192 protein-coding genes, 3 rRNA genes and 5 riboswitches (2 of these 200 running past the window's edge) are annotated in these 230,686 nt (G+C 53.8%); of the genes, 42 read left to right on the forward strand and 153 right to left on the reverse strand.

Annotated elements, in window-relative coordinates; all coding sequences use genetic code 11:
• The 9 genes from MKY64_RS23860 to MKY64_RS23900 all read right to left on the reverse strand — a co-directional run.
• Positions 1-570, reverse strand: partial view of an NAD-dependent epimerase/dehydratase family protein gene (locus tag MKY64_RS23860; RefSeq protein WP_340956212.1) — the 5' portion only. 441 nt of this gene lie to the left of the window's left edge; only the first 570 of its 1,011 coding nucleotides appear in the window; the start codon lies at positions 568-570; its stop codon lies beyond the left edge, outside the window.
• A 79-nt stretch (positions 571-649) separates the two neighbouring features.
• A complete protein-coding gene (locus tag MKY64_RS23865; protein WP_340956215.1) occupies positions 650-1,708 on the reverse strand; it encodes a hypothetical protein in 1,059 nt (352 codons plus the stop codon).
• A gap of 11 nt (positions 1,709-1,719) precedes the next feature.
• Positions 1,720-3,207 (reverse strand): class I adenylate-forming enzyme family protein, encoded by a 1,488-nt coding sequence (locus MKY64_RS23870; RefSeq protein ID WP_340956216.1) that lies wholly within the window; start codon positions 3,205-3,207, stop codon positions 1,720-1,722.
• Complete coding sequence (locus tag MKY64_RS23875; protein ID WP_209875469.1) at positions 3,204-3,443, reverse strand: phosphopantetheine-binding protein; 240 nt, start codon at positions 3,441-3,443, stop codon at positions 3,204-3,206. The genes MKY64_RS23870 and MKY64_RS23875 overlap by 4 nt, the downstream gene beginning before the upstream one ends.
• Positions 3,444-3,888: 445 nt before the next feature.
• Entirely contained in the window at positions 3,889-5,850 is a 1,962-nt protein-coding gene (locus MKY64_RS23880) for a carbohydrate-binding protein (protein WP_340956220.1), read from the reverse strand.
• A 263-nt stretch (positions 5,851-6,113) separates the two neighbouring features.
• Positions 6,114-7,661, reverse strand: coding sequence for a 23S rRNA (uracil(1939)-C(5))-methyltransferase RlmD (gene rlmD, locus MKY64_RS23885; RefSeq protein WP_340956222.1), 1,548 nt, complete (start codon positions 7,659-7,661; stop codon positions 6,114-6,116).
• Positions 7,662-7,695: 34 nt separating this feature from the next.
• Entirely contained in the window at positions 7,696-8,586 is an 891-nt protein-coding gene (locus tag MKY64_RS23890) for a diacylglycerol kinase (protein ID WP_076080215.1), read from the reverse strand.
• A 104-nt stretch (positions 8,587-8,690) separates the two neighbouring features.
• Positions 8,691-9,461 carry a sirohydrochlorin chelatase gene (locus MKY64_RS23895; RefSeq protein WP_076080212.1) on the reverse strand — a complete coding sequence of 257 codons (771 nt, stop codon included), beginning with the start codon at positions 9,459-9,461 and terminating at the stop codon, positions 8,691-8,693.
• A gap of 3 nt (positions 9,462-9,464) precedes the next feature.
• On the reverse strand, positions 9,465-9,755 hold the full coding sequence (locus MKY64_RS23900; RefSeq protein ID WP_019913624.1) for a YerC/YecD family TrpR-related protein: 291 nt from the start codon (positions 9,753-9,755) through the stop codon (positions 9,465-9,467).
• 374 nt (positions 9,756-10,129) lie between these two features.
• Here MKY64_RS23900 and MKY64_RS23905 point away from each other — a divergent pair, with 374 nt between their 5' ends.
• Positions 10,130-10,678, forward strand: coding sequence for a hypothetical protein (locus MKY64_RS23905; protein WP_076080210.1), 549 nt, complete (start codon positions 10,130-10,132; stop codon positions 10,676-10,678).
• Between the two features lie 26 nt (positions 10,679-10,704).
• On the opposite strand, the gene corA is transcribed toward MKY64_RS23905, so the two are convergent.
• The 13 genes from corA to MKY64_RS23970 form a co-directional block, all read right to left on the reverse strand.
• The gene (corA, locus tag MKY64_RS23910) at positions 10,705-11,664 is read right to left on the reverse strand and encodes a magnesium/cobalt transporter CorA (protein ID WP_036730901.1); all 960 of its coding nucleotides are present in this window, start codon (positions 11,662-11,664) and stop codon (positions 10,705-10,707) included.
• A 205-nt stretch (positions 11,665-11,869) separates the two neighbouring features.
• Positions 11,870-12,772, reverse strand: a complete 903-nt coding sequence (locus MKY64_RS23915) for a response regulator (protein ID WP_036730902.1) — start codon at positions 12,770-12,772, stop codon at positions 11,870-11,872.
• A gap of 3 nt (positions 12,773-12,775) precedes the next feature.
• Positions 12,776-14,065, reverse strand: coding sequence for an ATP-binding protein (locus tag MKY64_RS23920; RefSeq protein WP_036730903.1), 1,290 nt, complete (start codon positions 14,063-14,065; stop codon positions 12,776-12,778).
• Between the two features lie 87 nt (positions 14,066-14,152).
• Positions 14,153-14,803 (reverse strand): amino acid ABC transporter permease, encoded by a 651-nt coding sequence (locus tag MKY64_RS23925; RefSeq protein WP_036730904.1) that lies wholly within the window; start codon positions 14,801-14,803, stop codon positions 14,153-14,155.
• Positions 14,804-14,845: 42 nt separating this feature from the next.
• Complete coding sequence (locus MKY64_RS23930) at positions 14,846-15,496, reverse strand: ABC transporter permease subunit (protein ID WP_143803770.1); 651 nt, start codon at positions 15,494-15,496, stop codon at positions 14,846-14,848.
• A gap of 185 nt (positions 15,497-15,681) precedes the next feature.
• Positions 15,682-16,536 (reverse strand): glutamate ABC transporter substrate-binding protein, encoded by an 855-nt coding sequence (locus MKY64_RS23935; RefSeq protein ID WP_340956229.1) that lies wholly within the window; start codon positions 16,534-16,536, stop codon positions 15,682-15,684.
• 33 nt (positions 16,537-16,569) lie between these two features.
• The gene (locus tag MKY64_RS23940; RefSeq protein WP_036693252.1) at positions 16,570-17,298 is read right to left on the reverse strand and encodes an amino acid ABC transporter ATP-binding protein; all 729 of its coding nucleotides are present in this window, start codon (positions 17,296-17,298) and stop codon (positions 16,570-16,572) included.
• A gap of 333 nt (positions 17,299-17,631) precedes the next feature.
• Complete coding sequence (locus MKY64_RS23945; protein WP_036730908.1) at positions 17,632-18,621, reverse strand: inorganic phosphate transporter; 990 nt, start codon at positions 18,619-18,621, stop codon at positions 17,632-17,634.
• A gap of 12 nt (positions 18,622-18,633) precedes the next feature.
• The gene (locus MKY64_RS23950; protein ID WP_036730910.1) at positions 18,634-19,251 is read right to left on the reverse strand and encodes a DUF47 domain-containing protein; all 618 of its coding nucleotides are present in this window, start codon (positions 19,249-19,251) and stop codon (positions 18,634-18,636) included.
• Positions 19,252-19,455: 204 nt separating this feature from the next.
• Entirely contained in the window at positions 19,456-20,571 is a 1,116-nt protein-coding gene (locus tag MKY64_RS23955) for a DUF3048 domain-containing protein (RefSeq protein ID WP_340956230.1), read from the reverse strand.
• Between the two features lie 169 nt (positions 20,572-20,740).
• Positions 20,741-21,517, reverse strand: a complete 777-nt coding sequence (locus tag MKY64_RS23960; RefSeq protein WP_036730914.1) for a DODA-type extradiol aromatic ring-opening family dioxygenase — start codon at positions 21,515-21,517, stop codon at positions 20,741-20,743.
• A gap of 83 nt (positions 21,518-21,600) precedes the next feature.
• Positions 21,601-22,431, reverse strand: a complete 831-nt coding sequence (locus MKY64_RS23965; RefSeq protein ID WP_036730916.1) for an alpha/beta hydrolase family protein — start codon at positions 22,429-22,431, stop codon at positions 21,601-21,603.
• Positions 22,432-22,635: 204 nt separating this feature from the next.
• A complete protein-coding gene (locus MKY64_RS23970) occupies positions 22,636-22,836 on the reverse strand; it encodes a hypothetical protein (RefSeq protein ID WP_076080196.1) in 201 nt (66 codons plus the stop codon).
• 185 nt (positions 22,837-23,021) lie between these two features.
• Between MKY64_RS23970 and MKY64_RS23975 the strand changes: the two genes are divergently transcribed.
• Positions 23,022-23,684: a DUF1129 family protein gene (locus tag MKY64_RS23975; protein WP_340956234.1), complete on the forward strand. Its 663-nt coding sequence runs from the start codon at positions 23,022-23,024 to the stop codon at positions 23,682-23,684.
• Positions 23,685-23,725: 41 nt separating this feature from the next.
• A complete protein-coding gene (locus tag MKY64_RS23980; RefSeq protein WP_340956237.1) occupies positions 23,726-24,664 on the forward strand; it encodes a hypothetical protein in 939 nt (312 codons plus the stop codon).
• A gap of 94 nt (positions 24,665-24,758) precedes the next feature.
• On the opposite strand, the gene ilvA is transcribed toward MKY64_RS23980, so the two are convergent.
• The 19 genes from ilvA to MKY64_RS24075 all read right to left on the reverse strand — a co-directional run bounded on the left by ilvA (position 24,759) and on the right by MKY64_RS24075 (position 50,804).
• Positions 24,759-26,021 (reverse strand): threonine ammonia-lyase IlvA, encoded by a 1,263-nt coding sequence (gene ilvA / locus MKY64_RS23985; protein WP_340956239.1) that lies wholly within the window; start codon positions 26,019-26,021, stop codon positions 24,759-24,761.
• Between the two features lie 579 nt (positions 26,022-26,600).
• Complete coding sequence (locus MKY64_RS23990; protein ID WP_340956241.1) at positions 26,601-28,685, reverse strand: methyl-accepting chemotaxis protein; 2,085 nt, start codon at positions 28,683-28,685, stop codon at positions 26,601-26,603.
• A gap of 555 nt (positions 28,686-29,240) precedes the next feature.
• A complete protein-coding gene (locus MKY64_RS23995) occupies positions 29,241-30,563 on the reverse strand; it encodes an SEC-C metal-binding domain-containing protein (protein WP_339253448.1) in 1,323 nt (440 codons plus the stop codon).
• Between the two features lie 228 nt (positions 30,564-30,791).
• Positions 30,792-32,057: a phosphoribosylamine--glycine ligase gene (purD, locus tag MKY64_RS24000; protein ID WP_339253446.1), complete on the reverse strand. Its 1,266-nt coding sequence runs from the start codon at positions 32,055-32,057 to the stop codon at positions 30,792-30,794.
• Positions 32,058-32,080: 23 nt separating this feature from the next.
• Positions 32,081-33,628: a bifunctional phosphoribosylaminoimidazolecarboxamide formyltransferase/IMP cyclohydrolase gene (purH, locus tag MKY64_RS24005; RefSeq protein WP_340956242.1), complete on the reverse strand. Its 1,548-nt coding sequence runs from the start codon at positions 33,626-33,628 to the stop codon at positions 32,081-32,083.
• Positions 33,629-34,289: 661 nt separating this feature from the next.
• On the reverse strand, positions 34,290-34,904 hold the full coding sequence (gene purN / locus MKY64_RS24010) for a phosphoribosylglycinamide formyltransferase (RefSeq protein ID WP_036730933.1): 615 nt from the start codon (positions 34,902-34,904) through the stop codon (positions 34,290-34,292).
• Positions 34,904-35,944: a phosphoribosylformylglycinamidine cyclo-ligase gene (gene purM / locus MKY64_RS24015; protein ID WP_036730936.1), complete on the reverse strand. Its 1,041-nt coding sequence runs from the start codon at positions 35,942-35,944 to the stop codon at positions 34,904-34,906. The genes purN and purM overlap by 1 nt, the downstream gene beginning before the upstream one ends.
• A gap of 834 nt (positions 35,945-36,778) precedes the next feature.
• Positions 36,779-38,275, reverse strand: coding sequence for an amidophosphoribosyltransferase (purF, locus tag MKY64_RS24020; RefSeq protein ID WP_209875520.1), 1,497 nt, complete (start codon positions 38,273-38,275; stop codon positions 36,779-36,781).
• A complete protein-coding gene (gene purL / locus MKY64_RS24025) occupies positions 38,260-40,506 on the reverse strand; it encodes a phosphoribosylformylglycinamidine synthase subunit PurL (protein WP_340956244.1) in 2,247 nt (748 codons plus the stop codon). The genes purF and purL overlap by 16 nt, the downstream gene beginning before the upstream one ends.
• Positions 40,484-41,173, reverse strand: coding sequence for a phosphoribosylformylglycinamidine synthase subunit PurQ (gene purQ / locus MKY64_RS24030; RefSeq protein WP_036730944.1), 690 nt, complete (start codon positions 41,171-41,173; stop codon positions 40,484-40,486). Before purQ ends, purL begins: the two co-directional genes overlap by 23 nt.
• A gap of 5 nt (positions 41,174-41,178) precedes the next feature.
• Entirely contained in the window at positions 41,179-41,424 is a 246-nt protein-coding gene (gene purS, locus MKY64_RS24035) for a phosphoribosylformylglycinamidine synthase subunit PurS (RefSeq protein WP_019913657.1), read from the reverse strand.
• Between the two features lie 131 nt (positions 41,425-41,555).
• The gene (locus tag MKY64_RS24040) at positions 41,556-42,446 is read right to left on the reverse strand and encodes a phosphoribosylaminoimidazolesuccinocarboxamide synthase (protein WP_340956246.1); all 891 of its coding nucleotides are present in this window, start codon (positions 42,444-42,446) and stop codon (positions 41,556-41,558) included.
• Positions 42,447-42,819: 373 nt separating this feature from the next.
• A complete protein-coding gene (gene purB / locus MKY64_RS24045) occupies positions 42,820-44,115 on the reverse strand; it encodes an adenylosuccinate lyase (RefSeq protein ID WP_339253437.1) in 1,296 nt (431 codons plus the stop codon).
• Positions 44,116-44,121: 6 nt separating this feature from the next.
• Positions 44,122-45,345: a 5-(carboxyamino)imidazole ribonucleotide synthase gene (purK, locus tag MKY64_RS24050; protein ID WP_445323358.1), complete on the reverse strand. Its 1,224-nt coding sequence runs from the start codon at positions 45,343-45,345 to the stop codon at positions 44,122-44,124.
• Between the two features lie 137 nt (positions 45,346-45,482).
• On the reverse strand, positions 45,483-45,968 hold the full coding sequence (gene purE / locus MKY64_RS24055; RefSeq protein WP_339253433.1) for a 5-(carboxyamino)imidazole ribonucleotide mutase: 486 nt from the start codon (positions 45,966-45,968) through the stop codon (positions 45,483-45,485).
• A 243-nt stretch (positions 45,969-46,211) separates the two neighbouring features.
• A riboswitch (purine riboswitch) is annotated at positions 46,212-46,313 on the reverse strand.
• 163 nt (positions 46,314-46,476) lie between these two features.
• Positions 46,477-46,911: a universal stress protein gene (locus MKY64_RS24060; protein WP_036730952.1), complete on the reverse strand. Its 435-nt coding sequence runs from the start codon at positions 46,909-46,911 to the stop codon at positions 46,477-46,479.
• A 50-nt stretch (positions 46,912-46,961) separates the two neighbouring features.
• On the reverse strand, positions 46,962-47,225 hold the full coding sequence (locus tag MKY64_RS24065) for a DUF1294 domain-containing protein (protein ID WP_036693313.1): 264 nt from the start codon (positions 47,223-47,225) through the stop codon (positions 46,962-46,964).
• 78 nt (positions 47,226-47,303) lie between these two features.
• Positions 47,304-48,524, reverse strand: coding sequence for an MFS transporter (locus MKY64_RS24070; RefSeq protein ID WP_340956253.1), 1,221 nt, complete (start codon positions 48,522-48,524; stop codon positions 47,304-47,306).
• A 141-nt stretch (positions 48,525-48,665) separates the two neighbouring features.
• Positions 48,666-50,804, reverse strand: a complete 2,139-nt coding sequence (locus MKY64_RS24075; protein WP_340956255.1) for a DNA topoisomerase III — start codon at positions 50,802-50,804, stop codon at positions 48,666-48,668.
• Between the two features lie 130 nt (positions 50,805-50,934).
• Between MKY64_RS24075 and tsaA the strand changes: the two genes are divergently transcribed.
• Together tsaA and MKY64_RS24085 are read left to right on the forward strand one after the other, a co-directional pair.
• A complete protein-coding gene (tsaA, locus tag MKY64_RS24080) occupies positions 50,935-51,378 on the forward strand; it encodes a tRNA (N6-threonylcarbamoyladenosine(37)-N6)-methyltransferase TrmO (RefSeq protein ID WP_340956256.1) in 444 nt (147 codons plus the stop codon).
• 20 nt (positions 51,379-51,398) lie between these two features.
• The gene (locus tag MKY64_RS24085) at positions 51,399-52,304 is read left to right on the forward strand and encodes an AraC family transcriptional regulator (protein ID WP_340956258.1); all 906 of its coding nucleotides are present in this window, start codon (positions 51,399-51,401) and stop codon (positions 52,302-52,304) included.
• A gap of 139 nt (positions 52,305-52,443) precedes the next feature.
• Here MKY64_RS24085 and MKY64_RS24090 read toward each other — a convergent pair whose 3' ends face one another.
• The 13 genes from MKY64_RS24090 to MKY64_RS24150 form a co-directional block, all read right to left on the reverse strand.
• Positions 52,444-53,577 carry a DUF4179 domain-containing protein gene (locus tag MKY64_RS24090; protein WP_339253424.1) on the reverse strand — a complete coding sequence of 378 codons (1,134 nt, stop codon included), beginning with the start codon at positions 53,575-53,577 and terminating at the stop codon, positions 52,444-52,446.
• On the reverse strand, positions 53,552-54,112 hold the full coding sequence (locus MKY64_RS24095) for an RNA polymerase sigma factor (protein ID WP_340956262.1): 561 nt from the start codon (positions 54,110-54,112) through the stop codon (positions 53,552-53,554). The genes MKY64_RS24090 and MKY64_RS24095 overlap by 26 nt, the downstream gene beginning before the upstream one ends.
• Before the next feature lie 184 nt (positions 54,113-54,296).
• Positions 54,297-55,043 (reverse strand): acyl-[acyl-carrier-protein] thioesterase, encoded by a 747-nt coding sequence (locus MKY64_RS24100; RefSeq protein WP_340956264.1) that lies wholly within the window; start codon positions 55,041-55,043, stop codon positions 54,297-54,299.
• 229 nt (positions 55,044-55,272) lie between these two features.
• Positions 55,273-55,389 (reverse strand): 5S ribosomal RNA (rrf, locus tag MKY64_RS24105).
• Between the two features lie 146 nt (positions 55,390-55,535).
• Positions 55,536-58,464: ribosomal RNA gene (locus MKY64_RS24110) — 23S ribosomal RNA — on the reverse strand.
• A 284-nt stretch (positions 58,465-58,748) separates the two neighbouring features.
• Positions 58,749-60,309: ribosomal RNA gene (locus MKY64_RS24115) — 16S ribosomal RNA — on the reverse strand.
• Together the 16S, 23S and 5S rRNA genes form the textbook arrangement of a ribosomal RNA operon.
• A gap of 365 nt (positions 60,310-60,674) precedes the next feature.
• On the reverse strand, positions 60,675-61,484 hold the full coding sequence (locus tag MKY64_RS24120) for a transglutaminase-like domain-containing protein (protein WP_209877807.1): 810 nt from the start codon (positions 61,482-61,484) through the stop codon (positions 60,675-60,677).
• A 13-nt stretch (positions 61,485-61,497) separates the two neighbouring features.
• Positions 61,498-61,578, reverse strand: a riboswitch (cyclic di-GMP riboswitch).
• Positions 61,579-61,651: 73 nt separating this feature from the next.
• Positions 61,652-61,733: riboswitch (cyclic di-GMP riboswitch) on the reverse strand.
• 125 nt (positions 61,734-61,858) lie between these two features.
• On the reverse strand, positions 61,859-62,512 hold the full coding sequence (locus MKY64_RS24125; RefSeq protein ID WP_036723825.1) for a class D sortase: 654 nt from the start codon (positions 62,510-62,512) through the stop codon (positions 61,859-61,861).
• A 67-nt stretch (positions 62,513-62,579) separates the two neighbouring features.
• Positions 62,580-62,984 carry a GtrA family protein gene (locus MKY64_RS24130; protein WP_340956266.1) on the reverse strand — a complete coding sequence of 135 codons (405 nt, stop codon included), beginning with the start codon at positions 62,982-62,984 and terminating at the stop codon, positions 62,580-62,582.
• Positions 62,974-63,951 carry a glycosyltransferase family 2 protein gene (locus tag MKY64_RS24135; RefSeq protein ID WP_036723823.1) on the reverse strand — a complete coding sequence of 326 codons (978 nt, stop codon included), beginning with the start codon at positions 63,949-63,951 and terminating at the stop codon, positions 62,974-62,976. Before MKY64_RS24135 ends, MKY64_RS24130 begins: the two co-directional genes overlap by 11 nt.
• Positions 63,952-64,047: 96 nt before the next feature.
• Positions 64,048-67,887, reverse strand: a complete 3,840-nt coding sequence (locus MKY64_RS24140) for a glycosyltransferase family 39 protein (RefSeq protein WP_340956269.1) — start codon at positions 67,885-67,887, stop codon at positions 64,048-64,050.
• A complete protein-coding gene (locus MKY64_RS24145) occupies positions 67,884-69,884 on the reverse strand; it encodes a hypothetical protein (protein ID WP_340956271.1) in 2,001 nt (666 codons plus the stop codon). Before MKY64_RS24145 ends, MKY64_RS24140 begins: the two co-directional genes overlap by 4 nt.
• A 157-nt stretch (positions 69,885-70,041) precedes the next feature.
• On the reverse strand, positions 70,042-71,442 hold the full coding sequence (locus tag MKY64_RS24150; RefSeq protein WP_340956272.1) for an NCS2 family permease: 1,401 nt from the start codon (positions 71,440-71,442) through the stop codon (positions 70,042-70,044).
• Between the two features lie 126 nt (positions 71,443-71,568).
• A riboswitch (purine riboswitch) is annotated at positions 71,569-71,668 on the reverse strand.
• A gap of 537 nt (positions 71,669-72,205) precedes the next feature.
• Between MKY64_RS24150 and rsgA the strand changes: the two genes are divergently transcribed.
• Both rsgA and MKY64_RS24160 read left to right on the forward strand, forming a co-directional pair.
• Positions 72,206-73,279, forward strand: a complete 1,074-nt coding sequence (gene rsgA, locus MKY64_RS24155) for a ribosome small subunit-dependent GTPase A (protein WP_340956275.1) — start codon at positions 72,206-72,208, stop codon at positions 73,277-73,279.
• Positions 73,276-74,292 carry an aminoglycoside phosphotransferase family protein gene (locus MKY64_RS24160; RefSeq protein ID WP_340956277.1) on the forward strand — a complete coding sequence of 339 codons (1,017 nt, stop codon included), beginning with the start codon at positions 73,276-73,278 and terminating at the stop codon, positions 74,290-74,292. Before rsgA ends, MKY64_RS24160 begins: the two co-directional genes overlap by 4 nt.
• A gap of 79 nt (positions 74,293-74,371) precedes the next feature.
• Here MKY64_RS24160 and MKY64_RS24165 read toward each other — a convergent pair whose 3' ends face one another.
• Entirely contained in the window at positions 74,372-75,232 is an 861-nt protein-coding gene (locus MKY64_RS24165) for a LysR family transcriptional regulator (protein ID WP_340956279.1), read from the reverse strand.
• A gap of 116 nt (positions 75,233-75,348) precedes the next feature.
• Between MKY64_RS24165 and MKY64_RS24170 the strand changes: the two genes are divergently transcribed.
• Complete coding sequence (locus tag MKY64_RS24170; RefSeq protein ID WP_340956281.1) at positions 75,349-76,443, forward strand: Gfo/Idh/MocA family protein; 1,095 nt, start codon at positions 75,349-75,351, stop codon at positions 76,441-76,443.
• Positions 76,444-76,469: 26 nt separating this feature from the next.
• Here the strand turns inward: MKY64_RS24170 and guaA are convergent, their stop codons facing one another.
• The 4 genes from guaA to MKY64_RS24190 form a co-directional block, all read right to left on the reverse strand.
• The gene (gene guaA, locus MKY64_RS24175) at positions 76,470-78,008 is read right to left on the reverse strand and encodes a glutamine-hydrolyzing GMP synthase (RefSeq protein ID WP_036696906.1); all 1,539 of its coding nucleotides are present in this window, start codon (positions 78,006-78,008) and stop codon (positions 76,470-76,472) included.
• Positions 78,009-78,498: 490 nt separating this feature from the next.
• A complete protein-coding gene (locus MKY64_RS24180) occupies positions 78,499-80,925 on the reverse strand; it encodes a transglutaminase-like domain-containing protein (RefSeq protein ID WP_340956284.1) in 2,427 nt (808 codons plus the stop codon).
• The gene (locus MKY64_RS24185; protein ID WP_340956286.1) at positions 80,894-82,258 is read right to left on the reverse strand and encodes a DUF58 domain-containing protein; all 1,365 of its coding nucleotides are present in this window, start codon (positions 82,256-82,258) and stop codon (positions 80,894-80,896) included. Before MKY64_RS24185 ends, MKY64_RS24180 begins: the two co-directional genes overlap by 32 nt.
• 356 nt (positions 82,259-82,614) lie before the next feature.
• Positions 82,615-84,042 carry a polysaccharide deacetylase gene (locus MKY64_RS24190; protein ID WP_340956288.1) on the reverse strand — a complete coding sequence of 476 codons (1,428 nt, stop codon included), beginning with the start codon at positions 84,040-84,042 and terminating at the stop codon, positions 82,615-82,617.
• A 108-nt stretch (positions 84,043-84,150) separates the two neighbouring features.
• On the opposite strand from MKY64_RS24190, the gene MKY64_RS24195 reads away from it, so the two are divergent.
• Together MKY64_RS24195 and MKY64_RS24200 are read left to right on the forward strand one after the other, a co-directional pair.
• Positions 84,151-84,831, forward strand: coding sequence for a DedA family protein (locus tag MKY64_RS24195; protein ID WP_036723812.1), 681 nt, complete (start codon positions 84,151-84,153; stop codon positions 84,829-84,831).
• A gap of 37 nt (positions 84,832-84,868) precedes the next feature.
• Positions 84,869-85,822, forward strand: a complete 954-nt coding sequence (locus MKY64_RS24200; RefSeq protein ID WP_340956289.1) for a helix-turn-helix transcriptional regulator — start codon at positions 84,869-84,871, stop codon at positions 85,820-85,822.
• A gap of 272 nt (positions 85,823-86,094) precedes the next feature.
• On the opposite strand, the gene MKY64_RS24205 is transcribed toward MKY64_RS24200, so the two are convergent.
• Both MKY64_RS24205 and MKY64_RS24210 read right to left on the reverse strand, forming a co-directional pair.
• On the reverse strand, positions 86,095-87,627 hold the full coding sequence (locus MKY64_RS24205; RefSeq protein ID WP_036723809.1) for a DHA2 family efflux MFS transporter permease subunit: 1,533 nt from the start codon (positions 87,625-87,627) through the stop codon (positions 86,095-86,097).
• Positions 87,624-88,076 carry a MarR family winged helix-turn-helix transcriptional regulator gene (locus tag MKY64_RS24210; protein WP_036723807.1) on the reverse strand — a complete coding sequence of 151 codons (453 nt, stop codon included), beginning with the start codon at positions 88,074-88,076 and terminating at the stop codon, positions 87,624-87,626. Before MKY64_RS24210 ends, MKY64_RS24205 begins: the two co-directional genes overlap by 4 nt.
• Positions 88,077-88,213: 137 nt before the next feature.
• On the opposite strand from MKY64_RS24210, the gene MKY64_RS24215 reads away from it, so the two are divergent.
• Positions 88,214-88,900, forward strand: a complete 687-nt coding sequence (locus tag MKY64_RS24215; protein ID WP_340956292.1) for a DinB family protein — start codon at positions 88,214-88,216, stop codon at positions 88,898-88,900.
• Positions 88,901-89,372: 472 nt separating this feature from the next.
• Here the strand turns inward: MKY64_RS24215 and MKY64_RS24220 are convergent, their stop codons facing one another.
• Together MKY64_RS24220 and bcp are read right to left on the reverse strand one after the other, a co-directional pair.
• Positions 89,373-93,659 carry an acyl-CoA dehydratase activase-related protein gene (locus MKY64_RS24220; RefSeq protein ID WP_340956294.1) on the reverse strand — a complete coding sequence of 1,429 codons (4,287 nt, stop codon included), beginning with the start codon at positions 93,657-93,659 and terminating at the stop codon, positions 89,373-89,375.
• Positions 93,660-93,779: 120 nt separating this feature from the next.
• The gene (gene bcp, locus MKY64_RS24225) at positions 93,780-94,241 is read right to left on the reverse strand and encodes a thioredoxin-dependent thiol peroxidase (RefSeq protein WP_036723803.1); all 462 of its coding nucleotides are present in this window, start codon (positions 94,239-94,241) and stop codon (positions 93,780-93,782) included.
• Positions 94,242-94,343: 102 nt separating this feature from the next.
• On the opposite strand from bcp, the gene MKY64_RS24230 reads away from it, so the two are divergent.
• Together MKY64_RS24230 and MKY64_RS24235 are read left to right on the forward strand one after the other, a co-directional pair.
• The gene (locus MKY64_RS24230) at positions 94,344-95,402 is read left to right on the forward strand and encodes an LCP family protein (RefSeq protein ID WP_076084760.1); all 1,059 of its coding nucleotides are present in this window, start codon (positions 94,344-94,346) and stop codon (positions 95,400-95,402) included.
• 105 nt (positions 95,403-95,507) lie between these two features.
• Positions 95,508-96,824, forward strand: coding sequence for a glutamate-1-semialdehyde 2,1-aminomutase (locus tag MKY64_RS24235; protein ID WP_340956298.1), 1,317 nt, complete (start codon positions 95,508-95,510; stop codon positions 96,822-96,824).
• 79 nt (positions 96,825-96,903) lie between these two features.
• On the opposite strand, the gene MKY64_RS24240 is transcribed toward MKY64_RS24235, so the two are convergent.
• The 9 genes from MKY64_RS24240 to MKY64_RS24280 form a co-directional block, all read right to left on the reverse strand.
• On the reverse strand, positions 96,904-97,605 hold the full coding sequence (locus MKY64_RS24240) for a PBECR4 domain-containing protein (protein WP_339312632.1): 702 nt from the start codon (positions 97,603-97,605) through the stop codon (positions 96,904-96,906).
• 507 nt (positions 97,606-98,112) lie between these two features.
• Positions 98,113-98,676 carry a peptide deformylase gene (def, locus tag MKY64_RS24245; protein ID WP_340958159.1) on the reverse strand — a complete coding sequence of 188 codons (564 nt, stop codon included), beginning with the start codon at positions 98,674-98,676 and terminating at the stop codon, positions 98,113-98,115.
• Between the two features lie 104 nt (positions 98,677-98,780).
• Complete coding sequence (locus MKY64_RS24250) at positions 98,781-100,073, reverse strand: stalk domain-containing protein (protein ID WP_340956301.1); 1,293 nt, start codon at positions 100,071-100,073, stop codon at positions 98,781-98,783.
• A 165-nt stretch (positions 100,074-100,238) separates the two neighbouring features.
• Entirely contained in the window at positions 100,239-100,529 is a 291-nt protein-coding gene (locus MKY64_RS24255; RefSeq protein ID WP_036723798.1) for a hypothetical protein, read from the reverse strand.
• 16 nt (positions 100,530-100,545) lie between these two features.
• Positions 100,546-101,433, reverse strand: coding sequence for an inositol monophosphatase family protein (locus MKY64_RS24260; protein WP_036723796.1), 888 nt, complete (start codon positions 101,431-101,433; stop codon positions 100,546-100,548).
• Between the two features lie 180 nt (positions 101,434-101,613).
• Positions 101,614-102,621 (reverse strand): UV DNA damage repair endonuclease UvsE, encoded by a 1,008-nt coding sequence (gene uvsE, locus MKY64_RS24265; RefSeq protein WP_340956304.1) that lies wholly within the window; start codon positions 102,619-102,621, stop codon positions 101,614-101,616.
• The gene (locus MKY64_RS24270; protein WP_036723794.1) at positions 102,618-102,935 is read right to left on the reverse strand and encodes a hypothetical protein; all 318 of its coding nucleotides are present in this window, start codon (positions 102,933-102,935) and stop codon (positions 102,618-102,620) included. The genes uvsE and MKY64_RS24270 overlap by 4 nt, the downstream gene beginning before the upstream one ends.
• 47 nt (positions 102,936-102,982) lie before the next feature.
• Positions 102,983-104,074 (reverse strand): D-alanine--D-alanine ligase, encoded by a 1,092-nt coding sequence (locus tag MKY64_RS24275; RefSeq protein WP_209877841.1) that lies wholly within the window; start codon positions 104,072-104,074, stop codon positions 102,983-102,985.
• A gap of 19 nt (positions 104,075-104,093) precedes the next feature.
• Entirely contained in the window at positions 104,094-105,122 is a 1,029-nt protein-coding gene (locus MKY64_RS24280) for an amidase domain-containing protein (RefSeq protein ID WP_036723791.1), read from the reverse strand.
• Between the two features lie 309 nt (positions 105,123-105,431).
• Here MKY64_RS24280 and acnA point away from each other — a divergent pair, with 309 nt between their 5' ends.
• Positions 105,432-108,176 (forward strand): aconitate hydratase AcnA, encoded by a 2,745-nt coding sequence (acnA, locus tag MKY64_RS24285; protein ID WP_340956309.1) that lies wholly within the window; start codon positions 105,432-105,434, stop codon positions 108,174-108,176.
• A gap of 94 nt (positions 108,177-108,270) precedes the next feature.
• Here acnA and MKY64_RS24290 read toward each other — a convergent pair whose 3' ends face one another.
• The 4 genes from MKY64_RS24290 to MKY64_RS24305 form a co-directional block, all read right to left on the reverse strand.
• Entirely contained in the window at positions 108,271-109,290 is a 1,020-nt protein-coding gene (locus MKY64_RS24290; RefSeq protein ID WP_340956312.1) for an ABC transporter substrate-binding protein, read from the reverse strand.
• Positions 109,291-109,764: 474 nt separating this feature from the next.
• Entirely contained in the window at positions 109,765-111,063 is a 1,299-nt protein-coding gene (gene ltrA / locus MKY64_RS24295) for a group II intron reverse transcriptase/maturase (RefSeq protein ID WP_340950427.1), read from the reverse strand.
• A gap of 880 nt (positions 111,064-111,943) precedes the next feature.
• Positions 111,944-114,163, reverse strand: coding sequence for a response regulator transcription factor (locus MKY64_RS33475; protein ID WP_445323310.1), 2,220 nt, complete (start codon positions 114,161-114,163; stop codon positions 111,944-111,946).
• A 165-nt stretch (positions 114,164-114,328) separates the two neighbouring features.
• Positions 114,329-115,081: an IclR family transcriptional regulator gene (locus MKY64_RS24305; RefSeq protein WP_036723784.1), complete on the reverse strand. Its 753-nt coding sequence runs from the start codon at positions 115,079-115,081 to the stop codon at positions 114,329-114,331.
• 285 nt (positions 115,082-115,366) lie between these two features.
• Here MKY64_RS24305 and MKY64_RS24310 point away from each other — a divergent pair, with 285 nt between their 5' ends.
• Together MKY64_RS24310 and MKY64_RS24315 are read left to right on the forward strand one after the other, a co-directional pair.
• The gene (locus MKY64_RS24310) at positions 115,367-116,365 is read left to right on the forward strand and encodes an alpha/beta hydrolase (protein ID WP_245368518.1); all 999 of its coding nucleotides are present in this window, start codon (positions 115,367-115,369) and stop codon (positions 116,363-116,365) included.
• A gap of 188 nt (positions 116,366-116,553) precedes the next feature.
• Positions 116,554-117,741, forward strand: coding sequence for a Fe-Mn family superoxide dismutase (locus tag MKY64_RS24315; RefSeq protein ID WP_340956314.1), 1,188 nt, complete (start codon positions 116,554-116,556; stop codon positions 117,739-117,741).
• 707 nt (positions 117,742-118,448) lie between these two features.
• Here the strand turns inward: MKY64_RS24315 and folE are convergent.
• The 5 genes from folE to MKY64_RS24340 form a co-directional block, all read right to left on the reverse strand.
• Positions 118,449-119,042, reverse strand: coding sequence for a GTP cyclohydrolase I FolE (folE, locus tag MKY64_RS24320; protein ID WP_036723782.1), 594 nt, complete (start codon positions 119,040-119,042; stop codon positions 118,449-118,451).
• Positions 119,043-119,102: 60 nt separating this feature from the next.
• On the reverse strand, positions 119,103-119,348 hold the full coding sequence (locus tag MKY64_RS24325) for a YneF family protein (RefSeq protein ID WP_036723780.1): 246 nt from the start codon (positions 119,346-119,348) through the stop codon (positions 119,103-119,105).
• 113 nt (positions 119,349-119,461) lie between these two features.
• A complete protein-coding gene (gene queG / locus MKY64_RS24330) occupies positions 119,462-120,658 on the reverse strand; it encodes a tRNA epoxyqueuosine(34) reductase QueG (RefSeq protein WP_340956317.1) in 1,197 nt (398 codons plus the stop codon).
• 35 nt (positions 120,659-120,693) lie between these two features.
• On the reverse strand, positions 120,694-121,311 hold the full coding sequence (gene lepB / locus MKY64_RS24335) for a signal peptidase I (protein WP_340956320.1): 618 nt from the start codon (positions 121,309-121,311) through the stop codon (positions 120,694-120,696).
• A gap of 204 nt (positions 121,312-121,515) precedes the next feature.
• Entirely contained in the window at positions 121,516-121,935 is a 420-nt protein-coding gene (locus tag MKY64_RS24340; protein WP_036723776.1) for a GNAT family N-acetyltransferase, read from the reverse strand.
• Between the two features lie 417 nt (positions 121,936-122,352).
• Here MKY64_RS24340 and MKY64_RS24345 point away from each other — a divergent pair, with 417 nt between their 5' ends.
• The gene (locus MKY64_RS24345; protein WP_036723775.1) at positions 122,353-122,961 is read left to right on the forward strand and encodes a superoxide dismutase; all 609 of its coding nucleotides are present in this window, start codon (positions 122,353-122,355) and stop codon (positions 122,959-122,961) included.
• A 198-nt stretch (positions 122,962-123,159) separates the two neighbouring features.
• On the opposite strand, the gene MKY64_RS24350 is transcribed toward MKY64_RS24345, so the two are convergent.
• The 11 genes from MKY64_RS24350 to MKY64_RS24400 form a co-directional block, all read right to left on the reverse strand.
• Positions 123,160-125,841, reverse strand: a complete 2,682-nt coding sequence (locus tag MKY64_RS24350) for a glycoside hydrolase (protein WP_340956323.1) — start codon at positions 125,839-125,841, stop codon at positions 123,160-123,162.
• Between the two features lie 15 nt (positions 125,842-125,856).
• Positions 125,857-126,870: a carbohydrate ABC transporter permease gene (locus MKY64_RS24355; RefSeq protein ID WP_081751074.1), complete on the reverse strand. Its 1,014-nt coding sequence runs from the start codon at positions 126,868-126,870 to the stop codon at positions 125,857-125,859.
• A 22-nt stretch (positions 126,871-126,892) separates the two neighbouring features.
• A complete protein-coding gene (locus MKY64_RS24360; RefSeq protein ID WP_209877854.1) occupies positions 126,893-127,792 on the reverse strand; it encodes a carbohydrate ABC transporter permease in 900 nt (299 codons plus the stop codon).
• Positions 127,792-130,386 (reverse strand): DUF5696 domain-containing protein, encoded by a 2,595-nt coding sequence (locus MKY64_RS24365; RefSeq protein ID WP_340956326.1) that lies wholly within the window; start codon positions 130,384-130,386, stop codon positions 127,792-127,794. Before MKY64_RS24365 ends, MKY64_RS24360 begins: the two co-directional genes overlap by 1 nt.
• Positions 130,387-130,404: 18 nt before the next feature.
• Positions 130,405-131,028 (reverse strand): Yip1 family protein, encoded by a 624-nt coding sequence (locus tag MKY64_RS24370; RefSeq protein WP_340956328.1) that lies wholly within the window; start codon positions 131,026-131,028, stop codon positions 130,405-130,407.
• A complete protein-coding gene (locus MKY64_RS24375) occupies positions 131,015-132,457 on the reverse strand; it encodes a tetratricopeptide repeat protein (protein ID WP_340956331.1) in 1,443 nt (480 codons plus the stop codon). Before MKY64_RS24375 ends, MKY64_RS24370 begins: the two co-directional genes overlap by 14 nt.
• A 19-nt stretch (positions 132,458-132,476) precedes the next feature.
• Positions 132,477-133,340 carry a carbohydrate ABC transporter permease gene (locus MKY64_RS24380; protein ID WP_209877862.1) on the reverse strand — a complete coding sequence of 288 codons (864 nt, stop codon included), beginning with the start codon at positions 133,338-133,340 and terminating at the stop codon, positions 132,477-132,479.
• A 5-nt stretch (positions 133,341-133,345) separates the two neighbouring features.
• Complete coding sequence (locus tag MKY64_RS24385; protein ID WP_445671732.1) at positions 133,346-134,251, reverse strand: carbohydrate ABC transporter permease; 906 nt, start codon at positions 134,249-134,251, stop codon at positions 133,346-133,348.
• Between the two features lie 72 nt (positions 134,252-134,323).
• Positions 134,324-137,182, reverse strand: coding sequence for an extracellular solute-binding protein (locus tag MKY64_RS24390; RefSeq protein ID WP_445671733.1), 2,859 nt, complete (start codon positions 137,180-137,182; stop codon positions 134,324-134,326).
• Positions 137,183-137,447: 265 nt separating this feature from the next.
• Positions 137,448-138,866, reverse strand: a complete 1,419-nt coding sequence (locus MKY64_RS24395; protein WP_340956337.1) for an extracellular solute-binding protein — start codon at positions 138,864-138,866, stop codon at positions 137,448-137,450.
• 941 nt (positions 138,867-139,807) lie between these two features.
• A complete protein-coding gene (locus tag MKY64_RS24400) occupies positions 139,808-140,845 on the reverse strand; it encodes a LacI family DNA-binding transcriptional regulator (protein ID WP_340956338.1) in 1,038 nt (345 codons plus the stop codon).
• 507 nt (positions 140,846-141,352) lie between these two features.
• On the opposite strand from MKY64_RS24400, the gene MKY64_RS24405 reads away from it, so the two are divergent.
• Positions 141,353-141,964: a hypothetical protein gene (locus MKY64_RS24405; RefSeq protein ID WP_340956341.1), complete on the forward strand. Its 612-nt coding sequence runs from the start codon at positions 141,353-141,355 to the stop codon at positions 141,962-141,964.
• 250 nt (positions 141,965-142,214) lie between these two features.
• On the opposite strand, the gene mutY is transcribed toward MKY64_RS24405, so the two are convergent.
• Both mutY and acpS read right to left on the reverse strand, forming a co-directional pair.
• Positions 142,215-143,666 carry an A/G-specific adenine glycosylase gene (mutY, locus tag MKY64_RS24410; protein WP_340956343.1) on the reverse strand — a complete coding sequence of 484 codons (1,452 nt, stop codon included), beginning with the start codon at positions 143,664-143,666 and terminating at the stop codon, positions 142,215-142,217.
• A gap of 32 nt (positions 143,667-143,698) precedes the next feature.
• The gene (acpS, locus tag MKY64_RS24415) at positions 143,699-144,103 is read right to left on the reverse strand and encodes a holo-ACP synthase (protein WP_076086774.1); all 405 of its coding nucleotides are present in this window, start codon (positions 144,101-144,103) and stop codon (positions 143,699-143,701) included.
• 281 nt (positions 144,104-144,384) lie between these two features.
• Here acpS and MKY64_RS24420 point away from each other — a divergent pair, with 281 nt between their 5' ends.
• On the forward strand, positions 144,385-145,203 hold the full coding sequence (locus MKY64_RS24420) for an alpha/beta hydrolase family protein (RefSeq protein ID WP_036722292.1): 819 nt from the start codon (positions 144,385-144,387) through the stop codon (positions 145,201-145,203).
• 222 nt (positions 145,204-145,425) lie between these two features.
• Here MKY64_RS24420 and nadE read toward each other — a convergent pair whose 3' ends face one another.
• The 3 genes from nadE to MKY64_RS24435 all read right to left on the reverse strand — a co-directional run bounded on the left by nadE (position 145,426) and on the right by MKY64_RS24435 (position 148,603).
• Positions 145,426-146,235, reverse strand: a complete 810-nt coding sequence (gene nadE, locus MKY64_RS24425) for an ammonia-dependent NAD(+) synthetase (RefSeq protein WP_036722289.1) — start codon at positions 146,233-146,235, stop codon at positions 145,426-145,428.
• Between the two features lie 143 nt (positions 146,236-146,378).
• Positions 146,379-146,813 (reverse strand): BrxA/BrxB family bacilliredoxin, encoded by a 435-nt coding sequence (locus MKY64_RS24430; protein ID WP_036722287.1) that lies wholly within the window; start codon positions 146,811-146,813, stop codon positions 146,379-146,381.
• 170 nt (positions 146,814-146,983) lie between these two features.
• The gene (locus MKY64_RS24435; RefSeq protein WP_340956347.1) at positions 146,984-148,603 is read right to left on the reverse strand and encodes an ATP-binding protein; all 1,620 of its coding nucleotides are present in this window, start codon (positions 148,601-148,603) and stop codon (positions 146,984-146,986) included.
• A gap of 263 nt (positions 148,604-148,866) precedes the next feature.
• Between MKY64_RS24435 and MKY64_RS24440 the strand changes: the two genes are divergently transcribed.
• Positions 148,867-150,126, forward strand: coding sequence for a BaiN/RdsA family NAD(P)/FAD-dependent oxidoreductase (locus tag MKY64_RS24440; RefSeq protein ID WP_339253333.1), 1,260 nt, complete (start codon positions 148,867-148,869; stop codon positions 150,124-150,126).
• Positions 150,127-150,267: 141 nt separating this feature from the next.
• On the opposite strand, the gene MKY64_RS24445 is transcribed toward MKY64_RS24440, so the two are convergent.
• Together MKY64_RS24445 and MKY64_RS24450 are read right to left on the reverse strand one after the other, a co-directional pair.
• Entirely contained in the window at positions 150,268-151,536 is a 1,269-nt protein-coding gene (locus MKY64_RS24445) for an ABC transporter permease (protein WP_340956351.1), read from the reverse strand.
• Complete coding sequence (locus tag MKY64_RS24450) at positions 151,515-152,312, reverse strand: ABC transporter ATP-binding protein (protein WP_209877884.1); 798 nt, start codon at positions 152,310-152,312, stop codon at positions 151,515-151,517. The genes MKY64_RS24445 and MKY64_RS24450 overlap by 22 nt, the downstream gene beginning before the upstream one ends.
• Before the next feature lie 258 nt (positions 152,313-152,570).
• Between MKY64_RS24450 and MKY64_RS24455 the strand changes: the two genes are divergently transcribed.
• Positions 152,571-153,038: a MarR family winged helix-turn-helix transcriptional regulator gene (locus MKY64_RS24455; protein WP_036722277.1), complete on the forward strand. Its 468-nt coding sequence runs from the start codon at positions 152,571-152,573 to the stop codon at positions 153,036-153,038.
• A 490-nt stretch (positions 153,039-153,528) separates the two neighbouring features.
• Here the strand turns inward: MKY64_RS24455 and MKY64_RS24460 are convergent, their stop codons facing one another.
• The 3 genes from MKY64_RS24460 to MKY64_RS24470 all read right to left on the reverse strand — a co-directional run bounded on the left by MKY64_RS24460 (position 153,529) and on the right by MKY64_RS24470 (position 156,101).
• Complete coding sequence (locus tag MKY64_RS24460) at positions 153,529-155,034, reverse strand: MDR family MFS transporter (protein WP_445671707.1); 1,506 nt, start codon at positions 155,032-155,034, stop codon at positions 153,529-153,531.
• A gap of 18 nt (positions 155,035-155,052) precedes the next feature.
• Positions 155,053-155,622 (reverse strand): GNAT family N-acetyltransferase, encoded by a 570-nt coding sequence (locus MKY64_RS24465; RefSeq protein ID WP_340956353.1) that lies wholly within the window; start codon positions 155,620-155,622, stop codon positions 155,053-155,055.
• A gap of 179 nt (positions 155,623-155,801) precedes the next feature.
• Complete coding sequence (locus tag MKY64_RS24470; RefSeq protein WP_036700151.1) at positions 155,802-156,101, reverse strand: hypothetical protein; 300 nt, start codon at positions 156,099-156,101, stop codon at positions 155,802-155,804.
• Positions 156,102-156,332: 231 nt separating this feature from the next.
• Between MKY64_RS24470 and MKY64_RS24475 the strand changes: the two genes are divergently transcribed.
• Positions 156,333-156,812, forward strand: coding sequence for a GAF domain-containing protein (locus tag MKY64_RS24475; protein WP_036722270.1), 480 nt, complete (start codon positions 156,333-156,335; stop codon positions 156,810-156,812).
• A gap of 239 nt (positions 156,813-157,051) precedes the next feature.
• Here MKY64_RS24475 and MKY64_RS24480 read toward each other — a convergent pair whose 3' ends face one another.
• The 3 genes from MKY64_RS24480 to MKY64_RS24490 all read right to left on the reverse strand — a co-directional run bounded on the left by MKY64_RS24480 (position 157,052) and on the right by MKY64_RS24490 (position 161,882).
• Positions 157,052-159,484 carry a glycogen/starch/alpha-glucan phosphorylase gene (locus MKY64_RS24480; protein WP_209877890.1) on the reverse strand — a complete coding sequence of 811 codons (2,433 nt, stop codon included), beginning with the start codon at positions 159,482-159,484 and terminating at the stop codon, positions 157,052-157,054.
• A 107-nt stretch (positions 159,485-159,591) separates the two neighbouring features.
• Entirely contained in the window at positions 159,592-160,695 is a 1,104-nt protein-coding gene (glgD, locus tag MKY64_RS24485) for a glucose-1-phosphate adenylyltransferase subunit GlgD (RefSeq protein WP_036722265.1), read from the reverse strand.
• Between the two features lie 23 nt (positions 160,696-160,718).
• Positions 160,719-161,882 (reverse strand): glucose-1-phosphate adenylyltransferase, encoded by a 1,164-nt coding sequence (locus tag MKY64_RS24490; RefSeq protein WP_036722262.1) that lies wholly within the window; start codon positions 161,880-161,882, stop codon positions 160,719-160,721.
• 481 nt (positions 161,883-162,363) lie between these two features.
• On the opposite strand from MKY64_RS24490, the gene MKY64_RS24495 reads away from it, so the two are divergent.
• From MKY64_RS24495 to MKY64_RS24505, 3 genes are all read left to right on the forward strand, one after another.
• A complete protein-coding gene (locus tag MKY64_RS24495; RefSeq protein ID WP_339253325.1) occupies positions 162,364-163,050 on the forward strand; it encodes a response regulator transcription factor in 687 nt (228 codons plus the stop codon).
• Entirely contained in the window at positions 163,047-164,516 is a 1,470-nt protein-coding gene (locus MKY64_RS24500) for a sensor histidine kinase (RefSeq protein ID WP_340956359.1), read from the forward strand. Before MKY64_RS24495 ends, MKY64_RS24500 begins: the two co-directional genes overlap by 4 nt.
• A 169-nt stretch (positions 164,517-164,685) precedes the next feature.
• A complete protein-coding gene (locus MKY64_RS24505; RefSeq protein ID WP_340956361.1) occupies positions 164,686-165,252 on the forward strand; it encodes an FAD-dependent oxidoreductase in 567 nt (188 codons plus the stop codon).
• 75 nt (positions 165,253-165,327) lie between these two features.
• Here MKY64_RS24505 and MKY64_RS24510 read toward each other — a convergent pair whose 3' ends face one another.
• The 9 genes from MKY64_RS24510 to MKY64_RS24550 form a co-directional block, all read right to left on the reverse strand.
• On the reverse strand, positions 165,328-166,311 hold the full coding sequence (locus MKY64_RS24510) for a glycosyltransferase family 2 protein (protein WP_340956365.1): 984 nt from the start codon (positions 166,309-166,311) through the stop codon (positions 165,328-165,330).
• Between the two features lie 84 nt (positions 166,312-166,395).
• Positions 166,396-168,591 (reverse strand): glycosyltransferase family 39 protein, encoded by a 2,196-nt coding sequence (locus tag MKY64_RS24515; RefSeq protein WP_340956367.1) that lies wholly within the window; start codon positions 168,589-168,591, stop codon positions 166,396-166,398.
• A 163-nt stretch (positions 168,592-168,754) separates the two neighbouring features.
• Complete coding sequence (locus MKY64_RS24520; protein WP_340956371.1) at positions 168,755-169,300, reverse strand: DUF1697 domain-containing protein; 546 nt, start codon at positions 169,298-169,300, stop codon at positions 168,755-168,757.
• Positions 169,301-169,348: 48 nt separating this feature from the next.
• Positions 169,349-170,149 (reverse strand): phosphotransferase family protein, encoded by an 801-nt coding sequence (locus tag MKY64_RS24525; protein WP_340956372.1) that lies wholly within the window; start codon positions 170,147-170,149, stop codon positions 169,349-169,351.
• 56 nt (positions 170,150-170,205) lie between these two features.
• A complete protein-coding gene (locus MKY64_RS24530; RefSeq protein WP_036722244.1) occupies positions 170,206-170,826 on the reverse strand; it encodes an alpha/beta hydrolase in 621 nt (206 codons plus the stop codon).
• A gap of 123 nt (positions 170,827-170,949) precedes the next feature.
• Complete coding sequence (locus MKY64_RS24535; protein ID WP_036722242.1) at positions 170,950-172,074, reverse strand: GerAB/ArcD/ProY family transporter; 1,125 nt, start codon at positions 172,072-172,074, stop codon at positions 170,950-170,952.
• Between the two features lie 27 nt (positions 172,075-172,101).
• Positions 172,102-172,305: a hypothetical protein gene (locus tag MKY64_RS24540; RefSeq protein WP_036722240.1), complete on the reverse strand. Its 204-nt coding sequence runs from the start codon at positions 172,303-172,305 to the stop codon at positions 172,102-172,104.
• 2 nt (positions 172,306-172,307) lie between these two features.
• A complete protein-coding gene (locus tag MKY64_RS24545) occupies positions 172,308-173,465 on the reverse strand; it encodes a Ger(x)C family spore germination protein (RefSeq protein ID WP_340956376.1) in 1,158 nt (385 codons plus the stop codon).
• Positions 173,462-175,009 carry a spore germination protein gene (locus tag MKY64_RS24550; protein ID WP_340956379.1) on the reverse strand — a complete coding sequence of 516 codons (1,548 nt, stop codon included), beginning with the start codon at positions 175,007-175,009 and terminating at the stop codon, positions 173,462-173,464. The genes MKY64_RS24545 and MKY64_RS24550 overlap by 4 nt, the downstream gene beginning before the upstream one ends.
• Positions 175,010-175,301: 292 nt before the next feature.
• On the opposite strand from MKY64_RS24550, the gene MKY64_RS24555 reads away from it, so the two are divergent.
• Positions 175,302-175,667, forward strand: coding sequence for an MGMT family protein (locus tag MKY64_RS24555; RefSeq protein WP_036722238.1), 366 nt, complete (start codon positions 175,302-175,304; stop codon positions 175,665-175,667).
• Here MKY64_RS24555 and MKY64_RS24560 read toward each other — a convergent pair.
• Both MKY64_RS24560 and MKY64_RS24565 read right to left on the reverse strand, forming a co-directional pair.
• On the reverse strand, positions 175,664-176,371 hold the full coding sequence (locus tag MKY64_RS24560) for a DUF1361 domain-containing protein (protein WP_340956383.1): 708 nt from the start codon (positions 176,369-176,371) through the stop codon (positions 175,664-175,666). The genes MKY64_RS24555 and MKY64_RS24560 overlap by 4 nt on opposite strands.
• A gap of 138 nt (positions 176,372-176,509) precedes the next feature.
• Positions 176,510-176,938, reverse strand: a complete 429-nt coding sequence (locus tag MKY64_RS24565) for a nuclear transport factor 2 family protein (RefSeq protein WP_340956385.1) — start codon at positions 176,936-176,938, stop codon at positions 176,510-176,512.
• Positions 176,939-177,145: 207 nt separating this feature from the next.
• Here MKY64_RS24565 and MKY64_RS24570 point away from each other — a divergent pair, with 207 nt between their 5' ends.
• The gene (locus MKY64_RS24570; protein WP_445671734.1) at positions 177,146-177,424 is read left to right on the forward strand and encodes an ArsR/SmtB family transcription factor; all 279 of its coding nucleotides are present in this window, start codon (positions 177,146-177,148) and stop codon (positions 177,422-177,424) included.
• 116 nt (positions 177,425-177,540) lie between these two features.
• Here MKY64_RS24570 and MKY64_RS24575 read toward each other — a convergent pair whose 3' ends face one another.
• The 7 genes from MKY64_RS24575 to MKY64_RS24605 form a co-directional block, all read right to left on the reverse strand.
• Complete coding sequence (locus MKY64_RS24575) at positions 177,541-179,319, reverse strand: SulP family inorganic anion transporter (RefSeq protein ID WP_036722225.1); 1,779 nt, start codon at positions 179,317-179,319, stop codon at positions 177,541-177,543.
• Between the two features lie 107 nt (positions 179,320-179,426).
• Positions 179,427-179,753, reverse strand: a complete 327-nt coding sequence (locus MKY64_RS24580; RefSeq protein WP_036700195.1) for an ArsR/SmtB family transcription factor — start codon at positions 179,751-179,753, stop codon at positions 179,427-179,429.
• Positions 179,754-179,869: 116 nt separating this feature from the next.
• Positions 179,870-180,250: a hypothetical protein gene (locus MKY64_RS24585; protein WP_339312580.1), complete on the reverse strand. Its 381-nt coding sequence runs from the start codon at positions 180,248-180,250 to the stop codon at positions 179,870-179,872.
• A gap of 67 nt (positions 180,251-180,317) precedes the next feature.
• Positions 180,318-181,946 (reverse strand): phospholipase D-like domain-containing protein, encoded by a 1,629-nt coding sequence (locus MKY64_RS24590; RefSeq protein WP_340956389.1) that lies wholly within the window; start codon positions 181,944-181,946, stop codon positions 180,318-180,320.
• Positions 181,947-182,231: 285 nt separating this feature from the next.
• Complete coding sequence (locus tag MKY64_RS24595; protein ID WP_076083848.1) at positions 182,232-182,528, reverse strand: putative quinol monooxygenase; 297 nt, start codon at positions 182,526-182,528, stop codon at positions 182,232-182,234.
• A 37-nt stretch (positions 182,529-182,565) separates the two neighbouring features.
• Positions 182,566-183,201, reverse strand: coding sequence for a nitroreductase family protein (locus MKY64_RS24600; protein ID WP_155991204.1), 636 nt, complete (start codon positions 183,199-183,201; stop codon positions 182,566-182,568).
• Positions 183,202-183,242: 41 nt separating this feature from the next.
• Positions 183,243-183,671: a MarR family winged helix-turn-helix transcriptional regulator gene (locus MKY64_RS24605; RefSeq protein WP_051477777.1), complete on the reverse strand. Its 429-nt coding sequence runs from the start codon at positions 183,669-183,671 to the stop codon at positions 183,243-183,245.
• 108 nt (positions 183,672-183,779) lie between these two features.
• Between MKY64_RS24605 and MKY64_RS24610 the strand changes: the two genes are divergently transcribed.
• Positions 183,780-184,562, forward strand: coding sequence for a carbon-nitrogen family hydrolase (locus MKY64_RS24610; RefSeq protein ID WP_340956391.1), 783 nt, complete (start codon positions 183,780-183,782; stop codon positions 184,560-184,562).
• Between the two features lie 483 nt (positions 184,563-185,045).
• Here the strand turns inward: MKY64_RS24610 and MKY64_RS24615 are convergent, their stop codons facing one another.
• Positions 185,046-186,278, reverse strand: coding sequence for an IS110 family transposase (locus MKY64_RS24615; protein ID WP_339253293.1), 1,233 nt, complete (start codon positions 186,276-186,278; stop codon positions 185,046-185,048).
• Positions 186,279-186,907: 629 nt separating this feature from the next.
• The gene (locus tag MKY64_RS24620) at positions 186,908-187,813 is read right to left on the reverse strand and encodes a lipoate--protein ligase family protein (RefSeq protein WP_339253291.1); all 906 of its coding nucleotides are present in this window, start codon (positions 187,811-187,813) and stop codon (positions 186,908-186,910) included.
• Positions 187,814-188,036: 223 nt separating this feature from the next.
• Here MKY64_RS24620 and MKY64_RS24625 point away from each other — a divergent pair, with 223 nt between their 5' ends.
• Positions 188,037-188,936 carry a CHAD domain-containing protein gene (locus MKY64_RS24625; protein WP_339253289.1) on the forward strand — a complete coding sequence of 300 codons (900 nt, stop codon included), beginning with the start codon at positions 188,037-188,039 and terminating at the stop codon, positions 188,934-188,936.
• A gap of 93 nt (positions 188,937-189,029) precedes the next feature.
• Here MKY64_RS24625 and MKY64_RS24630 read toward each other — a convergent pair whose 3' ends face one another.
• A complete protein-coding gene (locus tag MKY64_RS24630) occupies positions 189,030-189,665 on the reverse strand; it encodes a ThuA domain-containing protein (RefSeq protein ID WP_339253287.1) in 636 nt (211 codons plus the stop codon).
• A 78-nt stretch (positions 189,666-189,743) separates the two neighbouring features.
• Positions 189,744-190,466, reverse strand: coding sequence for an SDR family NAD(P)-dependent oxidoreductase (locus MKY64_RS24635; protein ID WP_076083811.1), 723 nt, complete (start codon positions 190,464-190,466; stop codon positions 189,744-189,746).
• 227 nt (positions 190,467-190,693) lie between these two features.
• Between MKY64_RS24635 and ytxJ the strand changes: the two genes are divergently transcribed.
• The 4 genes from ytxJ (at position 190,694) to MKY64_RS24655 (ending at position 193,102) form a co-directional block, all read left to right on the forward strand.
• The gene (gene ytxJ, locus MKY64_RS24640; RefSeq protein ID WP_076083788.1) at positions 190,694-191,020 is read left to right on the forward strand and encodes a bacillithiol system redox-active protein YtxJ; all 327 of its coding nucleotides are present in this window, start codon (positions 190,694-190,696) and stop codon (positions 191,018-191,020) included.
• Entirely contained in the window at positions 191,017-191,259 is a 243-nt protein-coding gene (locus tag MKY64_RS24645) for a glutaredoxin family protein (protein ID WP_036722203.1), read from the forward strand. The genes ytxJ and MKY64_RS24645 overlap by 4 nt, the downstream gene beginning before the upstream one ends.
• A gap of 308 nt (positions 191,260-191,567) precedes the next feature.
• A riboswitch (cyclic di-AMP (ydaO/yuaA leader) is annotated at positions 191,568-191,737 on the forward strand.
• A gap of 134 nt (positions 191,738-191,871) precedes the next feature.
• Positions 191,872-192,327 (forward strand): hypothetical protein, encoded by a 456-nt coding sequence (locus MKY64_RS24650; protein ID WP_209877928.1) that lies wholly within the window; start codon positions 191,872-191,874, stop codon positions 192,325-192,327.
• A gap of 208 nt (positions 192,328-192,535) precedes the next feature.
• A complete protein-coding gene (locus tag MKY64_RS24655; RefSeq protein ID WP_209877930.1) occupies positions 192,536-193,102 on the forward strand; it encodes a type II toxin-antitoxin system PemK/MazF family toxin in 567 nt (188 codons plus the stop codon).
• A gap of 259 nt (positions 193,103-193,361) precedes the next feature.
• Here the strand turns inward: MKY64_RS24655 and MKY64_RS24660 are convergent, their stop codons facing one another.
• Both MKY64_RS24660 and MKY64_RS24665 read right to left on the reverse strand, forming a co-directional pair.
• Positions 193,362-193,559, reverse strand: a complete 198-nt coding sequence (locus tag MKY64_RS24660) for a hypothetical protein (RefSeq protein WP_339253280.1) — start codon at positions 193,557-193,559, stop codon at positions 193,362-193,364.
• A 114-nt stretch (positions 193,560-193,673) separates the two neighbouring features.
• Positions 193,674-195,332, reverse strand: coding sequence for a family 43 glycosylhydrolase (locus MKY64_RS24665; protein WP_340956399.1), 1,659 nt, complete (start codon positions 195,330-195,332; stop codon positions 193,674-193,676).
• A gap of 148 nt (positions 195,333-195,480) precedes the next feature.
• Here MKY64_RS24665 and MKY64_RS24670 point away from each other — a divergent pair, with 148 nt between their 5' ends.
• Positions 195,481-196,365, forward strand: a complete 885-nt coding sequence (locus tag MKY64_RS24670) for an AraC family transcriptional regulator (RefSeq protein WP_340958162.1) — start codon at positions 195,481-195,483, stop codon at positions 196,363-196,365.
• Positions 196,366-196,431: 66 nt separating this feature from the next.
• On the opposite strand, the gene MKY64_RS24675 is transcribed toward MKY64_RS24670, so the two are convergent.
• The 3 genes from MKY64_RS24675 to MKY64_RS24685 form a co-directional block, all read right to left on the reverse strand.
• Positions 196,432-196,911 (reverse strand): hypothetical protein, encoded by a 480-nt coding sequence (locus MKY64_RS24675; RefSeq protein WP_340956401.1) that lies wholly within the window; start codon positions 196,909-196,911, stop codon positions 196,432-196,434.
• A 418-nt stretch (positions 196,912-197,329) separates the two neighbouring features.
• Positions 197,330-198,028 (reverse strand): SDR family oxidoreductase, encoded by a 699-nt coding sequence (locus MKY64_RS24680; RefSeq protein ID WP_340956403.1) that lies wholly within the window; start codon positions 198,026-198,028, stop codon positions 197,330-197,332.
• 140 nt (positions 198,029-198,168) lie between these two features.
• On the reverse strand, positions 198,169-199,170 hold the full coding sequence (locus MKY64_RS24685) for an NADP-dependent oxidoreductase (RefSeq protein WP_036722185.1): 1,002 nt from the start codon (positions 199,168-199,170) through the stop codon (positions 198,169-198,171).
• Positions 199,171-199,336: 166 nt separating this feature from the next.
• Between MKY64_RS24685 and MKY64_RS24690 the strand changes: the two genes are divergently transcribed.
• On the forward strand, positions 199,337-199,948 hold the full coding sequence (locus MKY64_RS24690; RefSeq protein ID WP_340956405.1) for a TetR/AcrR family transcriptional regulator: 612 nt from the start codon (positions 199,337-199,339) through the stop codon (positions 199,946-199,948).
• A gap of 93 nt (positions 199,949-200,041) precedes the next feature.
• Here MKY64_RS24690 and MKY64_RS24695 read toward each other — a convergent pair whose 3' ends face one another.
• The 6 genes from MKY64_RS24695 to MKY64_RS24720 form a co-directional block, all read right to left on the reverse strand.
• A complete protein-coding gene (locus tag MKY64_RS24695; protein ID WP_036722184.1) occupies positions 200,042-201,331 on the reverse strand; it encodes an ABC transporter permease in 1,290 nt (429 codons plus the stop codon).
• Positions 201,324-202,226, reverse strand: coding sequence for an ABC transporter ATP-binding protein (locus MKY64_RS24700; protein WP_340956410.1), 903 nt, complete (start codon positions 202,224-202,226; stop codon positions 201,324-201,326). The genes MKY64_RS24695 and MKY64_RS24700 overlap by 8 nt, the downstream gene beginning before the upstream one ends.
• Positions 202,227-202,228: 2 nt before the next feature.
• Positions 202,229-203,158: an ABC transporter ATP-binding protein gene (locus MKY64_RS24705; protein WP_340956411.1), complete on the reverse strand. Its 930-nt coding sequence runs from the start codon at positions 203,156-203,158 to the stop codon at positions 202,229-202,231.
• Complete coding sequence (locus tag MKY64_RS24710; RefSeq protein WP_209877957.1) at positions 203,158-203,568, reverse strand: GntR family transcriptional regulator; 411 nt, start codon at positions 203,566-203,568, stop codon at positions 203,158-203,160. The genes MKY64_RS24705 and MKY64_RS24710 overlap by 1 nt, the downstream gene beginning before the upstream one ends.
• A gap of 52 nt (positions 203,569-203,620) precedes the next feature.
• Positions 203,621-204,349 carry a hypothetical protein gene (locus tag MKY64_RS24715; protein ID WP_339312549.1) on the reverse strand — a complete coding sequence of 243 codons (729 nt, stop codon included), beginning with the start codon at positions 204,347-204,349 and terminating at the stop codon, positions 203,621-203,623.
• 496 nt (positions 204,350-204,845) lie between these two features.
• Positions 204,846-205,805: a tyrosine-type recombinase/integrase gene (locus MKY64_RS24720; protein ID WP_340956413.1), complete on the reverse strand. Its 960-nt coding sequence runs from the start codon at positions 205,803-205,805 to the stop codon at positions 204,846-204,848.
• Positions 205,806-206,015: 210 nt separating this feature from the next.
• Here MKY64_RS24720 and MKY64_RS24725 point away from each other — a divergent pair, with 210 nt between their 5' ends.
• The 3 genes from MKY64_RS24725 to MKY64_RS24735 are packed head-to-tail and all read left to right on the forward strand — an operon-like array spanning position 206,016 to position 210,093.
• Positions 206,016-206,444, forward strand: coding sequence for a chemotaxis protein CheW (locus MKY64_RS24725; protein ID WP_036722168.1), 429 nt, complete (start codon positions 206,016-206,018; stop codon positions 206,442-206,444).
• 29 nt (positions 206,445-206,473) lie between these two features.
• Positions 206,474-208,474, forward strand: a complete 2,001-nt coding sequence (locus MKY64_RS24730; protein WP_340956415.1) for a chemotaxis protein CheA — start codon at positions 206,474-206,476, stop codon at positions 208,472-208,474.
• 29 nt (positions 208,475-208,503) lie between these two features.
• The gene (locus MKY64_RS24735) at positions 208,504-210,093 is read left to right on the forward strand and encodes a methyl-accepting chemotaxis protein (RefSeq protein ID WP_036722164.1); all 1,590 of its coding nucleotides are present in this window, start codon (positions 208,504-208,506) and stop codon (positions 210,091-210,093) included.
• Between the two features lie 259 nt (positions 210,094-210,352).
• Here MKY64_RS24735 and MKY64_RS24740 read toward each other — a convergent pair whose 3' ends face one another.
• The 9 genes from MKY64_RS24740 to MKY64_RS24780 all read right to left on the reverse strand — a co-directional run bounded on the left by MKY64_RS24740 (position 210,353) and on the right by MKY64_RS24780 (position 218,129).
• Positions 210,353-210,889: a nucleoside deaminase gene (locus tag MKY64_RS24740; RefSeq protein WP_340825695.1), complete on the reverse strand. Its 537-nt coding sequence runs from the start codon at positions 210,887-210,889 to the stop codon at positions 210,353-210,355.
• Between the two features lie 323 nt (positions 210,890-211,212).
• Entirely contained in the window at positions 211,213-211,959 is a 747-nt protein-coding gene (locus MKY64_RS24745) for a phosphotransferase enzyme family protein (RefSeq protein WP_340956420.1), read from the reverse strand.
• A 149-nt stretch (positions 211,960-212,108) separates the two neighbouring features.
• Complete coding sequence (locus MKY64_RS24750; protein ID WP_036722160.1) at positions 212,109-212,573, reverse strand: DUF420 domain-containing protein; 465 nt, start codon at positions 212,571-212,573, stop codon at positions 212,109-212,111.
• Between the two features lie 36 nt (positions 212,574-212,609).
• Positions 212,610-213,521: a cytochrome c oxidase assembly factor CtaG gene (gene ctaG / locus MKY64_RS24755; RefSeq protein ID WP_445165059.1), complete on the reverse strand. Its 912-nt coding sequence runs from the start codon at positions 213,519-213,521 to the stop codon at positions 212,610-212,612.
• A 25-nt stretch (positions 213,522-213,546) separates the two neighbouring features.
• A complete protein-coding gene (locus MKY64_RS24760; RefSeq protein ID WP_036722158.1) occupies positions 213,547-213,870 on the reverse strand; it encodes a cytochrome C oxidase subunit IV family protein in 324 nt (107 codons plus the stop codon).
• Between the two features lie 4 nt (positions 213,871-213,874).
• Positions 213,875-214,501, reverse strand: a complete 627-nt coding sequence (locus MKY64_RS24765) for a cytochrome (ubi)quinol oxidase subunit III (RefSeq protein WP_036722156.1) — start codon at positions 214,499-214,501, stop codon at positions 213,875-213,877.
• Positions 214,502-214,507: 6 nt separating this feature from the next.
• Positions 214,508-216,346, reverse strand: coding sequence for a cytochrome c oxidase subunit I (gene ctaD, locus MKY64_RS24770; RefSeq protein WP_076086550.1), 1,839 nt, complete (start codon positions 216,344-216,346; stop codon positions 214,508-214,510).
• Positions 216,347-216,474: 128 nt separating this feature from the next.
• Positions 216,475-217,524: a cytochrome c oxidase subunit II gene (gene coxB / locus MKY64_RS24775; protein ID WP_209877254.1), complete on the reverse strand. Its 1,050-nt coding sequence runs from the start codon at positions 217,522-217,524 to the stop codon at positions 216,475-216,477.
• Between the two features lie 416 nt (positions 217,525-217,940).
• Entirely contained in the window at positions 217,941-218,129 is a 189-nt protein-coding gene (locus MKY64_RS24780) for a hypothetical protein (protein ID WP_019913840.1), read from the reverse strand.
• Positions 218,130-218,655: 526 nt separating this feature from the next.
• Between MKY64_RS24780 and MKY64_RS24785 the strand changes: the two genes are divergently transcribed.
• Both MKY64_RS24785 and MKY64_RS24790 read left to right on the forward strand, forming a co-directional pair.
• Positions 218,656-218,994, forward strand: a complete 339-nt coding sequence (locus tag MKY64_RS24785; protein ID WP_036722151.1) for a DUF4870 domain-containing protein — start codon at positions 218,656-218,658, stop codon at positions 218,992-218,994.
• A 104-nt stretch (positions 218,995-219,098) separates the two neighbouring features.
• On the forward strand, positions 219,099-220,049 hold the full coding sequence (locus MKY64_RS24790) for a diacylglycerol/lipid kinase family protein (protein ID WP_340956424.1): 951 nt from the start codon (positions 219,099-219,101) through the stop codon (positions 220,047-220,049).
• Between the two features lie 552 nt (positions 220,050-220,601).
• On the opposite strand, the gene MKY64_RS24795 is transcribed toward MKY64_RS24790, so the two are convergent.
• The 3 genes from MKY64_RS24795 to MKY64_RS24805 are packed head-to-tail and all read right to left on the reverse strand — an operon-like array spanning position 220,602 to position 222,642.
• A complete protein-coding gene (locus tag MKY64_RS24795; RefSeq protein WP_340956425.1) occupies positions 220,602-220,907 on the reverse strand; it encodes a hypothetical protein in 306 nt (101 codons plus the stop codon).
• Between the two features lie 49 nt (positions 220,908-220,956).
• A complete protein-coding gene (locus MKY64_RS24800; RefSeq protein WP_036722147.1) occupies positions 220,957-221,775 on the reverse strand; it encodes a TrmB family transcriptional regulator in 819 nt (272 codons plus the stop codon).
• A gap of 36 nt (positions 221,776-221,811) precedes the next feature.
• Complete coding sequence (locus tag MKY64_RS24805) at positions 221,812-222,642, reverse strand: zinc ribbon domain-containing protein (protein WP_340956426.1); 831 nt, start codon at positions 222,640-222,642, stop codon at positions 221,812-221,814.
• Between the two features lie 278 nt (positions 222,643-222,920).
• Here MKY64_RS24805 and MKY64_RS24810 point away from each other — a divergent pair, with 278 nt between their 5' ends.
• Positions 222,921-223,295, forward strand: a complete 375-nt coding sequence (locus tag MKY64_RS24810; protein WP_036722142.1) for a hypothetical protein — start codon at positions 222,921-222,923, stop codon at positions 223,293-223,295.
• A 284-nt stretch (positions 223,296-223,579) separates the two neighbouring features.
• Positions 223,580-224,242 carry a GTP pyrophosphokinase gene (locus MKY64_RS24815; protein ID WP_051477780.1) on the forward strand — a complete coding sequence of 221 codons (663 nt, stop codon included), beginning with the start codon at positions 223,580-223,582 and terminating at the stop codon, positions 224,240-224,242.
• Between the two features lie 640 nt (positions 224,243-224,882).
• Here the strand turns inward: MKY64_RS24815 and MKY64_RS24820 are convergent.
• The 3 genes from MKY64_RS24820 to MKY64_RS24830 all read right to left on the reverse strand — a co-directional run.
• Positions 224,883-225,677 (reverse strand): hypothetical protein, encoded by a 795-nt coding sequence (locus MKY64_RS24820; RefSeq protein ID WP_340956428.1) that lies wholly within the window; start codon positions 225,675-225,677, stop codon positions 224,883-224,885.
• A 39-nt stretch (positions 225,678-225,716) separates the two neighbouring features.
• Positions 225,717-228,806 (reverse strand): DEAD/DEAH box helicase, encoded by a 3,090-nt coding sequence (locus tag MKY64_RS24825; protein WP_339253246.1) that lies wholly within the window; start codon positions 228,804-228,806, stop codon positions 225,717-225,719.
• Positions 228,807-229,185: 379 nt separating this feature from the next.
• Positions 229,186-230,686, reverse strand: the 3' portion of a protein-coding gene (locus MKY64_RS24830) for a glycoside hydrolase family 31 protein (protein ID WP_340956430.1). 950 nt of this gene lie beyond the right edge of the window; the window shows 1,501 of its 2,451 coding nt (coding positions 951-2,451); the start codon falls outside the window, past its right edge; its stop codon occupies positions 229,186-229,188.

Here is a 230,686-nt window from a genome sequence, read left to right on the forward strand (position 1 = left end):
TATGCCGTATTTCCTGTTCATCCAGTAGGTGATCGCCTCTGCATACCGCTTCGCTTCGTTGTAGCAGCTTCTTGATCCAATCGAATTCACGTTGCCATAGTAGCTCTCCGGCTGAGGGTGAACGGTTGGGTTGCCGTAGATCTCGCTTGTTGAAGCCAAGAAGAAGGCAGCCTGCTTTTCTTTGGCCAGTTGCAGCAGATGCATCGTTCCTTCGCTGTTGACCCTCATCGTTTCGATCGGATAGGACAAATATTTGGGCGGGCTGGCAGGACTTGCGAAATGCATCACCCAATCGACAGGTTCTTCAACTGCGAGCGGATAAATGACGTCATGCTCGATAAACTTGAAATTGGGGGAACGTAAGAGATTGTCCATGTTGACAGTGGACCCGGTCAGCAAATTATCGACACCGATAACGGTATGGCCTTCCCGCAGCAGCCTCTCGGCAAGGTTGGAACCGATGAAGCCTGCAACTCCTGTTAATACAATGAAAATAAAGATCCCCCCATTGCCTAAGGTTGGTGAACGGTGCTTGAGGTGAGTGGATACGCGGTGGTTATGCTTATTCAATACGCTGTCACAACGATTATGATCCCGGCATCACTCCCTCCATGAATATACCTGGCTGACATTATTTGCGCCTTCGGTGTTACTGAATGCCTACCTTACTAAGCCATCGTTCAAGGAATATTGATTCTTCATTTTCTATATTCGTTATCAGCCTATATAAGCTTTCTGAAATACTCATATCACTTGTCAAATTATATTTAATCGCTACATTCACAAGGATCTTTGCCTTAAGTTCAATGGCTGTGAATTCATCTATATGCTCTTGATTTAATTGAATTAAATGCCGATTATCGTACAAATACTTGAGTCTCAGCGTCATTATCTTCTTATGATCATAAAGTAAATGAAAGGGTCTTATATCAAGCTTAGACTTATCTTCCGATGTTTCTTTCACATAATTAAATAGAGTGGTGTATATTTGCATGCCGAAGTCAAGATTATCCCTGTCGCCCCCGTAGTTGAACATCTCCCAATACTCCGGCGTTTTCTTAGTGAAATAATTTCTTATAGAATTCACTAGGGTATCCGCACTGAATTTATCCTGATATTGATCATTGAATCTATACAGATACACCATCTCTCTAAGATAATCATGATTGGTTGTTAGATGATTAGTGTTGAACGCAAGATTGAAATCGGCAAATGATATCTCAGCTTGACTATACACGCCGTTCTTAAAGAAATCGGAAACATACAATATCTCTCTGTCTAAATCATAGCCGTAAACAAATATGTCATGATGCAATTGGAGTCTATGATATCGGTCGCTTAGGGGCACGTAGAAATAATTCACCATGGTGTGGATATAATGATTAGCATTAATATTTTCTATAATAAAATGAATAACAGAGTCCCATTTAGCTGTTACAGTATCTCTATGTATCTTTTGAGTCGAAATCCATTTGCATGCATCCGAAGGCCGCAGCTCATAAGTCAGAGGGAAATAAAAATCTCCCCAATGATGTTTATAATCTTTGTTAATAAATAATTGAATATAATTGCTGAATATCCATGGGTGTGCGCACTCGTAATGGGTAAGTACGGACAAGAGATGAGCATGCTGCGTATAGGTTGTAATCATCGGATAACTTACCGGCAATATTCCCCTGCCCAAGGTGTGAGTTGTATTCTTCAACATTTCGTTCACCCCTACTCATTTAGCAATAAGCACTTCGTACTTGCCCTGTCCAGTTTTCCTGTTTTTGTTTTGGGAATGTCATCTACAATCCTCCATTGTCTAGGTACCTTATACGAAGACAAATGCAAGTTGCAATGTTGTGTCAGCGCATCTAGATCAATCAGACATTCTTCACAAACTTTCAGAAATGCGATGGGTACTTCGCCTAATAGATCATCGTGCACACCAACAACCATGACTTCCTCCACTTCTTTCAAACCATATAAGAACTCTTCGATTTCTTCCGGATAGATATTGATACCGCCGGATATAATGATATTTTTCTTTCTGCCTGTGATGATGAGACACCCTGATTCATTCCAAAATCCCAAATCTCCTGTCTTTAACCAGCCATCAACAATGGTATTGTTCGTTAACTCCGGGTTGTTGTAATAACCGAGCATCACATTTGGGCCCTTGACCCAAACTTCTCCGATAGCGGCTCCTTCAACCTCATTCTCTTCTTCGTCAACAAGCCGAATAGAAACGTCACTGATGGGTGATCCACAGGATAAGCAGCGTTCTCCACGGTCCATCATACTCACCCTAGGAGAAGCTTCTGTCAATCCGTAGGTTTGAATAATGTCCGCTTGGGGAAATACAGTCTGAAGATTGTCTACTAATTTCGCGGGAATCGGCGCACCGCTTATAACAATAAATTCAATGGAATCAAAGGCACTCCAGTTGGTTGTCTGATGATAATCGGAAACAAAGTGCATCAATTGCGTAGGCACCGCTGAGAATGCCGTGACCGCCTTATCCTGAAACAGTCTAAACGCTGTGCGCGGCAGCAAGGGCAAGCTGATAAGCCTAATTCGGGTTCCAAATAGCATACAAGAAATCAATTGCGTGACAATTGTAGAACTGAAATGAACGGGCATCGTTACAAGAAACGAATCTTGATCCGTATAGCCCACCTTTCTGCCATGTGCCAACGCATTCGTTAATACATTTTCATGGGATAACATAACGATTTTAGATTGTCCGGTTGTGCCCGATGTAGGAAGGAGAATAGCACATGAATTGGGATCGGACGGATTCGTGAGCGAGATCGATTCAAACGAAGGCACCGGTTCTTGCGAGAAATCCTGAGCGGTAACCCAATAAATATGGCGATTTAAACGCGCAGGCTGTGCATATTTGCTGATAACCAGCTTGGCGTCACTGGCTTGTAAAATATTTTCAATCTCAGTTAGGGATGCCGAGTAAGGAACCGGTATGAGTACATGACCGCTGAACTGAATGCCAAGCGCCGCAGTAATGAACAAGGGCTCATTATTTGTGTAGACTGCAAGATGGCTGCCGGCCTCAAGCTCAAAGTTCTTTTTGATATATAAAGCAATTAAGTATGCTTCTGTCATCACTTCCGCATAAGTCCACTGCTGCTTCAGATCTTGAAGGATAATTTGATCCTTGCGATCACAAGCCTCCATGAATAAACGATGGATGATAGTCATCATATCGTTGTCTCGGTCAAATAATTAAGGATTAATCCAGTCGTGGAGAACTTCTCAAACAACAGATCCTCATCAGGGATCGAGATATTAAACTTCGATTCCATTGAAACAATAAGCTTGATGAAGCCCACCGAATCGATCCCTTGATCCAATAAAGGGGTATTGTGGTCATCCGGATACTTGATGTCAAGCTCAGCAAAAATTTCATCTCTCAAGATAAATTCTATTGATTTAGACATCATGTTTCCTCCGTTAGATAATCTTTAGAAAGGCTGATTAGAGAGGATAGCATACATGGTGATATTCAGTAATGAGCAGGTAGGTGAAAGTGAGTGTGAAGGAGAATAATCTCAAAACGATGGACAATGTGCATACGCACTAAAAGAGTTGTTTGCAGAGATGCTGCAATGAATGCTGGAGGCGGAATATGACTCGGTGCAGGAATGAAAAGCAGAAAAAAGCATTTTCCCAAGCGATAAAGCCCTGCTGAAAATGCTCTACTTCACTACGGTGAATGACACCCGTAAATGGATATGTTTAGTATAAATTGCAAATATACCAATTGTCAACAATTTTAAATTTTAGGCAACACTAGTGAGGACGTCCTTTAGCTGAATAAAGAGGTATATCATTTGATATACCCCTTGATCCATCTTATTGCAATTACATCAAACCGTTTGCATTTTATTTGAACTGGAACCAAGTTAAATTTGCAACTGTGGTTGAATCTGACTTCACAAAAGTAACATATACCGTATGGGTTCCTACCGCTGTCCCGGCAGTAATCGGGATATTCTTGAGGGACCATGACTGCCATCCGCCGGTGCTTTCTGCTGTCCAATAACCCAGCATAGTGCCTGTAGGGCTATCCAAGTGGAATTCGATCTTTCCGCCGGAATTAGCGGAGGCAACCTTCATATCAATACTTGTTTTAGCTGTACTGCCAAAGTCTACATTTTTAAATGCGATATAGTCGCCATTACTTCCTCCGCCAACATCCAGCCCGCCATCCGTGCTTGCCTCATAGGAAATAACACCTGAACTAAGGTTATAGCCTTCCGCTTCAAATTTCAATGTGTTGAACTTGGGAGCTGCAGCATAGCTGTTCGTATCTGTTATTTTCAAATCTGTCAAATTATCTACCGCAACTCCACCGACGCGGACATTGTTTAAAGTAACTCCCGAGACAGTAGCAGTATCACTCCAGCCCTTCATGATGGAAACTTCACCTAAAGCGCGTAAATTGATATTATTATAGACCACATTTTTGATCGGACCGGTTTTTGCCGAAAGATCAAACCATCTGGAGTGAACACCGGATCTTGGCCAGAAGCCTTCTACATCTATATTGTCAAATACGATGTTTTGTGCTGCCGGAGTTCCATACAGATGACCTACCGCTAAAGCGCGCCAGCACCGGTATACAAAAGAGTTTTTAACCACAATGCCATCCTGAAGCTGTTTCACTCCATCTCCAACCTTGAATGCTCCACATCTGCTCCAGGCCAAAGCATCATCGACAACTACATTGGACTGGTTCTCAGGAGTTCCCGGCCAGTTGGCAGCGATATCCGTAGTGGCTACATCCCAGGTCTTAAAGGAGTAGGTGTCATCCTCTGATACTGCTACAGTGTGCTTGATGAGTACATTCTGGCTCTCTTGGATGTCTATTGCATCATTCTCATAATCAAGTTCATTGTTGTTGAAGTGCTTGGTATTCTGGAAGGTTACGTTATTGGATCTTGTAACGATTGTAGCCCAGCCGCCGCTGTCTCTGATGGTTATGCCGTCAACCATGAAGTTGCTGCACTGCAAGGGTACAAGAATATTGTTCAGATAATTGTTTGTATTTCTCATATAATGGCCATTACCGTCAATCGTTCCCCTGCCGTATATCTTAATATTGTTGGCATTGGTTTCGGTATAAATAAACCATGTCCCATCCTTATTCAGGGAATTCTTATGGAAATGGGTAGTGTAATCGCTTGGATTTCCTGACCCCCTTATAACAGAACCACCCTCCAGATAAACCGAGACATTGCTTTTTAGAACAATGTTACCGCTCTTATACACTCCGGCTGGAACGTATACGATACCGCCGCCTGCTGCGTTAGCCGCATTGATGGCATTCTGTATGGCAGGTGTAGCCAAAGTGGCACCGGTACTGTCAGCACCGTACCCGGTTTTAACATTGTATATCCCTGTACCGGATGACGCCGGAACATTGGTTTCAAGAGCATCTGCCGCGATAACCAGATCCTTCAGGTTATTGATTTTAACGATAAGATAGGTTGGTGATGAAAGGGTAAAGGTAAGGGTATTTCCGCTCTTGGTTGCAGTGATTCCCAAAGCTTTGGGTGAAATATTATAGGTATTGATGGGCTCGCTTGCTGTTATTGTGATTGTAGTCGTACCTGAAAAAGAGAAATTACAATAATTATAGTTTACAAATACCGCCGAAGTGTCGATGACCGGTATATTGGTAGAGTCTGCTGTTACCGTGTATTGACTGGTCGTGGTATAGATTGACGGTAATGGATAGCTTACAATTGTACCCGCCGCACTTGCGGTCAAAGGAAAGACAGGTAACAGATTGGCCATACAAAAAATTAATAATGCACTTAATAACTTTAACTTCCTTAACATAAATAAACACCTCTTTCATATTTTTTAGAAAATACTATATATCCCTTCTGTATTCGCTTACAACCTGATTATAGTTTGATAGGCGTATCCGGATAAGGCGGGTAATCCCACATTAAGGGCAGATTTCTGCAGCAGCTTTATACAGAAAAGAAAGGCTGCTGAACAAAATCATCACAGAATAGCAAGCAAAAGCGCAAAAATAAAGACGCTGCGGGGAGTAATTCCCGAGCGTCTTCTTGCTTTCTTTTATGTCGAATTATCACCTACTTCAGCTCCAGCACCGCCACACTCTCCACATGCACCGTATGCGGGAACATGTCCACCGGCGTAACCTCCACCGTCCGGTAGCCCCCGTCCTCCAGCACCCGCAGGTCGCGGGCCAGGGTGGATGGGTTGCACGACACATACACGACACGCTCCGGCTGCATCAGCAGGATGGTCTCCAGCAGGCGCGGGTCGCAGCCCTTGCGCGGGGGATCGATGACGATGACGTCCGGGGTGATGCCCTGCTCTTTCCAGGCCGGGATGACATCCTCCGAAGCGCCCACTTCGAACTTCACGTTGTTCATGCCGTTCAGCTTCGCGTTGGCGCGGGCGTCCTCGATGGCTTCGGGCACGATTTCTACACCATACACCTGATCCGCATGCTGGGCCAGGAATAACGAGATGGTGCCGATGCCGCAATACGCATCAATCACAGTCTCTTTGCCGGTTAGCGCAGCATACTCCAGCGTTCTGCCGTAGAGCAGCTCGGTCTGCACCGGGTTCACCTGGTAGAAGGACCGTGCCGAGATCGCGAACTGCACCTCGCCAATGTAGTCGTAAATGACCTCGCTGCCCCACAATACGCGGGTATCGTTGCCGAAGATAACATTGGTGCGCTGGGTGTTGATGTTCTGGCAGATGCTGACCACCGCAGGAAGCTGCCCGCGGATACTGCCGAGCCAGGCGTCCAGGTGCGGGATATCCCGGCCGTTCGTGACCAGCACCAGCATCATCTGACCGGTGCGGAACGCCTTCTTCACCACTACATGGCGGAGCAGTCCACGGCCGGTCTCTTCGTCATAGGCGGTGATGCCCAGCTCACGGCCGAGGCTCTTGACGGTGGCAACGACCTTGTCGTTGTCCTCATGCTGGATCAGACAAGTCTCCATGTCGATGATCCGGTGACTGCCGCGTGCGTAGAAGCCGCCGACCAGACCGCCGTCGGTTACCCCGATAGGCACCTGGGCCTTGTTGCGGTAGCGCCAGGGCTCGTCCATGCCGAGGGTGGGCAGCACGCGGATGCCTTCAGCCAGGTAACTTGCATCGCCCGCACTACCACCTTCAACCGCTGCAAGCTCTGCCCCTGCATTTGCAACATCCGTATCAACGCTACCGCCAACTACTCCTCTACTTGGCACACCAGCCACTTCCAGCTTTCCGATCCGCTGCAGGTTGTCCACCACCAGCTGCCGCTTCCATGCGAGCTGCGCGGTGTAGTCCATATGCTGCAGCTGGCAGCCGCCGCATTGATCATAGATAGGGCAGGGTGGCGCGATGCGGTCGGGGCTGGCCTGCACCAGCTCCAGCAGCTTGGCGTAGCCATACTGCTTCTTGGTCTTCAGCACTCTGGCCCGGACCTTCTCACCGGGGAGTGCGCCCTGCACAAAAAGGGTAAAGCCTTCGACGCGGCCTACCCCTTCCCCTTCATGGGTCATGCCGATGATATCGAGCAGGACCTCCTCATTCTTGTTCACTGGCAATCCGGCCACAGCGGCCGGCCTTTGTTCCCGGCGGCTTGCGCTGCGTCCGCTGCGGTGTTTATTCATGTGTATAGGTTCACTTCTTTCATGTTCTTCACGATTAATTCTGCGCAAAAATCCGCAGATGCTGCGGCAGGATGCTGAAGTTGCCCGGCAAGGTGCCGCCCAGCTCGCCGTCCAGGTTCAGCTGTACGTAGCCGGGAGAGGTTACCTCCATGGCATCGGTGCGGAAATGGATAACCTTCTTGTCATTCAGGTGATCTCCGCGAATGGTTAGACGCACCAGCCGGATGAACTCGGCCAGGTTGCATTTCTTAACGGCAATAACATCGAGCAAGCCGTCATCGATGCGCGCACCCGGAGCCAGCTTCTCGAAGCCGCCGACCGAATTCGTATTGGCGATCAGGAAGAGCATGAACTCGTCATGGATCATCTCCTGGCCGTTCGCGCGGATGTACAGCTCTTGCGGAGCAAGGCTGGCCATCTTCTCGATCCCCTTCAGGTAATAGGCAAGCTGCCCCATCATGGTCTTCAGCTTGCTCGGGACCTCATAGGTCAGCTCCGTCAGTTGTCCGCCGCCTGCTATATTAATGAAGTAACGGTCATTGGCTTTGCCGAGATCGATCAGGCGCGCTTCCTGACGCAGAATCAGGTCGCAGGCTTCCTCCCAATTCTTCGGAATGCCCATGGCCCGCGCGAAATCATTCGTCGTTCCCAGCGGCAATATGCCGAGCGGGGGAAGGTTCGGCTTCTCCGCCATCCCGTTAATCACTTCATTAAGCGTACCGTCGCCTCCGGCAGCTATGATCAGATCATAAGTGCCGCGTTCCACAGCTTGGGCTGCAGCCGCAGTAGCATCGCCCTCTCCCGTTGTTGCATGGCAGGTAGCTTCGATACCGCCCATATCCAGCCGGTCTAGAATATCGGCGAGTCGTCTTTTCATTTCTTCCCGACCAGAAGTGGGATTATAAATCAATCTCGCAGTTTTCATTACCGGAACGCCACCTGTTTATATAATGGATAACTTTACTGATTATACCCAATTCTGTACCCCACAAGCAATGTCAGGGGCCAGCTACATTACCCGCTTACGAATTAACGCTGACCCTCAAGACGCTGGAGCGCTGCTTCCACCTGCCGCTGAATCCAGCGCGGCAGCAGCGGATGCGGCAGCAGCGTCTGGCCGGAGTAGGCATAATCGAGCCCCTCCAGCCGCTGCGGAATAACTACCTTGGTGAAGTACCCCTCACTCAAAAAAAGCGGAGCCACCAGCACATCATAGCCCTGCTCCTGCCAATGCTCCACCCGGCTTCTTACACTGTCCGGGTTCAACAGCCCGTAATCAGCTGCAGCCAGCCCGCTTATCTCCCGTACCCGCGCGGCAAGTGAAGAGATGCCCTGCTCCCAGCGCTGCCGGAAGCCGTCATGCCTGCTGCCGTGTCCGACCAGCAGCACCATCTCCCGCCCGGGATGCTGCGACAGTTCCCGGAGCTTATCCCACAGCATCTGTGCAATATCGGGATCGTCATCGACCGGATATCCGTAATGAACCTTCGCGGCAACCCTGAACGGCGCAAGGTCGGTCTCCCGCTCAGGAACCGGCTTAGCGCCCAACGCATACTCTATCTCATCGACATGCGTACTGCCGGAAGACACAAACAAGGGGATCACAATAATATCTGTGACCCCTGCATGTTCCAGCTTATCAATTCCATCTTGTATCAATCGTCCTTCTACCAGCTCAAGGAAAGCCACTGCCACCGGCAGCTCCTCCCGGAGCGTGAGATGGCTCACTGCCTCATCTACCATCGACACCCAGGCCTGATCACGGGAGCCGTGACTGATTAACAATACACCCGGAACCATAAATTATCGGCCCAGACGTTCCAGCGTAAGCTTATAACCGTCATTGCCGTAGTTCAGGCAGCGCTTCACACGGGAAATTGTAGCCGTACTGGCCCCCGTCTCGGCTTCGATCTGATTATATGTAGACCCCTTGCCCAGCATCCGCGCAACCTCAAGGCGCTGTGAGAGCGATTGAATTTCGTTCACTGTGCACAGATCATCAAAGAATACATAACATTCTTCCATATTTTTCAATGTTAAAATAGCCTCAAATAATTGATCGATACTTTTATCGTTTAGCTTCTTTAGCTGCATCGCCCTATCATCCCCTAAACATTAACTTAATGTGACTATCTTGCCTCTACTATATTGTACTGGAGCACATTTTTCAAGCATTAACGGTTTCACGCTGTAAAGAGTGAAATCGATGGACAAACGTCCATCCCAGGCGCACACCATAACCAGGGTTAACCCGTCTCTACTTCCGGCTCCCAGGTTAGACCGCCTTACTCATAGTACTACAAAACCGTGCGAAATCAAGCATGGACACGGTTTCTTCACTTCCGCCTGCCGCTCTATAGGCATCCGCCCTTTTCCGCTAGTATCCCGGTTACCCGGGCATTCGTCTATACCGTCTGTTCGCCCATGACATACAGTATAGCAAACCACTAACGAAGGAATGTGATCCTATGCCTCAGCATTACTATAATCATTCCCGCCAGCAAGGCCGTTCACTGGCTGAACCTTACAATCCGTCACCTTACCCGGGACTATCTGCTTATACACCTGCACCGCTTCCCGGAGAACCTGAGCTGCTGCCTGCTTACGGCGCTGAAGTCACCGATACGGCACTCGCACTCCCTGCTGCAGAAGCCTCTACCGCGAAGGCCGGAGGCCTGCTGGGCGGACTCGGCAATCTCGGAAGTCTGGCGAATATGGAACAGATCAAGGGCATCGTTGACCGGATGGGCGGAATTGACGGAATCGTCAATACCATGGGCAAGGTACAGAAGGTGATGCAGGGCTTCTCACAGATGGCTCCGATGGTGAAGCTTATGATGGGCGGGTTCGGCAAAGGCAAGGGAAGCGGAGCGGGAGAGCTCGCCGCCGAAGAGGATGCAGCCCTCTATAGCCCCAAACGGCGCAAAAAAAGACGCCCCGCCGCGAAGCGCCGCAATACCACGTCCAAGAAGCGTAAATCCGGTGGGCCTTCCTCCGTTAAGCGCCGCCGTTCCTAAGCGGCGGCGTTTAACGCGCTTTTCTTCTACTTAAACCAGCCGCTCCGCCGGAACCAGCCGAACATCCCGATCCCCAGCACCAGCATAAGCAGCAGCACTGCGAAATAGCTGTATTTCCATTCCAGCTCCGGCATCACCCTGAAGTTCATTCCATAGATTCCGGCGATCAGCGTCAGCGGCATGAATACCGTGGTAATCACCGTGAGTGTCTTCATAATGGAGTTCATCCGGTTGGAGTTGAGCGAGATATAGCTGTCACGCAGGTCGGCGGTCATTTCCCGGTCAACTTCAATCATGTCAGTCAGCTTCAGCAGATGATCGTAGATATCGCCGAAGTAGACCCGCTCCTCGCCGTTACTCTGCACATGCTGCGAATTGACGATCCGGTACATCAGATCACGCATCGGCACAATCGTCCGCCGCAGCTTCAGCAGTCTTCCACGCACATTGAAGACCTGGCTCATCAGTTCTTCCACCGATTCGTTGCCGCCCTGGCTCTCCAGATCTGCGAGTTCATCCTCCAGCGTATACAGGGACGGGAAATACCTGTCGACCAGCTTGTCCATCACTGTGTAAGCAGCAGCCATCGGCCCGCCCGACCAGCCCTTGCGGCTATGAATCTCAGCTTTGACCATCTGCCACGCTTCCTCCATCTCCGGCTTGTCCTGATGATGGTAGGAGACGAGAAATTTCGGGCTGAGGAACAGGTCGATCTCTTCGGCCTCCAATGTCCGCTCATTCAGCGAATGCAGCACGAAGAACTGCACATCCTCGTAATAATCCAGCTTCGGCCGCTGCAAAACATGCATACAGTCTTCAATCGCCAGCGGGTGAAAATGAAAATACGTGTCCAGCCTCAAGGTTTCTTCCTCCGTCGGCATAGCGAAATCCGCCCAGATCCAGGCATAATCATCCAAGACAATATCCTGAAGCAGCAGATCGGTCAGTATCTCGCCCGCATGCGTAACGGCAAGTGTTCGTATCATAATATAAGTCCTCCGCCCTATGTAGGCAATCCGCAGCAGAGCCGCGCTGTTCTAGTTGCTTCCTCCTATTGTACAGCATGTCTACGCAAAAAAATAACCGCCAGCCCGCTGACCAGCGCTCCGGAGGTTTCTTGGTCTTGTCTTTATAGAGTTGACGGCGCCATTTACGGCGAACGGCCCGGTCCGATTTTCCAATATATATAGCTTATCGGCCCAAGCCCTCCAGCACCTCCAGATGCAGCACCTGCAGGAATTTCTTAATATTCACCTTCACCTTGCCGCTATCTCTGCCCTGTTCAATCTCCTTCATCTTCAGGCGCACCTCTTCGAAGTCGAAATACAGCGGCGCATAATGCTCGAACTTCGGATTCCCGTAATCCGTCAGACCAATGGACGCGAGACTTGTCAGACCTGCCGCCAGTGCGCGGCGCAGACGCTGTTCGATGGCCTTGACCTCTTTGGCTGCCTCCGCAGGCACCGGTCTGTACTTGGCAGCGGTCCGCTCGTACAGCTCCTTAAGGGACGGAAGACTTCCGCTGTTCCCTTCGGCTACCGCCAGCTCCATGATCGTGATAATATCACGGCTGCCATTCTCCGAGATCATGCCCATATTCATCAGAATTGGCTGGACAATCTCCTTGACGGTACGCTTGCCAGGCGGCAGCTGCGGCAGTCCGAACTGCAGACCCTCCAGCTTACCCAGCGTCAGCTTGATCTCATCCAGATAACGGCCCATGGCGTAACGTTCATTCACTTTATATAGTACAGATTCCACTTCAATCTTGTTGATCGGCTTGCGGATGAAGAATTCAATTCCGCTCTTGTAGGCGCGGCTCACCATGTCCCCGTTCTCAATCTGCGAGATCATTACGAATTTGGAGCGGCAGCCCTGTGCCTGAAGAGAGAGGATGGTCTCAATCCCGTCCTGGTCCGGCATCAGCAGATCCATCAGCACAATGTCCGGGGTCTCGCTCAGGATCAGGGCTATCCCCTCCTGTCCGCTCTCAGCAGTACCCGTCACCTCACCAAGCCCGCTGTCCTCAATAATATGCTGCAGCATTCTTCTCGCCGACGCGTCGTCATCTACAATACAGAATGATAGCGGCATCCTCTATTCCTCCTTCCGCAGCTTAATGCTCGGCACTGTAATCTGGAACATGGCCCCACCGATATGCGATACCGGCTGAACCGTAATGCTTCCCTCGAACATATTCACAATATCCCGTACATGAGAGAGCCCGATCCCTGTGGCAGCGATGCCCTCTTCATCGAATTTCGTGGTGAAGCCCGGCTCGAACAGCAGGCCGAGGTCACGTTTCCCGATGCCTGTCCCGCTATCGTTCACTGTCAGAATCGTCATGTCGTCCTGCTCATAAGCGTTCAGATGGATGCTGCCTGTCCCTTGGATGACTTCCACCGCATTGGCGGTGAGATTGTTAAGCAGGGTCAATAGAGGAATGTAGCTGTCGGTTGTGTAATCGGAGGTGATGTGAATATGGAATTTGATCTCTTTACCTAGCATTTCTGCATATTTGGCATTGCTCTTAACCGCGAACCTCAGAATGTCCGATAACGGCATGTCCCCGTTCACCTCACGCTCCACCAGCTTCACCAGCCCTGCCAGAATCCGCTGCGAATCCTTCTTCACCTCATGGAGCTGCTGGGTAATATCCAGCACCTGCCGGCTGTAACGCCCTGTGCCTTCCCCGTCCTTCAACTTGCTGTACAGCTCGAAGCTGTTCAGCGTTACCTGCTCCAGGGTGCCTATAGACTTCTTCAGGTAGAACACTTCCCCGTACAGGCCGGAGCCGAATCCGAGCATCTGCTGGGTCCGCTCCTGCTGCTCCCGTTCCCGGATTCGCAGCTGGCTGACAGAGATACTGCTATATACCCCGGTGGTGAAATACGTACGCAGGACGGCAATCGCCATCAGGTACGTCCACTCATTCAGCCGGAAGGTAGCCGAATCCAGTACGATCAGCCGGGTCAGCAGCTCCATTTCATTCGACAGGAGATCGATCAGCGCGGCAACCGCGCCCAGCACCAGCGGATGAAACGTATCGATCCGGCTCTTGATGACACGCATCAGTGCGCCGAACACCATGTAATAGATCATTGCCGAGAAGTGGCTGCTAAGGCTCTGCTCTACCGTCAGTCCGCTTCCCTCCACCATATCCATCGCAGTCCGGAACAGCAGCACAACCACCCCGGCAGCACAACCTGTGCGGATATACGGCAGCTGCCTCATTAACAGCAGGAAGAGGAGAAAGGCGCTGCTGCCCATGGCAATCCGGAAGATATCTCCGTCAAACGGGTTGATCTTGAATTCTCCGGCTACCGCAGTAACGGCGGCCACCAGCAGAATCTGTACCGCCTTCATTCTCAGAATTGATTGTCCCATCGCCACTGCTCCTGCCTTGAGAGGTTGACAACTATAGTATCATAGCCGCACTGGCTTGAATATGGCTTAATCCTCATTCGGCTAAGGTTATACCGCTCTATGCTCAAGCCTTCTGGACAGCAGCGACAGCAGGTAATTGACGACAAAATAAATCAGGGCAACCAGCGCCAGCGTAGGGATGGCATAGCTATAGCTGTGGCCGATGACAATATTGGCATTATGCATCAGCTCCGGCAAAGATATCACAACGGCGAGTGATGTATCCTTCAGCAGGGAGATGAACTGGCTCACCAGTGGCGGAACCATCCGCCGCAGCCCCTGGGGAAGCACGATATGCCATAAGGTCTGTACACTGCTGAGACCGGAGGAACGCGCCGCCTCAATCTGTCCCTTGTCGATCGACATTAAGCCGCCGCGGACAATCTCGGCAATCATCGCCGCTTCGAAGATGGTTAATGCTGCAATGGCTGCAGTAATCAGTCCGAGCTTGATCCCGACCTCCGGCAAGGCAAAGCGGATGAAGAAGATGATCAGCAGCAGCGGCAGATTACGGATCAGCTCCACCAGGTAGAACATGACCGGAGACAGCACCGGTACATCCGAATAACGGATGACGCCAATAATACAGCCGATGATAAAGCTCAGGAAGATCGATACAAAAGCAACGATCAGCGTCACATACAATCCGTCCAGCAGAAACTTCAGATTATCGGCAGAGTATGCCCCTATGAAATCCATAATATCCCTCCTTTAGCTTCAGATGTCCTTTTATGATGCTTCTTAATATTTGCGCTGCAGCCGGCGCTCCCAGATCCGCACGCCGTAGCTGAGCGGAAGCGTAAGCACCAGATAGAATACCGCTACGAAAATGTAGGTGTCGAAGGTACGGTAAGTCTCAGTAGAGATCCCGTCGGCGAAGTACATCAGATCAAGACCGGCCACCAGCGTCAATACTGAGGAGTTCTTAATCAGGTTAATGAACTGGTTGCCAAGCGGCGGGATCACCAGCTTGATCGCCTGCGGCAGAATGATATGCAGCATCGTCTGTATGTAGCTGAGACCGGAGGAACGTGCCGCCTCCATCTGTCCCTTGGGCACGGCCATAATTCCGGCACGGATCGCTTCGGCGATGAAGGCCGAGGTATATACGGCGAGCCCGATCGTTCCTGCCTTGAAGCCGTCCAGCGTGAAGCCCAGGGCGGAAGGCCCGTAATAGAAAATATACACAACCAGCAGCAGCGGGATGTTGCGGATGAACTCCACATACACCGCGCCGAACCAGCGCAGACCCTTGACTGAAGTCATGCGGAAGACGGCAACGACCGCGCCGATCAGGAAGCTGCCGATCAGGGCCAGCACACTGGACAGCAGCGTACCGTAGAAGCCTTCCATATACAGTCCGAAGTATCTCGTTAATATTGAGAAATCCATCAATGTTCACCTGCCTTTACCTGTAGATGAGTTCGTTCCTGCCCGGCATGACCGCAGTTCCTACAAACAAGTAGAAACGGCGTTGCCGTCCTTGGAAAAGGCGGTACCGTTTCTACGAGAATTTCGTGTGAAACCCGTTTATACGTTCTTACCTTGAGGGAAGCATGCTCTTGCTTGGAACAGGCTTATTTAGCCGGAGCTTTACCAATCCACTTCGTATAGATGGCATCATACTCCCCATTCGCCTTCAGTTCAGCCAGTGTATCATTAATCGCCTTAACTACATCGGCGTTGCCTTTCTGGACCGCAATGCCGTAAGGCTCATCGGTGAATGGCTTCCCTACCACCTCGAAGCCGGGGTCCTGTGAGGCCATTCCGTACAAAATTGCATCATCGGTAGTGAGCGCATCACCCTGTCCCGCCTTAAGCGCACTGAAGGCATCCTGGTAGTTATCGAACTCAAGCACGGTTACGCCCGGCACCTTCTCTTTGATATTCTTGATCGAGGTCGCCCCCTTGGAGCCAAGGATCTTCGTATCCTTCGTAACGCTCTCAAGGCCTGTAATCGGGCTGCCCTTCTTCACCAGCAGGGACTGGCCGGCCTGAAAATAGACGTCGGAGAAATCGACTTCCTTCTTGCGGTCCTCCGTAATGGTCATGGTAGCCACCACCATATCGATCTCGCCGTTATTCAGCATCGGAATACGCGTCTTGGAGGTGACCTCCTTCAGCTCAATGGCATTCTCGTCACCGAGAATTTTTTTGGCGATGGCCTTGGAGATATCGATGTCGAAGCCTTCCACTTTGCCGGAGGCCGGGTCCTTCAGACCGAACAGGCGGGTATCGAACTTCACGCCGACGAGCAGCTTGCCGCGCTCCTTGATCTTGGCAATGGCCGCAGAGTCAGCGGCTGCTCCTCCGGCAGCGTTACCGCCTGCCGCATTGTCGTTCTTGCCCTTGTTGTTGCCGCACCCGGCAATGACCAGCATGGCCGCAATCATCAGCACACTTAACACCTTGAAGCTCTTGGACATTTTCATTTCGTTTCCTCCCCGGATTCCTATATATTTAGTTTAGTGGCTTAATACACGGCTGAGAAAAGTACGCGTCCGCTCTTCCTTCGGGCTGGCGAAGAAGGCTTCCGGCTCCGCCTCTTCCACGATCTGCCCCTGATCCATGAAGATGACCCGGTCCGCCACCTCGCGGGCGAAGCCCATCTCATGGGTCACAACGACCATCGTCATGCCCTCGCGGGCCAGGGCGCGCATGACATCCAGCACCTCTCCGACCATCTCCGGGTCCAACGCCGAGGTCGGCTCGTCGAACAGCATAATCTTCGGCTTCATCGCCAGCCCCCGGGCAATCGCCACCCGCTGCTGCTGTCCGCCGGATAGCTGGGAAGGATAGGACTCTGCCTTGTCGGCAATGCCGACCTTCTCCAGATAATACATTGCGGTCTTCTCCGCTTCCGCTTTGCTTAAGCCCAGCACCTTGACCGGGGCCAGCGTGATATTATCTATGACTTTTTTGTGCGGGTACAGGTTGAAGTGCTGGAAGACCATTCCGATCTCTTTGCGCAGGGTATTGATATCTGTCTTGCGTTCGTTTACAGTTATACCGTCCACGGTTAATCCGCCGCTCGTGATCGTCTCCAGACGGTTAATGCAACGCAGCATCGTGCTCTTGCCGGAGCCGGAAGGACCGACTACAACAACGACTTCCCCTTCCTGAACATGCAGATCAATGCCCTTCAGTACATGGAATTGTCCGTAATGTTTGTCTACCTGATGAAAGTCGATCAATGGCTAGGCCTCCTTTGTCTAATCGGGTGTTTGTCAGCAATGGTAACACTTAAAACAAACCTTACTTCAGAGACTACCAAATCCTACATAATACTACGCAAAATTCATTTCTCATATGTTATTTTCTTTTATTCATGTGATGTATTTCATTTTCTTTTTATGCCTATTAACATTTTTTATCAGTTTCGTGTAGCCTTTTGTGACATTCCTCTCTTGAAAAATCAAATAACCTCCGCTTAGGCCGAGGTTTAGCGCTGAACGCAAAAAAAGATGTCCTAAAGCCATCCATGGCTTCTGTGACATCTTGTCCAGGCAATCTATTCTGTTCCAGCCCTAGAAGAAGAGCTTGAAGATCACTCCCGCCAGCAAGGCGCTGATCGGAATCGTAATGAACCAGGTAACCACGATCCGTCCGGCCACTCCCCATTTGACAGCGGAGAAGCGCTTGGCTGAACCTACACCCAGAATCGATGAGGTAATCGCGTGGGTTGTACTTACCGGCAGATGCAGCAGCGTAGCCGTGAAAATAACAGAGGCCGCCGAAATATCCGCTGCGAAGCCGTTGATCGGCTCGATTTTGAAAATCTTCGTGCCCATCGTCTTAATAATCTTCCAGCCGCCGATCGACGTTCCGAGTGCCATGGATGTAGCCGCTGCAATCTTAACCCAGAGCGGAACCTCCATCGTATCCAGCCGTCCCGAGGTGACGAGGGCAAAGGTAATGATCCCCATCGCCTTCTGCGCGTCATTCGTACCATGGGTGAAGGATTGCAGTGCGGCCGTCACGATCTGCATCGAACGGAAGCCCTTGTTGACCGTATGCGGACTCTTCTTCGCGAAGATCCACTTCAGAATCGTCATCACAATATACCCGATTACAAAAGCGATCAGCGGGGAGAAAATCAGCCCTTCTACGATCTCAATGAACCCGCTCCATTTGATATGCTCTGTACCTGCCCCGACATAGACCGCCCCGGCTAACGCACCGATAAGCGCATGGGAGGAGGACGAAGGAATACCCAGCCACCAGGTCACAAGATTCCAGATAATTGCCGCAATGAGCGTCGCTGTGACAATGTCTATCCCGTTGTCCAGCAGGGTCGGATCGGTAATGCTGCCCCCGATCTTCTTCGCCACGCCGGTGAACATCAAGGCGCCGATAAAGTTCATCGAAGCGGCCAGCATGATGGCTGTACGCGGCTTCAGCGCACGGGTTGAGACAGAGGTAGCAATCGCATTGGCGGTATCATGGAAGCCGTTGATGAAGTCGAACGCCAGCGCAAGAAAGATAACAAAAGCTAGTACATATATAGATGTATCCATATTTGAGGCCCCTTATGAGTTACGCATGATGATCGATTCCAGCATGTTGGCTACGTCTTCACATTTATCCGTGGTGGTCTCGAGCCGCTCATACAATTCTTTGCGCTTAATCAGCTCAATCGGGTCCTTCACAGTCTCGAACAGGGCCTTGGTGCAGATACGCAGGACTTCGTCGCCCTGGTTCTCCAGATCATTCAGACGGATGGTGTATTCGCGGATCGCCAGCAGCTTCTTCTGGGAGAGCAAATGAACCGCCTTCTGGATCTCGTATGCACTCTGGCGGAGAATCTCTGCGAACTGGACAATATACTCATCCGCATCCAGCAGGTTATACATATAGAAACGCGAGGCAGAAGCCTCCAGACCATCAATGACATCGTCCATGCTTGTAATCAGATCCATGATGTCGTCCCGCTCCAGCGGCGTAATGAACGTCTTGTTCAATTCCTTGATGACAGTGTGTGTGTAGGTATCGCACTGGGATTCGTATTTCTTCATCTCCCCGGCGAAGTTCTCCACATTGCCCTGGAGAGTCGAGATATTCTGAGCGAAATAATCCGCCGCCTGAACAATGGTGTCAGCCATGTTTTCCAGCGTCTCAAAGAATATATCCTTTTTTCTGAGCCTCATTAGCTTTATACCCCTTTACATGAAATTGCCGTAAAAAAATGCAGCCATCCAAATGTAAATGCATGAAAATGAATGACAACCCTTGTTATCTTATCATATCGACAGAAGGGATAGAAGACAAAAAAACGAACTTTTTTACACTATAATAACAATTCCCTGCAACTTACGAAAATAATCATCCGAACATTCAATCTCCAGCCGGAATTAGGGGGATGCAGGCGCCTGCGCGTATTCGAGATGACTGCTGAACGAAGGACTGTTCGGAACGATCAGAATATGGGTAATCCCCGGGAACATCAGCGCCTCCTTGCCGTCCTTCTTCACGAACCGGATGACGTCTCCGGGGCTGCGCGACCACTTGCCGTTCATCGCTACGCCGCGCTGTAACAACACCGCTTCTCCCCCCAGCTCCGTATCCACCTGCAGCCGGCCGACATCGTCCAGCACCTTATGGTCCGAACCCATCACGATGATGTTTGCCGCTTCCACCGGACGGTTATTATTCAGATCGAGATGCGGCTTGCCGTTCACCCAGCGGGCGTATGTGCGCTGCTCTGCGTTATAATGGTACCCGACATTGTAGCTCTTCAGCAGGAAGTTCACACCCAGCGCAAGCGCCGGGGTGCCCTCCACAGGAATGTACTCCGGATCATGGAAAAGAAAACCCGGTACCTTCACGCTCTCCGCATAACCCAGCTTCACTGCCCCCTCCCGCAGCTTGGCGGCATTGCTGTACAGGTTATGCGGGGCCTTGCGTTCCTTGTCCCGCCAGAAGTAGGCCCCCGCGCGGCCGATTTCGTCCATATCCGCCTTCTTCTGCCGTTGCAGAATGGCATAGGCATCCGGACTGCCTCCGGCATGCACCGTTATGCCGCCATAGCTCTCGCCGATATCCAGCAGGTAAGGGCGGATACTGCGGATCGGCCCAATCTTCACCACCCCGGCATGACTCTGAAAGATACCGATCAGCCGGGTAATTCCGCCTTCGGCCAGCACCTCGTACAGAATATCCGCCTCGCTGATCCCGGACTGCGGGCGGGCCGCCGGGGCATTATTGATCATGACCGCGAGCGGCCGGGGCAGGCTCTCCTCCTCAACCGGCAGGCCTGTTAAGCCGGAGACTGCTCCGGCGGCAGGCTCAGGAGAGGGGGACTGTACCACCTCTGCCGGCTGTGGCTCCAGGGTAGGCGCTGCTGTTGGTGCAGACGTGGGTACGGGCACAGGGCTGGCCTGCTCGTTACTGCAGGCAGAGAGCAGCACGGCGGCAAGGACCAGAGCAGATACAGGACGGGATACATAACGGTTCACCGATATAGACACGTTGTTCCTCCTAATCGTAAGTTACAGCTTGCTTCTCTCGATTCTCTTCTATGAAACTCGCTTCCTTTATTTAATCATAGCTGGCAGAGTTTGTCTTGAGTCAAGTGGAAACGGCAGCACAAAAAGAGTACAGCCCTTATAGCAGCTGTACCCTCTATTCATTCCTATATTAATCAAACATCCAGCAGTTCAGGCTGAGCGTACCGTATTGGTAGGCCTGAATCATTAACTGTGCCGCTCTGCCTTCATCGGCTGCACCCATTACGTAGAACAGCGGGATGAAATGTTCCTTGCCGTAGGTTGGTACGGCCTCCCTCACATGCGGAGCTTGCTTCTCATACGCATATAGGGAGGGAAGATCCCAGGCCGCAAGCCGCTCTGCAATCCACCCGTCGAAGTCAAGCGCCCATTGCTCCGGCTGATCCTTCTGCTTCAGCAGCCTGAGGTTATGCACCAGACCGCCGCTGCCGATCAGGAGGACACCTTCCTCACGCAGCGGAGCAAGCATCCGTCCGATGTTGTACTGCTCCTCAGGCGAGCGGAGCGAATCCACGGATAAGGCCACGACCGGAATATCCGCCTGCGGGAACATGGTCCTCAGGATGACCCAGGCACCATGATCCAGCCCACGGCCCAGCACGGGCTGATGGGGCAGATTACTATCCTTGAACAGTTCCGAAATACGGCGGCTGAGTGCGGGATCACCTGGAGCAGGATAACTCAGCTGATACATCTCTTCCGGGAACCCGTAGAAATCATGCTGCGTTTCATGCTGTGCGTCCACTGTGATCAGCTGCTCGGGACTGTCCCAATGAGCTGAGAAGATCACAATGCCGCGGGGCTTCCCCAGATCCGAACCCAGCCGCTGCAAGAAACGCGTATAGTCGTTATCCTCAAGTACCAGCAGCGGGGAGCCATGCGCAATGAAAAAGGCTGGTAATTTCATAGGGTAAGAGCCTCCATTTCCGGTATGGTCTTCCCCTTTATTTTACAGCTAATTCCTAGCCATTGCGAGTGCCGTTACCGCTCCTATATCATCCAGTTCTGCCATTCCTCCTGCAGATGCTCCTGCTGGTTCATCCAATCCCGGGTACGCTTCAGCACCTGCTCCTGCGCCGGACCCGAAGAGAAGGTATGATCGCCCTGGAAAATAATCTCCTTGTCGCACCGTCCTTCCGGCCGGGTCCAGAACAGCTTCTGGTAGAGAAACGCATAATCTACAGGAATCACATCATCGGAGGTTCCGTGGATGACCAGCACATCGCCGCTGAACTTCCCGGCTTCCTGGAACGGCTGGAAGGCAGCCAGGGAATTGAAGTATACCGGCGTGAACGAATAGCCGGCGTAATCTGCTGAACCGCTCTTCACCGACCGGTCGAAGGCATCTCTGCCAACAATCTTGACGATATCATTGAAGGGATAACCGACAGCTGACCACAGTACAAGGTTCTTCACCCGCCGGTCACGGACACCGGTCAGCAGCGCCACCGCACCTCCCAGACTGTGTCCGATCAGCGTTACACGCTGCGGGTCCACATCGGCCGAGCTGATGCCGTAATCCAGCACCGCCCGGGTCTGCCCGATCATCGATTCCATATCTTCGCTGCCGTAATCACCGCTGCTCTCCCCGCAGCCCGCATAATCGAAGCGGATTACCATATAGCCATCCTGTGCCAGCTCACGGGCTGCCTTGACGAAGATCCGGTCGACACCGATCCGGCTGCCCACGAAGCCATGGCAGATCACTGCAAGCGGCACCCGGTTCTTGCACCGTCCTGTCCCTGCCCGGTCTGCGGCCGGATAATGTATGCTCGCTGTCAGTTCCTCTCCGTTATGCCGGATGATGATATTCCGTTCCATTGCGGCGTCCTCCCCTGAATGGCTGATTTATTTTAAATTATAATAATTCCGATTAACTTAGTATGATTAATATCTCTATTATAATATCTGTGCTAATTTGTTGTCAATACGCATGAAGCCCGCCGCTTACGTCAGCCCTACCGGAGAAAAGGCCCCTTCCACTCCCGCAGGAGCAAAAGAGGCCCATACCCGCTTAGGCATCACTCAGTCATAGCTGTCGTGAAACATGTCGTGTGTCTCCTGCCGGCCTTCCCAATCCCCGAGCCCGTTCTCCTGGCCCTGCCCCGCAGCATCCCATAGGCTGAAGCCGTCAGAATTGCCCCAGTCCCCCACATCATTAGTCGGTACAGGCGTGGTGCCGTCGTTCACAGCCTTGCCGGGTTCCTGCTTGTTTTCCTGTTCCATAACGCTCCCTGCCTTCCCTCTAGCTATAGTTGGTGAAGCCACCACCTCTTCAGTGTTTACTCTTCCAAAAGGATTATTCAGACCTTCGTGAACGAACGTTGTCCTTGCACACGGCTGGTGCACAAACGTATACTCTAGGTTGAAGGTATCCTGATCACTCAATGCTGGAGGTATAGGTCCACACTATGAAAGTCAAAGCTATGATTAAGCAGAACAACCTGCTGCGGGAGCAGATGACGCCGTCTAACCGCTCTTATTACGAAGATATGATTCTGGCGATGCGCGCCAGTTCAGTAGATGCTGTACGTGCAGAGGAACTGCTACTGGAGGCGGCTGAGCTGCTGCTGAAGGGACAAGCCAAGGGCAAGAATGCCAAGCAGATTTTTGGCGAGAAGCCCGGTGATTATTTCAAGGACGTGATGGACAGTGTCCCGCCGCGCATACCGCGCAGCCGGCTGAAGAACTCTATGATGATCTCCTGGTCCGCTCTGACCCTGCTGTTCGGGACAATGGGCATTGCCGGCCTGATTACACAGTGGAGCGGCGGTCCGCACGAACTCTTCGGCCAGCTCAGCCTGTTCACGCTGGTCGTTGTCGGCGCAGGCTCCATCCTGCTGGTTGAGCTGATTATGAAATGGATGGTCTCCCTGTCAGAGGATGACAGTCCGAAGCCCAAGACCTTCGACATTAAGGCCCTGGGCATCTACATCGGAATTGCTGTGATTGCGGTATTCGCCGGCATATTCCTCGATAATCTGTTCCCGGTGATTCCGGTCTCGCCCTGGGTCAGTCTGGCTCTGGCCGCTGCCGGAGGGCTGGGGCTGAAATTCATATTCTTCCCATCTTAGAGGCTGTAACCCACATCCATTCCACACAGGAGGAGACTCGAATGAAAAAGCATGCCGTTCTATCCGCCGCAATCGCCCTGCTCATAGGGCTTCAGGCAGGCGCAGCCGTCCCGGCCGGTGCCGAAGGCAGCGGAAGCAGCCGGACAGGCACTTCCGGTACAACTGCAAGCGCTAAGACTGCCAGCCATGCAGAAGCGGTCTATAAGGGCGCGCTGCCGCTGCTGTCCAGCGGTAACCTGCCGGGCGCCGTTGCCTATATGAAGACGAAGCTATACGCAGTCACTCCTTATCAGGCGACTGTATTGACGCTGAAGCTGGAGAACCTGCATAAGGCGCTGCTCCCCTCCTGGGAGAAGAAATTCAGCAGCAGCGAGGTCCAGCGGAAGCTCCTCACCGTCTACAGAGGGGGAGTCAGCATGGAGAAGCTGGCTGAGAGTACGGATAACGCCGCCTTGCGCGCCCTGCTGCAAAGTGCGGGAGAGAGCGGGTACAAGCTGGATACCGCCGAGGGCAGCTTTTACCCGGTGATTGATTATGCGGCTTACCGCAAATATAAGCCTTATGTAACGGAGGATATCAGCAGTTATATTTCCATTATGGCGGCTGAATCAGATCTGCCTTCTTCCAAGGATAACGGGCTGATCATTGCTTGGGGCGAGGTAGCCGACCGTGCGCTGACCCAGGAGCAATTCATCCAGACCTATCCCACATCCAACCGGGTACAGGCCGTCAAGAAGCTGTATAACCAGTATGCTGTGAACACCTTCTACGGCCAGAATAACACCCCGCTCTTCCATTACGATAATCTGGAGATGGATCTGGAGGCGCAGAAGGCCTACACCAGCATCCTGGCCAAGAACAGCAGCTCTAGTGCCTTCCTGCAGAAGCTTGACGGCTTCATGAAGCTGATGAAGAGTAACGGCTACCTGCTGGACGATGCGGCGGAGCAGTATCTGAAGACTGAGGTGCCTCAGCCGTAGGCGGTTCAATTAAATACCATACAACGTGAAACAGCCCCGTCCAGACTTTGCTGGACGGGGCTTACTTTGTCTATATGCAGCTACTCGCCGCACCTCAGATCAGTATACTGAACAGATTAACATCCTTGTTAATCTCCACGTAATCGACGCCCTTCTGCTTCATCCGCTCAATCAGCGGGGCGTAGGCATCGGTAGACATCAGTTCAATGCCGACCAGGGCCGGGCCGTTCTCCTTCTCATTCTTCTTCGTGTACTCGAACCGCGTAATATCATCATCCGGTCCGACCACCTCGGTCAGGAACTCGCGCAGGGCACCCGCGCGCTGCGGGAAGTTGACCATGAAGTAATGCTTCAGGCCCTCATAGATCAGGGAACGCTCCTTGATCTCCTGCATCCGGTCAATATCGTTGTTGCCGCCGCTGACGATGCAGACCACGCTTTTGCCGCGGATCTGATCACGGTACATGTCCAGTGCAGCAATGGGGAGGGAACCGGCAGGCTCCACCACAATGGCATTCTCGTTATACAGCTCCAGAATAGTGGTACACGCCTTGCCCTCCGGCACCTTCACCACATCATCCAGAAGCTTCGAGCAGATATCGAAGGTCAGACCGCCGACACGCTTCACCGCCGCGCCGTCCACGAATTTGTTGATCTCCTTCAGGGTGATGACCTCACCGCTCTGCATGGCCTCACTCATCGAAGCCGCGCCGCTGGGCTCCACACCAATAACCTTGGTTGCCGGACTCACCGTCTTGATATAGGTGGCTACACCGGCTGCCAGCCCGCCGCCGCCGATGGTGACGAACACGAAGTCCGCTGGCTTGTCCAGATTCTCCATCACCTCCATGGCAATGGTTCCGTTGCCGGCAATAATACGCGGCTCATCGAACGGGTGAATCAGGGTCATGCTATAGTCAATGCAAGCCTGCAGCGCTTCATCATAAGCATCATCGAAGGTATCCCCCTTCAGAATCACCTCAACGAATTCGCCGCCGAAGCGCCGGACCTGCTTAATCTTCTGATTAGGGGTAGTGCTCGGCATGAATATCTTGCCTTTGATGCCTAGTGCCTTGCAGGAATAAGCCACGCCCTGGGCATGATTTCCCGCGCTGGCGCAGACGATGCCCTTGGCTCTGTCTTCGTCAGACAGACTGCGGATCATATTATAGGCTCCCCGGATTTTGAAGGAGCGAACAATCTGCAGATCCTCACGTTTCAAGTACACATTACAGCCGTATTTGGCCGACAATACCGCATCCAGCTGGAGCGGCGTACGGACGATAACCTCCCGCAGCACATGGTGTGCGCGTACAATATCTTCCATTCCTACGATCCGGTTTTCGCCTTCTCTCATGTTTTCCCCGCCTCACTGTCTCTTTCTTATCGTTTCGCTTCTTGTAACATACTCTTCCAAGGACTTTTTTTCAACCCTTGTCCTCTCCACACACCATAACATCCACTGAGAGTGGAATCACACTCTATATGATGCATGTCAGCGCCTCCATCCGCACACCCACTCTATCTCATTAACTACATCAAGCTGCACAATAGACAGATTACCTAGCCGAAGGAGTCACGCTGGAGTTGAGTAGACTTGCGGTGTAAGCCTGCGGCTGCACAGCCTAGTTACTGCGCATTCAATGGGATTTTTCCCCTTAAGTTGCTCACACAGCCCACTTCTGGCGCATTCAATGGGATTTTTCCCCTTAAGTTGCTCACACAGCCCACTTCTGGCGTATATAATGGGATTTTTCCCCTTAAGTTGCTCACACAGCCCACTTCTGGCGTATATAATGGGATTTTCCCCCTTAAGTTGCTCACACAGCCCACTTCTGGCGCATTCAATGGGATTTTCCCCTTCCCTTCCCCCCCCATTCATCCCACAAACACAAAACGGCCCTGTCATCCATCGGCAGGACCGCCTACACTACTTCTATACCTTAAACCTCGACACCGCACTCAGCAGCTGCGCCGAGCTGAGCTTGATCTCCTCCATCTCCGCTACGATGCTGCGGGACCGCTCGATGATCTGCTCCGCTCCGGCAGCAATGGCTCCCGCTCCTTCTGCCCCCTCATTCGTCGCACTACCCGTCTCGCTGATTACAGTAAGCATGCTCTGGATGGAAGCCAGCAGCTCTTCCGAGGTGGCGCTGAAGTCCGTCACCAGCTCCTCGATATACCTGGCATCCTCACTGTACCGCTCTCCGGTCTCCTGCATGGCATCGTAGTCCGTCTTCACCTGGCTGTCCATGAAGCCAAGCATACTCTCCGCAGCCTCCACCAGATTGGACACCGCCTGGACTACCGCCCCTGTCACTCCCTGGATCTCAGTCACCGTCTCACGCGAGTTGTCGGCCAGCTTACGGATCTCCTCTGCCACTACAGCGAACCCCCGGCCCGCTTCCCCGGCCCTTGCCGCCTCAATGGAAGCATTCAGCGATAACAGGTTGGTCTGGGCGGCGATCTCCAGAATGGCGCCCGTAAGCGCGCTGATCTGCGAGATTGATCCCGACTGTTCGATGGCCGTGCGCAGCTTCTCTTCGCTAAGCCCGTACACGGTATCCGCCTGTGTGCGGGATTCCCAGGCTCTCTCCTTCAGCCGCTCCGCCCGTACGTTAATTTCTCCGGCGGCTTCCGCCCCCTCCTGAGCTTTGCGGGCAATCCCGTGGATCGCAGCCTCGATCTGGGTCGTGCTGGCATTCATCTCCTCCATCGAGGCGGCGGTCTGCTGCAAGCCTGCCGACAGCTCCTCCGTAACCCCCGAGATATCGGTAATGCTGCCATCCAGCACGAATACGTTCTGCTCTGTATTCTCCACCGCGCCCGAGATACTCTGCGAGCTGTGCAGGATCTCCTGAATCAGCGACTGCTGCGAGGCGATCATATCGTTGAAGCCCTCAGCCAGCACCCCGATCTCGCCTCCTGCGGTTACCCTTGCCCTTACCGACAGGTCCCCCGCCTTCGCCTGCCCGAACGCAGCCGTGAGGAGCGGAAACTGCTTCAGGATACTGCCCGAGACCAGATACAGCAGGACAGACAGCACCGCAATCGAAACCATAATGGAGAGGAAGAAAATCAGCTCGAAGCGCTTCAGCTCCAGCTCCGCATGCTTCTGTGGTACGATCAGCGCGACTGACCACTGGTTAGCCACAGCCGGTGAATAGGATACATAGCTGGGCTCGCCGTCTATGTCCGCCCGGATGACATTTGAGCCCCACTGCAGCATTTTATCGCCGACAGTCTTCCACGATTCGCCCAGATCAGCCATCTTCTTCAGCAGAATATGATCCGGATTGGGATGGTAGATAAAGGTTCCCGTCTCATCAATCAGCACGGCATAGCCGCTGCCTTTATAATTAAAAGCGCCCAGAGCAGCTGTAATCTGCTCAATTGAAATATCTGCACTCGCCACGCCGATCAGCTTGCCTGAATCATCAAGCAGCGGTGTGCTGACACTGACGACCATTTTGCCTGACCCGGCATCAATATAAGGATTGGTAATCGTTACACGCTTGTTCGCAGCCGCAGCGGAATACCAGCTTCGCTCCTTAAGCACGTAGTCTGCCGGAGGCTCGAATTCATCCTGGGTGATCACCTTGTTCACCGCGTCCAGACCTATGTATACATTGAGCAAATTCTTATTGTTGTTCTTGATCAGGTTCAGCGTCTGGATCAGCTCCGTGTACCCGTCCGTAGTCTTCAGCGTCTGCGCATCCTTCACCCTCAGGATGAAATCGCGGAGGTAGGCGTTGGCATTGAGCAGCGCCACACTGTCCACAGCAGGCTGCAGCAGGTCATTGACCTGCACCCCGATCGCCCCTTTCTCATACGTCAGCGAGCTCTTCAGCCCGTCCACGATAAGCAGCTTGGCATTGCTGTAGATCACTACAGATACCGTCATGAAAATAACCACCACAGACAGAATCACTGACAAAAACAGCTTGCCGCGAATCCCCATATTACGGAGTGAGCCGATAAGCCCCCTCTCCCTAACCTTCTTACTCTTTCCCAGTGCCATAGACCCTCCCACCTTCCATGTATAAAGACCCGGGGCTATCCCGGATCTTCTCTGTCTTTTCGACTTATTTCTGCAAAAAATCCCTTTATCCCTGTACCGTTTTCCCATAGGCTGTGAAATAAGTGTGTCCATGTAAGGTATTTTCTCATAATTATCGAGTTAAGCCTCATATTTACCCATATCACCGCTTGTTCATGTCAGGTTATTTGCACAAAAAATACTCCCTTGTATCTGCTGTATTCAGCAAAGCGCTCTGACATTATTCATCATCGACTTTGCAGTATCGTAGATCCTGTATATCGTCCGTCCGCAACGAATACTTGGCCATCAGCGCTTTGAAATGCTCGTCGCCCTATGATGTAATTACGTAAATGTATTGCTCAGGATAGTTGTTAACGCTAACGACCGCCACCAGCACCATCGCCCATTGTGTTCGGTTTTTCGCATACATCGGCATAGTCCTGCGTCCAGTGAAATCAGCGAGGTCACTCCTATTTACTTATCCAAAAAAAACACAGCCCCAAAGGACTGTGTTTGTTATTTCATCTATAGCGTCTATTGCTTCAGCATCCACTTAAGCAGATCCGGCAGGCTCGCCCACAAGCGCGAATGCATAATTACATATTCAATCGCTTCATTGGGATCACCCATACCGACATAGTCCGGAAGATTATGCGGCAGCCGCTTCATACCCAGCAGGTAATCCGGCACATGCTTGTTCACTCCGCGGGCTATGCGGTAGAGCATTTTGAGCTGAGAGGTAATGCCGTTCTTCTTGAACTCCAGTACAATCCGGTCATAGGCAAAAGCCGCCGCCGCATCCTCTTCACCGTAGTTCTTAATGATCCGCTCTGCTTCTTCAAGCTGGTTGCTATACAGATATACAGCAGTCAGGAGATAGCGGGCACCCGTATTATCATCCTTATTAAGCTCCAGAATATGCTCCAGCATCTCTGTTGCTTCCTCCGCCTTACCGCCGAACCAGCAGGATTCCGCGTAGCTCTGGCAGATCCGGATATAAGGGCGGGTCTCATAGAGCCCCCAGAAGAACCCTTTATGCTTCGTAAAATAAGACTCGCCCAGCTCCCGTCTGCCTGCGGCGATTCCCGCCTTCAGCAGCTCACGGGCGTCCTCCTCATTCTCCGTTTCCTCGGCCAGAATAAGGTAGGCTTCCGGGCTGTCAGGATAGAGCTCCAGCGCCTTCTCCGCGAGCTGGACCCGGCGCTTCGCAGAGGTTGCCTCCATGGCTTGGGCCAGAAGGGTCTGCGCCTTCTCCTGCGGAGTTTCCGCTCCGTTCAGCGCCATCAGATCGTCCGCTTCCCCGGTCATGCCGTATTCCTCGACATAGTTATATATTTCTTTAACCTTGCGGGAGATCGTGGCCGTGGTAATCGCGTATTTGTCCGCCAGCTCCGCCTGCGATAGCATGAAGCCGTACTCCTCGGACAGCAGGTATTCGATCGCCGCACAGAATGAGCCTGTCTTCTTCACGGCCGGCTTGGTCTGGCGGGAGAAGCCGTTCCACAGCAGCAGTGCTTCCAGGATCAGCTCACGGTCATACTGGTCTCTCATGTGCTCGATCAGCTCCAGCGCCAGCTGTTCATGGGCCGGATGCTCCCAGTTCAGCTCCTTCGCCACCATCTTCTTCAGCTTGGGCAGCGTAAGCTTGCCCGCAGCAGGGGCGGCACTTACCGTAGCCGGCTGTTCCTCGTGCACGATTACGCCGGGTATGGTTACAGGTGCTTGCGCCGCTGCATCCCCTGCGTTAACCAGCCGCAGCATCGACTGTGCCGCCGCTCTGTCTTTCTCCATGCAGCATTTCTTATATTTGTTCCCGCTTCCACACGGGCATAAGTCATTTCTTCCTACCTTACTCAAAACTAATTCCCCCTTAAATCAGTAACTGTACATCCGCATAAGCATCGCTGTTATTGTACTATTATAGCATTCATAGTGTGGAACATATGAATTCTTCTATTTTAAAAAAGGCCTTTCCTTAGAAAGGAAAGACCCTTTATCTGTATATATCCGCACATTTTCCCCCGTACGAGTTGTATTATAGCACTTCTCCTACAACTTGTCAGTCCTTTTTTTGGGACTTTCTCCTCAGACCAGTGCCTTCATTGCGATATCACTGCGGTTCTGTTTGCCCGCAAACGTAATATTCTCCGCACTGGCATAGGCCGATGTACGTGCTTCGGCAATGGTTGCCCCCAGGCCTACCACCCCAAGCACGCGGCCGCCGGTAGTCACCCAGCCGCCGTCCCCGCTGCGTGCGGTTCCGGCATGGAAGACCAGCGCAGAGCCGCTGTCTTCCAGCCCGCTGATCGGCACACCCTTCGGGTAAGGCCCGGGATATCCCTCCGAGGCCAGCACCACGCAGACTGCCGCCTCTTCGCTCCACTCGATCGGAATATCGGCGAGTCTGCCTTCGGTCACAGCCAGGAAGATCTCCAGCAGATCGCTTCGCAGCCGGGGAAGAACCACCTGTGTCTCAGGGTCCCCAAAGCGGGCATTGAACTCAATCGTCTTCGGTCTGCCGTCCGGCGAGATCATCAGTCCTGCGAACAGCACTCCGCTGAAGGGACGGCCCTCAGCCACCATCGCTCTGGCTGTCGGCTCAATAATCGTCTCGACCGCTTCACGGATGATCGCTTCATCGATATGCGGCAGCGGGGAATACGTCCCCATGCCTCCCGTATTAGGTCCTTTATCGCCGTCGAATACAGGCTTATGGTCCTGGGCCGCAGCCATCGGCCGTACCGTTTCGCCATCCACGAACGCCAGAATCGACATTTCCTGCCCGGCAAGGAACTCTTCAATGACGACCTGTGCCCCTGCTTCCCCGAAAACCTTGTCGACCATGATCTCCTGAAGGGCCTGCTCCGCTTCCTCACGGGAATACGCCACGGTTACCCCTTTGCCTGCGGCCAGGCCGTCCGCCTTGATGACAATCGGCAGTTCTTGGCTCCGCAGATAGGACAAGGCTGTCTCATAATCGCTGAATTTCTCGTAAGCGGCTGTCGGAATGCTGTATTTATGCAGCAGATCCTTCATGAAGGTCTTACTGCCCTCAATCTCTGCGGCATTCTTCCGCGGGCCGAATACAGGGATATCCTGGGCTTCGAAGGCGTCCACAATGCCTGCAGCGAGCGGATCATCCGGTCCGATGACCACCAGACCTACCTTCTTCTCCTTGGCAAAAGCGGTCAGCTTATCGAACTCGAAGACGCCGATCGGCACACATTCCGCAAGCTGCGCAATCCCGGCATTGCCGGGGGCGCAGTAGATTTTACCGGCACGGGGACTGCGGGACAAGCTCCAGATGATCGCATGCTCACGTCCGCCGCCGCCGACTACTAAAATATCCATAAGGCTCTGATCCTCCCAGCGTGCTAGTGTTTGAAATGGCGTACGCCGGTGAAGACCATGGCAATGCCGTATTCATTGGCAACCTTAATCGATTCCTCGTCCTTGATCGAGCCTCCCGGCTGAATAACCGCCGTAATGCCCGCCTTCGCAGCCATTTCCAGTGTATCGCCCATCGGGAAGAAGGCATCTGATGCCAGCACAGCACCCTTCGCTTTCTCCCCTGCTTGTTCAATGGCAATCTTGGCCGCACCGACACGGTTCATCTGTCCTGCACCTACACCGACTGTCATATCGTCAGCCGCCAGCACGATGGCGTTGGACTTCACATGCTTCACAACCTTCCAGCCGAACAACAGCTGCTTCAGCTCTTCTTCGGTAGGCTTGCGGTCGGTTACCACTTGCAATTCCTCAGGATTCACAGAGTGTACATCGCTCTCCTGCACCACCATTCCCCCTTCAACGGAGGTGACCACAAAGCTGCTCTTGCGGGATGCAGCGGTGCTGAGGTTGCCCAGCTTAAGCAGGCGGATATTCTTTTTCTTCGTCAGGATCTCCAGCGCTTCTTCCGTGAAGCCTGGGGCCAAGACGATTTCGAGGAAAATATCCTTCAGCAGATTAGCCGTGTCCGCATCAATAATCCGGTTGGCTGCCACAATTCCGCCGAAAATGGAGGTAGGGTCCGCATTGTACGCTTTTTGATACGCTTCATAGACGCTTGTGCCCACGCCCACACCGCAAGGATTCATATGCTTCACGGCTACAACCGCAGGCTCTTCGAATTCTTTGACAATCTGGAGCGCTGCGTTCGCGTCATTGATATTGTTGTAGGACAGCTCTTTGCCGTGCAGCTGCTCAGCAGCCGTCAGGGTATCCTGCGCCGCCAGCGGCTTGCGGTAGAACGCAGCCTTCTGGTGCGGGTTCTCCCCGTAGCGCAGATCCTGGATTTTCTCATAAGTGACCGTATAGCGCTCCGGCAGCGGTTCACCGGTGACATTCGCCAGATAATCGGCAATCAGGGCGTCGTAAGCCGCCGTATGGCGGAAGACTTTGGCCGCAAGACGTTTGCGGGTAGCAAGGGTTGTATCTCCACCGGCGCGTACTTCTTCAAGCACATTCGCATAGTCGGCCGCATCCACCACCACACTGACAAACGCATGGTTCTTCGCCGCAGAACGCAGCATGGTCGGTCCGCCGATATCGATGTTCTCGATAGCCTCTTCATAAGACACATCCGGCTTGGCAATCGTCTCCGCGAACGGATAGAGATTCACCACGACGAGGTCGATGTAATCAAGGCCAAGCTCATTCATCTGACGGGTATGCTCTTCGTTGTCACGAACGGCCAGGAGGCCGCTGTGTACAGCTGGATGCAGGGTTTTGACGCGTCCATCCATGATCTCAGGGAAGCCGGTAACATCAGAGATGCCAATGACCGGAACGCCTTCCTTCGCCAAAAGTGTGCTGGTGCCGCCTGTGGAGATAATTTCTACGCCTAATGCAGACAACTCGCGGCAAAAATCCACGATGCCCTGTTTGTCCGATACGCTGACCAGCGCTCTCTTGATACTCACTTTGAATAGTCCTCCTCTGGATTCACGCTAGATTATTGGGGTGGAGCAGAATGGATTTTCAAGTTCATTCTATATAGCTAGGTTAGCTAAATTTCTGTCACAGCTTATTTTAGTTGGATTTTTGTCATCTAATTTCGGCAGGTAGGCACGTAGCGGGGCAGTAGTTGAAAAATATACACTTAAATAACGCCATATAAGCTAAATCACTCGATTGGGGTCAGATTAGCTGTACTTTTCCCACTTACACTCCGCACACCGCACCTATCAGCCAGATTAGTTGGAGAAAATCCACCTGTTACTGTAGCTTAGCTTATTGGGTTGGGAATACTATAACCTTTAAAAATAGAATTACCTTGTAACTGTGGATGATTGCCGGATGAACACTGGATGATTACAGACACGAATCTTGTAGAATAGGGTGGTAATTCAGGTAATCAGGTGTTCTGGTTGTTTCTGATGTTTCTGTCCTGCATATATCCTTTTGTGCTTATGCCAGCAAACCTGTATTTTCGCAATTTCAGGCCAAGCCGCCAGATCTTCCGTCAATTACTGCCACTTGTGAAGTATTTCCCGAGAAATATCAGAATCGGCCGGGGTTTGCCAGAAATGTCGGAATTACTCAGTTCAACAGCCGGTACAGGCAGCTATGCAGCAACTTCGCTTAATCGCCAATGGTCGTCATTCTTCCGTTCAATTCTACTTTTCCGGCGGCAAAAGCACTCACTACCTCAGGATACAGCGCGTATTCCACCTGATGGATGCGTGCAGCCAGCGATTCAGCGGTATCTCCAGACTGGACCTCCACGCTGCGCTGGGCGATCACCGGTCCGGTATCCATGCCTCCATCGACAAAATGCACGGTCACGCCCGTCAGCTTCACGCCATACTCCAGCGCCTGCCCGATCGCGTCCTTCCCGGCAAACGCCGGCAGCAGCGAAGGATGAATGTTGATGATCCGTCCGGCATACGGTGCGAGCAGAACAGGGGAGATCAGCCGCATGTAGCCGGCCAGCACCACCAGTCCGATGTTCCGGCGCTGCAATTCAGCTACAATCGCGGCCTCATACTGCTCCCGGCCCGCGAAGTCCTTCGGCCGCAGCAGCAGAGCAGGAATGCCTGCCTCCTCTGCCCGCTGTGCTACAGGCGCTTCCGGCTTGTCCGAGACCAGCAGCTCTATGCTGCCTCCGCCCAGCCTGCCCTCCCGCTGTGCCTGGACCAGTGCAGCGAAATTGCTGCCTGTTCCGGAGGCAAAGACAGCGATTCGGCTCCACTCCATCAGACTTCAGCTCCCGTAAAGGTAACGATGCGCTCTCCTTCAGTAACCGTGCCGATCCGGTAAGCCTCTTCCCCGCTCGCCTTAAGCAGCTCCAGCGCACGCTCTCCGTCCGCTTCCGCCACGACCAGCACCAGCCCCACGCCCATATTGAACGTTGTGAACATGTCGCGGTTGCTTACCTGCCCCTTGCTCTGCATCAGGCTGAAGACCGGCTGAATCGGCCAGGAGCCATAGTTAATCTCTACATTCACATTCTCCGGCAATACGCGCGGAATATTCTCGATGAACCCGCCGCCGGTAATATGGGCCATACCCTTGACCGGAAGCTGTTCGAGCAGAGCGAGCAGCGGCTTCACGTAGATCCGGGTTGGGGCCAGCAGAACATCCGCCAGCGGCGCTCCCAGCTCCGGCACAACCTCATCTAAGCCGTAACCGTCTTCCTCCAGCAGCAGCTTGCGCACCAGCGAGAAGCCGTTGCTGTGAATCCCGCTCGAAGCCAGTCCGATCACTGTGTCTCCTGGAGCAATGTCTGCTCCGGTTACCAGCTTCGCCTTATCGGCCACACCGACGGTGAATCCGGCGATATCATACTCGCCTGCCGCATACATGCCCGGCATCTCGGCGGTCTCGCCGCCGATCAGCGCGCAGCCCGCCTGATGGCAGCCTTCGGCGATCCCGGAGACAATGGCTTCAATCTTCTCCGGCACGACCTTATCGCAGGCCAGATAATCTAGGAAGAACAGCGGCTCAGCGCCCTGTACCACGATGTCATTCACGCACATGGCGACCGCATCGATACCAATCGTGTCGTGGCGGTCAGCCGCGAACGCGATCTTCAGCTTCGTGCCCACACCGTCTGTTCCCGATACGAGAACCGGCTCTTCGTACTTGTCCTTATTCAGGCCGAACAGGGCGCCGAAGCCGCCCAGCTCCGTCATCACTTCCGGACGGTATGTGCGCTTCACATGCTTCTTCATGCGTTCTACTGCTTCATTGCCAGCCGCAATATCTACTCCGGCTTTCTTGTACGCTTCTGACACTTTTGGACACCTCATTTAAGTTAGTTTAGAGCGCGTGTTCGGGGCGGCAGGGATTTGGTTCGGTTGGTGGTTATATTCGTCATTCCGAGGAACATTTGGACTTCCGGCCGCTGTTATATTTGGATTTCCTTGATTTGAACCGCTGATCGCGGTAGAAATCCAAATATAAAGGCGAACGCTATCGCTCCTACAGTTCCAAATTTCCTCTCCATGACTCCCACCACCGGGTTTTCAAACCCATACCGCAAGCCGAAATTTTGCGCCTTGCACAGCGGCAAGGGGTCGGCGTTGTGGGCGAAGCCCAGCGCCTCCTTAGGCAACCGCTCCCCCGACTTTGCGATAGCAAACAGGACGGGGGCGGGAGCTAGGCCCGCACGGGGCGAAGCCGTGCGGTCTCTAGGGCGACAGAACCTCCGGATTTGCGCAGCAAACAGGACGGGTTCTGCAGGCCTTGCCGCACGGAGCGAAGCCGTGCGTTCCTTAAGGCGACAGAACCTCCGATTTTGCGACAGCAAACAGGGCTGGTTCTGGGGCACTTCCTCGCACGGGGCGAAGCCGTGCGTTCCCAAGGGCGACAGAACCTCCGATTTTGCGCAGCAAACAGGACAGATTCTGGAGCCAGAGGGCCCGGCGGACCGCAGGCCGCCGGGGGTGCAGCGCCGTGAAGCGTGTCCCGGCCGTGCGCAGCACACAGGGACAAAGCGGGCACCCGCACCCACGCCCACTTAGCAAGTTTAGAGCAGACTCAGGCCGCCAAACTTTCGGGTGGCCGGAGGGCAGCGCCCTCCGGGGTCCCCCTTCGCAAGGGGGATTTAGGGGGATGGGCACCAGATGTTAACAGCTGCATCCGTCCTTCTCTTCCCCGCCGAAATCCACCTGCGTCGGGTAATCATTGTCGAAGCAGGACAGGCAGAGGCCGCCTTTGTAGTCGTCACTATTATAGCCGCCGATGGACTGGATCAGTCCGTCAGGGGAGAGGAACGCCAGGGAATCGGCGTTGATCTCCTCGCACATCTCGGCGATGGTCTTGTAAGAAGCGATCAGCTCGCGGCGGTCCGGGGTATCGATGCCATAGAAGCATGGATTCTTGAACGGCGGCGAGGTAATCCGCACGTGGACCTCTACGGCTCCGGCTTCGCGCAGCAGGTTGACGATCCGGCGCGAGGTCGTGCCGCGCACGATGGAATCGTCGATCATCACTACGCGCTGGCCTTCCACGACACGGCGTACTGCGCTGAGCTTCATCTTGACGCCCTGCTCACGCAGCTCCTGGCTGGGCTGGATGAACGTGCGGCCGGTATACTTGTTCTTGATCAGCCCCAGCTCGTACGGGATGCCCGTCTGCTCGGCATAGCCGATGGCGGCGGAGATACTGGAATCCGGCACGCCGGTGACGATATCCGCATCCACGAAGGCTTCGAGCGCCATACGGCTGCCCATCCGCTTGCGGGCGGAGTGCAGGTTGGAGCCGTTCAGGTCGCTGTCCGGGCGGGCGAAGTAGATGTATTCCATCGCGCACAGCGCTTTGCGCTTAGGCTCCGCGAAGCGTTCTTCACGGAAGCCGTTCTGGTCCAGCACCAACAGTTCACCAGGTTCAATATCACGCACCAGCTGGGCACCGATTACTTCAAGCGCACACGACTCGGAAGCGAAGACATAGGCTTCGCCCAGACGGCCCATCACAAGCGGACGGAGTCCGTGGGTGTCTGATGCGACAATCAGCTTATCATTGGTCATCAAGAGGAAGGCGAAGCCGCCGACCAGCTGCGACAAGGCATCCTTCGTCGCTTCGACAAAATCCTTCTGCGAACGTGCAATCAGATGCGCCAGCACCTCGGTATCACTGGTCGTCTGGAAGATCGAGCCGCCCTGCTCCAGCTGCTTGCGGATCAGCGGTTCGTTAACGATATTGCCGTTCGTGGCAATCGCCAGATCGCCGTCACGGTATTTGAAGACCAGCGGCTGCGCATTGGTCAGCCGGCTGTCCCCGCTGGTGGAGTAACGCACATGGCCGATGGACATGTCTCCCACCAGCGAAGCAATCTTGTCTTTGTCGAAGACTTCCTTCACCAGGCCCATGCCGCGGTGATAGTTGAAGTCGCGTCCATCCGCCACGCAGATGCCCGCGCTCTCTTCCCCGCGATGCTGCAGAGCATGCAGGCCGTAGTAGGACATGGAAGCGGCTTCCGGGTGTCCGAAGACCCCGAAGACGCCGCATTCCTCTTTTAATGTGTCAAAAATATCTCCCGAGCCCGTTCCTTCGTTGTAAAAGTCGCCGGTCCACAGGATAGGGGCTTCCTGCTTGTTCCCGGTCTTTATTTCATAAGACATGGAATAGCATCCTCCCAAATGGTCTTGAGTTCAGTAACGGCTTCATCCAGTGCAGCCGCGCCGTCCAGCGCCACACGCAGGCGGTCCCCGCCAACGGTTCCAATGATCTCAACAGGTACGCCGTAGACGGCAACTGCAGCCTTCAGCTCTTCTGCACGGTCAGGTGCCGAAGTCAGGAGGATACGGGACTGGCTCTCGCTGAACAGTGCTACATCCTGGCGAAGTCCGCCGGCAGACAGCTCAATATTCGCTCCAATGCTTCCGCTGATGCAGCTCTCAGCAAGTGCTCCGGCAAGGCCGCCTTCCGACAAGTCATGCGCCGAACGGACCAGACCGCTGCGGATCGCAGCAAGCACAGCATCCAGCAGCTTGCGCTCTGTCGCCAGGTCCAGCTCCGGCGGACGGCCTTCAGTCAAGCCGTGAACGGCATACTGGAATTCACTGCCGCCCAGCTCTGCCTTTGTAACGCCCAGCAGTAGTACAGCATCGCCTTCCTGCTTGAAGGCCTGGGTTGTAATATGATCGGTATCTTCAATGAGACCTACCATACCGACAACCGGTGTCGGGTAGATAGCTCCCGAAGCATTCTCATTGTATAAGCTGACATTTCCGCCGATCACCGGTGTATCCAGCACCCGGCAGGCTTCCGCCATACCGTCTACCGCACGCTCCATCTGCCAGAAGATCTCCGGCTTCTCCGGGCTGCCGAAGTTCAGGTTGTCCGTTATCGCCAGCGGCTGGGCACCGGAGCACACGATGTTGCGGGCAGCTTCGCTAACAGCAATGCGTCCGCCCACTTCTGGGTCGAGATAGACGTAACGGCCATTACAGTCCGTAGTCATCGCCAGACCTTTGCGGGTACCATGAATGGTAACCACCGCCGCATCGGAACCCGGACGAACCGCCGTGCTGGTGCGGACCATATAATCGTATTGGTTGTATACCCAAGCCTTGCTGGCTACAGTAGGTGAGCCCAATACTGTACGCAGCGCGCCGCCCAGATCGGTTACTTCCTCATAGCGGAGCGTATCTACATTTGCATTCTCTTCATAGTAAGCAGGAACTGCCGATGGTTTCTTGTAAATAGGGCATTCATCCACCAGTGCCGTTACCGGCATATCGCCGACCACTTCACCGTGATGGAACAGCTTCAGGCGCCCGTCATCCGTAACCTTGCCGACCTTGCGGCAAATGACGCCCCAGCGATCGAAGATTTCCTGGGCCTGGGCCTCATCCTTAGGCTCCACCACGAACAGCATCCGCTCCTGGGATTCCGAGAGCATCATCTCATACGGGGTCATCCCGTCTTCACGCTGCGGCACCTGATCCAGATACAGCTCCAGACCATTCCCCGCCTTGCTCGCCATTTCCGCGCTGGAGCAGGTCAATCCGGCTGCGCCCATATCCTGAATACCGAGGACAATGCCGCTGTCGATTAGCTCCAGGCAAGATTCCATGACCAGCTTCTCCATGAACGGATCGCCGACCTGAACTGCTGTCTTCTTGGCTTCCGATTCTTCACTCAGCTCCACTGAGGCGAAGGTCGCACCATGAATGCCGTCACGGCCAGTAGGCGGACCTACATAGAACACCGGATTACCTACCCCTTTGGCGACGCCTCGCTGGATTTTGTCATGATCGATTAGTCCGACACACATCGCGTTCACTAGCGGATTGCCGTCATAGCTGTTGTCGAACATGATCTCCCCGCCGACGGTCGGGATGCCAATACAGTTGCCGTAGCCTGCGATCCCGGACACGACATGCTCGAACAGATATTTTACCCGGTCACTCTCAAGCTTCCCGAACCGCAGGGAGTTCAGCAGCGCCACTGGTCTTGCGCCCATGGAGAAAATATCGCGGATAATCCCGCCCACCCCAGTCGCCGCGCCCTGATAAGGCTCTACCGCCGACGGATGGTTGTGGCTTTCGATTTTGAACACAACGGCCTGGTTATCTCCGATGTCCACGATGCCCGCGCCTTCGCCCGGTCCCATCAGCACCTTAGGCCCGCTTGTCGGGAAGCGGCTCAGCAGCGGCTTGGAGTTCTTATATGCACAGTGCTCAGACCACATGACGCTGAACACACCGATTTCTGTATAGTTGGGTTTACGTCCCATGAAGGAGGTAATGAGCTCATATTCGCTGTCTGATACACCGAACTGACTGTAGATTTTCTGCTCCGCGATCTGCTCTGCGGTCGGCTCCTTAGCGGATACTTGCTGCGTCATAACGATCCCTCCATGTCTTGAGAATGGATGTGAACATCCGTTTGCCGTCTTCCGAGCCCAGCAGGCTATTCGCTGCACGCTCCGGGTGAGGCATCATGCCGACTACATTGCCCGCCCTATTACTGACTCCGGCAATATCGGCCACCGAACCGTTCGGGTTGTCACTGTAGGTAAAAACGATCTGATTATTCGCGTGCAGCTCTGCGAGCGTCTCTTCATCACAATAATAATTGCCTTCGCCATGCGCGATCGGAATGACGATCTCTTCATCCTTCGCATAGTCAATAGTAAACGGGGTTGTGTTATTAACGACCTTAAGCACCGTGTCATGACAACGGAACTTCATCGACATGTTGCGGCGCAGCGCGCCCGGCAGAAGACCTGCTTCGGTCAGAATCTGGAACCCGTTGCAGATACCAAGCACGAACTTGCCCTGCTCTGCCGCCTTAGCCACTTCAGCCATTACCGGAGCGAACCGGGAAATTGCGCCGCAGCGCAGATAGTCACCATAAGAGAAGCCGCCAGGCACGAGAATGCAGTCATACGCCGACAGGTCTGTCGCTGTATGCCATACATAATCCACTGGTTCGCCGAGGCTGTCTTCTACTGCTTTGTAGCAGTCAATGTCACAATTGGAGCCTGGAAAGACAAGTACCGCAAATTTCATGACGTTTAGTCCTCCAATTCGTAGCGGTAATCCTCGATCACCGTGTTGGCCAGCAGCTTCTCGCACATTTCCTTCAGGCGTCCTTCCGCTTCTGCGCGGTTATCGGTATCGAGGGTCAGCTCCATATATTTGCCGATACGCAGACTTTCAACTTCCTGAAAACCTACGGAATGCAGCGCCCCTTGCACGGCTACACCTTGGGGATCGAGCACGCTTTTCTTGATGGTGACGTAGACTGTCGCTTTTAACATACGCTTGTAGTTCCTCCTAGAGTTTAATGAACTGAATTAGGCTTAATGGCAGCTTGCTTAACTGCATAATGTACAACTATATTCTCAATATTCCCGGCAAAATAACTGTAGAGAATGCAATTAAAGTAACTCTACAACGACTTTCCAGTGAGGCGGTGATAGATATCCAGGTACCGGGCCGACGTCTCTTCGACCACCTCAGGCGGCAACGGGTCCGGCTTACTGTTTTTGTCCCAGGAGGAGGCTGACAGGTAGGTGCGAACCGGCTCCTTATCCATGCTGTCGATCTCAATATCCAGTGCGTACTTGTCCTTGGCCCAGAAGCGGGAAGCATCCGGTGTGAAAATCTCGTCGATCAGAATCACCTTGCCGTCCAGCAGCCCGAACTCGAACTTGCAATCGGCCAGGATGATGCCGCGATCGTTACAATATTCTCTGGCAAAAGCGAACAGCTTCAGGCTCTTCTCCTTCAGCTCAAGTGCAAGCTCTGCACCAATCAGCTCCTGCATCTGCTGAAAAGGGATATCCTCATCATGGCCGACATCATTCTTGGCTGCCGGTGTGAAAATCGGTTCGGCCAGCACTGCATTCTTGTGCAGTCCCTTAGGAAGCTCGATTCCGTTCACCTTGCCGGTCTCCTGATACTGCCGCCAGCCGCCGCCTGTAATGCAGCCGCGCACGACACATTCGATATCAATCCGCTGGGCTTTGCGGACGACCATGATGCGGTTCTTCAGCGCTTCACGGTCCTTCACAATGTCTCCGAGCCGGTCCACATCGATATGAACCACATGGTTCTCGATCAGCTCCTTAGTCTCTCCGAACCAGAAGGCGCTGAGCCGGTTGAGCACGTTGCCTTTGTCCGGCACCGCCGGGTCCAGCACGTAATCGAATGCGGAGATCCGGTCTGTCACAACGATCAGCACCTCATCACCCAAATCGTACAGCTCACGAACCTTGCCTTTGTAGAGCAGCGGCGCATTTATTAGTTCCACGGCAGTGGATACGGCCGATGATGTCATGACCTTTCCTCCCTTGAACAAATGATCTTGCTTATATTTGGGCTAAAAGCTTTGGGAGGCTTGTTTCCTGCGCTTCGCATCAAGGAATTGACTACACCTTCGGGTTAATAGGGTCACTGCGGGAAGTTTTGGACTTCCGATCGCTGTTATGGTCATATTTCTCTGATTTAACCACAGGCTGTGGTAGAAATCTGACCATAAAGGCGAACGCTAACGCTTCTACAGTTCCAAAATTCCTCTCCGTTCCTCCTTTGACCCTAATAGCTAATCTTATCCCCTGTTGCTGCGCTTCCCGGGAACAAACCTCCCCCATGGCTCCGCCCCTATCTTCTCCAGCTCATCAGTTCACCACTGACTTACCTTTTTTAAAAATTTAAATGAGCTCCAGCTTGCGGAAGATGGTGTCCACATGCTTCAGATGCCAGGAAGGATTGAACGCATCCTCGATCTCTTCTGCGCTAAGCACGGCCGTGATCTCCGGGGTTGCTTCCACGATGTCACGGAACTGGGTCTGCTCCTCCCAGGCCTGCATCGCACGCGGCTGCACAGTGTCGTACGCCTGCTCGCGGCTGAAGCCCTTGTCGATCAGCTTCGTCAGAATACGGCCGGAGAACGGAACGCCGAAGGTACGGTTCATGTTTCGCTTCATATTCTCAGGGAATACGGTCAGGTTCTTCACGATATTGCCGAAGCGGTTCAGCATATAGTTGAGCAGCATGGTCGCATCCGGCAGGATAATCCGTTCCACGGAGGAATGCGAGATATCCCGTTCGTGCCACAGCGGCACGTTCTCGTAAGCTGTCATCATATGGCCGCGGATGACGCGCGACAGGCCGGAGATATTCTCGCAGCCGATCGGATTACGCTTATGCGGCATGGCGGACGAACCCTTTTGACCCTTGGCAAAAGCCTCCTCTACCTCGCGAATCTCACTCTTCTGCAAAGCGCGGATCTCGGTAGCGAACTTGTCGAGGGAAGTGGCAACCAGTGCCAGCGCCGCCATATACTCTGCATGACGGTCACGCTGTAGGGTCTGGGTGGAGATTGGTGCCGGGCTGGTGCCCAGCTTGCGGCAGACGAATTCTTCCACGAACGGGTCGATATTGGCATAGGTGCCGACCGCCCCGGAGATTTTGCCGAATTGTACGCCGCTAGCGGCATGACGGAAGCGCTCCAGGTTCCGCTTCATTTCCTCATACCACAGCGCCATCTTCAGGCCGAATGTTGTTGGCTCTGCATGTACGCCATGGGTACGGCCCATCATTGGGGTATCCTTGTAGGCGATGGCTTTGTCTTTTAGAATCTCAATGAACCGGATAATATCCTGCTCCAGAATCTCGTTGGCCTGACGCAGCAGGTAACCCAGCGCCGTATCGACCACATCTGTCGAGGTTAGTCCGTAATGCACCCATTTGCGCTCTGCGCCAAGACTCTCGGATACTGCACGGGTAAAAGCAATCACATCATGGCGCGTCTCCAGTTCAATCTCATCAATCCGCGCGATGTCGAATTTGGCATCCTTGCGTAGCTTCGCGGCATCCTCATGCGGGATCACTCCCAGCTCGGCCCACGCCTCACAGGCGCAAATCTCAACCTCCAGCCACGCGTTGAATTTATTCTCTTCGGTCCAAATGGCCCGCATCTCAGGTCTGCTGTAACGTTCAATCATAGCTTGTCAGTTCCTCCAAAGGTTAGTTTGCTCTACCCAGGACAATCCGTCGCCGGTATCCTTGCAGAGCAGGTTGATATGGCCCATTTTACGGCCGGTTTTGCTCTCGGTCTTGCCATATATATGAAGCTTGGGCGATATCCCAAGCCGGGTTGCCTCTTCATTCGCACGGCAGGCTGCCTGAACGGCTCCGTCCAGATGTTGGCCGAGTACATTCACCATCACCACAGGAGTCAGCAGCTTCGTATCGCCCAGGGGCAGATTGCAGATCGCCCGCACATGCTGCTCGAACTGCGAGGTCACGCAGGCATCCATCGTATAATGGCCGGAGTTATGCGGACGCGGTGCCAGCTCATTGACGAACAGCTCTCCATCCTCCGTCACGAACATCTCAACCGCCAGCAGCCCGACCGCCTTCATGCCGGAGACAATCCGCTCGGCCAGCTCGCAGGCCCGCCGCTGAATCTCCTCCGGCACCCGCGCAGGGACAATCGAGAGATGCAGGATATTATCCACATGAATGTTCTCGGCAGGCGGGAAGCTCTTAACCTCCCCCGAGGCACTCCGGGCGGCGATGACCGAAATCTCACATTTGAAGGTGATGAATTTCTCCAGCACCAGCTCCGGTACATCTGCTTGCGCACCCGGCGCGACTTGCCGGAACGCTGCGGCCAGCTCTTCCGGTCTGCGGATCACGGCTTGTCCCTTGCCGTCATATCCTCCTGTGGCTGTCTTCAGCACACAGGGCAGGCCCAGCTCGGCAGCCGCCGCTTCCAGCTCCGCCAGGCTGCCGACCTTGCGGTACGGGGCAACGGGCACGCCGGCCGCCTCGATTGCCGCCTTCTCGCGCAGCCGGTGCTGCGTCGTATACAGCAGCGCGCTGCCCTGCGGCACGTACGATTCCTCCGTCAGCAGCGCGGCTACGCCCGCGTCCACGTTCTCGAACTCGTACGTGATGACGTCGGAGCGCCGCGCCAGCTCGCGCGCGGCGTCCCGGTCGTTATACGCCGCAGTGATCTGCGGCGTCACCTGCCCGCATGGCGCATCCATTGCCGGGTCCAGCGCCACGAAGCGGTAGCCCATGGCGCTGCCGGACAACGCCATCATGCGCCCGAGCTGCCCGCCGCCGAGCACGCCGATCGTTGCGCCGGGCAGCAGCGTCCGTGGCGGCTGCGCCCCGGTCTCTTCCCGCTCTGCCTTAGCACCACCCGCTTCGCCCTCAGCCTTCATGGCCCGCTCCGCCCCGGCACCTTCAGCTTCGCCTGCAGCCTTTACCACCCGTTCCACCTCAGCACCGCCCGCTTCGCCTTCAACCTCAGCCCGCTCCGCGCCACCCTCCAGCCGTCCGGCCTTCAGCTCCTCCAGGCTCATAGACTCTCGCTGCTTTCCAGCACCTCTTGCTGAGTCGCCTCGCGCCGCAGCTGCACCCGCTGCGCTACCTCCGGCTCGAAGGCGCCGATGATCTGCGCCGCCAGCAGTCCCGCATTGATAGCTCCGGCGCGTCCGATCGCTACCGTCGCTACCGGGATGCCCGCAGGCATCTGCACAATAGACAGCAGCGAATCCATGCCGTTCAAGGCCTTCGACTGTACGGGAACCCCGATAACAGGCAGCGTGGTCTTAGCAGCCACCATGCCCGGCAGATGCGCCGCGCCTCCCGCTCCGGCGATAATGACCCGCAGGCCGCGCTCCGCCGCCTCCTCGGCATAACGGAACATCAGATCCGGTGTGCGGTGTGCGGAGACAACCTTTTTCTCATAAGCTATGCCTAGCTCCTCCAACACCGCACAGGTATGCTCCATCGTTTCATAGTCCGATTTGCTGCCCATAATGACACCTACTTGCACAGACATCGTTCACCCAGCCTTCCATTTCCGTTATAGAGATTTCTCTGATTTCAGTGTGTCCCGTTTCCTGCCAATTCCCGCATGAACCGTGAAAAATAGCCCGGACTCCAGACGCATTCTGCTGCGGGTGGACCCGGACTACTAAGGAATCAGGTGATAACCGCCCGGCAGCTGCATACTCCCCGTCTCTACAGGCAGGAGAATGCAGGAACACCGCCCCGGGCTGCGGGGAGGCTATCTGCTGTCGTTCCAGTTATCCTATTTCCTCGTAGTCCGGCAATTTACGGTTACCGGGTAGAAACTTCCGGGCCTTATCCCCGGTTTTATACGAGCTCTTCATAGATTCAGTTTAACAACGCCCTACACATCATGTCAACTTAAACACGAACATTGTCATATCATGACTGCAAATTGTTCGCTTTTGGGTATAAATGAAAATCTTATTCCCGCTAATCCGCCCATCTTCGTATTAAAAAAAGGGGAACGCCTCAGCGTTCCTCTACTAAAGTTCCTATTATTTAACAACCAGCACCGGAATGCGCGCACTTTGCACCACATTATGGCTGACGCTGCCCAGAACGAATTCCCGGATACCGCCCAGCCCCCGGCTGCCGATGACGATTACATCTGCACCCTGCTCCTTGGCATAATTCAGAATAATTTCCGCAGGCGATCCCTGCAGCAATTCTACCGTAGCATTCAGACCTTCGGCTTCCAGCCGGCTTTTCACTTCATCCGTAGTCTGGACCGCGAGGTCATAATAATCCTTGTTCACCGATGCCGGCAGAGGCGCGAGCGCTTCCCCGATGAAGAACCGCGGGAATTCAAATGCGTGTACGACGTACAGGGAGGACCCCGGAGTTACCTTAGCCAGCTCAATCGCCCGTTCCAGAGCCTGATTCGAAGCCTTTGAACCGTCATAGGCAAGCAGAATTTTAGAGAATAACATATACGCCACCTCTTTCTATTATTTACATCATTACCAAGCCTGCAAAGGTCTTACCTCAAAAAATATCCATACAGCACCATATTCAGCAGCAGCAGCAGCGGAATTCCGAGTCTGAAGGAAGTATGCCTTGTCTTGTGGCGTTTGCGGTACATGGCAATCAGCACACCCAGCGCACCGCCCATGAACGCCAGCAGAAATAATGTTTTCTCCGGCACCCGATCCCGTCTTTTCCGGGCCTTGTTCTTGTCTTCCGACATCACTACATACCCGATAATGTTGATCAGCGCGAACCACAGCAATACCACCTTGACCATCCCTCCGGCCCCTCCTCCTAGCATCCTATCTGCTCTCTATTATATTACCCTTTCCGGCAAAAAACCAATAACCTCACATCACCGGCCCTGCAACTGCCGCTCTTTCTTGCTCCGCCCGCCTGCGGCTCCGGCTTCCCTGATCCAGAACCAGGACAGCACCGCCGCCAGCACCGCTGCAATAGCGCCCAGCCAGAAGCCTCCGCGCAGACCATACGCCGCACTCATCCATCCCGCTACAAAAGGACCGCCGGACATGCCGATCGCATACACCGCCTGATAGAACCCCATCGCTGTCGCCCGCTTGAACGGAGCTACCCCGGAGACGGATTTACCCAGCAGCAGCGGGAAGATCAGGCCTTGCATGAACCCGTTTCCGATCTGTGTGGCACATAAGGCGGCAAGCGTTGGCATTGAGGGAATCAGCAACGTGAACACCGCACTTCCGGCAAAACCGAGCATCAGCGTCCCCCGGTCCCCCAGCCACCGGCCGAACAGCCGCGCACCATAGAGGGTCGCTACCGCATGAGGCAGCATAAAAGCCAGCGTCAGCCAGCCGAGACTTCCCTTGCTTGCGCCAATATAGAGCGCCTGGTTCGGCGTGTAGCCGAACATTGTAATGAACAGCACACAATGGGCCAGCACCGATAACAGTGATACTTTTACCAGCAGCGGCTCCTTCACGACACCGGCCAGATCCTTGAGCTTAATCGCCGTGCGCTTCTCCAGCTGTTGCTCCGGAAGACGGACGACCAGCAGCATCGCGGCCACCGCCACAATCCCACCGATGATGAACGGGGTATTCCAGCCGAAGTGGTCTACGATATAGCCGCTGATCATCATGCTGGTTAACTGGGCAATCACCGTGGTGAACTGGAGCATACCCATAGCCCTGCCCGCCTCTTCTTTCGGAAAATACCCCGCGAACATCACCGAATATACTACCCACGCCGATGCCGCTATCCCGGAGACCGCCCGCGCCGCCAGCGCCCAGCCCGGATGTGCCCCTGCCAGGAACAGCAGACAGCTCGCTCCGCTTGCGATCAGCCCCAGATAAATGAACGGCCTCCGCCGGTTAAGCACATCTGAACCCATCCCTATCGGCAGCCGGAACAGAATCTGCATCAGGCCGTAGATCCCCAGCACCGCTCCTACCATGACATAAGAAGCTCCCAGATGCTCCACATACGGCGAGAGCACCGGAACATAGATATAAGAAGAGAACCAGAACATAAAGACGATCACCAGAAAATACAACCGGCTGCTCCCCTTCGTACCCGGAGCCTCTGCCGCTTTCGTCACACCCGCTAAACCTTCAGCCGCCGCCACTTCTCCACCTGCCCCACTCTATTTACCGGAGCCCTAACGCCTGACCCCGTATCAATCTTCTACAGTAAAGCATATCTGCCGTCCCTTGGACAGCCTTACTTTGGCTTCCTGCGGCTACTTGCCCTTCTGTTTCGCTTCCATCGCAGCCTTCAGCAGGTCCCCAAGATTGTTGCCGGCACTTTCCGTCTTGCTGTACTGCTGCACCAGCTTCTGCTGCTCGCGTTTGTTGATATGCTTGTGGTCCTTATCCATCGTCTCTGTAATTCCGCAGCCGAGGCACTGCACATACTTCCCGGCCTTGCCTTCCTTCATCTCCATCTTCTTATGGCACTGCGGGCAACGGCGGTTCGACAGCTGCTTCTCGCCCGCCCGGGTGTAGCCGCAGTCCTCCTTCGGACAGACCAGCAGCTTGCCGCGTTTGGTCTTCTTTTCTAACATCCTTGTTCCACACTCCGGACAATGGCTGTTAGAGACATTATGCGGCTTGTATTCCGCTCCGCTGTTCTTCACCCCAGACACCAGCTCCTGGGCCATACTCCGGATACCCTGTAAAAAAGGCTCCGGGCGCCCCTGCCCGCGCGCAATTCTCTCCAGCTCCGCTTCCCAGCGTGCCGTCAGCTCCGGTGTACGCAGCTGTCCCGAGACCAGCTCAATCAACTGCTTGCCCTTGCCGGTCGGATGCAGCAGATTGCCCTGCCGTTCAATCGTATCCGAGCTGACCAGCTTCTCAATAATATCCGCACGGGTGGCCGGTGTCCCCAGCCCATGCTTCTCCATCTGCGTCAGCAGCGTGGCTTCATTATAACGCTTCGGCGGCTGTGTCCGTCCCGGCTTGATGATGCAGCGCGCAAGCTTCACAGGGTCACCTTCCCGCAGCTCCGGCAGCTTCACACTGCCTGCTGCGGGTTCATCCCCCGCATCCTCCTCGTCGTCATCCGAGCTCATATCTCCGCCGTATACCTCACGCCAGCCTGCATCCTTGATGGTAGTTCCCTTCACATAGAAGCTTTCACCATCTACGGTTACCGTCACAGCTACGGCATCATAACGGGCCGGAGAATAGAACAGGCTGATGAACCGCCTTACGATCAGATCGTAGAGCTTCCGCTCTTCCGCACTCAGCAGATTGAGCAGCACCGTCTGCTCTGTCGGAATAATCGCGTGGTGATCGCTGACCTTGCTGTCATCGACAATCCGCTTCGTAATCGGCAGCGGCTTCCGCAGCAGCGGTCTGGCGAGGGCTGCATACGGCCCGACAGCCACGCTGTCGAGCCTTTCTTTTAGCGTGCCCGTCATATCAGCGGTCAGATAACGGCTGTCTGTACGCGGATAGGTGACCAGCTTATGCTGTTCATACAGCTTTTGGAGCACACTTGAGGTCTGTTTCGCTGAGAAGCCGTATTTACGGTTGGCATCCCGCTGCAGCTCAGTCAGATCGTAAGCCAGCGGATGCGGCTCGCTTTTCTCGCTTTTTTGCACCTTTGTGATCCGTCCGCTGCGGCCCGTGAGCTTCTCCTTGAGGCCCCCCGTCTTCTCCCTGTCAAAAATCCGGCCATCCCCGCCCTGAGCACGCCACCCCGCCTGGAAATTCCCGAAATCCCCAGTCAGCAGGTCATATTCCTGGGAACGGAAGCCGATAATCTCATTCTCCCGGTCCATAATCATTCCCAGGGTAGGGGTCTGCACACGCCCCGCAGAGAGCGGCGCGCCGAACTTGCAGGTTAAGGCCCGCGTCACATTCAGCCCGATCATCCAATCCGCCTCAGCACGGCAGCGGGCAGATTCATACAGCCGGTCGAAATCCCGTCCAGGCCGCAGCGAAGCGAAGCCCTCCTTAATGGCCTTATCCGTCTGCGAAGAGATCCACAGCCGCCGGAACGGTTTTTTCCAGCCTGCCATATTCATAATCCAGCGGGCCAGCAGCTCACCCTCACGCGCCGCATCCGTTGCTACGATCAGCTCCTCTATATCCTGCCGCTTCATTAACTGCTGCACAGCCTTATATTGCTGGCTGGTCTCGCGCAGCACCTTCAGCTTGGCCTTCTCTGGAAGAATCGGCAGATCCTCCAGCGCCCAGGTTGCATATTTATTGTTATAGTCCTCAGGCTCAGCCAGGCCAACCAGATGCCCCAGCGCCCAGGTCACCACATATTTCGGACCTTCCATATAACTCTTCTGTTTATTCCCACAGCCCAGCACCCGCGCAATCTCACGGGCCACCGACGGCTTCTCTGCCAATACCAATACCTTCATCGTCCAAACCCCTCCCTGTCATCAACAACCTATTATACCATGACATACAAGTCCGCAATTATCATCAGGCCGAATTCCCTTCACTTCAGCTAGACTAGAATCATCCCCCAGCCGAAAGGAGTCACAGCCAATGCCCGCCTCAGAATTGTATAATATTATACCAGTAGGAGTAGTAACGGGAACACAGCAGAACCTGCGACTTGAGATTAGACCCGAATACAGACCTGCCTTGAAGGGGTTAGATGCTTTCAGCCACTGCCAGATCCTGTGGTGGATTCATGAGTTTGCAGATGATAGCTTCCGGGGGACTACTCAGATTGAGCCTCCCTATAATGCGCCGGTAAGCGGTGTTTTTGCGACCCGGTCTCCGGTCCGCCCTAATCCGCTTGGACTCACGGTTGCCCGTATTCTATCCGTTGACCTAGATCAGGGAATTGTGGAGGTCAGCGGACTGGATGCTTATCCGGGAACGCCGGTGCTTGATATCAAAGCTTATTTCCCTTCCACCGACCGTGTTCGTCAGGTTAGAGTGCCCGCATGGGCCGCCTCATGGGGAGAGTGGACTGTAGAGTAACCATAAGAGGAGAGGACTTTATGAAGAACAGCCAGCTTATTCTGCAGGCGACCCAATATATCGAAGCGAATCTGAAGCAGCCGCTGTCTGTTCTGACCCTCTCCAGAGAGAGCGGCTATTCCCTGTTCCATTTCATCCGCCTGTTTCAGGGGGTTACCGGACTGACACCAGGCGACTATATAGCAAGACGGAGGATTTCCGAGGCGGCCAGGGATATTCTAGGCAGACCCGAGCGGACCTTTCACGAGATCTCACTGGACTATGCTTATAATGATTACGAGACCTTCACCCGGGCTTTCAAAAGACTGCTGCGCACTACTCCCACCCATATCCGCCACAAGTCTAACCCTGACATTCCTATGTTTCTCCATCCCTTACAGCCGGCTGATTTACCGCATTGGTCAGAGCAGAAGGGCGCCTCTCCTGACCTGATTGTGCTTGGTGCAATCAGGCTTCAGGGGCCATTCATTACCGTTACGCAAGATCAGTCGGTCATCGGAGCAGCTTGGGAGCAGCTATTCAGCAGTCTTCCGGCTATCCCGGACCGCAAGCTTCCAGAGCAGTATTACCAGCTAGGCTATTGGCCGGATAACTATGAGGATAACGGAATCTCCTTTCACATCGCCTGTGAGCTAAACTCCATAGCATCTGTACATACCGGCACTAGCGTTCAGGCAAGCTGTGGACAAGCAGTCAACCACCTCCCTATCCACACTCTGCCGCCAGCACGTTATCTTAGATTTAAGCATACAGGGCCATCCGCAGAAGTTTCTGCTACCTACAAATATATCTATGGCGTTTTTCTGCCGAGAACCGATTACCGCCTGAACCTCCCTTATGAATTTGAATACTACGGTCAGGGCTATCTGGGACCCCACCATCCGAACTCCGTAAGTGAAATCTACATTCCGTTAACGCTGCTCTAATCAGCAAAATAACCCCACAAAGTGAGGCTTTCGCTTCGATGATGACTCAGGTATTTTTCAAAAAAGCCCGCATCTGCACAGCAGACGCGGACAAGGGCTCAGCCTATTTTACCTATTCCCGTTTTCACGGTTCGCGGGTTCATGGAATCACTATAGTGCTCTCAAGATCCTTATGATAAGTTCTCACCGGTTTCCCATTGTCATCCAACAAGAGCTTCAGATCATTATCCAAAGTCATGGTATACGGTCTGACCGTAATCGTCTTAGGGGTTTGCGGGAAGATATTGTACAGGCTATCCACAATAGGATGCTGAACAGCCTTCATCATGGCATATCCCTGGCCAGAAGTAGCCACATTACCGACATCATCCACAAGCTCATAGAATACCGCCGTTGGACCATATTCCCCTGTCTGCTCCGGCGATGCAGGCACCTCTCCTTCGCTGGTGACGACCAGCCTCATCGCAGCAGGCGTGATGTCCAGACTCTTTACTTTATAATGGAAGGAGTCTTTGCTCGCTCCCTGGCCCGGGGTAAGGTTGATGATTCCCTCCGCAAGCTTCTTCGCTGTTACCTCGAACTCAAACGGCTCGGCGATCTGGGCAACCGGTACGCGGATATTCACCTTGAATTCGTCTCCGAGAGCCGAAGCATTGTGCAGTTCTCTAAGCTCCAATAAGAGGGTGTTCGGTTGTCCTTTTACGTCACCTGTGATAGAAGAACCGAAGCCGATAGGCTCTCCTGTCGCCAGAGTAACCTCTGGCAGACCCAGCAGTCCTTTAGTTGATTGATCGAATTCATGGGTTTTAAAATCAGTAATCTCCGCAAGCACCCGCTCATCTGCTACTCCGGTTCTTTCGAAGCCGATGGCCAACTGGATTCCGTCATAAAATACCTCCGTAACACTTAAAGTCACTCCATCCTTGGTAACGCTCATATTAGGTGAAGTAGTCAGGCCCTGTTCCGCCGCTAATTTCAGTCCCGGGTTCTCCGTGTGCTTGAATATACTGCTGAAGACAGGAATTTGACTCAAGGTATCGGCCCAAGCAGGAGAGATGAACCCTGCGGTTATCGTACCTAACCCTATTACTACAGCTATGCTTGCGGCTGCCAGCGTCTTTTTAAGCAATTTATTTCCTCCTCTGGTCTCCAAATGTTCGATCCGGTTCATAATCTGCTCATTATAGCTATCTACAGGAAGCTCTACTCTTTCGACGCTGCTGCGAATACGTTCCAGCATTTGCTTCTCAGTTTGATTCTGCCACTTCTCCATGAGCACACCCTCCCTTTTCATCCGCTTTTTGCTGAATCAGTTTTTTACGGAGCCGTTCATATTTTTTGCGCAGCGCCGCCGAACTGCTTCCGGTAATCATTGAGATCTCTTCGAAGCTGTATTGTTCAATGACACGAAGGATTAATAGCCCCCGCTCTTCCGAAGTGAGATTTTCAAAAATCCGGTCTACCGGCGACTCCTCCGGCAACGCTTGTTGATTCGTCATCAGTTGCAGCTTATAAAGGGACAGTAACCGGCTGCGGCGCTTACGCCTGCGAAGCTGGTCCAGGCAATGATGATAAGCCACCTTATATAGCCAGGCCGAAAAAGAAACCCGCCGTTCATAACGCCCAAGCTGCTGATACACCTTAACGAATATATCCTGCACAGCATCCTCCGCTTCTTCATGGCTCCTTAGGAGATAGTAGCAATACGTGTAAATCTTTCTTTCATACTCCTTAATTATGGTTGAGAACGCTTGCCTGTCTCCTGCGTGTACCTGATGAATGGCTTCTTCAATCTTATTTGGATACATTGGGCCCCCGGGGTTGCCTTGCTCCAAAGGAATCACCTCCACTTTCCTTTTACACCTGTATAACGAATGCCAATTGTGTATTTGTGACATATAAGGAAATAGCAAATATGACAAAAGACAGTTCCCCTGAAATTCGAGCAACTGTCTAGATTTAACGCTATGTAAGTCTCTCTCAGACATCAACCTATCTTCTAAGCTTCAAGCAAGCTTCAAAAAAGATCCGCTCCCCGCCTTGCCCGCGCACATATATACCTTCTTCAGTTAGAGAAGATCGCATAACACTGATCTCTTCACCATATTTGGCTTCCTGGGCATAGGTGATATGAAGCCCCGTAAGCTCTAACTCCTCCCACTCCTCCAGCGCCAGGGCATCACAACATAAATCTGCATATCGCGCGTTGTTAAGATGTTTGTTGTTATCCAGCCCGCTATATCTTACCTGATAACGGTAAGTCTCCTGCAAGAGAAGTTCGGGTGGAAGGATTACTTTATCCGGCAGACTCCCTACGGAATCTTCTAAATACGGCTCAACAACAATAGGCAAGGCTGACGGACGCAAAATCTTCCGCTTCCCGATATCCACAAGGGCCCAGATCGATCGCGCCGAAGCAAGCTCTACACCTTGGGCGTCATAGATCCGGTAATCCCGCTGCCAGAGCGGTCCTTTGTTTCCTTTACTCCAGGTATGTACCTTAAGAAGCTCACCCGGGGATGGCAGACGCTGCAGATTCAGATCCAGGGTGATGACCATCCAGCCCATGCCCGCCTTGAGCATACTCTCCACACTTAGCCCCAGGCTGCTTACAGCCGAATCCGCAGCACGCTGCATGATATCCAGCAGGAAGGAGAGCTTGCCCCTTGAACGGTAATCCGTGTCACTTGCCTGAACCCTGAACTGCTCTGTCCACAAAAAGCTGCTATGCTTATCCATAACCTTTGGCTCCTTCACCTGTCTATCCCCAATTTTCGGTACCTATCCACATTATTGTACCGGATATCCACATCATTTGGGGAGAAGTATCAAAAAAACTAAATCTATCCACATGTGTATAACTATGCGCCACTTGTAAGAAGACCTGGAATCTACTCACAACCTGTCCACAAGGCTTCCCCGAAAATACAAAAAGACCACTATTGATTTCTCAACAGTGGTCTTGTGTGCTTGGCAACGTCCTACTCTCCCAGGACCCTTCGGTCCAAGTACCATCGGCGCTGGAGGGCTTAACGGTCGTGTTCGGGATGGGTACGTGTGGAACCCCTCCGCTATCGCCACCAAACGGGCATTTACAGCGTAAATGCTTCAGGAATTTGATTCCTGAAAACTGAATCCGAAATGAATCTGCGTTTGCCCTTCTTACGGGGCCCCCGGAAAGTACTCGGAATCCGCTTCGTCAGCGTCATCTTCACTTTTTGGGGTATTTTTTTGGATAAGCCCTCGACCGATTAGTATTGGTCAGCTCCATGCATTGCTGCACTTCCACCTCCAACCTATCTACCTCGTCGTCTTCAAGGGGTCTTACATACTGGGAAATCTCATCTTGAGGGGGGCTTCACGCTTAGATGCTTTCAGCGCTTATCCCGTCCGTACGTAGCTACTCAGCCATGCTCCTGGCGGAACAACTGATGCACCAGCGGTACGTCCATCCCGGTCCTCTCGTACTAAGGACAGCTCCTCTCAAATTTCCTGCGCCCACGACAGATAGGGACCGAACTGTCTCACGACGTTCTGAACCCAGCTCGCGTACCGCTTTAATGGGCGAACAGCCCAACCCTTGGGACCTACTTCAGCCCCAGGATGCGATGAGCCGACATCGAGGTGCCAAACCTCCCCGTCGATGTGGACTCTTGGGGGAGATAAGCCTGTTATCCCCAGGGTAGCTTTTATCCGTTGAGCGATGGCCCTTCCATGCGGTACCACCGGATCACTAAGTCCGACTTTCGTCCCTGCTCGACTTGTAGGTCTCGCAGTCAAGCTCCCTTATGCCTTTGCACTCTGCGAATGATTTCCAACCATTCTGAGGGAACCTTTGAACGCCTCCGTTACTCTTTAGGAGGCGACCGCCCCAGTCAAACTGCCCGCCTGACACGGTCCCCGTACCCGATGAGGGCACTAGGTTAGAACCTAGATACGATCAGGGTGGTATCCCAACGGCGCCTCCGCAGAAGCTTGCGCTCCTGCCTCCACGGCTCCCACCTATCCTGTACAGATCGTACCCAAATTCAATATCAAGCTGCAGTAAAGCTCCATGGGGTCTTTCCGTCTTGTCGCGGGTAACCTGCATCTTCACAGGTATTAAAATTTCACCGGATCTCTCGTTGAGACAGCGCCCAAGTCGTTACGCCATTCGTGCGGGTCAGAATTTACCTGACAAGGAATTTCGCTACCTTAGGACCGTTATAGTTACGGCCGCCGTTTACTGGGGCTTCGGTTCACAGCTTCGGGTTTAACCCCTAACCGCTCCCCTTAACCTTCCAGCACCGGGCAGGCGTCAGCCCGTATACTTCGCCTTGCGGCTTCGCACAGACCTGTGTTTTTGCTAAACAGTCGCTTGGGCCTTTTCACTGCGGCCCCCTCGGGCTATTCACCCTACCGAGGCACCCCTTCTCCCGAAGTTACGGGGTCATTTTGCCGAGTTCCTTAACGAGAGTTCTTCCGCGCGCCTTAGAATTCTCTTCTCGCCTACCTGTGTCGGTTTGCGGTACGGGCACCTTCTCCTGGCTAGAGGCTTTTCTTGGCAGTGTGAGATCATGACCTTCGCTACTATAATTTTCGCTCCCCATCACAGCCCAGCCTTAATGATGTGCGGATTTGCCTGCACACCAGCCTCACTGCTTAGACGGACATCCATCAGTCCGCGTCACTACCCTCCTGCGTCACCCCATCGCTCATAGCGGATTACGGTGGTACAGTAATTTCAAACTGTTGTCCTTCGACTACGCCTGTCGGCCTCGCCTTAGGTCCCGACTTACCCTGAGCGGACGAGCCTTCCTCAGGAAACCTTGGGCTTTCGGCGGATCAGATTCTCACTGATCTTTTCGTTACTCATACCGGCATTCTCACTTGTATGCTGTCCAGCGCTCCTTACGGTACACCTTCAACCCACATACAACGCTCCCCTACCCCAGATGCAAAGCATCTAGCCATAGCTTCGGTGGTGTGTTTAGCCCCGTTACATTTTCGGCGCAGAGTCACTCGACCAGTGAGCTATTACGCACTCTTTCAATGGTGGCTGCTTCTAAGCCAACATCCTGGTTGTCTGTGCAACTCCACATCCTTTCCCACTTAACACACACTTGGGGACCTTAGCTGATGGTCTGGGCTGTTTCCCTTTTGACAATGGATCTTAGCACTCACTGTCTGACTCCCGGCAAGAAGTAAATGGCATTCGGAGTTTGACTGAGCTTGGTAACCCTTGCGGGCCCCGCACCCAATCAGTGCTCTACCTCCACCACTCCATTCACCGAGGCTAGCCCTAAAGCTATTTCGGGGAGAACCAGCTATCTCCGAGTTCGATTGGAATTTCTCCGCTACCCCCACCTCATCCCCGCATTTTTCAACATGCGTGGGTTCGGGCCTCCAGTGCGTGTTACCGCACCTTCACCCTGGACAGGGGTAGATCACACGGTTTCGGGTCTACGTCCACATACTAAATCGCCCTATTCAGACTCGCTTTCGCTGCGGCTCCGGCTTCTCACCTTAACCTTGCATGTTAAACGTAACTCGCCGGTTCATTCTACAAAAGGCACGCCATCACCCATAAAGAGGGCTCTGACTTTTTGTAAGCACACGGTTTCAGGTTCTATTTCACTCCCCTTCCGGGGTGCTTTTCACCTTTCCCTCACGGTACTGTTTCACTATCGGTCGCCAGGTAGTATTTAGCCTTAGCAGATGGTCCTGCTGGATTCATACGGGGTTTCACGTGCCCCGCACTACTCGGGATCCGTCTCGGAGGGAACACAGTTTAGGCTACAGGGCTTTTACCTCTATCGCGGGCCTTTCCAGACCTCTTCACCTACTGAATTCCTTTGTAACTCCATGTGAGACGTCCCACAACCCCAAGAGGCAAGCCCCTTGGTTTAGGCTGTTCCGCGTTCGCTCGCCGCTACTGACGGAATCACTATTGTTTTCTCTTCCTCAGGGTACTTAGATGTTTCAGTTCCCCTGGTCTGCCTCTGCATTTCCTATGTATTCAGAAATGAGTAACTGCGAATTACCACAGCTGGGTTTCCCCATTCGGACACCCCCGGATCAAAGCTTGCTTACAGCTCCCCGAGGCAGTTTCGTTGTTCGCCACGTCCTTCGTCGGCTCCTGGCGCCTAGGCATCCTCCGTGTGCTCTTAGTAGCTTAACCAATGCGTTTTCCCTAAGGAAAATCACGGTAGCAACTAATAACTATTTCCACTTGCTTACACAAGTTTCAGCTAAAAGATGTTCTAAAACGCAAATTCGTTTCGGTATCCAGTTTTCAAGGATCAAGTTGCTGTAAGTTCTGGTCGAACACGACTGTGTCGATAGAAGTTACAGCCAGTAAAGATGAGAGCTTAAACTCTCAAAACTGACCAACGAGTGAGCAACTAGCCGACCGGCTAGATTTAAGATTTGAATGTCTTCATTGCAGAAGACCATTCTCCATAGAAAGGAGGTGATCCAGCCGCACCTTCCGATACGGCTACCTTGTTACGACTTCACCCCAATCATCTACCCCACCTTCGGCGGCTGGCTCCCTTGCGGGTTACCCCACCGACTTCGGGTGTTGTAAACTCTCGTGGTGTGACGGGCGGTGTGTACAAGACCCGGGAACGTATTCACCGCGGCATGCTGATCCGCGATTACTAGCAATTCCGACTTCATGCAGGCGAGTTGCAGCCTGCAATCCGAACTGAGACCGGCTTTGCTGGGATTGGCTCCACCTCGCGGCTTCGCTTCCCGTTGTACCGGCCATTGTAGTACGTGTGTAGCCCAGGTCATAAGGGGCATGATGATTTGACGTCATCCCCACCTTCCTCCGGTTTGTCACCGGCAGTCACTCTAGAGTGCCCAGCTTCACCTGCTGGCAACTAAAGTCAAGGGTTGCGCTCGTTGCGGGACTTAACCCAACATCTCACGACACGAGCTGACGACAACCATGCACCACCTGTCTCAACTTTCCCCGAAGGGCACCTGATGCATCTCTGCTTCGTTAGTTGGATGTCAAGACCTGGTAAGGTTCTTCGCGTTGCTTCGAATTAAACCACATACTCCACTGCTTGTGCGGGTCCCCGTCAATTCCTTTGAGTTTCAGTCTTGCGACCGTACTCCCCAGGCGGAGTGCTTACTGTGTTAACTTCGGCACCAAGGGTATCGAAACCCCTAACACCTAGCACTCATCGTTTACGGCGTGGACTACCAGGGTATCTAATCCTGTTTGCTCCCCACGCTTTCGCGCCTCAGCGTCAGTTACAGCCCAGAAAGTCGCCTTCGCCACTGGTGTTCCTCCACATATCTACGCATTTCACCGCTACACGTGGAATTCCACTTTCCTCTTCTGTACTCAAGTCACCCAGTTTCCAGTGCGACCTCAGGTTGAGCCCAAGGTTTAAACACCAGACTTAAATAACCGCCTGCGCGCGCTTTACGCCCAATAATTCCGGACAACGCTTGCCCCCTACGTATTACCGCGGCTGCTGGCACGTAGTTAGCCGGGGCTTTCTTCTCAGGTACCGTCACTCCGGCAGCAGTTACTCTACCGGACGTTCTTCCCTGGCAACAGAGCTTTACGATCCGAAAACCTTCATCACTCACGCGGCATTGCTCCGTCAGGCTTGCGCCCATTGCGGAAGATTCCCTACTGCTGCCTCCCGTAGGAGTCTGGGCCGTGTCTCAGTCCCAGTGTGGCCGTTCACCCTCTCAGGTCGGCTACGCATCGTCGCCTTGGTGGGCCGTTACCCCACCAACTAGCTAATGCGCCGCAGGCCCATCCCCAAGCAGCAGATTGCTCCGCCTTTCATTCTTCTCTCAGGAGAAAAAAGAAATTATCCGGTATTAGCTACCGTTTCCGGTAGTTATCCCAGGCTTGAGGGCAGGTTGCCTACGTGTTACTCACCCGTCCGCCGCTAAGTTTGAAAGGAAGCAAGCTTCCTCTCAAACTCCGCTCGACTTGCATGTATTAGGCATGCCGCCAGCGTTCGTCCTGAGCCAGGATCAAACTCTCCAAATTGGTATTTAGAAAGAGCGATTGCTCATTTTGAAACATCTGACGAGAATTTACATTCTCATTTTTGGATCTCACCGAAGTGATCTCCGATACTCACTCGTTGTTCAGTTTTCAAAGATCAAGCTCGTTGTTAGTGTCGATGTTGTCGTCACCAGCAACTCTTATAATATATCACGTTCATCTGAGCAATGCAAGCTTTATTTTTGAAATCACTTATTTAAGTAATCTCTCATTTCCTTTGCCGCTCCAACAACGCTTATTTATAATAACCTATCCTTCTATTAAAAAGCAACCTTTATATAAATAAAAATAACCCGCTTAATGACTAAGCGGGTTATTCTCAGATAATGCTATAGTTACAGCTATTCTTAGTAGAATTTCGCTGCAGTATATTTGCTTGCTGATTTGATCAGTTCTGTTGATGCTGTTTTCTTACCCAGACCTGCATCCACTGTAGTATCAATCGTCACCCATTTGCCGTTCAGGAACACTTCGTTCCAGGCATGGTATGAAGTTACATAGCTTGTATTCCCCATAACCAACTTGGTTGGAATCCCTTCACTGCGGAGCATAGTAGCGAACAAGGAAGCGTAATCGTAGCAGATACCTTTGTTGGTAGCCAGTGTATTGTCGTTGTTCGGAATATAATCTGTGCTTACGCTGTTGGCCAGAGAGTAGTCATATTTCACGTTAGCTACGATGTAATTGTAGATAGCCTTAACTTTGTCTGCATCTGTGGTCAGACCCTTTGTAAGCTGTGCTGCCTTTTGAACGGATTTATCGGAAGAACTCCACTTTACATTCTGTACAGAGCTCAAATATACGGCATTCACATTGCTCATTGAAAGAGATACAGTCTCGGAAGATAGTACTTTGTATTTGTTGCCGGTAGTATTCTCAAGAACGGAGACCTTGTAAGAGCCATTACCTTGTTGCAGCGGGAACGTCTCGGTCGGTTTGGAAGTGTATAAGTTGTAAGTATAGCTGTTATTGTCCTTGGTAATCATGAGCTTCATCTTCTTGTCTTTAGGAACATCGTACGATACCCCGATAACCCCTTGATCAAGTTGTCCAACATTTAACCAGCTTGAATCTGCATTTGCTGCTTGAGCAGTGCCTGTCTGCACGGAAGTGACGATCACAAAAAGTGTAATCAGCATTAAATAAAACTTCTTCATGGATAAAACCCCTTTCGGTAGCTGGCTGCCATTCTTACGGGAAGGCCCTTTAGCTTTGCGTCCCTACCTTTCGATAGGTTTGCCGTTATCGTATAAGCTTTATCTGTCCAATCTACTGCCACATAATGACAGATTCAGAATGAAAACAAACAAAAAAAGCCTCTTCATTCGGTAACTGGCTGCCATCCATGACGGGAAGGCCCTGTAGCTTTGCGTCCCTACCTTTCGATAGGTTTGCCGTTATCGTGTATTAGCTTTCATAGTTATAGCTTACCATATCTCAATCTATTAGCAAGACCCAAATCACTAGATTCCCGCAAAAATAGACTAAAATTTTATGTTTTTTGACCTTTCTCAGCATTGTCCTATGACAATCAGGTCAACTTTGCATGAATAATGAGTCTGTGGGTAGGGTTGACAAGCGGATCACAGGTAATGAGGGTCAGAATCTTATCATCATCCTTACCCTTCAGAACTGAAATATCGGTAGGCTCTACAATAGATACATCATATACAACATATTTGTATTCCTGTCCGCTTGTAATAACAGTAATGGCATCCCCTTTACCGACCTCATCCAGTCTGTTGAACAGCCGCCCTGCCGTTCTTGACCGATGTGCCGCAATCGCTGCATTGCCTACCGCGCCAATCGGAGCTGTCTCCTTCATATGCGCCGCCGCATGCTTCATATTGGTCTTGGTGGCGCCCTCCAGTACAGGCAGCTTCAGATCGATTTTATCGATTTCAATAATAGCGGTGATCTTGCCTCCCACTTCAATCTCGGGCGCTGTAGTGGGCACCGGCTCTTCCGCACCAGACTCTTCCGCCAGCAGCTGGGTGACTTCCGCATAAGGCTTGCTCAGATCCTGGCTGGCAGGAGCCGTAGCCGAAGGAACGATTTCACTATAGGCCTGTTCAGCCTCTTCCAGCAGCTTCTGCTGCTGACGGTCCTCGTACCATTCGCTTCCTTTGGGGTAGAGCATAATCAGGACCCCGGCAAGTATAATCAAATAGGATAACTTCCGCATGACAATCGCCTCCGCAATATAGAATAAGTGCTGCCCCCGCAGGGGACGGGGAAGACATACTGTACCTCTAGAATACCCACTTCCGGCTTCCAAAGAAATTAATGATTACTGTAACAAAGGTAACCAGCACCTTGGCCATCAGCACCTGGACTCCCAGCCGATCAGTCAGCAGATGAATCAGCAGCACCGAAATGCCCAGCACCAGCAGATTCAGCACAATAAATCTTACTAGCTGCATCCGGTCAAAGCGGCCATCCCCGCCTCTGTCCCTTCCCTTGAAGGTCACCTTCTTATTCCAGAAAAAGCTGTTGGCCGTCCCGGCACTGTAGGAAATAATCTGTGCAGGGGTGTTAAGCATGCCCAGGGAATGCAGCAGGGTAAATACTGCAAAATCAATGAACGTGTTAAGCAGGCCCACCGCATTGAATTTCAGAAACTGGATCATGCCTGCGCGCCAAGCCTTATCTTGCATAATCGCTTGCCTTCCGCGTGTCTTCGGCCTCTGCCTCCGGGTAGCCTCGGGTCTCGCGTACGATATAAAGCGGTCTATCCTTAGATTCATCATAGATCCGTCCGATGTATTCCCCGATCACGCCCAGCAGCATCAGCACAATGCCGTTAAACAGCAGGTTCACCCCGACAATGGATGCCCAGCCCGGCACAGTCCAAGAGGTGAAGACTTTCTGGAATAAGACCAGGAACAGGTAGATGAAGCTGGAGAAGGACAGGAAGAAGCCGACATAAGAGGCGATTTTGAGCGGCTTGTGCGAGAAGGAGGTGATTCCGTCGAGCGCAAAGCGGATCATTTTTTTGAGCGGATATTTCGTCTCCCCTGCGAAGCGTTCCTCCCGCACATATTCCACCATGGTCTGCCGGAAGCCGACCCAGCTTACCAGCCCCCGTACATAACGGTTCTTCTCCTTCAGACCGCGCAGCACATCGCAGACCTTACGGTCGATGAGCCGGAAGTCCCCGGTATCTGTGGGAATCTCCACACTGGTCATGCTGCTGAGCAGACGGTAAAAGATTTTGGCTGTCACCTTCTTAAAGAAGGTCTCTCCGTGGCGCTTCAGCCGCTTGGCATAGACTACCTCGTAGCCTTCCTTCCACTTGGCGATCATCTGCAGGATGACCTCCGGCGGGTCCTGGAGATCTGCGTCAATCACCACAACAGCCTGGCCTTCAGCATAATCCATACCCGCCGTAATCGCCACCTGATGGCCGAAGTTACGGGAGAAGTCAATCAGCTTGACATGCTCATCCCTATTACTGATTTCGCGCATAATCTCAGCCGTACGGTCCCGGCTGCCGTCATTGACGAACACGAGCTCATAGGAATCCCCGCACTCATCCATTACTTTTTTGAGCCGTTCGTAGGTTATCTGAATGACTTCCTCCTCATTATACATGGGCACAATTACACTATATCTGGCCTTCACAAGGGTTCCTCCTCAATTTATTGTAAGCCACAGCTTCCTTGATGCGCTTCATCAACATCAGCTTTGAGCAACTATGCGGCTCTTACAGCTCCCCTCCTAGAATACCCAGGAAGGGAACCAGCGAAGTACATGAATGATATAACTGCTGTTCACCTGCATGCCGGACAATACCGGATAGAACATTACAAATAGGATGGCGGCGGCCGCAACATAGGCGTACCGCAGATATTTGGCACCCTGGAACCTGCCGTCAAGCAGCTTCAGGATGTACACAATGGATAGAATCATAAACGGCACCATCGCAAAGTAATGGTACAGGAAGGTCTCACGCGGCACAAGCATCCATGGAACATATTGTGAGAAGAAGCCGATCCAAATCATATACAGGCTCTTGTCCCGGCGCTTCAGGGTGAACCATACAGCAGCCAGCATCGTGAAGATTCCTGTCCACCAGATCAGCGGATTGCCCATCGTTACTATGCTGCTCGCCTTGCCTGCAGGCAAGCCTTCGCCGCCGCTGAAGAACCATACCGGACGCTTCATGAACGGCCACTCCCACCAGGAGGAGGCGAACGGATGTGTAGCTACAAGCTGACTGTGATAGTTGTACATATTCTTCTGAGCATCAATCAGCCCCTTAACGGTGAAGCCCTCTGCCGACGCAGATAGTGAAGGAATGAAGGACAGGCTGTATATGATTCCCGGAATAATGACGAAGAATCCGATGCAGCTGGCCAGCGTGATGATCGTGTTCTTCCAGAAGGACTGATCTGCAGTCCGGCAGGCGGCTTTGAGCTCCTGACCGCTCAGCTTGCCTTCAGCCAGCAGGCGTCCGGCAGCCTTGTATTCTCTATAGCGTTCAATAAGTACCAGCGCAAGCATAATAGCAAGTCCTGCGCCTCCGTAGATCACGATCCACTTCGAAGCAACCCCGATGCCGAAGAACAGGCCGGACCAGAACAGCGGAGCCAGTGTGGTCCGCAGCGGCACCCGGTAGAAATTCATCGTGAAATACCGCTGCATGAAATAGAACATCAGCATAATGAAGAATACACCGTACACATCGATGGTCGATATCCGCGTCTGGGTGAAATGCATGAAGTCCAGAGCGAATAATCCCGCTGCCAGTGCAGCATAGGTGGTCTTACGGAACAACCGAATCGCCATGATATAGATCAGCGGCAGCATCGCAATCCCGAACAAGGTGCCGATGATCCGCCAACCGAACGGATTGACGCCGAACAGCTCCATCCCTACCCCGATCAGCAGCTTGCCAAGCGGCGGATGCGTGTTCTCATAAGGAACAATATTATGATAATGCTCATAAGCTGTACGGGCATGATAGATCTCATCAAAATACGTACTGTTCATGAAATTAGAGTTCTTGGGAATGACGGACTGCTCGTCAAACAGATTGGCCGGCGTTCCTCTTTTAGCTGCTGCTCCCGAATCGGGTGTCACGCTTGCTATCGTCAGAGGAACCTCCGGTGCCCCCTGCTCATAGAAGGCCATCTCATTGAGAGTGAAGCCTGGAGACGTAACCGAGAGCTTGACATATCTTGCAGATACGTTAAGCGGCTGGCTTTTCCAGATGAAGACATTGCCCACATCCTCGCTTACCTCAAGCGGGCTGCTCCAATTATCAGGGGTCTGGCTGAATTCCAGCTGAAACTTCCCTGTTCCGACACCGCCGAACACATTAACCCGCTCCAGTTGATGGACCTGCCCCAGATCCACATAGAAGCTCTCGCCGCTGGCTGCTGGCTCCCACAGAGTCTCAGGTGCCTTGTTATCTCCCAGATGATAGAGGGCAAGCGCCCCGTATAGCACGGTGATACCGAGCATCCAGATCCAGTCTCTGCGCTTCAGCTTCAGCGGAGAACGGCGCTCAGCAGGGGCAAGCGGCTTGATACCTTCTGCAAGCAGCAGATCTGCTGCGTACGCCTCCTTGGGGGTAACCGCCTCAGGCAAAAGCTTCGCAGTTCGGCGGATATATACATCGTATCCAATATAGAGCAGATATATCGCAAGAATGATAGTGGTAATAGCTGTAACCAGAACAATGCCGTCAGCCGGCGGATTTCCGCCGGTATTCAAATACGCCAGTGTATAACCAACATTGATGTACTGGGTCAGGGAGAACCCGAGGAACAGGGTCAGGAACCGCCGGTCCCGGCTCTCCATGAAGGCGAATAAGGACAGAATCAGTACCGGATACAAGTAACGCTCATGCATTTTGGTACCGAATACGAAGACAATCGTGATCAGCACCATAGCGATGAAGTAGGACTTGGAGAGATCCTTGCAGTCCTTGGTATTGAAGGAATAATAAGCAGCAAGTGCTACTGCCACCAGGATGAAAATAAAGCCCCATATACGATACGGTATGCCGAGCCAGGTCACATCCAGCGCCGACCACATCGGGTCAGTCAAGGCATACAGATTGAATGCATTCACTGTGGAATACGGATAGGAGGACAGTGTGCTTTTGTAGAGGTTAATCAAGCCTGCAAAACCGCCGTTGTTCCAGAAGAACGGGGCTGCGAGGACAAGGAAAATTCCCAGTCCGTACAGGGCGCCCAGCGCAAGCTGCTTCCAGGCCCGGTGATGGTAGAAGGCAAGCAGCAGCACAGGTGTGAAAATCAGCGCCTGCGGCTTGATTAATGTAGCGACGGCAAAGAAGATCGCTGCACGTACGAAGCGCTTATCGACAACCCCGATCATACTGAGCAGCAGAAAGATGAGGAAAAAGGAATCCGCCTGCCCCCAGGCTGCCGAATCCATCAGCACAGCCGGATTGAACAGGAACAGCATCATCAGCCCCATAGCCAGCCCGGAGCCGAGCCTGGTTCGCGCGCTCTTATAGATAATCCAGCCAAGCACCAGATCCGAGAGCATCGCAGGCAGCTTGAAGAGAACCGTCTCGGCACCTGACCCGCCCGCAAAGTTAAATAATCCTCGCAGCAGGCTAAGCAGGTATAGCACATATAAGTACCCCGGCGGGTAATCGGCGAAATAACCTTCCTCATAGAATTTGCCCGGTCCAAGGTCGGTCAGACGCTGGCCCCAGGCCATGAAGGTGTTCATATCATTCTTATAGCCCTGTGCCGTAAGGCCGATCCAGATCCGCAGGATGAATGCCGCTCCAAACAAAACGTACAGCCAGCGGGTGTAGATTACATCCTCCTGTCTCAGCAGACGCTCACTGCGGAAGGCTCTTGTGTACAGAAAAGCAAAGAACAGGCAGAATACTCCAGAAAGCAGCAGCAGCTTGGCCGGAGACACCTTATGCGGCACTTCCTCCGGCTTGCTTCCGCCGTCCGCATCTGCCGGGGGAGCCTGGGCGCCGCTGTCCAGTGAGATGATATTCGATCCCTCCGGTACTGTATCCAGCTTCTCTACGGACAGATCATCGAAATAGGCCTTACCCTGAATCAGATTGGCATAGCCGCCCAGCGCAGCGCCGATTCCGATCTCGGTCTGCTCCTTGCCGGTCTGGCCGATGAACTCCAGACGCTGCCATTCACCGCCGGTATCGCTGGTAGCGGGATAACCGCCCCCAATGCCTACCGGGAAAATATTGGCCCCGATTCCCCCGCCTGCGGTGCTGGCTATTTTGACGTATCCAGAGATTCTGTAATAGCTATCCGGCAAGACGGTAACGGTCTGCACCCACTTCAGGTGATTGGGCTCCAGATTCTCAATAACCGCCGCTTTGCTGCCGGAATGAACCTCTTCCGACTGAACGGATATGGAGCCCGCCGCATCTCCGGCAATCCACATGTCCTTGGTCCAGCCTGCCGGTGCCCCCTCTTCGCCTTCTTCAAAGCCCGGGTTCTGCAACAAATTCCCTTCGGCATAAATGCTTGTTACAGGAAGAATAAATAATAAGAGCATTAGTATAACGGTTGCCGCTGCACGTACCTTCTTGGTCATCGTTCTACCCTCACCTCGTCAATGTTAATCCAGCCATTACCGCCGGTTATGTATACTTCTGCCTGTATCCCCTGCTCCAGAGTGACCGCAGGAAGTGTGACCTGTTGATAGGCTTCCGCCGCAGGCAGCTCTGTCTCTGCAAGCAGCTTACCGGCTGCCCGGATGCCGATCTTCCCGCCGCTGCCGCCGCTACTGGACATGACGGTCAGTCTGTACTCACCGGCTGGTGCAGTGAAAGCCTGCGAAACGATGTTCTCCGTTCCGGGATCGAGATATGCCAGCTTACTCCCGGCGAAGGGGTTGTTGACAGCAACTCCCGTTCCCGCAGAGAAGGACCAGCCTGCCGTCCCTTCTTCAAATCCGCCATTCACAAATTCAAATGCAGCAGTCTTGGGTGTATCTTGAGGCCCGCCATTCTGTTCACTGGTGAGCATTACGCTGTAGTTGGCAAAACGCTTCACTCTGGACCCGGCGCTTGCCGCAGGCGGCGCAGCAGTATTCGCATAAATATATGCGGCATTCGCAGGCACCCTGTTCAGATCATCAAACCTGTATCTTCCAAAGGAAGAGACGCGCTGAAAGGCCTCTCCCGGATTGGCATACTGAACGGACTTCAGGAAATCATGCGGGCTGATCTGTTCATAGAACAGCACATAAATATAAGGCATATTCACCTGGTTCGTAAGATAGACTTCACCGGAGCTGTGTTCCGAAGCATACTGTACAGCCTCCCCTAAGGATTTATAGAAGACTGGACCGATGCGTTCAGGGAACTCGCGGAAATACGTATTGGAGAATAAAATAAACATCATGGCGAACCCGGCCGCGGCCAGGATGGCTATCCCTTTGACTCTGCCTGCCAGCCAGACGAATCCGGTGCTTACCAGCATAATGAACGGATAAAAAATAATATTAATCCGGTTAATATTCACAGTTGTAATCAGCGCCATTAGCACCGCCACCAGGAACCATAGCAGCACGGCTCCCCTACCAGCGCTCTCCCTCTCCCGCCGGCTTGCCCACCAGGAATGCAGGAGAACGATCAGGCCGAGCAGTGCAAAAGGCAGCGCCAGCGGGTACGCATACCCGTAAGGAGAGATGGAGTTCCAGGCCAAGCCGTCACTTCCGCTCCACATCAGCTTGCTGAACGCAGTGAGGTTATCCGCAGCCGCCTGCCACAGCCTGCCGCCGAATACGGATGAAATCTCCTCCACGCGCGGGGTCGTGAGCTTCGGAATTGTGAACAGCGGAGTGGCTATATCCTGCATAGCGTAACGGTTAATGATAATAAATAGCAATATAGGCAGCGCCAGTACCGCAAACCATACGAAATTCCAGACCAGGGCACGAGGTCTCAGGACCTTGCTATATAATAGAAGAATTGCCGTACCGAGCGCAAATAGCGGGACGAAGAAGTAAGCTGTTCCATAAGCATACAGCGAGAGGGCCAGCATGCCAGTAAAGGCGTACAGCCACCTTGGATTCGCAAAGGCGCGCAGCAGAAAGTATACGGATATCAAAATCATTGTAGGAAACAGATTCGATTCCAATGCCCACCTGGACATCATAATATGCCACGGGTTAATGGCGATAAAGAACATGGCAGCGGTCCCGGCTCCAGACGAGGCCGACAGTCTTTTCATAATGAGATAGAAAAACAGCATGCCCAGTAGTCCCATGATCAGGCTAAGCGCCCTTACAGACAATGGCGTTAGACCGAACAACAGAATGAACGGCATGGACAAGTAGGCATATAGCGCATTCTGTCCGCTCCCCCAGGCGATCAGGTGAATTGGCAGATGAACACCATTCCGGTCCATCCCGTAGTGCAGAATGGCGTAGGCATCATAGCCGATAGAGGCTTCGTCCTGGTTCAGTCCCGGTGGAATAGAAGTTATGTATAGAATACGGACTATTGCCCCAAGCAGGAACAGCAGCACCGGCCAGGGCTGGCTACGGAAGAACTTGTACACTCGATTGAATACACCGGACACCATTTATCACCTCTTCAACAATATAATCTAAATATTGGTTGATGAAAAGGGTAAAACCCAGCTTGTCCCGCGCGGCTCCCCCCTTAAAAGAATAAAAAGAAAACGGCCCCTTCATATAATGAAGAGACCGCAGAATGTAAGTCAGAATCCGTGGAGCTTATTAGCCTTGGCTGCCGATCAGAACATAACGCAGGATGATCAGAATCGCCAGCACCCACATCATCCAGTGGATATCATATTTCTTCTTCCCGGCGATATTCGCTACACAAGCCAGAATCACGTAAGTAACAATCCCGAACGAGATCCCGTTAGCAATGTTATACGTAAACGGCATGATCACGAAGGTCAGGAAGGCCGGAATCGCCAGCACCATGTCCTGGAAGTCGATCTCACGTATCGATTGAGCCATGAGTACACCGACAATAATCAGCGCTGCCGCTGTGGCCGGACCAGGGATCAGAGCGACTACCGGAGCCAGGAACAAGGCAAGCAGGAAGCAGATCCCCGTAGTTACTGCAGTCAGACCCGTACGTCCGCCTTCAGCTACACCGGCTGCACTTTCTACATAAGCGGTAGTGGTGGAAGTACCCAGCATCGCACCGCCCGCAACAGCTACCGCATCTACGAACATGGCATTGCCGACACGCTTTTTGCCCTCTTCAGGGTTCTTCATAATTCCGGCACGTTCAGCAGTACCTACCAGCGTACCGAAGGTATCGAACAGTTCTACGAAGGTAAAAGTGGCAATCGCCGATACGATACCGGTGTGCATAATGCCTTCCCAGTCGAATTCCCAGAAGTTAAGCTGGGTGAAGTCAGGAACCCATGGCGTCTGCGGATTGCTCAGTGAACTGAAATCTACAGCACCCATGAGAATCGCAGCCACGGTAGTCCCGAGAATTCCGAACAGGATGGCGCCGCGAACGCGCAGTACCATTAAGATGGAGATCAGCAGCAGGCCGATAATCACCAGCTGAACATTGGTGTTCTCCAGGCTGCCCATATGAATAACCGTTTCAAAGGAGAGTACATCTGTAAATGTATTGGCGGAGATGTCTTTACCGGCTTCAACGCCGATGGTCATCAGTCCGCTGTTCTTCAGGCCGATAATGGTGATAAACATCCCGATCCCGACAGTGATCGCATGCTTCAGGCTGTCAGGAATGGCAGTGAGCAGGATTTGCCGGACCCGGGTAACGGTCAGGAGGATGAAGATAATCCCGGAGATAAATACGGCGGTAAGACCCATCTGCCAGGTGAACTCATGTTCAGTGGTGGCGGAGGATAAGACGACGGAAGCGAAATATGCGTTAAGGCCCATACCAGGTGCCAGAGCGACCGGGAAGTTAATGAATACCCCCATGGCAATGGTGAAAATACCGGCTGCCAGCGCAGTCGCAAGGAATACGGAATACCAGCCCATATCAATGCGGCCGAAGGCAGTCAGAGTGCTTGGATTAACCGACAGAATATAAGCCATTGCCATAAACGTGGTTATACCGGCCATGATCTCTGTACGTACTGTGGTGCCGTTCTCTTTCAATTTGAAAAAGCGGTTCAAATCGTTCTCCCCCTAAGGTTGTATGTTGTGCCAATACAGCAACACAAAAGCCGGCATCTGGGAAGACACCGGCCCGAAAAAGAGATGGCTGCCGGGAATTCCGGACAATCGCCGGAAATCCCAGAACAAGCTGCTCTTCTTAATCGTAGCCAGGTCATTACGGTGACCTCGTAGAGACTTCCGGGCCGATCCCCGGAATTATACGAATATATTTGCTGTAGCGCTTTATCATTTTAGGGGGAGATGACAGCTCTTGTCAATGGTAAATACGAACATTGGCCGTCAGGTTTACACAAATGTTCGTAAATTGAACATTTCTATGACAAATACTGCTTGGTTCAGGGAGAATCCGCCAAACATTGCAGCATAAATGCGGATAGTTCCGCACTAAATTAACTATAATCAAACTCTACATGGATTTGCATACCAAATCTATGTTAATCTGAATGTGCTTAGCGATAAGCATTAAATTTCTAATCAAGTTCCTTATCCGAAAGGGGATGTTTCGATTGGCTACTACTTATATGGTGGTTTCCGTTTAAAACTGCATAGCAGGCATACATCTTAAAAATCGGGCAAACGCCTGGATTATTTGGTATGCCATCCCAAGTAACCTTTCGTGAATATTGCTGTTTGCGGGATACGATGAAGGTCGTATCTTCTTTGCATCTTGATGCCGTAGAACAGCAGCTTCTTATTGAGGCTGCTGTTCCGCGGCATTTTTGCGTCCACCAAACAACAGATAAGGAGCTAACCCAAAACCATGATGGATCTAAAAACCTATGGATACACAGAAATAGAGGAAATCCCATCCGGATTATTGCCTGGCAGAATTACAGAGCTCCGGCGGGAGCGCTTCACGGTAATCACAGAGCGGGGCGAGCTGACCGCTGTACTCAAAGGCACGTTCTATCACAGTGCGGAATCGCGCGGGGACTTCCCGTGCGTCGGCGACTTCGTCCTCCTGCGTCCGAACGAAAGCGGGGAATCGCTCATTACAGCGCTTCTCCCCCGCCGCTCCAAGTTCTCGCGTGCGAATTATTCCGGCCATGCCGCAGAATATACCAGAACCGTTCTGGAACAGGTCGTAGCCGCCAATTTCGACTATGTATTTATTTTGTCTTCCCTGAACAAGGATTTCAATGTCACGCGCATGATGCGTTATTTGACCCAGGCCAGGCAGAGCGGCGGCCAGCCGGTCATCATTCTGACGAAGGCGGATCTCACAGAAGACTACAGCCTCCCGCTGGCAGAAGTCCGGCAGAGCATGCCGGATGTTCCCGTGCACGCAGTGTGCAGTCATAACGGTCTCGGGCTGAATGAGCTCGATGTCTACCTTGAGCCAGGTTCAACTGTCGTCTTCCTTGGCATGTCCGGAGTCGGCAAATCATCGCTGCTTAACGCCCTGATGGAACGGGATGTTATGAAGGTCAGTGCCATCCGGGAGGAAGACAGCCGGGGACGGCATACGACGACCCATCGTCAGCTGTTCATGCTCCCCTCGGGAGCAATGGTAATCGATACCCCCGGGATGCGTGAGCTTGGATTATTCGATGCTGACGAAGGCATCTCTGCAGGCTTCAACGATGTGGAGGAATGGTTCGCAGGGTGCCGGTTCCATGACTGCCGCCATGAAGCCGAGCCGGGCTGTGCGGTACTCGCCGCCCTTGCGGAGGGCTCTCTGACGCATGAACGCTGGGATCGTTACAACTCACAGCAGCAGGAGAACCGGTTCGTCCAGGACAGAACACACTATCTCAGGGACAAGGATGCCCGTAATCAGTCAGCTGCGATGCAGCGCAAGCAAATGAAGAAAAATGGAGGACGATACAAATGAAGATAAACCAAGATGCTTTATATATTGCTCTATCTCAGCTTTTTAATACAACGATTACCTCTGCGGATTACGAAACGCTACAGTTACACGGCGGAACTGTGGGAGATGTGCAATTGGTCACCGGAACCGCTGCAAGTGCTGCCGGGGAGAGCCTGCCGTTCCGCATCGTGCTGAAAATACAAAAGAAATGGGAACGTTACAATGACCCGGATTCATGGCGGCGGGAATATGATCTCTACGCTTCTGAGCTGGGAGCGACCTTCAATGATACCTTCCGCTGGCCGGTGTGTTATCACGCGAAGATGAATGATGAAGAGAATGAGTACCAGCTATGGCTGGAATATATCAACGGCATCTCCGGCCTGGAGCTGACCGGGGACATGTATGAACAGGCCGCATTGGAGTTGGGACGGTATCAAGGGAAGTTGTACGCGGAGCAGCCTGAGGTGCTGCAAAGTCTGTCCAACCTGAGCCATGCCGATCTCATGAAGAATACGTATCTGCACTACCGGTCTTGGCCGGTTGTCTACGACTATATCCGTTCAGAGGAATGCGGATTCCCGCAGCATGTGCGGCAAATGCTCATCGACATCGATGAGCATTCGGACGATATTTTTGCCCGGATTGAAAGCCTGCCTCTGGTGTTATGCCACCGGGACTTTTGGGTAACCAACATCATCTTTACTGGCGGGACCATCGCGCTGATCGACTGGGATACCAGCGGCTGGGGCTACCTCGGCGAGGACATCGCCAGCCTGATTGCAGATGAGGTGGATCTTGATCACATGATTGAATACTATCAGCGGTGTGTCCCTGCTTATTACCGGGGCTTCACGGAATATGCGGGAGAGATTGCCCCGCTTGCCGGCCACTGCGTCTACGAATTCATTCTGCTCGTCTTCGGATACCGGCTGGTGGAGGGATATCTTCATGCGGAGGATGATGATAAGAAGACAGAGTGTCTGGATACACTGGAGAAGGTGTATGAGTTGAAGAGCTTGACCCTACAATAAGCTAAGATCCAGGGCATAGGATACACGACATGGTGTAGCCCTACGCCCTTTTTCTATGATACAGGAGCAGTGGGCGCTACTACTGGAGGACCGATTTGCTTTTCTCAATAAACCACTTCTCTGCACTGGATAGTGTATGTTCAGGATGATAAATCAGGGTTCTGCGGAGTGCAGAATATCCATCCGGCAAAGCTTGATAGTTCAGATAATGGTATTTGAGTGCCAGACTTTCAGGAATGATTCCTATACCGAATCCGTTGCTGCAAATCTCCAACAGTGTTTCGACAATATTCACCTCTGAAATGGATGCGTTATGCACATCGAAATCAGCCATCAGTGACATAAGTGCTTGATAAGAGGAGCACTGTTTACTGAACACATAAATAGGCTCTTCACTTAATAATCTGTAGAGAGACTTACCCTTCGTATTCCCCGTAAACACCAATCGGTCTCTTGTCAGCATTTCCGCCAGCATGGATTTACTCTGGTTATAAGTTGTGTTCTCAAGCTCGGTAATGTAAGCAATATTCAATTCTCCCTTGAGGATCTTGGATATTAATTCATCTGTGCTTCCGCTCATTAAGGACAACCTTTTGTTCGGGAATGCCTGATGAAATTCTTTAGCAATATTATTGAGGTGCAGCGGAAAGGAAGACTGCATAATGCCAATCAGAATATGCTCTTCCTTATGGGCGAGGAGCTCTTCTGTTTCTTCCCATAGCAGGATTATTCTTTTGAATTGTGCATATAGCCTTTCCCCATCCGGGGTTAGCTCTACCCCATAAGAATGCCGATAGAACAGCTTAGCCTCAAAGTGCTTCTCGATATTCTTGATCTTATTCGTAATATTCGATTGCAGATGATTAAGTTCGTTCGCCGCAGCAGTCATACTTCGCAATTCTGCAACTTTCATAAAAGCTCTCATGTTCTCAATATGCATAGCCTTCTCCTTCAGATATCAAAAAAAGTAATATCCCCATGCAATTCATGCATTTCAAATGATACTTGAGCCAGATTATACTTAGGTTCACCACAGAAGACAAGGAGCGAAATACAATGAACCATTCAAAAAAAATTAAAGTCGGCATTGTGGGCGGATCCGTTAATCCTGAAAGCTGGGCGATCAATTCACATATTCCTGTGCTGATGAACAATGAGCAATATGATTTAATGGCAGTCAGCACTTCAAATCCTGCCTCAGCGAAGCAGGCTAAAAAAGTCCTTGATATCAAGTATGCCTATGATCATTATCAGGAGCTTATCCAGAATTCGGAGATTGATCTAGTAGTCGTGAGTGTCAAGGCTCCATTGCACTATGAAATACTTAAAGAAGCGATTGAGCATCACAAGCATGTATATTCAGAATGGCCGTTAACCAACCATATCCGTCAGTCTCAAGAACTCACGATGTTAGCGCAAAATGCCAAGGTTCATAATATCATTGGTCTACAGGCCAGACAGTCCAGCGTGCTGAAGCAGGCTAAGAGCATAATTAATCAGGGGAGATTAGGAAGAATTCTATCTGCGCATATGCAAGTCACCACGCAGGGAAAAGGAAACACAGCAACAAACCGGACAGAATATCAGTTCAATCCGGAAAGCGGGGCAACGCTGCTGGACATCAACGGCGGCCATTCGTTAGACCTTATGACCACGCTATTAGGGGAATTCACTCCACTTGCGGCCGTTGCTCAAAGCAGCTTCGGGCAGATTCGCAATATCGAGACTCACCAGAATATTAGGCAAGGCGCACCCAGTAGCTGGGAAGTGATCGGGCTAATAAACAACAGCATCAGCAGCAACGTTTCAATACACGGGGGCGCTCTGCCCGGATTTACGCTATTGATTCGCGGAGAAGCCGGTTCCCTGCGGTTAACACAGGATGCCTCCATGGGTCATCCTCAATTTGGAAACTTAGTGCTGGAAGAATGCCTCCACCCAGATCTTCAGCTCATCAAGTCAAGCAGCGGCTATTCCTTTCAAATCATTGGCAGGGACACCGGGGCAGCCTCTATGCAAAGCTATTTCGAGTCCATATACCATACTCTGGCGGGAGATATTCACAATGGCTTGGATTCACTTCCTGATTTTGAAGCCGGATACAGCATACAATTGTTGATTAACAAAATAAAAGAGCTGAGTGTCCGGTAGCTACCGGATGCTCAGCTCTTATTATTTTATTCCCACTCGATCGTGGCAGGCGGCTTAGAAGTAATATCGTACACGATGCGGTTCACGTTATCCACTTCGTTGACGATGCGGACTGAAATTTTCTCCAGCACATCCCATGGGATACGTGCCCAGTCAGCGGTCATGCCGTCGATGGAGGTTACCGCACGAATGCCTACGGTGTAGGAATAGGTGCGCTCGTCACCCATTACGCCCACACTCTTCATGTTAGGGAGTGCAGTGAAATACTGCCAGATCTCACGGTCGAGACCCGCCTTGGCAATCTCTTCACGCAGGATATAGTCGGAATCGCGGACGATCTGCAGCTTCTCTTCGGTCACTTCACCCAGCACACGAATTGCCAGACCCGGACCCGGGAAAGGCTGACGCCACACGATCGCATGCGGCATGCCCAGCTCTTCGCCCAGCTTACGGACTTCATCCTTGAAGAGGGTGTTCAGCGGCTCAATCAGACTGAATTTCATATCTTCCGGCAGCCCGCCCACATTGTGGTGCGACTTGATCGTCTGCGCCGTTGCTGTTCCGCTCTCTACGATATCGGTATACAGTGTACCTTGAGCCAGGAACGCGAAGTCACCCAGCTTGGCCGATTCTTCGTCGAAGCAATAGATGAACTCGTTGCCGATGATTTTACGTTTCTGTTCAGGATCGGAGACACCGGCCAGCTTGCCGAGGAAGCGGTCACGGGCGTCGATTTTGACAACATGGATATCGAACTTGCCGACAAACGTCTCCATGACGCTCTCCGCTTCACCTTTGCGCAGAAGGCCGTGGTCGATGAACATACAGGTCAGCTGATCGCCGATCGCACGGTGAATCAGCATCGCCACAACAGAGGAATCCACACCGCCGCTGAGTGCGCAGAGCACCTTCCGGTCGCCGACTTTATCACGGATATCCTTAACGGCATCCTCGATGAACGACTCCATCGTCCATTTGCCCTCGCAGCCGCAGACCTCGTACAGGAAGTTCGAGATCATCTCATTCCCCTTCACGGAGTGGCGTACCTCAGGATGGAACTGAACGGCGAAGAATTTGCGTTCATCATTGCTCATGGCTGCAATCGGCGCGCTCTCTGTACCGGCATCCAGCTTAAAGCCCTCCGGAAGCTCCACTACATGGTCGCCGTGGCTCATCCATACCGTCTGCTTGCTCTCAAGGCCCGCTGCCAGCACGGAGCTGGGTGCGAATTCCACATCTGCTTTACCGTACTCGCGCTTGGCGGAGCGTTCCACCTTGCCTCCCTGCTGCTGTGCCATCAGTTGCATCCCATAGCAGATTCCGAAGATCGGCAGCCCGAGCTCGTAAATCGCCGGGTCTACATGTGGTGCATTCTCCGCATAGACACTGCTTGGCCCGCCTGAGAATACAATCCCTTTGGGTGATAAGGCCTTAATCTTCTCCATCGGTGTATTGTACGGCAGAAGCTCGCTGTATACCCCCAGGTCACGAATTCTGCGCGCGATAAGCTGGTTATACTGTCCCCCGAAATCCAGAACAACGATCATTTCATTTGGCTTGTTCATTACTTGCCTCCCTTGATTATTGGATTCATTATACTCATGGTTAATTCCCAGCGTCAAGGAAATGGGGTCCCTCTGTTTCAAGGTTTTGGGCGGGCTGTGGTAGGGGTGGAGGGAATACCTGCACAGTGCAAAGGTAGTGGAAACAGGCTCGTGGCTATGACTGTATGGAATACCTGCAGATGAGCAAATGTCTGCCGATTCACCGCTGCCGGGAGCCGACACCAAGTTATAGGGATAAAGAGAAGAATTGTAGCCGTGGCTGGCGGTGGATAGTGTCTGGCATGGGGAGCGTGGATTTAAATGTGGTCGGTTTTTCGATTACATTTGGTCCTCGTGCCCACGCAGCGCTAAATGTGGTCGGTTTTTCGATTACATTTGGCCCTCGTGCCTACGCAGTGCTAAATGTGGTCGGTTTTTCGATTACATTTGGAGCGGCAAGCTTAGCCGTCACAAAGACGTCCGCTGCAAATGCAGGGACGCCGCTTCCCGATCAGGTTAGATGGAAGGTGATCATCAGACACCGGGCCATGAAAGCCTCTTCGTCCTTGGCATCGGCAGCATTGGGTGGCGACGAGGACGACATAGGCGCGGAAGGCGTAGAGGGCACGGCGCCTCCAGCAGAGCGCGCGGCCGCTAAAGGCACGCCGCCTCCGGCGCCGCCATACGCCAGGGTCTCCCACTGGCGTACAAACCCCCGGACGGCGGCGCGCAGCCGCCCGTCCTCGATAGCCAGGGAGTCTGCGTACTCCCTGGCGGTAACCCCGGGCAGCGGCGGCCCATAGCGCGCCGCCAGCCCGTGCCAGGCCGCAGCGGCGGCGCGCAGCTGCCGCTCACGGCCAAGCCTGCCGGCGCGTCGCACCGCCGGCAGCAGGGCCAGGCTGCGCCGCCAGCGGATGGCGGCAGCCAGCACCAGCGCCGCCAGCGCGAGCGGCGCAGTGTCCGGTCCGCCCGCCTGCGACAGGGCGGCGGTGAGCGCGTCCGCGTGCAGCGCAGCGGAGCGGCGGGTGTCCGGCGGCGCGGCGGCAGCCGCCGGGTCCGTAGCCGCCGCGCCGAGGGCAGCGGCGGCAGCGGCGGAGGGCGTGGGGTCGAAGAGGACCCAGCCCGCGCCAGGGAAATAGACCTCGACCCAGGCGTGGGCATCGCCGCTGGTCACGCTGTAGCGCTGCGGCACAGAGCCAGGCACGGCGGTTCCCGGGCCGTAGCCCTGGACGTACCGCGCCGGAATGCCGCTGCTGCGCAGCAGGACCGTCATCGCAGTGGCAAAATGCACACAATAGCCCTGACGGGTCCCGAACAGGAAATCATCGGTGAAATCGGCACCGGACGGCGGCACGCGGGTCTTCAGCGAATAGGTGTAGCCGTCCTGAAGATAACCGGCTACAGCTACGGCGGCATCGTAACGGCTCGCCGGAGCTGCGGTAAGATCGCCGGCCAGGGCACGCACTCTGGACGGCAGAGCAGCGGGGAGCTGCAAATACTGGCTGCGTACCCCTTCGGGATCACTCCCCTTCAGCTTCCGCAGCGCTACCGGATCGCTTGGCGGCAGAACAGACTTGACGGTATATTCCGTAACCCCTGCGGAGCTGTAGACTTCCGGCAGGCGGAAGCTGAGCCTGTCCGGGCTGGCCAGTACGTAACCCAGCTGGCTTCCGTCCGCAAGCCGGATGTTCTGTACGTCTGTTATAGCGCCTGCACTGAACAGCGGCATACCTCCAGCGGAAGGCGAGGCCAGCTCAATCCGCTGAATAAATGTCTGGCCCCCGGCTGATGCAGTATCCGCCAGAGCGGGCAGCGCCCCGGACAGCCGGGGCAGATTCAGCGCTGAATACGCGGCTCCGCTCCTGATCCAGCGGCGGCCGTCATAATACGCCATGCTTTCCCCCCGCGAGTAGTAGGGACGGGAAGCAGTGACCGTGAAGGCCGCCTCCCGGCTGGGAGTCAGGGGCATGCCAAGCTCTCTGTCCTCCATACTATAGCCGGTGTTGCCGGTGCCGGGTACGCCTGCCTCCTCCGGTCTTTGCGCCGCTGCCCAGTGCTCCAGCTTGTCCAGCACCGGCTGCAGTGTAACCGGGGCAGCCGGGCGCGCGCCCAGCCCTTGCCCGGCCATCCAGGCGGCCAGCGTTACCAGTACAGCTGCCGAGAATGCCCTGGCTCCCCAGCGGGCGTATGGAAGAACAGGCCTTTCTGTCCTCTCTTGCAGGTGGAGCAGCCCGCTTAAAGCCCGCAGCCATAGGATCAGCCCCGCAGTGACCAGGACATCCCCGGAAGTATTAACGGCATAACCCATATCCAGCACCAGCAGATACACCAGCGTTACACCGGTGAACAGCGCAATACTTCCCCTGTACAGCGCGAGCTGCTGGACGGAGGACACCAGCAGCCCCCAGCCCAGCACCAGAATCAGCAGCCTGCTGTCCTCGCTTAATGCGGAGATCCGGCCAGAGAGCAGCAGCAGGGCATCCTGTCCACTTTTCTCCATGGCATAGACCTTCAGCCACCCGCCCCCACCTTCCGCAGCAGCACAGAGGCCATACCAGGTCAAGAAGATTAGCAGAAGCTGCCCGCTTGCCTGGACAAGACGGGGAAACAGCAGACAGCCCCATGCGAGAAGTGCTGCTGCGGAGAGCATCAGGAGCCTCAGGAGCTGTGTATGGTCCGCTGCCGCAGGCAATCTGTAGAGCGGCAGCAGCCACAGCCCAAAGACGCCCATAATCGCCAAAGAGAACAGACCGCGATAATACAAAGGACTGTTCTCTCTTTTACCTGCGGAGCTGTTCTCTGCAAGGTCTGATTCCTCCATCCCTGCCGCTGTAAACATGATGCTTCCGTAGCGGCGCTGCCCGCTGTGGGTTGAGCCCTTCGGACTGGCGCTATCCGTACCCGCACTAGCAGGAGGTGGAGTTATCCGGGAATCCATCAGGCTCCGCCCCCTTGTACCCTTGTGCAGGAGCAGCATAGCCCAGACAGTGAATCCTCGCGCCAAGCCGCATCAGACTTCCCGCAATCGTATCCGAGGCAGGCGGTCTGCTGTTCCCGTAAGCTGCGGGATCATGCTGCCCGGTTGTTCCCCCCTCCTCCGGTGCCAGCCTGCTGCTGCGGGATAGCTCCGGCAGCGTCCCCGCTGCTCCGGCCGGGCTCCGCACAGGACTACCCTGAGTCCGGCTCGGAGAAGGCTGGTCCCAGACATAATACAGCTCCACCCTGATTCCTTGAACCAGGAAGCGGGCCAGCGTTCTCGCTGACTCCTCCTCCAGCCTGCCGGTAACGACCGATACCGTCATCCCGGGAATCCAGCTCTGTGACGCATCCTCCAGCAGTCTGCTGAGACTCTGTGAACCGGATGGGGCAATCTCTGTAAGCAGATCCCGGACCCTCCCGGGGATCTGGCCCAGTCCCTCATGTCTGGCCATTCCTTCCGGCCAGCCGCCGCTGAAGAGCTGGATGTAGCTGCCGGTACGCTCGGCAGAGAGCAACAGCCCCATCGTAGCCGATACCGCCTGTTCAAAGGCCGGGATCACCGACCTCCGCTGGCTGCGGGGAGGGTGCGCACCGCCGGGAATCTCGTAATCCGCCGGACTGCTCGCAAGCACGATGCAGGTCATCTGCCCCGCTTCACGTTCCGGCACTCTGCTCTGCAGGTTGCCTTTACGGGCGCTGCTCTTCCAGTGAATCCGGCTGAACGGATCACCCGGCGCATAATCACGGATATCCGCTGCTTGCGGGCTGCTGTGGTTCCCCCGCCCGGACACACGGTCTCCCGGCAGCAAGCCGGTATCCGGCACAACTGTGCCCATATATAACGCCCTTGGCAGCACCTTGAAGTTCGCCTTGCCGCCCGGCTGGCAGCCGCCGGTGAATAGCCCCGGCAGATCTCCCCAGGTTACACTGCACCCATGAAGCTGATGTACACCCCTAGGAACGGACAGCAGCTCATAGGAATATTTGAAGGAACGCCGGAAGCCGGGAAACAGCAGCTCCTGATGGCTGCCCCTGCTCCAGTAATCGGTCACAATCATCCAGGGCAACGGGATTCTGGCGGCAAAAGAAATTTGAACTTCCACAACGGCGTCATCCCCCGCAGACAGACGCGCAGGAACAATCGTGCGCTGGACACTAACTCTCCGGGGACCGCAGAGCTGCATCAGCAGGCCGCCGGACATGACCACTCCGCCCGCTGTCAGCAGCAGCAGGAGCGATTCTCCGCCGCGCCACATATACAGTCCTCCGGTAACCGCCATCAGGAGCAGCATTCGCCCCCACTCCTTCGCTGCGCGGCGGACGCGCTTCCGGGGGAACCCGGCTATCTCTGCATTCCCGTACCTGTTCTGCTGTGAATACACCTGTGATTTTGGATCTGTCAATGATGATGAGGACAAGGAGGACACCCTTCCATGGTCATAGACTAGCCCCCTGACAGCCTGTACTTTCTCTGGCTATACTACCTGCTGAGGCCTGTTGCTATCTATTCTTTCCACGAAAAAGGATGCCCAGACATTCAGCAGCCGCTTTTCCCGCCAGTAGTCGCTTTTCCCGCCAGCCCCCCTGCCGTCCCTGTCGTATCCTGCCGTCCCCTCCGTCCAGCCCTCCTCCAAAACGGATATCCGCCTTAAGCTGCGGTAACCCTGCGCTCCTCTGCATTAACAAAGGCTTCCGCACCCGGATGACCTGCCGCCTCAAGCAGCATACGCAGGGGTACCCAGAGGGAGGAGCCTTGGAGCTGCACCTGTGCCGCCCTGTACTCTGCTGTACCGTCCGGCCAGTGAATGCCAACCTCCTGCTTCTGTGAGTCTAACGTCATGCTGCGGCCGTTCCAGCTTACAGCTGCGCTACGGGTATCCGCATCCCAGCCGACCCGCCCGCCCAGCCGTTCCACGGTGGCGCGTAGCGGAACATAGTACTGCCCCTCCTGGAGACGGTACTCTCCGGGCTTCAGCTTGATCTCCATCCGCCCAATCTCAAGCGCAAGCGCCTTGCCTGGTGCAAACAGCTCCGCATTCGGAGCAATATTGGCCGATATCCAATCCTGTGACGGCTTGCTCCGCTGTAGCGAGGCTGCCTTGGAGGACACCCTGAACTGTACGGGATCACTCTGCGTATCCAGAACGCCGAACTCATAACCGGCCGCTCTGTAGCGTTCAATAATGGCAGGCAGCGCCTTGGCACTCTGTTCATGGCCTGATCCGTCATGCAGCAGCAACACCACACTGGAGGAGTTCAAGTCAGCCACAGATGCCTGCACAATCTCCGCAGCGGGGACTCCCCGGCGGCGGGAATCTCCGCTGTCCACAGTCCAGTCCATCACCCGGTATCCTGCCTGCTTCAGCAGATTGAAGTATGTACTGTCGAAATGGCCGAACGTGCCGCCCGGCGCACGGACCAGTTGCGGACGGACGCCTGTGATCTCACGTACCGTTTCCTCCGTCTGCTTGATTTGGCGCCAGAATTCCGTGAAGCCGCTATATAAATCATGATAGTTATGATTATAGGTATGGTTGCCGATAGCATGCCCCTGCTCCCAGATGGCATGGATCAGCTCGGGACGCCCTGCGGCCTGATCCCCCAGCACGAAGAAGGTCGCCTTAACCCCCTGCTCCTGCAATATGCTAAGCACCTTGGGAGTAACTGCGCTTGGCCCGTCGTCAAAAGTCAGATAGACCACCTTCTCCTTACGGTGACCGGCTGCTGGAGCAGCTTTCCCCGCAGCAGCAGCAGCTACTTGTTGTATAGCGGGAGCAGGACGCTCTGCATCTGCCTTAGGGGTTGAACCGCCCGAAATATGCGGCTGCCGTAATTCTGCGGTTGTCATTCTGGCCGCTGCCGGAGGCAAATCTTGCACCGGGACAGCCGGAGCATTATTCTTAGAGAGTAGAGGTAACGCACTGCCTGCTTCAGCCTGCAGGGAGTACGTAATCCGCGAACCGGAAGAATTCCCCTGCCCTCCATAGGCTGACACACCCAGACTCAGCACAACAGCAATAACAAGCAACCCGCAGATCATGATGCGGCGGATAGGATTTTCCAGGTTGTTCTTCATCTTCTCTACCTCCAGCATTCTATTGGCGCACCCGCACCATTTGGTAGATTGTATGAAGACAAGCTTCAGAATAGAATAGGCGCGCAGCCTTTGGAGAGTGAAGAATCTATGGATATGCTCAAATGGATACAAGAATTGTTTGCGAGCTATGGTTATAGCGTATTGTTTTTCGGGCTTTTGCTCGAATTTATCGCCCTGCCTTTTCCCGGGGAGACCACGATGGCCTTCGCAGGATTTCTCTCTTTCACGGGGAGGCTGGATTTCTTCACCCTGGTGATCGTAGCCTTCTTAGGGACTACAATCGGGATGACCATTACATATTTCATCGGGCTCAAGGCCGGTCTGCCCTTTATCCAGCGGTACGGCAAATGGTTCATGTTCTCTCCGGCCAAGCTGGAAAAGACGCAGCGCTGGTTCGAGAAATACGGCAGTGTGCTGATCTCCATCGGCTATTTCATCCCCGGCGTCCGCCACTTCACCGGCTATTTTGCCGGGATTATTGCCCTGCCCTTCCGTAAATTCGCTATGTATGCCTATGGGGGAGCAATATTCTGGGTAGTGTTATTCCTCGGAATCGGCAAAATCTTCGGCCCGCAGTGGATGGGCATCTTCCACCTGATCGAATCCTATGCCCTCTGGATCGCGGTAAGCGTGCTGGTTATTGCCGCGCTGATTGTCATCTACCGTTACCGGGCTGCCATTTCTCTCCGGCTGCGGCGGCGCAAGCCAGTGGCTACGCTTGATGCCAAGGTCCAAGTGAAGGTCAAAGAGACCTCCAAGACCCGCTGACTAAAGCCTCACCTAACGTCTGAAAGAAGGTATCCCTGTGAAAATAGACCGTCTGCTCTCCATTGTCATATTGCTGCTCAACCGGCCGCTGATTCAGGCCAAGGAGCTGGCCGATATGTTCGAGGTCTCCGTGCGTACGATTTACCGCGATATAGACAGTATTAACAGCGCAGGCATCCCTGTGGTTACCTATCAGGGCGCAGGGGGCGGCATCGGCCTCATGCAGGGCTACCGGCTGGATCGCAACGTATTATCTCAACGCGAGCTGGCCGATATTTTCAGTGCGCTGCAAAGCGCCTCCTCCATCGGCGGAGAGGGCCATCAGCTATTGATGGAGAAGATCAGCAGTGTTGTCCCTCCCTCCCAGATCTCCGCCTTCCGCAGCAAAACCACGCAAATGATCGTCGATTTCTCCCCCTGGGAGCTGACAGCTCCGCTGGAGGAGCGGCTGGACCTCCTTAAAGAAGCCTTAGAGGAGGAGGTCATGGTCACTTTTGAATACATAACTGCCGAAGGCAGGGTAAGCCAGCGTACGGTCGAGCCCTATACGCTGGTCCTCAAGGGACAATTCTGGTACTTATACGGGTTCTGCGAGGAGCGTCAGGATTTCCGCCTCTTCAAGCTGCTGCGGATGAAAGCGCTAGTGAAGAAGAACAGGCACTATATCCGCCAGGATATTCCTCTTACAGAGCTGCCGTGGAGTAGTAGCTGGAAGGAACCGCAGAATCTCACACCAGTCAAGCTGCGTTTCACGCCGGAAGGCAAGCATCTCGCCGAGGAATACTTCGACTGTGAGACGCTCCAGCGGGATGATACCGGCGGATACACCCTAACGCTCCAATACCCTGAGAATGACTGGCTATACGGCTTCCTGCTAAGCTTCGGAACCGTCCTGGAGGTGCTGGGACCGGAGCACATCCGCCGCAGATTAGGCGAGGTGGCCCGCGGCGTCGCGGCGGTATATTCATCAGACTTGCCGGAGCGGCAATAAAACCCGAACCTAAGCATTTTCAATTCGCCATCGCATGACCATCTTTCCACCCCACCCGCATTCAAGCATATACAATCTTTTTCCATCCGCTTCCGAACCTGAATCCATGTTGTCAGGTTTGCCGGTTTATACTCTAAGGGAGAAGCCGGTTTTTGACTGGGAGACTGGGGAGGATGAAGGACAGTGGGGCAATTCCACCCTAGTTCGCAGACGCAAAAAGACGATCCGGCAACCGTTAACGGTTATAGCGGATCGTCTTTTTTTATTCAGGATTATGCTCTCTGTGATTTCGTCAGGTTCGGCTGCGGCTGTCCGCCTTCCGCTTCTTCCGTCTTCAGGAAGTCGGGCTGCGGAGAGGTCTTGCGGATGAACAGCGCCAGCACCAGGGCAACAACAGTCACCCAGGTTGCTACAGCGAAAGCATGGGTAATCCCGTTAATCGTTGCTTCCTGTGTAAGCTTCAGCATCGCAGCCTTATCGGTCTTCGACACCGCACCGCTTACCAGTGCATCGGTAATGTTGCTCTTCGTACGGTTGGTCATCAGGCTGACGAACAGGGCCATCCCCAGTGCACCGCCCACGGTACGCAGGGTGTTGGACATGGCTGTACCATGAGAAGCCAGACGCTGCGGCAGCTGGTTGAGACCGGCGGTGACGATAGGCATCATCAGCATCGACATCCCGAACATGCGGGCCGTATACGTCAGGATCAGATGAGTATAAGTGGTAGTGGTGCTGATCTGGCTGAATTCCCAGGTCGTTACAGTGGTGATGGCAAGGCCGATAACCGCCAGCCATCTGGCTCCGATTTTATCAAATATAATTCCGGTGATCGGTGACATCACGCCCATCAGAACCGCACCCGGGAGCAGCATCAGTCCGGATTCCATCGGTGTAAAGCCGCGGATGGTCTGCAGATAGATCGGCAGCAGGATCATCCCTGCATACATAGCCATAGTGACGATAATGTTGATCACGGTAGTCAGGGAGAACATGTTGTAGCGGAAAATGCGGAACTCAAGCAGCGGCTTATCCGTGGTCAGCTCACGCCATACGAACAGCCCCAGGGACACGATACCCAGGATCAGGCAGAGAATAACGGTCGTGCTTCCCCAACCGTCTGTTCCGGCATCACTGAAGCCGTAGAGCAGCCCGCCGAAGCCCAGTGTAGACAGAATCACACCCGGTTTATCCAGCTTCGGAGAAGTCAGCTTACCTACATTCTGCATAGTCTTCATGCCGAGCAGCATTGAGAAAATGGCCAGCGGAAGCACGATGTAGAACAGCACGCGCCAGGAATAGTTCTGCACAACCCAGCCGGACAAGGTAGGGCCGACAGCCGGAGCAAAAATCATCGCAACCGCCATCAGTCCCATCGCCTTGCCCCGTTCTTCAATCGGGAAGATACGCAGGAACACAATGTTCATCAGCGGCATCAGAATTCCGGCACCTACAGCCTGAATGACTCTGCCGACCATAATCATCTCAAAGCCTGTTCCTATTGCACAGACCAGTGTACCTATCGAAAATAACATCATTGCCGTCGTAAAGAGCTGGCGGGTCGTAAATTTCTCCACCAGATAGGCGCTGATCGGCACGAGCACACCATTAACCAGCATGAACCCTGTCGTCAGCCATTGGGCCGTATTGGCGAGGATATTCAGGTCCTCCATCATTTTGGGCAGCGCCACATTCATCAGCGTCTGATTGAGTAGCGCCACGAAGGCGCCGATCAGGAGCGCTGCGATAATCGGGCCTCTGCGGACCGTCTTGGACGGTGCATTACCGGCTGTAATTGTACTCATAGCTTCTTGTTGTCTCTCCCTTGTTCTAGAATTCGGATTATTTCACCATGCAGCCGCAGCAGCTCCTGTACATCCTCCGCAGGAATGTCTGCCAAGGGCTGCAAATGTCTTCGGAGTGACTGCCTGCTGAGCAGACGGATCTCCTTGCCCTTCTCAGTCATCGCCAGCTTAAATATTCGTCTGTCGCTCTGCGAGCGTTCTCTGGTAATCAGTCCGGCCTTCACCATCCGGTCCACTACACCGCTGGCTGCGCTGTTGCCCAGATGCAGAAGATCGGCCAGCTCCGTGATCCCGATATCTGGATGCAAGGATAACTTACGCAATACCATCAGTTGGGTAGATGTGATGTTAAGCTCCTCTGCATCCTTCCACAGAAGCTGCTGGAAATTATGGGTGATGCAGCGGAAAGAGGACAGAATATCGTCCAGTTGCTTTTCCTTTTCTTCCAAGCCTTATCCCTCCACAAGCATAATGCACAAATGCACAATAATACTTCGCATGCGAACTATTTTACTATTTACCTATTTATCCGTCAATGGTTTTCTTGCAGAAATTTTCTGAAAATTACGGAAAGCGAGGATTAAACATGAATACAGAACAACGAAATCACTGGAACAGGCAGCATAAAATGTTGTCCAGGATCATCACCAAGCCGGAGGCGCATACTGAAGCAGTCGCTATCATTCTGGAGCTGCATACCTCCCTCTACGCCTCTGAAGAAGGCAACGGGGAACAGGCAACCTATGAGGATGCCTTATGGGACCAGCTGCTGGAGTCCACCGCGCGCAGCTACCCGGTGCAGACACCCGGCAGCCGTAATTCTATAATCTGGCATCTGTGGCACAGTGCACGAATAGAGGATATCACCATGAACATCCTGGGGGCAGACCGTGAGCAGGTGCTATACTCCGGTCAGTATGCCCGGAGGCTGGGGGTTCCTTACGTTCATTCCGGCAACGGAATGAGTGAACAGGATCTTGCTGCACTCAGTAGAGAGGTGAACCTCGGAGCGCTATCCGAGTACCGGCGCGATGTCGCCCGCAGAACACGTTCCATCCTATCCGCTCTGGAGCCGGGACAGCTCGGGATGAAGGCAACTCCGGCGCAGTTCGAGAGAGTCCGGGAGGAGAAAGCGGTACTCGACAGCGAGCAGTGGCTAATGGATTATTGGGGCGGCAAGACCTTTGCCGGTCAGGTACTGATGCCGGCCACCCGGCATAACTTCGTCCATCTGAACAAAGCGATGCGGGTGAAGCAGAAGCTGCAGAAGTGACTCCGGGGTATCCGGAGGATTTGACCCACGTGCTCCGCGCCTGCTCCATGTAGTCGGTTTTTCGACTACATTTGGCCCACGTGCTCCGCGCCTGCTCCATGTAGTCGGTTTTTCGACTACATTTGGCCCACGTGCTCCGCGCCTGCTTCATGTAGTCGGTTTTCCGACTACATTTGGCCCACGTGCTCCGCGCCTGCTTCATGTAGTCGGTTTTTCGACTACATTTGGCCCACGTGCTCCGCGCCTGCTTCATGTAGTCGGTTTTCCGACTACATTTGACCCACGTGCTCCGTGCCTGCTCCATGTAGTCGGTTTTTCGACTACATTCTCTCCACTTGCCTCCTGCGGGCCGCATGTGTTCGGTTCTCCGCACACATGGGGGTTGAGCCCTGGAAGGCAAACAAGCGGACCGGAGTTTCCTCCGGTCCGCTCTTTATCTATTCAACCGCTGCTTATCCGCAGGCGGCTTGCTCTACCCCTGGCAGCCCACACTACCGGCCAGGACTGGCACCAGCTGTGCCAGATCGTCCGCTGACGGCTGGGTACCGGCGGCAAGGCCGCTGGCAATCGACATCATCAGCTTGATCCGGTTGGCCTGATTGACCACGCTGACTCCGGCATCATAATCAATGGCGACGATGTTCGCACCAGGATATAGATCCTTAAGCCCTTTAATCATCCCGCGCCCGGTAATATGGTTCGGCAGGCAGGCAAACGGCTGAATGCAGGCAATATTGTTCACGCCGTTATCCAATAGATCCATCATCTCAGCCGTCAGGAACCAGCCTTCGCCCATCTGGTTGCCGACCGACACGAGGCGGCTTGCCTTCTCGGCCAGACCGTAGATATTCTCCCGGCCTTTGGATAGTCCAGCCTGCTCCAGCGCTATCTTGACCGGCTTGCGGTAGATTTCGAGATAGGAGATCAGCATGGGATTGATATAGCCCAGCCGCTTGCTTTTGCCGAATTGCTCGGCCTTGTAGATCGGATTGTAGACACAATAGAAAATAAAGTCCAGGAAATCAGGCATCACGGCCTCTCCGCCCTCCGCCTCTATCATGTCGATGATATGATTGTTGGCATCCGGATGGAACTTGATCAGAATCTCCCCGACAATGCCCACCTTGGGCTTATCCGCTGAGATAACTGGCAGCCGCGAGAACCCGGCAACAATCTCACGGGTCAGACGCTTGTATTCACGGAACGAGAAGTTCGACAGGCTGCCCTTGCAGCGTCCCATTCCTTGGCGGAATAAGGCCTCTGTGCTTCCCGGCACCGCTTCATACGGTCTGAAGCGGTGCAGCAGGCGCATCATCAGATCTCCGTAGCAGGCTGCGGCGATCAGGCGGTTCGCCAGCTTCAGGCTGATGCGGAAGCCCGGCTGGTTCTCCATCCCGGAGGCATTCAGGGAGATCACCGGGATCTGCCCCAGATCGGCATCCTTCAGCGCCTTGCGCAGCAGAGAGATGTAGTTCGTCGCCCGGCAGCCGCCGCCGGTCTGCGACATGATTACAGCCGTCCGGTCCGGGTCATAATCGCCGCTCTTCAGTGCCGACAGCATCTGCCCGATCGTTACAATCGCCGGATAACAGGCATCATTGTTGACGTACCGGAGGCCTTCCTCCGTCTCCTGCGGACCGGTCGATTCCAGAATTTTCAGCCGGTAGCCCGCATCCTGGAAGACCCGTTCGAACAGCTCGAAATGAATCGGCGACATCTGCGGGGCAAGGATGGTATAGGTATCCTTCATTTCTTTGGTGAACGGCACATTGGCTTGCGGCTTGTAGAGCAGCTGCGGCTTAACCTCACCTCTCTCGCGCTCACGCATTGCGGCCTGGAGCGAACGCAGGCGAATCCGCGCGGCTCCGAGATTGCTGATTTCATCGATTTTGATGAGCGTATAGACCTTGTTGTGACGCTCCATAATCTCCTGAACCGCATCGCAGGTAATCGCATCGATCCCGCAGCCGAAGGAGGTGAGCTGGACCAGCTCCAGATCACTTCTTCCCGCTGCCAGCCGGGCCGCACGGTACATCCGCGCATGGTAGGTCCACTGGTTCACTACGCCAACATCCCCTTCGCTGCGGTCCAGATGGCAGATCGAATCCTCGGTCAGCACCGCAAGCCCCATACCGGTAATCATATCGGCAATCCCGTGGTTGATCTCAGGGTCGGCATGATACGGATGTCCGCAGAGCAGAATCCCCTTCGTACCTGTCTCCGTGAGGAAGACCAGCGTCTCCTCGCCCTTGGTGCGCACATCGTTCTTCGCCTGCTCCGCTTCCGCCAGTCCTGCCTGGACAGCAGACGCAATCTCCTCCTTAGGTACCTCGGCGAAGGTTCGCGCCAGCACCCGGGTCAGCGCCGGAATATCGTCGAAGGTCAGGAACGGGCTGACCAGCGGAACCCCCTGCTCCTTCAGACCGTCCATATTATTGCGGATCACCTCGGGGTAGGAGGCAACCACCGGGCAGTTGAAGTGATTCTGCGCCGCATCATCCTCCTTCTTCTCATACACCACCGCCGGGTAAAAGATGAAGTCCACGCCCTGGCCGATCAGCTGCTGTACATGCCCGTGGGCCATTTTGGCCGGATAGCAGATGGATTCCGAAGGAATGGTATCCATTCCGCTCTCATACAGCTTCTTACTAGACTTCGGAGACAGCACGGTCCGGTAGCGCAGCGAGGTGAAAAAGGTATGCCAGAACGGGTAATTCTCGAACATATTCATTGTGCGAGGAAGTCCAACCGTTCCCCGGAGCGCTGCCACTTCAGGCAGGCCCTCATACGCGAAGAACCGCTCATATTTATATTGCATCAGGTTCGGCAGCGTGTTCTTCTCTTTCTTGCCGCCTGCGCCGCGTTCACAGCGGTTCCCCGTCACATGGAAGCTCTTGTCCGGGAACCGGCTGATGGTCAGCGCACAGTTGTTGGCACAGCGGCTGCAGCGGCCTGGAGCGACTGAATACTGGAAGCCCTCCAGCTCCTCCGGTCCGAGAATCGTGCTGATTCCTTCCGGGGCAGCCTGTTCTCTGGCTATCAGCGCACAGCCGTAAGCGCCCATCACGCCGGCGATATCAGGTCTGACTACCGTTCTTCCGGTCAGCAGCTCAAAAGCCCGCAGGACGGCTTCATTGTAGAAGGTGCCGCCCTGGACGATAATATTCCGGCCCAAATCCTCGGGATTACGGATCTTGATCACCTTTTGCAGCGCATTCTTCACCACGGAATAGGCCAGCCCGGCCGAGAGATCAGCAAGGGAAGCCCCTTCCTTCTGAACCTGCTTCACCTTGGAATTCATGAATACAGTACAGCGCGAGCCGAGATTCACCGGTCCCTTCGATTCGAGTGCCGCAGCGGCGAACTCCTCTATGCCAAGCTCCAGTGCGGAAGCGAAGCTCTCCAGGAAGGAGCCGCAGCCCGCCGAGCAGGCCTCATTAAGCATCAGGCTGTCGATCGCTCCCCCGCGGATCTTGATGCACTTCATGTCCTGTCCGCCGATATCGAGGATGAAGTCGACCTCCGGCATGAACCGGGAGGCTGCCTTGTAATGGGCCACCGTCTCTACTTCTCCGCCATCCATCCGCAGCGCCGCCTTAACCAGACCCTCTCCATAACCGGTTGCGTAAGCTCCCGCAATGTAGCAGCCTGAGGGCAGAATCCGGTAGAGCTCCTTCAGCGCGTCCGTAACCGACTGCAGCGGATTGCCTCCATTGCTCCCGTAAAAGGTATGCAGAATCTCATCCGCCGCTCCGGTAACCACCAGCTTGGTCGTGGTAGAGCCGGCATCAATGCCCAGATAGACCGGCCCCCAGTAGGCAGCCAGCGCGGAACGCGGTGCTGTAGCCTGACTGTGACGAAGTCTGAACTGTGCCAGATCATCCGGCGCTCTGAACAGCGGCGCCAGCTCTGCATCCTCCGCGCGGTCCTGCGAGAAGTCTACAGCCATGATCCGGGCGATCCAGCCGCTGAGCGGCAGGAATACGGGATCTGACCCGGCAAGCGCCGAACCGATGGCGACGAAATATTGCGAGTGCTCCGGGAACAGCACCTCCTCCTCCTTCAGTCCAAGCGTCTCCGTGAACCGGTCCCGCAGAGCGGACAGGAAGGTCAACGGTCCCCCGAGAAAAGCAACACGCCCACGGATCGGCCGTCCGCAGGCCAAGCCGCTGATCGTCTGGTTCACGATGCTCTGGAAGATCGAGGCCGCCACATCCTCACGCCGCGCCCCTTCATTCAGCAGCGGCTGCACATCGCTCTTGGCAAATACCCCGCAGCGCGAAGCGATGGGATAGATCCGCTCATGCTTCACCGCAAGCGCATTCAGACCCGCAGGGTCCGTCTGCAGCAGAGAGGCCATCTGATCGATGAATGCCCCTGTACCGCCTGCGCAGGCTGTGTTCATCCGCTGCTCAATGCCGCAGCTGAGGTAGATAATTTTGGCATCCTCTCCGCCCAGCTCAATCGCGGTATCACATTCTGGAATCCGTCCGCTGATCGCCCTCGTGCAGGCAATGACCTCCTGGACAAACGGAATCTCCCCGAGCTTGGACAGGGACAACCCGGAGGAGCCGCTTACGGTGAGCGCCGCTTCACTACCGGGGAACCTATGCTGCACCTCTGAGAGCAGGGCAACCGCCGCTTTTTTTATATCACTGAAATGACGCACATAATCCTGATATATAATGATATCCCGTTCCATAACCACCAATTTGGCTGTAGTTGATCCGACGTCAAGCCCAATACGCAGTCTCTTCATGCCATCCCCCATACCTTGCTCCAAATTTGAAGTAATATGAGGCAACTATATCACGAGTGAGCCTGACTATAGCTGTTAGAAAAGTAACAGACAAATACAATTAATTACCAGCATACTTAATTATTTCACGATTTGTTCTAATGCGGCCTCCACATGGCCCTTCACTCTGACTTTTCGCCACTCCGCTCTCAGAATTCCTTCCTCATCAATCAGAAAAGTAGAGCGCACAATCCCCATGAATTCCTTGCCGTAGAGCTTCTTAAGCTGCCATACCCCGAACAATTCGCTCACCTTATGCTCCTCATCGGATAATAACGGAAAGGGCAGGCTATTCTTCGCAATAAATTTGCTGTGTGAGGCCAGCGGATCGGCACTGATTCCAAGAACAACCGCCCCATTCGCGGCAATCGTATCGTGGGCATCACGGAAATCGCAGGCCTCCTGGGTGCAGGCCGGGGTACTGTCCTTAGGATAGAAATAGAGCAGCACCTTCCTGCCGCGGTAATCATTTAAGCTGATATTGCCCCCTGTTGAGGCAGGGAGTGTGAAGTCCGGAACCTTGTCACCTACTGTGATATTCATTTATTATTCACTCCTCTTAATGTGGTTGTTGATTTCTGAAATTGCGTGTCTTCCCAAAAGAAATTATAATGTAGAGAATGTGAACTGGAAAGGACGAACGAAATGCCACCAAGAAAGAACCGGCACGCCAAAGCCGGCAAGTCAAAGAAGAAAACGCTGCTCTGGACTCTGGCAATCATACTCCTTTTAATCATCGGAGGTCTGGTTTACTATTTCACTGCAATTTACAATCAGCTCGATAACCTCCACAAGACAGGTGAAGATTCTCCGTTCGCCAATGTTCCCACAGCCTCGGCGGAGGCGGTTAAGCCCCCTGTATGGGAAGGCACAGAGCCGGTCAATATCCTGCTCATGGGCGTGGATGCGCGCGGGGTGAAGAAGGGCGAGGTGCCGCGTTCCGACACTATGCTGGTCGCCTCACTTGATCCGGTGAAGAAGAAGTTCTATGTCTTTTCCATTCTTCGTGACACTTATGTTGACATCCCTGACCACGGTTCACAGCGGATCAATGCCGCCATTACCTATGGACCCAACACGGCGATGCAGACGGTCAGCGACCTGCTCGGTATCCCGATTCAATATTATGTCTATACCGATTTCCAGGGCTTCATGAAGCTGGTGGATGCTGTAGGCGGTGTGGATTATGAGGTCGAGAAGGATATGCGTTATACCACCAAGGCGGACGGGCCTGAGTTCGATATCGATCTCAAGAAGGGCTTCCAGCACCTGGATGGCAAAATGGCTCTGCAGTATGTGCGCTTCCGTCATGACGCGACCTCCGATTTCACCCGGACAGAGCGCCAGCGCGGCTTCCTTAAGGCTGTAGCAGATAAGGTGATCAGCACCACCTCCATTATCAAGCTGCCGACCATTCTTGGTGAGGTTACACCTTATATTGACACGAATCTTGATATTAGCGACATGTGGAAGCTCGGCGCTGTAGGCTATGACAGCTCTATGGGCGGCAGCGCGCAGATTCCGCCGATGAATCTGATCCGGGAGAAGACCCTCAAGGACGGCTCCCAGGTGATCGGGTTCAGCAGCGAGCGGGCGCTGAAGCAGTTCGTAGAGGATACGCTCACTGCACCCGAACCATCGCCAACTCCTGGTGCAGAGGCTTCACCGGGCAGCAGCCCTTCCGCTTCACCGGGAACAAAGTAACATCCAATATAACCATGCTTGGCACACGGGGCGGGCGGACAGCGGGAATCAGCCGCGGTTCGCCCTTTCCCATGGGCGCAAGCCAAGAAGAAAGGAACATTAGCTATGAACCGCAGCACATCAGAACAGTTATACGAGGAAGCTCTCCAGCATATTGTCGGAGGCGTGAACAGCCCCTCCCGCTCCTTCAAGGCCGTGGGCGGAGGCGCCCCTGTCTTCATGAAACGCGCCGGAGGCTCACGCTTTTGGGATGAGGACGGCAATGAATATATTGATTATCTGGCCGCCTATGGCCCGATCATTACCGGACATGCCCACCCGCATATCACCGCCGCTATTACTGAGGCCGCACAGAACGGACTGCTCTACGGAACGCCAACCCGGCTTGAGATCAAGCTGGCTAAGATGCTGAAGGAAGCTATTCCCTCGATGGACAAGGTACGCTTCGTCAACTCCGGTACAGAAGCCGTCATGACGACCATCCGCGTCGCCCGCGCCTACACGAAGCGCAGCAAAATCATCAAATTCGCCGGCTGTTATCACGGCCACTCTGACCTTGTGCTTGTAGCCGCAGGTTCAGGTCCATCGACGCTGGGCATCCCTGACAGCGCAGGCGTTCCGGCCAGTATCGCCCAAGAGGTCATCACCGTTCCCTTCAATGATCTGGATGCCCTGCGTGAAGCATTAGAGAAATGGGGCCAGGATGTGGCTGCTGTTATGGTCGAGCCGATTGTCGGCAACTTCGGTATGGTTATGCCGGAGCCAGGCTTCCTGGAAGGCTTATGCAAGCTGACGCACGAGAACGGCTCCCTGGTTATCTATGATGAAGTCATTACCGCCTTCCGTTTCCACTATGGCTCCACACAGACCTATGCCGGTCTTGCTAATCATGAGGAGATCATTCCCGATCTGACTGCCCTTGGCAAAATCATCGGCGGCGGGCTGCCTATTGGCGCTTACGGCGGCCGCAAGCATGTCATGGAGCAGGTCGCTCCGCTCGGTCCTGCTTATCAGGCCGGCACGATGGCCGGTAACCCCGCCTCGATCTCGGCAGGGATCGCCTGCCTGGAGGTGCTTAGCGCGGAAGGCGTCTATGACGAGATGGAGCGGCTGGCCATCCGCCTGACCGAAGGACTTCAGGCGTCCGCTGACCGTCACGGTATTCCACTAACCATCAACCGAATTCGTGGTGCATTCTCCACACATTTTTGCAGCCATCCCATTACGAATTATGAAGAAGCGCAGGATACCGATGGTGAACTGTTCGCCAGCTTCTTCCGGCATATGCTGAGCCGGGGCATCAACCTGGCCCCGTCCAAATATGAGGCGTGGTTCCTGACCACAGCCCACACGGATGCCGACATCGACCTCACCCTGGAGGCGGCAGAGGCTTCATTCGCAGCTATGGCGGCGGAGAAGTAATCGATTTTGACCCTATAGGAGAACCCCTGCCTTTAAGCGGCAGGGGTTTGTTTTTAATATATGAATAATAGCCTCAACTCTAGTGCTTCCTTAATCGATTTGAACGCTTTGGTAGCTGACAAGCTGCTCTTCTGACTTTTGGTCGGATTGGAGAAGAATATCGCGGATAAATGTTCCGACTGGTGATAGAAACAACAGTGCTTGGCGGGTCGGCAAATTTATTAGTAGGCCGAGAAACTTTGACACGCTCAATTAAAAAGGTCTCAGGATAGTACCATCTTCCGTGGTCACACTTGCTGATTCCAATTTGGATGTATGTATTGTCTGCAACATGCAAATTATAAATAATAATTTCAGAAGGAATTCGGGTTGAACCTGAAGGAACAAACTTGATTGCTAATGAGCCAACTCGGAGAAGTTCAGGCAAGTAATAAAAAAACAACATCTTGTCTTTCATCGGGTCCAACGAAACTCCATACGCACGTATAATTGCTTTGCTTGACCGCCCTTCACGAATCGCATTCCAACCGGCCATTCCCTTGTATTCATTCTTCACTTCCCGGCTGAGCCTTCGCGCCTGTTCAACAGTTTTTTTAAGGCCAAGTAAATGGCAGAATGCCTCTAAATTGAACTTCAATATTATTATTTCACCGCTTGCTAGACCAAATTCAAAGACATTTGGATATAGATGTTGGTAATATAAATCGCTTAGCGGCAGTAATTCGACATCCGTAAATGATGGTTTCGATTGAAGTGCGATAAGAGCTGCGGCAGTTAGCAATGATGTTCCCCCTAGAACTATTTTCTTAATAACAAAAATGCCCTGATGAGAAAGACATCAGAGCAATACATTATTATTAAAGGTAGCCGATTGGTGGTATTCCAGGATTTTATAAGACCCTCCCGCAGGGTACCGGACGCTACCATGTCCAGCTCGCTTCAAGCGACATACTTATATGATATTCCGTGAAACCAAGAATGATGATTACGTGGTAGCCGATTGGTGATATTCCAGGATTTTGTGAGACCCTCCCGCAGGGTACCGGACGCTACCGTGTCCAGCATGTATCTAAGAATGAGATACAACTTAATATTACTATACCCACTTTACATGATATTAGCACGGATTTCAATGAAATAATTTGTAAAAATACCCCAGATAAAATCACTGCTTATCATTCTCCCGCCATCCATACACAAACAACGCTGCCACCGTAAGCGGGGTCACCAGCCGTACGGCAAGCGGGATGCTCCCGCCCGTGAAGGCGACAACTACATAGCTTAATGTCTACTTGCTCTTCTGCTCATACAGGCTGCGGATCTCCACATCCTGCGGAAGCTTGAACGGGTTCTGCGGATTGATCCGGTCATAGAACATCGTTCCGTCCAGGTGATCCATCTCATGCTGGATGATGATCGCCTGATAGCCTTTGAATTTCTGGGTTACCACCTCGCCGTTCAGATCGAAGCCCCTGACCTTCACAGACTCATAACGCGGTACGAATCCGTGCACCGGCCGGTCCACAGACAGGCAGCCCTCGCTCTCCGGCAGATAGACCATTGCCATCGAATGGCTAATAATCTTGGGATTCACCCAGGTATATTCCACATTTTTGCCATTATCGTCCTTCAAAAACATGACAAACATCCGCTTCGATATTCCGATCTGGTTAGCGGATAAGCCTACCCCTGAACGCAGCTTATACTTGGCAGACATTTCGGCATCCTGACTGTTCTTCAGGAACTGCATCATGCTCTGCAGTACACCACGGTCTTCTGCCTGCAGCGGCAGCTGTACGGGTTCCGCTACCGTACGCAGGACAGGGTCGCCTTCCCGTATGATATCCTCCATCGTGATGATGTAATCAGCATTATACTTTGTACTAGACAACTGGGTTCATCCACCTTTTCCACTACGGGACTGATTTGATGATGCTATGGTTAGATTATGCGCGATTAAGGATTAATGAAAGCTGTCCGCAGCTTGCTGCTGTAATTCACATCGAAGCCCAGTCCGGTAGCGAGCGCGGCGAGCGGAAGATAGGTTTTATCCTCTTTGCCAACCTTATGCAGAAAAGCTGGAGTATCAATCGCTACATCCGCACCGTTCACCTTAATGGTCTTCGAGCCGATCGTAATAACCACCGTTCTTCCTCCGTAAATTACAGTCGCACTGGAGGTTTTGTTATCCCATTTGCCATCCGCACCCACTGCATTCAGAATATCCTTCAGCGCCAGAAAGTTCTGCCCGTTCTTCAAAATGGGCTTATTGGGCGTATTCAGTTCCTTCCCCTTCACAACGATGGACATCGGCGCTGTCTCCGAAGCCATCGCCGTTACTGCCGGCGTACGGTATTCCCCCCATTGCATTTCAGCGAATACAGTGGCAATCCGTTCATATCCAAGCTGCGTAGGATGGAAGTCTGCCGCCCCGGCTCCGATGATATGAGTTAGCGATCCCTCTACACCGGCGAACTTTGCGGCTACATGAGCTACCTTAAGCGGAGCGCCTGCCTGGTTCAGGGTAGCCGCGATATTCTCAGCCGCGATGGTGAACTGTGCAGCCGCATTCATCAGCTTGTCATACGAAGCCCCCAGGGCGATTTTCGGAGCAGGCTGATACTGGTCGGCCAGCAGAATGGTTGCCTGCGGATTCACTTCCCGGATATTCTTCAGCAGCGCTGTTACATTACTGCTGTATTCCGTCAGACGCTCCGCAAGCTGGGAAGCGAAATCGGCATCGGTCAGCGTCTTGTAATTCAAGAACAGACTGCTGACATCATTACCGCCGATGGTAATGGTAATCAGATCCGCCGCAGCGAGCTCCGTTCTAATCTGCGGGGCCAGCGCAGCAAATTGCAAGGTACGCGGATCAGACAGCCCCGGCTGAATGGCCTCCGGCGTAATTACCGCGCTGTCCTTAATCGCTCCGGTATATTGAAGGAGTCCCGCTGTCTTAAGGCCCAAAATGCCATAATTCTTAAGCTCACTTCTGCCGCGGTACCAGCCCTGCTCCAGTAATCGCTCAGCGTATCCGTACGGCTTCACGGAGGGATCAGTCATCCCCGGCTCATACCCGGCAGTAATAGAATCTCCAAGTGCCACGATGCGAAAGACATCCTGCTCCGTTCCTTGCGCCACGGCTGCTGCAGCGGCAACCGCCGGACCTGCATGCACATTGATTAATACGGTGAACAACAGCAGTCCGCTAGCAGAAGCTGATATTAACCTTCTCCATGTCTTCAGCATCGTATTCCTCCTAAATTAGTATAATTCTATTCTAACATCCCGCCCAGCTCCTGTGGAAACAGCTTTGCCGTCTTTTTATAGCAGATAACGTTTCAACAGCTGATCTTTGCGCAAAAGAGCGGTCTCCCGATAATTCGGAAAACCGCTCCTGTGGATAACAGCAGCTTATCGCTCTCCGCTGCCGGATTCTGAAGATTTCTTCGGTTCGCTAGTGCTGGGCGGACCGCTTGCCTGGTCTGAGCGCTTCACATATTTATCATACCGGTCATCCAGCTCATAGGCGATTTTGCGGTAACGAAGCGTCTCTTCGACTATGGGGTCAAGTGTAGTCTGTATGCGGATCTCATACTTGGGCGAAATCTGACGGATCTCCTTGGCCTGCCGGTCCGCCTGCTCCATCTCGCCGTCCTCCAGAAGCTCGCTTAGCCTCCGCTCCAGATCTTCATTCTCATTCATAACGGTGTAAGCCCTCCTACTGCTTCTTGAAGCCTGTAGCATCTGCGGCCTGCAGGGACGTAACCAGATAATCATGAATTCGTCCATTGCTTGCGACTACATGGCGTGTGCCGATATCGTAGGGATCACCCAGCGTATTCGTGACCTTGCCGCCGGATTCCAGCACCAGCAGCACCCCCGCTGCGCAGTCCCAAGGGCTCAGTCCAACCTCCCAATACCCGTCCACTCGTCCGGCAGCAACATAAGCCAGATGCAGTGCCGCCGATCCTCCGGCACGAATGCCGCGGACCTGCGGCATAATCTGCTGCAGCCCGGCCATATTCGCCGGCTGGGCCACCACGCGGTCCGGCGGGAAGCCCATGGCGATCAGGCTGTTACCCGGCAGAGTCTCAGCCGATACCTTCGTGGGAATCCCGTGCATGTATGCGCCCTTCCCCTTCTCCGCCACGAACATCTCGTCCCGGATCGGATCATAGATCACGCCTACCGTAAGCTCTCCCTTAACAACCAGAGCAATCGATACACAATAGAACGGGAAGCCGTGCACGAAATTAGTCGTGCCGTCTATCGGATCGACGATCCACAGATACTCATGCTCCCGTGCTTCATCCAGCGCGGCCGTCAGTGCCTCCGCACCAGGCTCAACACCCTCCTCGCCAAGGATGGCATGGTCGGGATAATGGGTCAGGATCAGCCGGCGGATCATCTGCTCCACACCCTTATCGACCTCCGTGACCAGATCCTGGGCCGATGTCTTACTGCCCAGCTCCTTCACCTGGCCTTGTCTGCTCTTGATCCATTCCCCCGCTTTGGCCGCAGCATTGATGGCTGCCGCCGTATGTCCCTTGCTTGTAACTACATAGGGCTGCCGTTCATTTCGGTTATCAGGACTTACAGGACTCATCTCTTCACTCCGCTTTCTTTGCGCATGATTGTTCTCCCGGGGACCGCTGTTTCCGCAGGATACCCTTTCTCTGCCTTAGAACATGACTGCTCAACTTTCTTTCAACGTACCTCATTTCGGCCGGTTTATCAAGTCATGACTGGTGCCGCTCACGGGCCTGGCCGGCAAGTTTTTTGCCAGTTATGGTTCTATATTCACACTCGCTCCGTTTAGTACCATAATTCCATTCCCGCCTTCCGACAGTCCCTTCATCTCCTCCATCAGACCGAACAGGGCCCCATCCTTGAGCTTCGCCTCAATCATCACATCTACGGCGGGAGTGTCCGCAGCAATCCGCTTCAGAAAAGCAACCAGCGGTGCCGGCTCCACCCCATCGGCATGGCTGCGCGGATCAGACGGGCTGCGCGGGCTGGACACATGGATCTTCGGCGGCAGCTGCCCTCCGGGCGGTACATCCTTCAGTGCCAGAGGGCTTGTCCATGTCTTCAGGATCTCCGGCCACAGCTCCCAGGGAAGCTCACCTTCATTGTTGACCCATTGGTGATGGATATCCAGCACCATCGGCAGCTCCATTCTGCGGCAAACCTCCAGCGTCTCTACCGCGTTGAACGTCTTGTCGTCGTTCTCCAGCGTCATCCGCTCTCTAAGCGCAAGCGGCAACGCGGAGCATTGTACGCAGAAGCGTTCCGCAGACAGAGGCTTGTCCCCGTAAGCGCCGCCGATGTGGATATTGCTCTTAGCCGTCGCCGGCAGCCCCATCGCGTCCAGCATGTCCGTATGATGCTGCAGATCACGGATCGAGCTTGCAAGCACCTCCGGCCGCGGCGTACTCAGCACCGTGAAGTGATCCGGGTGGAAGCTGACGCGCAGCCCGTGCTTCTTCACATAGCTGCCCACCTTAGCGAATTCCTCCGCAAGAGCAGCCAGCGGATTCCAGTCCGCCAGATCAGGGTGGGTGGCCAGCGGAACCAGCTTGGAGGTGAGCCTGTAGACCTTAATATCCGATCCGACATTATGCTTCAGCAGACGGAGCGTATTATGCAGATTCATCCGGGCGATGGATTCCAGCTTACGAAGGCCCGCCTCCCGGTCGCCCAGCTTGTTGAAGCTTGCCATCGTCATCGTTTTGGAGGGAGAACAGTCAGGAATCACCGTAGACATGGCAACATAGCCGAAGCGGACAATCATCCCTCTTCCCCGAAGAACATCTCGTAGGCAAGAGCCGTCTGAACGCGCGACTCTTCCTCATTCAGCTTCCGGACCAGATCCATTTCCACCGCCGTAACCTCATTGCCCTGAAAATTGATTTCAGCAATCGACGCAGAAATTTTGACAATGGCCACCGCTACATTCTCCGGGGTATAGGCGATCACCTTCTGGCCGGTCGGATAGACACGGAAGCCCTGCTTCACCATCTTGGTACGTCCGTACTCCAGCAGCTCGTACAGCTCCTGCTCATTCTTGAACTTGCACACCGAATTGAATTCTGATTGAAACCCCATGCTTCTCTCTCCTTCCCGGCCGGAATGCTCCCGCCGATCAACGTGGTTTATTCATTATCGTACTTCAGGCCCTGTCTGAACCGGTAACGCTCCAGCGCCAGCCCGATCATACGGTCCAGCAGCGCTTTATAGGACACACCGGTCTCACGCCACAGCAGAGGATACATGCTGAACGGGGTGAAGCCTGGCATGGTATTCACTTCATTAATAAGAATCTTGCCGTCAGACTTCCGCAGGAAGAAGTCGGCCCGGGTAATTCCGCTGCCCTCAATAGCCTTGAAGGCCAGTATCGCCGACTCGCGCAAGTGGTCCGCTACCTCGGGATCGACAGGTGCCGGGATCAGCATCTGTGATTTGCCGTCCGTGTATTTGGCCGCATAATCATAATATTCACCGGAAGAGACGATTTCACCCGGAACCGAGGCCTCCGGCTCCTCATTGCCGAGTACCGCCACCTCCACTTCCCGCGCATCCACGAACTCCTCAATAATCACCTTCGTGTCATAACGGAAGGCATAATCCACAGCCTTGATCAGACTTTCCTTGTCCGTGGCCTTGGAGATTCCTACGCTGGAGCCCAGGTTGGCAGGCTTGACGAATACCGGATATCCCAGCTTATCCTCCAGACCTACAATCAGCTCATGCTTGCGCTGTCTCCAGTTCGCAGCATTGAAGTAGCAGTAATCACATTGATCCAGCCCCGCCTCGCCGAACAGCTTCTTCATAACTACCTTATCCATACCCGCCGATGAAGCCAGCACCCCTGCACCGATATACGGGATATTCGCCATCTCGAACAGTCCCTGAATGGTGCCATCCTCGCCGTTCGTACCATGCAGCAGCGGGAACATGACGTCTATTACCTGCTCGCCTCCGCTGAGCCCGCTGAACAAGGCATTCAGGGCTGTACCCATGTCACCAGCCACCCCGGAGAGCTTAAGCTGCTCAATCGCGGGGAAGGGAGCCTCCAGCACTGCACCTACCTTCCATACCCCCTGCTTGGAGATATAGAACGGAATAATCTCATATTTATCGTAGTCAAAAGCGTTCATAACCGCATAAGCCGTCTGCAGCGATACCTCATGCTCTCCGGATTTGCCGCCGTACACCAGTCCTACGGTAGTTTTAGCGTTCCCCATGCCCTAACCTCTTTCTGATCTATAAATAGTCATTGATATGAAAAAAACGATATGCCGTCCGGTCCGTCCAGGCGTAGGAATCCTTGTAATCCCAGAAACGGTGACGGCTGCTAACCGTCCGCGCATTCACCAGCGGCTGCCCGCCAGCATCAAAAGCGGTAACGATCGTGCTGTGCTGATAATGCCCGTTGCCGTCCCAGTCATACTGAATAATGTCTCCCAGCTGAAGCTGCTCCGGCCGCTCGACAATCTCCGCCCGCAGCCCGCTGCTACGGCTCCCGCTCAGATAACGCTGCAGGCTGTCGGAGACCGCCCAGCTGAAGCTCCACCATTCCTGGGCTCCATTATAGCCCTTGTACCACCAGCCCGTTTCTCTTTTACCAGTATAGTTGATAGGCGCTCCCCCTGCAAAGAGACATTGGGAGACATAATTCGTGCAGTCCACCTCAAAAATCTCGAACTCCGGATTCCCCTCCTTCCACCAGAGGTCGGCATAGGCTGCAGCCTCCTCCCTGCGGTACCGCACCTCCCTTACGCCGCTTGCGCCCTTCAGGACACGGCGGTTCAGCAGCGGCTGGGACGGACGCGGATCGGGCAGAGCCTCCCCCCACTCCGAGAGCCGCAGTGCCGGATCTTTCTCCACCACCTTGCGCACCCCATTCCGCTCGGGTACGCGGCGCTCCACGTTCACAATCTCCCAGCCGTCTTTTTCACGTACAAAGGTCAGTCGCTCCGACTCCACCACATCCTCACGGTGTGTCATCCCGCCCTTCTCATAATAGAAGGCGCTGTGCAGCGCCACATCGGCGACCACCTCGGCAGGATTCTGCCGCACGGTCCGCAGCGTCCGCACCCCCGTCTCCCCGCGCAGCGGAGTAATGCCCCGGCGGGTGTACCACTGGGCGATCCGGCGGGAACGCGTGCGCTGTTCGTCCAGGAACCGGGGGTCCCTAATTGTGGTATGGCGCGGTTCGGCGCCAGGTGCAACCCGCCCCTTGTTCAGCTGGTCCACATAGACATAGAGACTTTTCTTCCACTGCTGCTCCATTCATCCTCCGCCCTTTCGTTCACAGATAAGAATGTATATGATGTAAGCTAAGAATATTCCTTCACGGTTTCACCGCCACAATGGCTGCTGTCCTATGTATATGAAGGATTGCTCGCACCTATACGGAAGCGGGAGCGATTTAACTGCAAGGAAGTCAGGGAGCCGGCGGTTCTATGCATCCGTGGAAACCCTGAATATACCTTACATCAAGGAGCAAAAAAAACTTTACTCCCCCCATTGTAAACGTTATACTTAAAGTATAGGAATTATGAAATGTAGTTTCACCAGATGAAACGAGGAGGCGCATATATGCCAAGCAAGGACCATTTTTCATTGGCCAAGAACCTGAAATCAGGTGGCAAAACTTATCGCTACTATCATTTGAATGCTCTGGAGGAGCAAGGTGCAGGCGACATTTCCTCCCTGCCTTTCTCCATTAAGGTCTTACTCGAAGCGGCTGTCCGCCAATATGACGGACGGGCAATTACTGAAGAACATGTCAAACAGCTGGCCAACTGGTCCGGCGGCATTGACCGCAATAAGGAAATCCCGTTCATTCCTGCCCGGATTGTCCTGCAGGATTTCACCGGCGTACCTGTAGTTGTGGATCTCGCCGCTATGCGCGATACCGTTAAGAAGGCGGGCGGAGACCCGAAGAAGATCAACCCGCTTGTACCGGTTGACCTTGTCATTGACCATTCCGTTATGGTGGATGCGTTCGGAACGGCCGATGCCCTTGAATATAATATGAACGTAGAATTTGAGCGTAATGAGGAGCGCTACCGCTTCCTGCGCTGGGCACAGACCGCCTTCAATAATTTCCGTGCGGTTCCCCCGGCAACCGGAATTGTGCATCAGGTGAACCTGGAGTATCTGGCTTCTGTTGCGGCCACCAAGACCATTGACGGAGAGACGGTTGTCTACCCGGATTCCCTGGTCGGCACGGACTCCCATACTACAATGATTAACGGCCTTGGCGTAGTAGGCTGGGGCGTCGGCGGAATTGAGGCTGAAGCAGGAATGCTTGGACAGCCGCTGTATTTCGTTACCCCGGATGTCGTTGGCTTCAAGCTGACCGGCAGTCTGATGGAAGGCGCTACAGCTACCGATCTGGCCCTTACCGTTACCCAAATGCTGCGCAAGAAAGGCGTGGTCGGCAAATTCGTCGAATTCTACGGTCCGGGTCTGGCGAACATCAGTCTGGCAGACCGGGCGACAGTAGCCAACATGGCTCCTGAATACGGCGCAACCGTCGGCTTCTTCCCAGTAGATGAGGAGACACTGGCCTATCTGCGCAGCACCGGACGCCCGGATGAACTGGTAGAGCTGGTAGGGGATTATTATAAGGCGCAGGGTATGTTCCGCACCGCAGAGACACCGGACCCGACATTCAGCGATGTCATTGAGCTGGATCTGGCTTCTGTGGTTCCCAGCCTGGCCGGACCTAAGCGTCCGCAGGACCGGGTAGAGCTTACCCATATGAAGGAGAATTTCGAAGGCATTATCCGTACACCTGTCGACAAGGGCGGCTATGGCCTCAGCGACGAGAAGATTGCCGAAGAAGTTGAGATTCAGCACAAGAATGGAAGCACTAGCAAGCTCTCTACAGGAGCGGTAGTCATTGCAGCCATCACGAGCTGTACGAACACCTCTAACCCGAGCGTAATGCTGGGCGCAGGACTGCTTGCCAAGAAGGCTGTAGAACGCGGGCTGACCAAACCGGGCTATGTCAAAAGCAGCCTGACTCCCGGATCGCTGGTCGTTACGGAATACCTGCAGAAGGCAGATCTGCTGAAGCCGCTGGAAGCGCTCGGCTTCTACCTGGCCGGCTACGGCTGTGCTACCTGTATCGGCAACTCCGGTCCGCTGCCGGATGAAGTCAGCGAAGCCATTACAGAGCATGATATGACGGTTGCCGCCGTAATATCCGGGAACCGTAACTTCGAGGGCCGCGTGCATGCCCAGGTCAAAGCCAACTATCTGGCTTCACCGCCGCTGGTTGTCGCCTACGCACTGGCCGGCACGGTGAATATTGACCTGAAGACCGAGCCGCTGGGCTATGACCCGCAGGGTGAGCCTGTCTTCCTGGCCGATATCTGGCCGACTACAGCCGAGATCCGCGAAGCCGTAGCGCTCTCGCTCAGTCCGGAAATGTTCCGCAGCAAATACGAGAATGTCTTCACAGCCAATGAACGCTGGAATAACATTCCGGTACCGGAAGGCGAGCTGTATGAATGGGATAACAACTCCACCTACATTCAGAATCCGCCATTCTTCGAGCACCTGGCTGACGGTATCTCTGACATTAAGGACATCAAGAGCTCCCGTGTGCTTGCCCTGCTTGGCGATTCGGTCACTACCGACCACATCTCGCCAGCCGGGAATATCTCTACTTCCGGTCCAGCCGGGGAATATCTGCGGGGTCATGGCGTGGAACGCGCTGACTTCAACTCCTACGGCTCGCGCCGCGGGAATCATGAGGTGATGATGCGCGGTACCTTCGCTAACATCCGTATCCGCAACGCAGTGGCTCCTGGAACAGAAGGCGGCGTAACCACCTTCCTGCCGAGCGATGAGGTCATGTCGATCTATGACGCCTCCATGCTGTACCAGTCGGCCGGACAGAACCTGATCGTTATCGCCGGTAAAGAATACGGCACAGGCAGCTCCCGCGACTGGGCTGCTAAGGGGACACTCCTCCTCGGAGTCAAAGCCGTCATCGCTGAGAGCTTCGAGCGGATTCACCGCAGCAATCTCGTCGGCATGGGCGTATTGCCGCTGCAGTTCCAGGAAGGCTATGGCTGGAGCAGCATGGGGCTGACCGGACGCGAGACCTTCGACATTACCGGTCTTGACAACCATGTCCTTCCCGGACAGGAGCTGACAGTCACTGCTACCCGTGAAGACGGCACCCAGTTCGACTTCCCGGTCATTGCCCGTCTCGATAGTACCGTAGATATCGACTACTACCGCAATGGCGGTATTCTGCAGACAGTCCTCCGCCAGATGCTGGCAGATGCTACAGCTTCGGAAGCGGCTCAGCCGGTAGAATAATTCGGCTTCATAAGGCTAGATCATTATACAAGCTGCGCCGGTATCAGATTTCAGTCTGATACCGGCGCAGCTTTTTGTCTTTTTCAGGAATGCCCTATTTGACTGACAGCAGGCTGGTCGTAATGAAATCCAGCTGTTTCTCCAGAGAGATCGGGTCATTGTACGTATCGGCAGCAGGGTTCAACTGGAATACATTCCCTGCCTTGACCGCCGGAAGCCCCTTCCACAGCGGATTGTCATAGACAATCTTCGGGTCTGTAGTATCCCCTGACCACGGACAGGTAAAGATAATGTCTCCGGCAAAGTCCGGCAGCTTCTCCAGGGAGATGGAAGCCCAGCCAGTTCCGCTGTCGATGGCCTCCTTCTGCGCTTCTGCGGGAGCCTTCAGCCCGAACTCCCCATACAGAATCTCACCGCCCCGGCCATAGTTATGCCCAAAGACATACAACCCCTTGGCATATGGATTCAGGATAGAAACCGTCTTATTGCCAACAGCAGCCTGTACCTGCGGCTTCAGCTCAGCAATGCGGGCCTCCCACTGGGCGATCCAGGCCTTAGCTTCATCATTCTTGTTCACCAGCTTGCCGTAGTCGAGCATCTGATCCTTATAATTCTTGGCGCCATACTGAATCTGTACCACAGGCGCAATTTCCTTCAGCTTATCAATGCCTTCTGTTCCGGTATACACAATAATCAGGTCAGGGTCCAGGGACAGGATATTCTCCGGGGTGACATCGTCACCAAGCCCTTCTGCACCTTCAAGCATCTCTGCAAGATACGGACTATCCTTGGCTCCTTGCATGACTCCTACCGGCTTCACACCCAGCGCCAGAAGATATCCTGTATAAAAGGCTGTAGTATCCACGATTCTCTGCGGATTCTTAGGCACTTGAACCTCACCGGCGCTATCCTGGAAGGTAACCATCTCTGCTTCAGCAGAAGGTTCGCCAGTAGCCGGAGCAGCAGAGGGTGCTTCAGAAGCTGCAGGTGCAGGAGCATTCGCTGCCGCCCCGGAGCCAGAGCCGGAATTACCCGATGAACCGCAGGCTGCCAGCAGGACAGCCATGACGAGAGTAAAGACAATCAGGACAAGACTTTGTTTAGAGTATCGCAAGATAATCCCCCTATGTATATATGATATTGATAATCATTATCATTAGTAATATATCACAGAGTAGGCAGGCTGACAACTCTCCGGGAACTTTTTTGTAGCCGGTTTTCGCATACGTTTTGAAGTGTTTCTTCCATCCGGGCGGTGCTCCGCCTATCCCTTGCCAATTCCGGGCTTTCTCTCTCACCGGCCACTTGCTTGGAGCCGCATTGTTGCACATCTTGCAGGATTTCTCTAAAAATGTTACTGGCTGTGATACATTGTTGCATCTTTTGCAGAATTTTCGGTATTTAGAGTTAGTTAGCGCTGGATTTGTTGCATTTCGTGCAGGATTTCAGCATAGAACGCTTCTTTGGGGCAGTATTGTTGGTCGAGTAGGCGGGGCCTTTCCTTCGTGGATTGTGCCCCTACCCCTCACAGATCCGTACGTGCGCAATTTACGCATACGGCTCTTCACCCCATCGTTCACAATTGGCCTTAATCGTAGATATTGACGTAGATCCGCGGCTTAGGTAGCCTGAATTCGTTTAGCACTTCGTAGAACCTCTCCCAGGTGAAACTCCTGCGCTGACTTCTGCGGTTTAGCCATGTATAGATCAAGTCGAGCGTTTGCATGTAATAGGTTTTTATTTTCTCCGAGTTATCCGTGATTCCATAGTATCGGTAGTGTCCCGACAGTTTGGACCGGATGACGCCTAGGAAATCCTCCTGCTTCATGTGGCGATTCCACCTGACCCAGCTCTTCATGGCTCTGACCTTCTGTCTGAATTTCTTCCCACTCGTTTTACGCTTTACCCGGAAGGTTCCTTTTCGGCTCTTGGCGCAGTAGTGCGTGAAGCCTAGGAAATCGAATGTTTTCGGTTTCCCTTCGCCCTTCCTCCGTGATTCTGCTTCCGCAAAACGACCGAACGCGATGATTTTCGTCTTCTCTTCCGCAATGCTTAACCCGAATTTCTCCAGCCGGAGCACAAGTGCGGTATAGAAGCGTTCTGCATCTTCTTTGTACTGGAAGCAGCATACAAAATCATCGGCGAAGCGCACCATTTCGGCTTGCCCCCCGCACTGCTTCCTCACCGTCACGGTAAACCATAGGTCAAGGACATAGTGCAGGTAGACGTTGGCTAGCAGGGGCGACACCACCGAACCTTGGGGAGTTCCTTCCTCCGTCGGTTCAAAGTGTCCATCCTCCTGAATACCTGCTTTCAGCATCCGTCTCACCAGCCGGTGGATGTTTGGATCTCCGATTCGCAGTTCGAGGAATTTCATCAGCCATTCGTGATTTACATGGTTGAAGAAGCCGGAGATGTCTGCATCGACGACATAGCTGGTTTTTCCCTGCTCGATGACCCGGTTTAGATGTTTCAGCGCACTGTGCATGTTTCGGTTCGGGCGAAATCCATACGAGAAATCCATGAAGTCTTGTTCATAAATGGCTTCCAGTACTCTTTTCAGCGCATGTTGCACCAGTTTGTCTTCATACGCAGGAATTCCTAGGGGCCGCATGTTTTTCCCGTCCTTTGGGATGTACACTCTTCTCGCGGGCTGAGGTCTGTAGCTTCTTCGCTTTAACCGGTCCACCAGGTGTGTTACATTCGCTTCCACGTTGGCTTCGTACGTCTCTTTGGTCGATCCATCGACTCCGGTTGCCTTTCCCGGTTTCATCTCTTTGTGACTTCTCTTTAATGCTTCTGTGTCAATGAGATGTCCGATGGAGTTGAACCGTAACTTCGGATCTGCTTTGGCCATTTCTGCTATTCTTGTTAATTTCGTTTCCATTTTTTTTTCCCACCTCTGTGTGTGGCCAATGTGTCCTTACCAAGATTGATGGGGTGTCGCCTGCCTTTCCTCCGCCCCCATTACAGGGGTTTCACAGGTCTTATGCGGCAATCCGACTCCCTGAACGCCGTTTGACATTCTTACGTGTTACGGCTTGTTTGCCATACTCCTGCAAAGGTTCCTAAATAGTACTTCTCTCGCAGAAGAGCGTCAGGGTCTCCCGAGTTGCTGAGTAACCATGGGTATACATGCCTGGCTCTTCGACCCCGGGGAAGCTCCTCCATCCTCGCCTTTTTTTTTTTTTTTCGGCTGGAGTCATGTTGTCTTCCGGGAAAGTGAGCCCGTCGACCTTCCCGTTTGCTGCATTTCGAGGCTCCATCACTTTCAGGCCTGCATCCTAACTGTCTACGCTTAAACGGCAGGGTTACCCTTGCCGCTCCAAGACTCGCTATTGGTGGCGTGGCTTTCGCCTTTCCAAGCAGGGGTTCCACCTGCTAAGTTACTCAACCTAGGCTCGGTCGCTCCACTTTTTGCAGGATTCCTCTTAAAATGTTACTGCCTGTGATGCATGGGGCCATTCCCTCCGCGCAGCGGCACCCATTGTATTCGGTTTTTCTGTGAAAATACGTCTGGCACTGCGATAAACACACGGCCTACGCGGCGCGCCCAGTCCAATGTGTTCGGTTTTTCGATTACATCTGGCCTACGCGGCGCGCCCAGTCCAATGTGTTCGGTTTTCTGTCGAAATATGGTAAATAAAAGTATGAAAATGTAATATCCAAAAAAACCGTCCTTAGTAAGGACGGCTTCGTTTCAGCGAGAAGTAGCAAGATAGGTTATGGGCATAAGCAAATGAATAATCGTGACTCCAGGAGGGCTTTCAGGACATCTCGATACGCTCGGAATCGAATATTCTTTTGTAGACCAGTGCTATGATCTGTGAGCGGTCTGTTACGTCCATTTTATTAAAAATACGGCTCAGATGATTCTTGACGGTATGCTCGCTGATAAACAAGGCGCTGGCAATATCCTTGTTCGTCTTGCCCAGAATAATCAGCTCCAGCACTTCCTCCTCGCGCGGCGAGATTCCCCATTCCTCCTTGGGCGTCTTCAGTGCCGTACTGTTCAGCAGCTTCCCTGCCGACACGCCTCTTTTGGCGGACATCGCTTCCGAGCGGCTGCGCAAGAAGGATTGGAAGGTAGTGCGCGGCTCACTGTACAGCTCCCCGACTACATGATCATCCAGGTTGAAGCGGGAGGGGTCCAGCCACTCCAGATCCGAGTCCGCCAGCAGCTCCTTATCCGCGCCCTTGCCTGCATGATGAAGCACCAGCGCGAGCAGTTGGGCAGTGACAGAGACCGAAGGCTTATTGATCTGAAAATAGAACGAAGCAAACTGGTCCACCTGCTCCAGCAAAGAAAGCTCCTCCGGGTAGAACCCGTACCCATGCAGGAAATCCAGCCTGAACGGCGCCAGCAGAGCAGCCGTTCTCATCTGCTCTGACTCCCGCTCCGGCAGTCCTGTATAACGGGCAAGCTCATACGCCATGGCAGAAGCCTCTGCCGATAAGCGGTGCAGCTCGGGATTACTGAGCCGGAGATAATGAAGTGTCTGCCCGGTGAAGACCCCTGCCTGCTTCATATGTCTGGCTTCCTTCTCGATCAGACGGATCGAAGTACTCGCCAGACTGGCGAGACAGCCGGTTAAGGACAACCACTCCTCGGCTTCGCTGCGGCGTCTGAAGCCCACTGACAGAATGCCCTTGAATACCTTCTCGGCAATCAGCGGACATTCGAGCAAGACCTGCCCCTCGGCCTCCCCGTTGATGATCGCAGAAGAGAGAAAGGCCTGCGAGGAGTAACGGGACTGGAGGTCCTGGACATACGGCGCAATCTCCTCCGGCCTCCACCCCTTGGCGTAATGGGTATCCCCCGGCTGCTCCTCAAAGAATACGAGCACCGATGACGGGAAGAACGGCATGCCCATTACCATATCCAGCAGCACAGTGCCCAGCTCCTGAGTGGATGCGGCCTGCGGCAGCAGGCGGGCAGCCTCCTTCAAGCGCTGGGTGGCTTCCCTGCGCAGAGCTTCGCGCTGCACCAGCTGCTCTCCCCGTCCGGATAAGCCCAGGAGCGCAGCAACATTCTGCTCATACTGGGCATAATCCTGGATTGGACGGCTCTTCCCAAAGCCTACAGCAAGCAGCAATGCCCTCTTCCCGCTGTGAATTCTCAGCGGATAGCATGACAAATATTCCGGCTGCGTCATTGCGCGCTGAGTGAAGAATAACGATCTCGGATCTTGGGCAATGTCCTGCCAGTGCCGGGGCTCCCTGCCCAGAACTGCCTGTCCCAGGAAGCCGTCTCCCTGCTGGAACCCGGCATTCATGAGAAGTCCTGCTTCTTTGCCGGCAGAATATTTGACCTTGAACTGTCCGGCCTCCTCCTCTTGGGCAAAGGCATACAGCTCCGCATCAGAGAACATACCGGCCATCTGTTGCAGCACAACCTCTATCTTCAGGAACTCACTCTCCAGATTGGATAACAGCTGGGTAATCACCAGGCTCCGTCTCTGTTCCAGCGGCTTCACTGCGCACCCCGCCAGCAATTTGGAGAGCACATTCCCGAGCACACTCAATTTCCCCCTGATGCTGACGATGCCTTCCCGGCTAAGCTCAGGCATGGCGGCCAGTACATCCTTCAACATCTCATAGTCGGGGTGTTTCCGCATCTTGGCCTCGAACGCCTGCAGCACAAGCCCACGGGTACCTTCTTCCATATATAAGCCGGACCATAAATAGTACGTCTGCCCATAGTCTGGAACCAGCGGACTGACCACATACTTCAGTCCGGGGACCCACTCTTCAAGTACGGCAGGATATGATAAGGGGCCCATTCTGAGCAATGCAGGCTCGAAGGGACGCTCTATGACCTGTAAAGATTTAAACATCTTCTGATAGAATATTCCGGAAAGCGTCGGGCGCGTAACCACATTCCCAGCCTGATCCGTAAGCACAAGCGCCTGACCCGTAACAGAGCCGAACGTATCCTGGAGCTCTTGAATTTCTCCCATCAGTGAATCGGGTATAGCTACTTTCATCCCATCACCTCGTGCCCCTGGATTCCTATTATTTCTTCACTCTTAATTTAGCTAATCATTACTAATGATAGTTCATTTTAACTAGATATACAATGAATGACGAAGGCTGAATAGCCTGTATGTCCTAAAGTTTTCCTTCATAGATCTACTGCCGGGGGCCTCAGATCAGCCCATCATTAGGCCCATTTCAGCAGCAGCCTCAGCCAAAATGACAGCATATTCCTCCAGAGTCTCCCGCGACAGACGGCTGACCGGGCCGGACATCGAGAGCGCTGCTACCACGCCCCCGGCCCGTCCGGCGATGGGCACAGCCACGGCTGCCGCTCCCGGCTCCCGTTCCTCGAAGCTAGTTGCATAGCCGCAGCGGGTGATCTCCTTCAGCTGCTCCAGGTACTGGCTGCGGTCTACACTGTCCGGCCATGCGGGGTCGGCCAGCAGCCGGACCTGCACTTCCGGCGGCGCGTAAGCAGCCAGAACCTTGCTTGATGCGCCTACCGAGAGCGGCAGCCTTGCGCCGATCTGGGCTACCCGGCGGATAGCCTGCCGGCTCTGCACCGCCTGAATGCGCACACGCTCCAGATTGTCGCGCAGATACAGGCTGACCGTCTCTCCCAGGCGGTCGCGCAGCCGCTCCATGGCGGGCAGCAGAAGCACCGCCGGCTCGTTCAGCGTCGGGAGATGTGTGGACAGCTCCCAGATGCGGATGCCCAGGCGGTATTTGTCCGTCCCCTCATCCCGCTGCAGGAAGCCCTTCTCCTCCAGTGTGGTCAGCAGGCGGTGCACTGTGCTTTTATGCAGGCCGATCTTCGCAGAGATCTCCGTCAGACTAAGGTCGTAATCATCATTATCCTGAGTAAAGCACAGTAATATATCCAGCGCACGTTCTACGGCGCGTACAGTCAGCTTCCGGTCTTCCACCCCGATCTCCCCTTCACATGTTTCACCTATTGAAACCCGGTTACATAATTATTAAGATATCCCTATCTTAGTGCAAAAGCCTAAATAAAGTCCAGCAGATTCCGTATCCATAATCAGCCGTCCGCAGTTTACAGTTACATTACAAAAGAACCATTTCCATTGACTTTGTAAGGGCATAAATTTACGATTAAATATATGAACTATTCATGCTCTGAATCTTGAAACTTTCCAGGAGGGGACCTTATGAATCTGGCAACTAGTCATCCCGGCGCGCCGGTCTCCCGTATGCCTAACGAGGGTAAGCCCGCTTCGTCACCACTAATTCCACTTCGGATGATACGCGTCAAGCACATCATTGTGGCCCTGCTGTTATCCGTATTCTTCTTTTTTGTATTCTGCTTCATCGCCCTGCATGCCTATATCGCCTGGGTACTCTCGAATCCTACCGTAGCCCCACTCTACTCCAATCCTTATCAGGCCAAGGGGCTCGCCTACGAGGATATCAGCTTCCCTGCCAAGGACGGCAGCCGGATGATGGAGGGATGGTATATTCCTTCCAAAGGAGCCACCAAAACTATTGTTTTCAGTCACGGCTATGGCGCGAACCGCGAGGAGAGCTGGGTTCCCATGTATGATCTGGCCCACTACGCGCACAGCCTGAGATTCAATGTCGTCATGTTCGACTACGGCTTCGCCTCCAAGACCGACAGGGATATCGCAACCGGCGGCAAAAAAGAATCCCAGCAGCTGCTCGGAGCCATTGAGTTCGCCAAGGAGCAGGGGGCAGACCAGATTGTGGTCTGGGGCTTCTCGATGGGCGCAGGCACCGCCCTGCAAGCTGGACTTGTAACCAAAGATGTGGACGCGATGATTCTGGACAGCACCTTCCTGCTGGAGCCGGACACCCTGTACCATAACATCAAGCAGAACATCAATCTTCCCCGCCAGCCTTCGCTGGAGATTATGGAGATGCTCTTCCCGGTGCTGAACGGCACAGGACTGAATCAGATTCCTTACTCCAAGGTCAAATCGGAGGATTATCCGTTCCCGGTACTGTTCATGCACGGCACCAAGGACGATAAGGCACCTTATCCGATTGCCGAGGAGCTGGCAGCGAACCAGAGCAATCCGTATTCGGATTCATGGATCGTGGAGGACAGCCATCATGAGCTGCTGTTCCGCGAGCACCCGCGTGAGTATCTGCGGCGGGTATCCGCTTTTCTCGGGAATGTGCAGCTGGCCCAGATCAGCGGGAGCCAAGGCAACCCCACCGCAAGCAAATAGCATCTTATCGTTACCTAAGGCATGTGCAGATGTATCCTGTGATACATTCTGTGCATGCCTTTTTACTGTGCGGGGCACAGGACCTCCAATCCCTCCGCCGCAATTCCCCTCGCAGGCCAGTCTCATAAGCTGTCCTTCTCCGGCATATAATGAACCGATGAAACTTTAGGACGGGAGGACTGCATGTCATGCCATATGTATTCGTTGCACCGCCGCCAGTACAGATTCTAGGGGAGATTGCCTTCTGGAAAAATCAGGAGAAGGAGCATGCCGAGGTCCTGATCCAGATCATCCCACGCCTGGAGGAGCCATATGTAAAGCTGCTGGAGGACTGGGCCATTGTCTTCCTGGCTACAGAACAGACGGCGCAACAGCTGCTCGCTAGTCCCCAGGCACCGGACACAGGCGGTCCGGGGAGTCCATCTGCCGAAGCCGGGCTGCTGCTGCACACCGCCTGCGACCAGTCCGCCGAATTCATCCGGCACCTGAAGGCCATGAAGGAGGCCAGCGCCGCCGTCAATGCCTTCCCCCTCGCGGGAACCACGCTGCTGCACTTCATCCGGGAGTCCGAATACTTCCTCGCTGTACTGGCCGCTCTGACTCCTGCGGACTACGGACCCGGGATGCTGCGGATGAATCCGCCGGAACAGGGTGAACCCGCTCCTTCACCCGCTCCTGCTGCAGGCGGAGACAGTCTCCAGGGAACAGGAAGCTTCGCAGTTCCGTTATGGGAATCCCGCGAGGCAGGCTCGGTTCCCATCGGCGGGCATACGCTTCCCCCTCTGCCTTATGCCTATAATGCTCTGGAGCCGTATATTGACGAGAAGACGATGATCATTCATCACGACAAGCATCACCAGAGCTATGTAGACGGGCTGAACAAGGCGGAGAACAAGCTGGCGGAAGCGCGCCTGAGTGGCGACTATGATCTGGTTAAGCATTGGGAGCGGGAGCTTGCCTTCAATGGGGCCGGACACTATCTGCATACGATCTTCTGGAATGTCATGTCCCCGCAAGGAGGCGGCCGCCCCTCCGGCGCCCTGCTGGACGCTATAGAACGCAGCTTCGGAAGCTATGATGCCTTCAAGGCCCAGTTCACTGAGGCCGCGGGTAAAGTCGAGGGCGGCGGATGGGCTATTCTGGTCTGGAGCCCGCGCAGCCGCAGACTGGAGATTCTGACGGCTGAGAAGCATCAGAATCTGTCCCAATGGGATGTCGTTCCGCTGCTGGCGCTCGATGTGTGGGAGCATGCCTATTACCTCAAGCATCAGAACAACCGTGCAGATTACATCCAGGACTGGTGGAGAGTCGTGAACTGGCCTTATGTCACCGAGCGTTACCGGGCTGCCCGCAAGCTGGTCTGGCAGCCTTTCTGAGGCTCTGTGGTGTATTCGTTTTCCGCATACAACAAGCACGCGCACCTTCAGCGCGGCACATTGTATTCGTCTTTCGCATACGTTCTGATGAACTTCTCCCTCTCATGGCGGCGTTCTGCATATCTCTGCGTATCTCTGGCCAATTCTGAGGTTGTTCACTCTCACCGGCTGCTTGAATGGAGTAGCATTGTTTCACTTCTTGCAAGATTTCTCTAAATTTATTAGAAGCTGTGGAGTATTGGGCCACACACCTTCGCGCGAGCACAATGTATGCTGTTTTCACATACATTCGGTCCGTGTGCCTGCTTGCGAGACAATGTATACTGTTTTTCACATATATTTGGTTCATATGCCTGCTAGCGAGCATAATGTATACTGTTTTTCACATACATTCGGTCCGTGCGCCTGCTTGCGAGCACAATGTATGCTGTTTTCCGCATACATTCGGGTTACATGCCCGCGCGCTAACAAATGTATGCTGTTTTCCGCATACATTCGGGCCACATGCCTGCGCGCTAGCAAATGTATGCTATTTTCCGCATACATTCGGGCCACATGCCTGCGTGCCAGCAAATGTATGCTGTTTTCCGCATACATTTGAGCCACGCACCTTCGCGCGCAAAAGCCCGCCGCCACTGTTGAAGTGGCAGGCGGGCTTTTGCGCTTGCAGGGCCGGTCCGGCAAGCTTATCCTTCCCGGCTCCGGCTTCATTCCTTGATCAAGGCCAGGAATTCGGCCCTTGCCGCAGCGTCCTCACGGAAGGTGCCGCGGGTCGCCATCGTAACCGTCTTGCTGCCCGGCTTCTTCACACCCCGGGCACACATGCACAGATGCTCCCCTTCGACTACAACCATGACACCGTGCGGATTCAGCACCTCGGTCATGATGTCGGCGATCTGGGCTGTGATGCGCTCCTGCACCTGTAACCGGCGGCTGACTGCTTCCACGAGCCGGGCCAGCTTGCTGAGTCCGGCAATGCGGCCGCTAGGCACATAACCGATATGCACCTTGCCGAAGAATGGAGCCATGTGATGCTCGCATTGGCTATAGTAGACAATATCCTTCACAATGACCAGCTCTTCATGAGACTCGTCGAAGGTGACGCCCAGCGCTTCACGCGGATCAACGGAATAACCGCCGAAGATCTCTTCATACATCCGGGTCACTCTGGCCGGTGTTTCCAGCAGGCCTTCACGGCTCGTATCCTCACCGATTAATTCCAGAATCTTCTCTACATGATACTCAATCTGCTCACGGTTTACAGAAACCTTCCCGTTCTTGTACTCCTTGATGCCCCCCATGAAAACTCCCCCCTTCCGCACCTGCAGCTGACTCTTATCTATTTCATACGATCATCATTATTACTTCTTGCGGGACTGTCCTTTGCCCGCAGCGGGACGCCCCGGCGGATTGCCGTTCTTCATCATCTGCTGGGCTCGCTGCATTTGCTTCCCGTTCAGGTTGTACCCCATTTGCTTGGCAACCTTCTGCAGCATTTCAGGATCATTCTGCATCGTTGTCATCTGTCTGCGCAGATAATATACGCCGATGAAGAATCCGCCGATCAGACCTACCACAAGCGTAATAATAGGCAATGCAATATTCATCTGTAATCCACCTTTGTACTCTATTGTCTGGCGATAACCCTGTTCAGGCACGCGAATCTATCATAGCATTTCAACAACTGGACAGCAATTGGCAAATCCCGCTGGCAGCCGGTTCATTTCCCGTCCGCTGCTCTCTGCTCGCGCAGCTTGCCTGCGGCCCGCTCCAGCATGTCGCGCACCGTAGCGTCCTCTTCACTCTCCAGCGCCTGCTCGACTGCCGCAAGCGCCTCTTCGCCGCCGATGCGGCTGAGCGCCCAGGCAGCCGTCCCGCGCATCACCGGCCGCGTCTCCTTCAGCACAATCTCAGTCAGCTTCGGCACGGCGGATGACTCCTTGAAGTTGCCCAGCGCGATGACCGCATTGCGCTGGATCGGATTCTTGCCTCGCCAGGCGGCGGAGCTGCTGCCGAATTTCTCCTTGAACCCCCGGTTGCTGAGATCCAGAATCGGCAGCAGCAGCGGCTTGACCACCTCCGGGTCAGGCTGGAGCTGCGGGCGGTGGTCCCAGTTCTTGCCGCGGTTCTGCGGACAGACAATCTGGCAGGTATCGCAGCCGTAGAGCCGGTTCCCGATCTTGGTCATATAGTTCTCGCTCAGGAAGCCCTTGGTCTGGGTCAGGAAGGAGATGCAGGCCTGGGCATTGAGCTGTCCCGGTCCGACCAGCGCGCCGGTAGGACAGGCATCGATGCATTTCGTGCAGTCACCGCAGCCCTCCTGCACCGGCTGGTCCGGAGGGAGCGGGAGATTCGTCACCATCTCCCCCAGATAGATCCATGATCCCCACTTGGGAGAGATAATCGCACAGTTCTTGGCACTGAAGCCGATCCCTGCCCGCTCCGCTACTGCCCGGTCTACCAGCGCTCCCGTATCCACCATGCTCTCCAGCACAGCATCCGGGACACGCTCACGGATGAAGCTCTCCAGCTTCGCCAGCGCTTCACGAAGGACATGATGGTAATCCTGTCCCCAGGAGGCGCGGGCCAGAATGCCTCTGCGTGCACCCGGCTCGGATTTGGGCGGATTCTCCATCTTGGAGGGATAGGCCACGGCAATCGCAATGATGGAGAGCGGCTGCTCCCCGGACTGGAGGGCGGGAACCGTCCGCTTGTCCAGGTCAGGCTCCTCGAAGCCGGATTCGTACCCCTTGTCCCGATGCTCCTGAAGAATGTTCTTCAAATATAAAAACGGCTCCGCAGTGGTGAACCCGATATCATCGATACCGAGCGCAGCTGCAGCCGCCTTAATCTCAGCCTTAAGTTCCTCCCATTTGGAAGGAGGCGGAGCGTAGCCTTTCTGGATGTTGAGATGCATATCCGCCTCTCCTTTATAGATTGAATAAGGTTGCTCTACAGGGCCTTCATCTTAGAGAGAGGCCACCAGATCAGGGAGACCTTACCCACAATACTCTCCCTTGCGACAGCACCGAAATAACGGCTGTCCTTGCTGGCTCCGGCATGCCGGTTGTCCCCCATGACGAAGTAGGTCCCCGCCTGCACGGTCAGATTGCTGAAATCGGGATCTTCTATAGACGTATCGATATATGGCTCATCCAGCAGCTTGCCGTTGAGATAGAGCTGCTGGTTCCGTACTTCAATAATGTCGCCGGGAATGCCGATCACCCGCTTGACCAGATATTCCTTGCGGCTGGGTCCCGTACTGGGATCATGAAGGACGACAACCTCCCCGCGGCCCGGATTCCCGAAGCTGAGGGCGATTTTATTAATAATCAGCTTCTCCCCCTGATAGAGGGTAGGCTCCATCGATTGGCCGATTACAGTTGACACGTTGAACACATAGATATTAAGCAGCGACATCACAGCGAACACAATCCCCGCCGTAATGATCCACTCCCGCATATCCTTGATCCATGTTCTTCGGGACTTCTGTCTGGACTTGTTATGCGTCACTGATCTGTATCTTTGTCTGCGGCTCCGCATGAAATCTTCTTCAAGCTCCCGGTTCATAGGCCACCTACTTGCTTCGATTGGGTTATCCGTTCCTTAACAATAGAAAAGCATATCTCCCGCCCATTTGCAATGGACATAGGGAAGATATGCTTTAGTATAATGAAACAGACTATGCAGGAATACCCATATTCAAAGTATCCGCCCTGCAACAGTTCTCTACTCTGACCTTTGATTCCGCTTACAGCAGCGGTTCAACAACAGTTACCCGACAATGCTCAGCTTGCGCACGGATTTGAAAATGTGGTTCTCGTCATAACCCATGGCTTCATATAGAGGCATTGCAAAAGAATTGTGTTCATCGACGGCAACATAAATGCCGCTGACCTTCCGCGCCTGAAATCTGCTCTCCATAGCCGTTACAAGACTCTTACCGACTCCTCTGCGGCGGTAATCCGGATGGACGGCAATGCGGAAATAACAGCCGTGATTCTTCTCAATCGTACCAATCAGCGCACCGATGATTTCTCCTTCATCCTCAGCAACTACAATGAGATCAGAATCCCATGACAATTGCCTGGAGAAAGGCTCGATCGTGCTCTCGAAACATTCTTCCGATAATGCGGTCTGCAGCAATTCAGTCACTGGAGTTACATCGCTTAATTGAAAGGAACGAACGTGCATACTTTCAAGTCTCCCTTTTCTATGGCTTATGATTTTACAAAAAGAAGGAGTTTCCATAACAGCATAAAGTGGAAAAAAGCATCAAAAACCGAGGAATACCTGCTTTTGTCTCTATTAAAGCACACTTTTCTCGCGTTATCATCATTTTTCTTTTGAAAGCGCTTGATATGAAGCGTTTACATTAAATATAGTTTCATATTTAACATCTTTTAGGAGATTATAGTAGTCAAAACGTCCCGGTTACGAAGCCTCACTAGTTTAACACAGCCTTAACACTTTCAGTGAGCTGCGGGCGGGAAAATACTTTTTAAACATTTTTGTTTATTTAATGTTGCATTATTGTTCCAGATGCGTTTTAATAATAGTATCTCAACGGATATATACCCAAACCAACATATAATCAGGAGGGATTTTTCCATGGCTTTTCAATTACCGGCACTTCCGTATCCGAACAACGCACTTGAACCACACATCGACGCATTGACGATGGAGATTCATCATGACAGGCACCATAACACTTATGTGACGAACCTGAACGCCGCACTGGAAAAGGCACCCGAACTGCAAAACAAAAGCATCGATGAGCTTCTGACCGACCTGAACGCTGTACCGGAAGCGATCCGCACAGCGGTCCGCAACAACGGCGGTGGACATGCCAACCACACCCTGTTCTGGGAAGTGATTGGACCGAATGGCGGCGGCGCACCAACCGGCGCACTGGCTGCTGCCATTGACAGCGAGCTGGGCGGCTTCGATAAATTCAAGGAAGACTTCGCGGCTGCAGCTACTACACGCTTCGGCAGCGGCTGGGCTTGGCTCGTTGTTAAGGACGGCAAGCTTGCCGTAACCAGCACACCGAACCAGGACAACCCGATCAGCGAAGGCGCAACTCCAATCCTCGGCCTCGATGTATGGGAGCATGCCTACTACCTGAACTACCAGAACAAACGTCCTGACTACATCAAGGCGTTCTGGAACGTAGTGAACTGGGAAGAAGTCGGCAAGCGTTACGAAAGCGCGAAATAAGCATCTGCCTTCAGCATGATGCTCTAAGCAAACAGGTTCACCTCTGCCGTAATGGCAAGGGTGAACCTGTTTTTATTTAAAATATAAGAATTTATATGTTCCACACGATAACTTATCCTTCTATTTCTCGCTGAAACGGTACCGTCCTTTAAAAGGACGGCATTGCGTTTCCACTTGCCACGCTAAGCCAGGCTGAATTCACTGCCTGAACTTGGCGTTCAAAGCGTCGTACTCACGCCGGGTGACCGGAATTACCGTTCCGTGGCGGGGGCTGGCCGGCAGCTCATAATCAGTGGATAACGTCCACTGACCCGAATCAAGATCTTCCGTCTCTAGCGGGATGTACCCTCTCCCTCCGAATTCATCCACAAACAGATACCACTTCTTCTCTGTATTGGATTTGAACAGGGTCGGCCCTTCAACGCCCTTCAGTCCGCCGACACTCCCGCTTAGCAGCTTCACCTCAGGCGCAAACACCGAATCCAGAGATTCCTGGAACACCATTTTGCCAAAAGGGGATTCCGGGCCTTGCTCGCGTTCATCCTTGGTGAATCTGTAAATCTTCCCGTTATACGCAGCCATAGTGGTATCAATGATCGAATGCCTATAGTCCATATAGACCTGCGGCTCTGTGAACGCGCGGAAATCGCGTGTCTTGCTGTACATGATTGTCTGGTAGGCGTCCCCGGTGTGAGCGGAATCGGCGTACATCCGCGAGGCCCAGAATACGATATATTCCCCGCTCTCCTGGTTATAGATCACCTCAGGTGCCCAGGTATTCCCCGCCTCCTCCGGCGAGACCTTGGCTTCCCAAGGCTCCGACCAGTCCACGAGATTATCCGATTCCCACACGATAATCGACCGGCTGCCCCGTGTCTGGGCTGCGCCCCAATCCCAATTGCCGTTGATCTTCAGATCGGTGGCGATCAGATAGAACTGTCCCCCTTGAGGTGAACGGATGATGAAGGGATCTCTGACTCCCTTGTTGCCCAAGGGGGAGATTAGCACAGGCTTCCCGCCGTTCAGCTCCTGCCAATGCAGCGGGTCATTGCCTTCGCTGAGGGCGAAATATACCTGCTCGCCGTCCCCGGTCCCTTCGCCTGTGAAATAGCTGAACAGATAGCCCGCATAGTCCGCCGCCGCCGGAATGTCCTGTGCAGCTTGAGTCCCGGTAACCTGAGTTCCGGCAACCTCACCCGGCTGGCCTGCCTCCTCCTCTAACTCCGGCCCGCCTGCCACCAGGGTCACCACCGACTTGGCCGGAATCAAGGCCTGGAATACCTGCTCCCCATCTGCTGTCCCATCAGCAGCTACATCAACGGCCAGATCCCCGCCGCGGGCCAGATCCAGCTGCGCATTGGTTACATAGGAACGCAAGGCCGAAGCCTTCAGTCTAAGCCCGCTCAGCGTGAGCTGCACCCGCTTCTCCTCCAGGCTGTCATTCACCAGCACCGCCGTCATGCTCTGCTCCTCCTCGTGTATGTAAGCCGAGCCGAGCAGCTCGCTTCCGGCGTCCTGGCTCAGACCGGAGAGCGCAATCCGCACCGCTCCGGGGCGGACGAACTTGCTGTAGTTGCCGAGCGACCACAGAATCTTCGAGGTCAGGATGTTCTGCTCGTCCCCTGGCTGAGTATAATCGGTGTACAGCAAACCGTCCTTGTAATCCACCTTGGACACTGCCGTCCACCATTGCCATGCGGCTGCATCTGCCTCGGTCAGGTCAAAATGGATGGTACGTGCCACCTGTAGCGCGGGCTCCATCCCCAGATCTCGTCCCGGCCCATAATCGCCCATGATGCAATATTCGGTGACCCAGTATTTGGCCTGCGGATCATATTGCTTCAGATTGCTGTCCAGCAGCCTTCTTAGCTTAACCAGACGGTCATCGCCGGAATGGCTATAATCGGACCAGTAGGAATGCGAGGCGATCTTATGGCCTACCGCTTCCTTCAGCACAGGATCACCCAGCAGGTCCTTAATGTATTCACGGTATTTTCCCAGCCCGAGGCTGTTAGCCCCGCTGGAATAGACGCCGCTGCCCGTGAATTCCTGGTAGTGCTCATCATCCAGCAGAGAGGTAATCTCTACCCCGTCCGGGGCACTGATCTGCGCTTCCAGCCCGCTGGTGCGGAGCTGGGCATGCAGCTCCAGAATCACCCGCTTCAGGTCGTCATTGTTGTACCGGCTGGCTTCCTGCTGCGCATGATTCCAGTCCCAGGTCGGCTCGTTAACGGGACTGATATAGTCGAATTCAAGGCCCTCCTGCTTGAAATGCTCCAGCACCTCAATCAGGAAGGAGGCGAAGGCAGCTTCAGAGCCTTCCTTCAAATTACTGGACCCTACCTCCGGATCAGGCTGGGCATGGCCGTTGCGGGTCATCCAGACCGGCGGGCTGTTGACGAAGGCAATCAGGGATTCGACTCCGCGCTCCTTGGCCGCGCGCAGGAACCACTGCTGGCCTGCCTGCCTGCTCCAGTCGTACGGCCCTTCCTCCGTTAGTTTGAAGGCTTCCGTTCTCCGCCACGGATCTGGAATGATGGCCTGATCGGTCTCCTCCGAGCCTGCGCCTATATTGAAGCGCCAGGCCGACAGCCCGATTCCTTCGGTACGTGAGAACAGCAAATCAGCCACCTTGTTCTTATTCTCTTCGGTCCACTCCTTCCCCAGGGGGTCCATGGACCAGGCGTCGGATGCGCCAAAGTTATCGATAGTCTGATAGCGGAGTTTGCCATCTATCGTCACTGCCGCATCCGGCGGTTTCTGGTGCTGCACAGGGATTTCCTCCTCTTTCCTATTACTGAACAGAATTACAACAACAACAACAACAACAATACACATTAGAATAACGCCGATAACCGCCGTGACTGCCAAGCGTTTCATGCTTGTATCCTCCTCCTAACCGACCAGACCGGACCGCTCCACACTCTCTACGAAATGCCGCTGAACGAATACATAGAGGATGATCAGCGGCAGAATCGCCATCAGCACACTGGTATTCATCATCATGGACATGAAGAACGGGTCCTGAACCAGCGAATTCGCCGCCTGGCCGCCGCCGGTCATGTAGGTAGCAATGCCATAGCCGGCCGATGACATCATCGATGACATGACCTTCGGTTCATTCAGATACATGTTGGTGAAGAATGAGTCATTCCACTGCCACACGAAGGAGAACAGCATCACCGTTACCATAGACGGAATGGCATTGGGCAGAATCACCCGGGCGAAGGTGGTGAAATAGCCTGCTCCGTCCACATAGGCCGCTTCCTCAATCTCCCGTGGAATGCCCTTGAAGAATTGGCGGAAAATATAGACATACAGCCCTGTCTTAACGCCCATCCCGAGCATTGAAGAAATAATAAACGGCCAATACGTGTTAATGAGATTCGCCGGCTTCCCCGTGAACAGCTCAATCAGGCCGAACAGGTCAAAGTTCTTGAAATGCAGGTACAGCGGGATCATGATTGTCTGGGAGGGGACAAGGATCGTAAAGATCACTGCCGCGAACAGCAGGCCACTCCCCTTGAACTTAATCCGGGCAAAGCCGTAACCGGCCAGCACACAGATGATGGTCTGAAGCACCATGACCGCTGACGACAACAGCATGGTATTCCGCAGTACTGCCGGATAGTTCATCGCCTTGAATACGAGCCTGAAGTTCTCCAGGGTGAACGCCTGCGGTACCCAGATCACGGTGGAATCATACAAATCGTCCATACTTTTGAACGCAATCGACAGCTTCAGCAGGATCGGGTACAGAATGACGAACGATATGCCGAAGACCAGCACAAAACGGGCGATCACCCACAACCATTTTTTCGAAAATTCCACCCAATAGGCGGCCGAAGCCAGCCGGTGCAGCTGCTCTTTCTTAGAGCGGTGCGGCATTGCTGCGGTCTCTGTCTTCATGAATGCTCCTCCTTCCAAGCCGCTAGTCTTGATAAAAGACTTTACGTGAGATCAGCGCCGTCGTTACCCACAACAGCAGCGCGATGATAGCAAAATACATCCAGGACATGGCTGCGCTCAGCCCGAAATTGAAGCTCTTGAACGCTGTATCCACCACCATCCGGCTGGTCTGGTCGCTGATGAAGCTGTCGATGATGGTATAGACCAGATTCGTCAGGATCAGCGGGCCGATCATCGGAAACGTAATTTTCCAGAAGGCCTCGTAGCCTGTGGAGCCTTCAATCTTCGCCGCCTCATACAGGGAAGGGGAGATCGATTGCAGCCCCGCCAAAAAGATCAGAATCTGCACGCCCGATTGGCTGACAATCTCATAGATCCGGCTCACCGCTCCAGTCAGATACTGCACCACGGTGGGGCTCAGACCAGATTCGATCAGCAGCGTTGTCAGCTCCAGATTCTTGATCACCGACAGGCCTCCGCCCGTGGAATCACTGGCGCTGCGCACAACGGACTGCATCAGATCCCCGTTCTCAATGCTGGCAATAATACCCGAGGCCAGAATGACCGGCAGGAAGAAGATGGCCCGGGCCAGCACCCTGCCATGGAACTTCTGATTGAGCAGCACGGCAAAAAACAGGCTGAAAATCAGAATAAGCGGGGTGTTCAGCACGATATTCATCACGGATTCCGTTAATGTCCGGACATAGGATTCATGGGAGAACAGCGCCTCCCGGAAGTTCGCGAGTCCGATATACTTCAGCGTGAAGCCCTCATCATTGACCTGCAGGTTACTGAGGCTGAACCGCAGGGAAGACAGCAGCGGCGTCAGGAACAGGAAGCAGAAGCCCGCGAACCAGGGAAGAATAAAGTACAGGCCGTAATATCTGTTTTTTTGCTCCAGGGACAGCTTCTTAAGCTTCATTATTGCTGCTCACCTCCTACCCGGTAATTCCGTCCGTCTATGGTTACTCCGCCCACAGTCACCGGTGCACGGTTATAATTCACTATAATTGCGGTACCCGCTTCATAGGTCGTCTGATAGACACCGGCCGCAAGCTTCTTATGCTCCTTGATCGTCTGGGACTGGACACTCTTCAGTACACGGCTCAAGGCCTGATACTGCCCAGCTGCCTGTTCAATCCAGCTGCGGTAATCGGCTGAATACAGCCGGTCGAAGCCTGTCATCTTGATATTAGAGGGATCTGCATAGAACCAGGTATAATAAGGTGCGCTCCCGGTCTCCAGCGCCTTCAGCAGGCTGAGTGATGCATCCTGATCGTCAGCCATATTCCAGGCGGTTCCGGCAAATTGCAGATAGCCGTGGTACACCATCTGGAAGAAGGGGATGCTCTCATCCGTAATATTGAACCCGCTGCTCTGCATGGGCGCAGCCACTATATGACGGGCGAAGGGCGCCGCGTACGCATTGCCGCCTTCCACCATCAAGCGGGGCACCGAGCTGCTCATGCGCTCCAGCTGCTCCTTGACGATTCCCTCGGCCCGCTGGCGGTCCACCAGATCCTCCGCATTGAAATCGGAATTTAACCCGCTGCCGAGATCCCGCAGGGACAAGCCGTCCACTCCAAGCGCTGCATAATCCCCGAGGAAGCCGTCTACCACACCCGGCAGTACCCGGGGGCTGACGACATAACCGGAGGGCTGCTTCACATCCAGCTTCAGCATGGAGAAGTCGAAGGGATACGTATGCGCCAGCTTGCCCGTAATCAGCCGGGAGGCCTGTGATTTACGTAAGCCCTTGGCTTCCGGGAAGGTCTGCAGGAACGAAGCATCGGGATACAGTGTAATTCCCTTATCCTGTGCGTAAGACTGCAGCTCGTGAAGCCCTTTTGCCCCGCCAAGCTTGCTGTCCACCGATACGCCCTTCGGGTAATTATGGTTGATGCCGCCATTGAACCATCCGGTATACCGCAGTTGAATGTCCCTGATCCCCTTCTCCTGCATCTGCTCCAGAATGACCTCGGCCTCCTTGAAGGAAGTAAGCGGCTCATAAGCGCTGTAAGGAATGCCCAGGAAAAATTTCTTCTTCGGAATGCCGCCGATCAATTCCAGGTAGAAGGGAACGTCCTCTGCCCCTTCCAGCCTTGCCATCCCGGTATGTTCGATTAAGTACTCCCGGTATTTCGCAGCCATGCCTGAATAGCTGGCTTCTTCCTGATCAAGGAAGCTGTACGCTACAGTGATATCTCCGGGGAAGATACCTGCCTGAAATTGCTTCACCGTACTGGAGCGCCAGCCGTTGGTCAGCGTCACTTCCTCCAGACTGCCCAGCGTATAGCTGGAGAAGACATAGTTATACTGATTCAGCCGCCCGCTGACGTCTGCCTCCACGGCTGCAACCGCATCTCCGCTCTCGATCACCGCCAGGAAGCCGCGGCCCTGAACCTTCATGCCGAATACAGGCAGCCGTGCGGTCTCCTCCTTCTGCACTTGCCCCAGCTGGGTCAGCGCAGCATCAGGCCCGTACATCGCGGTACGGTAAGGGGTTGCATAGAGCTTGTTATTATTGAAGTGTATCAGCGACCCGGAGCCGTCAGGCACCAGGCTGTAGCCTTCATCCTTCGCCCCGCTCGCCCCAAAAAACGGAAGCAGCGACAAACTCTGAATATGCATATTATCCGGATAACGGACCTTATCGCCCGGGATGCTTACCCGCAGCAGCTTCCCGTCCAGCCGGTATTCCAGGGGAAGCGTCACCAGAGCGGCTCCGTCCTCCTCTTCACCGTAGGCCGCCTTATCGATGGCGATTTGCGTCTCATCATAGCCGATCTGCCCGAACAGGGAGGTCACCTTCTTCAGCCCCACTCCCTTGAAGGAGGTATCCCTTCTTTCATACCGCTTGTTCGGCTCATCGTACCTGAACCGCTTCTCAATCTCCTTCTTGTCACTGTCCTTCTCAAGGCGCCCGATGATCAGGGTACGGAAGCGTTCTTCACTGATGTATTTGGGAATGCCGTCGATATTGCTCTTGACCTCCCCCAGCGTATACACGATATTCAGGCTGTCGCCCGATTCCTCGATGGTGAACTGGCTGCTCTGCACACTGTGGGTGTAGTTGTCGTAGTTCATCAGATTGCCCTTGCTGTCATAATAGGTCAGCTCCACCTGCACATTCAGCTTGGATTTGTTATATCCGGTGGCGACAGCATCCTGTTCGCGGTCCTGCGGGTTAGAATACCAGAGCACTCCGCTCTTCTTATCCTTAACGGCGATCTCCGTGGTCATCTGATTCAGATACAGGGTCAGATATTCATTGTCCAGTGCCTCCTTCATGTCTGAGGATAGCTCCGGCGATTTCGGGGTCGGGGTGTCCTGCACGCTCTGCGCTGAGGATTGTATCGCTGCTTCCGATGGTATCACTGCTTCGGATGGTATCGCTGCTTCAGACTGTACCGCCGATTCAGCTTCAGGTGCGGATTCGGCCAAGTCCGCGTACGGCAGGACAGCTGCGCCGCTGAGCATAAGCACAATTGCAATGATGGTTAGCTTCTTCTTCAAAGCCTGGCTCCTCCTTTCTTATCCGCGAAGTGAAAGCTCCTGGTAGACGGTGTAGACAAAACTGACAATTTGCTGGATCAGATTGAAGAACAGCAGGCCCAGGAAGATGATGATGCCCACCACAGCCAGCGTCAGCAGCATGGTTGTAATCGTTTTGAGCACCGTGTACTGATGAACCGTCATGGTCCCGATGAACAGGAGCCACACGAACCACAGCGTACCCAGAGCATCCAGCAAATGATAGAAGGAAGCCTCCCGCAGCGTAATCACGTTGCTGAGCAGGATATTGGGGATGTTGATCAGAATCAGCGGAAGCAGGGCGTAGCCTGTCGTAATGACGATCTCCCCGAACTTCCCCTCCCCGTCCATCAGCGTCGTCAGCGACCAGTTCGCCAGGCACCAGAGCAGGAACGGGAAAATAATATACTTGAGCTCATTGATGCTGTTCAGTTCAAGCGGGTGATTATAATTGACCACATAGCCCACATACTGGCGCTTCACGATCATGGTCAGGGTAAGGAATATAAGAATGCCCAGTGCCATTCGCAGCTTACCCTTATTCTCGTATTTCAGATCCCAGAATCCGTCGAAGGGGTTTACTGCTACATGCAGTGAATATTTAATGTCCTTAAGAAATAGCATCCTGGACCCTCCCTCCCTTTCTCGGCCGCTTCACCAGGCGGGCAATCACGTAGCCGCCCAGCAGCACGGCTATCATTCCGGTCATATAGATGCTGAAGTGATCGCGCATATACTCCCTGCGGTATTTCCCCAGTGCCTTGGAGTAATATTCACGGTCATTGCCCAGCTTCAGATAGGTCATAGCCTCTTTGTATTCGCCTTGGCGGAGCAGAGATTTGCCGATGCCGACATACGCCATCTCATAGTTGGCATCCAACTTCAGCACCTCCCGCCACAGCTTGGCGGCTTCATCATGCTTGCCGGAGCTGTACAGGGTGTTGGCTTCATTCACCATGCTGCCGAACCGGGTCACCGTGAACTCGGTAATTCTCCCCAGATCACGGTCCAGCACATAAATCGCATTCTCATAGCTCTCCACCGCCGCCGGGTTCTTGAATGTGCCGAGCTGGCTGCCCAATTGGCCGATTACATACAGCAGCTTGCCGTCCTCATTGTAGGTGAAGATCCGCCCGCGCGTGGCGTCCAGTGCCCGGTAGACCCCGTTTCCGGTCACATCAATGTCAATGAAGGCGGAGCGGTCCTTACTCAGATCTCCGATCGGTGGAATCTCCCCGCCAACCCGCAGGACATCGATGCCGGAGGGATTCAGTCTTTTTACCGGAGAGAAGGTCTTCTTATCCACCGTAGTGGTATAGATGAAGCCATCCTCATCGACATCGGCATTATTGAATTCCAGCGGAATGAACTGCACCATCTTCTCGCGCTGCTCCTTGGTCGATACCGACTTCCAGAACAGATCCACAGGATCAAACTGCACCTTGTTCGTGCCCATGAAGCCTGTGAACTGCCCGTCGCTGTCGAACTCGATCAGCCCTTCATAGACCCCTCTGCCGACCACATAGATGCGGCCTGCCTTATCAACAATCACTTTCCGCGGAAAATACTCAAAACCCGCTCCGATCACATCCGCCTTCGGCGCCCCGATCTCCCGCACGAAGGTCCCTGTGCCGTCCAGCTCGACCAGCCGTCTGTTCTCCGTATCCGCCACGTAGATCCGGCCGGCGTCCGTCACGAAGAGACCTTCCGGGTTATTGAAGCTGTCCTTCTTCTCCCCGTTCCGGAAGCCTTCGATGACACGGAGTGTGTTCCACTCCTTATCCAGCACCACAATCCTCCCGTTCCCGGAATCGAGCACATAGAGCAGCCCTTCCGCTGAGACAAACAGGTCTCCCGGAGCGGTCCAGGCTCCCGTCCCTGCCTCCAGCCCGCTGATGGCCCTCGAAGGAAGATAAGCAATCGGCGACTGAACAGCGTCTCCCCAGTAGGAGTAGGTATATCCTTCATACGGTGCAGCCCCGGCCGGCCTAGGACACAGGCTCACAAGCAGCAGCACGGATACAAGCACCAGTATCGATGACTTTATTCTCAACCCTAACGCCTCCATCGCTTCAGTCCTTCATGCCGGACGAAGCCATCGTCTGAATCACATTGCTCTGTGACAGAATGAACGTCACAATCGGCACGGTCATCATAATCACCGCCACCGCGGCTCCGACTCCTGCACGGGCGATCCCGCCCTGAATAATCTGGCCCATCGCGTAATGCAGCGTCTTGAGCTGCTCGCTGTAGATGAAGCTGCCCCCGTCCGTGCCCCATAGCATCTGCATCATCAGAATGAGCAGCGTCAGCCAGGCCGGCTTCACCAGCGGCATGACAACCTGCCAGAAGATGCGGTATTCACTTGCCCCGTCTATCTTCGCCGCCTCCAGCAGCGCATCCGGGATCTGCTCCATGAACTGCTTCATGAGATAGAGTCCCAGCGGATAGGCAAAGGCAGGAACGATAACCGCCTGGTAGGAGTCCATCCAGCCCAGAGCGGACATAATCATATAGTTCGGTATCGCGGTGACATGCGGCGAGAACATCAGCGACAGGACAACCACGGTGAACAGCACCTTAGAGCCGCGGAATTTATGCTTCGCCAGCGGGTAAGCCGCCGCCGAGGCCAGTAGAATATGCCCGGCTGTACCGGCAGCGGTAATGAATACCGTGTTGAATATATATCTGGAGAACGGCACCCAGGAATTCTTCATCACCTGAAACAGATTGGCGAAGTTCTCAAGCGTGGCATTGCGTACAAACAGCGTAGGCGGGAAAATAAACAGCTCATCCAGCGGCTTGAACGCATTGTTAATGACATAAATTAACGGAACCGCCATGAATGATCCGAATCCGGCCAGGGCCAGGAACAGCAGAGCGTCGACCTGCCAGGAACGGTTTACTTTTTTGTTCAGACGTATCGCCAGCTTCATCCCGCTTATTCACCCACCCTCTTCAGCAGCTTTTGAACAATCAGATTGCTGCCCAACATCATCACGAACAGCACGGTGGCAATCGCCGAGGCATAGCCCATCTCGAAGCGGATCGTACCGTAGTCCACCAGATGGGTTACAATCGTATGCGCCCCGTACTGCACACTCGGGAAGCCTGCCAGCGCCATAGCTACATCAGCAACTGCCAGCGACGCAGTGATCTGAATAACCGCGCCGAACATCAGCTGCGGGCGCATGGAAGGGAGCGTAATGAACCACAGCTCCTGCCAGCGGTTTTTGACACCGTCCACAGCCCCTGCTTCATACAGCGTCTTGTCAACGGTCTGCAGTCCGGCGATGAAGGCCAGGAAGCTGGTCCCGAGGCTTAGCCAGAGCTGTACCAGCATGATGATCCCCAGCATATACTTGGGGTCCTGCAGCCATTGGATCGGCTCATAAATTACGCCAAGCCGCATGAGAAGTCCGTTGATGATCCCGTAGGAGTCACTGGAGAAGATGATCTGCCAGATGAAGAATACATTCCCCGAGATCGACGGCGCAAAAAAGATCAGGGTCATAAACGCCCGCAGCTTGGGATTCAGCTCATTGATCAGCCAGGCAAACAGAAAACAGGCGATATAGCTGACCGGTCCGGTAACGACCGAGAAAATCAGTGTATTCTTGACCCCGATCAGGAACACATCATCGTTCCAGAGCAGCTTGGAATAATTCTCCCAGCCGATCCAGCGCGGCATCTCCAGCATATTGAAGTGCGTGAAGCTGAAGATGATCGAAATCGCCACCGGCAGTACGGTAAACAACAGAAACAGCACCATATATGGAGCCAGCAGGACGTACAGGTGCTTATCCCGCCGCACATCCTTGCCGAACAATGCCCAGTAATTACGCAGCCCGGAAGGGGACAGCCGGGGCTGAATCAAGGGTTCGGCCGTATTTTTCACTTTCTGCACAAGAGTCCCTCCCTATTCCCTTCGTTTCAAATCGAACTCTGCTCTCTTCTGATCAATCTCATAGTCGATCTCCTGCACATAATCGTACAGGGCATCGGCGGTGTTCGTTCCATTGTTGATGACCTCGCGCAGGGCATTGTCCAGATGGCGGCCTGTGAAGTAACCGCCCGGCACCTCAGGCACACCCTGTACCCATTGCCACTGCTCCTCCAGATGGCGGTAATCGCTAGTCGGCCACGGCAGCTCCTTAAGCGCTTCAACGTTGGCGGTCGGATACCGCGCAGCCGCGCCCATGAGGCCCTCCATCTCCCGGCCGAAGCGGACCTGCGAATCCTTGTCGACCCACCACTTCATGAATTCCCAGGCGGCATCCTTATTCTTAGCCTGCCTCAGCATCAGGGCGGCAGTGCCCCCGCTGGCAACGTCCCTGCGGATACTGCCGTCCGGCTGCTTCGTCCCCGGAACCGGAATGAATTCCCATAGCCCCTTAATCTCCGGCGCAGATACGCTCAGATAGTTATAGAAGGTATAGTCCTGAATGCCGACCGGCATCTCTCCGGTGCGGAACCGCATCGGGAAGTCGAAGATCAGCGGCAGCTTGTAGCTGGTATAGAAATTGGTCCAGTTCTTGAAGGCAGCCAACCCGGTCTCTGTATCAAGTCCGCTCTTGGCTCCGTTATTCAGATAAAATGATCCGCCCATCTGATAGAGCAGCATGGCATAGGCGCGGTTAACCTCCAGCACCGGCACGCCTGTCGTCTGCGCGAGCGGCAGCGCCATATCCATCCGGTGCTTCTGCAGCACCGGAATCATCGCGTAGACCTCATCCCAGGTCTGCGGCGGCTCAAGGTTCAGCTCCTGCAGAATATCCTTCCGGTAGAACAGCATGTTGAAGATCTGCTGCTCCGGCAGGGCAAAGACCTGATTCTCGAACCGGTACGGCACGAGCGCACTGTCTCTGAACTGCTTCACCACATCCTCATAGCCGGGATACTTCGACAGATCCTCTGCCGCTTGGCGCATCCCGAAGTTCACCGGCATATCATTGCCGACCTGCATCGCCACATCCGGGCCTTCCCCGGCCAGCGAGGCGCGCAGCAGCACATTCGGACTCACCAGCTTCAGATTGACACCGATGCCGGTAAGCGGGGTAAATGTATCATCGATCATTGCCTTCAGCACCTGCGCCTGGTCGCGGCCGGTTCCAATCCATACATCAATGGTCTCGCCGTTCTCCGTGGTATTGCCAATCGTGTTGTAATCCTCGAAGAACGAATGGGTGAAGGACGACACCTCATGCACAAGCTTCCTGAACCCGGAAGCATTCGCCTTCGGCAGCTTCACATCCGGCGAAGAGAGCAGCAGGTAATCAATCTCCAGCGGCTGCTCCCGTACCTCCAGAATCCAGGAGCCGACGCTGCCGACATTGATTTTGAACTGCGACAGCCGCTTCTGCACCGTTTCCGGCTTGTCGGCCATGTCCGCCAGCTGATAGGCAGTTTTATTCAAGGTTGCGGTTTTATCACTCTTTTCCCCTGTAAGCCGGACCAGCTCTTCCGATACGCCATATAGAATCTTGCTCTGCTCACGGAAGACCGCCGTCATATCCGGGATTTGCTCCTCCAGCTTGTAATCGCGGTACGGATCAGGCACATTGCCTGTAATCATCAGGATTTTCCGGTACATCGCATTAATGTCCAGCACACTGGCCTCCACCTGGCGCAAGAGCGGTGCAATGGCCCCGAGGCTGACCTCCAGCTGTAATTCGTGTTTTCCTTTGCTTAAATAGAATAAATAGGGCTCCTCATCGTTCCCCAGCCGGTTCATCTGCCAATCCGAATCATAGTAGAACGGAATCTGCAGCATTTCCCGGAACGGAATCTCTCCGTCAATCCGCATAGAGCGTGTGGAATAGATCCCTCTTAGCAGCTCCTGCCGGCCTTTGATGGTGATGTTGTACAGACCGTCCTCCGGCGCTTCCACCTCCCAGGCGATCCATTGTCCCGGTACCCGCCAGTTGTTGCCGCCAATCGTGTTCATTCTGATCTTGGACACATCGTACGGCTCTGTTGAAGGGCTTGAGCGGTCTGTGATCGGATACAAGGTCGGGGAGGATTTGTAAGCAGCGTCTTCCCCCTGCACCTTAACCGCGTGGCCGCTGGTGGCCTTATACCCCTTAACTTCGTAGCTCTGCTTCACCTCTGCGTAGGCAGCGGGTGCATCGTAGCTGTGCAGCTTAATATAGTCGATGACCATCGGCTCTCTGCTGGACACCATCGTCAAGGTGTGCCTTCCGGCCGACAGATAGAATTGGTAAGGCTCCTCATAGTAGCCTTCCGTATCTCTCAGCAGCGTCTCCTGCCAGGCTGGGGCCTCAACTTGGCGCGGACGGAGATCATTGTCCCGGTTATCCTGCTGGATCTCCGGGTTCTCATTGACCCAGATCCGCCCGAAGGACAGATTGCGGGCGCTGGTGAACGGCAGCTTGCCGTCAATCAGCAGCTCACGTTCAATCGCCGAGCTTTTGCCCTTCACCGGATAATACCGGACAGAGATGTGGTATAGCCCGGACTTCGGCACATCCAACTGCCACTCCACTGAACCGCTCTCCTCCGTTCTGACGTATCTTCCCGTCTCCCCGCCAAGCTCCGTCAGCACCTCCGGGCTCATCCCCTCGGCCCCGGTATAATCGGCTCCCTTCAGCATGATTTCTTCGCGGGGCTGCTCCTCGCCCTCATATTGCTGCAGATAATGCTCATAGCTGCCCTCAGGCAGCTGCCGCACCTCCTGCCCGTTCCCCGTCACACCTTGCGCCTGGGCAGCAGGCAGCTCTGCGCTTGCCGCAGGCAGCGCCATCATGGAGATCAGCATGACGGTTACAAGTGTCCGGTTCATCATCCGCCGGGATAATGATATTCTCACTCGGGTTCCCTCCTCTAGCAGACTTGCATATTAAGAGTGATACAGGTGGTGCAGAATAGAAGGATAAATAATTGTGTGAAACATATAAATCCTTATATTTCAAGCGCACACGGCTACGCCGCCCTATAAGGGCGGCTGCCGATTTTGCAGACAAACACAGCAGGTATTGCGCAAGACAAGCAGGTATTACCCTTGTTATGAGCTGTCCAGCTACCTATTTCTTCTCTTTATCCTGCTCACCGCTCAGTACTTTCTTGGCTGCGGCCTGCGCCGTTCCAATGACTTGGGCCACCCCGGTGGACGGTGTAATCTCGCCCTTCAGGAATTTCTCAGTCACCTTATCCAGCTGATCCTTGACGCCAAGACCGCCGTAACGTCCGCCGAAGACCCGCTCCACCTTACCTTCATCATTCATCGCATTGGCGATAGAGGCTTCATCCGGCAAAATATTCTCCATCGACAATCTGCGGTTCTCCTGCCAGCTGTCGAACGGCTGCAGATCCTCCCAGATCTTTACGATTGTATCCGCATCCTTAACCCCTTTGGGGATGGCATAGGCTGCTGTCTGGCCCAGCGGATCGTAGTACTTATCGGCCTGCGGGCCTTTTGGAATATAGACATACCCCCATTCATCCTTCATCTTGCCGAGAATACGCCCCTCGATTTCCCAGAGACCGCCCGGATACATAGCCACGGTGCCTTCTCCAAAATACTTAGCCGGGTCTTCCCAGTCATTGCCCTCGTTAGGCTTGAATACCTTATCCTGCGTGTACAGCTTATGAAGGAAGTTAAGCGCTTCCATAGATGCTGGTGAATCAAAGACCGCCTTCTGAGTAGCTTCATCGTAGATTTTGCCGCCGTTGCTGGCGATCAGCAGCTCCGAGATCACATAATGGGCTCCGGCCAGACCGTACTGGTCCATCTTCCCGTCCCCGTTCTTGTCAATCGTCAGCTTCTTCGCCGCATCAAGCATCGTATTCCAGTTCCAGTTATCCTCATCCATCAGCTGCTGCGGGTCCTTCAGGCCCGCTTCCTTGAAAATACGCTTGTTGTAGAACACGCCGCTGTCGTTCGGGCTATACCAGCTCTCCAGGCCATAGACCTTGTCGCCGCCGAAGCGCATGGAATCAATCACACTCTGATCGATGAGTGAATCCTTCAGATAATCATCCAGCGGTGTCAGGAAGCCGCCATGCATCAGGCCCCAGATGAAGCCGTCAGGCAGCCGGACAATCTCGGCAAACGGATCGCTTGCCATAACGGAAGAGGACAGCTTCTCGGCGGTGGACCAATACTCTGTATTCAGGTATTTAATCTTGACGTTGTATTTCTCTTCCACCGCTTTGATCCGTTCGCGGGCAAGCTCATCTGCCTCTGAATCCCCGACAGGAGTGGCGTCCCACCAGTGGGAGATGCGGATCTCCCGCCCGTTCAGATTAGCAGCCGGCGTTGCCGAAGGCGCTTCCGTTGCTGCTGGTGCCGTTTCACTGGCTGCCGGAGCCTGAGTCGCCTCCGCCGCCGGTGTTGCTGCCGGTGCAGACGCGTTATTCCCTCCGCTGCAACCGGTTACAAGTGTAACTACGGCTGTCAGCAGCATGAACCACGCCGAGCTTTTCTTCTTCAACTGTTTCACTGTTCGCCACGCTCCCCTAATTTCAGTGATGTTAAGCTAATCTAAGATTGAACTGATTCAAGATTGAACTGATCCAAGATTAAACTGATTCAAGCATGTCTGCGTCCGTCCCCCGCTCCCTTCCGATGTCATATTTATATAGTGGCGTATGCCAGCATATAAGCCCTTAAGACTACCCTTGAGATGATGAAAAGAAAACTTGGAAATAAATGAACTTGGATACGGTTATTGCCGCCCCCTAAGGGCGGTGCCGTATAAGCAAGAAAGATAAGGAGCACTGCATGGCCGAATCGTCCCTTTAAGGGCGGTGCTGCTCCAGAGGGAAGGATCAGGATTGTTGTACGGCCCCTGCCGTCCCATTAAGAGCGATACTGCTTCAGAGGGAAGGATCAGGATTGTTGTACGGCCCTTGCCGTCCCATTAAAAGCGATACTGCTTCAGAGGGAAGGATCAGGATTGTTGTACGGCCCCTGCCGCCCCATTAAGAGCGATACTGCTTCAGAGGGAAGGATCAGGATTGTTGTACGGCCCCTGCCGTCTCTCTGAGGCGGCACCTCTCTCGTGGGAAATATCAGGATGACTGGTGGGTTATGGCTGCGAATTCTTATACTTTTCAAATTATCAGTAAATTCGAAAAATCCCCTTGTCCCATATGTACAGCCAGAGTAACCGCTTACTCAAACTCTAAAAAATAATGAAATGGGTTTCATGAAATCCATTTCATTATAACTTCTGGTTATCCCCTGGTCAATCCTACTTTACACAAATTTCATGCTTCAATCCAAAAACTTTCCAGAATACAGGCCCCCTCGTGCTGACGCACTCCACATACGCCTGGAAAGTTCTTGACCGGCCCTGGATGAACATACTTGAATGCTTGCGCGGCAGACCTGTCTGGTAAGCAGCTTCCGGCGGGTAATATTGCTGGGCTATTCTTAGAGCTATTCTGCAGGATTCTTCGGGCGTCCCGTGCTGTCGCGTACCACCAGCTTTGGCTGGAGCACCGTACGTTTCCTGGGATTTCCGCCGCTAATCAGCTCATGAAGCATCTCTACAGACAGCTCCCCCAGCTGGTTGGTGTTCTGCGACACCGTGGTCAGCTCCGGAATAACCGCTCTGGACAAGGGCGAATCGTCGAACCCGACGATCGACAGATCTTCCGGTATCTTCAGCCCATGCTGGGTGGCTGATTTCAACGCGCCAATGGCTGTAAAATCATTCACACACAGCACCGCTGTCGGCCGTTCCTCTTGCTCCAGCATCCGGTCCATCAGCGTCCGCCCACCCTCGATCGAGAAGTCGTGGAACATGACCCAATCCTTGCGCAGCGTAAGCCCCCGCTCCTTCAGCTTCATCCTCACAGACTTCAGCTTCACTTGGGTTGTAGAGGTCTCCTCCATTCCCCCGAGGAATCCGATTCTCCGGTGCCCCAGGTCCAGCAGATGCTGGGTGGCCAGTGCCGCCCCTTCTTCTTCATCGGTGTAAATGCGGTGCAGGCCGCTCCGGGGCAGATTGCCGTTGACCAACACGATCGGCACATGCTTCGACAGCTCCACGACCTCCTGGGACAACGCCGGCGGACACTGATTCAGGTTAATTCTGCCGCCCAGGAAAATAATCCCGTCCACTCTTTTCTCCCGAAGGATGCTAAGGTACTCCGACTCGCGGCTATGCTCCCCCGCCGTATCGCAGAGGAAGAAGGTATAATGCTTCTCTCTGGCTACATTCTCGGCTCCCCAGAAGACCTCCGGGAAAAAGGGGTTGGTGATGTCAGGCAAAATCATGGCGATCGTGCCAGTCTCCTTCTTAAGCAGACTGCGGGCCAGCGCGTTCGGCTGAAACTGATGCTTCTCAATCACAGCCATGATGATCTCCCGGGTGCTCTCCTTGACCGGAGCTGTATTGTTGAGGACACGGGAGACTGTGGCTACGGACACCTGGGCCTCCTTGGCGATATCATATATGGTAATCGTCTTCATCCTTTACCTCCTTGGTCTCGCGTTCCTGGCTTATAGCAACTTACATCCGGGGCGGATGGGTGCGGGGGGTTGGGGTGGGGTGGGGATTGGGGTGGAGCGGGAGTTGTCGCAGGGGGCAGGGCGAGTTAGAGTTGGCAGACGCGGGAGATGGGGCGGGTGCTTAGTGGCCCTTTATTCGTGCCAGCCGCCAACTGCTCCTCACTTCACTCAACCACCCACTTTTGGCCAATTCAGGGGCATTTCTGCTCCTCATTTCGTTCGACCCGCCCACTTTTGGCAATTCAGGGGTATTTGTGCTCCTCATTTTGCTCGACCCGCCCACTTTCGGCCAATTCAGGGGTACTTGTGCTCCTCATTTCGTGCGCCCCGCCCACTTTCGGTCAATTCAGGGGTATTTGTGCTCCTCATTTCGTTCGACCCGCCCACTTTCGGCCAATTCAGGGGTACTTGTGCTCCTCATTTTGCTCGGCCCGCCCACTTTCGGCACATTTAATGGGATTTATCCCTTTGATTTCACCGCGCGGCCCACTTCCAGCACATTTAATGGGATATATCCCTTTGGTTCGGCCGTGCGGCTCACTTCCGGCACTTTTAATGGGATTTATCCCTTTGATTTCACCGTGCGGCCCACTTCCAGCACTTTTAATGGGATTTATCCCTTTGGTTCGGCCGTGCGGCTCACTTCCGGCACTTTTAATGGGATTTATCCCTCTGATTTCACCGTGCGGCTCACTTTCGGCACATTTAATGGGATTTATACCTTTGGGTTCGGCCGTGCGGCTCACTTCCGGCACTTTTAATGGGATTTATCCCTCTGATTTCACCGTGCGGCTCACTTTGGGCACATTTAATGGGATTTATCCCTTTGATTTCACCGCGTGGTCCACTTTTGGCACATTTAGTGGGATTTATCCCTTTGATTTCACCGTGCGGCTCACTTTCGGCACATTTAATGGGATTTATCCCTTTGGTTCGGCCGTGCGGCTCACTTTCAGCACTTTTAATGGGATTTATCCCTCTGATTTCACCGTGCGGCTCACTTCCGGCACTTTTAATGGGTTTTTGCAGTCTGATTCCGGCGCGGTCAATGGCGCACATATACTATACTTTCGGCGTTGAGGTCAGGTAGTACTTAATTCCAGTTTGTCCACAACCGAAGCCCCCTACATTTGCTCAACAGCATACGGAAGCGGTGGCACTCTATTGAGAAGGACGGCAGCCGTTGCAGCGTTGGCAACAAGATGAGAGAAGCACCCCCGTCTAGCACCAAACATACTAATCTTTACACTGCAATCGGCAGCAGTGATGCTTGTCCGTTGGTGATCTGTATGGCTCAACAGGGATTAGCATAGCGGTAGCAGCTTAGAGCCTACGTCCCTTGCTCATCGAAATAGCTGTTCAGCAGCTTGAGGAACACATTCGGAAAGGCGTAATTTTTCATGTCCTCACGGTTGATCCAGCGCTGCGCTCCGCTGTCTGCTGCATCAGCTGCGGCATCCCCGCTGTCGAACAGCGCCAGCGGTGCGTCTTCCGCCGGCTGTGCCCCCAGCGCCGCAGCCAGCAGGCTGTTCTCACGCTCCGCATGAGCCGCTCCCGCATCCACTCCCAGCGGACTATTCTCGCGCCCCGCATGTGCATCCACTCCCAGCGCGCCATCCGCGCGTCCCGCATGCGCTGCCCCAGCATCCGCCCCCAGCGCGCCATCCGCGCCATCCGCGCCATCCGCGCCATCCGCGCGCTCCGCTTGCGCCGCCCCGTACACGGCGCGGCTCTCCGCTGCCAGCGGCAGCGCCGCCTCTTCCCTGCAGCGGTACACCTGCAGGGTCCAAACAATATGGCTGAATGTATGCTCCGCAGCCATCCAGTGCCCCTCAGGCCGGGCGTGAATCCCGGCCTGGCTCATGGACCGGCGCAGCCGGTCCAGCGCTGCCGCTTCCGGCAGCAGCGCACCGCGCGCGCCGCCGGCCTCAGCAGGCGGCGCAGGCCAGTGCGGCAGCTCCCACATGCGGGCCAAAAGCCCGCTAGCCGGCCGCTGCCGGATCAGTACCCGGCCCGCGTGCTCGCCGCGGCCCTCTACCAGGGCGGCCAGCCGCTCCTCCGGACGCGGCGGCTTCGCCTTGGTCTTGACGGGCAGCGAAGCCTCGCAGCCCGCCAGCCGCGCGGCGCAGTGCTCCATCACCGGGCACGGAAGGCAGCGCGGTGATTTCGGCGTGCAGATGAGCGCGCCAAGCTCCATCAGCGCCTGATTGAAGCTGCCTGCCTCCCCTTCGGGGATCAGCTCGGCGGCAAGCTTCTCCATTTTCACACGGGTCGGGCCTTTGGCAATGTCATCCTCAATCAGGAAATACCGGGATAAGACGCGCATCACATTGCCATCCACCGCCGGCTCCGGCCGGTTGAACGCGATGCTCAGAATAGCACCGGCTGTATACGGGCCTACGCCCTTGAGACCGAATACGGCATCGCGGTCATCCGGCACCTGCCCCCCGTACAGCTCCTTGACCTGCTTCGCGGCATGCTGGAGATTCCGGGCACGCGAGTAGTAGCCAAGACCCTCCCAGCATTTCAGCACCTCTTCCTCCGGTGCATCTGCGAGCGCCTCCACGGTTGGAAACTGCTCAATAAAACGGTTGAAATAAGGAATTACCGTATCCACCCGGGTCTGCTGCAGCATAATCTCCGAGATCCAGATGTAATACGGATTGCGGTGGCGCCGCCACGGCAGGTCCCGCTTCTGGAGGTGGTACCATTCCAGCAGGAACCGGCTGAAGAATAACTTGGCTTCCTGCTGCGCTTCTATGTGCTTCTCATCTGTGGTCATCGTTATTCTCCTTGCCGTTCAAAATTATATAGTTACAGGCTGTGGCCGGTCGTCCGCTCCACCACCGCGAAGGCCGAGGCCAGTCCGCGGCTGTGCGTAATGGTGAGATGAATGACATACTCCTGCTCCGGCAGCCCCAGCCGGGCCCAGGCCTCCGCCGACAGTATGGCTACTGGCTTGCCCAGCGCATCCGGCAGAATCTCAATGTCCTGAAAACCCACCATCTGACCGATTCCGCAGCCCAGCGCCTTCACAACCGCTTCCTTGGCCGAGAATCTCCCGGCGGTGAATTCCGCTGTCTTCGCGCCTTTGCCTGCGGCCAGTACCCGCTCCGGCCCGGTCAGAATTCTCCGGGAGAAGCGGCTACCCAGGCTGCTCTCCGTAATCCCGGCAACCCTGCCGATTTCCAGCACATCATGCCCGATTCCATAAATCACACTTCCACACCTCTCCTGGCTCTGCATTCCATAACCCTCTTATATTACCTTCTATCCTTACCCTGCGTCTAATGATATGATCTTGCTAGGACTCCACAGATCTCATGTAACAGTGAAGCCTGTCAGCTTCTTGACCAAGTATTATTAATAATAGTCTTAGCGTCAGCTTTCTGCTATCTTAAAAGAAAAAAAACTGAAAGTCTATCACCCGCAAATCAGGTATATCCGGTAAAGAAGTACAACCGCCAGTTCCAAGAGATGAAGGAAAGGAAGAATACCTTATGTCCCGTAATTTTGAATTACCCGCAGGAGAGGATGCGGTGCTTCGCTGCTCCCATTTTCCCGCTCAGGGAGAGGCCCGGAGTGTGGTGGTTATCGCTCACGGCTACAAAGGCTTCAAGGATTGGGGGATGTTCCCGTATACGGCACAGGCGCTCAGCGACGAGCATGAAGTGATCAGCTTCAACTTCTCCCATGCCGGCATCGGCGAGGATCTGCAGAATTTCACCGAGCTGGATAAGTTCGCCCGCAATACCTACCAGCGTGAGATCAAGGATATGGAGATCCTGCTCTCTTATCTGAGCCAGCACCACAGGTTCGGCAGCCTCCCACTTTTCCTGCTGGGCCATAGCCGCGGCGGGGGCGACTCACTCCTCTACGCACTGGATCATCCGGCAGAAATTGCCGGGGTCATCTCCTGGAACGGGATCACTAACCTGGATCTGTTCACAGAGCAGCAGAAGAGTGAAATGCGGGAAAAGGGCCGGACCCATGTGCTCAACGGACGGACCGGCCAGCAAATGCCGCTGGACGCCATCATTATAGAGGATCTGGAGCAGCAGGCGGAGCGTTACCAGATTCTAGAACGGATGAAGCAGGCCAACTTCCCCGTTGTCCTGATTCAAGGCAGTGAGGACGGCGAGCATCTGCGGCGCGGCTCCGAGCAATTGATCCGGCTGCGGCCGGATATCGAATGGGTGCAGATTCCCGGCGGCAATCATACCTTTGGCACCGTTCATCCTTTTGCCGGAACTACCCACCAGTTAGAACAGGCGATATCCGCTACCAGAGGGTTCATCAACCGGGTACTGGCGAAGTAGGCCGTACATTTATAATGAGCTTCACATACCTGGCTGCCTAATTGTATTCACTGTATTCGGTTTTCCGCACACATTCGGCCGATGCACCTTCACACGAGCATATTGTATTCGATTTTCCGCATACATTCGGCTCGTTCGCCTTCGCACCAGCATACTCTTACACAAAAACCGCCGGAGCGTCTGCATCAAGCGCAGCGCCCCGGCGGCTCCGGCATAACCTGTCTAGATCCCCGGAATACTATCGCGCTTATGCGCCGTTCTCCGGAAGAAGCGCTCCAGCTTCTCAGCCGCTTCAGGGCTGACGGTCTTCCCCTCCAGATAATCGCTGTTCTCCTCATAGGTGATTCCAAGCTCAGTCTCATCCGTCTGGCCCGGCCAGAGTCCAGCCGTCGGCGCTTTGGTTACGATATCCGCCGGCACGCCAAGCGCAGCAGCCAGCTGCCGTACCTGCCGTTTGTTCAGGGAGGACAGCGGTGTTATATCGACGGCGCCATCGCCCCACTTCGTATAGAATCCGGTAATGGCCTCAGAGGCATGATCGGTACCCACCACCAGCAGATTGTTCTCAAAAGCAAGCGCATACTGCATCACCATCCGCGTTCTCGCTTTTACATTCCCCTTGCCCTGATGGGTAATATGCTTGTGCTGGCCCAGGGACTTCAGGCTATGCTCGACCTCCAGGGCGATCTCGTTCACCGCTTCTTCGATATTGGTCTCCACCGTATGGGTCAGCTCAAAAGCCCGGGCCACCGCATAGCTGTGCTCAATATCCTCCTGCTCCCCGTAAGGCTGGAACACCCCGAGTGTCATATACTCCTTGCCTTCCTCCGCCGTCAGCTCGTCCGTAGCCAGCTTGCACAGACCCGCAGCCACCGCGCTGTCCACACCCCCGCTAATCGCAATCAACAGACCTCTGGCCCCCGCCTGGAGCGCATACGCTTTCAGGAAATCTACACGCTTACGGATCTCCGCATCCGTATCAATCACCGGCTTAACTCCCAGCGTAGCAATAATCTCTTCCTGCAGACTCACAGGACCACCCCGTTTCTTAGAATTGTAATCCCTACCCTTAACATTAGAAAAAAAATCCCGCATGAGCCAAGCCCCCGGCTGACGGCTGGCTGATGCGGGATCATTACTTATTCATGCTGCTGTCCTCAGGCTGCAGGACATTATTACTGGCACACTCGGTCAAAAACTTCCTTCAGCTCCGCAGCAATCTCGGCGGCCGAACGGTCTTCCACACCGTGACGTTCGATGAAGTGAACCAGCTCGCCGTCCTTCATCAGCGCGATGGAAGGGGATGATGGCGGATACGGTGCGAAAAATTCACGCGCCTTGGCGGTAGCTTCCTTCTCCTGACCGGCAAATACGGTGAACAGGTGATCCGGCAGAATCTCGTTCTGCAGCGCCTGGGCTACCCCTGGACGGCACTGTCCGGCGGCACAGCCGCATACGGAGTTCACAACAACCAGCGAAGTTCCCTTGGCTGCCGGAAGGGCTGCTTCCACATCCTCCGGGGTCAATAGCTCCTGAAATCCGATGCTTGTCAGATCGTCGCGCATAGGTTGGATAGAATCTCTCATATATTGATTAAAAGACATGGACATTTCTCTGCACTCTCCTTCATCACTTGAATTGAGATAAGGTCAGAACCCGGATAACGTTACCGCGTTCCAGCACTACTTGCTAACTTTATTATACATACATACTCTGCGAAAGCAAGAGACGCAGCCTGCCGCTGCACAGCCCCGAAACGGTGCCGTCCCCGTGAAATCTGCTACATATATACAGGGCTCTGGACCGCTCCCTCTCTGGACTCCACCGGAAAAGTAACGATGACCGAGGTCCCGGACCCTACCTCCGATTCTACCCGGATCGTTCCGTTATGCCGCTCCGCAATACTGAGACAGAGAGGCAGGCCAAGACCTGTCCCCTGGCTCTTGGTGGTGAAGAACGGAGTGAACAATTGATTCAGCTGGCTCTGGGGCATGCCTTCTCCGGTATCCGTAATAATCAGCAGCACGTTATCCTCATGCTCATAGGCAGCCAGCGTCAGTACGCCCTTGGCCTCCATCGCCTCCATGGCGTTGCGGGCCAGATTCAGAATCAGCTGCTTGATCTCCCGGACATTCAGCTGCAGCAGCGGCATCGTCGGGCTGATTTTCAGCTCCACACTCTGGCCGCGGAGATTGGCATCCGCCCAGATCAGCGGCGTAAGCTCCTCCAGAATATGCTGGAGCCCGGCCGGCTCCTTGTCCGATACACGGGTCTGTGCCAGCGACAGAAAGTCATTGATGATGCTGTTGGCCCGGTCCAGCTCTTCCATGACAATATGATAATAGGAGTGGAGCTCCTCCGGGCTTTTCTCCCGCATCAGTTGCAGGAAGCCGCGAACTACCGCCATCGGGTTACGGATCTCATGCGTAATGCCCGCAGCCATCTGCCCGACCAGCGACAGGCGCTCGACATTGTCAAGCTCACTGCGCATTTTCTCCTCTTCCGTCAAATCCTGAATAATCATGACGATGCCGCCCGGCAGTCCCGATTCATGCTGGAGCGGCGCGGTAAAAATATGATAGGTCATCGAATCGACCCTGATCTTGGTATTGGAGCGCTGTCTGCTCCTCAGAACCGCCTGTAACCGGTCCAGGGTAGCCTGATCCATGCTTTTGCCGAAGATATCACTAGCCGGCCTGGACAAAATAAACTCTCTGGTCAACAAGGGACAATGACGCTGCATCAGGCTCAGCATATATTCATTCACCTCTGTCACATACCCGTTGTCATCGAACTCCATAATATTCAGCGGAACTACATTTGTAATCTGCTGCAGCTTCTCCGATTCCCACTGGAATTTCTCCGAGATTCCCTGCATTTGGACCCTAACCTGCAGCTTGTCCCACGCCTTATCGATATAGGTGATGAACAAGGCGCCCAGAATTAGGGCCGTTAATCCGTATAGTCCGGCGAGGGCCGCTTCGCTGGTAGGTATATCCATGACGTTCCTGCCCTGTATATTCGGTACAATGACTATGAATAACATGCTCGGGAAAAGTGCGCCCCACAGGATGAAGATTTTGCCGGGTATCGCAGATTTCTTGAACATCCCGGACATACCGAAGAGCAGCGGATACAGCAGCACCCCTGTATTCAGGAAGAGATGCTCCAGACCTGAGGGCACCGAGAACAATGCAGTACAGAAGAAGAAATATAGCGCGAGGTAGACGCTGGAGCGCAGATTACCATATAAGATCCCAATATACGCCGGGAGAATAGCCAGATTCAAATAGACCAACCCGAACATCGTGGCCGACAGTGCCATGCACAGCGTAATCCCCAGCGCGCAGCAGATCATCAGAAAGGTCTGGTCATCCGGAAACCTGATATTCCTGCGCAAGGGATGGCCCCGGTCCAGCCTCCACTGAAAGAGAAACAGAAAAATGCAGGCAGCCGATATTTGCAATAAAATATCCTTTACCGCATAAATAATTGCAATCACTCCTCAAATTGGTTAAAATTCCTTTTCCACTTAGATTAAAGCATAACCGCGCATTCCTGACAACGATAATCAGGTTTCGGTCGCTTGGACCTGGCTACACTCCGCCTGGAATGGTATGATGCCGTTAATAGAGTGTCGCAATAAGCAAAAGGAGCAAATGAATGAGTAACTACGATGTAATCGTCATTGGAGGCGGCCCGTCCGGGCTGATGGCCAGCGTAGCCGCAGCCGGACACGGAGCGTCCGTACTTCTGATCGACAAAGGGGCGAAGCTGGGCCGCAAGCTGGGAATCTCGGGCGGCGGGCGCTGCAATGTTACCAATATAAAGGAGACCTCGGAGCTGATCGCCCATATTCCGGGCAACGGCCGTTTTTTATACAGCTCGTTTGATCATTTCAACAACCGGGATATTATAGATTTCTTTGAGGGGCTGGGCATTGCCTTGAAGGAGGAGGATAACGGGCGGATGTTCCCTGTATCGGACAAGGCCGCAAGCGTAGTATCCGCTCTGATAGGCAAAGTGCGGAGCCTTGGCGTGCAGATCATGACAGACAGCCCGGTCCGGGAGGTTCTCTACGAGGAAGGAGCCGTCCGGGGTATCCGCCTGGAGTCAGGCCAAGCGTTCGGCGCGAAGGCTGTAATCATCGCCACCGGAGGCAAGTCCGTGCCGCAGACCGGCTCTACCGGTGACGGGTACCCTTGGGCTGCCGCCGCCGGACATACGATCACGGAGCTGTTCCCGACCGAGGTCCCCATTCTCTCCCGGGAGGCGTGGATTAAATCCGGGGAGCTGCAGGGCTTGTCCCTCCGCGATGTCACGCTGAGCGTCTGGAATCAGAAGGGCAAGAAGATGATCTCCCACAGGGGGGATATGATCTTCACCCATTTCGGTTTATCCGGCCCGATTGCGCTGCGCTGCAGCCAGTTCCTGCGCCAGGTTCAGCAGAAGTCGGGAACCGATACCGTGGAGATGTCCATCGACCTGTTCCCGGACCTGTCCCTTCAGGAGGCGGAGTCTATGCTCCAGAATAAGCTCGATCTGGAGCCGAAGAAGGCGATCCGCAACTCGCTGAAGGGTCTGCTGCCCGAGCGCCTGATCCCGCTGCTGCTGGCGAAGAGCGGGCTGGACGGGGAGATTACAGGCTATCATCTGCCCAAGCTTGGCCTGGGGGCGCTGGCTGCCCTGGTGAAGCGGATGCCCGTTCAGGTTCATGGGACACGTTCGCTGGCGGAAGCCTTTGTGACCGGCGGGGGAGTTGCGCTCAAGGAGATCGACCCCAAGACCATGCAGTCCAAGCTGACCGCAGGCCTCTATTTCTGCGGTGAAATTCTCGATATTCACGGGTATACCGGCGGTTATAATATTACCGCTGCCTTCTCCACCGGCTATACTGCCGGTAAGCATGCGGCGGAGCAGTAAGGTGGATAAGCAGCGCCTATAGTTAGCTTCTTCTGTCTGGCCTGCGATCTGAGAAACATCCCGGATGCTGCCAGTGACAGCCAGAACAGCCGTAACAGCAAAGAGCCTTCCCCCCGGCTTGTGGAGGAAGGCTCTTTGCTATTATCTTGCAAACCTTATGACACTGAAGATACGGCCGATCCAGATTCCGGCGGCAGCCCCGACAGGGATAAAGATCAGCAAGCCCAACCAGCCGTAGGCCGGAATGCAGAGCATAGCGGAGCACAGGACGGCAAAGGGCGTCAGCAGAATGGGCATCGCCTTGGAACCGGCGTCCGCCTTCTGCTCCTTCGTGAACGGCAGAATGCCGATATAATCATCCCCGGAGAACAGATTCCAGAAGGAGGTCAGCCAGTAGGCCATCAGGCAAGTCAAGATGGCGTACAGCAGCCATTTCAGTACTACCGGCACAATAAGGATGGCCACCAGCGACACCCCGGTGAACTGCAAATACAGCTTGAGATGGGCCGGATTGCGCAGCAGTGCCTTCATCCCTGCGGCGGCGAAGCGGCTCTCGGGCAGCTTCGAGGCCAGCAGCGGCTGCGACTTGCGGAAGATCCAGGGCTTATAGCGTGTCGGCCGCGGCTTATCCAGCACACGGCGCAGCAGAATCGCTGCAATTCTCATCCGCTGCTTGTAATCTTCGCGCACATCATTCATGAACGTGCCGCGCAGACGCAGGCGGGCTCTGAAGGCCAGAACGGTCACTACCGCGTAGGCGGCTGCCGCCAGGAACAGAAGGGCCGGGCTGTCCTTCCAGAAAAGCGCGAGACGCAGGTAGATCCCGCAGGGTACGGCCACCGCCAGGATCAGCCACAGCCGGCGGCGGAAGCCCTGCCGCTGCACCTTGACGATATGGCCCAGCAGCTTAACGGCCCAGCTACAGGTTATGGTCAGCGCCAGCAGGCCATAAGCGCTTGCCGTGCTCAGATCGTAGCCGCGGATCAGAAACGGCAGCAGAATGACGTACACCGCCGCCATCTTCAGCGCAGTTACCGCTAGGCTATAGACCATCCCCCCCTTGAGGATCGTGCTGATCCAGTTCTGCCGCTGCCGCAGGAACAGCAGATCGCCTTCCTGGAGCAGCAGTACGATACCTCCGGTAGCCAGCAGAATGGCCAGCAGCGAAGGCACGACCACAAAGGGTACATGGCTGAACCAACCCGGGAGATTGCCGTTCCAGTAGCCATAATAGAAGCGGCCACCGAGGAGGCCCCCCGGGATGAGGATATACAGCAGGACCGTCCAGTCTACAGCCGTACGGATAATAGCACTCTGCTCCCGGAAATGGGAGAACAGTCTTCGTCTTAAGAGATTCCTTGCAGCCGGGAACGCAAATGAATTCCGGCTCATGTTAATTCGTCGAAGCAATCAAACAGCGATCCCTCCGGCAGCCCCGCTTCCCCGCGTATCGCCGCAAGTGTCCCCTCGGCGGCAATTTTGCCTCCGGAGATCAGAATGAAGCTGTCGCAGATTTTCTCCGCTGTATCCAGAACATGCGTGGACATCAGCACCCCGGCGCCGCGTTCCCGTTCCGCCTCCAGCAGGCGCAGGAAATCCTTGGTGGCCCTGGGATCAAGGCCGATGAACGGCTCGTCCACAATATAGACATCCGGCTGTACCAGGAAGCCGAGCATGAGCATCATCTTCTGCTTCATCCCCTTGGAGAAGCCCGCCGGCAGATCATCCCGCACATGGGTCATGCTGAACTGTACCAGCAGCTGTTCCGCCGTGGACTCGAAGGCTTCATAGCTTAAGCCGTAGGCAGCGGCAGCCAGATCAAGATGCTCCCACAGGGTAAGGTCCTCGTAGAATACCGGCTGCTCCGGCACGTAGGCGTAGGACTGGTTCTCGCCGCCCAGCTTCACCCGGGCCTTGGCATGCTTCAGCAGACCAAGCAGCGTCTTGATCGTAGTGCTTTTGCCGGCCCCGTTCGGTCCGATCAGTCCCAGCAGCTCGCCCTTTCTCACCTGGAAGGAGATTCCTGAGATGCGGATATCCCCTGCCTCATAGCCTGCTTCCTCAATTACCACATCAAGCACGGTATCCTCTTCATCGTAGTCATCATCGTCGTCGTAATACTTGTTGATCCGGTCCTCCGTCTGCTTCGGAGCCTTCTGTTCCTCTGAGCCTTCTGTCTCTTCCATATCTATCTCCATCTCCTGTATCATCATTCAATATAATGCGATCATAGCACCATAGACGGACCTTTGCTGCAATAATTTTCACCCTTTACCCCTCCTTCAAAAGATTGTTCAATTTTTTATAATTAAAAGTGTGCTTATTGTGACAAATGACATGTTTTTCAATCTTTGTTTGACGTATTGTAAAGGCTAGATATCCGGAAGGAAGTATTCCAAACCGTGCGGATAAGCCCGTACGATTAACAATAGAGGTGGAGAAGCATGATACAATCCTATGAACGCGATACTCAGTTGACCCTGCATTTGTACAGAGTTTTTGCCAAGTCCTTCAAGAGCATTAACGAGCATGCTGTAACCGGCAGCAAGATCGAAGGCTTCAACCCGACCGCCTTCGCAGTCATGGAGGTTCTCTATTACAAAGGTCCGCAGCCCATCCAGCAGATCGGTGCCAAGCTGCTGCTGCAGAGCGGCAACGTTACTTATGTGATCGACAAGCTGGAAGAACGCGGCTACCTGCAGCGCAAGCCTTGTCCCAGTGACCGCCGTGTTATTTTTGCCGAGCTGACTACCGAGGGCGAACGCCTGATGAACGAGATGTATCCGAAGTACTCGGAGCGCCTGCATCTGGCCTTCAGCGGACTCAGCGACGAAGAGAAGGAACAGATGATTGTGCTGCTGAAGAAGATGGGCCTGCAGGCCGAAAAGCTCTCCCCGCTCCCGCGCAAATAAGGGTAGTTGAGGAATCGGCGGTTGTGAATCTATTCACTAATTAAGCCAATGTAGGGGTTGTTCCAAAAAGCAGGTAACGGCTGCTTGGAACAGCCCTTTGTTTTGAGCAGGATCAGGCGTAAGCAGCTTGTAAGGAGCAGCTTTGTTGCACATCTTGCAGGATTCCTTTATAAAAGTTACTGACTGAAGCACAATGTTGCATTATTTGCACAAATTCCGATGTTTAGAGCAAGTTAGCGCTAAATTTGTTGCATTTCCTGCAGGATTTCAGCATAAACCGCTCCTACGGGGCAATATTCTTGCACTTTTTGCAAGATTTCTCTATAATCCACAATAGAAGAAAATCATAGTTCCCTAAATAAACACAAAAAATCGCTCGTTCTGGTAAATGGAAGATCCGCCATCCATCCCCAAAGGAGCGATTTTTGTATGTTCAAGCCCTCACTCGATAAATCTCCTAATCAGGACAATCCGTGCTAAGACTTGAAGCTTAACGCTTCGATGGTGTATTTACTTCCTGTATGGAAGGCACCCCTTGGTCAAGACGCACCGAGATTACCAGGGAGATCACAGCGAACACTGCCATCACGATGAACAGGGAGTGCAGACCGCCCTCCAGCGCACCTTGCAGACTGCTCCAGGCTTCCTTAGGCAGCACGCTTCCGCTATGCGGGTTAAGCAGCTGGTTAATATCTGCGCCGGAGGCGGCTGCCCCCGGCTGTTCCGCCAGGCTCCGGTCAATACTGAAGTTCAGCCAAGAGCCGAAGATTGCCACCCCCACCGTCTGCCCGAGTGAGCGGGTGAAGGTGTTCAGCGCCGTAGACGCACCGCGCTGCTCATGCTGCACCGAGGACTGGGCGATAATGGTGAAGACGGTCGAGGCATAGCCGAAGCCCACCCCGCAGAATAGCATCAGCACCAGAAGCAGCAGCTGCGAGGAGTCTGCATTCATCAGCGTAAGCCCCACGGCTGCGATAACAATCAGCGACAGGCCGAGCATTCCCGTACGGCGCGTGCCTGCACGCAGAATCATCCGCCCGCCCGCGATGGAGCCCAGCATCCAGCCGACCGACATCGGTGCCAGGAGCAGGCCCGAGAGGGCGGCGCTTTTGCCGAATACGCCCTGCACCCACAGCGGAACATACGTAGACAGGCCGATAATGAGCGTGCTGACCAGCAGATTCGCACCTGTAGAGACTGCAATATTACGGATGGAGAACAGCTCCAGCGGCAGCATCGGCTCGGCGGCCCGGCGCTCCACGAACAGGAACACCACCAGCAGCAGCACAGCCGCCAGGAGAATAGCCAGCAGCAGCGGAGAATTCCAGGGCAGACTCTGCCCCCCAGTCGTCAGGCCAAACAGCAGCGCCCCCATTCCCGCAGCGAACAGCAGCACTCCGGCTACATCGATCTTCGTCTTGCGGCGGACCTTCTCTTCCTTAAGATAACGCGAGATGAAGATAATCGACAGCAGGCCGAACGGCAGATTGAACACGAATACCCAGCGCCAGCTTAAGTAATCCACTACATAACCGCCAAGCAGCGGCCCGACCAGCGAAGAAATCCCCCACACTGAGCTAAGCAGCCCCTGCGTCTTCGCCCGTTCCTTCAGACTGTAGATATCTCCGATAATGGTAAAAGTCATCGGAATCAGCGCCCCCGCACCGATCCCCTGAATCCCCCGGTAAATAATCAGCTGCTGCATACTCTGCGAGACTCCGCATAACAGCGAGCCTGCGAGGAAGACTACGGCGCCGCCAATGAACACGGGCTTCCTTCCGATCAGATCGCTCAATTTGCCAAAAATCGGCGTGGTCACTGCCATCGCCAGCAGATAAGCTGTAAAGATCCAGCTCAGCCACTGCATCCCCTGGAAATCCCCTACGATGGCCGGCCCCGCCGGACCCGTTACCGTCCCTTCAATCGCTGCCAGAAATGTAGCCAGCAGTACGCCTGTCAATATTAACTTCCGCTGCTTGTCCCCCAGTGAACTCAATGAATCCATACCTTCTCTCTATGTTCTCTCTCCTGCGCCCGTATCTCCTTGCAGCAGGGAATACATCACTACATCCTGATAGCCCGATGCTGTATGCCGGTATTGCCGCAGCAGGCCTTCCTGCCGGAAGCCAAGTCCTGTGAGCAGACGCTCTGCCCGAAGGTTGCCCGGATGGCACAAGGCTTCCAACCGGTTCAGCCCCATGCTCTGGAAGCCGAACGCAAGCGCAAGCGTAAGCGCTTCCTGCATGTACCCCTGGCGCATGGCTGCCGGTGACAGCTCGAAGCCGATCTCTCCCCGGTAAGCGCCTTGAAGCTGCCAGTGGTTATAGCCGCAGCTGCCGATGACAAGGCCTTCCGGCCCCAGGATGCTCCAGCGCAGGCTCTCTTCCTCCACCGCCCACTCCGCCAGCAGGGCAATCAGTGCTTCCGTATCCTCCACAGAGGACAGAGGCGGGCCATCCAGCCAGGGCGCTACTTCCGGATGGCTCCAAATCGCGAACAGCGCCTGTGCGTCCGCCGGCAGCATCGCCCGCAGACGTACCCTCCGTCCGCTTAATTCCGGGATAACCCCCCCGCACACATACATGTCCCCGTCCCCTTTCAACCCTATCAGTATACATCTTATTCTGCCCGGACGGCGTATTTACCTGTCACTCCCGCTTATCCATCACAAATAGCGTCTGCCCCCATGGCTTGCCGCCACACGGTCAGACGCTGTACCTTATCCCTAATGTTATATTCCATTCGGTGCAGCTACGTTCAGACTTAACCCGAAGCACCCGCTGCCTTAACTGGCTTAAGCACTTCGGTGCACAGTACACCAAGCTTGGCCTGAATGGCTTTGAACTCTTCGATTCCTGTTCCCGTGACACTATAAGCGTCGCCATGGGCGGTGAGGAAATTCTCCTGGGTCAGCCGTTCCAGCTCCTGTTTCACTTCGCGCTCCGCCACCCGATACCCCAGGTTCTCCAGCTCCGGCAGCATTTCCGTTAGTGTCAGATCCTTCTCATGTGCACAATATAGCATATGGATTCCAATAAACAAGTTCTGTACGTCGGCGCGCATGTTTCACTCCTTCTGGCTACTAGCCTGCTGTATTTATAAAAGCATTACCCTGCCCTGAGTTCCCGGAAACATCCCCGCTTAAGTAATCCTTTCTTCTTCCTCTTCTTCCACTAAGCGGTAAAACCTGTTAATCCCCCGTTAATGCTTGACGTATAGCGCTTCACTGTACTATCTTGATAGTTAACAGTTATGGGATTCATACTGACTCAAGGTACAGGAAGGTGATGCTTCATGTTTCAAGCCATGCCTTATGATGGCACTCGCAGCGAACGGTTCGAAGCCGTTCTCAGCCAGCTCGGGGCACTGATGGAGGGTGAACCGAACGCCATTGCCAACTTGGCCAACGCTTCGGCGCTGTTAAAGCTCTCTCTGCCGGACACCAACTGGACCGGTTTCTACTTGTACGACGGCACAGAGCTGGTGCTCGGCCCCTTCCAGGGACTTCCGGCCTGCATCCGGATTCCGCTGGGCCGCGGTGTCTGCGGAACCGCAGCCGCCGAGCGCCGCACGCTAGTGGTCGGCGATGTTCATGCCTTCCCGGGGCATATTGCCTGCGATGCTGCCTCTAACAGCGAAATAGTTGTTCCTCTGGTCAAAGGGGACACCCTCTATGGCGTACTGGATATCGACAGCCCGCTCAAGCACCGCTTCGACGACGAGGAGCGCCGCTTCCTCGAACGGTTCGCAGCCATGGTATCCGAGGTGCTGTAAGGCTAGCCTTCATCATCAGCAGCAAGTAAGTCCTGAACCGCAAAATACCCCCACAAAGTGGAGCTTAGCTTTGATGATGACTCAGGTACTTTGCGGGGACCCCAAAACATATCAATTCTTATGTACCAAAGAAGCCGCCCAACGCAGGAGTTTTTCCTGGATAGGGCGGCTTTTGCTTTGCTGTTCTGATTATACCGACTGGAGCTGCGGCTATGAAGCTGCAGCCTGTACCGATGGCGTTACAGCCGGACTGGATCGATATGCCAGATCTCGGCGGCGTAGCGGCTAATCGTATTGTCGCTGGAGAATTTGCCGGAATGGCCGATATTGATGATGGACTTCTTCAGCCATTCCTTCTGGTTCCGGTAAGCCAGGTCAATCTTGACATGGGTCTCCACATAGCTGGCGAAATCCTTAAGCACGAAGAATTCGTCATTGTTATCAATCAGCGACTGAAAGAGTGTATCGAACTCCTGGGCATGGGAGATGAAGGGGCCAGGGACGATTAGCTGATCCAAGACTTCTTTTACCCGGCCGTCGCCATTATAGATATCGCGGGCGTGGTATCCGCCGTACTGGTAATAATCAAGTACCTGCTCTGCCCGGAGGCCGAACAGGAACATATTATTGTCCCCTACCATCTCATGCATCTCCACGTTAGCCCCGTCCATGGTTCCAATCGTCAGCGCACCGTTCATCATGAACTTCATATTGCCGGTACCAGAGGCTTCCTTACTTGCCGTGGAGATCTGCTCGCTAACATCGGCGGCCGGAATAATCTTCTCCGCCAGCGATACCGAATAATTCTCCAGGAAGAAGATACGGATCTTCCCGTTAATGTCAGGATCTCGGTTCACAACATCAGCCACCGTATTGATCAGCTTAATGATCCGCTTGGCCAGATGATAGCTTGGAGCAGCCTTGGCACCGAAGATGAAGGTCCGCGGCACGATATTAATGGATGGATTATCCTTAATTTGATTATATAAATGCATAATATGAAGCACGTTCAGCAGCTGGCGCTTATAGGCATGCAGGCGCTTGACCTGTACATCGAAGATCGAGTCGGGATCTACCGCAATACCATGCTTTTTCGTGATATATTCAGCCAAATGCAGCTTGTTGCGGCGTTTGATGGCGGCCACCTGCTCCTGGAAGGAGGCATCCTCACTGTATTTGATCAGTCCGATCATCTCCTGGGGCTGATGCATCCAGCGGGTGCCAATGGACTCGCTGATCAGTCCGGCAAGCTCGGGATTGGCATGCTGCAGCCAGCGGCGGTGCGTAATGCCGTTGGTCTTGTTATTGAAGCGGTGCGGATACATCTCGTTGAACAGCCGCATCTCACGCTTTTGCAGAATCTCCGTATGCAGCGCCGCTACACCGTTCACACTGTGGCTGGCGACAATCGCCAGATGTGCCATCCGTACCTGATCGTCATGGATGATCGCCATCTGATTGATCCGGTCCTGGTCTCCGGGATATTTACTCATCAGCTCGCCGCAGAAGCGGGCGTTAATCTCCTCAATAATCAGGAAGATGCGCGGAAGCAGCTCTCTGACCATGCCGATCGGCCACTTCTCCAGTGCTTCGCTCAGAATGGTATGGTTGGTATACGACACCATCCGGGTAGTCATGCTCCAGGCCTGATCCCAGCCCAGATGATAGACATCCATCAGGATGCGCATCAGCTCAGGGATCACCAGCGTAGGATGAGTGTCATTGATATGCAGAGCTACCTTGTCAGGCAGGCTGTCAATCGGCAGCCCCGTCTTGGCGAAGGTCCGGATAATACTCTGCAGGCCGGCACTGCACATGAAGTACTGCTGCTTCAGACGAAGCAGCTTGCCTTCGTACTGGGAATCATCGGGATACAGGAATTCAGAGATAGATTCCACCGAACGCTTGTATTCCAGGAACTTGTGATAATCCGTACCGCCCTGAGCGCCGAAGACTCTCGATGGCTGGGTGATGGACTCGGCACTCCAGTTCCGCAGCGTGTTCACATGTCTGCGGTCTGCACCGATAACCGGAATATCATACGGAACCGCCCGTACAGCTTCATAATCTCTATGCTCGAATACAAGCTCTTCGTTCTCCCAGCGGGTGTCCACATGTCCCCAGAAATGCACCTCGACCTGTTTGTCCTCGCGGCGTACTTCCCACACGTTGTCATTCTGCAGCCAGTAATCGGGCAGCTCCACCTGATAGCCGTCTACAATCTTCTGCTCGAACAAGCCGTATTTATAACGGATACCGCAGCCGTGTCCCGCATATTGCAGGGATGCGAGCGAGTCCAGGAAGCAGGCGGCCAGGCGGCCCAGCCCACCGTTGCCCAGACCGGCATCGGCTTCCACCTCTTCGATATCCTGCAGACAGAAGCCCAGATCCGCGAGGCCCTCACGGACAACCTCCAGCACGCCCATATTCAGCAGGTTATTACCCAGCAGCCTGCCGATCAGGAATTCCATGGAGAAATAATATACCTGCTTATCCTTATCGATCTTGAACTTCTGATTGGTGTCCGCCCAGTCCTTACCGGCACTCTCCCGGATCATGTTGCCGAGAATATTATAGATGTCGGCGTTCGAAGCTTCTTCAAGCGGCTTGCCTAATTTCCCGATGAGTTTCTCACGGAACACTTGTTTGAAAGTCTCTTTATCGTTGAACAACAGCAGGTTCCTCCTTACAGATGCATGTATTGGTTGAAAATAGTGCCTATTACAACACTGGATCAGAAGAAATGCCCCGAAGTGGCACATTCCCCCTGATCCAGATATTATATCTTGCTGCTCTTGGCTATGACAAATGGACGCCTGCTGTCTCCAACGAGTATCCGGTCTTTGCTGAGATGCACATCTTTGTCCATGATCACATTCTCAATCACGGCATTCTCTTCAATCACGCATTTCTGCATAATCACAGAATTAATAATTCTCGCACCCTTACGAATCTGTACGCCCCGGAAAATAACGCTATTCTCCACCGTCCCGGCGATTACACAGCCGTTGGCCACCAGCGAGTTGCTGACCGACGCACTATCCAGATAACGGGTAGGCGCCTCGTATTTAATCTTGGTCTGCACCGGATTCTCTTTGAACAGGCCAAAGTAATTCTCCTGCTTCAGCAGCTCCAGACTGTTCTTATAGTAACTCTCCAGCGAATTGATAACGGCATGGTAACCCTTATATTCATAGGCGGAGATTTTGAATTTGTGGCGGTTCTTCTGAATGGCATCGCGGAAGAAATAGCTCTCGCCATGGGCAATGCAATGCTCCACCTGCTCCAGGAACAGTTTCTTCTCCATAATGAAGATGTCCAGATACACATTCGGATGATGCTTCTCATGGTGAATATTCGTAACGAGGTTGTCGTCATTAAGCTCGACCCGCAGACACGGATCATGCTCCGGCTGAAGCTCGTCAATCTGCTTGTAGACCATCGTTACATCCGCGCCCTGCTCCAGGTGATACTGATAGAGGTCCTGCAGATCCACCGTGTTAATGTGCTGGCTGCCGGAGAAGACGATGTATTTGGCTGAAGCCCTTTTGAAGAAATCCAGATTGTTATGATAATGCTGCAGGTCTCCCAGGGAGGTGTCCGTAGGGTCATTCCAGTCTGGCGGCAGGATGAACAGTCCGCCGTGCTTACGGTTCATATCCCACGATTTGCCGTCACCGAGATGATCCATCAGCGACCGGTATTTGCGGCGGACGAACAGTCCCACGCTCTCCAGCTCTGCACGCATCATGTTGGACAAAACGAAATCAATCAGCCGGTACCGGCTGGCGAAGGGGACCGCTGCCCCGCAGCGGAAATAGGTCAGTTCATTTAAATTATCCAATTCATGATCAAGATTAATTACACCCATAAGCTCTTTCATCGGAATCCCCCGCCCTCTTGTGGTTATATGGTTTTGGCTGCTACAGATTTGAGCTTCTTGCTTCGTTTGTCGATCAGCAGAATTTCATTCTCATTCTCCCGGTCGACGCCGATTTCCATATTATCCTCAATGACCGTGTTCTGACTGATGATGGCTTTATGAATTCTCACGTTCTTGCCGATCTTCACCTTGGGCATAATGACAGAGTCGGTGATGACACTGCCTTCGCCCACTTCAACCCCGTAAAAGAGGACAGAGTGCTTCACCTCGCCATGCACGATGCAGCCCTCATTAATGATGCAGCTCGATACCTTGGCTCCCGGTGCCACATATTGTGCGGGCTGATTCGGATTACGGGTGAAGATTCTCCAGCCGGTATCGTTCAGATTCAGGGGAGGCGTATCGCTCAGAAGATCCATATTCGCTTCCCACAGACTGTCTACCGTACCTACATCTCTCCAGTAGCCTTCAAAAGGATAAGCGTACAGGGATTGGCCTTCACCCAGCATCATCGGAATAATGTCCTTACCGAAGTCATGGGATGATCCGGCGTTCTCCCCGTCCTCAAGCAGATGCTTGCGCAGAACATCCCATTTGAAAATATATACCCCCATAGAAGCAAGTGTGCTCTTAGGCTGGGCCGGCTTCTCTTCGAACTCGTAAATCTTCAGATCATCTTCCGTATTCAGTATGCCGAAGCGGCTCGCTTCCTCCAATGGAACGTCAATGACCGAGATGGTGCAGTCGGCGTTCTTGGATTTGTGATATTGCAGCATGGCATGATAATCCATCTTGTATATATGGTCTCCCGACAGAATTAACACATGCTCCGGATCGAATTGATCCACGAACTTAAGATTGCGGTAAATGGCATCCGCCGTTCCCCGGTACCAGCTGCTTCCATTCTCCCGTTCATGCGGAGGCAATACGAATACGCCGCCATCCTTGCGGTTCAAATCCCAGTCGCTGCCGACTCCGATATACGAATGCAGCACCAGCGGTTCATATTGTGTCAGCACACCCACGGTATCGATGCCCGAATTCGAGCAGTTACTTAGGGGGAAGTCGATGATCCGATAGGTTCCTCCGAAATAAACAGCCGGTTTGGCAATCGATTTGGTCAAACTTTTTAATCTTTTCCCTTGGCCTCCCGCCAATAGCATGGCTACCATCTCTTTTTTCTTCATGGAAGAGCCTCCTTGACTTATGGGTAATGGAACATGTAATAAATTAGGTTGAATGAGTGATGCTGTGAAGTTAGACCTAAGTAAATACCCTAAAAAGAAGTGTTGTGAAAAGATGTAGCCCAAAAGAAATGCAGAGACAGGATGAATACGGGTGATACGGGGAGGAAAACAGCTGATCGGGACATATTACCGGTTAAGCCGAATCAAAAGCAAAAACCAGGTTGTATCCTTTATTCTAATAGTGTTCTATACCCGCCGTCAAAACCCTTTATTGCCCGCCTTAAACTGAGTAATTTCTAACTATATTTCATATTCATGGCGCGATAAATCACTATAATTAGATTAATATGATTAACCGCAATCAGCGCGAATGAATCGAAGGTTTGGCTCCAAAGACCTATTTTCAGCAAACCTTCAACCTGTAGCTTCAAACTATGGACATACTATACTTACTTAATTACTGGATATGGAGGAATTGCTAATGAAAGCAGCCCAAGGTGTCCGGCTACTCCTGGTGGATGATGAGCCTCATATCCTTCAGTTTCTGGAGCTGGGCCTAATTAACGAAGGCTTTGAGGTACAGACCGCCGCCGATGGCGCTGAGGCCCTGGCAGCAGCGGCCGACTTCAAGCCGCATGTCGTTATTCTCGATGTGATGATGCCCGGCATGGACGGATTCGAGGTCTGCCGGTGCCTCCGCGCTGAGGAAGCAGAGGTGGCGATCATTATGCTGACCGCGAGGGATGAGGTGGACGACCGCGTCACGGGCCTGTCCCTGGGCGCAGATGATTACATGGTGAAGCCGTTCAGCTTCGAGGAACTGCTGGCCCGGATTCAGGCCCGGCTGCGCAACCAGTTCCCCGGCCTGCTCGGCGAGGTCCGCTGCGGCCCCTTCCGGATTGACGGCCGCCGCAAGGAGATCCGCCATAAGGAGGAGGTGCTGGAGCTGTCTCCGACCGAATATGAGCTGCTGCAGTATCTGGTGATCAACCACGGACTGGTCCTGAGCAAGCCGATGATTCTGGACAAGGTGTGGGGCTATGACTTCGGCGGAGAGGAGAATATCGTGGAGGTCTATATCCGCTCCCTCCGGGAGAAGCTCGGCGACAAGGAGCACCGGATCATCCGCACCCTGCGCGGGGCGGGGTACCGGGTGGATCTGGTATGACTGCCCGGACCCGTAGATTCACGGGCAGATTCCATGCTCCGCGTTCCCTGCGCAAGCAGCTGCTCGTCACCTCGCTGTTCATTCTCTCAGGATTGCTTATACTGATCGGCACACTCCAGTATGTACTCATGCGAAATTTCATATACAGCAACCGGGCAGAGGCGATGGAGACCCAGATACGCTCTGTGCCATTTGAAATCTTCAATAATGCAGGTAACAGACGACCCGGAGGAGACCGTCGTCCCCTGCTGCTGGACGCCCATACTACCCTCGCTATCTACAATCAGGATGGCGGCTTCATGGATTTGAAGGAAGAGACTCTGTCCGCTTCGCCTGCACCGAGAATGAGTAATGAGGCTTATGACCAGCTGTTGAAGCTCCCCCAGGACAAGAGGGGCGGGAATTACCAGTTGATTACCGCCGGGGATGGCAGCGGACATCTGGCTGTCTTCATGAATCTGGGCAGGCCCGGTGCTGCCCGGATGCTTCTGCAGATGACAGTGGAGACCGGACCGCTGAGGGATGTCATCCTGCAGCAGCTGCTTATCTTCGGCGCATTGTCGGTAGCGGCTCTGCTGGCCGGGCTGCTGCTGTATTTGCCTACGCTGCGCAAGACGCTGGTCCCCTTATCCAACATGGGGCGTTCGGCCCAGATTATCGATGCCGGCAACCTGAATGTGCGGTTCCCCGAGGAGCAGGGCCAGCTTGAGATCGACCAGCTCTCCCAGTCCTTCAACGGCATGCTGGAGCGGCTGGAGATTTCGTTCAAGAATGAGCGGGAGGCGAAAGAGCAGATGCGCCGGTTCGCCGCCGATGCTTCCCATGAGCTGCGGACGCCGCTGACGTCCATCTACGGCTTCCTGGAGGTGCTGCTGCGCGGAGCTGCCGATAACCGGGAACAGCTCTACAGCGCGCTCAGCAGCATGCACGGTGAAGCCAAGCGGATCAACAAGCTGGTGGAGGACCTGCTTCTGCTCGCCCGGATGGACGGTGCCCCCCGGCTGCAGGTCAAGCAGGTACTGCTGGGCGAGCTGATCGACGACATGCAGGCGCAGCTGCGGGTACTGGCCGGAGAGCGGCAGGTCGTCTTCGACCTGGCCTGCGGCATCCAGTGCCTGGTTGATCCTGACCAGATCAGACAGGTTCTTCTTAATCTATTCCACAATGCGGTTCAGCATACCGATGCGGTCAAGGGCATCATCCATATATCTCTGCACGCCGCAGGAGAACTGGCAGAGCTGACCGTGAAGGATAACGGCTCCGGCATCTCTGCGGAGCATCTCCCGCATGTCTTCGACCGCTTCTATCGCAGCGATTCCTCCCGCACACGCAAATACGGCGGCTCCGGGCTTGGATTATCGATTACGAGGTCCATTGCCGAAGCGCATCACGGAGAGGTGACAGTATCCAGCGCTCCGGGTGAGGGCGCTGCCTTCAAGGTCTCCCTTCCATGCCTGCAGGATTAGCCAATGAGCTGTAAATAGCGATATAATAGTAGGCAGGAATGAAGCGAGTTTTGCTAAGTGAATTAATGAGGTTTATGCTATCAAAACTTAAAGCATATGCTTCCGAAGTGAGTTTTGCGAAGTGGTTCCATGAGGGGTTATGCTATCAAAACTTTTAGGAGGGTATCTCATGTACGAAATCGCCATTATCGGAGCCGGTCCTGCCGGTGCAAGCGCAGCCCTGTTTGCTGCCAAGGCCGGCAAAAAAACACTGCTGATTGACAACGACAAAGGTATGACCCGCAGAGGATGGTATGAGAATTATTACGGAATTAGCGAGATCGGCGGACCTGATCTGGTAGAAACCGGACATAAGCAGGCCGTGAAGTTCGGGGCCGAGCTGGTTGCCGGACAGGCGACCTCACTGGAAGCCAGCGGTGAGGGCTTCGTCATCGGGACAGAGAGCGGAGCTGCTTATGAAGCTAAGCATGTCGTGCTGGCGACAGGTGTTCTGACGGATCTGGCTGCCGCAGCCGGGGTAACGACCAAAGAAGGTACGGAGCCAAGAATCAAGACGGTGATCGCCGCCACACCGGAAGGCAGAACCAACATCAACGGAATCTGGGCCGCCGGAACCGTTGCCGGAATGAGTGTCCACGCGATTATCACTGCCGGGGACGGCGCCAAGGTTGCCGTTAACATTATCAGTGAGCTGAACGGCGCACGTTATGTCGATCACGATTTGCTGAAGGCTTAGCAGATACAGCTGTTACATAAGAACCGCCTTTCCTTTTTGGAGGAGAGGCGGTTTTTTGATGTGGAAGGAATATGGTTATTTGTTGAGACTGGCGACTCTCTGCTCCTGCGCGCTCTGCTGCGGCCTGCCGCTGTAGAATTCCTGAACGATGTAGAGGGGACGGCCCTTCGATTCATCATAGATCCGTCCGACATACTCCCCCAGAATACCCAGCATGAGCAGCACGAACCCGTTGAAGGTCAAGGTGATCCCGATCATCGATGCCCAGCCCTTCACGGCCGCATCCGTAAAGAGCGCCAGATACAGCACATACATCAGGTACAGAAACCCGGATACGGACAGCAGTGCTCCAAGAACACCCGCCAGCTTCAGCGGCTTATAAGAGAAGGAGGTAATCCCGTCCAGCGACAGCTTCAGCATCCGTCTGAATGGATATTTGGTCTCTCCGGCCAGACGCTCCTCCCGCTCGTATTCTATCGCCTTCTGGCGGAATCCGACCCAGCTGACCAGACCGCGCACGAAGCGGTTCTTCTCCGGCAGACGCTTCATCTCATCGCAGACTCTGCGGTCCATCAGGCGGAAATCACCGGTGTCCACCGGAATGGAGATATCTGTTGAATAACGCAGCACCCGGTAAAATAAGCTGGCTGTCCACTTTTTAAACAGGGACTCTCCGTTTCGCTTGATCCGCTTGGCACACACGACCTGGTAGCCTTGCTTCCACTCCGCAATCATCTCCGGAATCAGCTCGGGCGGGTCCTGGAGATCCGCGTCAATGATCACGACCGCATCGCCCAGCGCATAATCCATACCTGCGGTAATAGCGACCTGATGCCCGAAATTGCGGGACAGATCGATCAGCTTCACACTTTCATCCCAATAGCTGTATTCCTCGATCATCTGCGCGCAGTTGTCCGTGCTGCCGTCATTGACGAAGATCAGCTCGTAGGGCTCGCCTGTTATGCCCATTACTTTTTTGATGCGCCGGTAGGTCTCCTGAATAACAGCCTCTTCATTGAACATCGGTATTATAATGGAATAGCGCACTTGAACACTCATGGGCAGCTCCTCCTTAAAAGTAGTAAGGAAGCGCGCCGGCACACGGCCGGATATACGCGCTTCCTGATCTCCTGCTCACGCAGGTTAGTTCAGGGTGATCTCGTACAAGGTTCCGGCATTGCCGCTGTTCTGCGTTCCCTGCCAGTCTGCGGCCGGAACCTCCGTCCCGTTCGCGGTAATCCATTCCGTAATCTCCGAGCTGCCGCCGCCCCGCATCCCGCCCATGCCGCCGCTGGTGACCAGGAAGTACTTCACTTGCCCGCTCTCTACAAGCTCCTTCAGAGTGGCTGGGGTGTAGGGCGTATCTGACGCATTGAAGCCGTTCAGGATGACGACCCGCTCCCCTTCGTCGATGATATACGGGCCTGCCGTTCCATAATCCATCGCTGCGAACAGATATTTCTCGCCGGTATTATGCTCCTTGAGATAGGTCAGCAGAGACTCATTGATACCGGCAGCGTTATTCCTCCCCCCCATGCCGCCCATGTTGGCTATGTCGGGCATGTTGGCTATGTTGGGCATGTTGCTCATTGCCCCCATCCCGAAGGGGCTGCCGCTATCCGGTCCTGCTGCTGGAGTCATGCTATTATTTCCATAGACAATCGGTGTAAATGCCCAGTAGAGCGGGCCAATCAGCAGCACCAGGAACCCTGTTACCGCAGCAGCATGTAGCCAGGAATGCTTACCCCGTACCGCCTTCAGCAGCCGCAGAATTATTAGCACTACTGTCATTGCAATACCTGCTGCCAGTATGCCCACGGACCAGCCGCTGCCGATGGTATCGTCATACGGACGGATAATGTACACCTCAAGCACCGTTGTAGCCAGCACCGCTGCGGGCAGCAGCCAGGACAGCCAGTCCTTCCGTTCCTTATAGTAGCTCCAGAGCTGAGACCAGCCTGCACCTGCCAGCGCCGCCACCGGCGGAGCCATCATAATCAGGTAGTACTGGTGGAAGAAGCCGGCAATGCTGAAGAATCCCATGACCGGAACCAGCCAGGCCAGCCAGAACAGGGCTTCCTTATGCTGCCGGGTGAAGCTCCTGCGGCGCAGGCTGGCCAAGATCCCGATGCTGCCAAACAGCACGAACGGCAGCAGCCAGCTCGCCTGGCCGGACAGCTCCTGCTGGAACAGCCGCAGCGGACCGGCAGTGCCTGTGTTGAACATGCCGCCGCCGTTCATCCCTCCGCGTCCGTTCGGGCCGCCGAACCCGCCGAATCCGCCTTCCGCTCCTTCTCCGCGCCGTCCGCCGTCCTGACCGCCCGGCACCATTCCGCCACCGCGTCCGTCCTGGCCTGGAGCAGTCCCGCCGCTGTCACGGCTCTGATTGTCCCCGGCAGCGGAATCACGGCCGTTCATCGTCCCTTGTCCGTCTGCGCCCCCTTGCCCGCCAGCTCCATCCATGGGCGGGAATTCACCGCCGAATTCCGGCATTTCCCCGTTCATTCCGGGCATACCGCCACCGAAGCCACCGCTTCCGCCTGCCCCGCGGTCACCGGTCAAGCGGGACACACCATTATAGCCAAAAGCCAAATTAAGCACAGAATTGGTGCCGCTGCTCCCGATGTAAGGCCGCTTATCTGCCGGAATGGAATCGACAATTACAGCCCAGGATAGAGACACTGCCAGCAGTACGGCAGTGCAGGCTGCAAGGGTACCTGTCTTCTTTTTCCAGTTCACCTGGGCTGCCAAAAGATAGAATAGATAAAAGGCCGGAAGAACCATATACGCCTGCAGCATCTTCTCATTGAAGGCGACACCGATAAGCCCGAAGGCGGCGAGCAGGCTACCCGGCCGGTGGGTCCGGGTGCCTCTGAAGAGAAACCATGCTGCCAGCAGTAAAGTGAATACCAGCAGCGCATCAATATTGTTCGTCCGGCTTACCGCCGCTGCTACCGGGGTGGCCGCCATAACGAGCGCTGCAAGCCGTGCCGCCGCCCGTCCGAAGGAAGGCTTCACCAGCAGATAGACTAAGAGTACCGAGCCTACACCGCCAAGCACCTGCGGCAGAATGACACTCCAGCCATGCAGGCCGAAGACCAGTGCACTTAAGGTCTGCAGCCAGAAGGTTACCGGCGGCTTATCAACTGTTACAGACCCTGCTGAATCCAGGGAAGCGAAGAAGAAGTTATGGAAGCTCTGCAGCATGCTGCCCACTGCGGTTGTATAGTACGTATTCGCATATTGGTCATTCCAGATTCCGTATCCGTACAGGACGGCTGCCAGCAGCATAATCATTACCAGTACAACATCGGTACCCGGCCTCTTCAGTATTTTCATCGTTTGATCCACTCCGATTCGTTCATTTCTTAGGTGTATTATGGCATCCGTACCTTAACCGGCAATGAATGCCCGCTGAATGTTTGCTGAACGTGCCGGACACGCCAAATACCCCACCAAGAGATATATCCTGGTGGGGTATTTGGGAGAGCAACTATTTCCTTTACGGCTTACGGGCCAGCGCTGCTACCTTGTTCAGGGTGTTCCAGTTGCGCGCGGTAAGCGCCGTTCCCAGCAGCTTGTCGAATGACACCTTGAACAGCGGCGACTCGCTCACACTCACTTCATAGAAGGCATACAGCTCCCTGCCGATCACCCGCACCTTATCGGCTCCATCCTCATAGGGACGGAGCTTCTCCAGTGCTTCAGCGGCTGGCTCCGCTGCCAGAAACGAGACGTACAGGCGCTTGTAGGCTTCCGGCTCACTCTGCGGGAACGGGTTGCCAGCAATGGCCGCCTCCAGCTCCTCCAGAGAACGGATGATTACAGGCACCTCAAAGCCGAAGGTCTCCTGGATCCGCTGGCTGATGGTCCCGGCAAGCCCGGAAGCGGAGGCTCCTTCACTCTCGAACACAACGTTGCCGCTCTGAATGTAGGTGCGCACATGCTCATATTTAAGCGCTTCGAACATCGCCTTCAGTTCTTGCATCTTAATGATTTTGTTGCCGCCGACATTAATGCCGCGCAGTAAGGCAATGTATGTATTCATCTGCGTTCCGCCTTCTCAATATCATCTATTATTCTGTTGCCCGCAGCGCTATGCTCTCATGCGTCTGCGGATCTCGCGGACCAGCAGTTCCTTCTCGGGAACCGGAAGTCCTTCAACCAGCCGTGCGGCTGCTACCGGCAGTATCCACGGGTTGATATCTGCAAGCGTCAAGCCTGACAGCTTCAGATATCTGCGGACATATTGCGCGGTCAGCCGCTTCCTGGCGAACCCTAAGAACCCCTTAGTGAACACAGAAGCCGACTCAGGCATGGACCCGATACTGAACATGATCACCGAACGTGCAACATCTGCTGCAGGATTGCCGCGGACACCGGTCATCCAGTCTATCACCCACAGCTTGCTGTCCATCAGGATGTTGTCCGGGTGAAAATCTCCATGACACAGCTTCTCCCCGTCAGGCAGCTGTGCGAGCCGGGACAGAATCTGCGTCTTCTCCTCCGTCTCAAGCATGGGCGCGGCGATAATCTGCTGCTCCAGCCGCTGCTTCTGCGCACCTGCTTCGCCCATGCCATCGAGCTGATGAAGGCTATTATGCAGGCCGGCCATCTGCTTGAAGCCGCTGAAGTTCAGCCACGGCTTCCGGTTCATCTGCTGTAACAGGGTAGGACCGGCGATCTGCTGATACACAATTCCCGGTCTGCCCTCTACCACTACCCGCTCATGGGGCTGCGGAGTAGCAACACCTTGTTCATAGACCCATTTACTGAAACGGTATTCTAAGTCCACATGCTCTTCCGGAACGTCATCGCGGTACAGCTTAAGAATCTTTCCTTCCCCGTACTCCAGCACTTCCGCCGTTCTGCCTTGACCGATTACCTTCCCCTGCATATCAAGCCCTCCAGGCTAATCCAGACTGATCCGCGAGTAAATGCTCTCATCTCCCTTTATAGTGAATCGCGGAAAAACTCATGATAGAAATTAATAATAACCAGCAGCACAGCCAGTGATTCGTTGACGCTATCCACTTCCAGAGCGTGGTTGGCATCGTCAATCCTGTATACCCTTACCTGCTTCATGCTGCTAAGCTCGGCAGGATGCTGCCCGGTGAACATCGGGTCACTCCCGCCATAAATTACACTGCCCCGGCTCTGCCGTATGAACGGAAGGCTCTCGGGAACAGGTGTAAGGAACAGATGCGAGACCTTCTCGCCCACTCCGGGCTCCGACGCAACCTTACCCGCAATAATCGTCCCCATACTCTTGCTGATGAACAAAAGCTGCTCGTAGTCGGGAAGTGAAGCAAGCGCAATCTTGCATTCCTCGGCAACAATATCAATCTCCTCGCGCTTGAAGGATACTCTCGCAGCCTGGTAGCCGTATTCAAGCAGCAGCAGGTCACAGCCGTATTCCCGGGCCAGCTTGCCCGCATAATCCAGCAGCGGCCGCTCGGCGGAATAATTCTGTCCCGGAAACACCACAGCCAGCATCTTGGAGCCTTGCGTAATAAGCTTATGTCTGACCTCTCTGCCCCAATGTGAGGACATTACAATGCTGGATACGCTCATCTATCATCCACGCCTTTCCTACCTGTTCTATGAGATTCTCTCTTGCCTCTCATTATAGCTAACTTCAGCACAGGTTGAAAACCGGACAGCCCCGCAGGGCGGGGCTGAATAGCTGACGCTGCTCTATGAACCTTCCGGCTGCTGCTCTGGAAGGGCCTTGTGTCTACTGTTCCTTCTGCGGGCAAGAAGCTCGGCTGTAATCCATAGTACCACAGGAATCACCACTTCGAACGGGAGGGCATATACCTTGTAGATGTGATAAGCGAACTCCTCCATTTCCATAATATTGGAATATATGAAGTCCGACAGATAGATCATGATCAGCCCCATCTGAAGCACTACAGACCGGTAGCTCCCCAGCTTGAATACCTTCGCTACCCCGTTGCAGGTTACATACAGGCACAGACTGACCTTGACGAAGAGCGCCGTAACAAACACAATGGCCGCCGAGCCCTCGATCCGGGTAACGAAATCGCCTATGTTAATCCGGCTGACCGCCACGTATGAGGGGAAGTACAGGCTGGACAGAATATCAGGGCCGAGCATCAGCAGGTTGCGCAGCGTGATCATAATAATGATCCCCCCTGCAATCAATGTGCTGCTGACCAGCACCCGCTTGGCAGAGCCCTTGGCCGGAATAGCGCTGAATGCGCCAAGGAAGACTACAATCTCGGCAAAAGGGAAGGTGAACGAGCCTGCTGTATCTGCAAGAATAAGGTTGAATCTGGTATGGAGTAGCGGCTTCAAATGATGGTATTCAAATTTGGGTACGGAGAGTAGTTGTAAGATCACAATTACAATCAGCGAGAACAGCAGCAGGAATTTGGCGCTTCTTCCAAGCACCTCGATCCCGGCGTGGACCACCCACATACAGAGCAGGCCAATCATAAGCATGGGTGCGAGCATCGGAGTTGCGGTTAAAGCCACGGTCTTGCTGAACTCCCCGAAATTGCGCAGCACCAGCGCGCCCAGATGTAAAGCATACCAGATATACAGACAACAGAGCATCCGTCCCAGGACGGAGCCGAACACTTCAATCAGCATGTCATACAGATCCTTGCCCGGAAACAGGACATGGAGTCTTGCATAGATCAGCATAAGGGGAATCGCCAGCAGAATCGCCAACATTTGGGCAATCCAGCTGCTGTTGCCGGACTGTGACGAGGTTCCCAGGAACAATGAAGCACCGGTGACAAATAATACAGCGATGCTGATCGACTGGCCAGCCGGAATAGTCTCTTTGCTCACACTCTCCTCCTCCTTCAGCGGTGCGCTCTAATATAGCTTTTTCACCCAATCCACAAACAGCGGGGACGGACTGGGAATCTCCCAGTGCATCGACAAGGCGAAGGCCAGCGCGAAGGAGATCAGATACAGGGCGGAGCAGACCAGGAAATCCCGCTTCATTCCCTTCTTCCGCAGCCCATACGGATCAATGACCGCTATCAATGCGTAGATTAATACCACGTAAATGACCATGCTTAATCCCCCAGCCGGATGGCCCGCGAAGTCTTGGCACTGCTCTGTATCGTCACCTTGGACTTGACGCTCACTTCAAGACCGGCAAAGACCTCAGGCCAGCGGTCCTTCACATTGTCCCAGAGCTTAGGCTGGTTCTCGTACAAGCTCTCGCCAAAGCCAAAAATATCAGCCTCATATTGCTGCTGCATCTTATGAACTAACGCAAGAATATCTGCCTGCAGCTGCTCGGCTGCCCTTTGCTCGATATCTTGAAGCGTCTCATCCTTAAGGAATCCATCCGGTGTCATCACCTCATCCAGCCCTGTCTTGGTTACAGTACGAATGTCTATTTGGAGCTTGCCATCCACCATTTGGTGCTTCAGCTTGGTCTGATTGGAGATAATCTCCAGCGAATACGCGGGATTCCCCCGCTTATCATCTACAGCCAGCACCCCACCCTTCAGTACATTTTTGACGATAAGCATCGTCTTCGTCTCATTGCCGCTCAGCTTGCCCACCATCCGGTCCTTCACGAATACGGCGGTACCTGCCACCCTTTCGCTCTCCTCACCATTTTTCCGGTGAATATGAATGATTGGGGCCGTCGCATTGATCCCCGAGGTCTCCAGCTTATCGATGAAATCCCAGATCTCCACAGTCGGGGCGGTATTCGTATACCTCTCGTCACGCATCATCTGGGCCAATTCAAAGGACAGGATCGCTTCCGTGGTACTGTTCAGATTGAGCACCTCGCGGGCCGTCTTCTCTCCGGACACGAAGATGAACACATCCGACCGGGTCTCCGTGTCCCGGCTGTACCAGTCAATGACTTTGACCAGCCCCTCTCTGGCCGCTTCCTCACTGATGATGATTGCCTTCGCATGACTCCAGAAAAGCTTCTTGCCTGTCATAGAGATCATATTGCGGACGATCTCAAACATCGTATTCCCGCTGAGGCTGACCATCTTGTAGCCCGCCTGGGCCTTGTCCGCCGACCCGCCTGTATCCACTACCTCTGCTGTAAGCAGCAGCTTCCCATTCTCATTCTTATCAATGGCCACACCGGCGACAATCGCCATATCATCCACCTCGGCATAATTCCAGCAGCCGGTGAGTCCCAGGCTCAGCAGCAGCAACAGTGCGATAAGAGAGGTACACCTTCTCAGCAGAGATCTCATGACCGCTTGACCGGTCTCTTGGCCGGTTTCCGTCTCCGGTTGCGCATGCCAATCACCGCAGGGCGCAAGTTCATATCCCACCAGGGCGCCCGGACGGTTGTATCCTTAATATCCTGGGGGCGGATCGAGCCTACCCCGAGCATGTATGAGACGCCGAAGGAGCGCAGGCTCATTAGGTGAATGACCAGACCGAGCAGACCGAAGAAATACCCGTAGAGGCCCAGGAAGAAGGTTGTGCCCAGCAGCACCAGTCTGGCGATGATCAGCGGTCCGGTCAGCCTCGGATTGAGCAGCGTCGTTATCCCTGTCAATCCCACCACAATGACCATCGGCGCACTGACAATCCGCGCATCCACAGCAGCCTGGCCCAGCACCAGCGCCCCGACAATGCTTACAGCCTGGCCAATCGATGTCGGTATCCGTGCCCCCGCTTCCCGCAGCACCTCGAAGATGGTCAGCATAAGCAGCGCTTCCACTATGGTTGGAAAAGGCACCGATTGCCTGGCAGTCGCAATACTAAGCAGGAGCAGAGTGGGGACCATCTCCTGGGCATAGGTTACAAGGGCAATATAAGCGGCCGGAATACTGATCGACATGAAGGCGCCCAACACTCTAAGCACACGGTTAAACGATGCAAAATAATAGTTGATATAATAATCCTCACTGGCCTGGAAGTTCTCAACGAATACATAAGGAACGGTCAGCGCAAAAGGGGTGCCTTCGACGAGGACCGCAACCCGGCCCTCCATGATTTTACTCACAAGTGTGTCCGGCCGTTCGGTACTTCCAACGGTTTCAAACGGAGAGTAGGGCTCGTCACGGATCAGCTCGGACAGATAACCCGTGTCCAGAATCAGATCAAGCTCCACCTTCTCCAGCCTGTCATACAGCTCCTTAATAATGTCGGGAGAGGCCAGGCTCCCCATATAGCAGATACAGGTCTGCGTCTTGCTGCGTGTTCCGATTTCCGTGAATTCAAATTTCAGATCCGGGTCGCGCACCCTGCGGCGGATCAGGGTCAGATTCACAAGCAGCGATTCGGTGAAGCCCTCACGGGGGCCACGCACCGTTTTCTCTGTAGTAGGCTCTTCTATCGCTCTGGAGTCCCATCCCTGAACATTGATGAGAAGCCCTCCGGCATAGCCTTCCAGCAGCAGCACCGCCTTCCCGCTGACGACCGCCCCGATCAGTCCATCTATCTCCTCGGAGACCATGACATCTGGGGTATCAATGACAGTCAACCGTATTCTCTCCATCAGAACCTTAGGGTCCCGGTGCTCTTCTTCTGCGGGCTGGTAGGCGAGTATCGGCTTGATAATCCCCGTCTGAATCAGATTCCGGTCCACCATTCCATCGACATAGATTAGCCCGCAGCGGACGGAAGCGCCCTGGCTGTTCTCTATAATCCTTACTCTTAGTGTCCCGTCGTTATTGAATATCTTCCGCAGCCGATCCACCGTCTCCTCCAGCGAAGGGCTTAGTGGAGGATGCGCTGATAGGGTACCGGCAGCTTCGCTGTTCAGTGCAGGTTGCTTGTTCTTCACCGCTATCACTCCCCTCAGAGATCTATTGCTCTGATTATCCCCCGTCTCTCTAACTCCTATTCGCCAGAATTTGCTGGATAGGAGAAGCAGAAGCCGCCCGGACCTTGAACGGCACAGCAAATAAGCCCGCTCTGTAAAAGAGGGGCCGGTTGAGTCCAGGCTTCGTATGATATCGTCAGCCGCTGCTCCACTAAGGCAAATGCTCCTTGCAGCAGCCGCTTTATGTTATGGTTAGTACAGTTAGATAACAGCGGTGGGATTGTTACAGAGAAAGGTAAAAGGAGCACATAAAATGACACCATTCACGCGAAAAGTTATTCTCATTATTCAGTCGATCCCGGAAGGCTCCGTCATGACCTACGGCGGGATTGCCCGGGCGGCCGGAAGTCCCCGGGCGGCCCGGCAGGTCGTGCGCATTCTGCATTCCATGAGCAGGAAGTACAAGCTGCCGTGGCACAGGGTCATCAACGCCAAAGGAATGATCTCGCTCACCGAAGACGAATCCGCCTCCCTGCAGCAGCTATATTTAACCGGAGAGGGCGTTATCTTCGATGAACGGGGCGTGGTTGACCTGGAGCGCTACCAGTATGTTCCGGCTCCTGAGCTGGAGATGGACATGGAGCTTCCGCCTGAACTCGGCGATGAGGAGGACACTTAACCTATCTTCCTCCGGCACTCGGAATAACTCCTGCGGCTCCCGCCCGCCAGCCCGTTCAGCAGGCAATACATCGTGGCATAGATCACCAGCAGCACAAAGGCGACGAACAGGCTGAAGAACACTGACTGCCGGTTCAGACTGTCCAAGACCAGCCGGTAGAGCTGATGGCGGTCCGTCAGCACATCCCAGCTGTTCAGCCGGTAGACTCTGCCAAGCAGGACGCCGTAGCCGCCCATGACACAGGCGAACAGGACGAAGACCCACGAGAGCAGCATGTTGCTTTTCCGGTAGATCACGTGCTGGAACTGGTACAGGGAGAAGAATCCGGTCAGCCAGCCGCTCCAGGTGAACAGGAGGAGGGTGGTCAGATCATACCAGTACCGGTTCTGGATCGTTCCGCCGACGATATACTTGCTTTTGCGGACAGTCAGATGGATCAGGTCAGTCATAATATAAGGCGCATTCGGAAAAAACAGCAGCCAGGCTACGCCCAGCGGCAAAATCAGCAGCCCCCCGATCTTCCGCTTATCCAGCTCATGCGCAGCCATGGAGAAGAAGAACGGCACCCAAGCCAGAAACAGATTCCAGAGCAGAAAGGCATAGAACGTATCCGTCTGCAGGGAAACTACGCGGTACACCGCAAGCGTTGCCCCCGTCATAGCAGCCAGAAGGATGAACACCTTGGTATAATTCAGTTCTCTCATGAAGGATAATCTCCTAACCTCGATATAGTCCAATGATATAATTGTACAAATATGGGGCGGGAGTGTCCAATACGGGAGGGTTTACGGGGAATCCGGTGATAAGTGGAAACGGCTTTGCCGTCTTTTCATACATTTCGCTTACGAATTAAATTCACTGTACTCATCCTCAGTCGTCTGCACGTTCTTCAGATACGTAATCTGCCCCATATCATTCACACGCATAATATCTATACCCGCCTTCGCATAGACCGTGCCATCGGCAGCTTGTCCGCATACTGCCCAGTTGGTCAGGTAGCTGCCGTCAGGCTGACGTACCCATGCGTCCCACATATGTTTAATGTCTTTGTTGTGTTCATAAAAAGTCTTAATCACTACCTCGAATCCTGTGCGGCTTCTCCCGCCCGACACAATTTCAGCATCCTGCGTGAACAGTGACAACAAATCTTGCATAGCCCGATCGTCGGTGCGGGAGGCATCATACAAACGGAAATAGTTATTTAACATGGTTATGTTCTTATCCGTGTGTTGAGCGTTAGTGGTATTACCGGCAGTTGTTGTGTTAGACATTTTATTACCTCCTGAATTTTCTGTAGTGTTATATTTAGTCGGGTTTTATAGTTCGAATATTTTCGAACTATTCAACATAAGAAGAACTATATCACACTCTATAAGCAACGTAAATGATAATTCGAAAATTTTCGAACATTGAAAGAAGATATTGAATATGCTAGTATCTACCTTATGAGAAATTTATCGATACCTACAGTTTCAGAGATGCATCTGACCACGGTCTGTAATGCATTAGGTGACCCGTTGCGTATGAAGATTGCCTATTGTCTAGCCAGTTCTGGCGAGAAACGCTGCTCCGCCTTTGAAGTCGACCACATCTCAAAATCAACGTTGTCCCATCACGTTAAAATGCTTCGTGAAGCTGGAATTATCCAGCCGCGCATAGAAGGCAAACAGCACTTTTATTCGCTCAGAAAAGATGATTTAAATACCCGTTTCCCAGGTCTGGTCGAAATGATTCTGCACACAGGAGACTTAGAATAATATATGATAAAGCGGGGACTTGGTATATTAAACGACAAAGAAATCGCTCCTTTTGGAATGGAAGGCGGACCCTCCATTTTACCAAAAAGGCGATTTCTTTTTCCGGATTACAAGGATTATACCCCGCCGCTGAGCTTGCGGGCCACCGCCGGAGTGCGCCCCTTGAAGGCAGCGCTGCGCGATGAGGATTCCTCCAGCCCCGAGAGGGCGCTGCATTCTCTGAAGGCCGCATGCGCACAGCCCCGGCACCGGCTCGGATTCACGCTGCCCAGCGCTTCATTGATCGCTTCGCCGGTATGATCATAGAACTGGGCAGCACCGATCCGGTCGTACAGCCCCGTTCTCTTGAGTAGCTCCAGCGGCTGGCTCTGGATGCCTGAGATCATCAGTCTGCCGCCAGCGGCCTGCAGCTCCTTCACCAGCGCTGCCAGATTGGCCTCGCCTGTCGTATCCATCAGCGGCACCTTGCCCATACGCAGCAGGATAAGCTTAGGCTGATCCGGGCCGAGCTCGGGCATGGTGTGGTCGAAGCGGTAGGCAGCGCCGAAGAACAGCGGTCCCTCCACATTGTAGATTCCGATCTGCGGACAGTCGTGGCTCTCTGTTACCATATGGGCCTCGACCTTGACGGAAGACGGGTCAGGCAGCACCTTGGAGATTCTATGCACCTCACCCATACGCTTGACGAAGAGCACAACGGCCAGGATCAGCCCCACCTCTACCGCCACGGTCAGATCAGCGAATACCGTCAGCAGGAAGGTAATCGCCAGCACCAGTGAATCCCCGGTCTTCAGCTTCAGCAGGTGGAGAAATTCCTTGCGTTCACTCATATTCCAGGCTACGACCATCAGAATCGGAGCCATCGCTGCCAGCGGAATGCTGGAGGCGTAAGGGGCGAACAGAAGCAGGATCAGGAACACCACCACACCGTGAATGATCCCGGAGAGCGGAGAAGCGGCACCGCTGCGTATATTGGTGGCAGTTCTGGCAATCGCACCGGTAGCCGGTATCCCGCCGAAGAGCGGCGCGGCGATATTGGCGACCCCCTGGCCGATCAGCTCACGGTTGCTGTCATGGCGGCTGCCCGACATGCCGTCGGCCACGACTGCGGAGAGCAGCGACTCAATGGCCCCCAGCAGCGCAATGACAAAGGCCGGACGGATCAGCAGCTTGATTTTCTCCCACGTAATGACCGGGAAGTGAAAGCTGGGGAGTGTATTCGGGATATCTCCGTAGGCGGAGCCGATGGTCGTCACCTTGCCGCTGAAGAACAGGGCTGCGATAACCGTGGCACACAACAGTCCAATCAGAGAACCCGGCACCTTCGGGGCAAACCGCAACCCCAGCACCACTACGCCGAGACATACTCCCGCAGTCAAAATGCTGTACAGATTGATTGTGGAGAGATGCGCCCCGATCTCCTTCATATTGTCGATAAAGCTCTCATGCCGCTTCATGTCCCTCAGGCCAAGGAAGTTCGCAATCTGCCCGCTGAAGATAATAACGGCAATCCCCGCTGTAAAACCAATGGTCACTGGCTTCGGAATGAACTTTATCAATACCCCCAGCCGCAGAACACCCATCAAGACAAGAATCACCCCGGCCATCATTCCGGCAATCAGCAGATTCTCGTACCCGTACTGCATGGCAATAGCGAACAAAATAGGAATGAATGCACCCGTAGGCCCGCCAATCTGGAACCTGGACCCGCCGAATAAGGAAATCAGTATGCCGGCCACAATGGTTGTATAGATTCCGTACTCCGGCTTCACACCGGAAGCAATAGCAAATGCCATCCCAAGCGGGATGGCAATAACGCCGACGATTGTCCCTGAAATGATATCCTTGCGCAGCGAAGCAATGTTATAGCCTTTGAAACGGCCCCACCCTGTCATCCTATAACCTTCTTTTCTCTGAATATCTGATTATTTGAATATAATACCCACATTACTCCTGCCCGCTGCTCTTGTCAACGGGGTAATCCGCCCCCCGGAGCCCGGGGTTATTCGCTGCGGATGCCTTCAAGCAGGGAAATGGTACTCACCAGATGATTGTCAAAGATCTGTCTGGCTACAGCCAAAAGCTCCTTAATCAGAGGATCACGTAGGGCATAGATGACAGTGGTCCCTTCCTTGACGCTGGTGACCACATTTTTGGCCCTGAGGACGGCCAGCTGCTGGGATACCGCAGAGCCTTCCGACCCCAGGATCGCCTGCAGCTCGTTCACATTCTTCTCGCCTTCGCTAAGCAGCTCCAGAATCCGAATCCGCATCGGGTGCGCCAGCGCCTTGAAGAATTCCGTCTTAAATTGTTGAATATCGCTGTTCATCAGACTTCTGCTCCTTATGCTGTTACTTGTTTCAATCTATATTATATTAGCTCATTTGCCTGAAGGTGGCTATGCCGGGACAGGAAATAGTTCGTCCGCCGGGGGCCCTGCGGCCCCTACAGATTCACCGGATACAGCCTCGCTTCACGGGTCCTCAGCTCGACGAAGCCGCCCAGCGCCATCGGTTCACCCAGGCATTCGAACATGATCAGGTCGCGGCCGATCCGCAGATAACCTGTGCCGTCCTCCTCTATATTTTCCAGCACGCCTGTCAGGATGACCGTGTCCCCTTCGATACGCAGGCCAAAGGCACCGCCGGGAGCAGGCACAATATCGACCCAGCTCATGAACAGCGCCGGCAGCTCCCATTCTGCCACCCATTCCTCACCCGGCTGAACAGGCGGTCCGCACCAGATGGCTCTGGCTTCCCCCCATTCCGCTGCCGCGAATCTGATTTCTCCGGTCCGGGGACCTTGTCCAAGAATGTGTATGTTCATCTTCATTAGCTCCATCTTCGTTCATTAGTATAACGTCATTATACATGACCAGGCGCCGGAGAGGATATCAGGTGTAATTCTGCGTTGCTTTGTTCAGATATGTGCTGGGATGCAGCCAGGGATGCTTGAAGAACTCGTGTTTGTCAGTGATCTGGCGCGATACGCTGAGGTCATAATCAATCATGCGCTTCACCTTCTCCGCGAGGCTTCTGCCCTTCACCAGCAGGCCCAGCTCGTAATCATGGCAGGCACTCCGTTCATTAATATTATAAGAGCCGTGAAATACCGCCTGCGCTCTGTGGTCGTAGATGATTTTCCAGTGGGAGAAGCGTTCAGTCGCACTATAATCATAGAAGGATACGCCGTTACAAAAGGGAACGTACATGTTGCTGCGCACCGCCGCCCGGTTCGTCGGATGGTCATTAATCTCCAGCGGATTGCAGATGGTAAGATGGCAGGCACGCTCCGGTCCCACTTCACCCAGCCGGTCCCAGAAGGCCTGATCGATCAGATACGGATTCACAATAAGGGTCTCATCGGCTGCATAGGTGATCACATCCAGAATATATTGCTGAATCAGATTCACCGGGTTGCCGGGAAAGCTCGCGAAGAGCGTGCACTCCTCCTCCCCGAACGCATAGTCCACCGCAGGACGATAGAAGGGTGACGCCAGGTCAAAGTGATCTCCCCCGAGCAGCAGCCACCTGGAGTGAAAAACAGCGTTCAGCGACTGGGCCACAGCCCCCTGAATGCGGAAGCAGCCGTCATGCCACTCCTCTTCCTTCGCGGGGATACCGAGCGGACGTCCATCCACCTGCTGATCCGGGGCTTCCTGAATGGGGGTGGCGAACGTATACTGGTCCCCGATATTCAGACTGCCGATAATGGAAGTTATTCCGTCTATAATCATGAATTTGCGGTGGTCAATCACATTCAGCCCGGTCACCTCCACATCCTCCTGAACCTTATCCTGCAGAAAAAGGATGCTCTCAGGCACGCCTTGTGACTTCAGCACCTTGCGCTTCGCAGCCCATTCCTCTGCACCGTAATAGGAGTGGAAGGTATCCAGCAGTTTTGCACCTGCCTGCTCCAGACGCCCGGCAATCTTGGAGAATTGCCCCACCTCCAGGTTCTGGCCGTATCCGAGCGCAGTGACCGTATAATTCACCATGATTCTAACCTCTACTCCGCGTTCAAGTGCATGAAGCAGCTCACTAGCGATAAGGTTCCCTGAATGGTCATTGAAGAACAGCATCACGGACAGATGAATGTAACGCTCAGCCTTGCCGATCTCGCCGAGCAGCATGTCCAGACATTGTGGCCCGTTCACATAAGGATCTACCCGGTTATGCCGGGTGGTCTGCGGGGCCAGAGCCCTGAGCTTACCGGAATCGAGTCCTGCTACTGTATCCGCGAGCTGATTAAGCCATTCCTGGCTTATACCCGGCAGTTGCCCGAGTTGCTGCATATCGGTTATGACGCCACCGCACTCCTGCCGGTAAGCGCGTGCGGTATCATTTTGCAAAAGAGGGGTAAACGCCGGCTCAGCCTCTTCCGCGCCTTCGGTAAGCGAGGCCAGGGAGCCGCCCGAAATATGATAATTCACGTAATCTATGAGATCCTGCTGAAGCTGCCCGTCCTGCTCGGCAGCAGCAGGGATTGAGGTTAACCGGTGATTATTATGTAGATTAGTCATGCTGTCTTCATCTCCTTCGTTCTTCCCCGCCTTGCTTCGTCAGCAAATGACAAGCCAAGTAAGGGTAAGGTAAGATACCCGGCTTGTACGTTTTATAAACGGCATGGCACCTATCAAAATAATCCCACAAAGTGGGGCCTTAGCTTCGATGATGACTCAAAAACTTTGCGGGGACCCCAAAACATATAAATTATTCTCTTAAAAAAAGGATGCCGCAGCAGTCATTAGACTGCCGGAGCATCCCGGGATTCCAGATTGTATAGGGTTAATCACTTGATAACGTAATTATTTGCTCAATTCCTCAGCGCTATACACCTTAACATCAAGCGGTGCGGTCAGGAACTCTCCCGCTTTGGCGGCGAAGCCGGTGAAGTGAGGGCTTGTGTTGTGAGCGGCAACGGCGGCCTGGTCACGCCAGGTCTCAACCATAATATAGAGACTTCCGTCTGCTGCATGCTTATACAGCTCGTAGGACAGGTTCCCTTCTTCTTCGTGTGTGGCGGCAATCAGCGGCTTCGCTGTGGCCAGGAACTCTTCCTCCCGTGCAGGATTCACATGAAGCAGCGCATGGATAATAATCATTTGGATATTCCTCCTAGAATTTCATGGGTATAGAGAATTATTTCCACTGGGCAATCGTGTCAATAGGCAGACGGACGGAGGCGTAGCCCTCTTCCAGTGCTTTGCCGATCGAAATCAGCATGACCGGAATGTAGCGTTCTTTGTCCAGACCGAACATTTCAGCGATCTGATCCTTTTCAAATCCGCCGATCGGATTGGTGTCATACCCGTGTGCGCGGGCGGACAGCATCAATTGCATGGAGACCAGACCGGCGTCAATCATCACCGTCTCTCTGTTCACATCTGCGGGCAGCTTGGCAAAGTGGGCGCCCAGGGCGGCCAGCTGTCTTTCTTTCACCTCGGCAGGCATAAGTCCGCGTTCTACAGCCGTTCCGTAGATTTGTTCAGCGTAATCGAAGTTATTCATATCACCGAATACGGCAATCACCGCTGCGGAGGTTTCGACCTGAGTCTGGTTGAACTTGGCAATAGGGGCCAGCTTAGCTTTGGCTTCCGGGCTTTCGATGATCACAAAACGCCAAGGCTGCATATTCACGGAGGAAGGCGCCAGCGTGGCTTCAGTAAGAATCTCTGTCATTTCCTCTTTGCTGATTTTGACGGATGAATCATATTTGCGGATAGAGCGGCGTCCTGTAATAATGCTGATGTAATCATTGTTTTTGGTAGTGTTCATGATAATTTGCTCCTTTAAAATGGTTTGATTATTGTTTCCGGCTACAGTAAATTAATGTTATATTGCAGCCGGGTAAGCATCTCTGCGAGCACAGTGCGCTCCTGTTCATTGAATCCGTTCAGCAGATCGCTGATGAACTCGGTCTTGTTCTCCCGGTAGGCATTGATATGCTCACGGCCTTGACCAGTCAGGGAGACGAGAGTCACCCGATTATCGGCTGGATTATTGCGGCGGGCGATCATCCCGTTCTCTTCAAGCCCTTTTAAGTGGCGGGTAACCGCTGCTGCATCGATTTCCAGAAGCTTTTGCAGGGAAATCTGACTGATCTCGGAAATCCGGTACAGCTCTTGCAGCAGCCTGAAGCGGGTCGGAGTCATGCCGGCGCAGCGCTCGAATTTGGGGCCGATTTCTTTGTGCAGGGCCTGTAGCAGTTCGAAGATCTTATGTTCATCGGGCTGAACTTCGCTCAAGATTAACCCCCTCACGCAAATAAATTGTGCAAAACCTTTTCGACAAAACATACTTTACACCCAATTCATTGACCCGTCAACTAATAATTTTTGGAGGAGGCTGCCAGTATGAAAATAGCCCTGATTCAGCTCGATATAGCATTTGGCAAACCGGAGGTGAATTATGCTGCCGCTGAGCGCAAAATTCGTGAGGCTACCGCCGGCAGTCCAGACTGCATTATTCTTCCCGAGCTATGGACAACGGGATATGACCTGACCCGGCTGGGCGAAATCGCAGATCCCGGCGGACATACCACGGGTGCCTTGATATCAGGTCTGGCCCGGGAATACGGCGTGAATATCGTTGCCGGCTCCATTGCCGTCAGGCAGGAGAACGGCGGCATTACGAACAGTATGTATGTCTTTGACCGCAGCGGGGCGTGCACCGGGGAGTATAGCAAGCTGCATCTGTTCAAGCTGATGGAGGAGCATCTCTACCTCCAGCCCGGCGCAGCCAAGGGACTGTTCACGCTGGACGGTATCTCCTGTGCCGGGCTGATCTGCTACGACATCCGGTTCCCGGAATGGGTCCGGGTTCATATGGCCGCAGGGGCCGAGATCCTGTTCATCAGCGCCGAATGGCCGCTGCCCCGCCTCTCTCACTGGCGCGCGCTGTTGATCAGCAGGGCGATTGAGAACCAGTGCTACGTTGTAGCATGTAACCGGGCAGGGGCAGATCCGGCGAATACCTTCGCTGGACATTCCCTGATCATCGATCCGTGGGGCGAGATTGTCAGCGAGGCCTCCGGGGGCGAAGAGATCCTCCGCGGCGAGCTTGACCTCGCCCGGGTCCGGGAGGTACGGGGGCAGATCCCGGTCTTCGCGGACCGGCGCCCGGAGTTGTATATGTAGTTGGGGCTGCAGGGGATATGTAGAGGCTGATCGCAGGGGGGCGGCATCTCTTGCCCCCGCAATCAGCCTCTTGGACTGTCTCAGGCCCGCTCACCCTCGCGCGTGCACATTGTGTTCGGTTTTTCGCATACATTTGGCCCGTGCACACCCCAGCCTGCACATTGTATGCTGTTTTTCGCATACATTCGGCCGCGCACACCCCAGCCTGCATATTGTATGTTGTTTTTCACATACATTCGGCCCGCGCACACCCCAGCCTGCATATTGTATGCTGTTTTCCGCATACATTCGGCCCGCGCACACCCCAGCCTGCACATTGTATGCTGTTTTTCGCATACATTCAGCCGCGCACACCCCAGCCTGCACATTGTATGCTGTTTAATACGAAAATAAAGTATCGGAAAATGCGCCGCAGACTGGATTTTGACAAAAAAAGACCCACCGCCCCCAAAAAACGTTTCGTTTTTTTTGAAAAAGGGAAGACTATGGGGTAGGATTTAGTTGCACGCTATATCCTAACTGCTGGATATATTGCACGTACCGATCCAACCGGTTTTTCTTGGACGTCTCATCGCCTAGTGAGACGTCTATTTCTTGGTATGACCTTTTCTCCCGCATCAGGGCATGGAGGATTCGAATCAGCAAATGTGCGGTGGCGACGTTTGCTTTTTTATCGCCTCGTCTCTTACGAATTCGTCGAAAGAATTGGCCGATCCGGTTCGAGGAGCGAGCGTTCGCCCAAGCCGCCTGACACAACGCCCCTTTCAGGTGCTTGTTCCCTTGCATCGTTTTTGACTTTCTTCGCTTTCCCGCGCTTTCGTTGTTCCCTGGACACACCCCCGCCCATGATGCAAACTGCGCATCACTCGGGAACATTTCCGCGACATGCGGCCCCACTTCGGCAAAGATGGTCACGGCAGACGTCCGCTCAATTCCTGGGATGGAGTCAATTTGTTCAATTACCTCCAGGTAGGGTTCTGCCTTCGCCTCGATTCGAGCTTCCAGTTCCGTGATCCTTTTCTCCAAATAAACCAAGTGGTCCCAATGGTCTCGAATCATCTCCCGATGATGACGGCGCAACTTGCCATTGAGCGCGTCTAGCAACTGTGGAACTTTCTTTTTTAAACGGGTTTTGACCAGGTTTTTAACGGCCATTTCGTCGACGACCTCGCCGTCCATGATCTTCTGGAGCAGGCCCCGTCCCGAAACCCCATATAGATCGGACATAAAGGTGGTTAGCTTGATGTTGGCATCCTGCAGGATTTTGTGGATGCGGTTCTTCTCCGCCGTCACCGCCTGCACCATCTTACTCCGGTAACGGGTCAAATCCCGCAAATCCCGGATGTCCTGTTCTGGCACCATACTGCCTTCAATGAGCCCGCAACGGTGCAATTGCGCTAACCAGCGCGCATCTTGCATGTCACTTTTTCGACCCGGCATATTCTTTACCCGCTGGGCGTTGGCCAAGACCAGATCACAACTGCCCTCTAAGATGTTCCATACCGGTTTCCAAAACACGCCGGTACTCTCCATCACCACTTCCCGACAGCCGTGTTCACTCAGCCAATCTTGCAGGCCTAGCAATTCTCGGGTTGTCGTCCCAAAGGTTTTCAGGTGACATTGTGGTTTCTGTTCGATCGGTCCTTTCAACACGTAGGCCACAACGGTTTCCTGGTGCACGTCTAGACCAGCGCAACACATACGTACAGCATCCATTCCAACCATCCTCCATCGTCAGTTTACAAATCATGCGCTCGAGTGAGTGTAATTTAATACACGTACTTTTGGGGGGCTACAATAGGCGATGCTCGAAAAGCGCAATAGAACGGTTTTTCGCACGGGGTGTATCCCAGTAACCGTTTCCGCCCTTTGATTTGTATATGTAGTGTTGACGACTACAGCCTCATTTAGAATGGTTGCGACGGATGCCACCCACTTATTTTCATTCCTGGGGGTGACAAGGCCTCTGTCTTGTCATGCCTGTTTTTCGCATACATTCGGCCCGTGCACACCCCAGCCTGCACATTGTATGCTGTTTTTCACATACATTCGGCCCGCGCACATCCCAGCCTGCACATTGTATGCTGTTTTTCACATACATTCGGCCCGCGCACACCCCAGCCTGCACATTGTATGCTGTTTTTCGCATACATTCGGCCCGCGCACACTCCAGCCTGCACATTGTATGCTGTTTTTCGCATACATTTGGCCCGCACACACCCCAGCCTGCACATTGTATGCTGTTTTTCGCATACATTTGGTCCGTGCGCCCTCTAACCTGCACATTGTATGCTGTTTTTCGCATACATTCAGCCACCCGTCGCTGCCGCCAGTAGCCGCCCGCTTCAGCGGGCGTACCTCTCGCGCAGCATACGCGCTGCTTCAAGCACCTGCGGGTCGCTGTACCGCAGGCTGTAGCCCGTCGCCTGCTGCAGCAGCTCCGCCGGCAGCAGGCGGGTTCCCCGGCCGGCAAGCGCCTGCCGGATACCCGCAGTGAATTCGGCCGCCGAAGACGGGCCGCCAAGCTCCGCGAGCGCGGCGATGGTCTCCGGCCGCACGCGCGGATAGTCCAGGAAAGCATCGCCGTCCGCTGCATCCTGATAGAAGCGGCGGATGCACTCTCCGCGCGCGAGCCCCGTGCCGGACACAATCACGAACGCGTGGACGAAGTATGCGCTACTCTGTCTGCGCTGGGCAATGCCGCAGAACTTACGGCCGCCGATCGCCAGGTCGAAGTCACCGGGGCAATACGACCCGGTGACTTCTTCTGCCCGGATCTGCGCTGCTGCCTGCGGATAGCCCGCCGCTACCGCTTCGGTAATCACCGAAGCCAGCAGCCGGAAATCATCGTGGAAGTCCAGCTTGCCCGCAGGCTTCGGCAGCAGCAGGGACACGTTGATCACTCCCGCATCCAGCGGCACCGCAGCGCCGCCCGAATGGCGGACTGCCGTACGGATGCCCTGCTGCTCCAGCGCCTGCATCGCCTCTGCTGCGCGGGGCAGCTTGCTGTCCCGCAGCCCCAGCGCTACTCCGCCGGGGTGGCTCCAGAGATGCAGCACCGGCGGGACCTTACCGGCCCCGACATCACGGCACAGCACCTCTTCAAAAGCAAACGGAATCAGCATATCCTCCGCAGATGCCTCTTCCCCTTCTTCCCCTGCTTCACCGCTGGTATGCGTGAAGAGGACCATCTGCTCCGGCAGTATTCCCGCCGCCCCGCTCTCCAGTACATCATAAGGTTCACTCCGCATGCTGATTCCCCTTTCTATCTATAAGCCCTGGCCAATCTTAACTCCGTTAACTATTCACATTGTAACCGATCTCTCCCCGCACCGTACAACCGGCAGTGTATGCCCTTACAGATTTGAAATAGCGAAGCGAACCCGTTATCCTTAATGTAGTACAGAAGAATATACCAGCCATAAGATTCGCGCATAAGCTCATGCTATACACAACCTCTAGGAGTGATGCTGCATGACAACCGAACCACAGGCAAAAGACAGGCAACTAAGCAAATCCAGGCAATGGGAACAGGCCATGAGCAAGCTGTACATCAACTTTCAAGACTACAGCAAGGATGCTCGCAAAGAGTTCAACGATGAGGATATTCATCAGGCCAGAGTCAATAGCCGCAAGCTGCTGACCCTGTTGTCCATTCTTGATCCGGGCCATACTGCAACGGCAGACTTGTATGACAGCTTCAAGCAGGCCCAGAAGAAGCTCGGCAGAGTCCGTGATGCAGATGTGCTGATCGGGTCGTTTGAAGCCCGGCGCAAGGCGGCGAAGGCGGCTGGTGATAAGAAGACTGCCAAGCTGCTGAAGTCGGTAATCGAACACCAGAAGGATACACGGAAGAGCGCCCGCAAGAAGCTGAAGAAGGCACTGCCCAAGCTGTCCGGCCAAGCGCTCGAAGCGATGTGGACACCTTTTATCGAGACAGGGCTAGAGCCCCTCGCCGCCAAAAAAGACGCCAATGTCGCCATGCGCGAGCTTGAAGTCGCCTTTGAACAGAAGAAAAAAGCCTGCAAGACCTTATTCAAGGGTCCTCAAGCTGAATCAAAAGAAGCCTTCGAAGCTCTTCATGAGCTGAGGATCGCCGCCAAGGAACTGCGGTATACGGCGAATGCGGCTGATTTTGCGCTGGATCAGAAATTCCATGCCCATGAAGCCTTCTATAAGGACATCCAGGACCAGCTCGGACTCATTAATGACAAGCGGGTATGGCTTGAGACGCTGCAATCGATTGGACGCCAAGAGCTGGATGTCGGCAAAAAAGTCTGGGCTGCCTTCACCGATACGCTGCGGGCAGAGGTACTGGAGGCTCTTCATCAGAACGGGGTTGTCCCTGTTGCTGAGGCTAAGCCCCCCAAATAGGGCATCATAGCTGATCATCCCATCCTCTACACAAAGGCAGGACGCCGCATGTTATCCAAGCGGTATCCTGCCTTTGTTCATAAGCGCCACGTACTATAGCATTCCGGCAGCCCATAATCCGCCTCTGCGGATCATCCGTCGCAGCGGCTCTGAAGAGAAGGAAGGCAGATGGTGTCCAGGCATCAGATAGACCACCCGGCCTTCGCCGAAGGGATGGCACCATGCCGCCGGTCTCATCGCCCCGTCATGCGGATATTCGGCCAGCACCGTTGTCTTGAAGTAGGGATGCTGCTCGAAATAGTAAGGCTCGTCCTCTATGACAAAATCAGAGCTCCCCTCCATAATCGGGTGCTCCGGCGCACTTACCTTCATCTCCAGCGCTGTGAATGCCGGATGATGGGTGAACCGGGCACCGAGCATCGCCCCAAGTTCCTGATTACGCTGCAGAGATATGCCGTTATGCACGACAAGCAGCCCGCCGCCGCCAGCCACATAAGCAAGCAAGGCTCCGCTCTGCGCAGCGGGTAACTGCTCCTCTGAGAATTCCGTATAGGAGACCACCAGTCTGCATTCTTCCAATTCTGTCCGGTTCATCCGTTCGTAATCCTCCGTACAAATTACCTGGAACTCCGGTTCAAGGAGCTGCTCCAGCTCACGGTCTACCCCCTCGAAGGGATGATACTTCACTTCGGTATAGCTGCCGAACGCCAATGCTTTGTATGAAGACATGCTACACACACCTCTCTTTTGCCAAGTTAGCCTGACCGGAAAGTCAGTGTCACCCCTGATTCGTTCCCCCTGCCGCTGTCACCAGGGCCAGAGATTGCCGTCCAGATCGATATAAGCCGGTTCTTCGGCCAGATACATCTTGTGGTTATGAACGATCGTCATAATCTTGCCTGCTGATTCTTCAGGAGTTACAGGCGCCTCTGCATCCTTCTCCCCGTTCATATAGGTCTGCAGCCAGCCGGGATGGAAGACCAGCACTTGTCCGCCCATCGCACGCAGGTGATTGTGCAGCAGCGAAGACTGCATATTAAGCGCGGCCTTCGACATACAGTAGCCATACATATTGATCCGCTTGTTCCGCCCGATGCTTCCGGCCTCCGACGAGATATTAACCACCAGACGCTGGCGGCCTTGCAGCAGTAAGCCCATCAATGCATTGCTCACCCTCAGCGCACCCAGCGTGTTCACGTTATAAATCTCCGCCATCGCTTCATCATCCATATCCACGAGCACTGTTGCATCATCAGACTTGTGGATAATCCCTGCGTTATTGATAATCATATCAAGGTGCCCTGTACTTCCGGCAATACTCCGCGCGGCCTCCTTTACGCTCCCTGCACTGCCGATATCGAGAGGAACCAGCTTCAGGCTATCCGGGTATTGCGCTTTCAAAGCTTCAAGTAGCGCAGGGTCCGGCAAATACTGTCCGGCAAACACCATGTATTTACTCTCCAAAAGAGAACGAACGAGGCATAATCCCAGTCCACGGTCAGCACCGGTAACACAGGCAACCCTTTTCATGAGCTCCCCCCTCCTATCTGCATAATTATGCTACGAGCCTAGGTCCATCCCTCTCACATTAGCATGGCTGCAGGCCGTTAACAACATCCTGCAAGGGAGGGCAGGCTAAGCAGAACTTTACTTTTGCTTTAATTTTGAACTATGCTACAATCATGATTAATAGTTGTTAACAACACAATTGTTGACAACAGGTTTCATTAACTCTTACCCAGGAAGGTGATCCTACGATGTCTATTCAACAAATCCACACTAAGGAAGAATTACAGCAATATATCGGGCAGCCTGGCAAAAAACTGCTCTTCAAGCACAGCACCACCTGCCCGATCAGCGCCAAGGCCAACGAGGAATTCCAGGCCTATACACAGCATTCAGATACTCCTGCAGCCGTGGTCCATGTGATCGAAGACCGTCCTGTCTCCAATCAGATTGCTGAGGATTTCGGGATCAAGCATGAATCCCCGCAGATTTTCCTACTGGAGGACAGCGAAGTCCGCTGGAACACCTCACACTGGAAGATTACCCAAAAAGCGATAAAGGAAGCAGTGGAACAATGAGCGCGAACGTAATTGTCTATTCAACCTCCGGCTGCGGCGAGTGCAATCAGGTCAAACAGCTGCTGGAGAGCAAGGGCATTCCCTTCGAGGTCCGGGATGTGATGACCAGCTCCGTCTATCAGGAGGAAGTGGAGAAGCTGGGCTTCATGGGCATTCCAGTCACCGTATCCGGGGACCGGGCGGTCAAGGGCTTCAATCTCCCTGAGCTTCAGGAGCTTATGGATGCTGCTGTTCTGTAATATACGCAAAGGTGCTGTCCTCTCAACAGGAGCAGCGCCTTTTTTTTGCGATTCATCGAGGTAGGCGGCAACGATACATGGAGAACCCTTCTTCCCCACCGCCGTCTGCCAAAAATAAAAAACAGCGCTTGAGCGAGATAAATGGCAGATAATCTGCTACATATAGGTGTTTTGGCTTCCCTATGCACAGCCATTCAGCCATTTGCTGAAAATAAGGCGAATAGCACTCTTTTCCATTTTTACAAACCCCCTCTGAAGAGAGTATGATTCGTGTTGAAAGCAAATGAATGCATTCATGAAAATGAGCATATGCATGCACGCTGAATTTCCGTCATGTGGAAAACGGGGGAACCATCCGGCCGTCAGGCCGACTTGGGGTGAATCCGAAGGAGAATGCTACGCGCAGGTCTCCGGCAGGTAGGGCGACTCTCACCGTCCGAATCCGACAGCTAACCTCGTAAGCGCCAAGAGAGAGCCCTGATCCGCCACGCTTTTGTGCCAGGCGTCTTAAGCCTGTTACCCACAACCGCAGGCAGAGGTCCTCCTCTACCTGCGGTTTTTTGCGCGCTGTAATGAACTGCACAGTATAGATTCAGGAAGGAACGTGACCACATGCCTGACCCCTTATCGCCCAAACTAACCGCCGCTGCCGGATTCAACCACTACACCCAGCAATATAGCGGTCCCGTCTATGCGCTTAGCTGCCTGCTGCTGGAGCAAGGCGTCCGCGCCGAACAAGCTGCAACCGCCACCTTCGTTGCACTCCATCCACTATGGCTGAAGGGCCGCCTCTCAGGGGACGCCGCTGCTGCGGCTGCCTACAGAGAGTGCATCCGCCAGTGTGCCATGCTCGCCCACGACCGCAGCCGCTGCGCTTCTGCGCCGCTGAGCTGGGACGATCACGTTGCCAGTGCCTTATGGTACGGCATCCAGCTCCCCCTGTCCGACATCAGCCAGATTCTGGAGTGCAGCATCCCCGAGCTCAAGGCCCGGCTCAGAGGAATACGCGAACAGATGGCAGCCGCCCATTCAGCACTGCCTGCTGTGCACCGCCCTTCGGCGGGTTGAGACTGGGAATAACGCGGGATATAGGAATTAGTACCGCGGAATGAGTTGGACGTGGCGGAATTGGTTTCAAATATAACAGCCTCTGTTTGCATTGATTGCGGCAGGGCTTTTTTTGTTTTTCTCTGATACGCAGAACAGTGATGACTTTCTTTCCCAATACTTTTATTATTGAAATTGTTGGAAATACATACTTAATGGGGGTAATCATTTGACGAATGGACAAGCTAAATCAGATCTTGATCACACACTAGAAAATTTGAAGAATGTAGTTCAATCACTAAATTCTAAACAACAAACCCTAATTACCGAATGGCTAAAGCTATACAGCGATTATTTGATCAAGGAACAAACCTTTAATCCTGTAACGGATACCATAAAGTATGAAGCTGGATCCATTGTGTCTATTGAGCTCGGATATAACCCAGGCTCTGAACATGGCGGCAGCCATTATGCCGTAGTGGTTGAAGACAACGCTAAAACTTCACCTATTGTTGTTGTAGTGCCTTTAGGATCTTCTAAACCAACGAAAGCTGTTCACTTTAATGATGTAGATTTAGGTGTTATTCCTGGTATTAATGCCTTAAGTAGGTACCCCGCTGACACTAAAAGTATTGCTACAGTTAGCCAAATTAGAGCCATTAGCAAAATACGAATTAGTGCACCCGTACGATCTGGAGATCAGATTATTTTTGTTCCTACTCCAGAATTACGCCGATTATATGATAAAATTAAACAAAGGTTCACTACCAAAGGATTAAACCGGACTAATCGTTAAGCCTATTTTTCATTTTTTGTTGCATTATATACTATTCCGTAATATAATAATGTACTGTACCAACAACACTGGTTTCGGCTTTATAACTAGCTAGGAACCCATTGCAATTAGCAGTAAACATACACTGATTCCCTTGAGGAGTCCTTAAGGCCCCTGATGCTTGCATCAGGGGCCTTGTCTTCTCCATAAATTAAGAATAATCTTCTGCTTACTCCAAAACATAGAATCCTGTTTTTGTCAGCCGTTCAGTACATCGAACTCAGCTCTTGCCCTTCCCACCCTTGCCGCCCTTGGCAAACCGCCAAAAAGCCATACAGCAGCCGAGCAGTCCGGCTCCCAGCAGAAGGGTCTGTAACGCCCCCAACCAAGTCGACTGATCCGAGGGGATCAGGCTGCTGATAATAATCAGCAGGATCGAGGCCGCGACCAGCACGGGGGTTTGTCTACTTTTCTTCACAACACTTCACCACTCCTAAAGACTAATACTACTAAGGTACACCATCTCCGGCGTTTTCACCAGTTCACCACGGCTCCGGGCACACCCGGGCGGAAGAACGTATGGCGTCCTTGGCTAGTAATTCTTCACTCCATAGTAGTCAAAATCAGCGAAGGAGTCATGCTGGTGGGCATCAACGGAACCGATAAAATTGAACAAGCCTGTAAATCCGCCAATCTCCCCCGGCTCCCCGTTCACGCCTTCATCCGACAGATAGAGTACATCAATGTTTTCTACAAAAGCTTGCCAATCCCCGTTATCCCCGAAACGGTAAAGGATACTCGCGATGCCTGAATGATAGATAATCTTGAGCTCCGCTGTGTCTTCAGGGACTGGAATGTAATGGTGGACCGGCTCAATGCGTTGCCCCAGCTTGGCCTGAAGTACGTATAGAACGGTACCCTCTGATTCGGAGTGGGTCAAGTGAACGTACAGCCAATTATTTGAATCATAGTATAGCCCCAGACCGGCCGTTTCCGAGTAGTGATCGGGATGAAATTCCACCTTGGTTTGAACTTCATAATGAAGGGAGGTTGCGCGTGTGGCCATAATCGCCGGATGGATCTGCGAGAACAAAGAATTCTCTCCATGAATGCGTAAGTAACCCGGACGTTCAACCGTGTTCACCCATGCCGCTTGCTGGTCCCGGTACGGAGTCAGAAAATGAAGATCATATTTCTCCTGATTAAAATCATCAAATACGTCATGAGAGATTCCATCGGTCTCTAATTCAACACCTGTCATCCCCTCCACTTCCATTTTCGCTACATTCGATCCATCCTTCATCTCCAGCCAGCCATCCTCTGTCCAATGCATTTTCTGTATCGAGGTTTCACGGCCTAATGGATTTAAAAGCGTTCCTTCCACAGGCCGTGACATGAGATGGGCAATGTACCATTCGCCTGTTTGAGTTTGCACTAATGAGCCGTGACCTGCTTTTTGCATAATTGAACTTGGATTATACATCTCAAAATGCCCGGCATCCGGATTGCCAAGTGAAAATAGATGGCGCGGCGAGGAGGTGATGATCGGCTCCCCCGACGGATGCGGCTCATAGGGACCAAAAATATTCTCCGCACGTCCCACCTCCACACCATGAGCATAACCCGTTCCGCCCGCAGCTAATAAAAGATAGTATTTATCTTTATACTTATAAATTTGCGGTGCTTCAGCACAGCCGCGGCTGGTAAAGCCTTGCGTCACCCGGTGCCATTGTCCAACTATCTTACCCTCATTCAAATCAAATTCAGCGATCACAATATGTCCGGGCGCCTGATACCCTTCACGGGTCTCCCATTCAAGAATGGACACATAGTGCTTGCCATCTTCATCGTGGAAGAGCGCCGGATCGAAGCCTATGGATGTCAGATAGATGGGCTCCGACCAGGGTCCATGGATATCTTTTGCCCACATGGCATAGGAATCCGAGTTGAATTCACGGCCTGCCATGTTCAACATATGCGAATAGGCTAACCAGTACCGGTTCGCCCTAGAATCATAGGATAGATGCGGCGCCCAGATCCCGGCCGGAGTATTTGTGCCTCTTAGATTCACTTCACCTTTATTTAATACGGAGGCAGTCAGCTCCCAATTCGCTAAATCGGTTGATTTGAAAATTTGAACGCCGGGATTCCAATGGAACGAGGATGTCGCAATATAATACACATCATCCACTCTAATGATAGAGGGATCTGGTGCCATTCCAGGGATAATAGGATTATTAATCTTCGTCATTTCTCTGCTTCCCTTCGCTGTTTAGCCATATTATTTACCCTTTTCCTGTTGTCTATGTATATTATAATAACTACTAACGTACTTATGCGATGGGATGAGTACGGCTAGATTTACCCAAATCAAAGGCAGGTGCTGCAAATTGGAACATATGAATAGCTATCTCACAGGTGCACAGACGCTGCTGCTGCCGCGCATTGATTGGAATATACGCTTTTTTGGCGCACATACACAGACCGTTCCTGCCGATTGGAGCATGACTACAGAATCCCACCATGCCTTTGAGATTCTAATTGTGCTGGATGGGGCTCAAGAGACTAGGATGGATCATGAACCATTCATTGTGAACAGTGATGATATTCTGCTGATTCCGCCTGGGTTCGAGCATACGAATAAATGCATTTCCGCTACATCAATGACCTATTTCTGCGCTCATTTCGATATAGACGAGCCTTCCTTACGGATGAGAATTATGAAGAACTGTGACTGGGTCTATAAGCCCTCCCATTTGTATCATAGCCAGCTGAAAAAATGCCTTCAAAAATGGATCGATATTCTGCATGAGCCTGAGTTGTCGTTCACCAAAGCAAAGCTAAAAGCACAAATGGTCTTGTTCGAGTTATTGGAGGTGCTTGTAGATATCCAGCCGGTACAGACGGGGATACATGCTAACGAATCCATGACCACTGCGAAGTATGCCAAAGAAATTGCCGAAGCCATCAAGAGAGCTTTTAAGAAAAATTGCACCCAGGGAAATTCAGATTACACCATTCACATCCAGCCCATCATTGCTTCGCTTGGGATCAGCCCCAACTACGGATTAGAGGTATTTCAAAAAATATATAAAATGTCGCCCCGTACCTATCTATCCGACTTAAAGCTGCAGGAAGCCAAAATATTACTACAGCAGCCCAAAATATCTTTAAATGAGATTTCAAGTCGTCTGGGCTACAAGAACCTCTCTCACTTCAGCAGACAATTTAAAAGATGGACAGGAATCAACCCCTCCGACTATCGTAAAAATAATTGTGTATAGCAAACACCCATCTTCCTTTATGGGGCGGATGGGTGTTTTGTTGTTATGCTAATAAGTTATCGTTATTTAATTCTCCTTCAGCTCTTTAATCTCAGCAATGAGATGATTCAGCTTGTAACCGTTGGTATCCCTGGAGAAAGCTTTCATCTCTTCGCTCTCTCCCTCGAATGCAGATAGAACATAGTCACCATCAACTACATAATATGTCCCATAACGGGTGAAAGAGTAGCTTCCTTTTTGCTCTTCCCCTACCCCTTTTTTGATTGCAGCGACGATCTTCATTCCCGGCTTAAGTTCTGGTTCAATCCCCTTGAACTCAGAGTCATAAATCAGGTTAAAGGTCCCTTCAACCTCTTCACCAGTAACTACTTGATCTACATTAACTTGAAAAGAGGTAAACATAGGCTTGTAAGGCTCCAGACCGGAATCCTTCAATTTCTCCGCTAAATTACCCTCTGGAGTTCCAGGTTCAGTTATCAGATCCACGCTGAAATCCGGCAGTTGCTGAATGACTTCAGCAACTATGAACGTGTCCGTATGATCCAATACCTCCTCGAATGTTAAATCCCGCAAATCAACATTTACAGGAGAGCCGGTGGATAAAGGATATTCTTTACGAAGCTCCTTAATTTGCTCTGCCGACAGACTTGCACATTCCTATCCTTAATCAATCGCTTGGAAAAAATATCAAGTGAATCAACCTTGAAGTGTCTCTTTACGATGCTGAGGATGTCATACATGATTTTTGCGACGATAATACATCAGATAATTTTTAATACTTCTCTAGCAAACTACTTATTTAGAACAAAAATCCCGATGGTTGACCAGATTGGTCATCATCGGGATTCCTGTATACTTTTCCTTTAGCCAAGGCCTTCTCCGCCTTGAATCCCTCCAAGAGGTGTTCCAGGTGAAATATGGAAGCCCGTTCTTTCTGCGCCGCTGCTACTGCGTAATATTGGGATTAGGACAGATTCGGGTAGAGGGCGGACACGCCGCCTGCAAGTCCGGCTTGGATCATACGGCTGGTATCGTCGGCAAGAATTTCGAAGCTGCCGGCTGCTATGCCGTCAATAGCTATTTTCGCAATATCTGAAGGGTTTGATTTGGGAGCATCCAGGCCGGCCGTCATGTCTGTCTCCATATAACCCACATGTAAGCCTGCTACTCTAATATGACGGGGATACAGATTCAAACGAAGATCGTTCGTCAGCGCCCATGCTGCAGCCTTTGCCGCCGTGTAGGCACCCGCAGCTCCGCCACTAAACCAGGATAATGCGGAAAGAATATTCAGAACCGATCCTCCCCCGTTATTCTCGATGACCGGTCCAAAAGCGCGAACCATGGATAACGTACCGAAGAAATGCGTATTCAATTCCAGCTGGATCTGCTCCACATCCCCTTCCAGCAAAGAAGCGCCTGTAGATGATCCTGCATTGTTGATCAGAATCGTAACATCCTTAGCCTGGCTGGCTGCTGCCGCTACCTCTTGAGGGTTGGTAACATCAAGCTTTACAGGTGTAACTCCTGGAATATCCAGAGTTTCCGGATTTCTTGCTCCCGCGTAGACCTTAGCCCCTCTAGCTAGAAGTTCAAGCGTAAGCTGGCGGCCAAGCCCCCGGTTTGCTCCAGTAACCAATGCCACTTGTTCAGAAATGTTCATTGTATTCGCTCCCTATATGAGAATGATCGTTCTAGAAAATGCACAGGAGAAGATATAATAACCTAATCTCATCATGCAGTGATGTCCTATAAATTCAATATAACATATTGAGAACGATCGGTAAATAATTATATGAATATTTAAAATCGGATAACCACTTTCCCTTGGGGGTGACCTGTAGCAACCAGATTTAGAGCTTCATTAATATCTTCAATGTGGAACTCCCGGGCGTCTACCGCGGGTATAATTTGGTTCTCTTCAATGATTTTTGTGATTTGCCGTAATTGTTCTCCATCACTGCGTACAAACACAAAATGATATTCAATCTTCTTCTTCTTGGCTTTATGATCATACTTAGCACCAGCAATACTGAATAGTTTTTGCTTCCAACCTACCAAGCCCATAGTTTTGGCGAATCGTTTGTTTGGTCCGGTCCGTAGAGAAAGAAGATGGCCGCCTGGTCTAATAATGGAGAGTTCGCGGTCAAATTCACCGGGCCCCAAGGTATCAATCACATAGTCAAGATCACGAAGTCGTTCCCAGTAGTTCTCCGCCTTGTAATCAATGTATTGATCTGCTCCCGCGGCCATTGTACGTTCGCGCGCCTGTGGACTTCCACTGACGATGACCTTCAGCCCCATGCTTTTAGCGATAGGAATCGCCATTTGGCCAAATGAACCAGAGCCCCCTGGAATGAACACTCTTTCGCCAGCTTTGGCAGCTAACTCTTCATGCAGGCTTTGATAGGCTGTCAATCCTGTTAAAGGCGCAGCCGCACCGGTTACAAAATCCAGATTACCCGGCAGGTGAGCCATAGCCTCTACATGAACCGCCGCATATTCGGCAAATGCTCCAATTTTTCGCAGCGGCAGGCGGGAGTAAATGGCATCACCTACTTTGAAGCCAGCGACTTTCTTACCCATCTTCTCAACAACACCTGTGAGTTCGTTACCAAGGGTCAAGGGGAACTCATAGTCCTGGATTAACTTCACGCTTCCGGTAGCGATGAGCAGCTCCAAGTGGTTAACCGCCGCCGCTTTTACTTTAACCAAAACTTCGTAATCACTTATTTCCGGGACTGGAATATCGCGCACTTCAACTTGAAACGGTTTGGAATATTTGGTGATCTGTGCCGCCTTCATAATTAATACCCTCCTATCCGCAAGATCCTAAGTAACATTTACGACGATTTGTAACTTGCACACCAAGCATAAGACTAGAAGTTACAAAAGTCAACATTTGTTACTTTGTTTTTTCATGCTAAACTATAAGTGGATATTATTAATTAACGAAAGAAGGGTTGGCAGCATGGTGTTACACTGGGGGGTTAATCGTAAGTGCCTGCACTCCCCCATTCACCTGCCACAACAAATGGCTAAAATCACACAGGAGCTTATTATTGAAACTGCCGAGACATTAATTGAGCGTACGGAAAAATCTGAGGTGACGCTCTCTCAAATAGCGGATGAATTGAACATCACCCACGCTGCACTCTATAAACATTTCAAAAACAAACAAGAACTGTGGGCGGCAGTAGCTAAAGGCTGGTTCAACCGGATGATTTCAGAACAAATCCGTATAAACATGACTAATTCAGCCTCCCCGCAGGAAGTGCTCCACGATTGGCTATGGGCATTTGTTAATGCCAAAAAACGCGCTTATAATGAGAATCCCCAAATGTTCGCCTTGAATACACAATATGTGGACAGTAATCCATTGGTATTACGTGAAGTGCTTTGGGATTCTTATCAAATCATTGATGGTTTCATGGAATATCATGATCCTCAATTTGAACGGGCAGAGGCCATTCTATCTGCGTTTGCAGTGTTTAGTCTCCCCTCTTTTAAAGGATCATGGAATTCACCAGACTACCAAGAACGGTTTGAACGCCTCTGGAGTTTAATCAAACAAGGGGTTTGAATCCTGGAGGGGATGGCTGAATATACAACAGGGAGCAGTTACCTGAGGTAACTGCTCCCTGCGAGAAATCCATCACACTACTTCCGTCAAATCCTAAATTTTATAAGCCTTCATCGCTTTTCTGATCTCTTTGATGCTAGGGCGCTTGCCGTACATCAGGACGCCGGTGCGGTAGATCTTGGCGGCGAGCCAGCCGAAGAGGAAGGTTGTAGCCAGCAGGATCGCCAGCGAGACCATGATCTCCCAGAAGGCGACCTCCCCGACCCCGATCCGCAGCAGCAGGCTGAGCGAAGAGGTGAATGGTACGAAGCTCGCTACCTTCACCAGCAGCGTATCCGGGTTCGAGATGCTGAACAGCGGCAGATAGAAGCTGACGAAGCCCAGCATCATGACCGGCATCACGGCCTGCCCCAGATCCTCTGTCCGGCTGACAATGGAGCCGACAGCGGCATACATCAGGGCGTACAGGAAGTACCCCAGGATATACAGGATGAAGCCATAGACAATCATGCTGACATTAAGCTGTCCCAGATTCAGATCGAAATCGCTCAGGATCGTGGAATTATGCGGCAGCATCAGGTTGACGGCGATGGCAGCCGAGATAATGGCGATCTGCATCAGACCGACGAGGAAGATTCCGATGACCTTGCCGAACATCTGGGTTAGTGGCGAGGCGCTGGTGATGAGAATCTCCATAATGCGCGAGCTTTTCTCCGACGTAATCTCGGCCGAGATCATGTTGCCGGTCATCATCACCGACATGAAGAACAGAATCAGCAGGATATAGACAATGACATAGTTGATAATCGGTTTGTCCTGATCCTGGTCTACGCCACCCGCAGCCCCGTCAGTACTTAGCTGCGCGCTATCAATCGACACCGGAGCGAAGATCGCCGCCACCTGGCTCTCGGTCAGCTTATCGCCGACAATCAGGCCGGTATTCACCTGCTGCAGAGCGGCTTGCAGATTCGTTCTAAGCTTGCTGCTGATGTCTCCGTCTTTGCTGTGATACGTTACCGGAGGCACCCCTACACTGCCCTTGTCGGCAAAGGTAAGATACCCCTCAATCTTCTCATCCTCCAGCCCCTTCTTAAGGGTTGCATCATCTGCGGAAGGATAAGCGGTAAATACGACTTTATCTTCGGCTTCAGCCGGCGGAGTATAAGCGAGCAGCAGCTCGGCAGGCCGGAAGCCCTGCTGGGCAACGACTCCGATCTGTGTCGCGTCCTTGGCCCCGTCTTCTCCGTTGAACACTTTGATCAGATAAGGGATATTCATCCCGATACTAAGCAGAAGCACCAGAATTAAGGTGGTAATCATGAAGGATTTCGTTCTTACCTTATTCTTGAATGTGAAGCCGATAATGGTTGCCATTTTATTCATTGGATTCACCCACCGCTCTGATAAAGATTTGGTTTAGCGTCGGTTCCTTAATCTCGAAATGCTCGACCTCGCCCTGAGCCACAGCCAGTTGAAGAATGCGCTGTGCGGCTCCCAGGTCACTGATGGTTAAAACATACCCGCGCTCCTGCCGCTGCACTCCGGTAACTCCGGCAAGCTCGGCAAGTCCGTTCACTTCCCCGGCGGTGCGCAGTACAACTTCTTCCCGCGGATACCCCTTCTTGATCTCACGGATATCTCCCTGAACCACGGTGTTCGAGCGGTCAAGAATCGTGATATTCCGGCATAATTCCTCAACATGCTCCATGCGGTGCGTAGAGAACAGAATGCTCGTTCCCAGATCCCGCATCTCTCTGACGGTATCCTTCAGCAGCTCCACATTGACCGGATCGAGGCCGCTGAAGGCTTCATCCAGGATCAGAATCTTCGGCTTATGGACCACAGCGGCGACGAAGCCCATCTTTTGCTGATTTCCCTTGGACAGCTCTTCAATCTTCTTATTGTAATATTCCGGTACATCGAAGCGCTCCAGCCAGTACTTCAGGCTCTTATCCGCTTCACTCGCGGACATCCCGCGCAGCTGAGCCAGATAGATAATCTGATCGCTTACCTTGACCTTCGGATATAATCCCCGTTCTTCCGGCAGATAGCCCATCAGATGCTGAAGCTCCTTACTATACGGCTTGCCGTTATACAGGATGCTCCCTTCGTCGGGATAGATCAGGCCGAGCACCATGCGCATGGTCGTTGTTTTGCCAGCGCCGTTGGCACCCAGCAGACCGTAAATCTCGCCTTGCTCCACCTTTAGACTGATTCGGTTGACTGCCGTCTTCTCACCGTACTGCTTCACTACCTGCTTCAACTGCAATGCTTCCATTCTTATTCCCCTCTCTTCTGGTCAATCAGAACCGGACGATGTCCCCGGGTCCATAAGCTTAGGATTTCATCCAGCTCCAGGCTGCGGCTCTTGAGTACCTTTACGCCCAAATCGTGAATGCGTTTCTCATACAGATAAATTTGCTGGGTTAAAAATGAAGCCACACCCGGCGTTTCCAGCTTCAGCTCCAACGCTTGCGGCAGCTCGGCTGCCAGCTCCTGCAGTTCTTGCTCTCCCTCAATTTGAACCCATATTTCACTCCATGAACCAAACAGACTGTCCTTCTCGGTCATTCCCAGCAGCTGCCCCTGGTGCATCAGCACGATATAATCCGCCAGCCGCCGGACCTCTTCAACAATATGGGTCGAGATGACAATCGTGGCCTCGTGTTCATCCATGTATCTCTGCAGCGTCTCAATCATGATCTTCCAGGCAAAAGGGTCCAGGCCCGAAGACGGCTCATCCAGCAGCAGCAGCCGGGGCTTCACCGCGAGGGCGGCGGCAAGCTCGAACTTGCGGCGCTCGCCCTTGGACATCTTGCCCAGTCTGGCATTCGGCGGCACTTCAAACTTACGGGTCAGCTCCTCGAAGTAAGTCTGGTCCCAGGAAGGATACCAATGGCTGCGGAAGGCGGCCGCCTCACCGGGTGTCCAGAAGTTCTCCTCAGGCTGGGGCATCTCCGGCACGTAAGCGATGCTCTGGCGGAGCTCCATCGGCAGCACACCGCGGTAAGTCTCTTCATACCAGCGGATCTCCCCTTCATCCGGCAAAATCAGCTGCAGGAGCATATTCAGCAGCGTGCTTTTGCCCGCGCCGTTCTGGCCCACCAGCGCTGTAATATATCCTTGCGGCAGCCGGAGATTCATCGGCCCGATGGTCTTGTTGCGCCGCTTCTTCCATACATCCCGCAGTTCTATGGCTTGCTGTCCCATCAGCTTCCCCCTCTTTCTGCCTGCTTCCCGTATTTGTTCTTCACGATCTCTGTGAACAGCCTGGTTAGTTCCTCTTCGCTGCAATGGACGGACAGTCCCGCCTCCACGGCGCTCTCCAGCGCCTTGCGGACGGTCTCCTGCTTATAGTCCTCCATGGCTCCGGTCCCGATATGGGATACGAAGGTGCCCGTCCCCTGCCGGGTCCGCAGCAAGCCCTCGTTCTCCAGATCCTGATAGACGCGGCGGACCGTTATGACACTGCACTTCAGGTCACCTGCGAATTCGCGGATGGAAGGAAGCAGCGTCCCTTCTGTAATCGCACCTGAGATAATCAGCGATCTGAGCTGCGTCTCGATCTGATGGTACAGCGGCTCTGCGCTGTTCTCATTAATTTGTATAGGTATCCACATCATTTACACCTGCCTTCCAGGCCCGGCCCCCGGATGAACGCCTTGCCCCGTCTCATACGAGATCACGGCTCTTCAGCCGGTGAATCGTCCATCTGGAGAATAGCTGAATCGATAGCATGCCAAGTGCCAGCGCCCCCCACATCAAGGGAGACAATAGGCCCCACTCCTTGGATACAGCGACCGTGGCGAGCAGTATATTGCCTCCCGCCAGGTAGACTAGTCCTGACACGCCCAGCGCCAGCAGCATAACGGCTGAGATGATCCAGAAGTACATGACGCCGCTGACCGAGAACTCGATGATAATGTACATGCCAGCGACAATCAGGCTGTAACCGATCCAGGTAAAAGCAAAAGCCAGATACGAAGCAGGCGGCAGTTCAGCGCGTATTCCGGGGCTGAGCAGATAGATCAGGCTGAAGAACAACGTGCTGTTCATGGCAACGGCGAGCAGGGTGTCCAGCTTTCTTTTACAGAGAATAGCTGCTACCGGTACCGGCAACGCCCGCATATACGCCAGCATCCGGGTATAGGAATCCTCCGAGATATACTTCATTGTCCGCCGGGAGAAGGTGATCGTGAGCATGAGCATCATCGTAACCATCAGAACATCGCTGAGCAACTGCTTGTCATGTCCCGTTAGCGTATCGTCGATGACCATTCCTGACAGTGCGGCAAAATATCCCATGAACAGGAGCGAGAACAGCAGCGCCCACAGCAGCTTCCAGCGGTCACCGTGGAATTCGCTGCGTACGATGACCCACGCTTGCTTTAATGTTGTCATAACTTCTAACCTCGCTTTATTCGTCTTGAACAGCAGGAGCTGGCAGATCAGCTAGCCTCAGTGTGTATCTGTGTGTGCTTACTGTATATATCTATATACACAGTATATGACCTGTGTTTTCCACTGTCAACAGAAAAACTCTACTATTCTTAGTATTTCGATTCCACGCACGAAAAAAACCCCGCACATAGGCGGAGTCTGGACTTTATTATTGGAGCATACGCGGGATTTGCGGCACAAGGACCGGATTTCGATGCAACAAACCACATGAAGCTAAGTCTGTATGTATACTTTGACGTTTTTTGTCGTACAATATCACTTATGCGACTTTTTTTGAGTAAAATACGATAAACCATGCATACTTGCGCATAATCAAGCAGCCATGCGTTTATTATAGGTCATTTCCTAACTTCTGTATAGAAACTTCGCTGGATCAGCCCCTCTGTTTCCACAATTATGTTCCATTCGTGCTTCTGCAATTTTTGTCGAATCTAATCTATTGTATGAACGTGCGCAGGCTGTCCTCGACAAAATCCGGGGCAGCCTTTTGAATCTGCTGAACGGTGTGGAGATAACGCTGAGTGGTGTTGATGTGGGAATGCCCCAGCGATTCCTGAACCTGCTGAAGCGACGCTCCCTGGAGCAAGGCCAGTGTGGCATTCGTGTGGCGCAGCCAGTGCGGGGTCAGCTTTTTCTCAATTGAGCTGGCTTCTCCGGCATTCTTGATAATCCGTTCCACCTGCCGTGAAGATAACGGAAACATCCGCTGCTCCGGGTTGGCCTCTTCCTTCCCTGGCAAGGTATCAGACAACTTGGAATACAGCTGCCACAGGGTCGGCGGAACCTTAATTTCCCTAGGCTTGCCCCCCTTGCCGTTCTCCACGGTCAGCCAGACCGAGGTCTCCAGCAGATCATTATGGAAGTCCCCCCACTTCATCGCCGTCAGCTCTGACACCCGCAGACCGAGCACTACCAGCGTCAGCCCGATCAGATAATTGCGCAGTCCTTGCTTCTCCAGTACATTCAGTAATTCCCCCACCTCCCGTTTGGTCAGGAAGTTTTTGCGGCTGGTAACGGTTATTTTGGGGATGCGTACCGAAGAGGTCGGATTCACTGCAAAAATCCCGATATGCTGGTCACTCCCCCATTTATAAAAAGACTTCAACGGCGCAAGGAATGCCGCTATGCTTGCCGGTGCCAGCTGCCTCTGATAACTGTAGCCCCCCTGCGTCAGGAAAATCTTATACGCCTCCATCTCCCTCCAGGTCACTGCCCTTAAGGAGGTGCCTGCAATAAATCTGCGGAAATCGGCAATCGCCCGCTTATAATTCCGACCTGTATTAACATTCGTACAGCAGGTAGCCATAAACATCTGAACAATCTGATCATCGCTTAGGTAGCCCTCTTCCGGGTACACCAAGCTGAGCGCCGTACGGCTAAATTCGGTCTGGCTCATTCTTTTTTCATCACTCCTCAGGAATAGACATGTCGCATAAGTGATATTGTACGACATTTTTGTGGTATTTTGTCCCATTATCACACAGGAATGGCCAAAGACCGGAATACACAAGATCAGCAGAAGGTAACGCGAAGAACTCAGGAGGGGGACGGAGACAGAATAGCGGCTGCGGGCCAGCTAAGTAATATGAGAAGCCGGAGGGTAACTATGGAGACCGTTTTGCAGAAACAATATGTTGAATTCGGGGTAGATCACGAGCATTATGCGATCCCGATCTCAGATGTTCATGAAATTATAAGAATGCAGGAAATAACGGAAATCCCCAGCAGCCGTCACTACGTTAAGGGCATTATCAACCTCAGGGGTAAAATTGTGCCGGTGCTCAGCCTTAGAGTGCTGCTTCAGATGGAAGAAGTGGAGCCGACCAAACACACACGCATTCTGGTGGTCCATCACCAGGAGGAATCCCTGGGCGTTATTGTCGACAACGTGAATAAAGTGACGACCTTCAGCGATATTCAGCCTGCACAGGGCAGCATCTCTGGAGTCAGCGGCTCCTTCTTCAACGGAGTAGGCTTCTCTTCTTCCGAGCTGGTCGGCATTCTGCGGCTGGATGAGATCCTGCTGCGAGACTAAACAAAGGCTAAACGGAGAGAAGGCGAACCATGGTTGATTTATCGGAATACCGAGGGATATTTCTGGAGGAACTTGAGGACCAGCTGCAGCTGATCGAGGATGAGGTGCTCAGGCTGGAGCAGACCGGGGAGACAGAAGACGGAATCCAGCAGTTTTTCCGGGCGGCCCATACCCTTAAGGGCTCCTCGGCCTCTATGGGCTACAACGGGCTGAAGGAAGTCACGCATCATCTGGAGCATCTGCTTCATCAGATGCGGGGAGGGGAGCGGACGGTCACGCCGGAGCTGATCCGCCTGTTCTTCGGAGCGCTGGATGGAATGCGCGCGCTGCAGAGCGAGATCGCTGCTACGGATCAGGAGACCACAGATGTGTCCGGTCTGGTGCAGCGGCTGAGTACATTCGCAGCGGAGGAGCTGCAGAAGCCGGAGGATAAGGTCCCTGCTGTGCAGACAAGTCAGGCAGAGCTTCCCCTCCAGCTGTTCTGGGTGCATGTGTGGCTCTCTCCCGGCTGTGAGATGAAGCTGCCCCGTCTTCACCTGATCGATGCCAAGCTGCGGAGTGTCGCTGCGGTCCTGCGCATGAAGCCGGAGCTGGAAGAGATAGAGGACCACGACAGCCGGATCGACGAGGCCTCCTGGTTGCTGTCGCCTAAGATCGATATCGAGGAGCTCCGTCAGGAGGTCTTATCCATTATGGATGTTGATCGTATATACATAGAAGAAGTGCTTAACGATTCCCCGCGTCCCGGTGAATTCGTGAGACCGCCCCATCCGGAGACGGGGAGCCGGGAGCTCCCGGAAGTACCAGAATCCCCGCCGTCTGCCGCTGACAAAACCAAGCCGCAAACGATCCGCGTCCAGGTGGAGCGTCTGGAGAAGCTGATGAACCTGGCGGGTGAGCTGGTCATCGATCAGACCCGGTTCCATCTGCTGAACCGCAGATTCCACCAGCAATACGGAACCAATGATCTGACAGAGGAGCTGGGCCAGCTTGCCGACCATCTGGCTATGATTACGGGGGAACTGCAGGAGAGCATGATTAAGGTGCGGATGCTGCCGATAGAGCAGCTGTTCAACCGTCTGCCCCGCATGGTCCGGGACTTGTCCGGCTCCCTGAACAAGCAGGTTGAGCTGGTTCTTGAAGGCAAGGAGACGGAGCTGGACCGGACGCTCATTGAAGAGCTTGGCGACCCGCTGATCCATCTGCTGCGCAATGCCGTTGATCACGGTATAGAGACCCCTGAAATCCGCCGCAGCGCCGGCAAAAGCGAGACCGGAACCGTCCGCGTCGCGGCCTCCCATGAGGATAATCAGGTTATCCTGGTCATCGAGGACGACGGGGCCGGGATTGATTCCAGCCTGATTGCAGAGTCTGCCCTGCGGAAGGGCATCATTACGGCTGAAGAGGCCGGCGGGATGACTGAGGATGAGGCGCTGCGGCTTATTTTCCGGCCCGGCTTCTCTACCGCCCCGCACATCAGCGATATTTCCGGCCGCGGGGTCGGAATGGATATCGTCCGCAATGATATTGAACGGATTAACGGTATGATCGATATCGAAACCACGCGGGGGCAAGGCACCCGCTTCCGGATTCGTCTGCCCCTGACGCTCGCCATCATCCGGGGTCTGCTCGTTCATGCCGGGGGAGCCACCTTCGTGATTCCCATGAGCAGTGTGGCCGAGATTGTCCGCGTCACTCCAGAGGAGATCAGCTCTGTCCGGGGCCAGCCTGTCATTACCGCACGGGGACAGCTCGTACCGGTGGTCTGGCTGCAGGATATCCTGCGGCTCCCCGCAGGTGCGGGCGGCAGATCAGCATCCATTCCGCTGATTATCGTAGGGCGGGGAGAGAAACGGCTGGCACTGGCCGTGGATACACTTATCGGCAATCAGGATATCGTAATCAAATCGCTCGGGGCCTACATGGGCAAGACTGAGAACATATCAGGAGCTACCATCCTGGGAAATGGCAATATCGCTCTGATCATAGATACAGCCAGCTTATTTTTCAATACGGGAGTCTTCGCTTAACAAAATCATCTTTACTGGGGGAAACAGGTATGAAATGGTTCTATAATCTAAAAACAAGCGTGAAATTAATCTCGTCCTTCCTGACCGTCGCTGTCATTCTTTCCTTCGTGGGCCTCTACGGTCTCAGCAACCTCGGCTCGATTAATAACAGTCTGGACGATATGTATGTGAACAATCTGGTTCCCGTCTCCTCCCTGCAAAGCTCACAGAACAGCTTCTCGGTCATGCGCGTTATCGTCAGGGATCTGTACATTAAGAAGACCCCTGAGGAACGCCAGCAGCGGGTGGACGATTATAAAAAAGAGAAGCAGAACGTACTCGATAACATCGCGGCCTTCCGCAAAACCAAGCTGAGCGCGGAATCGGTTCAAGCCATTGCCCCTTTTGAAGCGGCATGGAATGATTATCTGTTAACGTACGATTCTCTTGTCAGCCTCTCCCTGACGGGACAGGACGAGAAGCTGCTGGAGATGCTGCGCGGCAGCACGCTTAACAACCAAGGCGATACCTTGAAGAATATTCTGAACGAGCTGATTCTCACCAACACCAAGGAAGCGGATCAGGCCAGACAGAGCGGAGCCGCACTCTATAGCTCTTCGCGTAATATTACCCTCAGTATCATTATCGGTGCAGTCATTCTGTGCATCCTGCTAGGGTATATCATCTCCCGGATTATTTCTAATCCGCTGGCGAAGGTTGTCAAGGTTCTCTCGAAGGTGGCTGACGGCGACCTGCGCAGCCAATCCGATATCGACACCAGAGATGAAATCGGCATCCTGGCTGCCAAGGTGAACGAGATGGTCAGCAGCCTCCGTAACACAGTGGGCTCCATCCTGCTGCATTCCCAGAGCCTGTCCGCCGCCGCCGAGGAGATCTCCGCCAGTACGCAAGAGGTGGCAAGCGGCAGCACGACCACAGCGGATGATGCCGGGACCATCAGCGAGTTATTCAAAGAGCTGTCCAGCGCGATCCACTCTGTAGCCCAGAATACCGAGCAGGCCTCGGTCATCTCCGATGAGACCGTTACGATTGCCGAGAACGGGAACAGCATCATTCAGGAGTCGATGGAGAGTATGCAGGCTGTCAGCGGACAGATGGCTAAGCTTGAGGAGGACTCGCAGAAGGTCGGCGAGATTATCGATGTTATTGAGGATATTGCAGATCAGACCAACCTGCTTGCTCTGAATGCCGCCATTGAAGCCGCAAGAGCGGGGGAACAGGGCCGGGGCTTCGCGGTGGTGGCTGACGAGGTGCGCAAGCTGGCCGAGCGCAGCGGCGAGGCCACTAAGCAGATCACCAGCATCATCAAGGGGATGCAGGTGAATACACGCTACAGCGTGAGCGCTGTGCAGGAGAGTGCGGAGCTGTCGCAGAAGACCGGCGTTTCTTTTCATCAGATCGTGACGATGGTCAACAACGCCGGACAGAAGATATCCGAAATCGCCGCCGCCAGCGAAGAACAAGCCGCCCAGTCCACCAACGTTCTCGCTGCCGTGGAGAGCATCTCCGCCACCACCCAGCAGTCCGCCGCCAGCAGCGAAGAGACCGCCTCCTCCGCCCAGTCCCTGGCCAGCCTGGCTGAGGAGCTGCAGAGCACGGTGTCTTCGTTTCGGTTGTAGCTTCATCCTTGCTCCAAGCATCAATATTTAGACAAACCTTGAAAGTGAAACAGCGGCAGTGGTGGACAGAAATTCAAGTCCTAGACTGTCGCTGTTTATTGAGCTGACGGTTACCGTTAGCTGAATCGATTAACGATATTCTTCAGATTTAGCTGTTCACGTAACAACATCCAGCTTTCCGCCACGGTTTGATGAGCCGTGTCGATCATGCCTTGGTCGTTAGAGCTTAACCGCCTGAGAATATGCTCTTCGTAAATTATCACTCCGCATCACGTATGAATTCTTTATTCCAATGATTATCGGTGTAACCCCGATTATTATTCCATTCAGCCAGCATTAGTCTTTGTCTAATTTCTAAATCAGAGTAGGGAGCAGCCACAATTTCAATGTCATTAAATAAATCATTATAAATCGGCAACGGACTTGTCCTTTCTTTGAATTTTTTAAATGCTCCGATTTCAGCATCATTTGCAGCCCACACCACTTTTTTTATCTTGGAGAGAACTATAGTCCCCGTACACATTGGACAGGGCTCGCACGTCGTATATAACGTAAGCCCGTTATCTACAACAAATTTCTTACTTTCAACATCTAATATCTTATGTCCAGCCTTTCTTATAGCGTCTACTTCTGCATGTGAAGTTGTATCATAGCTGGAAAAAACTCTATTTCTACCCCGGCTAACAACGGTTCCGTTAGAATCAATAATGACTGCCCCAATTGGGTAAGTCCCTTCTTCTTTTGCTTTTTCAGCTTCTTCGAAGGCAAGCAGAAGGTATTCATAGTGGTTGTCCATTTTCACCCATCCTAACTAAATTTCATTCTATTTTTCGGGTTCCCATAAGAAAAGTATCATACCCAGGAACGTTTCAGAACAGGGATACACCGATTCAAAGGTTTTAGTGTACAGTTCTGAACGCAGCTAATGGCGTTAATTGGATTTTTTCCATCCAATCCTGCGGCACCGCCCCATTCACGGACAGCAGTTGGACAAACAACACTTAATTTCTACGATTCCGTCCAATTCGATGATTTTCGGGGAATTAGGTGGACTTTTTCCAATTGCTTACCTGCAACTGGCTGTATCGCTGGAACTAAGTGTGCTTTTTCCAACTATCATCATTGTCCCTCTTCGCCGAACCCATCAATTAATGAAATCCCCTTGGTAATACGCACTGTACTCTCTTGCAAGAACCCACGCGTCCAATCGTCAGCCTGGGTTAAATCCCAACTCCGGTGCATGCCGACGACTACGATAATTTCACGCAGTTTAAGAAACAAATCCAGTTGACTCTTCCAGCCATCGGGGAACTGCCGGCCATCCTCCGCGTAGCCCAGCTCGAAATGCCGGATAAAAAGCTCGTATTGCGCCTTACGTTCAGACCTTGAATCCTCCCCAAATACATACAGTAAATAATAGAGCTGGATAGCAATATCCTCAGCATACCAGCTGTATTGAGACTCATCGAAATCAAAAAGCGTTATCCGCCCTGACTCATCTACCAAGAAATTACCTACGTTGATATCCCCGTGAATTAAACCGAAATTATCTGAGGTAACAGGCAAACTGCTCAAATCAGCTTTTAGTGCGTCTAGGGCATGCAGAATGGGCCCAAGCTCTGCCGGCAAATAATCTTTCGCCCGCACAAGGTATTCATTAGTTTCCCAGGTATGTCTTCTGGATACCAGTTTGTACTGCTTAGTCAGTTCATGAATATGGCCTGTAATACGGCCACATTGTTCGTATAGCATCGGATTCCCCAGGCATTCCGGATATCCGACTTTTGTGCCGGGTGCAAAATCGAACGCTGCTGCGTAAAAATCCATCGTATTTCCATGAATACGCTCAAAATCCTTTCCATTCACCGATAGTACCCGCCCAATGTGTTCGGTTTTTCGACTACATTTCGCCTGCACCCTCCCGGCTCCTCATTCAAAAAAGCCCGCCCCTCCCCCGCAGCAGCGGCAGATGGACAGGCTTTTCCCCTATGATCCAGGACTTCTCTTCCCTCGGCCTAAGCGCCCAGGATGATTTCCCAGACCGGCTTCGTATGTCCGCCCGGATAGAAGATATACAGCAGGACGTAGACAGCGACTCCCGTAATAGCGGTGATGAACCAGATGACGGAGGTCACTCTGCCCCACTTGCGGTGCTTGGCATACTTGGCCTTGAAGCCAAGCGTCAGCGTGGTGATGCCGAATACGGCAGCGACGGTAGCCAGTACAATGTGGAAGATCAGGAAGACATGGTAGATCGTCGTCAGCTCATCCGGTCCTCCCCAGGAGGTATTGCCTACGAACACCGTTCTTGACGAGTACACCAGGAAGAACAGAATCGCTGCCACCGCAGCTGCAATCATCGTCTTCTTGTGCGCTTCGCGTTTGCCTTGAATGATCTGTCTCCAGCCGATGGCCACCAGCACCGCGCTTATGACGATGAACGATGTACTGATCGTAGGAAACAATGTGAAAATATCCATGAATATCCCCCTCGGTACTTACCAGCTCGTTATAGTTCAGACCTCCTCCGCCAGGGCAGAGGGTGACGCGGACACTTCTGTGTCCTCTTGTCCGTTCTCTTTTTTATACCAATGATAGAACACATAAGCAAGCATCGAGGCGAAAATAAATTCCTGAATGAACTTCATCACGATGCCGCCGACCTGCTGATCTACCTTGGGGGACAGAGATCCGAAGAAGCCGGGACCGCCAAAAGCCTGCAATAATGCAGCCGGACTCTGCGGTACACAGTAGCCCATCGCCTTCGCCCAGGTGCCCGGGTCGCTATACGTAGCATAGAGGGGGGAGCCCGCAAAAATAATCAGCCCGCAGGCTGGTGTCAGCAGCACCATGTTCAGGAAGATGAAGCCCACCTGCCCCAGACCGCTAAGCGCCCGGTATTCCGGCAAGGGGTTAATCAGATTCCACCACATCAGCGCCGAGGTCAGGAACAGGATGCCATAATACAGACGGTGAACGGTGAAATGCAGCATGACATAATCATGGATGGCGGGGATGTGGTAGAGCGAGAACAGACCATTGAAGAGCAGGGCCGCCACCACCGGCTTCGCGAGAAAAGCCAGTCCCTTCACCGGATTCACCCGCAGCAGAGCACGCCAGCACCAGTCGGGGATACCGAGCATAATCAACGGGACCGCCACCAGATAGGATAAGGCCATACTCACCATATGGAAGGAAAATAAGATATGTCCCAGCAGACTGACAGGTCCTCCCTGCGCAAGATAGAGGGCCAGCATTCCGCATAAGAACAGCCCCCTCCGCCAGAAGGGGACTGCAGTGCTGCCCTCAAAACGGGAGGCCAGCGGACCGATCAGCACAAAATATCCGGCAGTCAGGAGGAGCATCAGGGCCAGAAACAACGGACTCCATAGTTCCGTAAAGCTGAAATATTGCAATCCCGGTATCATCCTCAAGACCTCCCCGGAGATAGAATCAATCCCACCATACCCAATAGAGCGCCATTACAATACAGGTGCCTGCGATAAAAAAGCCGCCCAGCATGAAGATAATCGGGAGCATATGCCCTTTGTCCTTCAGATGCATCCAGAAGCCCATCTGCAGGAACACCTGCAGCACAGCCATTACTAGCAGCAGGATAATCGCAAAGGTAGCATTCACCCCTCCGGCCGCCACCGCGGCAAAGGCGATCAGCGTCAGCACCACGGAGAACACAAACACCACAATATGCCGCTGCGGTCCTTCCGGACGGTGCCGGTGCTTCACCGCAGAATCTGAAGAAGGCTGCTTCGTCGTCATGGCTTCACCCCACCTTTCCGAGCAGGTATACGACTGTGAAGATAAAGACCCACACCACATCAATGAAATGCCAATACATCGCCGAGACATAGATCTTCGGTGCAGTAACGACCGTCAAGCCTTTATGCGCCAATTGCCCGATCAGCACGGAGATCCACAGAATCCCGAAGGCGACATGGGCACCGTGGAACCCGACCAGCGTATAAAAAGCCGAGCTGAACGCACTCGTCGTCATCCCGAATTCCTCATGCCGGATATATACACTGAACTCGTAGATCTCCAGGATCAGGAAGGCAAGGCCGAGCAGGACAGTCACCACCAGCCAGTTCCGTAGCTGGGCCACATTTCCCCGGTGCATGGCCTGAATGGCGAACACACTGGTCAGACTGCTGACCAGGAGGAGGAAGGTCGCTGCCGCAACAAGCGGCAGATGGAATAGCTCAGCCGCCGAGGGTCCCTCATTCGTCTGATTACGCAGCGCCAGGAAGGTAGCGAACAGGGTGCCGAAGAGCACCGCTTCCCCTCCGAGGAACAGCCAGAAGGCCAACACTTTATTGCGTCCTTCCAGGGTCGCTTTCTCGGGTTCATGCGGGAGTGTACCGTCCGCCGCTTCAGCATGTGCCGTTGTCATCTCTGCTCACCTTCCTTCCAGCTCTTCGGGTTCAATATGCCAGCCGTGATCGTCGAACAGCGACCGCATCAGCATCGATCCGAAGGTAATAAGAAGCCCCAGCGCTGTAACAATATAATTATTGAACAGGAAGCTCATAATGCTGCTGCTGAATTCATCGCGGCTGAACATAAAGCCAAGGCCCGCAATGAAGATACCGACGGACATCAGGAACGGCAGAATCGTGGCCGACGGCATATGAATCGGACCAATCGGCTCCGCCGGGGTCATGGCCTTATGCCCGGCCATTTTCTCTTTCCAGAAAGCATCCAGGCCCCGCACCAGCGGCGTCTGCTTGAAGTTATATTCCGGCGGCGGCGAAGGGATCGTCCATTCCAGGGTCCGCCCGTCTTCCCACGGGTCTTCCGGCGCATCCGCCGGCCGTCTGGAGGTCAAGAACACATTTACAAGGAAGATAATCATGCCCACTCCCATCAGGAACGCCCCCACCGTACTGACCAGGTTGAGCGTATCGAACTGCTGGTTCGGCAAATAGGTAAATACGCGCCGCTGCATCCCCATCAGTCCCAGGAAATGCTGCACGAAGAACGTTAAGTGGAACCCGATAATGAAGGTCCAGAAGGTCCACTTGCCCAAGGATTCGCTAAGCATCCGCCCGAACATCTTCGGCCACCAGTAGTGCAGCCCGGCGAACAGCCCGAGCACCAGACCGCCAACGATTACATAGTGGAAATGCGCCACCACGAAGTACGTATCATGGAACTGGAAGTCTGCCGGCGCGGAGGCCAGCATCACCCCGGTTACTCCGCCCATCGTGAAGGTAGGAATGAACCCGGCCGCGAACAGATTCGGGGTCGTGAACCGTACCTGTCCGCCCCACATGGTGAACAGCCAGTTGAAGATCTTGATCCCGGTCGGGACGGCAATCAGCATCGTAGAGACGGAGAACAAGGCGTTCGCGACCGGACCGAGGCCGGTGGTGAACATATGATGCGCCCAGACCATGAAGCCCAGGAAGGCGATCAGAATTGTCGCGAAGACCATGGAGCTGTACCCGAACAGCCGCTTGCGCGAGAAGGTCGGAATGACCTCGGAGATGATGCCGAAGGCCGGGAGAATCAGAATATACACTTCGGGATGCCCGAAGATCCAGAAGATATGCTGCCACAGCACGGGATTGCCCCCTCCGGCAACATTGAAGAAATTGGCGTCCAGAATCCGGTCGAAGGTAAGCAGGACAAGTCCTACGGTAACCGCAGGGAATGCAAACAGAATAATGGCTGAGGTAATGAAGGTAGCCCAGGCGAACATCGGCATCCGCATGAAGGACATCCCCGGTGCACGCATCGTGATGATGGTAGCCAGGAAGTTAATCCCGCCAATCAGTGTGCCGAGTCCGGCAATCTGCAGCCCTATCGTATAAAAGTCCACTCCGTGTGAGGGACTGTAGCCCGTACTTGAAAGTGGGGTATAGGCCGTCCAGCCCGCATCCGGCGCGCCGCCCATCACCCAGCTCAGGTTAAGCAGAAGACCGCCGAACAGGAAGGTCCAGAAGCCCAGCGAGTTGAGAAAAGGAAAGGCGACATCCCGCGCGCCGATCTGCAGCGGAATCACCGCATTCATCAGCGCGAAAATAACCGGCATGACTCCTAGAAAGATCATGGTCGTGCCGTGCATGGTAATCAGCTCGTTGAAGGTCTGGGCATCCAGGAAGGTATTCATCGGCTTGATCAGCTGAATACGGATCAGGATCGCCTCCAGGCCGCCAATGCCGAAGAAAAGGCCGCCGGCCCATAGATACAGGATGGCTATTTTTTTGTGGTCGACGGTGGTAATCCAGTCCATCAGCCCGGTATGCCGCTTGGCGCTGTGGCCGGGCTGCAAGGGCTGGGAGGGCTGCAAGGATTGCGCTGCGTGAGCCAAGGTATGTACCCCCTTATCAAATATGCTGCTTCCGCTTCAGTCATAGGCCCCTATTCCAGCGTATAACCGGCCAGATATTCGGCAATGCCGTCGATCTCTTCATCACTTAAGCCCATATCCTTCGGGTTCGGCATCTTGTTGCCGGGCTTCACGCTCTGCGGATCATGCAGCCAAGTCTTCAGATTCTCAAGGACCGGCGCCCCGTCTTCTCGAGTGTCATCATTAAGCAGAATTCCGGCAACCGATTCACGGGAGCCGATTCCGGTCAGGCTTGGAGCCACCGGTGATGCAGGCATGCTGCCAATCGCATGGCAAGTCAGGCACTGGGACTTGAATTTCTCAGCCAGTACTGGATCTTCCGGCATCACCGACTCCGGCGCCTTCATTGAAGCCACCCACTTGTCAAAGGCCTCACCGCTGACCGACTTCACCTTAAACTCCATGAACCCGTGGGAGGGTCCGCACAGCTCTGCGCATTTCCCCCGGTAAACGCCTTCATTCGGCGCACTGAAGCTGAAGCGGTTCACCGTGCCGTCGGGATTGGTGTCCATTTTCCCGGCCAGCGAGGGTACCCAGAAGGAATGCAGCACATCCTTGGTGCTGAGCTCAAAGGCAATGTGCTTACCTGTAGGAATAATCAGATCCTGCGCGGTCGTTATTCCGTAATCCGTATATTCGAACTCCCACCAGTACTGGTGGCCGGTCACCTTGACCTTGATGGCGTCCTTGTCATCCGAATGATCATTGCCGGCAGCGAAGACCACCTTCACCGTAGGAATCGCCAGCACAATGACGAGAATAAGCGGGATGACCGTCCATAGCACCTCCAGCTTGAAGCTGCCCTCCACCTGCTTCGGAATCTCATCCTGATCCTTCTTCCGGCGGAAGCGAATCCATACATAAGCCGCAATGGAGAAGACGATCAGCAGCACCACAATCATGATCGTGATCGACAGCTTCATCAGTCCGTAAGAGCTTTCCGCTACGGGTCCCTGCGGTCTGAGTACCGACAAGTCCTCCCGCCCGCATCCGGCCAGAAGGAGTCCAAGTGCTGCGGTCATGGGAAGAAGCCGCTTACCAGCCTGCCACGTTTTCATCATTGATCTACCCCGCTTTTCCCGAATTCGTAGATTAGAGTATTTTCCTGTCAATTATAACAATCACTATTAATATAAGTTCGGTCTACGTTTTTGTCAATCGTTCACAACAAATTCACATAATCATTTTAAAGTCGCGGAAAGCTTGTCAATACTGATTTTATAAGCGCTTTCAATTTTCCCGGAAAACTGTTAAACTACTTTTGAAGCGTATTCATATTTATTTGTGTCTAAACATTCATTTGACATACGAAGATGATCTGCAATATGCATACAAAAAAAACCGATTCCAGAAGCAGAAGGCTGCCCGGGCACGGTTTATGAGAATCCTCATGGATGTTATCGCTTGAATGTAGATTAAATGTATAGTTGTCGGCATCAAACAGCACGAAACAGAATCACTCTCTCTGCCCGCTTCTTCAGGAGACGGAAGAATTCATTCTAACCAGCTCATGCTCCACAACCATGGTCAGCTCTTCCTCGTATCCTCCCGTGATCCGATACTTCCGGACGTACTCTTTCACAAATTTCTTGGGATCTTTGGGCCGGAAAATACGTGTCATTTCCCGCAGACTTTCCTTGACTTCGTTATGACCTTTACTTGCCATGATCAGTTCCCTCCCAAAACATTGAAAATGAATGCTCCGTTGTAGAGAATGCATGATGAAAAGTTCGCCGTAACCTTGAAATGCAAGTAAGAAACCATTACACATACGCGGCTTGCATTACCCGTCCAGACTACCATTCCATGAACTTGGAAATCCGCCTTGCCGGTGAAGCAGGTTCGTCGTGATTTGGGCTGAGAGTAAGGATGTCCCACTGCAAAGACACCTTGACACTTTAATTACCCGAAGAGCCACTTGCTGAATCACTCCTTTCGGGCCTTATCGTTATATTGTATCATATTCCAGATTAACTTCCACCTTTCCATGTAAAAATGCAAATGGAATTTTTTTATAGTATATGCTTGACCTTCCGTTTGGGAACCTGATCATAGTATGCCCCCTATCCCCAAAAATTATTGGACAGCATTCCGCACAGCTCATACTTTGCCCGGACACCTCATAGGCTTGTAGGGAAGAAGCACGAATAATCTTTGCCTTTTTCTTCTACAATCCAAGGAGAGTGAGCCCTTTGTCGCCTTTCAGATCTTCGACCGGACTGCCCGATAACCTTGCCGCCGCCTTGTGTTATTTTTTTCCATTTATCGGTGCGATTATTTTCCTCGCTCTGGAGAAGCGCAGCCGCTTTGTCCTGTTCCACTCGCTTCAATCTCTGATTGCCTTCGGAGTCCTTATGATCGCCCATGTGCTCAGCGGCTTCATTCCGCTTCTCGGTGATGTGGCAGGCGCCCTGATCTCCCTATGCAGCTTCGCAGTCTGGCTCCTGATGATCTACCATGCCCTTGGCAGCAGATGGTTCAAGCTCCCCTGGGTGGGAGAGATCGCCGAAAGCCAGCTGCGGCAGCTATAGCTGTAGATGTAGCCCCGCGCAGCAGAAAATAGTTTCCCTTTTGCCTGCCCGCTCCTTACAATGGGATAAGACATGCAGGAATCTACAGGCTGGGGGAAGCATCCATGTATTTGTTCATCATAAATCCCCGCTCCGGCGGCGGGGCGGGACGGCGGATCTGGCACACCGTACAGGCCTTGCTTGCGGCGCGGACTGTTCCGTATGAAGCGCTGTTCACCCAGAGCGCTGACAGTGCAGAGAGTCAGGTGCTGCAGGCGCTTGCCCGCCGCGAGGACTGGCGCGCCGCCATCATTGTCGGCGGCGACGGCACGATCCACAGCGTGCTGGGCGCACTGCGGCGTAGAGGGGTCCCGCTGGGAGTCATCCCGGCGGGTTCGGGCAATGACACTGCGCGCGGGTTCAGCATCCCGCTCGCGCCTGAGGCTGCGCTGGACACCGCGCTGCAGGAACACTGCATCGAAGCCGATCTGATGAGCGCGGCAGGTGGTCTCACCCTGACGGCGGTGGCCAGCGGCTTCGACGCGCAGGTGGCCGTCAATGTGAACGGCAGCCGCTACAAGCGGCTGTGCAACGCCATTGGCGCCGGGCGCCTAGCCTATATCATCGGCGTGCTGCATACGCTGATGACCTTCAAGCCCTGCCGCGTCAGCGTGACCTGCGACGGCAAGGAGCAGGCCTATGACCAGGCGTGGCTGGTCTCGGTCTGCAACCTGCCCAGCTACGGCGGCGGGCTGCTGATCTGCCCGCAGGCGGAATCAGGCGACGGCCTGCTTGACGTCTGCGTCGTGCATGGGGTCAGCCGTATGCAATTGCTGCGGCTGTTCCCGACGGTGGTGAAGGGCAGCCACACGAAGCTGCCCTATGTCACGATGCTGCGCGGACGCAGCGTAGCCGTGCACTTCGCGCAGCCGCGCCACGCCATCGGCGACGGCGAAGCGCTCGGCACAGCGCCGCTGGCCGTGGCTTGCGAGCCGGGCGCGCTGCGCGTGCTCTCGCCGCTGGCGGCAGCCCCGGCGGTGGCTGCCGGCGCCGCGTCCTGCCGCGCGGGCGGCTAGGCCGGGCGCGGCGGGACGCGGCGCGGTGGGCACATATGTGGCTCCGCGTAACGGACTGAGGCGCTCTTATTCTGGATGAAAGTCATAAATTAGGCAGGCAACGGACCACAAGGACCTTATTCTCTGAAACACTGCTCTTAAGTATCGTTCTGAGCTACCTTAAGGTCTCCTCGGTCCGTTAAGACACCAAAAGTGGTGTTTTCCAGGGGATAAGGTCTCTCAGGTCCGATAGGAGCAGATTGGTCTGGCTAATGAAGAAGTTGGAATGATATTTCTCCCAACACAAAGAGCAGGTCCGGGTATTCCCCTGGGCCTGCTCTTTGTTACATATTTCACGTTTCCGCCGGGTCCGTTTCCTGCTTCGTGCAGGAATAGACCTTCATCTCAAAGATATCTTCCGCTAGCAGCAGTAATTCTGCTGGCCAAGCTGAACCGGTTTTCCGTCCTTTTAAAGGACGGTACCGTTTCAGCGAGAAAGATAAGGATAATTATAGCGCGAAGCATATACATTCTTATCTTTGGATAAAAACCGCTGGAACCACGCTGCTCCGGTTATATCCCGGTTGGCTTCTGGGGCAGCAGGTTGCCGACAATCGACTTCAGCTCACCCTCCGTCGTGCTGCTTTTCTTCCCGTTGTCAAAGCTGGTAATGCGGATCTCGGAATAACTTTCTCCCGGAGCCACGGGCTTGAAAATCCATTTCTCCCGGTTATCCAGCCGGACGTTGAACTTCATGTCCTTGAACATCTCCACCAGCTCCCGCTCTCCCGGGGTCTTGCCCTCTTCCAGGAACAGCAGTCCGCGCAGCGGCTTGACGGCCTCTGCATGCTGCACTTCAAAATGTACAATACACTCCATGCTTGTCACCTCCCTTGCTTAGTGAACTTGGGCACTTACTATTGCAGCCCTATTCCTCCGGCTCTTCCCCCGATTCCTCCTGATCATGCAGCACATATTTGCTGTAGATCCGGCTATAGCGCTCCCCGTAGCGTCGCTGCAGTTCGGGGCCCATATCTTCCTCCAGCTCGAACAATACCAATTCCTGTGTAAAAGATTTGAGCAGCAGCTCCACAAGCACCGGATGCTCGGTAATCACGGCTTGGGCGCTCCCGTCCTCATAACGCATGCCGAGCATGCACCAGCTCCGGTCCACGACGAAGGAGAACTTCCGGCCTCCGCTGCGTTCCGGCTTCCCCGGCAGGGGCGGCCATACCGGATAAGGTGCCGGCACAGCATCACCGCCGTCAAAAGCCCACAGCAGCTTCACTCCGCGCTTCTCCGCCTGCTCAAGCTCACTGCGCAGCAGCGAGGCTTCCTCCCGCCACACATCCACTACAATCTCCTGGGCGGCAAGATTCAGCTGGCGGACCAGCTCTCCTATGACATTCCGGTCACCCTCCACGTTGTAGAAGGAGGGGCTGACCGGACCTCCGCGCGGCATTTCACTCTCCATATAGGCGAGCGAGGCCTGCACCCGGCCGGATATCATCGTGGCCAGCTCTTCCGGGTCCAGTACACTGTAGCGTGCCGGCTCCCCTTCTCCGCAGCGCACGTAGCCTTGCTGAGTCAGGCGCTGAAGCGCCGCATATACGTTCGATCTTGATACTCCTAGCTGCTTTGCCACTTCGTAGCCCGAAGCCTGGCCCTTGGTGGCCAGCTCAACCATAATTTTGGATTCCATCTCTGTGAAACCCAAATTGCGCAGATGCAGCAGCAACTGTTCCATCTATGTTGTCCCCCTAAGCTGTCAGTACTACACTGTCTATATTTGCTCCGAGCCGCAGCGCGGGCACCACATGGAGCCCTTCGGCAGATCGGCGCGGCAGATCTGGCAGTTCACAATCTCCCGTGTATCCGCGTCTCCGGCTACCCGCTCTTCGGCTGGCTCACTTGCCTTCCAGTCCCTGATCCGGCGGTCCAGCTCCAGTTGCCGCTCCCGTTCCCGTTCCAGTTCATCTGCCTCCCGGCGGCTCCGGTCAGAACCTGAAGCCATCCGGTCCGCATCCTCCAGCTCTGCCTCTTCTTCCAGTTCAGGCAACACCTCCGCATACTGCACACGTGCTTCGGGTCTTCTGGCCAGCTCCCGTTCCGCTTCGGTCAGCTCTTCCTCACCGTAGTACTGGTCTTCCTCATCTTCATGCTCCAGTACTTTATGTACGGTAACCACAGGCGGTGCTGCGGTAGCGGCGGCGGCCGAAGACGGCTCTTTACGCAGTGAAATCTCCTTATCTTCCGGCTTGCGTGCTTCCAGCTTACGTCCGCAATGCGGACAGAAATTGGCATCCAGCCCTACGAGCTGACCGCAGGCACACAAGCGTTCATTTCTCAATTCGGCAATTCTTGAGCGTACGTCCTCGATCTGCTCCTGCAGCTTGTTACAGCCCCGCGCAAGCTCGATCATCTGGCCTTCAGCCACCGACATATCCCTTGAACGATATCCCTCGTAGAACAGCTTCCCCATTTTCAGAAATTCAACCTGCATCTCGTGCTCAATATCCGAAATCTGCCCATTCAGCTTGCTCACTTCCACCGAGCTTTGCGCTTTTTCACTCACCCGGCTGGCACCGTCTTTAATGCGTTGCAGTAAATTCATTGTAGTTCCTCCTTCTCCAGAGTGAGAATAGGCTGATTCGCAGCCGCGTATATCCTTACATTCCGATTGCCGCCCCACGCAGCAGCGGAAACGTGATTCTATCATACCAAAAGTCCACGGCAGATTCATTATTTGTCGTCATGTGGTAAATACCAAGTAGAGGCGGTTAGCGTTCTTATTGGAATGAGTATGCTGCGGAAGAAGCAATCATACATATTGCCTTCTGCTGGATCCGTTCCTGCGTACCCGTACATTATCGAATGATGGAGGGATGAATTGTGCCTGACGATAACCTTAACCGATATTTCGTCTCTGTGAATCACGGTCTGATTCAGGAAGAGAGAGGCGACTCCAGTGAGTATGAGGTTCTGCTGTCCAGTGACGGGTTGACTGTGCTTCAGGATCTTCTGGCCGATCTGGCCAGCGGGGATGACTACGCCTTCCGGCGTGCTCTGGTTCCCTACAAGTCAGCCGATCATGATGATGCCGCAGAGCAGTTCGATGACACCACCATCCGCCTGTTCCAGTATCTGCACGACCATGGCACTGACGAGACCCGCCTTCAGATCGAAGGCTTGAACGTCCTGCAGAAGCTGGAGAATACAGGCTATCAGGATGAAGGCTACGGCACAGGCTCTCCCACCAACAAATAAGAATGAACGGAGCTGCACCATAAGGACGGCCTAAAGCCTATACTGAGCTAATACGCGCCGGAGGGAAGAATGTTTCTCTTGGGTCAGGGTTACGGTTTTATTTTGCTTCCGGGGCTGTACATCGGTTAAAATAGAATCAGAACCGCAGCTAGCGCTGTATAAGATTGCCGTAGTCATCCATTCATGGTCTACAGTCACAAATAACGAAAACCGGGAGAGTTTCAGTGGAAGAATATGATAGTACACAAGTAACATTGAACAAGTTACAGGTCCATGTGAAGGATATGCAGAAGTGGCAGATTAACGAGGATTTTGCCAAGCAGGTTGAGAATTTCAAGGCTTTGCCGGCGCTGTACCGTCATGCTCTGAATGAGCTTGAGAATAAAATCGATATCATCCGGACCGAGTGGCAGGTGCGTGACGGCTTCAGCCCGATTGAGCATGTGAAGTGCCGGATCAAAGAACCGAAGAGCATTGTGCAAAAAATGCAGCGTAAGGGCTATGAGCTTAACCTGGATAATATGGAACAGCACATCCATGATATTGCGGGGATGCGGATTGTCTGCGCCTTCGTGAAGGATATCTACCGGCTGGTGGACCACCTGTGCGCCCGCGAGGATATCCGTGTGCTTGAGATTAAGGATTATATTGCCCACCCGAAGCCGAACGGCTACCAGAGCCTGCACCTTATCGTGGCTATACCGCTGGTACTGCTTGATGGCACCCGCTGGGTGAAGGCAGAAATGCAGCTGCGTACGTTAGCCATGGATTTCTGGGCCAGCATGGAGCATATTCTCTACTATAAATTCGACAAACAGCTGCCCTCCCATGTGGCCGAGGAGCTGAAGGAAGCCGCTCGTGCTGCCGATGAGCTGGACCAGAAGATGCTCCGCCTGCGCCGGGAGATCCTGGAGCTGTCAGAAGGCAGCGGCGGCAACGAGTCTTAATTGCGCTTGTTGCCGTAGTATAAGTGAATAACATAACCAAGCAGACATAATCTTAGGGTAAAATGGCTGCAGCCAGGTCGTTATCCGGCTACTAGAGGGGCACTTGTGTGCTCCTCTTTTGTTTTGCTCACTTCTTTCTGGCGATCAGGACGGAAGTGAGGTGCTCTTCTGCCACTTCTTCTGCTCCTCATTCCCGCCTGCTGAATAGTAGCAAAATGTCCGCACGCCGACTTCTAGCCGATCCAGAGGGATTTATCTACTTTATTCCCGTGCAGCCACCTCGCAACCTACCCGGCGCACTGCGCTCAAAACTAATGTTACTTGGTAGAACAACTCTTACGTTCGTGTCCCGGCATCCGATTCAATTCCACCAGTTGGCCTAGTTTACCCTCAATATTACTTAAAGAGCAGTTTCAGTCGCCGCACAAACAATAGCTCATTTGCTCCTACAGCTTATTCAAGCCCCATCTCACGAACCCGATCAGCTATAGCTCATTCATTCCCATCACACCTATCCATGCTCCTACAGCTTATTCAAGCCCCATCTCACGAACCCGACCAGCTATAGCTCATTCATTCCCATCACACCTATCCGTGCTCCTCCAGTTTACTCAAGCCCCATCTCACGAACCCCGCGCAGCTATAGCTTATTCAAGCCCGCCGCGCGCTTCGCAGCAGCTTCCGAGACCCGGCGCATCAGCAGCGCAAGCCCTTCACGCGCCTTGGGTGTCTGTGGCAGGAGTGCGCTCCAATCCTCCTCTGGCTCCATTACCTCAGGTATAGCCGGAAACGGACGTGAGGAGATCTCGTGAAACAGCGGCCCCGGCTGGTGCAGAGAGCCTTCAGCCGCTGCCTCAGCCAGCCACTCTCCAGAGGATACGGCCGGCCCCTTACGCTCCAGCCGGGCCAGCTCGGACGCGAGCGACACAGACGCAGGCGCGTCTTCTTCAGTGCTCCGCTCGTTCTCCTGCTCCGCCCACAAGGCGAATACGCCGGAGAGCAGCTCTTCCTTGGACAGTCCGCGCAGGGCGAATGCAAGCAGCGGCTCCTGGGTCAGCTGCTGCCGGACCCGCTGCACCAGCTCATCAACAGGCAACAGACCCGTGCCCTGTTCCTCTGCAGCCAGCCTCAGCTCGTCATCTACAGGCAGCAGCTCCAGTGCAGCAAGCCCGCCATTCAGGCTACCCTGCAGCAGATCATACAATTCGCCCGGATGCGCAGCGAGCTGATGCAGCACTTCATTCTTCCTGGCGGGTGTCCACTGCGGAATACGCAGAGTAACAACCGCCCGCTGGCCCTGTTCCCCTCGCTTCTCTATCTCTGCTCCGGCTTTGCTGCTGCGTCTGTCTGCTCCTTCAGCAGCAGGCCCCACACTCCCGGTGGCCTTAATGACCCCGGGCAGCACCTCCAGCCGCAGCTCCAGCAGCTCATTCATAGATGTTGCCTCCTTCTGCCTTACAATGTATTGCCCTGTTTACATCCAGTCCTGTCCCTGGAGTTCAATCAGCTCTTTGAGCTCATGGTTGGACATCTCGGTTAACCAGTTCTCACCGGAGCCGACGACCTGCTCTGACAGGCTTTTTTTGCGTTCAATCAGCTCGTCGATCCGCTCCTCCAGCGTTCCCTGGCAGATCAGCTTATGCACCTGTACATTCTTATGTTGTCCAATCCGGAAGGCGCGGTCCGTCGCCTGATTCTCTACAGCCGGGTTCCACCAGCGGTCATAGTGCAGCACATGATTCGCCCGTGTCAGATTGAGGCCTACGCCTCCCGCCTTAAGCGACAGAACGAAGAAGGCCGGACCGTCCCCCTCTTGAAAAGCATGCACCATCTCGTCGCGCTCACGCTTCGAGATGCCGCCATGCAGGAACAGCGGCGTCTGCCCGTATCGTCTGGCCAGCCGGCTGACCAGCAGTTCGCCCATCGCCACATACTGGGTGAAGATCAGCGCCGATTCGCCAAGCTCAGAGATGCTGTCGAGCAACTCGAACATGACGTCCATTTTGCCCGAAGGCTCACTTCGCAGGCTCCGCCCCTCGTCCTTGCGGAACAGCTGGGGATGATCGCAGATCTGCTTCAGCTTGGTCAGGGAAGACAGCACCAGCCCCCGCCGGGCCATGCCCGAACGCTCGCCGATGACGCCTAGCATCTCATCCACAACCCCCTGATACAGCGCGGCCTGGGTCTCCGTAAGCGGACAATAGGACTTCAGCTCAAGCTTCTCCGGCAGATCCTTCGAGATATCCGGGTCACTCTTGAGACGCCGCAGCAGGAAGGGCGAGACCAGCCGGTGCAGCTCACGCAGCCGTTCGCCGCCCTCTCCCGACACATAACGCTGGCGGAAGGAATGATACGTCCCCAGATAACCTGGGTTGAGAAAATGAAAAATCGACCACAGCTCGCCCAGCCGGTTCTCCACCGGAGTCCCGGTCATTGCGATCCGGTGCGGCGCGCTCAGCTTCATGACGCTCTGCGCCTGCTTGGTGCGGTGATTCTTGATGTATTGCGCTTCATCCAGCACAACCGTGGACCAGCGTACCCCGGCCAGATCCTCGCTGTCCCGGCCTGCCAGATGGTAGGTAGTTAGCACAATCTCATGGCTGGCCGCCAGTTCCCTGAATCCTTCGCCGCGCACCCGCCGCCCTCCATGGTGAATATGCAAGCTAAGGGAAGGGGCGAAGCGCTGCAATTCCCGCTGCCAGTTGCCCAGCAGCGAGGTCGGGCAGAGGATCAGCACAGGCTCCTGCTTCTCGCCCGGCGGGGCATTCAGCGCCCGGTCGAGCAGGCAGGTGATGACCTGCACGGTTTTGCCGAGGCCCATGTCATCAGCCAGGCAGACGCCGAAGCCGAGATTGCTGAGTGCCGTAAGCCACTGATAACCCCGCTCCTGATATGGCCGCAGCGTTCCGTTCAGATCCTCCGGCACCGGACGCAGCGGCATCCCGCGCAGCACATCGCCGTGCATGAGGGAGGCCAGCAGGCCAGAGGTCTCCATGCCGGTAACCGACATGCCCTTCCACAGCCGCTCTTCACCATCTTCAGCCTCCAGGCGCATCCAGTCGGCTGCGGTCATCTCTCCGCTCTCACCACGCTTAATATATCTCAGGACCTGACGGACTTCCTTCGGGTCCACTTCAATCCATTCTCCCCGGAAGCGCACAAATGGCACGCCTGCTTCCACCAGGGCATTCAGTTCCTCCTCTGTGATGTCTGAATCTCCCAGAGAGGCTTCAATACGGAAAGAGATCAGCTCTTCCATGCCCAGCGCAGACTGCACCGGGCCATCCGCTGCACCCGCCGGGGGCTGCATCTTCATTCTCATGCCGATCCGCCGCCGTCCCTCCCGGCTCCAGCGCGAAGGCATCTGCACGGTAATTCCCCGTTCCCGCAGCTGCTGCACGCTCTCCTTCAGGAAGAAATACAGCCGCTCCGGCGGCAGCTCAATCCCGCGCGGGGCCGGTTCAGCCAGCGAGCGCCGGATGTCGGGCGAACTCTTCGCCGCCCGTCCCAGCGCAGCCAGAAGCTGCTGCTGAATATTGCGGTAACGCTTGCCCCATAGGGTGAATTCCCGCTCCCGGCTGCTCCACACCGCTTCCGCCGGAATCCAGAATTCCCCCTCCTCCCGGCTCTCCGCCCAGAAGGTCAGCTGCCACAGCTCGCTCTCCTCCGCCGGAGGCTCCAGCCGCAGGCCCAGGCTTAGCTGTCCGCTGCGGGCCTCCTCAGTCTCGAAATGCGGCACCTCATGGCCCGCCGTCTCGTTCACCACTGCCAGCAGCTCCGTTACCTCAGCCGGAGTCCCCTGCACGGGGATATCCCGGCTGCCCGTGAGCAGACTGTTCCACCACAGCTCCGTCAGTGGAGAATAGCCGCGGCGGTAATTAGCCTTATACGGCGACAGCACGCTCTCATGGGCGGCAACCACATTCTTGATCTCGGCGGTCATGACCGCCTGCAGGAAGGAATACAGCACATACCCGCCCGCTTCCTCCCGCGAGGACAGGTCGCCTTCCTCAGCTACGTGTGTGCCAAGTGCAAGCACCGGCATGGAAGCCGCCATCTGCAGGAAGAACTCCTTATCCGCCTCTTCCCGGAACGCCGGTGACCAGCATACGGCAGCGGCCTGTTCGCCGCCGCGCCGCCGCGAACCGATCTTGCGCGGCGGCTGGGCGCCGGGCACAATCCCGCCCTTGCCCATCAGCTCCAGCGCGAAGCGGGCGGCTGCCGACCAGTAGCGCAGCTCCCCCCCGGGTTCAATGCCCTGGGCACGGCTCGCCTGCTCATCCCAGGCCAGCAGCAGCTCGAAGGCATCCTTCGGCGACAGCGCCAGCCCTTCCAGCGTGCGTCCGGGCAGTCCGCGCCGCGCCGGTTTGCCCTCCACGGCGGCGGCCGCAGGATACTTCACTTCCGCCAGCCGCAGTGCAGCACCCGCAAAAGGACGCCAGCCGCTGCGGAGCTCCAGCCGTTTGATTACGCGTGTCCATGCGTCCACCTTCGGCTCGGAGGTTTCGCCCGAGAAGCAGAATAATACGTCCCCTAACCATATTGCATACAGATGCTTAATCATTGTTGGTTAATCTCCATTCTTGTGAGCAAACAGCAAGAGCAGCCCTTCCAATCCGGAAGACTGCCTCCTGCTGCGCGAGAAATATATTATGAAGCTGCACCGGCAGCAATAGCTCTAGCCGCACAGCCTTCCTGTTACGTTATCTGCTGCAACTTTTTCTTCATCCCTTCATCTTATACGAAAAAGCCTATATTTAAAAACTTTTCTGCACATTTTCTGTGATTTTCAGCAGATTGTTGTTCAGATCAGGCGATTACTGTCCAGATAGCGTTGCAGCAGAAAGAACCGGCCCGCCCTCTCCAGGCTAGCCGGTCTTGAAATCCTGTGCAGCAACTCGTGCTGGACTACCAAAATCTTACGGGCTACAGCTACCTGCCCTCTAATCCGTACCTGCCAGAATCCGCAGCTCCCCGCCCCCGGCAGCATCCGCTACCTGTACGATGATCGCGCCGTTCTTGCCGTTCCGGGCCCAGCCCAGTGCCCCCTCATTCAGCTGCTCCAGGCTAATCTCTGCCAGTCCCTCCACCGCAGCGACAGTGAAGAACGGATAGCAGAGCGCGAAGCGGAGCATCTCCCGGCGCGGCTTATAATCGTGCACCGCATACGCCCACTTCAGTGCAAGCAGACCTTGCCCGCCTTCGGCCTGCACGGCAAGCTCCGTATACTGCCCCTTGCGGTAGCTGAAGCTGTGGCCGTCATCCTCATACAGCTTGAAGGACGAAGAGAAGCCCGCAGCCGCTTCCGCCCCGTAGAGGTGGAAGATGATCGTCTCCTCCGTGTCCTCCAGCGCATACTGTCTCAGCGGGCCTTCGGCCACGAAGCTGCCGGCCTTCACATACATCGGCATGATGTGCAGCGGTGCAGCCGCAAGAATATGCCGTCCGCCTTCATGGATCTCCCCGTCCCAATAATCCAGCCAGCAGCCTTCCGGCAGATAGACGGAGCGGTGATCCGTATCCGGGCGGTAGACCGGGGCAATTAGCACATTTTCACCCAGCAGGAACTGGTCGCACAGGTTAGAGACATGCGGATCACGCGGATATTCGAGCACCAGCGGACGGATGACAGGCAGACCACTCTTCTCCGCTTCATGAAAAAGATTATATAAATGCGGCATCCAGCGGTACCTCAGCCCGATGAATTCACGCAGTATTCCTTCCACCTCTTCCCCAAATGACCACGGCTCCTGGCGCAGCGTCCCGATGGAGGAGTGATTGCGGCAGTATGGGAAAAAGACGCCCATCTGCGTCCACCGCACCAGCAGCTGCGCGGACGTATGATGGGCGAACCCGCCGATATCCGGCCCCGAGAAGGCCAGCCCGGACAGCCCCATGTTGAGCACCATCGGCATCGCCATCGCCATGTGCTCCCAAAAGCTGCGGTTATCGCCGGTCCATACGGCTGCATAGCGCTGGATGCCCGCATACCCGGCACGGGTCAGCACAAAGGGACGCTCCCCCCCCATATGCTCGGCCAGCCCTTCATAGGTCGCTTTGGACATCATCATCCCGTACAGGTTATGGTATTCCTCATGCGTCACCGGCCGCCCGTTGTTGAAATGCATCACATCAAGATCCATCGTCTTGGTCTCATTGAAGACCGCAGGCTCGTTCATATCGTTCCAGATGCCCTGAATGCCAAGCTCTGTGTAGTATTTGTGCAGATCTCCCCACCACTCGGCGGTCCGGCTGTCGCTGAAATCAGGAAAAGCACTGATCCCCGGCCACACCTCACCGAAGAAAATATCGCCCTCCAGGCGGCGGCAGAAATGCTTCTCCAGCACCCCTTGCTTATACACCTCGTATTTGGGGTCTTTTTTGACGCCGGGATCTACAATCGGGACAATGCGCACACCCAGCTCCGCAAGCTCCGAGATCATT

This window comes from Paenibacillus sp. FSL R7-0210, assembly GCF_038009085.1.
In the GTDB taxonomy this organism is placed as follows: Bacteria; Bacillota; Bacilli; order Paenibacillales; family Paenibacillaceae; genus Paenibacillus_AQ; species Paenibacillus_AQ silagei.

What these genes read in the sequence shown, in the direction of transcription:
- MKY64_RS23915 (WP_036730902.1), bottom strand. Translation starts at nt 12,772, where the DNA reads ATGCCGCTATCATTCTGTATTGTAGATGACGACGCGTCGGCGAGAAGA.
- MKY64_RS24475 (WP_036722270.1), top strand. Translation starts at nt 156,333, where the DNA reads ATGTTTCAAGCCATGCCTTATGATGGCACTCGCAGCGAACGGTTCGAA.
- MKY64_RS23895 (WP_076080212.1), bottom strand. Translation starts at nt 9,461, where the DNA reads ATGGTTCCGGGTGTATTGTTAATCAGTCACGGCTCCCGTGATCAGGCC.
- MKY64_RS24615 (WP_339253293.1), bottom strand. Translation starts at nt 186,278, where the DNA reads ATGGATGCTGTACGTATGTGTTGCGCTGGTCTAGACGTGCACCAGGAA.
- MKY64_RS24555 (WP_036722238.1), top strand. Translation starts at nt 175,302, where the DNA reads ATGACACCATTCACGCGAAAAGTTATTCTCATTATTCAGTCGATCCCG.
- MKY64_RS24345 (WP_036723775.1), top strand. Translation starts at nt 122,353, where the DNA reads ATGGCTTTTCAATTACCGGCACTTCCGTATCCGAACAACGCACTTGAA.
- MKY64_RS24495 (WP_339253325.1), top strand. Translation starts at nt 162,364, where the DNA reads ATGAAAGCAGCCCAAGGTGTCCGGCTACTCCTGGTGGATGATGAGCCT.
- MKY64_RS24370 (WP_340956328.1), bottom strand. Translation starts at nt 131,028, where the DNA reads ATGCTATTTCTTAAGGACATTAAATATTCACTGCATGTAGCAGTAAAC.
- MKY64_RS23965 (WP_036730916.1), bottom strand. Translation starts at nt 22,431, where the DNA reads ATGGAACGGAATATCATCATCCGGCATAACGGAGAGGAACTGACAGCG.
- purK (WP_445323358.1), bottom strand. Translation starts at nt 45,345, where the DNA reads ATGAAGGCTGAGGGCGAAGCGGGTGGTGCTAAGGCAGAGCGGGAAGAG.
- MKY64_RS24525 (WP_340956372.1), bottom strand. Translation starts at nt 170,149, where the DNA reads ATGCAGGGGAAGGTAATCGGTCAAGGCAGAACGGCGGAAGTGCTGGAG.
- MKY64_RS24685 (WP_036722185.1), bottom strand. Translation starts at nt 199,170, where the DNA reads ATGAAGGCGGCACAGATCACCAAATATTCCAAACCGTTTCAAGTTGAA.
- MKY64_RS24355 (WP_081751074.1), bottom strand. Translation starts at nt 126,870, where the DNA reads ATGAAGACAGAGACCGCAGCAATGCCGCACCGCTCTAAGAAAGAGCAG.
- MKY64_RS24195 (WP_036723812.1), top strand. Translation starts at nt 84,151, where the DNA reads ATGGATATGCTCAAATGGATACAAGAATTGTTTGCGAGCTATGGTTAT.
- MKY64_RS24090 (WP_339253424.1), bottom strand. Translation starts at nt 53,577, where the DNA reads ATGGAGAAGTGGCAGAATCAAACTGAGAAGCAAATGCTGGAACGTATT.
- MKY64_RS23880 (WP_340956220.1), bottom strand. Translation starts at nt 5,850, where the DNA reads ATGTTAAGGAAGTTAAAGTTATTAAGTGCATTATTAATTTTTTGTATG.
- MKY64_RS24145 (WP_340956271.1), bottom strand. Translation starts at nt 69,884, where the DNA reads ATGGTGTCCGGTGTATTCAATCGAGTGTACAAGTTCTTCCGTAGCCAG.
- MKY64_RS24340 (WP_036723776.1), bottom strand. Translation starts at nt 121,935, where the DNA reads ATGCACGTTCGTTCCTTTCAATTAAGCGATGTAACTCCAGTGACTGAA.
- MKY64_RS23960 (WP_036730914.1), bottom strand. Translation starts at nt 21,517, where the DNA reads ATGAAATTACCAGCCTTTTTCATTGCGCATGGCTCCCCGCTGCTGGTA.
- MKY64_RS24680 (WP_340956403.1), bottom strand. Translation starts at nt 198,028, where the DNA reads ATGAACATTTCTGAACAAGTGGCATTGGTTACTGGAGCAAACCGGGGG.
- MKY64_RS24725 (WP_036722168.1), top strand. Translation starts at nt 206,016, where the DNA reads ATGGAGACCGTTTTGCAGAAACAATATGTTGAATTCGGGGTAGATCAC.
- MKY64_RS24085 (WP_340956258.1), top strand. Translation starts at nt 51,399, where the DNA reads ATGAAGAACAGCCAGCTTATTCTGCAGGCGACCCAATATATCGAAGCG.
- MKY64_RS24710 (WP_209877957.1), bottom strand. Translation starts at nt 203,568, where the DNA reads ATGTGGATACCTATACAAATTAATGAGAACAGCGCAGAGCCGCTGTAC.
- MKY64_RS24765 (WP_036722156.1), bottom strand. Translation starts at nt 214,501, where the DNA reads ATGACAACGGCACATGCTGAAGCGGCGGACGGTACACTCCCGCATGAA.
- MKY64_RS24580 (WP_036700195.1), bottom strand. Translation starts at nt 179,753, where the DNA reads ATGAACAGCGATATTCAACAATTTAAGACGGAATTCTTCAAGGCGCTG.
- bcp (WP_036723803.1), bottom strand. Translation starts at nt 94,241, where the DNA reads ATGAATATCACAGTAGGTGACAAGGTTCCGGACTTCACACTCCCTGCC.
- MKY64_RS24735 (WP_036722164.1), top strand. Translation starts at nt 208,504, where the DNA reads ATGAAATGGTTCTATAATCTAAAAACAAGCGTGAAATTAATCTCGTCC.
- MKY64_RS24665 (WP_340956399.1), bottom strand. Translation starts at nt 195,332, where the DNA reads ATGACGAAGATTAATAATCCTATTATCCCTGGAATGGCACCAGATCCC.
- MKY64_RS24165 (WP_340956279.1), bottom strand. Translation starts at nt 75,232, where the DNA reads ATGCATATTGAGAACATGAGAGCTTTTATGAAAGTTGCAGAATTGCGA.
- MKY64_RS24420 (WP_036722292.1), top strand. Translation starts at nt 144,385, where the DNA reads ATGTCCCGTAATTTTGAATTACCCGCAGGAGAGGATGCGGTGCTTCGC.
- rsgA (WP_340956275.1), top strand. Translation starts at nt 72,206, where the DNA reads ATGATGGATCTAAAAACCTATGGATACACAGAAATAGAGGAAATCCCA.
- MKY64_RS24465 (WP_340956353.1), bottom strand. Translation starts at nt 155,622, where the DNA reads ATGTATGTGTGCGGGGGGGTTATCCCGGAATTAAGCGGACGGAGGGTA.
- MKY64_RS24250 (WP_340956301.1), bottom strand. Translation starts at nt 100,073, where the DNA reads ATGCTGAAGACATGGAGAAGGTTAATATCAGCTTCTGCTAGCGGACTG.
- folE (WP_036723782.1), bottom strand. Translation starts at nt 119,042, where the DNA reads ATGGGGGGCATCAAGGAGTACAAGAACGGGAAGGTTTCTGTAAACCGT.
- MKY64_RS24350 (WP_340956323.1), bottom strand. Translation starts at nt 125,841, where the DNA reads ATGAAACGCTTGGCAGTCACGGCGGTTATCGGCGTTATTCTAATGTGT.
- MKY64_RS23990 (WP_340956241.1), bottom strand. Translation starts at nt 28,685, where the DNA reads ATGGCACTGGGAAAGAGTAAGAAGGTTAGGGAGAGGGGGCTTATCGGC.
- glgD (WP_036722265.1), bottom strand. Translation starts at nt 160,695, where the DNA reads ATGAAAGAGCTTATGGGTGTAATTAATCTTGATCATGAATTGGATAAT.
- guaA (WP_036696906.1), bottom strand. Translation starts at nt 78,008, where the DNA reads ATGAACAAGCCAAATGAAATGATCGTTGTTCTGGATTTCGGGGGACAG.
- MKY64_RS24715 (WP_339312549.1), bottom strand. Translation starts at nt 204,349, where the DNA reads ATGACAACATTAAAGCAAGCGTGGGTCATCGTACGCAGCGAATTCCAC.
- MKY64_RS24780 (WP_019913840.1), bottom strand. Translation starts at nt 218,129, where the DNA reads ATGGCAAGTAAAGGTCATAACGAAGTCAAGGAAAGTCTGCGGGAAATG.
- MKY64_RS24275 (WP_209877841.1), bottom strand. Translation starts at nt 104,074, where the DNA reads ATGGGGAACGCTAAAACTACCGTAGGACTGGTGTACGGCGGCAAATCC.
- queG (WP_340956317.1), bottom strand. Translation starts at nt 120,658, where the DNA reads ATGCATCTCAACATCCAGAAAGGCTACGCTCCGCCTCCTTCCAAATGG.
- purL (WP_340956244.1), bottom strand. Translation starts at nt 40,506, where the DNA reads ATGACGCAGCAAGTATCCGCTAAGGAGCCGACCGCAGAGCAGATCGCG.
- MKY64_RS24760 (WP_036722158.1), bottom strand. Translation starts at nt 213,870, where the DNA reads ATGACGACGAAGCAGCCTTCTTCAGATTCTGCGGTGAAGCACCGGCAC.
- rlmD (WP_340956222.1), bottom strand. Translation starts at nt 7,661, where the DNA reads ATGAATAAACACCGCAGCGGACGCAGCGCAAGCCGCCGGGAACAAAGG.
- ltrA (WP_340950427.1), bottom strand. Translation starts at nt 111,063, where the DNA reads ATGGAAACGAAATTAACAAGAATAGCAGAAATGGCCAAAGCAGATCCG.
- MKY64_RS24500 (WP_340956359.1), top strand. Translation starts at nt 163,047, where the DNA reads ATGACTGCCCGGACCCGTAGATTCACGGGCAGATTCCATGCTCCGCGT.
- MKY64_RS24450 (WP_209877884.1), bottom strand. Translation starts at nt 152,312, where the DNA reads ATGGAAGAGACAGAAGGCTCAGAGGAACAGAAGGCTCCGAAGCAGACG.
- MKY64_RS24600 (WP_155991204.1), bottom strand. Translation starts at nt 183,201, where the DNA reads ATGAACACTACCAAAAACAATGATTACATCAGCATTATTACAGGACGC.
- MKY64_RS24565 (WP_340956385.1), bottom strand. Translation starts at nt 176,938, where the DNA reads ATGTCTAACACAACAACTGCCGGTAATACCACTAACGCTCAACACACG.
- MKY64_RS24190 (WP_340956288.1), bottom strand. Translation starts at nt 84,042, where the DNA reads ATGAAGAACAACCTGGAAAATCCTATCCGCCGCATCATGATCTGCGGG.
- MKY64_RS23930 (WP_143803770.1), bottom strand. Translation starts at nt 15,496, where the DNA reads ATGGATTTCTCAATATTAACGAGATACTTCGGACTGTATATGGAAGGC.
- purN (WP_036730933.1), bottom strand. Translation starts at nt 34,904, where the DNA reads ATGGAGTGGAGCCGAATCGCTGTCTTTGCCTCCGGAACAGGCAGCAAT.
- MKY64_RS24430 (WP_036722287.1), bottom strand. Translation starts at nt 146,813, where the DNA reads ATGTCCATGTCTTTTAATCAATATATGAGAGATTCTATCCAACCTATG.
- MKY64_RS24270 (WP_036723794.1), bottom strand. Translation starts at nt 102,935, where the DNA reads ATGGGGTTTCAATCAGAATTCAATTCGGTGTGCAAGTTCAAGAATGAG.
- MKY64_RS24670 (WP_340958162.1), top strand. Translation starts at nt 195,481, where the DNA reads ATGAATAGCTATCTCACAGGTGCACAGACGCTGCTGCTGCCGCGCATT.
- ytxJ (WP_076083788.1), top strand. Translation starts at nt 190,694, where the DNA reads ATGTCTATTCAACAAATCCACACTAAGGAAGAATTACAGCAATATATC.
- MKY64_RS24815 (WP_051477780.1), top strand. Translation starts at nt 223,580, where the DNA reads ATGCAGAAGTGGCAGATTAACGAGGATTTTGCCAAGCAGGTTGAGAAT.
- MKY64_RS24700 (WP_340956410.1), bottom strand. Translation starts at nt 202,226, where the DNA reads ATGGAAGCATTGCAGTTGAAGCAGGTAGTGAAGCAGTACGGTGAGAAG.
- MKY64_RS24060 (WP_036730952.1), bottom strand. Translation starts at nt 46,911, where the DNA reads ATGTTATTCTCTAAAATTCTGCTTGCCTATGACGGTTCAAAGGCTTCG.
- MKY64_RS24490 (WP_036722262.1), bottom strand. Translation starts at nt 161,882, where the DNA reads ATGAAGAAAAAAGAGATGGTAGCCATGCTATTGGCGGGAGGCCAAGGG.
- MKY64_RS24585 (WP_339312580.1), bottom strand. Translation starts at nt 180,250, where the DNA reads ATGAACATACACATTCTTGGACAAGGTCCCCGGACCGGAGAAATCAGA.
- MKY64_RS24205 (WP_036723809.1), bottom strand. Translation starts at nt 87,627, where the DNA reads ATGAGTACAATTACAGCCGGTAATGCACCGTCCAAGACGGTCCGCAGA.
- coxB (WP_209877254.1), bottom strand. Translation starts at nt 217,524, where the DNA reads ATGATGAAAACGTGGCAGGCTGGTAAGCGGCTTCTTCCCATGACCGCA.
- MKY64_RS24100 (WP_340956264.1), bottom strand. Translation starts at nt 55,043, where the DNA reads ATGGATAAGCATAGCAGCTTTTTGTGGACAGAGCAGTTCAGGGTTCAG.
- MKY64_RS24575 (WP_036722225.1), bottom strand. Translation starts at nt 179,319, where the DNA reads ATGACAGGGTGGGGCCGTTTCAAAGGCTATAACATTGCTTCGCTGCGC.
- MKY64_RS24650 (WP_209877928.1), top strand. Translation starts at nt 191,872, where the DNA reads ATGCCTGACCCCTTATCGCCCAAACTAACCGCCGCTGCCGGATTCAAC.
- purQ (WP_036730944.1), bottom strand. Translation starts at nt 41,173, where the DNA reads ATGAAATTTGCGGTACTTGTCTTTCCAGGCTCCAATTGTGACATTGAC.
- def (WP_340958159.1), bottom strand. Translation starts at nt 98,676, where the DNA reads ATGGAGGATATCATACGGGAAGGCGACCCTGTCCTGCGTACGGTAGCG.
- MKY64_RS24255 (WP_036723798.1), bottom strand. Translation starts at nt 100,529, where the DNA reads ATGAATGAGAATGAAGATCTGGAGCGGAGGCTAAGCGAGCTTCTGGAG.
- MKY64_RS24515 (WP_340956367.1), bottom strand. Translation starts at nt 168,591, where the DNA reads ATGAAAATACTGAAGAGGCCGGGTACCGATGTTGTACTGGTAATGATT.
- MKY64_RS24390 (WP_445671733.1), bottom strand. Translation starts at nt 137,182, where the DNA reads ATGCTGATCTCCATGATGGCGCTGCCTGCGGCAAGCGCAGAGCTGCCT.
- MKY64_RS33475 (WP_445323310.1), bottom strand. Translation starts at nt 114,163, where the DNA reads ATGAAAGTAGCTATACCCGATTCACTGATGGGAGAAATTCAAGAGCTC.
- MKY64_RS24185 (WP_340956286.1), bottom strand. Translation starts at nt 82,258, where the DNA reads ATGCTGCTCCTGATGGCGGTTACCGGAGGACTGTATATGTGGCGCGGC.
- MKY64_RS24730 (WP_340956415.1), top strand. Translation starts at nt 206,474, where the DNA reads ATGGTTGATTTATCGGAATACCGAGGGATATTTCTGGAGGAACTTGAG.
- ctaG (WP_445165059.1), bottom strand. Translation starts at nt 213,521, where the DNA reads ATGATACCGGGATTGCAATATTTCAGCTTTACGGAACTATGGAGTCCG.
- MKY64_RS24620 (WP_339253291.1), bottom strand. Translation starts at nt 187,813, where the DNA reads ATGCGGAGTGAACCTTATGATGTACTGGAGAGCGGGGCGGCGGGAATA.
- MKY64_RS24540 (WP_036722240.1), bottom strand. Translation starts at nt 172,305, where the DNA reads ATGGTCATTTACGTGGTATTAATCTACGCATTGATAGCGGTCATTGAT.
- MKY64_RS23890 (WP_076080215.1), bottom strand. Translation starts at nt 8,586, where the DNA reads ATGAAAACTGCGAGATTGATTTATAATCCCACTTCTGGTCGGGAAGAA.
- MKY64_RS23925 (WP_036730904.1), bottom strand. Translation starts at nt 14,803, where the DNA reads ATGGATTTCATAGGGGCATACTCTGCCGATAATCTGAAGTTTCTGCTG.
- MKY64_RS24805 (WP_340956426.1), bottom strand. Translation starts at nt 222,642, where the DNA reads ATGAATTTACTGCAACGCATTAAAGACGGTGCCAGCCGGGTGAGTGAA.
- MKY64_RS23935 (WP_340956229.1), bottom strand. Translation starts at nt 16,536, where the DNA reads ATGAAAATGTCCAAGAGCTTCAAGGTGTTAAGTGTGCTGATGATTGCG.
- MKY64_RS24130 (WP_340956266.1), bottom strand. Translation starts at nt 62,984, where the DNA reads ATGCAAGATAAGGCTTGGCGCGCAGGCATGATCCAGTTTCTGAAATTC.
- MKY64_RS23970 (WP_076080196.1), bottom strand. Translation starts at nt 22,836, where the DNA reads ATGGAACAGGAAAACAAGCAGGAACCCGGCAAGGCTGTGAACGACGGC.
- acnA (WP_340956309.1), top strand. Translation starts at nt 105,432, where the DNA reads ATGCCAAGCAAGGACCATTTTTCATTGGCCAAGAACCTGAAATCAGGT.
- MKY64_RS24740 (WP_340825695.1), bottom strand. Translation starts at nt 210,889, where the DNA reads ATGGACAACCACTATGAATACCTTCTGCTTGCCTTCGAAGAAGCTGAA.
- MKY64_RS24625 (WP_339253289.1), top strand. Translation starts at nt 188,037, where the DNA reads ATGACAACCGAACCACAGGCAAAAGACAGGCAACTAAGCAAATCCAGG.
- MKY64_RS24720 (WP_340956413.1), bottom strand. Translation starts at nt 205,805, where the DNA reads ATGAGCCAGACCGAATTTAGCCGTACGGCGCTCAGCTTGGTGTACCCG.
- ilvA (WP_340956239.1), bottom strand. Translation starts at nt 26,021, where the DNA reads ATGAGAGAAGGCGAAAACCGGATCGTAGGAATGGAAGATATTGTACGC.
- MKY64_RS24455 (WP_036722277.1), top strand. Translation starts at nt 152,571, where the DNA reads ATGATACAATCCTATGAACGCGATACTCAGTTGACCCTGCATTTGTAC.
- MKY64_RS24545 (WP_340956376.1), bottom strand. Translation starts at nt 173,465, where the DNA reads ATGAGATCTCTGCTGAGAAGGTGTACCTCTCTTATCGCACTGTTGCTG.
- MKY64_RS24360 (WP_209877854.1), bottom strand. Translation starts at nt 127,792, where the DNA reads ATGAAGCTTAAGAAGCTGTCCCTGGAGCAAAAAAACAGATATTACGGC.
- MKY64_RS24095 (WP_340956262.1), bottom strand. Translation starts at nt 54,112, where the DNA reads ATGTATCCAAATAAGATTGAAGAAGCCATTCATCAGGTACACGCAGGA.
- MKY64_RS24315 (WP_340956314.1), top strand. Translation starts at nt 116,554, where the DNA reads ATGCCATATGTATTCGTTGCACCGCCGCCAGTACAGATTCTAGGGGAG.
- MKY64_RS23875 (WP_209875469.1), bottom strand. Translation starts at nt 3,443, where the DNA reads ATGTCTAAATCAATAGAATTTATCTTGAGAGATGAAATTTTTGCTGAG.
- purB (WP_339253437.1), bottom strand. Translation starts at nt 44,115, where the DNA reads ATGATTGAACGTTACAGCAGACCTGAGATGCGGGCCATTTGGACCGAA.
- MKY64_RS24505 (WP_340956361.1), top strand. Translation starts at nt 164,686, where the DNA reads ATGTACGAAATCGCCATTATCGGAGCCGGTCCTGCCGGTGCAAGCGCA.
- MKY64_RS23865 (WP_340956215.1), bottom strand. Translation starts at nt 1,708, where the DNA reads ATGTTGAAGAATACAACTCACACCTTGGGCAGGGGAATATTGCCGGTA.
- MKY64_RS24570 (WP_445671734.1), top strand. Translation starts at nt 177,146, where the DNA reads ATGCATCTGACCACGGTCTGTAATGCATTAGGTGACCCGTTGCGTATG.
- MKY64_RS24695 (WP_036722184.1), bottom strand. Translation starts at nt 201,331, where the DNA reads ATGAATAAAATGGCAACCATTATCGGCTTCACATTCAAGAATAAGGTA.
- MKY64_RS24220 (WP_340956294.1), bottom strand. Translation starts at nt 93,659, where the DNA reads ATGAAGAGACTGCGTATTGGGCTTGACGTCGGATCAACTACAGCCAAA.
- MKY64_RS24560 (WP_340956383.1), bottom strand. Translation starts at nt 176,371, where the DNA reads ATGAGAGAACTGAATTATACCAAGGTGTTCATCCTTCTGGCTGCTATG.
- MKY64_RS24635 (WP_076083811.1), bottom strand. Translation starts at nt 190,466, where the DNA reads ATGAAAAGGGTTGCCTGTGTTACCGGTGCTGACCGTGGACTGGGATTA.
- MKY64_RS24630 (WP_339253287.1), bottom strand. Translation starts at nt 189,665, where the DNA reads ATGTCTTCATACAAAGCATTGGCGTTCGGCAGCTATACCGAAGTGAAG.
- MKY64_RS24380 (WP_209877862.1), bottom strand. Translation starts at nt 133,340, where the DNA reads ATGAAGCTGGCGATACGTCTGAACAAAAAAGTAAACCGTTCCTGGCAG.
- MKY64_RS23950 (WP_036730910.1), bottom strand. Translation starts at nt 19,251, where the DNA reads ATGAGGCTCAGAAAAAAGGATATATTCTTTGAGACGCTGGAAAACATG.
- MKY64_RS23920 (WP_036730903.1), bottom strand. Translation starts at nt 14,065, where the DNA reads ATGGGACAATCAATTCTGAGAATGAAGGCGGTACAGATTCTGCTGGTG.
- MKY64_RS23980 (WP_340956237.1), top strand. Translation starts at nt 23,726, where the DNA reads ATGAAAAAGCATGCCGTTCTATCCGCCGCAATCGCCCTGCTCATAGGG.
- MKY64_RS24075 (WP_340956255.1), bottom strand. Translation starts at nt 50,804, where the DNA reads ATGAAGGTATTGGTATTGGCAGAGAAGCCGTCGGTGGCCCGTGAGATT.
- MKY64_RS24065 (WP_036693313.1), bottom strand. Translation starts at nt 47,225, where the DNA reads ATGGTCAAGGTGGTATTGCTGTGGTTCGCGCTGATCAACATTATCGGG.
- MKY64_RS24260 (WP_036723796.1), bottom strand. Translation starts at nt 101,433, where the DNA reads ATGAGTCCTGTAAGTCCTGATAACCGAAATGAACGGCAGCCCTATGTA.
- uvsE (WP_340956304.1), bottom strand. Translation starts at nt 102,621, where the DNA reads ATGATTGTCCGCTTCGGCTATGTTGCCATGTCTACGGTGATTCCTGAC.
- MKY64_RS24690 (WP_340956405.1), top strand. Translation starts at nt 199,337, where the DNA reads ATGGTGTTACACTGGGGGGTTAATCGTAAGTGCCTGCACTCCCCCATT.
- lepB (WP_340956320.1), bottom strand. Translation starts at nt 121,311, where the DNA reads ATGAACCGGGAGCTTGAAGAAGATTTCATGCGGAGCCGCAGACAAAGA.
- MKY64_RS24120 (WP_209877807.1), bottom strand. Translation starts at nt 61,484, where the DNA reads ATGAAGAAGTTTTATTTAATGCTGATTACACTTTTTGTGATCGTCACT.
- MKY64_RS24705 (WP_340956411.1), bottom strand. Translation starts at nt 203,158, where the DNA reads ATGGGACAGCAAGCCATAGAACTGCGGGATGTATGGAAGAAGCGGCGC.
- MKY64_RS24610 (WP_340956391.1), top strand. Translation starts at nt 183,780, where the DNA reads ATGAAAATAGCCCTGATTCAGCTCGATATAGCATTTGGCAAACCGGAG.
- MKY64_RS24230 (WP_076084760.1), top strand. Translation starts at nt 94,344, where the DNA reads ATGCCACCAAGAAAGAACCGGCACGCCAAAGCCGGCAAGTCAAAGAAG.
- MKY64_RS24170 (WP_340956281.1), top strand. Translation starts at nt 75,349, where the DNA reads ATGAACCATTCAAAAAAAATTAAAGTCGGCATTGTGGGCGGATCCGTT.
- MKY64_RS24215 (WP_340956292.1), top strand. Translation starts at nt 88,214, where the DNA reads ATGAATACAGAACAACGAAATCACTGGAACAGGCAGCATAAAATGTTG.
- MKY64_RS24795 (WP_340956425.1), bottom strand. Translation starts at nt 220,907, where the DNA reads ATGGAGTGTATTGTACATTTTGAAGTGCAGCATGCAGAGGCCGTCAAG.
- tsaA (WP_340956256.1), top strand. Translation starts at nt 50,935, where the DNA reads ATGCCCGCCTCAGAATTGTATAATATTATACCAGTAGGAGTAGTAACG.
- MKY64_RS24825 (WP_339253246.1), bottom strand. Translation starts at nt 228,806, where the DNA reads ATGATTAAGCATCTGTATGCAATATGGTTAGGGGACGTATTATTCTGC.
- MKY64_RS24400 (WP_340956338.1), bottom strand. Translation starts at nt 140,845, where the DNA reads ATGAAGACGATTACCATATATGATATCGCCAAGGAGGCCCAGGTGTCC.
- purF (WP_209875520.1), bottom strand. Translation starts at nt 38,275, where the DNA reads ATGTCTTATGAAATAAAGACCGGGAACAAGCAGGAAGCCCCTATCCTG.
- MKY64_RS24750 (WP_036722160.1), bottom strand. Translation starts at nt 212,573, where the DNA reads ATGGATATTTTCACATTGTTTCCTACGATCAGTACATCGTTCATCGTC.
- MKY64_RS23975 (WP_340956234.1), top strand. Translation starts at nt 23,022, where the DNA reads ATGAAAGTCAAAGCTATGATTAAGCAGAACAACCTGCTGCGGGAGCAG.
- MKY64_RS24140 (WP_340956269.1), bottom strand. Translation starts at nt 67,887, where the DNA reads ATGACCAAGAAGGTACGTGCAGCGGCAACCGTTATACTAATGCTCTTA.
- MKY64_RS24440 (WP_339253333.1), top strand. Translation starts at nt 148,867, where the DNA reads ATGAGTAACTACGATGTAATCGTCATTGGAGGCGGCCCGTCCGGGCTG.
- MKY64_RS24160 (WP_340956277.1), top strand. Translation starts at nt 73,276, where the DNA reads ATGAAGATAAACCAAGATGCTTTATATATTGCTCTATCTCAGCTTTTT.
- MKY64_RS24310 (WP_245368518.1), top strand. Translation starts at nt 115,367, where the DNA reads ATGCCTAACGAGGGTAAGCCCGCTTCGTCACCACTAATTCCACTTCGG.
- MKY64_RS24180 (WP_340956284.1), bottom strand. Translation starts at nt 80,925, where the DNA reads ATGGATTCCCGGATAACTCCACCTCCTGCTAGTGCGGGTACGGATAGC.
- MKY64_RS24595 (WP_076083848.1), bottom strand. Translation starts at nt 182,528, where the DNA reads ATGATTATTATCCATGCGCTGCTTCATGTGAATCCTGCACGGGAGGAA.
- corA (WP_036730901.1), bottom strand. Translation starts at nt 11,664, where the DNA reads ATGATACGAACACTTGCCGTTACGCATGCGGGCGAGATACTGACCGAT.
- MKY64_RS24820 (WP_340956428.1), bottom strand. Translation starts at nt 225,677, where the DNA reads ATGAATGAGCTGCTGGAGCTGCGGCTGGAGGTGCTGCCCGGGGTCATT.
- MKY64_RS23870 (WP_340956216.1), bottom strand. Translation starts at nt 3,207, where the DNA reads ATGATGACTATCATCCATCGTTTATTCATGGAGGCTTGTGATCGCAAG.
- MKY64_RS24510 (WP_340956365.1), bottom strand. Translation starts at nt 166,311, where the DNA reads ATGAGTGTTCAAGTGCGCTATTCCATTATAATACCGATGTTCAATGAA.
- purE (WP_339253433.1), bottom strand. Translation starts at nt 45,968, where the DNA reads ATGTCTGTGCAAGTAGGTGTCATTATGGGCAGCAAATCGGACTATGAA.
- MKY64_RS24125 (WP_036723825.1), bottom strand. Translation starts at nt 62,512, where the DNA reads ATGCGGAAGTTATCCTATTTGATTATACTTGCCGGGGTCCTGATTATG.
- MKY64_RS24280 (WP_036723791.1), bottom strand. Translation starts at nt 105,122, where the DNA reads ATGGAGCAGCAGTGGAAGAAAAGTCTCTATGTCTATGTGGACCAGCTG.
- MKY64_RS24520 (WP_340956371.1), bottom strand. Translation starts at nt 169,300, where the DNA reads ATGAATACATACATTGCCTTACTGCGCGGCATTAATGTCGGCGGCAAC.
- MKY64_RS24800 (WP_036722147.1), bottom strand. Translation starts at nt 221,775, where the DNA reads ATGGAACAGTTGCTGCTGCATCTGCGCAATTTGGGTTTCACAGAGATG.
- MKY64_RS24470 (WP_036700151.1), bottom strand. Translation starts at nt 156,101, where the DNA reads ATGCGCGCCGACGTACAGAACTTGTTTATTGGAATCCATATGCTATAT.
- MKY64_RS24235 (WP_340956298.1), top strand. Translation starts at nt 95,508, where the DNA reads ATGAACCGCAGCACATCAGAACAGTTATACGAGGAAGCTCTCCAGCAT.
- MKY64_RS24325 (WP_036723780.1), bottom strand. Translation starts at nt 119,348, where the DNA reads ATGAATATTGCATTGCCTATTATTACGCTTGTGGTAGGTCTGATCGGC.
- MKY64_RS23945 (WP_036730908.1), bottom strand. Translation starts at nt 18,621, where the DNA reads ATGGATACATCTATATATGTACTAGCTTTTGTTATCTTTCTTGCGCTG.
- purD (WP_339253446.1), bottom strand. Translation starts at nt 32,057, where the DNA reads ATGGATATTTTAGTAGTCGGCGGCGGCGGACGTGAGCATGCGATCATC.
- mutY (WP_340956343.1), bottom strand. Translation starts at nt 143,666, where the DNA reads ATGACCACAGATGAGAAGCACATAGAAGCGCAGCAGGAAGCCAAGTTA.
- MKY64_RS23905 (WP_076080210.1), top strand. Translation starts at nt 10,130, where the DNA reads ATGCCTCAGCATTACTATAATCATTCCCGCCAGCAAGGCCGTTCACTG.
- MKY64_RS24790 (WP_340956424.1), top strand. Translation starts at nt 219,099, where the DNA reads ATGTATTTGTTCATCATAAATCCCCGCTCCGGCGGCGGGGCGGGACGG.
- MKY64_RS24590 (WP_340956389.1), bottom strand. Translation starts at nt 181,946, where the DNA reads ATGACTAATCTACATAATAATCACCGGTTAACCTCAATCCCTGCTGCT.
- MKY64_RS23900 (WP_019913624.1), bottom strand. Translation starts at nt 9,755, where the DNA reads ATGCAGCTAAAGAAGCTAAACGATAAAAGTATCGATCAATTATTTGAG.
- purS (WP_019913657.1), bottom strand. Translation starts at nt 41,424, where the DNA reads ATGTTAAAAGCGACAGTCTACGTCACCATCAAGAAAAGCGTGCTCGAT.
- ctaD (WP_076086550.1), bottom strand. Translation starts at nt 216,346, where the DNA reads ATGGACTGGATTACCACCGTCGACCACAAAAAAATAGCCATCCTGTAT.
- MKY64_RS24530 (WP_036722244.1), bottom strand. Translation starts at nt 170,826, where the DNA reads ATGAGCGTATCCAGCATTGTAATGTCCTCACATTGGGGCAGAGAGGTC.
- MKY64_RS24040 (WP_340956246.1), bottom strand. Translation starts at nt 42,446, where the DNA reads ATGACATCATCGGCCGTATCCACTGCCGTGGAACTAATAAATGCGCCG.
- MKY64_RS24645 (WP_036722203.1), top strand. Translation starts at nt 191,017, where the DNA reads ATGAGCGCGAACGTAATTGTCTATTCAACCTCCGGCTGCGGCGAGTGC.